Genomic DNA, 230,686 nt, shown 5'->3' on the forward strand with positions numbered 1-230,686 from the left:
CCAAACCATAGTTTAACCAATTACTTGCATTCACTAAACAATCATATACCGCTCCTGAAGATGGGACCGACAACGTCAGAAGCCAAAAAAGGTTCAGAAGTTTCTCTCTCTTTTGGACAATCCGTGTTTCCCCAGGGCAAGCTTGACAGTTCCGCGACATCACACACATCCCTCAACGTAGTGTTCGGGGGTCACCCCAACGGAGGGAGGTGTAACCGAACACGTAAAACCAACCTGTGCCGACATAACCTTTCATAGGTAATCTCCGACTCCTTCGTCAATCTGGTTCAGGGCCAACGTTTTCTGGCGATGAACGTTTCCATATCGCCAATCCCAAGGACTCGTCTACGGACTCCTGAAATCTGTGCGTGTGTTGGGCACGAGTCCTGAGCAGTGACGCGCTCCGACTCGTAGCCTAAGTGGCGCAATTCTCCCAGCTCGCCCTCGAGGGGAAAATTTTGGTCACCCACAGCGGGATCGATCATCCCAGAACACTGCGTATACTTGGGGTGGAAGTTTGCCGCCAGGTGCGCTCCAGCTGTTCCTAAGTGCACGCCCTAGTTCCTTCTCCTAGACTGCACGGTCTTTGGTTCCATGCTAACGAGCCTGGGGAGGCGTGCCTAGATTTGAAATGAGAGATGACCCTCTAGGCTCAAGATTTTTGCAAATTATTGACTTCTCCGGATTATTACGGTAGGGTATTGCCTTTCACCTCTGCTTTTAGGTGAAACTCCCCCCCTTGGGGTTAGCGCCGTACCCTTTCTCCGGTCATCGGCTTCCGCTGCTTCTCGCTATCCGCACGACGCTGTCGATTTCAACGACGGCAGAGAGCCCTTGGTGCTTCCACAGTGCTCTCCCTCCCGCCGCAACCGCGGCGGGATAGAGGCGTCCGCGCCCACTGTCCTCACCGCTTCTTTGCTGGATAGTTCGGTGCTGCTCGGGCGTTGGGGTGTCACTCGCTACCGTCGCATTGGCAGGCTAGAGCCACGATTCTTCGGCTACCAAGCCTGAGCACCCTCGAGGCTTCGCCACTGCGCGGGCCTGAACCTATTGGCCAGCGCTCTCGAGGCATCGCAACCTGCGAGCTTGTGCGCCTTAAGGACACGTCGGGCACGGTAAAGACCCTGCTGGCCGCCGTGGCTTCCGGTACTTTTTAACAAAGTAGTCCCCGCCCGCCAAAGGACCCCGCGCCCATGACCACACCGCACCGCACCAACTTTGCCTTCGTCGGCCTCGCCTTCCCCCGGCTGCTGGCGGACTGCCGCAACCTCGAAGCAGCTGCGCTGACGAACCCGCGGGCGTCGGCCATGCAGGCGCGGTTCGTGGCCGATCAGGTGGTCCGGCACGTCTGCGCCTTCCTCACCGTCCCTGCGTCGGCCGAGGCCTCGTTTGCCGATCTCGCCAAGGATCCGCGGTTCCGCCGCTTCGCGCCCGACGCCATCAACACCAAGATTGCTGCGGTGCGCCGCTTCGGCAATAGCGCCGCCCACGGCGCTGGCTTCATTGACCCGACGCGGATGGCGCGCGTGGTCCAGCATCTCTACGACATCCTCGTCTGGGCGGCGGCGAATACCTCCGGGCTGGGTCAGGCTGCGCTGCCCACCACGGGTTTTGACCCCAGCATCCTCACCCAGGCCCCTAAGCAGGCACAACTCAACGACCGTCAACTCAGCGCGTTGGAAAGGCAGCTATCCCAGCGCACACAGGAGACTCTCCAGCTCACCGAGCAGCGCGAGCAGGCCCTACGCCGCGCCGAGCAGGCCTTGGAGGAGGCTCAGCGCTTCAAGAAAAAAGCCGCCGCTGACGCCTTGGCCAAAGAAGAGTTGGAACGGGAGTTCGCGCAGCTCAAAGCGCAGCTTGAAGAACAGACCCGCCGGGACCTCGTGGCTGCCCAAAAGGATGCGGGCCAGGTGGACACCTCCTCGATGTACACCATCAGCGAGGCCGATACGCGGCGCGACGTCATCGACCCGATGCTGGCCACAGCCGGGTTCAGTCGGGATAGAGGAAACCTCCTGGAGGAGTATCGCCTGCCCAGCGGCGCGAGGATTGACTACGCGCTCATGGGCAGCGACGGGCGCGTCCTGGCCATCGTGGAGGGGAAGAAGTCCGGGGCTGCGCCGTCGGCGGGCCGTGAGCAGGCCCGCCAGTATGCGGATGAGGTAGAGCGGGCCACGGGCCATCGGCCGGTCATCTTTTACACCACCGGCTACCTCGTTTACCTGTGGGATGATGCCCTGGGCTATCCGCCACGGGAAGTAGAAGGCTACGCCACCGCCGACGAGCTGCATCAGATCATCAGCAAACGCACGCAGCGTAGGCCGCTAGCCACCACAGCGCACGACACGGCAATCGCCGGGAGGCCATATCAGGAGGAGATGATCCGGGCAGTCACCGAGCGCTTCGAGGCCGGCCACCGCCGCGCCTTGGTGGTCATGGCGACCGGCACCGGCAAGACCCGGGTATCCCTGGCGCTGATCAAACTGCTTCAACGGGCCGGCTGGGTGAAAAACGTGCTCTTCCTCGCGGACCGGGTCTCTCTGGTCAACCAGGCCGCACGCGCCTTTTCCGCCCTGTACCCGGAAGCCGGCGTGGTTAACCTCCTGGAATCCAACCCCGGTCCGGGCAGCATCTACGTGTCTACCTACCCCACGATGATGGGGCTCTTAGGCACCGGTTTCAGCCCTTATTACTTTGATCTCATTGTCCTTGACGAGGCCCACCGCAGCATCTACAACCGCTACCAGCGCATCATCGACTACTTTGATGCCTTCCTTCTGGGGCTCACCGCCACCCCGCGCGACGAGGTGGACCACAACACCTACGGCCTGTTTCACCTCCGCGACGGCCAGCCGACCGGTGACTATAGCCTGAGCCGGGCCATCGATGAGGCCTACCTAGTGCCTTTCAAGGCCTTCGCCGCGACGTCCGTCGTCCTTCACTCCGGCATCGCCTACTCCGAACTCAGCGACGAGGAAAAGATCGCCTGGGATAACCAAGAGTGGGGAGTCGATGAGGACGGCACGCCACTGGCCGCCCCGGAGCGAGCACACGCCGCGGAGATCAACGCCACGCTGCTCAATACCACGACGATTGACCTGGTCCTCACCCAAGTCCTCGAGCACGCCATCAAGGTCAATGGGGCGGACCGGATGGGCAAGACCATCATCTTCGCCCGCAGCCAGCAGCACGCCGACGCCATCTACCGCCGCCTACGGATCATCAATCCGCAGGTCAGCGCGGAAGTCATCACGTATCAGTCCTCCCGTTCCCAGGCGCTCATTGACAGCTTCTCCGCTACTACGGCCGACTCCGTCGACGTCGCCATCAGCGTGGACATGCTCGACACGGGCATCGACGTCCCCGAGGTCGTCAACCTCGTGTTCTTCAAACCCGTGCACTCGCAGACGAAATTCTGGCAGATGATCGGCCGCGGCACCCGCCTGTGCCCGGATCTCTTCGGCCCCGGCCTGGACAAGAAGGAGTTCTTCGTCTTCGACTACTGCGATAACCTCCGCCGCTTCAGCAGTGAGGTGGAACCGGGTCGTACCGATGGCTCCGCCCAGCGCTCCTTGAGCGAGCGGCTCTTCATCGCCCGCATTCAGCTCCTCGACGCGCTGCGCAGCGTCAATGAGCAACATGACGGCCTCACCGCCGACCTCACCGAGCTGTTGCGCACGCAGGTTGCCAGCGTCCCTATAGATTCCCCGCTTATCGCGCCCGCCACGCGACCCATCGTGGAGAAGTTCCGCCGGGCCCTAACGTGGGAAGCGCTCGACGCCGCCCTGCTCGCCGAAGCCGAAGAGCACCTGGCGTCGCTGCCTTTCGCCTCCTCAGGTGAGGAAGAATATGCCAAGCGCTTCGACCTGCTCATCGTGGGCATGCAAGTGCGTCTCGCCAATGATGAACCTATCGGTGACGCGGCAGAGGAGAAGGTCAGACGGCTGGCGCGCAACCTGCTGACGAAGACGACGGTCCCCGCCATCGCCGAACGCGCTGACATGCTCGAGGAGGCCGCCCGCGAGTCATGGTGGGAGTCGGTGAGCGTCGACGAACTCGAGGCGCTACGACGCGGTGTGCGTCACCTCATCCGATACGTCGACCGGGGTCACCGCAATGTGGTTACCGTCGACGTCGCCGATGAGCTGGGCGCGCTGGAGCATAGTGTGCTCGACGCCCTCCATGCCGCCGGCACCGTGGTGGAAAGCTCCCTGGAAGAAAAACTACGCGAGTTCCTCAAAGGCCACGGTGACGCGCTGGTGCTGCAGAAGATTCGCCGGGCGATCCCGTTGACCACGGTGGACGTCGAGCACCTCGAAGAGCTGGTGGCGCAGGCCCAGGCCGGGAATGTTAAGGATCTTCACGAGCGCCTCGGCGTCTCCTTGCCGCGCTTCGCTCGGGATGTAGTGGGGTTGGATCGCGACGCCGCCCGGGAGGCTTTCGCCGATCTTCTCGACGGCGCCACTCTCAACTCCTTGCAGTTGAAGTTCATGAACCAGCTCATCGAGGGCCTGGTGCACAACGGCCATGTCACCCTCGGCGAGCTCTTCGAGGCACCGTATAACGACTATGGGACTCCGTTGGACGTGTTTGAGGACAACATCGCCACCGTCACCACGCTCAAGAACCGGCTGGAGGATCTAGAACGAAGAGTGGATCCCGTCGCCTAATCGCTGAGGCCGCAGCAGGGTCGACGCGTTCAGCGCACGGAAGCGGCGTCACCGAGCTGTGGTTCCAGACTGCGCCCGCCTACCCCGTGCTGAGGAGTGACTCGTTCGCAGGGGTTACCTCAGCACGGCAAGCGAAGGAACTACGAGGAGGAACCGGCAATAAGGCCTGCAAGCAGCTCAAGTCCTTCGGCGGCGTCGGAGGAGAGCGTCGGGGAAGCAGGAGCGTCTCCCGGCGCCGTTGCGCCAGAGCCGGTAGTGGGTGCGGGAGCAGGGCCTAGGGTGGCGTCCGCCCACTGGTTGAACTCCGCCATCTCCTCATTCAGGGGCTTGAAGTCGCCATCGTGGGCTGCCGTGGATGCCGGCAGCGTGAAGCGTTCGGCCACGTGGCCGTCGGGCACGCCGAAGGCTGCGGCCAACGCGCTGTCCAGCGGCTGGGTGCGGCTGATAGAGCTCAGCTCCTGGGACGTCACGCCGATGACCCTATTGGTCCGCGGGTCATAGTTGACCCCGCCGGAGTCTCCGTGCTCGAAGTTCATTCCCGTGGAAAACACCGCGTCGGTGGTGCGGAACAGCTGCACGCCGCAGGAATGCCCGCTGGTCTGGCCGTGCTTGCAGATCGGGTTGCCCATGTTGTCCGCCGACGATCCCCATGGGGCCACTTCAGGGAAATCCACTACCCCGGTCAGCTCCACCGGATGCCCGCTGGGTTTACCGGCGGCATCGATGGAGTCGGCCACCCGGGTGCCGTCGACGCCAGGTTCGAGCGTCACCACTCCCCAGTCGGCGCCGGTCATGAGGTCCAGGAGCAGCATCGGGGATAAAGGGGCTCCCGGGTTCGCGGCGAAGTCAATGTGCCACTGGTCGGCGGTTCCGATGAGCTCGAGGCCGTCTTTCTTGGGGGCGTAGACCACGCCGCTAGGAACGAATTGGCCTTGAGACTGCGTCCCCGGCAGCGCCGCCACGCAATGCCCGGCGGTGACGAGGACCTCTCGCTTGGTGCCATCGGCCAGGGTGATGGTGCCGGGGACACCTTGGCTGCAGCGAGCGGTGTCCAGCTCAGCGGGCAGAGCCGGGTGAGTGGGGACCTTGGCAGTGACCACCATGGGTGCTCCCGGGGCCACCGTCGCGGCCGTAGCGAATGGAATCCCGGCAGTCAGGCACGCCGCACTGGCAACGAAAGCGCCGCTGAGAACAGCCAGGCGGTGGAGAGAAAAGGCCATGTACACCCCTCAAAAAGGTACGAGCGATAAGGAAGCACTCGCTATCCTATAGAAGAGTTCAACGACAGGTTTAGTGGGCAACCTGAGCGGCGGTGGCGACCTCTCCGTCGGCTAGGCCGTAGGCGTCTTGGAGGATGGCATCAGCGGTTTGGGTGCGCCCGACGGCACCGAAATTTTCCACCGTGATGCCGATGATCTCACCGGTTCGCGGGTCGTAATTGATGCCGCCGGAGTCACCGGGGGCAAATCCCAGGCCGGAGCTGTAGACAGAGTTATAGGTACGGAAGAGCTGAGTTCCGCATGTATGCCCCGTCGTCAGGCCGATCTTGCAGATCGGGTCCCCGGCATTATCGAAGCTCACTTCTTTTAGGCCGGTGGGGCGATAATCCCGAACCCCGGTGAGTTCCACGTCACCGTCCGGTGTGTCAATGACCGCGCCGGAGGCGGAGTCGTCGACGAGCACCGTCGCCCAGTCCGCGCCCGTCGTCATGCGGATGAAACCGGCGAGGGTCTCGCCGGGGGTGTTGGCGGCCAACTTCACCTTGTCGAGGGCGCCGACGCGGGCGCCGCTGGAGGAGTAGACAGCGTCGGCCTGCCACCCGGCGTCGTCCGTGGCACAGTGACCGGCGGTGAGCATGATACGTGCCGTCGGCTGGCCGGGACGCTCGACGCTCAGCACCGGCCCCGCCGTGCAGTCGAGGCTACGGGTCCCGCCCACCGTGAGCAGGGCCTCACCCGGGGTGACGGCCGATGCGGGTGGGACCAGGGCCGCCGCCGCCATCGTCGTCGCCACCGCCGCAGTGATTCGGGACACGGACCTCATCTACCACTCCTGACACTGTGGGTTACCGCCGTTTAACCGTTTCACCCTAGCATTTTCCTCCCCCTAGGTGCACTAGTCTGAGCAGGGTACTGCCCCACGGACTCCGTCGAAAGGGAAACGATGTCTCTTCCTCCCCCCTCCCCTACCGCCATCGCCGTGGTCACCGGTGCCTCGCAGGGAATCGGCGAGGCCATCGCCCGCCGCCTGGCTAGCTCCGGGCACAACCTGTTGCTCGTTGCCCGGCGCGCCGACGTGCTAGACCGAATCGCCGAAGAGCTCACCTCTGCCCACGGCGTCACCGTCGAGGTTCATGCGGCCGACCTGTCGCAGGAGGACCAGGTCACTGAGCTGATCGAGGCCCTCGACGGCCGGGAGGTGTCCATCCTCGTCAACTCGGCCGGCATCGCCAGCTTCGGCCCCTTCCTGCGCCAGGATTGGACCTATGAGCAGCAACAATTCCAGCTCAACGCCACGGCCGTGTTCCGGCTCACCCACGCCTGCGTTCACCCCATGGTCGCCCGAGGCTCGGGGGCGATTCTCAACGTCGGCTCTGCGGCCGGGAACCTGCCCATCCCCAACAACGCGACGTATGTGTTCACCAAGGCGGGCGTCAACACCTTCACCGAGGCGCTGCACTACGAGCTCGCGGGAACGGGAGTGCACTGCACGTTGTTGGCACCGGGGCCGGTGCGAGAGCCGGAGATCCCGGAGGCCGAGCGCAGCATCGTGGACAAGGTGGTCCCGGACTTTTTGTGGACGACGTACGAGTCCTGCGCCGTCGACGCTTTAGAGGCGCTGTCGCGCAATCGCCGACGGGTGGTGCCCGGCCCCTTGTCCAAGGCGATGGACGTCGTGTCCACCTATGGCCCGAAACCGCTGCTCAGCCGGGTCCTCGGCGCGTTCTACGCCAAGATGGGCTAGGGCCGGTACTCCACCACCGTGCCGGCGGCGAGGGAGGCTGAGACGTCCACGAGGCGCTGGTTGGCGGAGCCGGCGAAGGCGGGCGGGTTCGCCGGGTCCCGCTCCTCGGCGATGAATTGGCCGTCGACGAGCACATCCGTGTGATGCAGTAGCTCGGCGCGGGCACCCGGCAGGCCGGCGAGCACCTCGAAGCGATAACCGGTGTAGGTCCAGATCGTCTTGCCCGGGCACTCCCTTTTGATACGGCGCACCAGCGGCAGCAGTCCCGGCGCGGAGAGCATCGGCTCCCCGCCGAGCAGGCTCAGGCCCGCCACGTGGCGGGAGCCGAGGTCGTCGACGATGCGCTGCTCAAGCTCCGCAGTGAAGTTCACCCCGTAGCTGGCCTTCTGCGCGGCCTTGTTGTAGCAGCCGAGGCAGTTGAAGGGACAGTAGCTGACGTAGAGGGAGCAGCGCAGCCCCTCCCCGTCGAGGGCCTGGAACGGTTTGTAGTCGGCCACCCGAACCTCCGGGCGCTCGGCCCAGCTGGCAGAGCGGGCGTCGGCCCGGGCGATACGCTCGAGCCGCTTCGGCGGGGTATTCGGTGCCCTGAGAAGTTCCGCATTAGAGGTGCTTGACGCGCGCATTGATCTCGCTTTGTTTCCCGTGAACCACTGGCCGCTTCATGGGAGAGCCCAGATAGCCACAGAGGCGACGGGTTACCGAGGCCTTATTCTCGTCCCTATTTCCGCAGCCAGGGCAGCAATAGCCTTCGCTGTCGCAGGTGAACTCTCCCTCGAATCCACACTCAAAGCAGGTATCCACCGGGGAATTGATGCCGAAGTAGCCGACGTAGTCATAGGCCTCATCCCACAGCGCCTCGAAAGCGCGTGGATTAACCGACAGATTCGGTGCCTCCACGTAGTACATGAACCCGCCCGGGGTCGCGGACATGTAGCGAGACTCGAAGCGGATCTTCGCCACCGGGTTGGTGGGTAGATAGCTGGCGTAATGGAAAGAGTTCTCGTAGTACTCACGGTCATTAACGCCGGTCAAGGTACCGAAGTAGGCGCGATCGAGCTCCGCGAAACGGTCACACAGGGACTCCGAGGGAGTGGCGTAGAGAGACACGAAGGCATGGAACGACGGCTGCGCGGCGTCGACGAGTTCCCCGAGTCGTTCGAGGATCCGGTGCGATAGTGCGACGGCCTCCGGGTCGTCGTGCCAACGCTCGTTGCCGGTGAGTGCGACCAGCGCGTTGTGCACCCCGATGTAGCCCAGGGAGATAGACGAGCGCTTCTCATTGTCACCCGTGTAGTAGTCGCGCACGCAGGTTTTTCCGGTCGGGTCGCCCATTCCGCCCTGGGTGTACATCAGGGGCGCATTGTCCAGGTCAGCGGAGAGGACCACCTCCTCGCGCAGCTTCAGCCCGCGCAGCGCCACGGCCACCGCGTCGTCCAGCCCGGCGAAGAAGTCCTCCACGCTGCCCCGGGCAGCAGTGGCGATCCGGGGAAGGTTGACCGAGACCACCCCCAGGTTGTTGCGCCCCACCAGCTCGTACTCCCCGCGGCTATTGCGCCAGGGGTGCAGGAAGGAGCGGCACCCCATGGGGGTAATCATCTGCCCGTCCTTGAGTTCCCGGATCCGCGGGGCGGACAGGAGGTCGGGGTAAATCCGACGCATGGAACAGGCCATGGCGCGCTTCTTAATGTCGTAATTCGGGTCGCCCTCGGCCAAGTTGATGCCCTCATCGACGATGTACAGGATCTTCGGGAAGATGGCGGTGTGCCCGCTCATGCCCTGTTCCCGCACGGCAAGGATGGCCTTTTGGATCTCCCGGGCGCACCACGAGGTGCCGAGCCCCATCGAGATAGAGGTGAATGGGGTCTGCGCAGCGGAGGTCGTCAGGGTGTTGACCTGGTACTCGAACGCCTGCATGGCGTCGTAGATGTCTTTCGCCGTCTTGGTCTGGGCGAGTTCGTCGATACGCTCCGCGTCGTCGATCACCTCCGCGTACAGCGCGCGATTCTTCTCTAGAGACTTCTCGGCGAAGGGTTCCAGCAGCCGGTCTAATTCGTGGACCGAGATGCCGCCGTACTGCTCGCCAGAGATGGCGCCCAGCAGCTGAACAAGAACGGTGGCAGCCACCCCAATCGACTGCGGCGGGGTGATGACCGCATTTCCCAGAGAGAAACCGTGGCTCAGCAGGTACTCGAAGTCCGGCAGGGAGCAATTCGGCATGGCCGCGAAGGGGGAACGGTCCAGGTCGTGGACGTGAATGAGGCCCTCAACGTGGGCTCGGCGCACATCTGCCGGAAGCATGGCCAGTCCTTCGGCCTTGTGTACCGCCCCGGCCAGCAGCTCTCGCTGGACGACGAAGGTGCGGGCGTCTTTGTTGCCGTTTTCGGCCATGACCTTGGCGTCGCGGCGGTTGACGCGCTCCAGGGCGGCGGCGACGTCGGCCGCCTCCGTTACGGCGCGGCGACGGCGCTTCGCGGCCTCTCGGTACGCCGCGGCGTGGTGCGGATCTAACACGGCGAGGACGGCGGCGTCGATCTGCGCGGTGGTCACCGGGCGTGACGGGTCGGTTGCTACGAGCGCGTCGAGCCGGTCGCAGACGGCGTTAACGAGCGCGTCGAGCCTCGCGGGCCGCAAGGCGCAGCCAGCGTGCCGGGTGGCGGCGTCGATCGCGGTGGCTACCGCGGAAGGTCGAAAGGCGCAGGTCCGGCCGTCGCGAGTGCGCACCGTGAGGGTCCGCTGGCGGGTGGGTGAAGCCTGGGTAGCGAGGCGCATGGGGACCAGTAATCCTTTTCTCGTAATTTCATCCGTGTAGTTAGGTCTGTGGTTGTCACCCTAACCCCAGTCGCTGACCTTCTGCTACCCGCCCACACAAGAAAACCCAATATATCCACGGCTAGAAATATCTGGAACACTACATATAGTGCCAACTTTCGACGGATCCGCACGAGCCGGGCCGATAAGCCCGTGAGGAGAATCACACTCCGCCGTCCAACGGACCCCAGGCGGACCCCAGGGTGGTCGCCGGGCGGACGCCGGGTGGACGCCGGGTGGTCACCGGGTGAAGGTTTAGAGTGGGGACCATGAGCGACGACGCAACCCTGCCCGCTAAGTACGACCGCCTCGTGTGGATCGACCTCGAAATGACCGGCCTCGATCCCCAGCGCCACGTCATCGTCGAGATTGCCGCCCTAGTCACCGACGCCAACCTCACCATCCTCGGCGAGGGAGTGGACCTTGTCGTCCACGCCACCGACTCGGAGCTCGCTGAGATGGACGACTATGTGACCGCCATGCACACCGAGAACGGTCTGCTCGATCAGATCCGCTCCTCCACCGTCACGCTCGCCGAGGCGGAAGACGCAGTCCTCAGCCTCATCAACGAGCACTGCTCCCCCGAGCACCCCGCGCCCCTGGCCGGCAACTCCATCGCCACCGACCGCAGCTTCATCCGTGAGTACCTACCCCGGCTCGACGCCGCCTTGCACTACCGCATGGTCGACGTCTCCTCGGTCAAGGAACTATGCCGACGCTGGTACCCGCACACCTACTACCACCAGCCCGAGAAGGGAATGTCCCACCGGGCCCTGGCCGATATCGCCGAATCCGTCCGCGAGCTCGATTACTACCGGCGCACCATCTTCACTCCGGCGCCGGGGCCGAAATCAGAAGAAGCCTTCGACGCCAAGCGCGCCGCCACCGAGGCCTACCAGGGGTTTTGTTAAAACAGACACGTGCATTAACATGTAGGGCGCCGCTCAAGGCGGCAATGGTGGCTGTAGTTCAGCTGGTAGAGCACCAGGTTGTGATCCTGGGTGTCGCGGGTTCGATCCCCGTCAGCCACCCCGAAGATACCGATGCCGGTGCGTGGAAGTTAGCGCTTCTACGCACCGGCATCGCTGGTAGTTAGGGCTGTTGCTTGTGAGGTTGCGGTTTTGAGGCGGCGCTTTCCCTAGACGGTGAGCCTCCTTGTCAGTACGGGTGGATTGCCTGCCTGAAGGTGTGAGCCGCCTGTACGCGTGGGCTGCTTGTCTGAAGATTGAACATTCCGGCGCTTCGCACGGTATTCTGTGGCAGTTCATTCTCCCAGGCGCTTAATGACAACGCGTGCTTTAAAGTGGTCTGGCAGCTCCTCAACGCGCTACGCGCCCACGACGACCGCTTCAACGCCAAAATCAACTCCCTCGCGCTCAACGAAGGCGATGTCGCCGAACTAGCCATCGAGATTGACCACGTAGCACCACCGGCCACAACCATCGAAAACAAACTCACCGAGGCTGACCAGAAGAATCCCGCCGCTGAGGATGATCCCTCCGAACTCGTCCAGCAACTAGCGCTTTACTCCCAGGACCAGTGGCAGGAAGCGCTCTACACCCGCCTTGTCGACAAAGTCGGCACCCGCACCTACTGGGAAGACTGGGCCGACGACGCGATCTCGATGCTCTCCCAGCATCTGATTACCGCCCCGGTGTTTAACGCCCTATTCGACAACTACGACTTCATCGCCCACAACCCCGTAGCCCAAGTCATGGACACGATGGTAACGGCCCTACACCGCACCCACATTGACTCTGAGACCGACCAGCTGGAGAAGTTCTACGAGTCCGTGCGCGTGCGCGCTAGCGAAGTCACATCCGCCTCGGGTAAGCTGCACGTCATTAAAGAGCTCTATGAACGCTTCTTCCGCAAGGCTTCAAGAAGCAGGCCGAAGCCCTGGGCATTGTCTACACCCCGGTGGAGATCGTGGACTTCATCCTGCGTGCCGCGGATGAAGCGTCGCGTATTCACTTCGGCAAGGGGCTTACGGATGAAGGCGTGTGCATCCTCGACCCGTTCGCTGGTACCTCCACGTTTAGCGTCCCGCTCCTGTAATCCGGGCTGATTAAACCTGAGGACCTGGCGCGTAAGCACGCCGACGGGCTGTTGCTGTGGAGACGCTTAGGATAGCAGAACGATGCCTCAGCTATCTGGGCCCTTCCCCGCTTACGCGGGAAAACGCCGCCCGGGCCCCGTCTTTCCAGCGCGTGAGGGGCTCATCCCCGCTTACGCGGGAAAACCATGGTGGGGCCTTATCGTCTCGGCTCATCCCCGCTTACGCGGGGAAAACGAGGCTGCTGAGGGGTGGGGCGGTCAGTCATGAGGCTCATCCCCGCTTACGCGGAGAAAACGGTCATCACCCCGTATTCGCCGTAGCCGGATGGGGCTCATCCCCGCTTACGCGGGAAAACATCTTGCTCACATTTAGTGCTAACCGGTTTGCGGGCTCATCCCCGCTTACGCGGGGAAAACACGTTGGGTCGCGGTGATGATTCTTCGGAGTTCGGCTCATCCCCGCTTACGCGGGGAAAACACACCCCGCATATTTCTTGACCTGCCCGGCGCAGGCTCATCCCCGCTTACGCGGGGAAAACCGTGGCTCGGCACCTTCACCGACGGCGAGGAGGGGCTCATCCCCGCTTACGCGGGGAAAACTTGGTGGGGGTGGGGGTGGGGCTGCTTGGTCGGGGCTCATCCCCGCGTACGCGGGGAAAACCACCCACGATCACCATACGCCGCTCCCCCCACCGGCTCATCCCCGCTTACGCGGGAAAACCGGGACGCGTTCACCGACGGGATCAACCCCGTGGGCTCATCCTCGCTTACGCGGGGAAAACGGCGCTCCTTGAGTCCGAACGGGTTAGCGAATGGGCTCATCCCCGCTTACGCGGGAAAACGCCCATCGGAATCTCCGGGTTCAGGCGACGGCCGGCTCATCCCCGCTTACGCGGGGAAAACGCCTAGCACGGCGTGCGCGTCGGCGGGGAGGTCGGCTCATCCCCGCTTACGCGGGGAAAACGTAGACGCCGACTGCTTCGGCGAGGGCGAGGAGGGCTCATCCCCGCTTACGCGGGGAAAACATGGCGATGCGGTTCGACTCACGGGCGATGGCGGGCTCATCCCCGCTTACGCGGGGAAAACTTTTGCGCTAGGTAAGGGGGTTTATTGTTTTAGGGCTCATCCCCGCTTACGCGGGGAAAACCTCGGCGGTGGCGCAGAAGATAGTTCGTCATCGGGCTCATCCCCGCTTACGCGGGGAAAACCCACGACTACGGCGGCAGATGTCCCCAGCAAAAGGCTCATCCCCGCTTACGCGGGGAAAACGCCAGCATCTCGCCGACGTGGTCACCGGGGTGGGGCTCATCCCCGCTTACGCGGGAAAACCACACCACCTAAGCCAGCTTTACCTCTACCTGGGGCTCATCCCCGCTTACGCGGGGAAAACGTCTAGCCGGGGCGAAACATTAGTGGCCGTGGAGGCTCATCCCCGCTTACGCGGGGAAAACCACCAGCCACTCACGCACCGTTGGGGCTGCTTGGGCTCATCCCCGCTTACGCGGGAAAACTCTATTTGGGGGTTTATTTTGGCGGCCAAATAGGGCTCATCCCCGCTTACGCGGGGAAAACTTCGGTGCTGGCCCCTATTCTAGCGGGGTGGGGGGCTCATCCCCGCTTACGCGGGGAAAACGCGAGCTGGTTGGTGAGGGTGACGATAGGGAACGGCTCATCCCCGCTTACGCGGGGAAAACGCGAGCTGGTTGGTGAGGGTGACGATAGGGAACGGCTCATCCCCGCTTACGCGGGGAAAACTTGAGAAACGCTAGACGCGCCGCTTTGACGCGGGGCTCATCCCCGCTTACGCGGGGAAAACTTGAGAAACGCTAGACGCGCCGCTTTGACGCGGGGCTCATCCCCGCTTACGCGGGGAAAACTCGATCTGTCTAAAACATGCACCATTTGGGGCAGGCTCATCCCCGCTTACGCGGGGAAAACGTCCTCGAGGATGGTTCCCCAGTCGATGATCTCGGCTCATCCCCGCTTACGCGGGAAAACACCGAGAGACATACCGCCGAGGCAGACTACAGCGGCTCATCCCCGCTTACGCGGGGAAAACTGGCGTCGGCGATGGTGTGCAAGTGCATGGTGGGGCTCATCCCCGCTTACGCGGGGAAAACGCTCACTACCGATACGCTCAATCTCCCGACGGAGGCTCCTCCCCGCTTACGCGGGGAAAACCAAGGTTAATCTAACCGAATCAGATACTTCGGGGGCTCATCCCCGCTTACGCGGGGAAAACTGAGTGCGAGAGGTCCGCCCGCGCGGGTGGGGAGGCTCATCCCCGCTTACGCGGGAAAACCGTTGGGACGGAATGAGCAGCGCCTCAGACCCGGGCTCATCCCCGCTTACGCGGGGAAAACTGAGTGCGAGAGGTCCGCCCGCGCGGGTGGGGAGGCTCATCCCCGCTTACGCGGGAAAACCGTTGGGACGGAATGAGCAGCGCCTCAGACCCGGGCTCATCCCCGCTTACGCGGGGAAAACGCGCTACTGAGTAGCGACCGGCACGAACGGTTAGGCTCATCCCCGCTTACGCGGGGAAAACTCGATGGGGAGGCCGCACCATGCGCAGGTGAGGGGCTCATCCCCGCTTACGCGGGGAAAACTGCACCGATGGCCGCTCATCGACCTCCGCGTCCGGCTCATCCCCGCTTACGCGGGGAAAACATCGGCGGGATGCTGCTGGTCAACCTCATGGTGGGCTCATCCCCGCTTACGCGGGGAAAACCACGGCGCGGGCAGGGGGTGGGTGATGACATGGGGCTCATCCCCGCTTACGCGGGGAAAACTCGATCTGTCTAAAACATGCACCATTTGGGGCAGGCTCATCCCCGCTTACGCGGGGAAAACGTCCTCGAGGATGGTTCCCCAGTCGATGATCTCGGCTCATCCCCGCTTACGCGGGGAAAACCACATCGGTGAGGTCGACGTCGATGCGGTTGCGGGCTCATCCCCGCTTACGCGGGGAAAACTGGCTCTTCGCGTTTGAGTGTGGGTGAGTGTCTCATCCCGGGGTGGGTGTCGTGCACACAATAAGGGCCGAGGCCCTAGCAGGATAGGGGATACCACTCACCAATCCTGAAACGAAGGCCTCGACCCATGTCCGATCCTACAACCAACCCCCAGCAGGCCATCAACCTCGACCCCGCCGGTTACTGTAAGCGATGCGACGACCTCGTCGGACTAGACGGGGTGCACGTCCTTAGCGTCCACGACCGCGACGAGTACCGGGAAATCACGGTCGAATCCGATCCCACACCACGGGCGTGCCCCGACTGTCACGGCCCAGGCGCCGCCCATGGGCGGGTACCCGTAACGCTGGTAGACATTCCCTCTTTCGGTAGGCCGGTGAGGATCTGCTGGCTCAAGCGCCGGTATACCTGCCCCGCACCCGGCTGTGCACGCACGACCTTCGTCGAGCACAATCCCACGGTTGCGCTGCCACGCCAGCGCATAACGGTGCGCGTGGTCGCCTGGGCGTTAGAACAACTACGCCGGGAGCACGCCACCATTAATTCCCTTGCCCGGCAGTTATCAACTGCCTGGTCCACCGTATGGAAGCCGGTCAAGGCTGCTCTTGAGGCCTTAGCTGCTGACCCCACACGCTTCGACGGGGTCAGCGCACTAGGAGTAGATGAGCACATCTGGCACCACACATGCCGCAGCAAACGCGGCCCGAAGGAATTTACGGGGATGGTGGATCTTAGCCGCGATGACCACGGCAAGGTCAAAGCTAGGCTTCTTGACCTGGTCCCAGGACGCTCAGCCAGCGTGCTCGCTGGCTGGCTACGGCAACGAGGGGAGGGTTTTCGTTCCCGGGTGGATATCGCCGCGTTGGATCCGTTCGCCGGGTACAAGCGAGCCATTGATGACACCCTCGACGACGCCACCGCCGTGTTGGATGCTTTCCATGTCGTCAAGCTGGCGGTCACTGCTGTCGATGATGTCCGACGCAGGTTGTGGCAACATATCACCGGCCATCGCGGCAGAAGCGGAGATCCGTTGTACGGCATTCGTACCATTGTGCGTTGTGATCCTCGTCGGCTCACTGAGCGTCAGTGGCAACGCTTTGATGCGGCTATCGCCGCCGATCCGCGTCACGAGGAGTTGTTTATTGCCTGGCAGGCGGCGCATGCCCTGCGGGCGGCGTATCACGAACCGGATATGGCTGCAGGCCGGCGGGCGGCGTGTGAAGCGTTGCGGAGTCTGCCGTCATGTCCGATACCGGAGATGGCCCGGTTAGGCAGAACGTTGCGTAGGTGGAAGGATGCCTTTTTGGCGTACTGGGACACCGCGCGCAGTAACAATGGTGGCACGGAAGCGATCAATGGGCTGATCGAGCTTCATCGCCGCCTGGCAAGAGGGTTTCGCAACCGTGACAACTACCGTCTACGGATGCTGTTGATCGCCGGGGGGCTACGCCTGTGACCCACACTCAAACACGAAGAGCCGGAAAACTGGATCCAGCCCCAGACGGTGGTGGCGGCGTTCGGCTCAACCCCGCTTACGCGGGGAAAACGGCGTGGTCGCAACGCACCACGATCGGGCGTTGGGCTCATCCCCGCTTACGCGGGGAAAACTCATCAGTATCGACAAACCAGCGGCCAAGAAAGGGCTCATCCCCGCTTACGCGGGGAAAACGAGTCGCTGCCCGGGATGCCGTCGAAAATTCGGGGCTCATCCCCGCTTACGCGGGGAAAACATGAGCATGGATAATGGTGCGTCGTTGGATGTGGGCTCATCCCCGCTTACGCGGGGAAAACTCGACGCCCGGCGAAGAATAGCTAACGCCGGAGGGCTCATCCCCGCTTACGCGGGGAAAACTGCTGAGCCTGTTCGGGGAGCTCGTCGGCTGGGGGCTCATCCCCGCTTACGCGGGGAAAACACAAGGACGGGTCGAAACGCTCCCAGTTCGTCGGGCTCATCCCCGCTTACGCGGGGAAAACGATCTCGCGCCCGTCGATGGTTTCATCGATCAGGGCTCATCCCCGCTTACGCGGGGAAAACGCGCGCCGGGCTGTAGGGGGGTGGTTTCCCACGGGCTCATCCCCGCTTACGCGGGGAAAACACCAGCAGTGGCAAGCTCCAGGTCCGCACCTGGGGCTCATCCCCGCTTACGCGGGGAAAACTCGGCCCCCGGGTGCGCACCTGGGGGCCATTCCGGCTCATCCCCGCTTACGCGGGGAAAACCACGGCGCGGGCAGGGGGTGGGTGATGACATGGGGCTCATCCCCGCTTACGCGGGGAAAACTCGGCGGTGAAAATCATCTCCAGGACGTTGGGGGGCTCATCCCCGCTTACGCGGGGAAAACAGACGACTCATCGAGGAAGGCAATGGCTAGAGAGGCTCATCCCCGCTTACGCGGGGAAAACGCCATAGCCGCGCGCGAACCCGGCGGGGCCGAGGGCTCATCCCCGCTTACGCGGGGAAAACAGTTTCCCTCGCTCTCTTGGCGATGGCCCTAAGGGCTCATCCCCGCTTACGCGGGGAAAACGCTGGACCGCCGCCCACCACACGCCGCAGGAATGGCTCATCCCCGCTTACGCGGGGAAAACTCTGTAAACTGCTTGAGAAACATGAGGGGGATCCGGCTCATCCCCGCTTACGCGGGGAAAACATCGCCACGCCACGGGTCTGCTTGCTTGTGGTCGGCTCATCCCCGCTTACGCGGGGAAAACCCTGCCCAACCTGCGAATATACTAGCAGTGGACCCACTTCTACTACAACTTGGTAGCCACCCAGACGCCGGCACGGCGCCGGGATACTAGGATCCTCCCCTTATCGGCCTCGACGTAGACGTCGCGCAGCCGACCATCCAGTTCTCCTATCCTGTTCAGCCGGCTCCGACGAAGCGGGACGCACCATCAGCTTGATGCCATCAAAATCGGTAGGCTTCCAGCTGTGCCGATGAGTCTGGAATTCCAACCCTTGCTCATTGTTAGACGACTTCACTAATAACGCTCGACCATCCTTGCAGAGACTCACCGTGCGTTCCCACAACAGATCTCGTACACGGGCAGAAGGGTTACCCACAAAGACTCCCGGGCTTAGTTCCATCAGCCACTTCGTCAGGTCCCCGCGAAGACCCGCCGGTACAGCGGTAACTACCAACACAATCACCTCCAATCACCGGCTTCTCCGCTCCAGTTCGTACCGGCAGCCACCAGCTCAAGCTCATTCCACAGAAATAGGTCCACGTCGCAGAACGCATCGGTATCAGGAATATCCATAAGCTCCTGCAGATCTCGAACCATCCGCTGAAGAAGCCTCGTGCTAACAACCTTGTCCCGCACACGGTGCCTCACCGACAAGGAATAGCCGTCGTTTCCGGCAACAGCATCAAATGCCGCTGGAATCGCTACGTCAGCCTTATAGAGGTCAGCAACGTCATAGACAAACGACCTGTCAGTCCCAGTGTGTATAATTCCCAGAGAAGGAATAAATCCAAGCCCCACAATAACCGAGTGGGCGATCCCATACAGTGCTGATGAAGCTTCCGTCAAGGCCTGGTTAATTGGATCACTGGAGGCAAAATCGTTCGGATCGTACACTCTTCCAGACCAATACACTCCAGTCCTTTTCGCATGTGACGCATACACCCGCTTCATACGGGCACCTTCTCGCCCTCTAAGCTGATTCATCGACAAGGCTGAGACATCCTCATCAGGAAATCTCAAAGCGTACATCGCCCGCGCACACTTCAACCGTCGCCGTTGATTACCTCATACTCGGGCGTGGGCCTCAGCGAACTTGGCAGTCTTGGCTGGAGGCCGCCCGTGAGCGTAATAGCGAACTCCCTTTTCGCCAGCCCAAACAACTGACACTCCTGAGTCACCCAGCAACGCTATAGCACTATGGGTAATTCGGGTCCCCGGACCTAACATCAGCACCGCTAAGGTCGTAGCGGGGATGTGCGCCGTTCCTCGAGAGTCCTGGATTGTTAGGGCGTTATTGTCCCTACCCACCGAGGAACGTTCGACATACAGGAATGAGATTCGACTCTCCATCCGCGTGATCAATTGCCGGTCCAAGGGTTGTTGGCTAGGGTCAGTAGACATCGGAGATCTAGCCCTCGCCTACAGACTGAGCCAACGTCAAAAGTCCGCAGCCATAACCTTTGGCTCGCCCCACTCCTTTAACCAATGCTTCACGTAGCTTTTGTGGATCCACAACCTCAAGTTGTCCACCAAAGCGTGCCGTCAGCAAGGTAACGCGATCCCGAGGACGATCGTCTGCAGGCCCACGTTGGAATCGCTGGGTCGACTTACCCACTACGAAGGCCGTACTAGCTTCCCGTGGGCCAAAGCTGACACCCATTGCCTCCGCCTTGCGGTGAAGCCAGTCCAACTGACCCTCCGCACCAATAACGCCGGTGACCCTACCGCGTTCTCCTTTTCCACGGCTTCGACTGACAGTTGGGTTCGCCACGAGCTCGAAATACCAGACCTGACCCCTCATCAATTGATTCAGAAAACGATCATAGTCCGCGCTGAGCTGGGGCCTAGTATCCCACCCCGCCGTCTCAACAATGTGCGCCGCCGTCGGCTTCTCCGGCCCCACGATGTACAAAATATGTTCCTGCCCCCTGTTATCCAGACGCCAAAGAACACGTTCCGCACGCTGGTCAATATCGGGGGGAAAACAGGCCATGACAGCGGCATGAAGCGCATTAGGGTTAGTAAGATACTTCCGCCCTTGACGGCGCGCCGGATTGAGCAAAACTTTACTAAAGGTAGCCATCTAGGAAATCACCGCCTCAAAGAAAGGATCTACGGCAGTACCCTTTGGGTTCATAACCCGTTTCGATCCCGCATAGACAACCGTCCGCCAACCGTACTTGCGATCCTCCTGAGAATAGGAAATCGGAACGTCACGACGAAGAACACCGGTTTCGCCAGGCTTCCCATCTCGGTAAATTGGGAGTTCTACGACCTTCCCTCTTTCTCTCTTGTGAGCCTCAGATGCATACCACGTGTCATGGGCTTTCAGCGCATCCACCACTGGCAAATCATAGATACCGAGATCGAGGTTAACCGGTGCCGGACAGGAACGCCTACCAAGGAACAACGGAAAAGCAGGCCTTAGAAGCGCGTCTCTCATGCCACACAGGATAGATCTATCCTCCGAACCCACTGCCGCAATAAATGCAGCATCTGCAAGATAATAGCGATTCACCAAGCTGCTTTCCAGTTTACCCGAATCCTGCCAATTCTGCGATGTCTGAAAATCCCGAAGCAGAGAACCGGATTGATCAATACGCACCGCGTAGTCCATGGATACAAGGTCTTCGATTGGGTCTGCCCGCCGGCGTCCTTGGGCGGCGGCTAGCAACCCGATGACACCCGATTTCGTAGGGCTGTTGCCGGTAGCACGAGTCGCATAGCGTGACTCATCACCCCATGATTGTAACGGCCCCTTTAGCAAGAGCAACAAAGAGTAGCTCATGGCTTACTTGACCTCGGAACGATCGCACAAGAAGGACTCAACGCGATCGAGCAGTTCTGACATAGTTACCTTCTCGGCCAAATCATGGAACGGCTCGCCGAAATTGTTTAGCGCGACAACAAAAGCGGCCATCGGCTTCATACCGTAAGCTTCTTCAATGCTCCTCTCCTCACCAGCGAGCTTCTCGGCTGCACGGAGTCTGCGATTAACCACGGAGGATTCTACCGGCTCTTCAAAAGCGTTGACCAGGGAGATTGACCGCGTATCCCTGATCGCCACATACATAAGTTCTGGCAGCGTATTGTGCGCGAACGAGTTCTGCTTGCCGGTAGGAAGAGACTCAGCGAAGGCGGAAATGAAACCTTTCGCGGCAATGATTGCCGCTTCTCCGCTATCCAAGTTCTCGGCAAGTCCGTCCAAATTCACCGTTGCGAAGCGATAGAGCGTCGAGGACATCATTTGTGTGGTACCGATCATCCCGGCTCCCGTCTCCTCTGCGTCTTCAACCACATCGTCGACTGCAGTATAGTAGTCGAATTCCGGTTGGGATTCATGGACGCTCAGGGCGTGGGATACTTGAACAGAAGCGTCAACGTTATACATTGGAGCATCCGCGAGCATTCGCCCGAACATAGCAATATCAACGGAATGCTTAGTGTCTAGAATTGCATCGGCTTCCGCCTTTTTAAATTTTTCTCCATTCTTGGCCACAATCTCCTCCGCAGCACGATTGATCTGCTCTGGGCTCAAAAATAGGAGATACTTGGTGGTGGGGTATGCTATCTCGTCAATGCCGCCAGCTTCGTCATCCTTCTTCTTTGCCACTTCGAGGTCAATTTTAGCGACCTTGAAAAGTTGTTGGACGGCAGCCAACGCCTCAGGCGCGGTGAGTTCACCACTGGCAAGGACTCGCTTCACGATCTGCTCTGGCAGCCGCTTGGAACGCAAGCCAACGTCCATACCCTCACTGGTGAGTTCGAAGGACCGCCGAATGGCTCGCTTCCACGACTGCGACGAGACACGTTGGCGCGGAACTCCCCCGAAGATTGCTGATTTCGGCGCCCCCATGTCGTCCCGGTTGATCAGGCTGGGAGGGATAGTCTGAAGCGCGTGGATGTCGATGACGATGGACATGATGTGTGGACTTCCTTTCGTCCTTTGGATGAGAAGTGGATGTAGGTATTCAGTAGGATGCTCAGGATTTTATGGTTCCTGTTGCGGTGATTGGGACCGGTAGAAACCCAGCGCAAAGTCTCGTCCCCATGTTAGCTGGATGCTTGGGCGCTTCTTAGGGTTCATGAGTCCCCTGAGGTCTTGGGCGAATTTGCCATAATCAAAACCAATTTCTTCCGCACGAAGAAGAGTGACCAGAGAACGAACATGGATCATCCGGGCGTCTTCGCTACTTGCGAGCAACATTGCATCAACTCTGTGCTTAACGGAAGATGACTCCCTTCGGCTACTGAGAACACCGCAGGCATTAGCGAATGTCCTGACCGGAACATGCATGGGCATCGTGGCTGATTGCATGTGAACACCGAAAAGGCTGAGCGCGAAGTAAGCGGCACGTTCCGAATCGCTGATCCGATCTCCCTTCCCTACCAAATTTTCTTCAAATTCAGGGAAAGTTGAATAGATCGTCAATTCTAGGGCCAGCGGATTCTGTTCTAGCTTCAGCCCTGCCCCTCGCCTGAGTTCGGCTAGCCTGGCCCGGGAAGAGTGATGGGCCGGCGATTGCTTATCTCCCAGGTATGCCCCTTGCAGCCGGCTGCAAGCCGAACTAACTGCAGTACGCAACGGGTCTTTGAAAACCGACTCGCCGTTCGGTTTCTCACCTTGTTTTGAATTTGCCATCTCCACTTTCCTTTCTACTCACATTAACCTTCACAGTCATCGAAAGCTCCTTGTCCAGCTTTTTAAGCAAGTTCCGATAATAGGTTCCTGCGGAGACTATGCCGGGCCTTGCCCCTTCTCCATTTATAACCATTCGTCCCGACAGAGCTTTAGGTCCTGCACCACGCAGAAGGATTCTAGCCCTTTCTTCTACTGCAGAACGTACAGTAGCCTCCCAGCTCGCCCGGGCGTTTCTGATCTTCGGGTTTTGGTCCAGACATTCGGATGTTGGCAGTTCCGCCAGCTTTGTCAACCACTGTAGGAAGGGTTCCTCGAGTTCCGCGAGCAACTCGTCTGTCACCACTGGACGAAATGCATAATCCCCTCCTGCGGCAGCAAGTATTTGTCCCGCGTACTGCCCGAGGAAAATTGCACACTCACTCGTCGAACCAGTGATTTCTCGAACGGTGCGACGCAGGTATCGGGAGTTTTGCAAAAGCAAAACTACCGGCATACCTACGCTTGCCGAGAAAATATTCGCTACCGAGGATGACTGCGATCCGTATTCCACCGAAACTAGCTCTATATTCAGCAGCTCGGGGATGCCATCAACCTCGTCAGCCAATGCGGCGAGGTTGGTGAGGGTCGCTGGTCGCTTGGGCGCCTTTTCACGAGCACTAAATCCCTCGTCCCCCTCGGCGACCACCAGCGCTTCTAGTGAACGCCACATGGTACGCAGCGGATCGTACGGGCGCGGGTAGTACACATCATGGTTCTTTTTGGATTTGTTGCTCGAGAATCGGTAGGGAGTCATTGGATCACCAAAGACGTTAGCTCCGGCTTCGGGTATTTTATCACCGTTAGATAGTACAACGGCAACAATTTTGTCCCTCTCCGGAACGAGGCGCACTCGGCGCGATTGCCAGGTTGCCAGATCAGCGGGTCCTTGTGGTTCGCTTTTCTCCCCAACAGTTTCTCTTGGCCCTGGACCGTCCGGACTTCGTTCCCAAACAGGACGGTCGTCGAGAGAGCCGAGACACATCGGCGTGGTGTTAAAAATTAACGTCTCGAACAAGTTTTCGCCAGTGACAACCGTTCCTCCTGTCATTCCACTCCAACCGACTCCAATGGGATAACCTTTCCCACCCTTAACACGGCGGTCCCCAACGGCTCCGGATTTAATACCCGAGTAGTCGAAGGCCTGTACATAGACAAGCCATCGTGCCGCCTCCGGGATTGAGAGAGAGCCTTTTGTAGAGCCTGCTCTCATAGTGAAGTAATCCTGTTGGATCTCCGGGACGATGGTCTCGATACCTTTAACTTCTCCTTTGGCCGTGTTAAGATCAGCCACCTGCATGAAGGGCGTCTCCGTGTCTAGGAGGTCGAATCGGTCTCGGTACCTTTCTAGGTATTCCAATGCTATCTCGTCACAAGCCTTCTCGCTTAGGGTCCGCCGCGTTTTCTCGAACCAGCGGGCGTAGCTAAAGGTCCTTCCGGCTTGGACCTTGGCTTCGGGAGAGTGGGCACGCCAGAAAATCGCCAGCAAGAGCCGCAGCACCGCATAGTTCTGCGGCGCAGAGTCACCCTGCAGGTAGGCCGCCCGGATTTCGCCGGAGAACAGCTGGCACAGGCTGGCCATCTTCCTTTCCCCTTCCGTGGTCACTACCATGATCCACGGCTCGTCGATCAACGAGTACATATTGTCCTTTCTCTCAAGTTTTTCCGAAGCACACCGTTCTCCGATGCAAGAGACAACTTAGACGGCAACCCCTCAAGCCTTCTTTGGCTTAGGATACTTTACTCTAACCCTTTTTTCACTCTTTTGCACCGTTTTCTTTCCGGCGTCCGTCCGAAACGCATAGACCAAGCTCTTGGGTGTAGTTCAACCGGAAGCGACCCACCACGGCGCTACCTGTTCGGTCAAAGTTCAATGCAACCTGGCCCCTCAACAAGGGGTTTTTAGACCACTCCCCGGGGGTGTTCCTCTCGAGGTACGTCAACACGTCCTCGAAGTCCTTGTCGGCCCGGATCATCCGCGAAGGCAGACGAAGGGTGTGCGCCGCCAGTGCCCAGGACTGCTTCCAGTCCGGCTCCATGCCAGCTAAGACCTCCATGTCCGGACTTCCCACGGGCGCGTAGCCGTATTCGGTGTTCTCAACAGCGATCACTTCGATGGCTGGATCGGAATCACGAACCTGGGCAAGACCTTGTTGGTCCTCTCCGGCCCCTGGTAGGTCGTTGTTGTTGGAATGCATCCGCTCAAAGAGGGCTTCTATTCTTTCAGCCCGGCTCGGGGCAGGGAACATAAAGCTAGCTGATCGTCTTTCGGCTGAATCCCTCTGCTTCGTGTCTTCGGCCACGGCGGCCTCCCATCGCTCGTGCCAGCCGAACGGTATCCCGGGGTCGTCGGCGTAGACGCGTCGAACGAGGTCCTCGATGTCATCGGGTCGCCGGAACCGGCTTGGAAGATTCGCCAACGTAGCGAGCAAGAGTTTTTCTCCGTACACCGCCAGGGTCCCGGCGTCGAACGTTGGTGTCGGCTCTCGGCGTTCTATGCCGCGGATAAGGATCGCGGGCTTTCGTAAAGCGTTTGGTCGGTCCGTCGCCGGCCGTTGGTGGCGGTGTACCCGTCCGGCGCGCTGGATTACGAGGTCGATGGGCGCTATGTCCGTGATGAGTACGTCGGCATCAATGTCGAGGCTTTGTTCCGCCACCTGCGTGGCTACCACGATCTTCCTCAGCGGTCGGCCCACTCCCCTCCGGGCAAGCGGTCCCAGTTGATCTCTTAGGACGTCTTCCTTGAGGGTTCTTTGGGCGGCAACGAACCCGGCGTGGTGCAATTCCACATCCTCGCCGAACTCGGCCGTTAGTGCGGAATAAGTGTTCTGGGCGCGTGCGATGGTGTTGCAGATGATTAGCCCAATGCCTCCCTCGCTCAGAAGCTCGGTCACTCGCCGGCGTAGAAGCTCGAGTGAGTCGTCGATGAGCTCTACTGTGGCGTCGAGGTCCGTGGGGCGTTGCGGACAGGTTATTGCCCTTACGCCCCGACGGTCCACGCTGGTGATGATGGGATAGCCGGTTGTTTCGGCGGCGGCATCGCTTACCGCTTCTTCCGCGGTTTCGCTGAGCTCCACGGCGTAGGCGTGCAACAGCTTGCGACGTTGTGCCGGTGGCAACGTGGCGGACATGAGGATTACTGACGCGCCGTAACGCGCCAACCACTGCAAAGCGCGGTAGAGGTATTGGGACATGTAGGCGTCATAGGCATGGACCTCGTCGATGATGATGACTTTGCCTGCCAGTCCTACGTGACGGAGCATGGAATGACGAGACTGCAGTGCCAGCATGAGCAGTTGATCTACGGTTCCTACCACGAAGTCGGACAGAACTCCGGTCTTCCTCCCGGATAGCCATTGGGCCGCTACGACTGCTCCCGAGTCCCGGTTGTCGGAAGCGTGGTCACCGCCGATGTCCCGGTATCCCACCTGAGAATGCGGAGTTCGTAGGGCCGAGAAATCCTTGGATAGCCGGTTTTTGGAGTGAGCCAGATACATGGACATGACCTCTCCGCTGTGCGAAGACCTCCGGGCCCAGTTGACGGTGCGCTCAAAGAGCCCATTCGCCGTGGCCATGGTGGGCGCTCCGAGGAAGACGCCTTGTGCCCCGCTTCGATGCCCGATGACGTGGGCGGCCGCTAGCCCCGCCTCGGTTTTCCCTTCCCCGGTCGGAGCCTCGATGACGATCAGCCCCGGACCATCCAGCCGCCGCGCCGCCTCGACTGCGGCAACCTGGGCGGGCCGCGGCTGATAGTCGTCCGGCCACTGGAAAATCTCCTGGTAGTGGGCGCGGGCGTCGTCGGCCACCTCTCGCGGCCGCCAGGGAGCCGGGACGTCGATGTATTCCATCCCCCGGTTAAGGCGCTCGGGGTGGGCCATCACCTCGTCGTAGGGGAAGGCCAGCTCGTTCGAGGCCATCCAGTCGGCCATGATGACCAGTCCGGTCATGAGCTGGACGGCGTCACCATAGGGCGGCTCCTCGGCGTTGTTCACTTGCTCAAGCACGGCGTCAACGTCCGTCAGCTCGGCCATCGAATCGAGGATTTCACGATGAACCGCCAACCAGGCGGAATCGTAATCCTCCAGGTGTCCTCGAAACGCCCGTGACAACTCTATTGAGGTGGGAAATCCGTGGTGCGCATCGGCGACGGCGGCAACCCGGACGCTCACGGATTTCCTTACTTTCCGGTCCTCCAGCCAGTCTCGAAGGATGAGCGCCGAGGCTAACCCGTGCGGGAACTTTCTGCCCGGCCCCTCCCCCATCGGCCAGGTCAAGGACAGTCCCGCGCTGCGAATGGGTGCGACAAGATGGTCTAAATCTTCCCGCATGAGCGCGAAGGTGACGCTCGCCTTACCCACGTCATGGGTTCCCGCCAGGAAGCAGTAGAGGCGTTTGACCGCGCTGGGTTCCAGGTTCCACAGGCGGCTCAGCGTAGCTGCCAAGGAATCCGATACCCAGTTGGTCCATAGCCATTCAGCCACGCAGGCCGTGTCGATTAGATGCTGCACCAGGCTCAGGTGCGCCTCCGACGTTCCGGACTTCGCCCACAAGGATCGGGCGCGGGTGCTTCGCTGCGCGAGCCAGCGTTCTGCTTGGGATGCGATGGGACTGTTCAACGGGTGTGCCTATCAGCCTGTTTGTGGTTGTTGTGCTCAGACTACAAACCCGTTCACACACCCGCACCCGGTTTTTCGAATTTGCTATCGGACGAGGGCCTCATCCAGGGTGCCTCTAACCCCTATTTGAGGCCCGTACGATCAGCCCCAGATCGGCTCCTGCGGAGTCACCTCCAGCGCCGGCTGCCCGTCGACTACGCGGGCCCATAACTCGCGCTCTACGGCGCGGAGCAAGCGGCGTCCGTCGGCGTCGAGGTAGCCCTGCTCCTCAAGGGCGTCATCGACAAGATCGCAGGCGTCGAGGTAGTCCTGCTCGCGCGGGAATCGGCGCAGCACCTCATCGCGGTCGTGCAGCGTCATGGCGCCGATGACCGGGTTTGTTGCCTGCGCGCCGTGAAAATCCGCGATGGGGTTGGCCACCATCCCGAAGCGCACGCCACCGGCCCTCGTCGGCCCGTCGTTGAGGAACCGGCCGTCTGCCGAATCGAAGAATGCGCTGGGCGCGGCCGGGATGCCTTCGGTGACCCACCGCTTGAGCGCGGTCATCGAGGCGGTGATGGCCGCCTCGATGGGAAGAACGTTCAAGCCCTCGACGAACGCCTGGTCCATGACCCGCGGCAGGCGGTGCGCGGCCAGGACCTCGTCGTTGTCCGGAATGACAGAAGAACGAGCATCCGAGTGAGGACTGCCGGCGATGTGCCAATGCCGGCGCAGCGGACCGTCGCCGTCAGCGAAGGTGTCCGCACCGCCCGGGAAAAGGTACGTGTCCCCGTCCGAGGTGACGGAGATGACCGGCACATCGATCTGCGCGGCCGGAACCTTCTCCGGGCTAAACGACCCACCCGCGTCCCCCAAAGCGAGCGGGTTGCGCTGCTGCTCCCGCTGGTGCAGGGAACGAACCAGGGTGGCGCCGACGCCGGGCAGGTAGCCGTCAAAAAGGTGCGCGCCTTCGCCGTCACGCAGAAGGTCATGAAAGTAGGTGAGGAAGGTATTGGTGTACACCGCCGATTGGGATTGCCCCATGAGGAACACGTGGTCAGGCGTCGGCCCCACGCCTCCGCTACGTACCCATACCGCCGTCTGGGCGAGAATGTCCCAGGCGAGCCCCTCTTCGCAGTCCGCAAGGGTTTGGAAGGGGTCCCAGCCGGGTTCGGCGTCGAGAAGCGGGGGCTGGTACCCAAAGCGCAGGTCGCGGTAGCGAAGGGCGTCGAACTGGCGCAGTGCGGATGCCTGGATGGGCTTGGCGGTTACCGCCACGTAGGTGTCTCGCTGGCCGATGATGTAGTTCCAGGCCCTGCGCCAATCATCCTCAATGTCGTATCCCTGGGAGGCGTTGAGCACCGACATCCACACGGTGCCGCTCGGTTGTTCCTGCGGGCGACGAACCAACACCCGCGTCACGTAGGGTTCGAGGTCGATGCGCTCGACGGCGTCGTCGCGGCGTTCGTAGACACCGGCGTCCCCGGTGATGAGATATTCTTCCTCGACGAAGCCGAAGCGGGAGAGATCCAAAGGGCGCCTCGACCGGGCGGCCGTGGAGAAGGGGTAGCTGGTGGCTGTCACCGGCAACGGGCCTGTGACGATAGGTGCGGAAATCGTGTACGTCATGCCCTCAAGGTTAGGGTGGCGTCGGCTCTTTAACTATCACCTTCCGGGGTGATTAATGCGGCGTTACGGAGCATGCGAGACTAATCCAATAGTCGTGCCGCTCGGGCGTGGGTGAGCAGCTCAGCCGAATTGTGAGCCTCCACTTTGCTCATGAGTGAACGGCGGTGCGTGCGCACGGTGTTCTCGGAAATCCGCAGGTCCCGCGCAATCTCCCGGTTAGTCAATCCCGAGGCGATGAGCCTGAGCACCTGCTTTTCCCGCAGGCTAAGGACTATCGAGGAGGGCGCCGCAGAAACGCTAGATCCGCTGGGGGCGGGGTCATCAGCGGCGGCCTCGGCGTCGGTGAACGGCCGGCGTTCCATGAGCCCGCGAGCGCTTTTCACCGTCGCGTGGTCGCAGTGGCGAAACGCCAGGGCGGCGACGCGGGCGGCCAGCGCGGTGTGATCGAGATCGGAGCGGGTCGGCGGCCGAGACGTCGTCCAGCTTTCGATCCACACGCATCCTACGTGAGCATCCTTCGAGGTCAGGGGCTGAATGAGCAGGCTGCGGTGGGCGGCGTCGGCGCGCAGCCGGTGGGCGTGGAGGTGGCGCTTATAGGATTCGGAGCCGTCATCCGGCATGTTCACCAACTCCACCAACTCACAGCGGTTTCGGGCCTGGATGACGTCCCTGGTGCCCAGCAGATCCCCGAAAGCGGAGTCCTCCGTGGTCAACAGCGTGTCCGGATATTGCGGGAAACCCATGGCCCCGAGGCAGAGAAACTGATGCGTTCCGGGAATCCGCACGTGAACGGCGAGGGCATCGGCGCCAGGCACAAAGTCGCGGAACATGGCGACAACGTAGCGTGCCACGTCGCGAGCGTCCTTGAAACCGTCGAGATCTTCCATAGCGGCAACGAGCCGGCTGCTCACCTCCGTGGATTTCACACACAACCTCCCGATGATGGTCGAATGACGGCGCCTTCAGTATGACATGAGGAGACTAGTCTGCTGTCGCCTTCGCGGACGTTTCTCGCCCGCCGGTGCGATATACGTCACGTTGGGCCCGGCTTAGAGTGTGAAACAACATCAGCTCTAGAACATGAAGGGATACCGATATGGCCACCGTCCATACCGCGACACACGTCGACGACCTTCCCGAAGACATCCGCCTTGCCGAGACGAAAAAGGCCGCCAAGTCGGGCTTCTTCGGCGCCCTCGCCGAGTATTACGACTTCGGCCTTTACGGCACCGCGTCGGCCCTGATCTTCCCCGTCGTTTTCTTCGGCGGGGCCGATAACCCGCAGCTGGCAACCATCGCCTCCCTCGGGTCCTTCGGCGTCGCCTACCTGGCGCGTCCGCTGGGCGCCGTCGTCCTCGGTCACCTCGGCGATACGTGGGGGCGTAAGAACACCCTCTACCTCACGCTCGGGCTCATGGGATTCGCCACCATGGTCATCGGTTTCCTGCCCTCTTACGAGGCAATCGGCCCAGCTGCGGCCATCATTCTGCTGCTCATGCGGCTGATTCAGGGCTTCAGCGCCGGCGGCGAACAAGCCGGCTCCAATACGCTCACATCCGAGTGGGCTCCGCCGGCGCGACGCGGCCACTTCACCGCCTTCACGATGCACGGCTTGGCGCTCGGCCAGCTGCTTGCCCTCGGTGCGTTCATCCCCTTCTCCGGCGACGATTCCTTCCTCTTCGGCATCGGCTGGCGCATTCCCTACTTCATCGCGATCCCCATCATCCTCTACGCCCTGTGGGTGCGTTCCAAGGTCAGTGATCCCATCACCACGCCGACCAGCCCCGTCGAGGCCCCGGACGGGCAAGCCGCAGACCGAACTGATGCGAAGGCGCCGGATACGTCACTGCGCAACCTGTTCGCCAACCACTGGCGGTCTGTGCTGCGGGTCATCTGCATGGGCCAGTACGCCATCACCGGCACCCTGCTAGGCAATTACGCCCTCAACTACGGCACCACCCAGTGGGGGATTGAAAAGAACGTGTTGTTGGCGCTGGCCACCGGATCCATGGTGTTTGGCCTGGCAGTGCAGCCGGCGTGGGCGTCGCTGTCCGATCGCATCGGTCGGCGCCCCGTGTACCTGACCTCGATGATCGCGCTGGTCCTGCTCTTCCCGGTGATGTTCTACGCGTTGCAGACCCAAAACGGCTGGTTCATCGCCGTCATGTTCACCATCGTGGGCCTGGTGGCCACGGGCGGCAATGTGGTCCAAGCATCGCTGTATACGGAGCTGTTCCCCACCGAGGTGCGCATGGCGGGCTACGCCGTGAGTACGCAGATCGGCAACATCATCGTCGGGTTCACCCCCATGATCTCGGCTATCCTCGTGCGCCCGGGGGCCTTCGGGTGGGTCCCGGTGCTCGCCTTCACCTCGGCAATGATGACACTTGGCATCATCGCGTGTTTCACCACGAAGGAGACCCGCGGTTCCGTCATCGTCTAAGGCAATCACGGATAAGAAAGAGCGCCCCCGGCCGGAGCCGACGGGCGCTTTTTCGTTGGTGCAAAAGACGCAGAGAGGTTACAGTCCGACGTCGTTGTTCTGGATCTGCTCCCAGGTCAAGTTCCACTGGCCGAGGCCGTCATAGCCCGGCAGCGTGCCGCCGACGGTGTTCTTCACCGTCACCGGATCGCCCAGCTTGACGACCTCCTGGAACCAGGCGGCGTCCTCGATGGAGACATTGACGCAGCCGTGGGAGGTGTTTTGCGACCCTTGGGCCCACACGGACCACGGCGCACCGTGGACGTAGATGCCGGAGTAGGACAACTGGGTGGCGTACTGAACCGGGGTGCGGTAACCACCCTGGTCGTAGGCCAGGCCGAAGGTGGTCGAGTCCATAATCATCGACGTGTTCTCGTTACCCACCACATAGATGCCGTTGGGGGTGGCCCAGGTGGAGTTATCCCGGCCGAGCGACACCGGAATCTCGCGCAGTAGCTCCCCGTTGCGGAACACCTTCATGGTCTTGGTCGCGTCATCCACCTCGGCGCGGACGTCCTCACCGATGGTGAAGTTGGTCGAGTAGTCGTCGTCGACGAAGACACCGTCGGAGATCTCCAGACCATACAGGTCCGCGTCGACGCTCACCTCGGTACCCGACTGCCAGAACTCCTTGGGCCGCCAGCGCAGAGTGAGATCATCGAGCCAGATGAAGTCACCCACCGTGTCATTGGAGGTCTCGATGGTGATGGCTTCCTCCACGGCGTCCTTATTCGTGACGGCGCTACCGAAGTAAAAGTCGATGGTCTTAGCCACGCCGACAGTGCTCCCCGCCACCGGGCCCAGGCCCAGGGCAGACGTGCCGGCCGGCTCAACCGTAGAGAAGGTGCGGGTTTCTTTCGCTCCGTCCGAGGTCTCCACGGTCAGGGTGTAGGTGCGGTAGAAGCCCAGCGGTTCCGTCGTGGTCCACTCGGTGCCGTCGCTGCTGAGCTTCGCTTCGACGACCTTGTCTTCCTCGTTAACCATTTCCGCGCGGATGATGGTGCCATCGACCACGCTCAGAGTTACCGGCTCCGCCGGGTTGTACTCCTTGGCGCCGTCTTTGACGTTCCACGTCAGAACCGGCTTGGCTTCCTCGGCGACGGCATCGCTGTCCGGCGTGGCCCCTACCCCGTCAATGCTGCACGCGGTGAGGGTGCCCCCTGCGACTGCCAACAGTGTCGAGGCCGCGGCAACCTTGACCCAGTTCTTGCGCGTCAAACCCATGGTGCGGCTGCGGCCCCCAGAAGGATTCCGTTTCACTTGCATTTCCTCTCTCGCGCCACTCAACGTTTCGGGGCGTGATGACGTCGTTTACCTTAAGCACCGCGGTGTGTCCGGACAAGTGCGCTTGGGCTTACTGAAACACCGTGTAAGAGGCACCTTAACACATTGTGACGCGTCACCAACCGCACGACGACGGCGCCAGCGCCCGCAACGGATCCATGCCGGCACCACACCGACCACGCAACGAGACCGCACACCACACACGAACCCGGCGAGCACCCCTCGCGCTTGATACAAAAACCGCCTACTACCAGGCGATTTTGCACATCCTGCCCGCGTAAGTAATATTCTTTCTCGTTGCACGGCAGGCAGCAAGAACGAAAGCCAGTCAACAACATCAGCGCCATTAGCTCAATTGGTAGAGCAACTGACTCTTAATCAGTGGGTTCGGGGTTCGAGTCCCTGATGGCGCACAACTTACAGCCCCGGTAGCCCAAGCTACCGGGGCTTTCCCCTTCCCGCCATCCGGCACACAGCGCAGCTCACACCGCTGGTAACAATTTAGTCACACTTCACTGCCGGCGCTCTGGGCTACCCCGTCGGCTACCCTCGCTCAGCTTTTCGGCAAGCTCGAGAGCCGCCACCACCCTATCCCCGCCGCCTCACCACCACACCGAGCCTTCCACCTTCATCGCAACTACCCTATTCGGCTTAATTACTTTCGCTAGCATACGAAACTGATTGTATTTTGTTTTGCGTCGATGACTTTCTCCCTCGTGACGAGCGGGCGTAACGAGGCGTTCCGTAAGCCGGTGACCCGGGCGGGCCGCACCGGTGTCATGGGCTTCGAATAGCGACTGCGCATACTAGCGGCACATGCTCGCAGGTCGTTCGGTATCCGGGCCACCCACGCGACCCGTAGGATAAAAGTTATGGCAACGGAGAAGTCCATCACGATTTACGACGTCGCGGCCAAAGCAGGGGTCTCCGCGTCGACAGTGTCGCGCGCCTTCTCCCGGCCTGACCGGGTTTCTTTCGCCACGGCCGAAAAAATCCGCGACGCCGCTAACGAGTTGGGTTACCGCACGAAACTGGCAACGAAGTCCGCTAACCCTTCGGATTCGCGCCCGCCCACCAAGACGCTGGGCCTTATTATCGCGGACGCCACGAACCCCTTCTTCCAGGAGATCCGCAGCGGCTGCGACCACGCTGCCGCCGTCGAGAAGATGGTGGTGCTCACGGCCGACATTCGGGAGTCGTTGCCCAGCGCTCACCTGGCTGTGGAGCGGATGGTCCCCCTCGTCGACGGGCTGCTTTTGGCCTCGTCGCGGCTGGCGAATGGGGATATTCAAAAGATCGCCCGGACGATCCCGACCGTGGTCATCAACCGACCCGTTCCCGGGGTGCCGAGTGTCCTCATCGACAGTTACACGGGCACCATTCGGCTGGCGGCGCACCTGGTGGAACAGGGGGCGCGCTCCATCACCTACCTGGCGGGTCCGCTCGATTCCTGGGCGGACGGGTTGAGGTGGCGGGGGCTGCTCGACGCCGTCGGCAGCACTGATCCGAATCAGGCTTTCGAGGGACTGGGCCAGCGCGCGGCGAACCCGGTGCTCAATCCGAGCATGATTCGCGCCATGCGCAACGTCACGCTCCAGCAGATGCGCGTCGACGAGCCCACCATCCGCGGCGGGCAGCGGGCGTTCACGGCCTGGAGCAAGCAGCCGACGGATGCGGTGCTGTGCTACAACGACATCGTCGCTATTGGTTTCATCCACGAGGCTCAAGAACAGGGCCTCGACGTCCCGGAGGATGTGCTCGTCGCCGGCTACGACAACACCGATGTCTCCACCCTGGTTTCTCCCGGGGTGACGACGGTGGCGGGCCCCTTGCGCGCCGTCGGGCGGGTGGCGGCGGCGAACGCCATGGCCCTCGCGAAGGGCCTCAAGCCTCAAATCGCCCGGCCGCGTATCCTTCCCACCCGCATGATTCTGCGCGGCTCTACCCTGCGCCACGTCTAGCGGCGTCGACGCCGCGGGGTCAACACCGCTTTGTTGAGCACGGGGCTAGGCGCCGGGTACGACGACCGACAGCGCGAGGACGACGGCCAGGCCGACGAGGGAGTTGCATAGCTGCAGCAAGCCCCAGGTCTTCAGGGTATCCTTGACTGAGAGGTCGAAGTAGCCCTTGAAGAGCCAGAACGACGCGTCGTTGATGTGGGTCAGCGTGTTGGAGCCGGCGGCGGTGGCCAGAACGAGCAGCGCCGGGTCGACGCCGACGAGCTGCCCGGAAGCAGGATCCATGAGCGCCGCGCCGATGATTCCGGCTGCGGTCATCGCGGACACCACCCCTTGGCCGGTGGCCAAGCGGATGAGGACCGTGATGAGCCAGGCCATGAGGTAGGGGCTGACCGCCGTGGCGGTCATGAGCCCACCGATGTACTCGCCGATGCCCGTATCGATGATGACCTGCTTGAGCGCACCGCCGGCGCCGACGATGAGGACCACCATGGCAATGGACTTCACGGCGGAGTCGAAGGATTCCATCGCCCAGCTGATGCCACGACGGGTGCGGATGGAGAAGAAGTAGAAGCCGGCGATCATGGCCACGGATACCGCGATGAGCGAGGAACCGAAGAAGTTGACGATGGTGTAGGCAGTAGTGCCTTCGGTGACCCAGATGTTGGCAAGCGTGGCGCCGACCATGAGGATGGCCGGGATGAGAGGAACGAAGATGGACACGGCGAACGACGGGCGCTCCTCTTCCGGCACGGGGTTTTCAGCCTGCAACAGGGTGGGGACCGGGTAGTCGAGGTTGCCGAGGAACTTCGGCAGCAACCAGCCGGTGACGATGACCGTCGGGATAGCCACGACCACGCCATAGATGTAGACCATGCCGATGTCGGCGCCGTAGCTGTCCACTAGCGCCATGGGTCCGGGCTGCGGCGGGAACACGGAGTGCGCGGTGGTGGTGGCGGCGACCGCGGGGATGGCGATCTTCATGAAGGAGACATTGGCTCGCTGAGCGACGGCGATAATCAGCGGGGCGAGCATGATGAACGCGACCTCGTAGAACATGGCCAGCCCGAAGATGGTGCCGGCTAAGACCATGGCCACCTTGACGCGTTGCACGCCGAGGCGACGCAGGAGGGTATCGGCGATTTGGTCCGCGGCGCCGGAGTCAACCATGAGCTTTCCGATGACGGCGCCGAAGACGATGATGATCGCCAGCGATCCCAGGGTGGATCCGAACCCAGATTGCAGGGTGGCGATGAGTTCCATGAGCGGGAAGCCCTCGAGCACTCCGATGAGCACGGCGGCGAGGAGCAACGCGAGCATGGCGTTGATCTTCCATCTGATGTTGAGGACGAGCATGAGGGCGATTCCAACAACCACCCAGACAATGTGTAGCAGCCCGGTGTCCATGACGATTGGGCCTTCCTTTCCACACCTAAAGGTAATATCAATGGGTCGCCGCGAGCGTACCCCCAAACCTGGACATCCACCTAAAGGCTGGAAACTTCATGCAACTCATTGTTCACGGTCGTCAGGCCGCTTTAAATGAGAATTATGAGTACTTCACATGCAGCGAACCCAGACCGCCTGCTGCCGGCCGACCCGGGCACTCGTGACATCGCCCGTCGCCTGCTAGCAAGCGTCGAGGACTTGCCGATCATCTCCCCCCACGGCCACCTCGATCCGACTATGTTCACCACGAACGACCCGTTCCCGAACCCCACGCAGCTGCTGATCTCCCCGGATCACTACCTTTGCCGCGTGCTGCGTTCGGCCGGCTACGAGATGAGCCAGCTGGGCGTCGGCGGGCACGAGTGCGACCCGCGTGAAGCCTGGCGCATCTTCTGCTCCAACTGGGGCCTTTACGCCGGCACCGCCACCGGTTACTGGGTGGAGCAGGAGTTCGAGCACGTCTTCGGTATCAACCCCGACCGTATTTCCGGGAAGAACGCCGACGACCTCTACGATGAGCTCTCCGAGGTGCTCAAGCGCCCGGACTTCCGTCCGCGCGCGCTGGCCGAGGAGTTCAACCTCGAAGTCCTGGCTACCACCGATGATCCGCTCGACGACCTGGCTCCCCACAAGGAGCTGCGCGACGACGCGTCGTTCACCACCCGCATGCTGCCGACGTTCCGCCCGGACGCGTACACCAAGATGTACAAGCCGGAGTTCGCCGCCAACGTGGAGAAGCTCATTGCCGTCGCCGGCGACGGGAAGACGGGCTACGAGGGTTACCTCCAGGCACTGCGTAACCGCCGCCAGTACTTCATCGAGGCGGGCGCTACCTCTTCTGACCACGGCACCCACAATGCCGACACCACGCCGCTCGACGCTGACGAAGCCCAGCGCCTGCTGGACAAGGGGCTTAAGGGCGAGGCCACCTTCGAGGAGGCCTTGGCGTTTGAGGCGAACATGACCTACCGCTTCGCCGAGATGGCGCAGGACGACGGCCTGGTCATGACCCTGCACCCGGGCGTGTACCGCAACCACTCGGAGTCCGCGTTCGCCAAGTATGGTGCGGACACCGGTCACGACATCCCGTTCAAGATGGAGTACACCAACGGCCTGCGCCCGCTGCTCAGCGCTTTCGGTGAGAACAAGGACTTCAACTTCGTCATCTTCACCATCGACGAGACCACCTACTCGCGCGAGATCGCCCCGCTCGCCGGTTACTACCCGGCCGTTTACGCCGGCGCTCCCTGGTGGTTCATCGATGAGATCGACGCGATGAACCGCTTCCGCCAGTACACCACCGGCACCACGGGCTTCTCCCGTTACTCCGGCTTCATCGACGACACCCGCGCCTACTGCTCCATCCCGGCGCGCCACAACACCTCCCGCCGCGTGGAGGCCAACTACCTGGCACGCCTCGTCGCCGAGCACCGCCTCACCGAGGACCGCGCCGCCGAAATCATCGTCGACCTCATCGACGCGTCCCCGAGGAGGGTCTTCAAGCTATGAGCCAGCCGCTGAATCGTTCTACTTACGACGCCGCCCCGGCCGCCCCGGTCCGCCTGGTGCACCTGGGTCTCGGTGCCTTCCACCGCGCCCACCAGGTGTGGTACACCGCTAAGGCGGAAGCCGATCCGAAGAACCCGCAGTTCGGTTACTGCTCGTTCACCGGTCGTAGCCCGCGCATGTCCGACAAGCTGACCGCGCAGGATTCGCTGTACACCCTCGTCACCCGTTCTGGTGAGAGCGACTCTCCGGAGGTCATCGAGACCATTGTCGAGGCCCAGCCGGCCGCGAACATCGAGCGCTTGGCCGAACTCATTGCGTCGAAGGATCTCGTCGCCGTCACCCTCACCGTCACTGAGGCCGGCTACCACCTCGCCGAGGGCCTGAAGCTGGACACGGATTCCGCCGACGTCCAGGCCGACATCGCCGCGCTGAAGGCTGACATCACCAAGGTCGACACCCTGGCTACCGCCGCGGGCAAGATTGTGTACGGCCTCGCCGCTCGTCGTGCCGCCGGCAACGGTGGCCTGGCCATCATGAGCTGCGACAACATCGCAGCCAACGGCGCCACCGCCCGCGCATCTGTGCTCAGCCTCGCCAACGAGGTTGATCCTGAGCTCAAGGCGTGGATCGAGGAGAACGTCACCTTCCCGTCGAGCTCTATCGACCGCATCACCCCCGCCACGGAGGACTCCCTGATCGACGACGTCGAGAAGGCGACCGGCTTCCGCGACGAGGCGCCGGTGGTCACCGAGCCCTTCGCTTCCTGGGTTATCGAGGGCGAGTTCCCCAACGGCCGTCCCGACTGGGAGAAGGCCGGTGCCCAGTTCGTCGAGGACATCGAGCAGTTTGAGAACCGCAAGCTGTGGCTGCTCAACGGCTCGCACTCCCTCATGGCGTACTACGGCCAGCTGCGCGGTCACGCGACCGTCGCCGAGGCGATTGGTGACGAGGACGTCCGCGCCCGCGTCAACGCCCTGTGGGACGAGGCCGCGAACCACCTCACCGCCGAGGGCCTGGACATCCCGGGGTACCGCGACGCGCTCATCGAGCGCTTCGAGAACCCGCGGATCCGCCACAACCTCGCTCAGATTGGCATTGATGGCGGCACCAAGCAGCGCATGCGCGCCGTGCCGATCATGAAGGCCGAGCTGGCCGACGGTCGCGACGGCGACGGGGCTGCGTTCTCCATCGCCGGCTGGATCGCTTACCTCCTGCGCGACGGTGGCAACGAAGAGATCAAGGACACTCGTGCCGACGACCTCGACGCCGCCCGCAAGGCCGACGATCCGGTGGCTGCGCTCGTCGCCGCCCTGGACGAGGAGCTTGCTGCCAACGAAGATGCCCTCGCCCGCATCCGTGCTCACGTTGAGTCACTGACGGACTAGGTCCCTTCAGCGCCGCCGTCGGCCTCCGCCTGTCGGGGGAAGCGGCGGCGCATCGCCTTAAAGCTAAAGAAGAATTGAATAGTCCACGCCGTCGCCCTGGCAGTCGTCGAATGGTTCGATGCCCGTCTTCGCGGCGTCGCTGGTAATTCCCTACGAGGAGAATTCCGTGTCAACCACTACTGCCCCGGCGAAGGCCACGGCCAATGGGCAAATGCCTTCGCACCGAGTACTGACGTACTCCTTCGGCGACATCGCGAACAACCTGTCGTTCATGATGACGTCGATGTTCCTCATCGTCTACATGACGGACATCGTCGGTCTGTCCGCCGGTGCCGCCGGCGCGATCTACGGCATCACGAAGATCTGGGCCGGCGCGACCGACCTGTTCGTCGGTTCCCAGGCCGATAAGGTCAACACCAAGTGGGGCCGCCTGCGTCCCTTCCTGTTGTTCGGATCCACGCCGCTGGCCGTCGTGTTCGTCCTGCTGTTCTCCACCCCGGCCGGCCTGTCGCCGACGGGTGCGCTGGTGTGGATCTTCCTGCTCGACGCTGCGTTCCAGCTGTGCTACTCGCTGGTGAACATCCCCTACGGCTCCCTGGCGTCGTCCATGACCCAGGACCCGGTGGACCGCTCGAAGCTGTCGGGTTCGCGTTCCATCGCGTCCTCGCTCGCGGGTGTTGCGCTGGCGTGGGTCGTCTCCCCGCAGTTCCAGGACCTGTCCGACGTCTCTAAGGCCCGGACCCAGTTCACCTACACCTGCATCATCCTGGCCGTCATCGCCGTGATCCTGTACCTGATCTGCTTCGCCAACTCTCGCGAGGTGGTTCCGCGTAGCGCCGGCAAGATCTCCTTCGGCCAGACCTTCTCCATGCTGAAGCAGAACAAGCCGCTGAAGATCCTGCTCCTCATGGGCCTGTTCTTCCTCACCTCGAACTTCGTGTTCAACGCCATCGCGATCTTCTACGTCCGCGAAATCATCGGCAACGCCGGCTTCTTCGCCATCGTTCAGCTCTCGCTGACCGCCGGCACGGTCCTGTTCGCCTCCTTCGCGCCGACGATCACCCGCCGCTTCGGCAAGCGCAACGGCTACGTGCTCGCGTGCATCCTCGCCATCATCGGCTACACGATGGTCGCCGTCATGCCGGGCGGTAACTACACCCTCGCCGTTATCGCCTGGTTCTTCCTGGGCCTGGGCACCGGCGGCTCCAACGCCATGATGTTCTCCATGCAGGCGGACACCGTGGACTACGGCGAGTGGAAGTCCAACATCCGCTCCGAGGGTGGTTCCTACTCGATCCTGTCCTTCACCCGTAAGGTCGGCCAGGGCGTCGGCGGCTGGCTCGGCGGCGCGGTTATCGGCTGGTACGGCTACTCCCAGGGCGTGGAGATCACCGAACACGTCGAGCAGGGCCTGCGCATCGCTACCGGTGCCATCCCGGCCGTGCTCGCCGTGGTGGCCGCGCTCATCGCGTGGTTCTACCCGCTCAGTGGCGCCAAGCACTCCGAGATCATTGACGAGCTCACGGAGCGCCGCACCCAGGCCTCCATCGCTGGGTCCAAGGGCGTCGACGCGGACGCGACCCGCGTGCACGAGGATTCCATCACCGGTGACGGCCGCACCACCCTCATGCGCCGCGCCGGCGAGCACAACCCGCCGATCATCACCCTGTTCGGTCAGCGCGGTTCCGGCGCCACCGAGATTGGCCCGATGGTCGCCGATATGCTCGGCGTCAACTACATCGACCAGGCGATGAGCTCCAAGGAGCTGTCGCAGGTGGACAAGACCGCCCTGCTGTCTGACTCCGCCTTCAACCGTTGGATGCGCACACTGTCCTACTCTGGCACCTCCACCGCCGACCTAGCGGTGGCCCTGGACTCGGCACACAACCGTCAGGTGGCCCAGGGCAACGTCGACCAGGTTCTTGCCGACGTGGAAAACGGCGGCGTCATTCTCGGCCGCAATGGTGCCCTCATCCTCGGTTCCGTGGTGGGCACCCTGCACGTCCGCCTGGTGGCTCCGATGGAGCGCCGCGTCGAGCGCGTCATGCACAAGACCGGCTTCAGCGCGTCGGACGCCGCTGAGCAGTGTGAGATCGAGGATCGTCTGCGTCGCGAGATCTCCTACAAGCTGCACAAGTGGGATCCGACCGACGACGAGGCCTACGACCTCGTTATCAACACCGCTTCCACCACGTACAAGCAGGTTGCTGAGCTCATCGTTGAGATGTACCGCTCCAAGTACCCGGAGAACGTCTCCTCCTAGTTCTCGCTGCTGACACGGTGCTGCAGGCCCCCGGAGTTGCCCTCTTTCGAGGGCAACTCTGCTAAAACCCTAGCGAAACCGACCCCCACCGGCGTATGATAACACCATTGCCGCAGGGGTCGGTTTTCGTTTGCCTATCTGCCCTGCTCCCTCCCCCTTTCTTCAGCCACTCCCCCTTACTACGAAGGACCCACATCATGGCCACGTCCGCACTGTCTCCCGTCCACATCGTCGTCATGGGTGTCTCCGGCGCCGGTAAGTCCACCATCGGCGAGATGCTCTCCGAGCGGCTTGGGGTGCCCTTCCGTGACGGTGACGACCTCCACCCGGAGTCCAACATCGCCAAGATGGCGCAGGGCATCGCCCTGACCGACGAGGACCGCTGGCCGTGGCTTGGCCTCGTCGGTTCGTGGCTGCGCGACAACCCGGCTGGCGGCGTCATCGGCTGCTCCTCGCTCAAGCGCTCCTACCGGGACCGCATCCGCGAGGCCGCCCCCGACGCCATCTTCATCCACGTCCACGGTGACGAAGAGCTGCTCTACTCGCGCATGTCTACCCGCGACCGCCACTTCATGCCCACCAGCCTCCTCGATTCGCAGCTCGCCACCCTGGAGCCGCTCGCCGACGACGAAGCCGGAACCGTCATCGATATCGACGACACTCGAGAGAACATTGTGGCCAACGCCTACAACTGGTTGGCCAACGAACGCTAACGACCGCGATAAGCTGGGGGTATGACTCGCCCCACGCTGATCGTCGTCGATGTTCAAAACGATTTCTGCCACGGCTCCCTCGCCACCGAGCGAGGCGGGGCCGTGGCATCGTTGATTTCCGACCACCTCGCCGCCCACCGAGAACGCTACGAGCACGTCGTCGTGACCAAGGACTGGCACATCGACCCCGGAGAACACTTCTCCCCCGAGCCCGACTACGTCGATACGTGGCCGGTGCACTGCGTCGCCGGTTCCGACGGGGCGGCCCTCCACGACGCCCTGGCGGATCTGCGCCCCGATGCGGTGTTCACCAAGGGTGAGTACTCCGCCGCGTACTCCGGATTCGAAGGCTCAAGCAACAGCGTCAGCCTCGCCGCCTGGCTGCGCGAGCGCGGAGTAACGGACCTGGTGGTGTGCGGTATCGCCACCGATCATTGCGTGCGCGCCACCGCCGCCGACGGGCTCCGGGAGGGCTTTGCCGTCACTGTCCTGACGCACTTGTGCGCCCCGGTCTCTGAGGAGCGGGGCGCACAGGCGCTGAAGGAGCTAGCCGCAGCCGGGGCGCAGGTCCAGCCCTAGGTTGGCCGCGGCCGCCGTCGCTAAAGGTCGATTCGCTCAGCCAGCAGGCGGCGAATCTCGCCCAGGTCCTTCTTCTTCTTGCGAGCGGCAGTGATGCTGAGAACAATGGCACCCACTACGACGACGCCCACGCCGGCAAGCACCTTCTGCACCGTCGGGTCCTTGAGCTTATCGGTGGCGCCACGCTTGGCGTCAGCCGCCAGGTTGGCGGGCTTGGAGCGGTCGGTCAGCTCGTCAAGAGTGGAAGCGAGCTGGTTGCGGGTCCGCTCAATGTCCCGCTGGATGTCATCGATGCTACGAGCCACGATCATTTCTCCCTAAAGACGGTCACTATTTTTCTTCCCCTCGATCTTAGCCTCTAGGACGCTGTCGCGTCACGGTAGCATGGCGCTATGACTGATCCCTCCCGCCTCGTAGTCGGCGACCCGGCTCCGGCCTTCACGCTGCCCGCCGATTCTGGCGACGACGTTAGCCTCACCGACTACGCCGGCCGCCGCGTCCTCGTCTACTTCTATCCCCGAGCCAACACCCCCGGATGTACGAAGGAAGCGTGCGACTTCCGCGACAGCCTCGCGCTGCTCAACGACGCCGGCATCGACGTCCTCGGTATTTCCCCCGACCCGGTGGCGAAGCTGGCAGCCTTCCGCAGTAGCCAAGAGCTGAACTTCCCGCTGCTCTCCGATGAGGATAAATCGGTGATGACGGCCTACGGCGCCTTCGGTGAGAAGAAGAACTACGGCAAGGTGGTTCAGGGAGTTATCCGTTCGACGTTCCTCGTCGAGGCCGATGGCACCATCGGGCTCGCCAAGTACAACGTCAAGGCCACCGGCCACGTCGCGCGGATTCTCAAGGAACTCGATCTTTAACCTCGGCCGGCGGCCAGCAGCTGGCAGACCGCCACCGCGTAATCGCCGTCGTGGGAAATGCTCAGCGCCGTCTCCACCGGCCCGAGGCAGCCGCTCACGGCCTCGGCAACGTCGCCGCTGAGCTCGATGGCCACCCGACCCCACGGGTCGGCGACGACCTCGATCTCGCAGAAGTGGACGTCGTCGCGGCCCATCACCGGCGCCGTGCCATACATCCGCTGCGACCAGGCCTTAATGAAGGCTTCCTTAGCGGCCCAGCGGCCGGCCAGATGGGCAGCATAGTCCGGGCGGCTGCGCGCCAGCCTTAGCTCCCGCGCGCTAAAAACCTCGGAGAAGGTGGTGCCGGGTGCGCGGAGTTGCTCCGCGAAGGCGGGGATGTTCACCGCATCGATCCCAATGCTCATCGTGCGCCCGGGGGGACTTGAACCCCGTGTGAGTGAACTCCCATGATTTACCTGGTGTTTTAGGTTGTGTCGGACTGCTTACCGGGGAGTGTACACCACGCCGTGCCATATACATGCCAGAACCGGTGCCGTAGGCCTGGTGACGGCTAGTGCTAGGCCCTAGGCCTAGCACGGCTTACCGAGGAGGTTGTTTCCGTGAGTGTTGTTGAGTTTTCTTCCCCCGCCCTTAGGGCGTACCGGTGTACGTGTGAGGCGGGCTGCTGGGAGTGTGCGTGCGAGGACACGCCCGGCGCGCCGGGCGTCGAGGTGTGGGCGTCCCCTACCGGGGGCCTGGTGGTGGTTACCCGGGTGCCCGGGGTACCCCGCCCGCCCCGGGTGGACTCCCTGCTGGGAGAGCGTGGCTGGTTTGCTGTGCTGCTTGAGCAGCTGGCTAGTGGGGAACTAGTGGAGGTCTACACAAAAGTAGACCTATAGTACGCTACAGGCCCGTTTAAGCCGTTTTTTAGCCCCTGTTGATGTCCTGGTACGCCCCGGGCGTTACAGGGGCTTACAGCGCTCTACGGTAGCGCGTAACCGGGCATGTGGTGGGCTGGTAGCCAGGGGGGTTACCCCGCCCCGTACCTCCCTGACCGCGCGTGATAGCGGGTGCCCGGTTTAGTACAGGTCTAGAAGTGTAGCCCCTGGTAGGGGGCTGATTTTGTTGCACTCCCACTGCTGTGGTAACGTAGCTAGGCTACCGTACCACGGTAGGCAGAGACCACCTGCGTCTAGTGTACCAGCTGGTTGTAGTAGTACCTAATCGGGCCGGCTGGCCACCCCCCTAGAGTGCGCTAGCGCCAGGTCTACGCCTGGCACGGATTAGAGCTAGGCCCTAGGCCTAGCACGGGCTACTGGTTGTGTGAGAACTAAATAGTGTACGCCGGGGCGGTTATTTTAGTCTCCCATAGCCAGTTGGATTCATCTATCTTGAGAGGAGTGTTTTCATGCGGGAATGTAAAGAATGTAAAACGGTTAAGGAACTGGAGTGTTTCAGTTTATTAAATAAAGAGAAGGGGTATCGCCGTCATGTGTGTAGGGATTGCCGTAATAAGGCCAGGCGGGAGAAGAAGATTCAGAACCGGCTGTATGATGGGGCGCGTAGGGCACGCGAGAAGGGTAAGCGGGTGTACCCGTTTACTGCTGAGGAGTGGGAGAAGAACCTAGCGGTAAAGTATGGTGTTAGCCCGCTGGAGTGTTTCTATACGGGTAGGCCGTTACAGTTGGATGATCCTAGCGCGCCTGGTTTTTTGCACCTGGATCATGTAAAGCCGTTGTCTGCTAGCCGGTCTACTCATTCGATCAATAATGTGGTTCCTACGTCGGCTGAGTTTAACGGCTGGAAAAGTGGTAAGCGTGCCGTGGTTGCGGTTATTACCGCCCCCGAGGGGTTAAGGGGGGTTAAGCGCTGGGACGGGCCTGTGGATGATATGGGTAACCCTATTGTTCCTGTGTTGACTGCCTGGTTCAGCCAGGATGGTAAGCAGTTGAGTAAGTGGACTGCCTTGAAGGTGAAAAGTGTTTCCCGGCCTATTGAGGATGATAATACCGGCCCCCTTGATGCCGGTACGGACAATGACGGCACTCTGGGGGCTGCCTAGTGTACGTGGATGATGATCTCGATTACCTGTTGAGTCTTCCGGTGGGGTCGATTAAGCAGCATCGGGAGCAGCGGGGTGGTTTTGAGCAGTGGCTGTACCCTGGCCTGGTGTGTGATTCTTTCACCATGATACAGGGTAAAGCGAAACAGGGTAAGTCGTTGTTGGCCGCTAATCTGGTGGCTAGTTTTTCTACTGGTAGGTCGTTTCTGGGTGTGGAGTGTTCTAGGCCGGATAGTAGCCGGGATGTCCTTATAGTGGGTACCGAGGCTAATCTAGTTGCCGAGTATGGGGAGCGTGTCACTGAGCTGGGTGGTGACGTTGATCGTGTTCAGATTGTTCCTATGCTGCCTGGCCAGGAATTGCACTACGTGTGGGAGCTTAAGGCCGTGTATGGTCACCTAGGCCTGGTTGTGGTGGATAACACCAGTGGGTATGTGACTGATGAGGGGCAGAATAGTGACACGTCGGCTACAGTGATTAAGCGACTTTTCCAACCCCTGGTTATGGCTGGTGTTCCCGTGGTGTTGATTCATCATTTCAATAAGTCGGGTAGGAGTATGGGTAGTGAGCAGTACCGGGGTATGGGCCGGTTCTTCCTTGACTGTAAGCGTACCCGTGATGGTATCCGGGTTACCCGTGATGGTGGTAATTTTGCCAGCCTAGACCCGCTAGAACTGTCTCTGGCCGGTTTTGAGTTGTCTACTGGTGGGGTGTCGGCTAGCCCGGCGCGCCGGGTGGATGATCCGGCGCTGGGTGCTATGGCCCGGCTGGCTGTCATGGCCCCTGGTGGGAATAAGTCTGCTGTCGCCAGGTATGTCGCTGACCGCCTTAAGGCAGAAGGGGTGGTGGGTACTAAGGGGGCCCCGTATTCCGAGGGTGCGGTACGGCAGAAGTTACGGCGTATGGAACAGTCCGAGAACAGTACTCTCACGTGTGGGGTTACCCTCGAGTAGTGGACACCTGATAAGGATGGGCCACAGGCCTGTCAGGAAGGATGTCTGTCACTATGGCAACGAGGAAGACCTACACCCCGGAATACCGGCGCGAAGCCGCCCGATTGGTTCTTGATACCGGCCGCCCGATCTCGGTGGTAGCCAAGGAACTCAACATCAACGCCTCCCTGTTGAGCCGGTGGGTGAAGAAAGAACGCCAGCCCAGCGACCCAGCCACACACCAGGCTGAGGTACTCGACGCCGACGAACGCGCAGAACTGCTACGCCTGCGTAAACAGGTCGCCGAGCTCAAGCTTGATAACGAGTTTTTGGGAAAAGCAGCAGCCTTCTTCGCGTCGAAGCAACAAAAGTAGAACGCTTCCAGCTGATGGCGCAGGAGAAGGCCAACTACAGCATCTGCCGCATGGCCAGGCTTTTGCAGGTCTCCCGCTCGGGCTACTACAAGTGGGCGAGCCAGCAAAGGCTCAAAGCTGCCGGTGATGACCCTCGTGACATGCAGCGCGCCGCGCTTGATGCCAGCGTGCTGAGGTCCTGGACCCAGTCCCACCAGACCTACGGAGCACCGCGGATCACCGCTGATCTACGTGGCATGGGCCTGGTGGTGGATAAGAAAACGGTAGCCAAGTCGATGCGCAGGCTGGGCATTGAAGGCATCTCACCGCGATCATGGACTCCGGCTCGGCGAGTACCCGGTGTAGCACGGCACCAGATCCCAGATCGGGTGGAACGAGTCTTTGACACCGGGGAACTGAATAAGGTGTGGATCTCCGATATCACGTATCTGCGTACCGGGGAGGGTTGGCTGTATCTGTGTGCGGTCCGTGATGGGTGTTCTCGCCGGGTGCTAGGGTGGGCGATGGACGCGCACCAGAGCACTGACCTGGTGGAACGGGCCCTTCGGATGGCGCACACCTTGCGTGGCGAGGTGGCTGAGGGTGTGGTGTTTCACGCTGATCGTGGCACCCAGTTCACCAGTGATCAGCTGTACCGTGTGTGCCAGGAACTCGGGATCGCTCAGTCGGTGGGACGTACTGGAGTGTGTTTTGATAACGCGATGGCTGAATCGTTTTGGGCGACGCTAAAAACGGAGTTCTACCAGCGGCGACGGTGGCGTACCCGGGATCAAGCTCGTCGTGCGGTGGCGGGTTGGATCGAGGGGTTTTACAACCGGCAACGGCGTCATTCGTCGTTGGGTGGTCTCCCACCTGTCAGTTTCGAAAATAATTACCACTTGGAGAAGGAGTCGGCCTCAGGCCGCGCTGCTTAATCGAACTGTCCACGATTTGCGGGCAACCCCACGTGGGCTGGTGATGGGTATGTGAGTTAGTGGTAGGTCTGTGACCTAGCACGGTTAGTGCCTGTGCCAGCCCCCTAGGGCTGGTATGGACTAGAGCTAGGCTGTAGGCCTAGCGCGGACTGGTTGTACAGCTTGAGCAGCTGACCTGTTCAGCTATTTTGTGTTTCCCCTGGTCAGAAGGCTGCTGGTTGTTCACTGGTGGTTTCCCACCGTGTTCAGCTGGTTGTGTTTCTGCTGGTCAGAAGGTTGCACGTTGTACGTTGAACCCCCTTAGGTATCCCCCTATTTGTTGTTTCTCTATCCGCCTACGCTAGGCGGTGTTCGTGTCATACTTCCTGTGCCCTGGCCATAGGCCAGGTCACTACAGTATGCCATTCACACACGAGCTGCTGGTACCTGCCAGCATCTCTCGCCTGGCTACGGCTACATTGGAGGGGTGAAAATAGCACCTACGGTGCTGTTGAACACCTACCTGTAGGCCCGCCTTAATGGCGGGCTACTACCGTAGGGCCGCCCCTATGGGCGGCTAGTGGACTGTATGCGGGCCTTAATGGCCCGCTACTGTAGGTAGGCCGGCCTTATTGGCCGGCTACTGGACTGTGTCAGTCCCTTAGGGCTGGCACTGATGTACGCCCCGGCTAGGGCCGCCCCTATGGGCGGCTAGTAGCTCTAGTAGCTCTAGGCCGGGGCTGTCTTATGCTATGGAGCATATAGCTACCCCGCGCGGTGGGCCTTTATGGCCCGGCGCGGTGGGTGGTAGGAGCAGGGCTAGGCCGCTAGGTCTAGTCCTGGTTCTGGCACGGTTGGTGACAGCATTTATGCTGGCACGGGTGGTGACAGGCCGCTAGGTCTGGCACGGGGCTGGCATGTAATGTCAGCACGGTACTGGGTAGCTGTATGCGACTGGTATATAGGCCTAGGCCGGGCTCTAAGGCCCGGCTACTAGGTGTACGCCCGGCCTGTATGGCCGGGCTACTACGGTATGTTGTAGGGCCGGCCTTAAGGGCCGGCTACTACTTAGGTACCTTAGGAGGCAGGCCTTTAAGGGCCTGCCCTAAAACAGTAACCGTAGGGCCGGCCTTAAGGGCCGGCTACTATACGTAGGGCCGCCCCTATGGGCGGCTACTAACTACTACCTGTAGGCCGGGCTCTAAGGCCCGGCTACTGTATGTAGGGCCGCCTTGAGGGCGGCTAGCGCTAGGCCCTAGTAATCCCGCCGTAGGCGGGTTACGGTAGTGCCAGCCATGAGGCTGGTACGTGGCCTAGCACGGGCTAGTGCCAGGTTTACGCCTGGCACGGGCTACCTAGGATGTATGAGGGGTGGTAGTACCTGGAGGGTACTAGCGCCCCGTAGGGGTAGTGACAGGCTGATAGGCCTGGCACGGGCTAGAGCTAGGCTGTAGGCCTAGCACGGGGTGATAGTATGTATGCCCGCCTTAATGGCGGGCTACTGGTGACAGCCCCTTAGGGGGCTGGAACGGTAGTATAACCTATAGGCTGACCGGTAAGGTCAGCTAGTGCCAGGTCTACACCTGGCACGGGCTACTAGGTGTACGCCCGGCCTGTATGGCCGGGCTACTGGTTGTACGCCGGGCTTGATGCCCGGCTACTGATGTATGCCTATGCCGGGCCGTGGTTGCCATGATGGGCCCGGCTAGTGCTAGTGCTAGCCCCTAGGCCTAGCACGGCTAGGTGGGAGAGTAAGCCCGGCGCGCCGGGCCTTGCCTGGTCTAGGGGTGCTAGTGGTTGTACGCCGGGCTTGATGCCCGGCTACTGTCAGGTTTCCACCTGGCACGGCTAGGTCTGTGACCTAGCGCTAGCCCCCTAGGGTTATCCTGTCCATGAGCTCCCGGGGCCGTTGTTCCCGTGCCCTCATGTAGGTATTCACAATGGTAGATGGGGTTGCCCGCAAATCGTGGACAGTTCGATTAAGCAGCGCGGCCTGAGGCCGACTCCTTCTCCAAGTGGTAATTATTTTCGAAACTGACAGGTGGGAGACCACCCAACGACGAATGACGCCGTTGCCGGTTGTAAAACCCCTCGATCCAACCCGCCACCGCACGACGAGCTTGATCCCGGGTACGCCACCGTCGCCGCTGGTAGAACTCCGTTTTTAGCGTCGCCCAAAACGATTCAGCCATCGCGTTATCAAAACACACCCCAGTACGTCCCACCGACTGAGCGATCCCGAGTTCCTGGCACACACGGTACAGCTGATCACTGGTGAACTGCGTGCCACGATCAGCGTGAAACACCACACCCTCAGCCACCTCGCCACGCAAGGTGTGCGCCATCCGAAGGGCCCGTTCCACCAGGTCAGTGCTCTGGTGCGCGTCCATCGCCCACCCTAGCACCCGGCGAGAACACCCATCACGGACCGCACACAGATACAGCCAACCCTCCCCGGTACGCAGATACGTGATATCGGAGATCCACACCTTATTCAGTTCCCCGGTGTCAAAGACTCGTTCCACCCGATCTGGGATCTGGTGCCGTGCTACACCGGGTACTCGCCGAGCCGGAGTCCACGATCGCGGTGAGATGCCTTCAATGCCCAGCCTGCGCATCGACTTGGCTACCGTTTTCTTATCCACCACCAGGCCCATGCCACGTAGATCAGCGGTGATCCGCGGTGCTCCGTAGGTCTGGTGGGACTGGGTCCAGGACCTCAGCACGCTGGCATCAAGCGCGGCGCGCTGCATGTCACGAGGGTCATCACCGGCAGCTTTGAGCCTTTGCTGGCTCGCCCACTTGTAGTAGCCCGAGCGGGAGACCTGCAAAAGCCTGGCCATGCGGCAGATGCTGTAGTTGGCCTTCTCCTGCGCCATCAGCTGGAAGCGTTCTACTTTTGTTGCTTCGACGCGAAGAAGGCTGCTGCTTTTCCCAAAAACTCGTTATCAAGCTTGAGCTCGGCGACCTGTTTACGCAGGCGTAGCAGTTCTGCGCGTTCGTCGGCGTCGAGTACCTCAGCCTGGTGTGTGGCTGGGTCGCTGGGCTGGCGTTCTTTCTTCACCCACCGGCTCAACAGGGAGGCGTTGATGTTGAGTTCCTTGGCTACCACCGAGATCGGGCGGCCGGTATCAAGAACCAATCGGGCGGCTTCGCGCCGGTATTCCGGGGTGTAGGTCTTCCTCGTTGCCATAGTGACAGACATCCTTCCTGACAGGCCTGTGGCCCATCCTTATCAGGTGTCCACTACTCGAGGGTAACCCCAGTAGATACGTCGGATTGGCCTAGTATGGCCCCGATTTCCTTAGGGGTAGCGCCTGCTTCCGCTAGGCGGGTGATGATGTATACCCTGCCATAGTGGGGAGTGAGTGGTTTCGTAATACCCGCCCTGGCCTTAGCCCGGTTGAAGACGGACCTGTAGCTAGTATCGAACACTGGGTTACCACTGGTGGTGGTGGTTAGCCAGCTGGTAGGCCGGTAGGCGGCTAGGTGCTCACGGATAACAGGGGCGAACTCATTGAGGACGGGTACTTTTCGGTAGCCAGCCGCCGTTTTAGGCGGGTGTAGAACCATTCTGGTTCGTTCCCCCGGGGTGGCTATGCGTGCCAGTGTGCCCCGCACCGAGACTGCGATGGTGCCGTTTTCGTCTAGCACGTCCTCCACTGTGAGGGCTAGTGCTTCCCCTAGCCGTAGCCCGTGAAACAGTGTGAGTGCTGCTACCAGCCGGTACCGGTGGGGCATGTGGTTGAAGATAGCCTGTAGGTCTGCTGTGTCGGGTAGCTGCTTTACTGCTGGCTGATAGCCGCGCCCTACGTTCTGGAGCTGTACCGGGTTATGGGCGATGTAGCCCTGGTCTACTGCCGTCCACATGATAGCCCGTAGTTTGCTGTAGGCCCTTTTGTTCCTGTGCATGGTATCCGGGTAGGTGCTGGTGATGTCAGACCACCACGCGGCTACCTGCTGGTGTGTGAGCCGGTCTACCCGGGTGTCGCATATCAGCGGGTGCTGTAGTACCCGTGCTGTGATGATGTCCTGGTATGCCCGGTGGGTGCTGTCCCGTAGCCGCCTGGCTACGTCGGCTAGCCACTGGCTGCCTAGCTCTCCTACCGTAGGGGGCGTGGTGTTCGCCCGGTAGGGTACCCACACGCCTAGGTCTATGTTTCGTCTGGTTTCTGCTAGCCAGCCGGTAGCAGTGAGCTTATCGGGGAACGTGTGTGGCCCTTTATGTGTCTTACCGTCGGGGCCGGTGTAGCGGGCCTGCCACCTGCCACTGGGTAGTTGCCTGGTGTTGCCCCATGATTGGCGTGCCATTCTCGTGCCATTCTCATGCCACGACAGGACGGGCGGGGGCCTGTCGGAGCTGGTAGTGTCAGTGTGGTTGGTTGTCGCCCTAGGCGGTCTTCCAACCTAACTACACCACGTAAACGGCCAAAACATGGCCTGACCTGCGGTTATTCGTGCGCCCGGGGGGACTTGAACCCCCACGTCCGAAGACACTGGAACCTAAATCCAGCGCGTCTGCCAATTCCGCCACGGGCGCGAGTCAGGACACATCGTAGTATGCCCTCACGGCGTTCACGAAATCCAACTTTCGCTCCATAGCCGTTATCATCAAGGGTGTGAGTGAGCAGGAGAAAACCACCGACGATCAACCCGACCCTGCCTCGAAAAAGGTGTCCACCGTCCGGGTGAGGGCCTGGCACATCGTGTTGCTCGTCGTCATCGTCGCCGTCACCTTGAGCCTGGCGTGGTGGCAGTGGACTCGCTTCCGTTCTGGCAGCGGAACCTTCCAGAACCTCGGGTACGCCCTCCAATGGCCGCTGTTCGGCGCGTTCTTCGTCTACGCCTATCGCATGGGAGTGAAGTACGAGAACGATGCCCGGCGCGCCCAGGCGGACGCCGACGACCCGGACTATCTCTACCAGGCGGACCTGCGCGAGTTCGAAGAACAGCCCACCCGAATCGACGACGATTTCCTGCCCGCTCGCCCGCACCTTAACGTCGAAGAATTCAACAGGCTCAACCCGCGTCGTCGCGGGCAAACCGACTACCCCAAGGACATTGATGACTGAGCAGACTAATCGCCCGCGGGTTCACCCGGAGCGCAAGCGCCGCGTCCGCAGCGCCCTGAAGTTCTTTTCCATTACCGCGTGGGTCACCGGCATCGCGTTGCTAGTGCTCACCGCCCGGATGATCGCGGAGTACATCTTCCACGTCGAGATGCCGGCGTGGGCGACGATGATCGCCATCCTGCACGGCTGGTGCTACATGGCCTTCGTCATCGCCACCTTCATGCTGGGAACGAAGTCCCGCTTCGCCCCGACGTGGTGGATTGTCACCATCCTTGGCGGCGTCGTCCCGTTCCTCAGCTTCTATGTGGAACGCGTCCGCCGTCGGGAGATCACCGAGCGCTTCCAGCTCGACGAACCCGACGTGCCGATCGCCTCAAGCTAGCCGGGTTAGGACTCGGCCGCCATCTGCGCAATTGTGGTGACAAGCCCCGCTAACGCCCGACCCCGGTGGGAGAGGGCGTCTTTTTCTTCTCTACTCAGCTGTGCGCTGGAGCGTCCCGCTGCGCCGGGGGCGTCCTCTTCGGCTGGGACGAATAGGGGGTCGTAGCCGAAGCCGTTCTCTCCGACCGGCGAGTGCAGCAGCCGCCCGGGCCAACGCCCCTCCGACACGGTCTCCTCCCCCGTCGGGGTGACGAGCGCGCAGGCGGACACGAAGGCGGCGCCGCGGCGGTGCTCCGGCACGTCCGCCAGTTGCGCAAGCACAAGGGCGTTGTTGGCGGCGTCATCGCCATGTGTGCCACTCCATCGAGCGGAGAGCACCCCGGGCATTCCGCCGAGGGCGTCAACGCTCAGACCGGAATCATCCGCCACGCACGGCCAACCGGTCGCCGCGGCACCGGCCCGGGCTTTGATGAGCGCGTTCTCCGCGAAGGTGGCCCCGTCTTCCACCGGTTCCTCGTAGCGGGGGGCGTCGTTCAGCGCGACCAGTTCGACGCCGGCGACCCCCGCTGCGGCGAGAATCCGCTGAAGTTCGGCGAGCTTCTTCGAATTGTTGGAGGCGACCAGCAGCTTCATGGGTTAGCGCTCCTGGATGTCGCGGGCAAGGGCCTGGCGCTGGGCGTCGTGCAACTGCCGGATACCAACCTCTGCCGCGTCGAGCATGGCCAACAGTTGCGCCCGATCAAATTCGCCGTGCTCTCCCGTGCCTTGAACTTCCACGAACTTGCCTTCCGCCGTCATGACGACGTTGAGGTCAACCTCCGCCCGGGAGTCTTCTTCGTAGGGAAGGTCGAGGCAGACATGGCCACCGACGACGCCGACGCTAACGGCCGCCACCGGCTCACGCAACGGGTTGCCCGGTACCACCCCACGGTCCTTGAGCACGGAGATCGCGTCGGCCAGCGCCACGTAGGCGCCGGTGATGGAGGCCGTGCGGGTGCCGCCGTCGGCCTGGAGGACATCGCAGTCAATGTTGATGGTGTTCTCCCCGAGCTGGGAGAGATCCACCGCCGCGCGCAGCGAGCGGCCGATGAGCCGCGAGATCTCGTGCGTCCGGCCCTTGACCTTGCCGCGCATCGACTCGCGCGGCATACGCTCGTGAGTCGCTGCCGGCAGCATGGAGTACTCCGCGGTCAGCCAGCCTTCGCCGGAGTCCTTCTTGAAGCGGGGAACCCCGTGTTCCACGGAGGCGGTGCACATCACGCGGGTGTTGCCGAACTCAACGAGGACGCTGCCCGCCGGGTTGCTGGTGAAACCGCGGGTGATACGCACCGGGCGCATCTCGTCTAGGGCACGGCCGTCGGTGCGGGTGAAGTCAGTCATGACCCCTAGCGTAGACGACGCCGAGGTGGCTAGATCTCCAGGCGCATGCCCGGCGCGGCGAGGATAATCTCGCCGTCGAATTCCTCGCGCGCTGCAGCCGCGGTGGCCTCCGGATCAACCCACGGCGGCAGGTGGGTGAGCACCAGCCTGCCCACCTCCGCTTCGCGGGCAACCCTGCCCGCCTCCGCGCCGGACAGGTGCATGAGGAGGGGCTTGTACTCGCTCGACGGCCCCCACCCCGCCTCGCACAACAGGGTACCGACCCCGCGTGCCGCGTCGACGAGGCTGTCCGATAGCGCGGTGTCACCCGAGTAGCACAGGGATGCCCCAGTGGCGGGGTCCTCGACCCGGATGGAGTAGGCCTCCACCGGATGCACCGCAGCGAAGGCGCGTAGCTTCATCCCCCCGACCGCGTAGGTCTCGTTGGGGTCCCACGCGCGGAAATCGAAGGTGTCCGCGTGATCGTCAACCTCGTCTGGCACGTCGGCGCTGAGCCGGCCCAGCTGGGTCACGGTGTGCGCCGGGCCGATGAGGTGGTGCTTGCGCGTAGCCGCGAGTGTCGGATGGTAGCGCCGCCACACGATGAGCGAGGGGAAATCGAGGCAGTGGTCCGGGTGCAGGTGCGAGAACACGACGTGCGCGTCGGACGGATTCTGAACCTGTTGGAGCGCGGCGAGGCTGCCGGGCCCTAGGTCCATGACGATTGACGGCTGTCCATCGTTGCTGAGCAGGTATCCGGACGCGGGGTTACCGGGGGCGGCCAGTGACCCCGAACAACCGAGAATGGTCAACTGCATGGTGTTACTCTGCCACGTTCACCCAGGTTTATCGACCTCGGGGGACGTGTTTTATACCCCCGATTCGGGGGTTTGGGTGACGGTTCCCACACCCGGGCCCACAAAGCGAGTTGCCAGTCTTTGGAAGCTGGCAGCGTCGCCGGTCGCTTCAAAATGGCGGATTGGCGGCCCGTCGCGTTCCGGATCGGCCAACAGATCCAGCTCCGTCAGTGTGCGCAGGACGTCCTTCGCGGTCTCTTCCGCTGAGGACACCAGGGTGACATCGTCGCCGATCGCCAACTGGATCACCCCGGAGAGCAGCGGATAGTGCGTGCACCCGAGCACGAGCGTATCCACCCCCGCCGATTGCAGGGGCGCCAGATACCCTTCGGCCACCCCCAGCACTTGCCGGCCAGAAGTAATACCCCGCTCGGCGAACTCCACGAACGCGGGGCAGGCCGCCATGGTCACGTCGACGCTCGGGTTGAGGGAGAACAGGTCCTGATACGCGCCTGAGTTCACCGTGCCTTGAGTGGCGATGACGCCCACTTTTCCGTTGCGGGTCGTTGCCATCGCGCGGCGCACCGCCGGGCGAATTACCTCAATGACGGGGATGGTGTAGCGCTCGCGGGCGTCGTGCAGGATCGCGGCGGTAGCGGTGTTGCACGCGATTACCAGCGCCTTGCAGCCTCGTTCCACGAGATCGTCGGCGATCGCCAACGCGTGCCGACGCACCGCGGCGATGGGCTGCGGCCCGTACGGACCGTGTGCGGTGTCGCCGATGTAGATCAGCGACTCCTGGGGAAGCTGGTCCATGATCGTGCGTGCCACGGTAAGCCCGCCGACGCCCGAATCGAACACCCCGATCGGCGCGGACGGGGAGGGCGCAGCTGCGGGCTGGGAAACAGAAACCATAATCGCCTTTCCGGGGCTTCAATCAAGAGTTTTAGCGGCGCCCGGAGGACAACGCCTTCCGGGCCTTCTTCAGCTGGCGGCGTTCCACAAGCGCCGGCGGATCGTCGGAGGTGATGAGCATACCCGCCCCCAGTCCGCCGAGCGCACCAAAGAGGTGGCCCTGCCACGACACCCCTGGTACCCCGGGGAGCAGGCCAAAGATGAGCCCCGAGTAGGCGATACCGAGAACGACGCCGACGACCACTTGGCCAAGATGACGGTTAAACACCCCGCGGATGAGCAGATACGCCAGCCAGCCGTACACCACGCCCGAGGCGCCAATATGGTTCGTCGCCACGCCACCGAACAGCCAGGTGCCCGCCCCGGCGGCCACGACGGTGATGAGGGTGACCTCCCAGAACACCCGTCGTCCCGAGAACCCGATGAGGAAGGCGAAGACCGCTCCCGGCACCGTGTTGGAGAGCACGTGTTCGAGGTTGGCGTGAAGGAAGGGTGCGGCGAAGATACCCCACCACGACGCGGTGTCCAGCGGATGAATGCCAAAGAAGACCAAGTCTCCGCCGAAGACGAGGAGGTTGACGAGGAAAACAGACCAGATGGCGACCACGAAGCCCACGGCGTAGGTCACGGCCCCCTTGAGGCCGCCGCCACTGCGGACGCGCGACGACGGGGCGGCCGGCGGGGTTGCGGATCCCGGGTAGCCGGGTGTCATCGGGGACGCCGGAGGGCGGCGGTAGAGGCGGCTCATGGGGATGTAGCCTAGTCGCCGATCAGCGCCTCCAACAGACTGTCTTGGCAGAAGGCCAGCCACTCCGCGAAGGTGTCCCGGGGCATCCCAAGGCTCTCCTCGGCGAGTTGCTCGTCGGTGCGGCTGCCGGGTTGGGCCGAAACCACAAAGAGACGCACGTCGTTGAGGGCGGCGACGAACTGCCCAGCTTCCTCCGGGGTCAGTGAGATGGCGACGGATCCGTCGGCCCCGATCTGTTCCGTGATGACCTGCAGATTGGTGAGCTTGGCGGAGATGATGTCGTTTTCGTGCAGGCAGCGCAGGAAGGAATTGTCTCCGTCGTATTCCTCGTCGTCGGGCAGCTCAAAATCCGGCAGGAGCCGGGCAAGCGCCGGGTCGGCGGGGGCCTCCTTGTGCCCGGAGGCCATGCCCATCATGTCCGCGAGCTCGTCGCGCGGGGCGCTGCGGGCGCGCTGAATGAGTGTCTCCACCAGGTAGGAGGCGACGTTGCCGAGGACTTCCCGTTCGATGGGCTCGAGCGTGGTGACGTACCGGGGCCCCCGCATGAGCGAGCGTTTAGCTTTCCACGGGATCATGTTTCGACGGTGCTCCTTGTCGTTCGGGGCTGAGGCGCTAACCAGCCTGCTGCATGGTCGCCCATAGTCCGGCGGTGTGTAGCTTTTTCACGTCGCCCTCCACCTTGTCTTTCTCCCCCGAGGAGACGACGGCTTTGCCCTCGGTGTGTACCTGCATCATGAGCTCGGTGGCCCGCTTCTTCGAGTAGCCAAGAACCGTCTGGAAGACGTACGTGACGTAGGACATGAGGTTAACCGGGTCATCCCACACAATGCACATCCAGGGCAGGTTTTCCGCCGTGGCCATATCCACGTCAAGGCTTTCCTCCAGATCCGGGGTAGCCATGGGGGAGCTCATGGTGATGTACAACATGATTGCCCAGCCTAGTCCTAAGCGGACACAACCGGCTAGGCTTAACGGGGTGGAAACCTTGAACTCGTCGATCCCCCGCAACCGGTCGACGTCACTGCTGACCGATATGTATGAACTGACGATGCTTGAGGCCGCGCTGCGCGACGGCACCGCCCACCGGCGTGTGAGCTTCGAAGTGTTCTCTCGGCGCCTGCCCAATGAACGCCGCTACGGTGTGGTGTGCGGCAGTGAGCGAGTTCTCCACGCCATCGAGGACTTCGTTTTCACCGAAGAGCAGCTCGCCGGCATGGATTTCCTCTCGGAGGAGACCCTGGATTACCTGCGCTCCTACCGTTTCACGGGGCACATCGACGGTTACCGGGAAGGCGAGCTGTACTTCCCCTACTCCCCGATTCTCACCCTGCGCGGCACCTTCGCCGAATGCGTGGTCCTGGAGACCGTCATCTTGTCCATCATGAACGCGGACTCGGCAGTAGCGTCGGCGGCCGCCCGCATGGTGGTCGCCGCCGACGGCCGACCGATCATCGAGATGGGGTCGCGCCGGACCCACGAGTATTCGGCTGTTACCGCGGCCCGCGCGGCCTATCTAGCGGGTTTCCAGGCGACGTCGAACCTCGAGGCGGCGCATCGCTACGGCATCCCCGCCTCCGGTACCGCCGCCCACGCGTGGACGCTGCTGCACATCGACGCCGAGGGCCGACCCAACGAGGCGGCCGCCTTCCGGTCCCAGATCGACAGCCTCGGCACCGACACCACGCTTCTGGTGGACACCTATGACATCACCAAGGGCGTGGCCACGGCCATTGAGGTGGCCGGCACCGGCCTCGGCGCAATCCGTATCGACTCCGGCGACCTCGGCGCGGTGACCCGGCGCGTGCGCAAACAGCTCGACGAGCTGGGGGCGTTCAACACGAAAATCATCGTCTCTTCCGACCTCGACGAGTTCGCCATCGCCGGCCTGCGAGGCGATCCCGTGGACGGCTTCGGCGTCGGCACGTCCGTAGTCACCGGCTCCGGCGCGCCGACGGCCGGCCTGGTGTACAAGCTGGTGGAGGTCGACGGCCACCCCGTCGCCAAGCGCTCCTCCGGCAAGGCGATGACCGGTGGTACCAAGCGCGCCCTGCGTGCCCTGCGTTCCACCGGCGTGGCCGTTGAAGAAGTCGTGTACCCCTTCGACAACGAGGCCCCGGACACCGGGACACTGCACGCCCAGCAACTCACCGTGCCGCTGATGCGCGACGGAGCCATCGTCGACACGGCCCCCACCTTGTCCGAGTCCCGCGACCACCTCGCCGCGCAACTTCAGACCCTACCGTGGGAGGGTCTGGCGCTCTCTCGCGACGAACCTGCCATCTCCACGCGTTTCGCCGGCTTCGAACCGGCCGCGTCCTCCTAGCGAAAGCCGCCCGCGTGCCCGAGCCCGACGAAGCAGCCCCCCTGTCCACCGAGGAATTACTCGCCGCGGCGGTGTCCGCCATCGGCGGCAGCCCCCGGCCCGGGCAAGAACGTATGGCCTCGGCCGTGGATCAGGCCCTTGACGTGGGCCGGCACCTCGCCGTGCAGGCTGGCACCGGTACCGGCAAGTCCATGGCCTATCTGGTACCCGCCATCCGCTACGCCCAGGAGGAGGATGCCACCGTCGTCGTGTCCACCGCCACCCTGGGTCTGCAGAATCAGCTCGTGCACCGCGACCTCCCTCGCCTGGCCGACGCGTTGGAACCGCACCTGAGCCGCAGGCCCAGCTTCGCGATCCTCAAGGGCCGGTCCAACTACGTCTGCCTCCACAAGGTGTCCGATGTCGAAGACCTCCCGGAGGGGGAATCGCTCCTCGACGCCGGGCAGCTCTCCCGCCTGGGCGCCCACGCCGAGCGGGTGAGGCAGTGGGCGCAGCAAACCGAGACGGGAGACCGCGACGATCTCACCCCGGGCGTGCCCAACATCGTATGGCGGGCCTTCTCGGTCACCGCGAAGGAGTGCCTCGGCGCGGCTCGGTGCCCACACGGTGAGGAGTGCTTCGCCACCCTCGCCCGCGCCGCCGCCAGCGAGAAGGACATCGTGGTCACCAACCACGCACTGCTGGCCATCGACGCCTTGAGCGACTTTGCTATTCTGCCGGACCACGACGCGGTCATCATCGACGAGGCGCACGAGCTCGACGGACGCATCACGTCCGTCGCCACCTCGGAGATTTCCCCGCATGGCATCTCCCTGGCGGCCAAGCGAGGTGAAAAGCTCGACGCCGCGAAGCGCTCCGAAGAGCTGCGCGAGATCAGCGACGATCTGGAGGCGATGCTGGCCATCCAGCCAGAGGGCCGCTGGACGAGCCTGGACGACACGGCCCGCACCTCGCTGACCGGCCTGGCCTCCGGACTGTGGCGGCTGCGCGAGGACATTCAACGCGGCGGCCACGACGGCGAATCCGAATCGGACCCGGAACGCGCCGCCGAGCGCCAGAACCTCACCAACCACCTGTTGGAACTGCACGACGCCGTCGTCCGGATCCTCGACGTGTTCGCCGAGGGCAGCGCCGACCCCACCACCGCTCGCGACGTGGTGTGGTTGCAGCGCACCCAGAAAGAGCAATCCCGGCTCGCCGTGGCCCCGCTATCGATCGCGGGACTGCTTCGAGAGTCGCTCTTCGCCGATCACACTGTCGTTCTCACCTCCGCCACGCTCACCGTTGGCGGGAACTTCAACGCCATGGCCGCTGCGTGGGGGTTGCCTCGTGGGTCCTGGGACCACCTCGACGCCGGCACCCCCTTCGATCCCGCCGCCTCGGGCATCCTCTACCAGGCCGCCCACCTACCCAAGCCCGGTCGCGACGGGCTCAGCGCCGAAGCCTTAGACGAAATGACCGAGCTCATCCTCGCCGCCGGCGGGCGGACGTTGGGGTTGTTTTCGTCGAGGCGCGCCGCCGAGCAGGCCGCGGAGGCGCTGCGCCCCCGCCTGCCCTTCGACATTCTGCTTCAAGGCGAGGACACCATCGGCGCGCTCGTCGCCCGCTTCCAGGCGAATGAGAATACCTGTCTTTTCGGCACCCTCACCCTATGGCAGGGCGTGGACGTGCCGGGGCCGTCGTTGTCCCTGGTCATCATTGACCGCATCCCCTTCCCTCGGCCGGACGACCCGCTGCTGAAGGCCCGCTCGGAGGCGGCCGACGCCGCCGGCCGCAACGGCTTCATGGAGGTCTCCGCCACCCACGCGGGGCTGCTGCTCGCACAGGGCACCGGGCGTTTGCTGCGGTCGGTCACCGACCGGGGCGTCGTAGCTGTCCTCGACTCCCGGCTGGCCACCGCCCGCTACGGCGGCTTCCTGCGCCGGTCTATGCCGGCATTTTGGACGACGACCTCCCTTGAGGTGGTCACCGGCGCGTTACGACGGCTGGTGGCCGCTCCCCGGAAGTAGGTCCCGCCGGGCCACGCCGAGGGCCGTGATCGCGCCCGGCGCCACCTCGGTGAATCCGGCATCGACCACCGTCGCCGCGGTCGGTAGCGCAGCGGCCTGCGCGAACTCCTCGCCACTGACCTCCCGCACGCTCAGTGGGCACGCGTCGGCCGCCCACTGCAGGGCCGACGCCGGATCACGCTGATACCACGCAGCCGCTAGCAGCATAGCGGCATGGCCAGCTTGCGCGGCGGCCTTACCGGCGCTCATCTGCAGCGAGGCGTCGATGAGAATGAGGGGCTGGGACGCGTCAACGTCGGCCATCGTGGCGCCGTCGGCGGGCAGGTCCGTTCCCTTGACCTGGAGCTTGCGTAACTCCGCCGGTACGGCGTCCATGCGGGTGGGCAGGAACGCGCGTGCCTGCGCACCGTCGACGTCGACGGTGACTCCGGCGAGCTGCTGTGCCCGTTCCCAACCGCTATTGCGGGCCCGGCGAACCACCTTGCGGATGCGGTGGGTGTACCACGGCGTGAGCGCATCCTGCCATGCTCCCGGCTGGTCGGCGCGGTGATCGAGGCAGACCAGCACCGCTGCCCTGGCGGCGGCGGTGAGCGCTGCGACGCGTTTGGGTGGATCGTTTTTGGGCAGATGCAGGACAATCTGCATGGCCTGGACGGTGTGCGGGTCGTCCGGGTTCTCGCCGCGGGGTCGGGTCACGGCGTCGACCAGCCGATCGAATGCGTCCGGCACGTTAGGCTTCCTGTTCGCTGAGACCGGCGGCCTCGACCTCGTAGCGCGGCACCCCCAGCATGTACAGCACCTCGTCGAGGAAAGGATGCGTGACGGCGGTATCCGCTACCTCTGTGAGCGCTGGCTTCGCATTGAAGGCGATTCCCAAGCCTGCCGCGGAGATCATGTCAATGTCATTGGCGCCATCGCCCACCGCCACCGTCTGATCCATCCCGAGACCGGAATCGGCGGCGAATTCCCGCAGGAAGGCGGCTTTAGCGGCCCGGTCCACCACCTGCCCGACCACGCGGCCGGTGAGCCTTCCGTCGACGATTTCCAACGTATTGGCCCGCATATAGTCCAGCTCCAGCTCGGCGGCCAGGCCGGTAAGCACCTGCGTGAAGCCGCCGGAAACCACCGCCGTACGGTAACCCATCCGGTTTAACGCGCGGATGGTGGTCCTGGCGCCGGGAGTGAGTTCGATGCTGGCCGCCACCTCGTCGATGACAGCGGCGTCGAGCCCCGCCAACGTGCGAACCCGCTCGCGCAGGGAGGCTTCGAAGTCGAGCTCGCCGCGCATCGCCCGCTCGGTCACCGCGGCTACCTCAGCCTCCTTACCGGCGTGCGCAGCGAGCATTTCGATGACTTCGCCGGTGATAAGGGTCGAGTCACAGTCGAAACAGACCAGCCGCTTAGCGCGTCGGTTGAGCCCGGCTTGCTCCATGGCGATATCCACGCCCAGGCCTGCCGACGCCGCGCTAAGCGCCTCCCGGACGGCCGTCGCGTCGCCCCGGGTTGATCGCGGAACGCTGACGGACAGCTCCAGCCCGGTGATCGGGTGTTCCGAAATGCCCCGAATGCGGTCAATGTTCGCGCCATAGTCGGCGAGAGTCCGTCCGACGACGGACAAGGCCTCGGCGGTCACCGGCTGGCCGAGGACGACGACCGAGTGCGTCGAGCGGGGACGGGCCCGGTCGGCGACGTCGGCGCCGGTCTCCACGCTCACGTGCTGCGAGTGCACTTCAAGGGTGTCACGAAGACCGCGGCCGAGTACCTCAAGCCGGCCCGGCTCGACGCCCACGAAGGCGGCCAGGGAAATGCGGCCACGGAAGAGCGCCTGCTCCACGTCGAGGACGTGGACCCGGTGCGAACTTAAAACCCGGAAGAAGGCGGCGGACACCCCCGGCGAATCGGGTCCAGTACTGGTCACGACGGCGACCTCGTATCCGTCCGGCAGCGTCGCGGTGGGCGTTCGATCTATAGTCACGCTGCGATTGTGGCATGCCTGGCGGGGGCAGACCACAAAGCCCCCACCGACCGGGGTATTCAGTCGGTGGGGGCTCAAGCGGCGGGGCGCACGGGCGGCCAGAAGGACACCGCCCGGGCCTGAGCGGAAACCTTCGCGTTCCTAGTGCTTGTCGCCGCCGGAGTGCTGCTCGCGGCGCATGCGCTCCACCATGTGCGGGTAGTGCAGCTCAAAGGCCGGGCGCTCGGAGCGGATGCGGGGCAGGGAGACGAAGTTGTGGCGCGGCGGCGGGCACGAGGTGGCCCACTCCAGGGAGTTACCGTAGCCCCACGGGTCGTCGACCGTAACAACCTCGCCGTAGCGCCAGGACTTGAACACGTTCCAGATGAACGGGATCACGGAGGCACCCAGGAGGAAGGAGAAGATCGTGGAGATCTGGTTGAGCATGGTGAAGCCGTCGGAATCCAGGTAGTCCGCGTAGCGGCGCGGCATGCCCATGTTGCCCAGCCAGTGCTGGACGATGAAGGTGCCCTGGAAGCCCACGAAGGTGAGCCAGAAGTGGATCTTTCCGAGCCGCTCGTCGAGCATACGGCCCGTCATCTTCGGGAACCAGAAGTAAATGCCGGCGAAGGAGGTGAACACCAGGGTGCCGAACAGGGTGTAGTGGAAGTGCGCGATGAGGAAGTAGGACTCCGCCAGGTGGAAATCCAGCGGCGGGGAGGCCAGCATAATGCCGGTCAGGCCGCCGAAGAGGAAGGTGGTCATGAAGCCCATGGCCCAGATCATCGGCGTCTGCCAGGTGATGTGGCCGTTCCACATCGTGCCCACCCAGTTAAAGAACTTCATGCCGGTCGGGATGGAGATGAGGAAGGTCATGAAGGAGAAGAAGGGCAGCAGCACCGCGCCGGTGACGAACATGTGGTGAGCCCACACCGCCATGGACAGCGCGCCGATCGCGAGGATGGCGAAGACCAGGCCGATGTAGCCGAAGACCGGCTTACGGGAGAACACCGGGACGATCTCGGAGATGATGCCGAAGAAGGGCAGGGCGAGAACGTAGACCTCGGGGTGGCCGAAGAACCAGAAGAGGTGCTGCCACAGCACGGCGCCGCCGTTAGCGGAATCGTAGATGTGTCCGCCCAGCTTGCGGTCGTAGAGGACGCCGAGGGCGGCGGCCAGCAGCAGCGGGAAGATCATGAGGACGATGAGGGAGGCGGTGAACACGCCCCACACGAACACCGGCATGCGGAACATCGTCATGCCCGGGGCGCGCATGGTCAGCACGGTGGTGACCATGTTGATTGCGGAAGCGACGGTACCAACGCCGGTGGCGCCGACGCCGACGATCCACATGTCCGCGCCAATGCCCGGCGTGTGGACGGCGTCGGCCAGCGGCATGTACATGGTCCAACCGAAGTCAGCCGCGCCACCCGGGGTGAGGAACCCGAAGAGCATGGCCACGCCGCCGATCATGGTGATCCAGAAGCCGAAGGCATTCAGGCGGGGGAAGGCCACGTCCGGGGCGCCGAGCTGCAGCGGCAGGATGTAGTTACCGAAGCCCCACACGATTGGGGTACCGAACAGCAGCAGCATCACCGTGCCGTGCATGGTGAACAGCTGGTTGAACTGCTCGTTAGACAAGAACTGCAGGCCCGGGCTGAACAGCTCCGCACGCAGCAGAAGGGCCATGAGGCCACCCAAGAAGAAGAAGCTGACGGACATGATGATGTACATGATGCCCAGCTCTTTGTGGTCGGTCGTGGTCAGCATCGTCCACGCCTTCGAACCGAGCCGGGCCTTGCCCGTCGGCTCGGGACGTTCGGGCGCGACGTAATCGTCGAGCCGTGGCGCCACAGCGGTCATAAAGTCCTCCTGACTACAAGCGCTTCGCCGCCGCGAGGCGCTTAGTTGTATTTCAGTCACACCTTGCGGGTGTGACAACGCACTGCTGAGCCACTGGACCCAACAAGACACGCCTAGTGTAACCCGAGGGCGATTCAGCAAAAGTTCACGTTTCGAGGAAACTCCCAGGTGCCACGCCGCCGACCACGAAAAACCCCAAAATCAGTGACCGACGTCACATTTTCGGCCCGGTCAGACCAGTGACTAGGGAGCAAAAGCCCCGGTCACCGGCCCCTTATGGGAGTCAACCGAAAGGTGGAATGGCTCTAGAAGTCCCAGTCGTCGTCCGTCGTGTCTTCGGCGGTACCGATGACATAGGAGGAGCCGGAGCCGGAGAAGAAATCGTGATTCTCGTCGGCGTTGGGGCTCAGCGCGGACAGGATCGCCGGGGACACCTTAGTCTCGTCGGCCGGGAAGAGCCCCTCATAGCCCAAGTTGTTGAGGGCCTTGTTGGCGTTGTAACGCAGGAAGCGCTTGACGTCCTCGGTCCAGCCCAGTTCGTCGTAGAGGTCCTCCGTGTACTGGATCTCGTTGTCGTAGAGATCGTAGAGCAGGTCGAAGGTGTACTCCTTGAGCTCGTCGCGGCGCGTCTGGTCCGCCCGCTCAAGGCCTCGCTGGTACTTGTAGCCGATGTAGTAGCCGTGAACGGCCTCGTCGCGAATAATCAGGCGGATGATATCCGCCGTGTTGGTGAGCTTCGCGTGCGAGGAGAAGTACATCGGCAGGTAGAAGCCGGAGTAGAAGAGGAAGGATTCCAGCAGCGTGGAGGCGACCTTCTTCTTCAGCGGATCCTCACCCTCGTAGTAGCTGAGGATGATCTTCGCCTTCGTCTGAAGGTTGTCGTTCTCCTCCGACCACCGGAAGGCGTCGTTAATCATCGGCGTGGACGCCAGGGTCATGAAGATATTGGAGTAGCTCTTGGCGTGAACGCTCTCCATGAAGGCGATGTTGGTATACACGGCCTCCTCGTGCAGCGTGACCGCGTCGTCCAGCAGGGAGACTGCACCGACGGTGCCCTGAATGGTGTCCAGCAGGGTCAGTCCCGTGAACACCCGCATGGTGGTCTCCTGCTCCTTGGCAGTGAGCTTGTTCCACGTAGGAATGTCGTTGGAGACCGGGATCTTCTCCGGGAGCCAGAAGTTTCCGGTCAGCCGATCCCACACTTCCTGGTCTTTGTCGTCCGGGATGGTATTCCAGTTGATGGCCTTCACCGGCTTGTTGTGCTCGGCGACGTACGAATCGTACTCATGCTGCTCCACGGCAACCTCCTTAGATGAATGCTTCGCCCACCGGCCGTCTGCCCCCGCGAGAGGCTCTGGTGGGTCGTCACAGTGCGCCCTTGAGCCTAGTCGGAGCCCCTGCTGCGGGTAGTGGGGGCTCGCTCCCCCCGCCACGTCGTGTACTTTTTCGGAGCGCTACCCCAGCGGTTGTAAGATATTCCCATTAATAGCGACCTCACCCGGGTCGCGTCACCCCCGATTTCTCTGGGGAGCCGGACAGCGCCGGCGCGATGAGATTTGCTTTTCGAAAGGACTGCCGGAATATGGCATCGCCCCAACCATCCTCCGCCACTCCCCTGCTCACTACTGTGTTGGAGAGCCTTGGCCAGCGCATTGTCTCCGGTGAGCTCCAGGAGGGGCACACCTTCACGCTGCAGACCATCGGCGATCGCTTCGGCATCTCCCGCACCGTGGCCCGTGAGGCCATGCGAGCGCTTGAGCAATTGGGGTTGGTGGCGTCCTCGCGGCGGGTGGGCATCACTGTGCTGCCACGAAGCAATTGGGCGGTGTTCGACCCACAGGTCATCACGTGGCGGATGCGCTCCGCCGCGGAACGTCCCCAGCAGCTGCAGGCACTCACCGAACTACGGATCGCCGTCGAACCCATCGCAGCGTTCAACGCCGCTATCCACGCCACCGACGCCCAACGGGCGGAGTTGTTGGAACTCGCCGCTGAGTTGCGTCGTCTCGGCGAGGACACGCACGGTAAATCTTCCGATTTCCTGCGCGTCGACATCCGCTTTCATTCCCTGCTGCTGGAGGCCTCGGGCAATGAGATGTTCATCGCTTTGATTCCCTCGCTGTTGGAGGCTCTCTACGGGCGCACGGAGTTCGGCCTCCAACCGGCCAGCCCGGCTCATGAGGCGCTCGACGCGCACGACGCGCTCGCCCAGGCCATCAGCTCGGGCGATGCAAGCGGCGCCGAGGAGCAGTCACGGCTACTTATCTCCGAGGTACGCGCCGCCCTCCGACGCAGCCGCTAGAGCGAGTGGGCACCGCGGCGCCCCCGCTGCCACTCACCCACGGGGCGCTTGCTTCCGCTTCGACCTCCCCGCGGGGCGCTCGTGCCCTCTTCGACCTCCCCGCGGGGCGCTCTTGCGCCCCACTTCCACCTATCCGCGGGGCGCTCTTGCGCCCCACTTCCACCTATCCGCGGGGCGCTCTTGCGCCCCGCGTTTACAGCATGCAGCTGACGCAGCCCTCTACCTCGGTGCCGGCCAGGGCCATCTGACGCAGGCGGATGTAGTAGAGGGTCTTGATGCCCTTCCGCCAGGCGTAGATCTGGGCCCGGTTGATGTCCCGGGTGGTGGCGGTGTCTTTGAAGAAGAGCGTTAGCGACAAGCCCTGGTCCACGTATTTGGTGGCTACCGCGTAGGTGTCGATGATCTTCTCGTAGCCGATCTCGTAGGCATCCTTGAAGTAGTCCAGGTTCTCGTTGTCCATGTGGGGGGCCGGGTAGTAGACACGACCCACCTTGCCCTCCTTGCGGATCTCGATCTTCGAGGCGATCGGGTGGATGGACGACGTGGAGTTGTTGATGTAGGAGATGGATCCGGTCGGCGGCACGGCCTGGAGGTAGGCGTTGTAGAGACCGTGTTCCATGACGCTCGCCTTGAGCTGTTCCCAGTCCTGCTGCGTGGGAACGTTCATGGAGGACTGCTCCACGATCTGCTTGACCCGCGGCGTCGTCGGTGCGAAGTCGGCTGGATCGTAGCGGTCGAAGAAGGCACCGCTGGCGTAGTCGGAGGTTTCGAAGTTGGCGAACGTCTCTCCGCGTTCCTTGGCGATGAGGTTGGAGGCCTTAATCGCCTCGTACATCACGGCCGCAAAGTAGACGTTGGTGAAATCCAGTGCCTCGTCCGAGCCGTACTCGATGTGTTCGCGGCCGAGGTAGCCGTGGAGGTTCATCTGGCCAAGGCCGATGGCGTGCGACGCTTTGTTTCCTTCCCGGACGCTGGGGACGGACTCGATGCTCGTCTGATCGGACACACTGGTCAGGCCCCGCACCGCGGTCTCGATCGTCTGCGCGAAATCGGGGGAATCGACCGTCATGGCGATGTTGAGCGAGCCGAGGTTGCAGGAGATGTCGTGGCCGATGACGTCGAATGTGAGGTCCTCGTTGAGCACCGACGGGGTGTTGACCTGCAGGATCTCCGAGCACAGGTTGGACATGTTGATCCGCCCCTCAACGGGGTTGGCCCGATTCACGGTGTCCTCGAACATGATGTAGGGGTAGCCCGATTCGAACTGGATCTCTGCCAGAGTCTGGAAGAACTGGCGGGCGTTGATCTTGGCCTTGCGAATCCGGTCGTCCTCCACCATCTCCCAGTAGTGCTCGCTCACCGAGATGTCGCCGAAGGGCTTGCCGTAGATGCGCTCGACGTCGTACGGGCTGAACAGGTACATGTCGTCGTTACGCTTGGCCAGCTCGAACGTGATGTCCGGGATGAGCACACCGAGCGAGAGGGTCTTGATGCGGATCTTCTCGTCCGCATTCTCCCGCTTGGTGTCGAGGAACTTCATGATGTCCGGGTGGTGGGCGTTGAGGTACACCGCCCCGGCTCCCTGTCGCGCGCCGAGCTGATTGGCGTAGGAGAAGGAATCCTCCAACAGCTTCATGACGGGGATGACTCCGGAGGACTGGTTCTCGATGTGCTTGATCGGCGCGCCGGATTCCCGAAGGTTGCTCAGCAGCAGGGCGACGCCGCCGCCGCGCTTGGACAGCTGCAGCGCGGAGTTGATGGCCCGGCCGATGGACTCCATATTGTCTTCGATACGCAGCAGGAAGCAGGAGACCAGCTCGCCGCGCTGGGCCTTGCCGGCGTTGAGGAACGTCGGCGTCGCCGGCTGGAAGCGCCCGGACATGATCTCATCCACAAGGTGTTCAGCCAATGCGGTATCCCCGCCCGCGAGGTAGAGCGCCGTCATGGCTACGCGGTCCTCGAAGCGCTCTAGGTAGCGATTCCCGTCGAAGGTCTTCAGCGTGTACGAGGTGTAGTACTTAAACGCCCCAAGGAAGGACTTGAAGCGGAATTTGAACGCGTAGGCCCGCTTGTACAGGGACTTGATGAAGTCAGCATCGTAGCGCTGGAGCACCGTCGGATCGTAGTAGCGGTTCTCCACCAGGTACTTCAGCTTTTCTTCCAAGTCGTGGAAGTACACCGTGTTCTGGTTGACGTGCTGAAGGAAGTACTGGTTGGCGGCTTCGCGATCCTTGTCGAACTGAATCTGGCCGTCCTCGCTGTAGAGGTTCAGCAGGGCGTTGAGGGCGTGGTAATCCAGCTGGTCATGTGCCGGGCTATCGGGGCTCTGCTGGCCCAGGATGGTGGCGGAGTGGGCAGTCACAGTTGACTTCAGTCCTTTCAACGTAGGTTCGTTTTCCTGTGGTCGTATCACTTACACCGTAGCGAGCCGCCTAGACACGAGCGCCGAGGGTGGTTCGAACAGGCAAGTTGACACTTAAGGCTGCTTTATAAGTCCTAGCTTATCTGCGTTGGCGAGGAGGCCTTCCCGCACGATGCGGACGTCCTCCTCGGTTCCCAGCAGTTCGTAGCGATAGACGTAAGGCACGTGGCATTTGGCCGAGATCACCTCGCCGGCCTTGCCGAAGTCCGTGCCGAAGTTGGTGTTGCCGCCGGAGATGACGGCGCGAATGAGGCTTCGGTTGTGGGCATTGTTGAGGAACTTAATGACCTGCGGCGGCACCGGCCGGGTGTTCTGGTGGCTGATCGACGCTCCGCCGCCATAAGTGGGGCAGACCAGGACGTAGGGTTCGTCGACGATGAGCTCGCCGTCGGTGCGCCGGATCGGGATTCGAGCGCTGGGGAAGCCGAGTTTGTCCACGAAGCGTCGAGTGTTTTCCGTCGCGGAGGAGTAGTAGACCACCAGCATGGGCTCAAGGCACCTCTTTCACTACCGCCCGCCGCCGAAAAGAACATAAAGAATGCCAGCCCCTTCGCGCGAGCGGAGTGTTGAGAGGCTGGCTTCATCGGTGCGAGTGGCTAGGCTGCGGCCTTCGCCAGGCCGCGGATGCGATCCGGGCGGAAGCCAGACCAGTGCTCGCCGTCGACCTCGACGACCGGAGCCTGGAGGTATCCCAGCGCCATGATGTAGTCACGGGCATCGGTATCGATGGAAACGTCGACGAGGTTGTAGTCCAGGCCGGCCCGGTCCAGTGCCTTCTTCGTGGCGTTGCACTGAACGCACGCGGGCTTGGTGTAGACGGTGATGGACATAATTTCCCCTTACTGCTGTAGCGCCGGCCACCTATGAGCTGCGGCTAAGGATCGCTGTGGTTCCGGCCCGTTTGGGCAACACCAACGACACTATACTTTGTGCCCCGTTCATGCAACTAACACTATATATAGTAGTTACACTGATGATATCCCCAGGTTAGCCCGCGCCGGGCACCCACATGTAGCAACGCTGGGATTACACACGTGTAACTCCCCCATGAAACGACGAAAGCCGGGCGCGCACGACAACAGCGTGCACACCCGGCTTCCGGGAAGCGAACTCCTAGCCCTGACGAGCCTTGAAGCGCGGCTCCTTCTTGTTGATGACGTAAACCTTGCCACGGCGGCGCACAACCTGGGCGCCCGGCTTGTTCTTCAGCGACCGAAGCGACTTGCGGACCTTCATCGGGCGCTCCTTTCTTTTTGCGCTTAGCATAGTTTTCTCGCGGCGGGGCCAAAACCAACCCACGCAGCGCGGCCGGGGTGGACCCAGCCATGACACGAGGGAAAATCTTACCTCGCGACCTCACAGCGAATCAAACCGGGGCCTAGGTGCGCGAGTAGCGTTGCTTCATCTGCCGCCCGACCTCCTCCAGGCCACGCCCGGTGGTCTCTGGTACGACGGCCCGCACGAACCCCAGGGCCGCCAGTCCCAGCGCCGAGAAGATGAGGAACGTGGTGGCCGCCGACAACACCTCCACTAACGGCAGGAAGAACTGTGCCACCGCCCAATTCGCCGCCCACAGCGCGAGACCGGCCAACCCCATGCCGATTCCGCGCACCTTCAGCGGCACTATCTCGGAGACGAGCAGCCACGTCACCGGAGACACCGCCGCCTGCTGAGACGCGATAAACACCGCCATCACCCCCAGAGCCACGTACGCCATCTCCGGCTGCGTCGCGGCAGACCCGTAGGTCACCGCCAGCAACACCAGCGACGCCACGTTGACGGTCAGCCCCACGCTGAGCAGCCACCGACGCCCGACGCGGTCGATGATGTGCAACCCCGCCCAGCACGCAACCACGCTCACCGTCCCGATGAGTATCGACGTGTACACCGCGTTCGTCGTCGAAATACCGACCTGATTCATCAGCGTCGGAGCGAAGTAAACGATGGCGTTGACGCCCGTCACCTGCTGGATAACCCCGACCACCGCCGCAACCCCGACAGCCATGCGCAGCCACCGGGTGCTGACAAGACGCTGCCACTCCCCCGCGGTGGCGCCTGTGCGTTCCTCGGCCGCCAGGTCCGGTAGCTCTAGCCCGGCGCGCTCGGCCACCGCCCGCGCCTTGTCCAGCCGACCAGTGCGCGCGTAATGCACCGGCGTGTCTGGCAAGGCAAGCATCCCGGCAGCCAGCGCAGCGCCCGGCACCGCCGCCAACCCCAACATGAGGTGCCAGTTACCGGTATGCGCCAGCGCGGAATTGACGAGGAAAGCCGCCAACTGCCCCACGACGATCATGAGCGTGTTCAGCGAGACCATTCGGCCACGTACTGCCGCGGGTACCTGCTCAGCTATGTACATAGGAACGACGATGCTTACCGCGCCGACCGCCACTCCCAACAGTGTGCGGGCCGCCCCTAAGGACAGCACGGACGACGCCACCGCGCACCACAGCGATCCAAGAACAAAGACAACTCCGCTGCCGATGAGGGCGAGCCGCCGGCCGATAGCATCCGCCACCCGCCCGCCACTGAGCGCACCGAGCGCCGCGCCGACGAGCAGCATCGAGGTGACCCACCCCTCCTGGGTAGCGCTCATGTCGAATTCGGGGCCGATGAACAGCAACGCCCCGGACATCACGCCGGTGTCGTAGCCGAAGAGCAGGCCCCCCAGGGCCGCTATCCAGGACACCATTCGGACATAGCGGCGTTGCTGCGTTGAAAGATGCATAGCTGAGCATTGTGCCCGAGCACTAGGATGGTCGGCATGTCGCTTCGTCCCCGCGAAACTCAAGATTCCATCAGAAACGCCCTGCATACGCGGGACTTAATCGATCCAGTTGCCGAGATCGAATCCCGCGTAACGTTCCTCGTCGACTACCTGCGCGCCTCCGGGGCCAAGGGCTACGTCCTCGGCATTTCCGGCGGCCAGGATTCCACCCTCGCCGGCAGGCTCGCCCAACTCGCCGTCGAACGCCGCCGCGCCGACGGGGAGGCTGCCACCTTCGTCGCCGTCCGGCTCCCCCACGGTGTGCAGGCCGACGAGGACGACGCACAAATCGCCCTCACCTTCATCGATCCCGACGAGCGGCTCACGGTCAACATCGCCGACGCCACCGCCGCCGTCGACGCAGCCGTCGCCGAGGCGCTCGGACAACCGGAGCTACGGGACTTCAACCGCGGCAACGTCAAGGCCAGGCTGCGCATGGTTGTCCAATACGCCATCGCCGCCGAACGCGGCCTGCTGGTCATCGGCACCGATCACGCCGCGGAGAACCTCACCGGATTCTTCACCAAGCACGGCGACGGGGCCGCGGACACGCTTCCTCTCGCAGGGCTGACGAAGTCCCAGGGGGCTGCGCTGCTGCGCGAGCTCGGCGCACCGGAGTCGACGTGGCGCAAGGTGCCCACCGCGGATCTAGAGGATGATCGGCCGGCTCTGGCCGACGAAGAAGCCCTCGGGTTGAGCTACGCCCACATCGACGCCTACCTCACCGGACACGAGGTACCCGACGACGCCCGCCAGCGCATCGAACAGCTGTGGCGCGCTGGGGCGCACAAGCGCCACCTTCCGGCCACCCCCACCGACACGTGGTGGCGCTAACGAGCGAGTAAGGACAGGGTCTGCTGGGCCGCGTCGACGAGCGCCCGCCCGTACGACGGACCGTGGCTCGCGGCATGGACCGCCAGCGGGTGCAGCTGATGTAGGGGGATCCGCTCTCGCCACCCGCTGCGAAGGGGATGTACCTCCTCATAGCCGGCGATGAGTTCCTCCAGGTACGGCGCTCCAAAGAGATAGAGCATCGCCAGGTCCGTTTCCCGGTGCCCACCGTGGGCAGCTGGGTCGATGAGACGGGGGCCGTCGGCGCCGAACAGCAGGTTACCTGCCCAGAGATCGCCGTGCAGGCGCGACGGGGTGTCGTCGGTGGGCACGCGCCTGACCGCATCCAGGCACCGGCGCACCAGATCCCAGCCGTCGTCGCTGAGGTGCCCGAGACGGTGAGCCTTGGCGGCGAAGGGGTCCACTCGCTGATCGACGTAAAAACTAGCCCAGTCCTCGGCCGGCTGGCACGACTGCTCCTGGCGACCGATATAGAAGGGACCAGGCCACCCGGGCGGTGGACTGCCGAATGCACCCGCACCAGCATCGTGGATCGCTGCCAGCTCACGTCCGGCCTCGCGGGCGGCCGCGGCCGTCGGCCGGGCGGGCGGGACCGCTTCCATGGTCAGCTCCTGGGGTCCGGAATCGACGACGTCGACCACGATGTGGGATGCCTCCCGCAGCCATCGCAGTCCCGCGGCCTCTGCCGCCGCCGCGCCGGGCTCGTTCACTTTCTTTCGGTGTAAGGCCATGACGGCTAGGCTACCGGGAAGAGAAAAAGAGGCACCGCTTAAAGCGATGCCTCTTTTTACTTGTGGAGCTAACGGGATTCGAACCCGTGACCCCCACACTGCCAGTGTGGTGCGCTACCAGCTGCGCCATAGCCCCGTAAAAGCAATATTCAGTTTTCCAGTGGAGCTAACGGGATTCGAACCCGTGACCCCCACACTGCCAGTGTGGTGCGCTACCAGCTGCGCCATAGCCCCTCACAACCGAGGTGTTTGGCCCCGGTTGAGACTCATGTAAATGTACACGGGCCACTCTAACCCGCCAAATCAGCAGGTCACGGTGCGTGAACTACTTGAGGACCGCGTCAATCCACTCATCGGTGCTGGACACCTGGACGTCCTTACCGTCGAGGAGAACCCGCGGCGAGGACACGGAACCGGTCTGGTCCTCCAGCTCCTTGGCGTTCTTCTTCGCCGTCTCCACAGCCTGGTCGTAGTACTTGCCGGCCTTGATGGCCTCCGCGGCCTCGTCAGAGGCGCCCGCGGCCTTCGCGGCCTCGGCGAAGTCCTCGTCGGACCACTGGTTGTAGATTTCGGCCTGCTTGTCCATGAGCACCGCGCGCAGGGTCCACCAGGCGTCGAACTCGCCCATGTCGGCGAGCGCCGTCGTGGCGGCAGCGGCTGCGGCGGAGTGACCAATATTCGGCTCGTTCTGGGCATTGACACCGTCGAGGAAGGTCAGCGGGTTGACGGTGACGACGAGGTTCCCGTTGCGGATCTCCTGCAGCATCTGGTCGTCAGTGGCCTCAGCGAGATCCGCACAGTAGTGGCAGGAGAAGTCCTCATAGAGGCTCACCTCGGGGGCGTCGGCCTTGGCGTTATCCGCGGCCAGCCGGACGTCGTTCCCATCGAAGGTGGGGGTGAATCCGAGCTCTACCCGCTGTGCCGCGACCTCCTCGGCAGCCTTGCCCTTGGACTGCCACACGACGACGCCGATGACGATCGCCGCGATCGCCAGCACCGCCACGATCACCCACAGGAAGCTGGCCGAGCCCTTGCTGTTCGGGTCGGACACGGAACGGGACTTAGCGCTCATCTCATCTCACCTTTCGTTTGTTTGAGGCTTTAATTGTGCACCTAAACGCGACTTTCGCAATCCTAGGCTACGGGCGGACCGCCAGCTTGGTGAACGGCCGCCAGATAGTCCACGCGCTTAGGGCAATGAAGACCAGGTCTCGAACGATGACGCCGAAGTACTGCAGCTGGTAGTTAGTGATCGCCTCGTCAGGGGTGAAGCAACCACAGTTGAGCTCTAGGCCGCGCAGCCACGCCTGTCCGATGCCGACAATGAACAGCACCAACACGCCGATGGCTACCTTGCTCGCCGGGCGAAGCCAGAGTCCGAACAACAACAAGAGGCCACCGATCAGCTCGGCCGGGCCGATGAGCTGCGCAAGAATGTCCGACCACGCCGGTGTGAAGATGTCATAGGCCTGAATGTTCTGGGTCACAGCCAGCCGATCGCCGATCTTCGACACGCCTGCGGCGATCCACACGAAGGCCATGCCGAAGCGGGCTACGCAGCTGAGCGCGTCAAGGAAGACGGTGCGACGATCGTGCGATTCGTTCGCGAGAGATAACTTAGGTGACACGTCTAGAGATCCTAGCCTAGGTGGCGCGTCCCGTGAGGCTGTGAGCAGCGCCGGCCTCACAGGATTGGGTTGCTCGAGGCCGCGATGACCGCGGCATAGCCGGCGGAGAGGCGACGGTCGTTCACCTCAGCTGCGTTACCCATGGCGTCAGCTCGTTGCGCCACGTGCGACGGCAGCCCTCGCACGTTTTCACAGACACAGCCTCCTGGAAGCGGTGCGAATCTCCCACCGCAAAGACAGGGAGGCGCGCCTGATTGCAGGACACGTCTACCGGCGTAGAAAGGAGGTGAGATGACGGCTTCAACTCCGCGTTCCGAAAAGAATGACGAGACCCGCCGAAGAGGCGAAATCCTTCGACGGGTCTTAAGAGGCACTGGTCATCAAAGTCACAGTGGACGGCATCCACGATGTACTGGCCTTGATCCTCAGTTAGAGTCTCCCAAGCGCCCTGCCCTTCTGCCTAGAGGTGGCGGGGCGCTTGCGTTGGGGCGAGTTGATCGGCGGCGGGCGCGCCACAAACTCACCTGACACACTCCCAGCTTCCGCCAGCTGCCACACTCTCCGACGCTACGACGGCCGGCCTTCCTGTTCATCCAGCATCCGGAGGGCACCTCACACGACTCATCTACTCCACTCACACCGGCGACAGCCGATGGATTAGCTCACATTAGCCTCGGCGACAACATCAGCAGAATCGGGAGCGAACAACGTCACCCGCTCAGATAACTGCTCCGCAAGAACCTGGTAAATCCGCTGAGCTGCTCCCGGCTCAGTCTGCTCGTAAATATCGAGCCAAGATTCGATCTCGTCAACCTCAATCTTCAGATCACTCGAAACCGTAACGTAGGCACCCCCAGGAGTGCCAAAACGAAACACTTTCCCTTCCCCGCCGTCAGAGGTTAAGCTTACCGGCTCAAGGAACTTCTCAACTACCCTGATTACCTTTCCCAACTCTGCATCGGTTGTAATCTCAGTGCTGGTACTCATTTTCTCCTCCGTTTCACAATTAAACGGCCCTGACTAATGACCGTCACTTCCTCAACCTCAGCATATCTTCGGACGGCATCCTCCACCTGCCTCAACGCCTCTTGTACATCGAGCCCAGACCTATGCAGATCAATAACAATCCGAGGGGCCTGACTCCTTGCCCTCCGAACATTCTGGTAGACGGTGTTCTTGGAGCTTCCATTCGGCGCCTTGACCTCGGTACGGGCCCCGTCAACGTAGCAATCTGGCGTTTTCACCTTCTCTTGATCCGACCGGGGTATGAGCTGGATGTGATGCCCCTGGTCGACCAGGAACTGGTAGGTGACCATCTCGTGAGCGGCGGGCTTCACTCCGTTAAGGTCGAGCGAACCCCGCTTCCTCGTAAACGGGCTGTAGTCGCGGGCGTTGAGGTTCCCGCCCTCGATATAGGCGCGCCACCGCCGCCACTGGTTCGGGGATGGCTACGAATCGACTACATGTCAAGCCTCTTTAATATTCCCTGGCGGCGTTCCTCTTCAAGGCGAACGGAATCACCATGACGCGCCTGAATCCTTCCAGTCAGCAGGAACAGGCTCCCCAAAATCGTCCCCCTCTTCCTCAGCCAATCGCTCCTCCTCAGCCTCACGAGCCAACCGCTGCGCCCGCACCTCATCCTGAGACCTCAGCACCTGTCCGTCAAAATCAAACACCGCATAATCTCTCGGAGCGAAACACGGGGCTGCGCCCCCGGACATAACCTCGCCAGATTCCTCAAATACAACTACCACCGGCGAATCACCGCAGTGCACCACACCAGAATCCCCGGAGGGGCCGGAGGGGCTCACAAGGAAGCAGTACCTCCCCTCCCCATATTCATAGAAATCACGATCCAACCGGTCGCCAAACTTTTGGACTACCTTCTCAAGAACTTCTCTTCGGCTTAGTACCATTGGTCTAGGTCTCCTCCCAGAACATCGAGAACCCCGTCAAGGGGCTGACAATCATCAATCCGGCACATGGATAAGGATCCATTGAGGTATTCCTTATGTGCCATGTATGCGGTAGGGGTCTGCCTTACTTCTCCTGTTTGAGGGTCATGAAACACGATCCTGCGCCCGATCTTCTCCCACACCAGGATATGGCCACTACGTTTGTCTCCGTCAGGAACAGGCGGCAACCACTTCTCACGACGGAGTTCGTTCTCTGTCTTCCACGAGTTCGTCGCGAACCCTCTCGCCCCGTCGGGCATGGTCTTGTTGAAGTACTTCACGAGGGACTGGTCAGCTTTCTTCGTCATCCCTCGCCATGTCACAAGCTCGGGAGGTTTCCCGGTTTCGGTGTTCCGCCATCCAATGTTCAACGAGTGCTGGGCGTTGCCGATATCGGCAGGCGACTTGAACGTTCCGGCTCCGGCGGTCACGTCGTAGCCTCGGCGCCGCAGCTCGGAGGCAGACACGCAGCGCACGCAATTCACCTTCCACGGCTCCTTGCCCATACCCTCCGGCAGGTTGTCCGGCACTTCCTCTAGACGGGGGTTCACTCGCGTGTATGCCTCTTCCTCTTCGTTGTTAGTTAGTCGTGGTGTGGCGTCAAGGCTTTGCCACCTGCGCACCTGGTCACCGCCAGCATACTTTCCTCGCGGCGGCTGCCACGCTGGTTTCGGCTTGGTAAACGGGCTGTAATCGCGGGCGTTAAGGTTCCCGCCCTCAACATGGGCGCGCCACCGCCGCCACTGGTTCGGGCCGGGCATCCCGTTGCTCCACGTGACTTCACGCCACCTGGCCTCCAACCGCTCATACTGCTCCTGCCCGGCCCACGACTCGCCATCCACCACAAGCACCGGCACGCAGTCACACCCATCGTGATAACGACGCCCATCACGACGCCTAACCACAATGTCCTCCCGGTACACCGGGCCACGAGACGCCAACATGGTGCAAAACGCACCATTCTCACGCCCGGAGAGCACCCGCGCATACCCGTGAAGCGGTCTGGGTTGGTGAGAGGGCATGATGCAACACAGGAGCAAGATCATGGCTACCAGCCCTTAGGACCAGGAGACCCGGCATAGGGGCGTGAGAATGTACTTCGACGAGCTCGAAGCCAGCGCTGAGACCAAGGCCGCTGCGCTTCGCGTGGTCTCCGCAGTCACCGGAGTAAAGATCCCCACGATGCGGAATTGGATCCGTGCTGTGGAAACAGCTAACAGGAACGACCATGCCGCTACTGAGGCCGAGAAGGATGCCGAGCTTACGCGCCTGCGGAAGGAAAACGCCAGGTTGAAAGAAGCCAACGAGATTTTGAAGTTGGCGTCGGCTTTTTTCGCCCAGGCGGAGCTCGACCGCACGTTGAAATAGTCGTAGAGTTGCTACGACGTCATCGGCACTTATACTCCATCGAGCGGATGTGCCAAGTTCTTCAAGAGCATCACTATGACATCTCCCCCGCTACGTATTACAGGTACCAGGACCGAAGTTTCGGCCCTACCGCAGCGGAGATAGAGCAGGCGTACCAGGCGCATCGCGTGTACCAATTGTGGGAGACGAACCGGCGAGTCTATGGGTATAGGAAGTTGTGGGTTGCGGCTCGTCGCAGTGGTTGGTCGGTGGGCCGTGACCACGTTCGCCGACTGATGAGAGTGCTGGGAATTTCCGGCGTTTCACGTGGGAAGATGGTGCGTACGACGGTGGCTGATCCTAGGGCTTCGTGGTTCGAAGATCGGATCCAGCGTGCGCGGAAGCAGGCGCAGCGCCCGAATCAGTGGTGGGTTGCGGATTTCCCGTATGTACGCACCAGGAAAGGTTTTTGTTATGTGTCTTTTATGACTGATGTGTTCACGCGGGAGATCTTGGGTTTTGTTGTCGACGTCAAACCGGATTCGTCGTTGGTTGTTCGGGCGTTGCGTCAGGCGCTCGCGGGCCGGAGGCGTGTGGATCCAGGGTTTTCGTCCGCGGGGGTGATCCATCATTCTGATGCTGGGTCGCAGTACACGTCGTCCGATTTTCGGTCATTGCTGGCGCGGCACGATATGGAAGGCTCGATCGGGTCTGTTGATGATGCATAAGATAACGGTTTGATGGAGTCGACAATCGGACTGTATAAGTCGGAGTTGATTCATTTTGACGAAGCGGGGTGGGACGATGAGATGGAGGTTGAGTTTGCTACCGCTGATTGGGTGAGGTGGTATAATAGTGAAAGGTTGCATTCGTCGGTGGGGTATGTTCCGCCGGTGGAGTGTCGATCCGAGTTTGTTGGAAGTGACAACGTAGCGACGGTTGTAGTCGCGTAACAGGACCCTCTCACAGAGCCAGGCCGATTCAGTGTTTGGGGGTGGTGTGTCCGATTGTTGGGCTCCTGTGGGTATGGGTTGAGGTCCCAGGGACGTGTGCTCCCGGGACCCCTCTCGCTGTCGTTGTAGCAATTTGGGTGTCACTTCTGTTAAGTCGTACTTCCTACGGCCGTTTTGGGTGATTCGTCTTGTTATGTTGTGGCATTTCATCAATTGTATGATTGTGTTTGGTTTCTTTCCGGCTAGGCGTGCGAGTTGGTCGATGGTTACCCATTGGTTGGTGGGTTGTTGTGGTCCGAGGATGTGGTCGAGTGTGGTGGTTTGTTGGTGGATGATTGTTTGGGCTTGGGTGTGCCAGTGGTGGTTGTTGGGGTGGGTGGTGATGGTGGTGAGCGTGGTGGTGGTTTCCGCCGAAGCTCGGCAGTGGGTGAAGCTCAGCCAGGGCGATAAGCCCAAGGAGCTTGACAGCAAGAAATAACCCCGGGGTCCTGGCACCCGCTATGTGCCAGGCCCTCCGGGGCCACTCGTATTGATCTTACCTCTCGTTGTTGAAGGAGTTTGTCATGTTGGAAGAGTACGGCGACCTGGTGCTCTACTCGCTGGCCGCGTTGATGATTGCGGCCGTGGGGGCGCCGTCGTGGGTGTTGTTGGTTCCCGGGGCGTGTGTGGCGTCGGCTGTGGTGCGTCGCCGGATTGCTGTGGAGGTGGGGTAGTTGTTCCGGGTGGTGGATGATGCTGGCCGGGAGTATTGGACTGTTCGGCAGTGTGTGGATTTTTGTGGGGTTGCTCAGTCGACGTGGACGGCGTATGTGGCTCGTGGGCAGGCGCCTGGGCCGGCGGGGCGGTTGGATGCTCGTACGCCGTTGTGGTTGGCCGATGAGGTGCGCTCTTGGCGTGGTGCTGGGCGTCGTGGGGCGGGCCGCTAGCTAGGGCCGGGTGATTTACTAGTTGGTTAGGGGGTGCCGTCGAGGAGTTTGATGAGGTTTTCGAGTGTCATGGTGGCGTATTGGTCGGCTGGGTTGTTGTTGCCGTGGCGTTTGTGGATGACCATGGCGATGTGTGCGCGGCCGTGGTCGTCGCAGAACTCGCAGGTGTCAATCGCCGCCCGGCGAGCAGCACGAGCGGCTTGTTCACAGTCGGCGATCTCGGTCTTCGCGGCCTGGCAGCCCCGCCTGCCTCCGAGTCCCTCCAAGCAACCGAATCTGACGATCCGTCACCACCCCATCCGTGAGCTGCTGGGCACACCACGCCCCCGCCGTCACCCACAGCCTCCGGGCCGCCATGAAGGAAATCGAATCCAAGAAAGGAAAAGACAGCTAGAAACCCCGGTTCAGTAAGCTCGAACCATCCTGAACCGGGGCGCTAGCCCCACGCTACAGCCATGGAGAACCTCTCACCAACCTTGTACAACACCATCACCTCGTGCCTGCTCATAGCCCTGGCCGTGGCGACCATCCTCAAAGCCCCGTTCTGGGCAGGAGCGGCCCTACTAGCCCCTCTCGCGGCCCTCACCATCAGCAGGGCTGCCATCATGATCCGCAATCACCGAAAGGCCACCTCATGACCCCCACGATCATCGACGCCGACACCGGGCGAGTGCTCTGGCTAGGGGAAGACTGCGCCAACCACATCGGCGTCTCCCCGGCGACGTGGCGCAACTACAGCGCCAACGGGCGCACCCCCGCCTACGTCGCCACCATCCTCGGAAAGACCCGACTCTGGGACGCCGACGAAGTCCGCCAATGGCACGCCAACCGACCCGGCTCCCCCATCCCCCGCCGCTAAACCAGCCGCCACACACCAACAATGAAACCTCAAAAACGCACCACCGCCTCAGGTAAGACGACCTGGGTAGCCCGCTACAAGGACCCCGACGGCAAAGAACGTTCCGAGACCTTCCCCACCCAGCGTGAAGCGAAAGCCTTCCTCCAGGACCAGGAAACCGACGTCCGCCACGGCAGGTGGATCAACCCGAATGAGACCACCACTGTGGCTGATCTTGTTGAGGATTACATCAACGCTGGCTACGAAGCCGGGTACCCGCCGGGATAGGGAGATTCTTCGGGCGAATCTCGGCCCCCTGGCTGCTATGCGGGTGGTGGAGGTCAAGCCGTTAAACGTTGAGGCGTGGGCTATCAGCTTGCGTGATGGGCGGCCGTGGGCGAAGGGGCGGGCATTATCCCCGGCGACGGTGAAAGTGAAGACAGGCCAGCTTCGGACCGTGTTCCAGCGGGCCGTGGATGATGGGTTGCTGGCACGCAACCCTGCAGTGGTGCTCAAGCGGTTCGACACTGGCCATTCGGGGGACTTCTACGTCCCGACTGACGAGGAGGTTCGCGCCCTGTACCGTGCTGCGTGCCAGTGTGAGGGGGCGGTGTGGTTGCCGTTGGCGGTGCGTTTTGGTGTGGAGGCTGGGTTGCGCGCGGGTGAGGGATGGGGCGGGGGTTGATTCTCGGGTGCATTTTCACTCGCTGCGTCACTTGTTTGCGTCCCGGTTGTTGGCTGGTGGTGTTGATTTGGCAACGGTATCGGGGTTGCTGGGTCATGCGAGTGTGGCAGTCAAACTCGGCTAAAAGCGCATCAGCTCCCGGGCCGTGGTGAGGCGGTCCGGGAGCTGGTTGCTCGTGCGTCGGGATTTTTTCGGGATTTCCCTTCCGAGCAGGGCGCTGGGGCGGGGTAGTTTCTACGCCCCTAGAACCCCGTTGACCAGGGCTTGTGCTTCCTTCTGGACGAGTGCGAGGTGCTCGTCGCCCTTGAAGGACTCGGCGTAGATCTTGTACTTGTCCTCGGTGCCGGACGGACGAGCCGCGAACCAAGCGCTCTCCGTGGTGACCTTGAGGCCGCCGATGGCGGCGCCGTTGCCCGGCGCTTCGGTCATCTTGGCGACGATAGCCTCGCCGGCCAGCTCGGTGGCGGTGACCTGCTCCGGCGACAGGGCCTTGAGGACGGCCTTCTGCTCACGGTTGGCGTTGGCATCGGTGCGGGCGTACGACGGGGCGCCGAACTTCGCGGCCAGCTCGGCGTAGCGCTGCGACGGGGTCTTGCCGGTGACGGCGGTGATCTCGCTGGCCAGGAGGTCGAGGATGATGCCGTCCTTGTCAGTGGACCACACGGAGCCGTCGAAGCGCAGGAAGGACGCGCCTGCGGATTCCTCGCCGCCGAAGCCGATGGAGCCTTCGAAGAGCCCCGGCACGAACCACTTGAAGCCGACGGGCACCTCCACGAGCTTCCGGCCAAGCGACTCCACGACGCGATCGATCATCGAGGAGGACACCAGCGTCTTGCCCACGCCCATCTCCGGCGACCACTGCTCGCGGTGGGAGTAGAGGTACTCGATGGCCACGGCGAGGTAGTGGTTCGGGTTCATGAGGCCGGCGTCGGGGGTGACGATGCCGTGGCGGTCGGCGTCGGCGTCGTTACCGGTGGCGATATCGAACTTGTCTCGGTTGCCGATGAGCGACGCCATGGCGTTCGGGGAGGAGCAGTCCATGCGGATCTTGCCGTCGGTGTCGAGCGTCATAAAGCGCCAGGCGGCGTCGACGAGCGGGTTAACGATCTCAAGGTTGAGGCCGTGCTTCTCGCCAATAACACCCCAGTAGTCGACGGCGGCGCCGCCCATCGGGTCGGCCCCGATGTGCAGGCCGGACTTCTTGATGGCCGCCAGGTCGACGACGGTGGGCAGGTCGTCGACATAAGAGTCAAGGTAGTTGTACCGCTCGGCACGCTCGTCGAGCACGCCCGATACCGGGGTCCGCTTCACGCCGTCGAGCCCGGCACGCAGGTAGTCGTTGGCGCGGTCGGCGATCCAGCTGGTCGCATCGGTATCGGCCGGGCCGCCCGAGGGCGGGTTGTACTTGAAACCACCGTCACGCGGCGGGTTGTGGGAGGGGGTGATGACGATGCCGTCGGCGCGCCTCGGGTCGGTGGTGGTCACGCCGCCCGGAAGCTTCGCGTTGTGGGAAAGGATCGCGTGCGATACGGCCGGGGTCGGGGTGTAGCGACCGCGGTCGTCGACCAGGACCGTAACGTCGTTGGCGATGAGCACCTCCAGTGCGGAGATCATCGCGGGCTCGCTGAGAGCGTGGGTATCGCGGCCGACGAACACGGGGCCGTTGGTGCCATTGTCGCGGCGGTAATCAACGATGGCCTGGGTGGTGGCCAGGATATGGGGTTCGTTGAAGGCATTGTCCAGCGAGGAGCCCCGGTGGCCGGAGGTGCCGAAGGCGACCTGCTGGTTGATGTCGTCGGCGTCGATCTGCCGGGTGTAGTACGCGGATACTACCTCCGCGATGTCGATAAGGTCCTGGGGCTGGGCGACCTGCCCAGCACGCTCGTGCGCCATGTCCACTCCTTCGTAGGGTGCTAGTGGTGAGTAGTCGTGGTCCATTGTCTCTCGAAACTGCCGGGCCGGGCGGCGGATTCCACACCATCACACCCCCGAACGGGGGCCCTACAGGTAATATCTATCGGAAAATAGGCCACCACGCTTCCCCCTCACTAGTGACACATCGTAAATTCCATCACCATGGTGGAACAGATCACAGCCGCGCTGAGCGCGGCCTCAGGAGTCGTGTGGGGACCCTTTGTCCTCATCCCGTTACTCCTCGGGACCGGCATTTACCTCACAGTGCTGCTCCGGGGAATTCAATTCCGCACGCTCGGTAGAGCGCTGCGCCATGCCTTCCTCGACGAGGACGAAGAACACACCGAAGGAGACATTTCCAACTACCAAGCGTTGACCACCGCTCTGGCGGCCACCGTGGGAACCGGCAACATCGTCGGCGTGGCTACCGCGATCGCCCTGGGCGGTCCCGGCGCGTTGTTCTGGATCTGGGTAACCGGCCTGCTCGGCATGGCCTCGAAATACACCGAGGCCTACCTCGGCGTCCGCTTCCGGACGACGGATAGCCGCGGTGGCCAGCTCGGCGGACCCCAGGTCTACCTCCGGCGCGGAATCCCCGGCGGCTTCGGGACCACCCTCGCCGTCCTCTTCGCCATCTTCGCCACCTTCGCCTCCTTTGGCATCGGCAACCTCACCCAGGGCAACTCCGTGGCCGCCGGCCTGGAGGACACTTTCGGCCTTGACCCGATGGTCTCCGGGATCATCATGTTCATCGCGGTCGGCGCGGTCCTGCTCGGCGGCATCCAGTCCATCGGCCGGATCACTGCCGCGTTCGTCCCGCTCATGGTCATTATCTATATCGTCGGCGGCATTGTGGCCCTCGTGCTCATGGCGGATCAGATCCCGGCCGCGATCGCCCTCATCTTCACCGACGCTTTCAGCGGCACCGCCGCCAGCGGCGGATTCCTCGGCGCCACCATCATGATGGCCGTCCGCTTCGGCGTCGCCCGGGGCATCTTCTCCAACGAGTCCGGCATGGGCTCCGCCGCCATCGCCGCGGCGGCAGCGAAGACCACCCACCCGGCGCGTCAGGCGCTGGTGTCCATGACGCAAACCTTCATCGACACCATCATCGTCGTGTCCATTACCGGCCTGGTCATCGTCACCTCGGGCGTGTGGACCAAGGGCGCCGATAGCGCCGCCACCCTCACCGCCGACGGTTTCAGCACCGTACTGCCCGGCGACTGGGGCGGGACCATCGTCTCCGTGTCCCTTATCTTCTTCGCCTTCTCCACCATCATCGGCTGGGCCTACTACGGGGAGCGCTGCCTCATCTCGCTCGTCGGCGAGCACGGCTCGGTGCCCTACCGCATGGTGTTCACCGTCGTCGTGTTCATCGGCGCCATCAGCCACATTGAGCTCGCCTGGACCTTCTCCGACCTAGCCAACGGGCTCATGGCCATCCCTAACCTCATAGGACTGCTCATTCTGTCGCGGCTCGTGGCCCGGGAGACCCGGGACTATCTCACCTTCGATCCCAAGCTCACCCACTCCAAGACTGAGGTGGAGCGATTCAACGCCGAGCGCAACCTGGACTGGCGCTAGACTCTCCGAGTGTGAGTCAGGGTGCGGTAGTCGGCATGGGAGCGGCGCTGGGGGCCTTGGCCCGCTGGTTAGTCGGGCTTGCTCTTGGGGGTGCGCTGGCGACGACGTTGCTAATTAACGTCGTCGGCTGCGTCGCGATCGGCTACGTTCGTCCAGGACCATTCTGGGGCACCGGCGTGCTCGGGGGGTTTACTTCCATGTCCACCTTCGCGGTGCTCACCGGTTCGCTCGGCATCCTCCCCGGCATTGGCTACGCCGCGCTCACCGCGTTCGGCTGCCTCGGCGGAGTAATCCTTGGCCGATCGCTGCCACGAGGGACGCGATGATCGGCTCGGCGGTCCTCGTCGCCGTAGGAGGGTTTTTCGGAGGATTCACCCGCTGGTGGCTCACCCGCCAGCAGCCGAGCCGACGGGCGATCCTCCTGTCGAACGTCGGGGCGTCGCTCCTGCTCGGCGGCCTGACCGGAGCCGAGGTGCACGGCTGGTGCTACCTCCTCCTCGGTGTCGGACTGTCCGGGGCGCTGTCCACCTGGTCCACGTTCGCTGCCCAGGTGGTCGAATTGTGGGTGGACCGCCACCGCCGCCGCGCCGTCGCCTACGCGGCGTCGACGCTGGGTGCCAGCGTCCTCGCCGCTGCCGGTGGCATGGTTGCGGGCGGCGCCGTCGGCTAGGTGCCCTTGACGTTGAGGACCTGCCGGAGGCGGTGATCGATGCGCACCAGCGCGGCGGCGTCCTGCATCACAGCGTCGATGTCCTTGTAGGCATCGGGGATCTCATCCACCCAGGCCTCGCCCGGCCGGTAGACAATACCCTCCATCCGCTGCTCCAAATCCTCGACGGTGAAGCGCTTGCGCGCCTCGGTCCGCGAAAAACGCCGTCCAGCCCCGTGCGGGGCGGAGTTGAGCGCCGGGCGGTGCCCCAACCCCGTGACCACGTAGCTCGACGTTCCCATGGAACCGGGGATGAGCGCCCGAACTCCTTCATCAGCCCGGATCGCGCCCTTGCGGGTCAGCCACACCGTACGCCCGTAGTGCCGCTCCTTCGTCGTGTAGTTGTGGTGGCAGTTAATCCGCTCCTCTTCCACCACCTCTGCGCCGAGGTAGTCGCCGAGGCACTCGGCAAACCGATCCATCATTTCCTCCCGATTGAGGTAGGCGAAACGCTGCGCCCACTCCAGGTCCCGGAGGTAGGAATCGAATTCGGGGGTGTCTTCCACCAAGTACGCCAGGTCCGGGTCGGGCAGGGTAATCCAGTACTTCTCGCACACCCGTTGAGCCACACGGATGTGCTTCTGGGCGATCTTATTGCCCACACCCCGAGAACCGGAGTGCAGGAACATCCACACGCGCTGCTCTTCATCAAGGCACAGTTCGATGAAGTGGTTACCGCCACCGAGGGAGCCGAGTTGCTGACGCCACTTTCGGGAGTGGCGCAGGTCGACGTCGTTGTCCTCGGCCAAAGCCGCCAGCTCTCGGGTACGAGCCTCTGCGGAGGTCCGCAGTACCCACGAGTTGTAATTTCCAGGCGACAACGGGATGGAGCGCTCGACAGCGTCGCGCAGCTGCCCGAGGTCACCTCGAGCTGCGAGATCCTCGGCCGTGAAGCGGGTGCGTACCCCAATCATGCCGCAGCCGATGTCCACCCCGACGGCGGCCGGAATGACCGCACCAAGGGTACCAAAGACGGTGCCGACGCTGGACCCCTTGCCGAAGTGAGCGTCCGGCATGAGCGCGACGTGCGGGTAGATGAAGGGCAGGGCGGCCGTGTGGCGCGCCTGTTCCAAGACCGAATCCTCGAGCTCGCTGGCGAAGATTTCGATGGTGTGGGTAGTGTTCGTCGGCCGAGGCCGACGTGCGGAAGTCATGACAATTCTCCCGTCCTTTCGAAGAGATGAGGGGCCACAACCACTGGCTTTGTAACACAGGTGGGAGGCCGCAAAATGACGAAAGGCGGCGTCGCATTGTTAACGCGACACCGCCCAAAATTGGCTGCAGGGACCTACCCTGCGTGCTGTGAGGTCACGTCATGCTGAGGTTTCTTATGAAAGGATAGTGCGCGCTGAAGCGTTTTCATGGCGCTGCATCCTTTCTTCTTCGACCACGCTGCGTGATACTGCGCGGTTGTCCTCAGTGGTGACCGCTGCTCATTGAAACACACCACCCCAACTCCGGGCAAGGGGGTAGAGAATTACTCCCCCGCAATGGCCTCCAGTGGCGGAGTGGCCGCCGCCCGTCGGGCTGGTAGGACCGCCGCGAGCAGGCCGACCGCGATCGATCCGGCCAGCACCACAGCCATGAGCAACCAGGGAACGCCCACCTCGCCGTCGAGGCCTTGCTCTGCCAGGACGGTGATGAACGCCCAACCCAAAAGCCCACCGATGGCCAGGCCCGAGGCGGCGCCGAAGACCGCAACCTGCACGGATTCCAGGGACACCATCCGGCGGATCTGGCTGCGTTGGGAGCCGACGGCGCGCAGCATGCCGAATTCCTGGCGCCGCTCGATGACGCTCAAGGTCAGCGTGTTGACGATGCCGAGCACCGCGATGATGATGGCCAGCGATAGCAAGGCGTAGAGGACCGCGAGCATGTCGTTGACTGACCGGCCGGCAACGCCAGCGAACTCGTCCTCGGTGAGCACCTCGACGACCACGAAATCGCGCATCGCCTCATTCAACGGCTCGCGAAGTGTCTCGGGGGCAACACCCGGCGCCGCGTTGACGCCCACCCGCACGAGCCGCTCGGCCTCCTCGGTCAACCCCAGCTGCTCGACGTCCACCTGGGACACCACAAAGGAACGCAGGAGATCGTGAGGCTCGAAGGTGCCGACGATTTCCACCGGGACCGGGGGCAGCACCGGTTCGGCAAACGCCAGCTCCACGCTGTCGCCGACCTGCCACCCCAGCTCGGCGGCCTTCTCTGCAGAGACAAGCACGCCCCCGTCGGAGATGTCGGCACTGCCGGAGGCCATGGTGAGATTGAGCATGTTAGCGGGGTTGCCATCCATGACGCTCGTGGCCCCATAGGCGCCAACCGCGATGTCGTAGTACCCGCCCACCGTCACCGGCGCTGTGAGGTACGACGTCACCGAGCCAACCCCGGCAATGGACTGGGCCGTCTCCGGGACGTCGTTCGGCACCGGGAAGCTACCTGTGATGGGGCCGGTGAGCAGGTAATCGGTGCTCACGTCCGTGTCCAGCACGTCGCTAATCGAGCTCTTCATAGTGGATCCGAGCATCCCGATGACTGTTACTAGCGCGATGCCCAATGCCAGCGCGAAGGCCGTGGCGGAGGTCCGGCGAGGGTTGCGCAAGGTGTTCGTCGACGCAAGCCGGCCGACAGCCTTGAAAGGCCAGCCGATGACCCGGCCAAAGGTGGGCACCACCGGCATGCTCAGGGCCGGACCGGCGAGGTAGAACCCGCCGATGAGCGCCACCGCGCCGGTGCCCACGCACAGCGCACGCTGTCCGGTGCTCCACTGTTCGATGATCGCGCCGGCGAGCGCCGCCCCCAGCCCCAGCGCGAGCACCACGATGCCGACGAGGGTGCGAAGGAACAGGGACTGCTCACTCGCGGTCTCCTGCGAGCGCATGGCCTCGACGGGCTGGACCCGGCCGGCCCGGCGCGCCGGCGACCACGCTGAAAACACCGTCACCGCCGTGCCCAACACGATCGGGACGACAACGGAACCGGTGGACCACCCGAGGCCGCCTCCAGGCAGGGAGGAGCCTTGGCTGGCCATGAAGGCCCGGATAGCGGCCACGAGCCCGGCGCCGGCGACGACGCCGAGGCTGGAGCCGAGCACGCCGATTACGATCGCCTCACCCACCACCGAGCGGGTGATCTGCCGTCGTGACGCGCCGAGGGCCCGCAGCAGCGCGAACTCCTTCGTCCGCTGCGCGACGATCATGGAGAACGTGTTCGCGATGAGGAACGTGCCGACCAGCAGGGCCACCACGCCGAACGCGATGAGGAAGTAGTTCACGAAGCTCAGCGCGCTTTGAATGGTCTTGGCGGTTTCATCGGCCAGGGCCTGGCCCGTCTCGATGGTTAAGTGCGGGTACGTGGCGGAGAGATGGCTCACCAGCTGTTCGGGGTCCCCGGCGCCGTCGACGAGGATCTGGCCCACGTGTTCGCCGTCGGTGTAATGCTCCAGGTAGCCGGCCTCGGTGGTCCGCAATTGCACGAGGAACGGCTGGTCGAGCTCGGTGTCGTAGATCCCCGACACCCGGGCGTTGTGGCGGCTGGCCGGGTCGACGATAACCACTTCGTCGCCGACCGCCACGCCGTGCGCCTGAGCCGCGGCGGCGTTGATGACCACCTCGTCGGCCGTGGCCGGCCCGCGGCCCTCGACGATGCTCAGCTGCTCGCCGATCGCTTGGTCGGCCGGATACCAGATGCCGATGTAGGACGCGCCGCCGGCGGTCTGTAGCGACGTCAGTTCTTCGCCGCTGCGCCGCGCGATGACCACGGTGGTTTGCGAGGGCAGCGTCACCCGGCTGACCTGCGGGTCTTCGGCCACCGCCCGGGCGTCGTCGAGGGTGAGCAGCTGCGTCGGATCGGCCGAGCTGGCCACCGCGTCGACCCCGCGGTAGGTGTTGTTGATCGCGGCGTCGAAGGCCTGCGAGAGGGTGTTGGTGAACATGAAGGCACCCGAGATGAACGCGGTGCCCAACACGACCGCTAGCACCGTCAGGCCCAGCCGGAGCTTGTGGGCGGCGATGGTGCGCAGCGACATCTTCGTCATGGTGGAACGTGCCATAGGCTCTAGCCCTCGATTCCGCTCATCGTCTGCCAGATCGTCTCCACCGTGGGGTGACGCAGCTCGTCGACGATGCGCCCGTCGGCCAGGAAAATGACGCGATCGGCGTAGGATGCCGCCCTCGGGTCGTGGGTAACGATGACGACGGTTTGGTTGTCTTCCTCCACCGCGGTGCGCAGAATGCGCAGGACCTCGGTGGAAGAGTTGGAGTCGAGGTTGCCCGTCGGCTCGTCGCCGAAGATGATGTCCGGCCGGCTCACTAGCGCGCGGGCGCAGGCGACGCGCTGCTGCTGCCCACCCGATAGCTCCGCCGGCCGGTGGCGCAGCCGATTCGCAAGCCCCAGCCGGGTGGTGACCTCCGCGAACCACTCCTTATCAACCCGCCGCCCGGCGATGTCGCTGGGCAGCGTGATGTTCTCCGCCGCGGTGAGGGTGGGCACGAGGTTGAAGGATTGGAAGATGAATCCCACCCGGTCCCGCCGCAGGGCGGTGAGTTGAGAATCGCGCATCCCCGTCAACCGGGCTTCGCCGATGTATGCCTCGCCCGACGTCGCCGAGTCCAGCCCCGCCATGGTGTGCATGAGCGTCGACTTTCCGGAGCCGGACGGTCCCATGATGGCGGTAAATTCGTGGGCGAAGAAGTCCACGGACACCCCGTCGAGCGCCGTCACCGCCGTGTCGCCTTTGCCGTAGCGCTTGACCAGGTTACGGGCCCGGGCGGCGGCCCGCTTCCCCTCAGACTGGGACAATTCCATGAATGCGGATGCCTTCCTAAATAGAGGTATTTCCGGGTTCTAACCTAGCGTGCTCGGCTCCCGGCTGGACGGGCGGCCGCATCCGCCCCCGAACCCAAACATTCATCTTTCATTAATCTTGGCGCGAACTGTGAGCAACCCGTGCGCCTTAGTTTTCCATACGTGACTGTCCGCACCTCACCTAGCGACGCGAACGCCAAGAAACTGGCTAATCGCGCACAGCGGTCACGCCGAAATGAGTGGCTGCTTGCCGCCCTGCTGCTGGCACCCAACCTCATTCTGCTGGCCATCTTCACCTACCGTCCACTCTTCGACAACTTCCGGTTGTCCTTCTACAACTGGAATATTTCCTCTCCGACGTCGACGTTCATCGGTTTCCGGAACTACATCGAGTTCTTCACCCGACCGGATACTGGCACCATCCTGCTTAACACCGTGCTGTTTACCGGCTTCGCGGTGCTGGGCTCGATGGTCCTCGGCCTCCTGTTGGCGATGCTGCTCGACCAAGCCCTCCTCGGCCGAAACATCGTCCGCTCCACCGTCTTCGCCCCGTTCGTCATCTCCGGCGCGGCGATTGGCGTGGCCTTCCAATTCGTCTTCGACCCGAACTTCGGCCTCGTCCAGGACCTCCTGACCCGCATTGGCGTCGAGTCCCCGCAGTTCTACCAGGATCGCTGGTGGTCCCTGTTCATGGTGACCTTCACCTTCGTCTGGAAGAACCTTGGCTATGCCTTCGTCATCTACCTGGCAGCGCTGCAGGGCCTCAACAAGGACCTCGCTGAGGCGGCGGCCGTCGACGGCGCGTCGACGTGGACTCGCTTCTGGCGCGTCACCCTCCCCCAGTTGCGATCCACCACCTTCTTCCTTTCGATCACGATCACCCTCAACTCGGTGCAGGTGTTCGACATCATCCACACCATGACCCGTGGCGGCCCGCTCGGAAACTCCACGACGACGCTGGTCTACCAGGTCTACACGGAGACCTTCACCAACTACCGGGCAGGCTACGGCGCCACCGTGGCCACCATTTTGTTCCTCATCCTGCTCGCCATCACGGTGATCCAGGTCCGCTACATGGATAAGGAGAACAAGCGATGAGTACCGACCGCAGTGTTGTCGTGAAAATCCTCGGCTACGTCGGCATGATTCTCACCCTCCTTTTCGTGGGCGTGCCGCTGCTGTGGATCGTCCTGACCAGCTTCAAGACCCAGGGCGAGATCTACACCCAGCCGGTCCAGTGGCTGCCGGACACCTTCACCTTCGCGAACTACCAGCAGGTCTTCCGCGACGTTCCCTTCGGCAAGTACTTCGCCAACTCGATCATCATCACCGTGGTGCTGTGCACCATCAAGATCGTGCTCGGCGTCATCTCTGCGTACGCGCTGGCCATCCTGCGCTTCCCGGGACGTGATCTGATCTTCATGATTATCATCGCCACCCTCATGGTGCCTGCCGAGGTCACGGTCATTTCCAACTACGCGATCGTCTCCCAGATGGGCTGGCGTGACACCTACGTCGGCGTCATCCTGCCACTGGCCGGCATCGCCTTCGGCACCTTCCTCATGCGCAACCACTTCATGTCCATCCCCAATGAGCTCATCGAAGCCGCTCGCATGGACCACTGCGGCCACTTCCAGCTGCTGTGGAAGGTCCTGCTGCCCATCTCTATGCCCACGCTGGTCGCGTTCTCCATGATCACCATCGTCAACGAGTGGAACCAGTACCTCTGGCCGTTGCTCATTGCCGAGACGTCCAACACCGCGCCGCTGCCCATCGGTCTGACGATGCTGCAGAACAACGAAGGTGTGTCCAACTGGGGCCCCGTCATGGCCGCCACGATCATGACGATGCTGCCGATCCTCGTCCTCTTCCTTGCTCTCCAGCAGTACATGATCAAGGGCCTCATCTCGGGCGCCGTCAAGGGCTAGCCCACCTTAAACGAAAGGAACAATTCCCATGTCTCAGAAGATCGTCCTGTCTCGCCGCCAGCTCCTCGCCGCCTTCGGCCTCGCCGGCGCCACCGCTACCCTGACTGCCTGCGCCGGCACCGGCGGAGCGCCCTCCGGCAAGGGTGCTGAGGGCAACCCCGGCGAGATCGTGTGGTGGTCCAACCACCCGGCTTCCTCCCGCGACGTCGAGGTGGAGCTCATCAAGCGCTTCGAGGCGGAGAACCCCGACCTCAAGGTCAAGCTCGTCGACGCGGGCAAGGACTACCAGGAAGTCTCCCAGAAGTTCAACGCGGCCCTGACCGGCACGGACCTGCCCGACCTCGTCGTCCTGTCCGACACCGAATGGTTCAACTTCGCCCTCAACGGCCAGACCTCGGAAATCGGCGAGCTGGCCAAGCGCAACAGCATCGACCTGTCCTCCTACGTCGAGTCCCTCTACAACGACTACGAGCACAACGGCGGCCACTACGGACTGCCGTACGCCCGTTCGACCGTCCTCTTCTACTACAACAAGGACAAGTTCGCCGAGGCCGGCCTGCCCGACCGCGCGCCTGAGTCCTGGGAAGAGTTCACCGAGTGGGCCCCGAAGCTGCAGAAGGTCATGGGCTCCGGTCACGCCCTCGGTTGGGCCCCGGCCACCGGCTACCTGTCCTGGACTTTCTCTGGCCCGATGTGGTCCCTCGGCGGGCAGTACTCCGACGGCTGGGAGTCCCGCATGACCTCCCCGGAGACCGTCAAGACCGTCGAGTGGCTCAAGTCCACCGTTGACGATGGCTGGGCCACCGTCTCCACCGACGTCACCAACGAGTTCGCCACCGGCCTCATCGGCGCCGCCATCCAGTCCACCGGCGACCTTTCCTCCGTGCTCGACACCGCTAAGTTCAACGTCGGCGTCGCCATGATGCCGAACCCGACCGGTGAGGGCGCCTGCCCGACCGGTGGCGCTGGCCTCGGCATCCCCGCCGGCATCTCCGAGGAGCGCAAGGACAACGCCATCAAGTTCATCGACTTCATCACCAACGCGAAGAACACCGGCTACTGGTCCCGCGAGACCGGCTACGTTCCGGTGCGCACCACCGCCGCCGAGGACCCGGAGCACGCCGCCTTCCTCAAGGACAACCCCGAGTTCCAGGTCGCCGTCGACCAGCTGCCGCATACCCGAGTGCAGGACCCGTTCCGCGTGCTCATCCCGAACGGCGACCGCATCATCGGCGACCAGCTTGAGCAGGTCATGCTCGTCGGCACCGCCCCGGCCGACGCCCTCAAGGCCGCCGAGGACCAGCTCGTCACGATCTACAAGCGCGACATCGAGCCGCTTCTCTAACCGACCGGTCGCCCGCAGAAAGGACCCAGCTTCTCATGGCTTCCATCGTTTTCGAGGGTGTCACCCGCGAATACACCCCGGGCGCACGCCCGGCCGTCGACAACCTCAACCTTGAGATCGCCGACGGTGAATTCCTCGTCCTCGTTGGCCCGTCGGGCTGCGGCAAGTCGACGTCGTTGCGCATGCTCGCCGGCCTCGAACCTATCAACCGCGGCCGCCTGCTCATCGACGGCAACGACGCCACCGAGCTGCGGCCTCAGGACCGCAACGTCGCCATGGTCTTCCAGTCCTACGCCCTGTACCCCAACATGAGCGTCCGGGAGAACATGAGCTTCGCGCTCAAGAACCAGAAGGTCGACAAGGACGAGATCACCCGGCGCGTCGCCGAGGCGTCGCGCATCCTGCAGCTCGACGAGTACCTGGACCGCAAGCCCGCCGCCCTCTCCGGCGGCCAGCGCCAGCGTGTGGCCATGGGCCGCGCCATCGTCCGCGACGCAGACATCTTCTGCATGGACGAGCCGCTGTCCAACCTCGACGCCAAGCTGCGCGTCTCCACCCGCGCAGAGATCTCCGCCCTTCAGCGTCGCCTCGGCGTCACCACGGTCTACGTCACCCACGACCAGGTCGAGGCCATGACCATGGGCGACCGGGTCGCCGTGCTGCTCGCCGGCGTTCTCCAGCAGGTCGACACTCCGCAGGCGCTCTACGATCGCCCCGCCAACGTCTTCGTCGCCTCCTTCATCGGCTCCCCCTCCATGAACCTCCTGGAGGGCGTGCTCGACCACGGCACCATCCGCCTCGGCGTCGGCGAGCCGATCCACCTCTCCGAGGAATCCGTCCGCGTCATTAAGGCCAACGGCGGCAAGCAGGACGACCACGTTGTCGTTGGCGCCCGCCCGGAGAACATGTACATCACCTCCGAAGGCGAGCAGGGAGCCGTGCTCGGCGAGATTTCGCACATCGACGAGCTCGGCGCGGACTCGATGGTCTACCTCAAGGCCAGCAACGTCAAGAACCCGAACTCCGACGTCATGGGCCACGGCATCCCCGACGATATGCGCGTCCAGGTGACCCCGGCCTCGGCGGAAGACAAGGCAGAGATCGGCATCCGCCTGGAGCGCCACCACGGCTTCCAGGTGGGCGACACGATGTACGTCGCCGCCGCCCCCAAGGATCTGCACGTCTTCAACGGCGTCACCGGCGAGCGCCTTAACCAGTAGCCGACTGGTAGCCGGCTGGTAGCCGGCCGGTAGTGTCAGCCGGCGCACCGAACCGAGCATCCCCACGCGGGGTGCTCGGTTTCTTATTGTGGCAGGTTTCCTAGGGTGGGAGGCATGCGTTTATGGAGTCTGTCCCCTGCCGTCCTCGACCGCGTGGGGCTCGTTGCGTGCTGGCGCGAAGGGCTGCTCGCGCAAAAGGTCCTCCTCGGCGCCACCAAGGGCTACCGCAACCACCCGCAGCTCCACCGATTCCGCGAGCTGGTAGATCCGCTCACCGGCATAGGAGCGTTTCTTTCGGTGGTGCAGGACGACGCCACCCGGCGGGGCTACTCCTTCGACCGCAGCAAGATCCACCGGCCCCTGCTCGAAGGCGGCGTCGTGCCGGTACTGATGACGCTGACCCGGGGCCAGCTGGAATACGAGCTCGACCACCTCCGAGCCAAGGTGCGCGAGCGCGCCCCGGAGTGGGAGGCCGAGCTCGCGCTGGAACCGCACCCGATCTTCGAACTGATCGACGGCCCTATCGAGGACTGGGAGAGAGTCCGCTAGTCCAGCACGATGCCTTCCCGCAGCCCGGCAGTGGTCCCGCACAAAGGCCGGCGACTCTGCGCGTTAAGAGGTCCCAGCCTTGGTCGCCGAATTCTGTGTGGTGTAGTGGTGATCGGAAACTTTTAACATGATGCAGCCTGGCAGCGACTCTAGAAAAGTAGCCTTCTGGGAGGGGCCTCAGAGCACACGAAGGACGATGCACGGCATAGTCGTTCGACTGTACAGTGTCGGGCAGCTCGGGAGCGTCGGATCCATAAATCGGTGTTCATAGTGGCTACACGTGTAGCCGGTAGGTTTCGCCTTTCGCTGTCACCGCAAGGTCGCTGCTGCAGACTTCGGCGGTGTCGGTGAGTCTGAAGGGCGATTCACGTCCCGCTGGACCCCAGAATCGGACCTCCAACACGAGTCGGTGAGCTTCGCCGGCAGTCCGGCACGTTGCTGGAAGCGTCGCTGTTCTGCCGGCTATGCCGGGCATAGTCGTTCACAGGAATCACCCAGCAGATAGAGGCGCCGGCGGTTCCATAAATCGGTGTTCATAGTGGATACACGTGTAGCCGGGTTTCGCCCTTCGCTGTCACCGCTAGGACGCTGCTGCAGAATTCAGCGGTGTCGGTGAACCTGAAGGGCGAAACGCCCCACCCGACTCCGGTGCCAGTCCCCCGCACGGGCTCGTCGGCGTCGCTGACAGTCCGGGACGTTGCTAGAAGCGCCGCTGCACTGCCGACTATGCCCGGCATAGTCGTTCACAGGAAGCGCACAGCGTCGGGGAGCCAGGAACCACCGGATCCATAAAGCGGTGTTCATAGTGGCTACACGTGTAGCCACCCAGAGCAACCCCCAAAACCAATGCCGCCCGCAACAACCCCCACACACGCAAACAAAAAGGTGGTGGGTAACACCAACCCCCCAACCCCCACACGGGGAGCCACGAGGGCTGGTATCACCCACCACCAATCATGAAGTTAAAGTATCGGCAGCAACCTACTCTCCCACACCCTCCCGAGTGCAGTACCATCAGCACGAATGAGCTTAGCTTCCGGGTTCGAAAAGGGGACCGGGCGTTTCCTCACCGTCATCAACCACCGACACAACCACCAACACAACACACAACCACCCAACGGTGGCCTGGTGCCGTGCCAGACACTGCATAACGAACGCGACACAACTAATTTTTCTGCTTGCTGCTTATAGTGCAACACTCTCTGCTTGCGGCAAACACATCATGTTTATAGTCGGTCAATTAGTACCAGTCGCCTCAACACCTCACAATGCTTACAACCCTGGCCTATCAACCCCATCATCACTAGGGAACCTCAAAAGAAACCTCATCTCAAAACAGGCTTCCCGCTTAGATGCTTTCAGCGGTTATCCCTCCCGTACGTAGCCAACCAGCCCTACCCAAGGCAAGATAACTGGCACACCAGAGGTACGTCCATCCCGGTCCTCTCGTACTAGGGACAGCCTTCTTCAAGTTTCCACGCGCGCGGCGGATAGAGACCGAACTGTCTCACGACGTTCTGAACCCAGCTCGCGTGCCGCTTTAATGGGCGAACAGCCCAACCCTTGGGACCTACTCCAGCCCCAGGATGCGACGAGCCGACATCGAGGTGCCAAACCATCCCGTCGATATGGACTCTTGGGGAAGATCAGCCTGTTATCCCCGGGGTACCTTTTATCCGTTGAGCGACACCACATCCACAAGTAGGTGCCGGATCACTAGTCCCGACTTTCGTCCCTGCTCGAGCCGTCACTCTCACAGTCAAGCTCCCTTGTGCACTTACACTCACCACCTGATTACCAACCAAGCTGAGGAAACCTTTGGGCGCCTCCGTTACCATTTAGGAGGCAACCGCCCCAGTTAAACTACCCACCAGGCACTGTCCCCAACCCAGATCATGGGCCAAGGTTAAGGTATCCAATCCGACCAGAGTGGTATTTCAACAACGACTCCACCACCACTAGCGTGACAGCTTCACAGTCTCCCACCTATCCTACACAAACCGAACCAAACACCAATACCAAGCTATAGTAAAGGTCCCGGGGTCTTTTCGTCCTGCCGCGCGAAACGAGCATCTTTACTCGTACTGCAATTTCACCGGGCCTGTGGTTGAGACAGCAGGGAAGTCGTTACGCCATTCGTGCAGGTCGGAACTTACCCGACAAGGAATTTCGCTACCTTAGGATGGTTATAGTTACCACCGCCGTTTACTGGGGCTTAAATTCTCAGCTTCGCACACCAAAGTGCACTAACCGGTCCTCTTAACCTTCCAGCACCGGGCAGGCGTCAGTCCGTATACATCAACTTACACGTCTTCGCACAGACCTATGTTTTTGATAAACAGTCGCTTCCCTCTATCCACTGCGACCACCACCAGCTTTCACCAGCAGTGGCACCCCTTCTCCCGAAGTTACGGGGCTAATTTGCCGAGTTCCTTAACCACAGTTCACCCGACCGCCTTAGTATTCTCTACCTGACCACCTGTGTCGGTTTAGGGTACGGGCCGTACACACACATCGCTAGAGGCTTTTCTCGACAGCACTAGATCACCACCATCACCCCAAAGGGGCTACGCATCACGCCTCAGTCAACACGCGGTGCGGATTTCACCAACACCACAACCTCGAACGCTTACACCAGAAACCAACACCTGGCGCGGCTACCACACTGCGTCACCCCATCACTTGACTACTACCAGCTCAGGCCCCACCCCTCACACACACCCGAAGTATCCGAAGACACTCAGGATAGTGTTCAGGGTGGTTAGTATCACCGATTCATCATTGGTCGCGCATATACGGGTACCAGAATATCAACTGGTTATCCATCGACTACGCCTGTCGGCCTCGCCTTAGGCCCCGACTCACCCTGGGAAGACGAACTTGACCCAGGAACCCTTAGTCATCCGGCGGTAAGGATTCTCACCTTACACTCGTTACTCATGCCTGCATTCTCACTCGCACACACTCCACACCACCTCACAGTAATGCTTCACACACGTGCACGACGCTCCCCTACCCAACCAACCAACGTTGGTTGCCGTGGCTTCGGCGGTGTACTTGAGCCCCACTACATTGTCGGCGCACAACCACTCGACCAGTGAGCTATTACGCACTCTTTCAAGGATGGCTGCTTCTAAGCCAACCTCCTGGCTGTCATCGCGATCACACATCCTTTTCCACTTAGTACACCCTTAGGGGCCTTAGCCGACGATCTGGGCTGTTTCCCTCTCGACTATGAAGCTTATCCCCCACAGTCTCACTGCCATGCTACACTTCACCGGCATTCGGAGTTTGGCTGACATCACTAAGATTGTAGTCCCGCTCAACCAACCAGTAGCTCTACCTCCGGCAAGCACACACAACGCTGCACCTAAATGCATTTCGGGGAGAACCAGCTATCACGGAGTTTGATTAGCCTTTCACCCCTACCCACAACTCATCCCCTCAGTTTTCAACCTAAGTGGGTTCGCGCCTCCACAACCTCTTACAGCTGCTTCACACTGGCCATGGGTAGATCACCCCGCTTCGGGTCCAGAACATGCCACTACAACACCCAATTAGGATTCGCTTTCGCTACGACTACCCCACACGGGTTAACCTCGCGACATGCCGCTGACTCGCAGGCTCATTCTTCAAAAGGCACGCCATCGCCCCACACAAGCAAGGCTCTGACGGATTGTAAACACACGGTTTCAGGAACTATTTCACTCCCCTCCCGGGGTACTTTTCACCATTCCCTCACGGTACTACATCCACTATCGGTCATGTCAAGTATTTAGGCTTACCGGGTGGTCCCGGCAGATTCACAGCAGATTCCACGAGCCCACTGCTACTCGGGGACATGCACAACAGCATGATAACGATGCAACCATGTACGGGACTCATCACCCTCTACGGCAGGCCACTCCAGACCACTTCCACTCACATCGCACACACCGCGCAGCGTCAGGTAGCCGCCACACGCACACACCCCACAACAACACACACGCAACCCCTACCCAGGTATCACACGCACATGCTTTAGCCTCATCCACGTTCGCTCGCCACTACTAGCAGAATCATTATTATTTTCTCTTCCTACGGGTACTGAGATGTTTCACTTCCCCGCGTCACCCCCAACCAGACTATACATTCACCTGGCGGTTACACACCACAACGCGTGCAGGGTTACCCCATTCGGACATCCTCGGATCAACGCTTAGTTGCCAACTCCCCAAGGCTTAACGCAGACTCACACGTCCTTCATCGGCTCAACATGCCCAGGCATCCACCGTGTGCCCATAAACGAACAAACACAACACACACACAAGCAAAAAACACTAAGAACAAACAGAAAAAATTGCCCACCCCCACATGCACACACACATGAGGGCGAAAAAAATATCGCGTCCACTATACAGTTCTCACACAACACCACACCCCAGACAACAACCACCACACACAACGTACGCGATGACCGCCAGCCTAAGATGCTAAAAGGAACAACAGTGCTGTCCCAGACACCCAACAATGCACCAACCACTTAAAAAAACTTTTCACTGCCACCACCCACCAGGGTGAAAAGCCACCAACCATGACTCGTCACGTGTCTTCACACGCCAAAAAATAACAACCAGGCCAGCGCGGCACCACCACCAATAGTGACACCATCAACCAACCCCCTGCCCCCCAGGCACCCAACCAGGCAACCTTCAGGGGCGAGAAAAAAATTAACTAAACTCCTTAGAAAGGAGGTGATCCAGCCGCACCTTCCGGTACGGCTACCTTGTTACGACTTCGTCCCAATCGCCGATCCCACCTTCGACCACTCCCCCCACCAAACGGTGGTTAGGCCATGGGCTTCGGGTGTTACCAACTTTCATGACGTGACGGGCGGTGTGTACAAGGCCCGGGAACGTATTCACCGCAGCATTGCTGATCTACGATTACTAGCGACTCCGACTTCATGGGGTCGAGTTGCAGACCCCAATCCGAACTACGACCGGCTTTACGCGATTAGCTCCACCTCACGATATCGCAACGCAGTGTACCGACCATTGTAGCATGTGTGAAGCCCTGGACATAAGGGGCATGATGATTTGACGTCATCCCCACCTTCCTCCGAGTTAACCCCGGCAGTCTCTCATGAGTCCCCACCATCACGTGCTGGCAACATAAGACAAGGGTTGCGCTCGTTGCGGGACTTAACCCAACATCTCACGACACGAGCTGACGACAACCATGCACCACCTGTACACCAGCCACAAAGGGAAAACACATCTCTGCGCCGATCCAGTGCATGTCAAGCCCAGGTAAGGTTCTTCGCGTTGCATCGAATTAATCCACATGCTCCGCCGCTTGTGCGGGCCCCCGTCAATTCCTTTGAGTTTTAGCCTTGCGGCCGTACTCCCCAGGCGGGGCGCTTAATGCGTTAGCTACGGCACAAAAATCGTGAAAAGATCCTCACACCTAGCGCCCACCGTTTACAGCATGGACTACCCGGGTATCTAATCCGGTTCGCTACCCATGCTTTCGCTCCTCAGCGTCAGTAACTGCCCAGAGACCTGCCTTCGCCATCGGTGTTCCTCCTGATATCTGCGCATTTCACCGCTACACCAGGAATTCCAGTCTCCCCTACAGCACTCAAGTATTGCCCGTATCACATGCACGACCATGGTTAAGCCACAGAATTTCACACGTGACGCGACAAACCACCTACGAGCTCTTTACGCCCAGTAATTCCGGACAACGCTCGCACCCTACGTATTACCGCGGCTGCTGGCACGTAGTTAGCCGGTGCTTCTTCTCCAGGTACCGTCACCCCAAAAGGCTTCGTCCCTAGCGAAAGGAGTTTACAACCCGAAGGCCGTCATCCCCCACGCGGCGTCGCTGCATCAGGCTTGCGCCCATTGTGCAATATTCCCCACTGCTGCCTCCCGTAGGAGTCTGGGCCGTATCTCAGTCCCAATGTGGCCGTACACCCTCTCAGGCCGGCTACCCGTCGACGCCTTGGTAGGCCATTACCCCACCAACAAGCTGATAGGCCGCGAGCTCATCTTGCACCAAAAAACATCTTTCCACCACACCCAACAGCATGGTCCTATCCGGTATTAGACCCAGTTTCCCAAGCTTATCCCGAAGTACAAGGCAGATCACTCACGTGTTACTCACCCGTTCGCCACTCGAGCACCCTGCAAGCAGGGCCTTTCCGTTCGACTTGCATGTGTTAAGCACGCCGCCAGCGTTCATCCTGAGCCAGGATCAAACTCTCCACAAAAAACAATCATGTTTCAAGGCGAAAGAGCCCAAACACTGACAAAAAATCCAAAAAATTACATGAACAAAAAACAACCACTGATTACATCACGCAGCCAGGCACATCCGACGAGGAAAAACCACCACAACCACGCAACAACCAACCCCCACCACAACAAAGCAGCAAAGGGAAGGCAACAATCACCAGCCATCAATCACCCACGCACAACACCCCACCCCCGCCAACAGCAGGGAACCAAGGTGCCGGGCACACGCAACCACAACCAGCAACCATCACCCACACCACCAACCCACAACAGGCCAGTGATACTGGACAGTGACAACAAAAAAATTCAAGTAGTTGACACACTATTGAGTTCTCACACAACACACGCCACCCACACAACCAACCCGCAACAGGCCAGCCACCCAAGCAGCAAGAAGACACCCTAGCAACAACCCCACACAGAAGTCAAAACCAGACCATCCCCACCACCGAAACCAACCAGCAACAACCAGCAGCCCCGGCGACTCCCAAGAATCTACACACACCCCACCAACAACACAAAACCCCAGGCCAGAAGGTGTCTATCCTCCTTCTGACCTGAGGTGTGCAACGTCGGCGAGCCGTCGTTGCCTAGTCTTCAGCAGCCAGGCGTTCCACCTTTGCACCCAGTCGGTTGAGGTTTTCGATGAAGTGCGGGTAGCCCCGGTCAATGTGGTAGACGTCGTGGACCACGGTCTCGCCGTCGGCGACGAGGCCGGCGAGCACGAGACCGGCACCCGCCCGGATGTCGGAACTCCACACGTCGGTGGAGGACAGCTGCTCGATCCCCCGGAGAACCACATGGTGGCCGTCGACTGAGGCGTCGGCGCCGAGGCGTAGCAACTCGTCGACGAAGCGGAATCGGGACTCGAAGACGTTCTCCGTAATGATGGAGGTGCCTTCCGCGATGGTGGAAATGCCGATGGCCATGGGTTGAAGGTCCGTCGGGAAGCCGGGGAAGGGCAGTGTCTGGTAGTCCACGGCGGTGGGGCGTCGATCCATGCGCACGCGGAAGCCTAGTTCGTAGGTTTCGACGTCGGCGCCGGCAAGCTTTAGTTTCTGCAGCGGCAGGTGCAGATGGCGCGGAGCAATACCCGTCACGGTGACGTCGCCTCGCGTCATAGCAGCGGCATACGCCCATGTGCCGGCGACGATCCGGTCCCCGACTACTTCGTGTTCGGTGGGGCGCAGCGACGACACACCGTCGATGGTGAGCGTTGACGTCCCGGCGCCTTGGATTCTTGCCCCCATAGAGACGAGCATCTCGCACAGGTCAACGATCTCCGGCTCGCGGGCCGCATTGTCCAGAACTGTGCGACCCTCGGCCAGCACCGAAGCGGTGAGGATGTTCTCCGTCGCACCCACGGACGGGAAGTCGAGCTTGATGTGGGCGCCGCGCAGGGCTTGTGCCTCCGCAACGACGGCCCCGTGGCGGATACGCGTCGTCGCGCCGAGCTTCTCCAGGCCCGACTGGTGCATATCCAAAGGCCGGGAACCAATGGCGTCTCCACCAGGAAGGGCCACGACCGCACGACCACATCTGGCGGTCAGCGGCCCGAGCACCGCCACGGAGGCGCGGAACTGCCGGACCGCGTCGAAGTCAGCGTCGGGCTTGACCACCGCGGGGGTGGTGATGTGGACGGTCTGGCCTTCGATGTCGACCTCGCAGCCCAGGCCCTGAAGGACGTTCATCATGAGGGGAACGTCGAGGATTTCGGGACAGTTATGCAGAGTGGTGGTGCCTTCGGCGAGCAGGGCCGCCGCCATGAGCTTCAGGACACTATTCTTGGCGCCGTCCACTTTGACCATGCCGCTGAGCCGCGCGCCGCCAGTTACACGAAATCTTTCCTTCACGAGGCCCAGCCTATCGGTATTTAGGGCAGTGCGCCGATCCTTCGCGCCGCATTAACGGCCTCGTATCGGGTATGCGCGCCGAGTTTGCGCATGACGGACCGCAGATAGGACTTCACCGTTTCTGCGCCGATGCCCATTTCCTCTGCGGCTTCGACGTTGGTGTGGCCGAGCGCCACGCATGACAGGACGTCCAGCTCCCGAGCGGACAGCTTCGTCGTTTGTTTAACCCGCACCGGAGAGACCATCTGGTCGCAGAGCGTTTCGAGTTCCTTGCGCAGACTTGGGTCCTGGACGCGGTTGGCAAGCATCCGAAGCTTCGAATGAGTGGACCGAACCTGCTCCCATTCGGCGCCGTTCATAGACCGGCCTGCCTTGCCGGACAGCTTGCTTCCCTCGGCTCGACGCAAAGCTGCGTTGACGGCCAGATCTTGCTCCAGGCTCCGGGCGGTCATGGTGACCTCCTCAATAACCTTGTCACCAAGGCGCACGGGGGAATGCACTCCGACGTAGAGGATGCCGCGAATCTCCCGCTGGACGACGACGGGCACCGCGACGATCGAGTGCAGCGACTCGTCCTGGATGGCGCGGTCGTGTTCGTGGCTAATGATATTGGCCCGGGTGTAATCCGAGACACCGACCGGCCGGCGGGTGCTCACCACTCGCCCGGCGATGCCGACGCCGGCGTCGATGACGAGGTTCTGCAGTGCGGGGGTGCGCAAGCCGATCCACTGAGTGATGTGGAGACGGTCGTCGGGCAACAGCGTGCCATACATGGTCACGGGGATGCCGGTCGCGGTCTTGAGCGAGGTCAGTGCGGCGCGGATCGACTCTTCGTCATCTTTGATCCTCTGCGTTTCCACGGGGACTCCTACTTTGGGTGTACCCAACCAGGTGCCCCTAAAACGGCGACACGAGGCCGGTCAACTGTTCTTTCTAGCGTTAGCTTACCCAACTTATCGGGGGTAGTACAAAACGTTAAACCCACATATTTTCGCTGATATCTCCCACGGCGCATCCCCCGGAACGTCACCACGTCACCCCTAGACCGCTTCCGAACATATTGGTTCATACTAGGCAGACCGTCTGGTCTACCACGAGGGTGTATGCTTCACACACGAGGTGACCACCTCACCGAAACCGCTTTTAAGGAGATTCCTCATGTCCCGTATCTACGACAACGTCCTCGACACGATCGGCGCCACACCGTTGGTCAAGCTCAACGGCCTCCCGGAGGCGGAGGGGGCGAAGGCCACGATCCTCGCCAAGCTTGAGTTCTTTAACCCCGCAAATTCCGTGAAGGACCGCATCGGCAAGGCTATCGTCGACGCTGCCGAGGCTTCCGGCGAACTGCAGCCCGGCGGAACCATCGTCGAGGCCACGTCGGGCAACACCGGCATTGCACTCGCCCTGGTCGGCGCCGCCCGGGGCTACAACGTGGTGCTCACCATGCCGGAGACCATGTCCAACGAGCGTCGAGTGCTCTTGCGGGCCTACGGCGCGGAAATCGTCCTCACCCCCGGCGCGGCCGGTATGCAGGGCGCAGTCGACAAGGCCAACGAGATCGTCGCCGAGCGGGAGAACGCAATCCTTGCTTCTCAGTTCGCGAACCAGGCCAACCCGGCCATCCACCACGCCACCACCGGCCCGGAGATCTGGGAAGACACCGACGGCGCCGTGGATATCCTCGTCGCCGGTGTAGGAACCGGCGGCACCATCTCCGGTGCCGGCAAGTACCTTAAGGAGCAGAAGCCGGGCGTCAAGGCTATCGCCGTCGAACCCGCCGCCTCCCCCCTGCTGTCCCAGGGCAAGGCCGGCCCGCACAAGATTCAGGGGCTGGGCGCCAACTTCATCCCGGAGACCTTCGACCGCAATACCGTCGACGAGATCATCGCCGTGACCAACGAGGACGCCGTCGCCACCTCCCGAAAGCTGGCGACCACCGACGGCATCCTCGGCGGCATTTCCGCCGGCGCGAACGTCAAGGCCGCCCTTGAGGTGGCTTCCCGCGACGAGAACGCGGGAAAGACCATCGTCGTCATCATCCCCGACTTCGGCGAGCGCTACGTCTCTACCGTCCTCTACGAAGACATCCGCGACTAAACGTCGAACCGCGACCGGGACCCGAAGCACACCATGGCGCCTGCATCCTCGCTGCTAGGCTCAGGCACCATGAACGTGTGGAAAACAATCCGCGAGGACGTCGCCAACGCCCGGCAACACGATCCCGCAGCCCGCGGCTCGTTGGAGATCGCGCTGATCTACTCCGGCCTTCACGCCATCTGGTCCCACCGGGTGAGCCACTGGTTATGGAAACGCGACCGCAAGTTCCTTGCCCGCGGGTTATCGCAGCTCAACCGCTTCTTTACCGGCATTGAGATCCACCCCGGGGCGCGGATAGGCCGGCGCTTCTTCATCGATCACGGGATGGGCATCGTCATCGGGGAGACGACGGAGATCGGCGACGACGTCATGCTGTACCACGGCGTCACCCTGGGCGGCCAGGTCCTTACCCAGGAAAAGCGCCACCCGACGATCGAGAACGGGGTGTCCATCGGCGCCGGCGCGAAGGTACTCGGCCCCATCACCATCGGGGCTGGCTCGGCGGTAGGCGCCAACGCGGTGGTGACCAAGAATGTTCCGCCTAATTCCATCGCCCTCGGGGTGCCGGCGACGACGCGCCCTCGCAAGAGCGGCGAACACGTGCCGCTGGTGGACCCCGGCTGCTACGTCATCTAAGCCGTCAGCGCTGCGCCACCAGGTCGTCGTAGGCGCTGTTCTTCTCCACGAAGCGGCGGACCGCGGAACAGCTCGGCCGGATTACCCCGCCGCGCTCTCGTACGTCGTCGAGGGCTTCCGCGATGAGCTGAGTGGAAAGACCCCGGCCCCGGAAGCTCTCGGCGATAACGGTGTGATCGAAATCGACGATCCCATCGACGGCCTGGTAGGCGGCGAAGCCGGCCTCGACACCATCGACGGCGATGACGTAGCGGGAATGCGGTTCATCGTGAAACACGGCAGTAGTCATGACCGGAAGTGTAGGAGCCTGTTACTAAACCAGGAAGTCCCCACCCAGTAATCCGGGTGGGGACTTCATCTGTGGCCAGAAGCGGGGTCGAACCGCTGACCTTCCACTTTTCAGGCGGACGCTCTACCGACTGAGCTATCTGGCCAGAAACACCAATAGTGTTCCTGGCGACCCTGACGGGACTTGAACCCGCGACCTCCGCCGTGACAGGGCGGCGCGCTAACCAACTGCGCCACAGGGCCTTATTAAAGGTTATGCCGGGAACAGTAGCTGCTCCTTGGCACGTGTAAGTACTCTACACAGGCCACTTTAAGCCCACAAATCCCCAGTACACGCCGCAATTCGGAGCCCTTTGGTTCGACGCCAACGGCCGGGCAGTGGACACCGTCGCCCAGAGGAGGGTGACATGGACAGCAAAAAGCCCCTCCCAGCAATGCTGGGAGGGGCAAATGGCGACCCTGACGGGACTTGAACCCGCGACCTCCGCCGTGACAGGGCGGCGCGCTAACCAACTGCGCCACAGGGCCATATGCGATTATTTTGGGAGCCGTTAAACTCCGTACCCCCAACGGGATTCGAACCCGTGTCGCCGCCGTGAAAGGGCGGTGTCCTAGGCCTCTAGACGATGGGGGCCCGCCGCTTTAAACCAGTGCGGTTGCGACTCCCCATAACTTAGTCGACGACTATCGGTTCCACAAAAACGGCAGGTAGGATGGGAAAATCCACCCACGAAGCGCCAGTCCGGAAAGGATGAGTCATGGACCATGCTGCGTGTTGCGCCAATCCCAACGACGACGTCCATCACCACGGCTACCACGCGAACAAGGACCGCTATCAGGCCCGCCTCAAGCGGATCGAAGGCCAAGTTCGAGGGCTGCAGCGGATGCTCGATGAGGACCAGTACTGCATCGACATCATCACCCAAGCCTCGGCGGCCACCTCTGCGCTGGAAAACGTGAGCCTGGCACTGTTGGAGGATCACATCGCCCATTGCGTGGCGGCGGCAGCCCGAGAAGGTGGCGAGGTCGCAGACGCGAAGATTGCCGAGGCCATGTCCGCCATCAAACGTATGGTCAAGAACTAACCCCCTACCCCATCGATTCGCCATCTCCGGCGTGGTCCTCAACGCCCGCACGGTGCTCGCGTGGAGAAGCGGGCGCATAGGCTCGACATACGCCCGCGGCGTGGTCCCCGCCGGTAAAACCGGCCCACCGCAGGCGGATTGCCTTTGGAAACGACGAACACCCCTCGTCGAAGCGACCGGGGGTGCTCGACCAAGGGGTGTTCGTCGTTGTGGGCCCTGTGGGGCTCGAACCCACGACCTGCGGATTAAAAGTCCGTAGCTCTACCAACTGAGCTAAAGGCCCAACAGGTTTTTGATCCTAGCGCGTTACCAGCCCGATTGCCCAAACCGGGCTGGCCCCAAACGTGGTTACTTCAGCATCGTCCCGGTATCCAGGAAGCGCGTGTGGAACTCGAAGGCCTTCGTGAGGTCGTGCGGAGTGTGTCCGCCCTTGGCGTTAGCCGCGGCCACGTACTCCTCCAGCAACGGTCGGTAGTCCGGGTGAGCGATGGCGATCATCTTTTCTGCCCGCTGCCGCGGCGCCAGCCCGCGTAGATCGGCGTAGCCATATTCCGTGACGAAGACCATCGCGTCGTGCTCGGTGTGGTCGATGTGTGCCGCGAAGGGGACGATCGCCGAGATGGCCCCGCCCTTGGCCACCGAGGGGGTAACGAAGGAGGAGATGTAGGCGTTGCGGGTGAAATCGCCCGAGCCGCCAATGCCGTTCATGATGCGGGTGCCGGCCACGTTAGTGGAGTTGACGTTGCCGTAGATGTCAGCCTCGATCAGCCCGTTGGAGGCGATGAGGCCGACCCGACGAATCACCTCCGGGTGGTTGGAAATAGCCTGCGGACGCAGGATGATGTGCTGGGCGTAGAAGTCGGCGCGGTCATTCATCCGAACGGCAGCGTCCGGGGAAAGCGAGAACGACGTCGCCGAGGCGACAGTCATCTTGCCGGCGTCGATGAGGTCGAGCATCCCATCCTGGATGACCTCGGTGTAGGCGGTGATGTTCTCGAACTTCGAATCGAGCAATCCGGCCATGACTGCGTTGGGAACATTGCCCACCCCGGACTGCATGACGTAGTTGTCGTAGCTCAGTCGCCCGGCGGCCACTTCATCTTCCAGGAACTGCAGGAAGTTCGCCGCGATCTTCTTGGACACCTCATCCGGTTCCTTGAATGGTGAGTTCCGATCCGGTGCGTCGGTTTCGACGACGGCGACCACCTTGGACACGTCGATGCGGTGGAAGGGGTCACCGATACGGTCCCCGACGTTAACGATGGGAATCGGCGTCCGCTCCCACAGTTTCTCCGGCGCGTACACGTCGTGCATCCCCACCAAGCCCTCGGACTGCCAGGTGTTGACTTCGAGGATGATCTTGTCGGCCGCGTCAGCGTATTCGACGTTATTGCCCACCGCCGACGAAGGCACCACAGTGCCATCCTCGTTGATGCGCACACACTCAAGGATGGCGACGTTCATGCGGCCGAAGAAGCCCTGCTGAACCTGCTGGCCGAGGTGGGAGAGGTGAATGTCCGAGTAGAAGGCGGTGCCGTCGTTAAATTGAGCCCGCAGGGTCCGGTCGGAGTTGTACGGGGCGCGGAAATTGATGGCCCCGGCGTTGGCGAGGACGCCGTCGGCGGCGTCGGCGGTCGAGGCGCCGGTGAAGAGGTTGATCTTAAAGTCCTCGCCCTTGGCGTGGGCGGCCTGTGCCCGCTCGGCGATGGCGGACGGCAGCGCCTTCGGGTAGCCCGCGCCGGTGAAGCCGGACACACCGACGTTGTCGCCGTGCTGAACGAACTCGGCCGCTTCAGCGGCGGACATGACCTTGCGCTTGAGCTCAGCGTTGAGGATGCGATCAGACATGTGGATGCTTCACTATACCTTTCGTAACGTAACGATCTTTAGTGATTGGACACTCAGAACGACTTCTAGGTGACCAGGGACACACCCATTGTGGATAAAACCCACCGTTTAGTCCACACCATGGTCTAAGTCCCAGCTAGATGCTGTTTGGCAGGCTACCCCCACACCCACCACAATGTTCTACCGTGACTACTTCAGCGCACCCGCGAACGAGCCTGACCATCGGAACTGTGACCGTGAACTCACCCGTCGTCCTGGCCCCCATGGCCGGTGTGACGAACGTCGCCTTCCGCACCCTGTGCCGAGAGCTAGAACAGCAGCGCACCGGAACGGTGTCCGGGCTATACGTGTGCGAGATGATTACGGCTAGGGCCCTCGTCGAACGCAACGAGAAAACCCTCCACATGACGGCGTTCGGCCCCACGGAAGACGTCCGTTCGATGCAGCTGTACGCGGTGGACCCGGAGTACACCTACCGGGCCGCCCGGATGATCGCCGAGGAGAACATGGCCGATCACCTCGACCTCAACTTCGGCTGCGCGGTGCCCAAAATCACCCGCCGAGGCGGCGGCGCGGCCATTCCCTATAAGCGGAAACTCTTCGGCTCCATCATCAACGCCGCCGTCAAAGGAGTGGAAGGCACGGGCATCCCGGTCACGGCCAAGTTCCGCATCGGCATCGACGACGAGCACCGCACGCACCTCGACGCTGGAAGAATCGCCGTAGCAGAGGGCGCCTCCGCGGTCACCCTCCACGCCCGCACCGCCGCGCAGCGCTATTCCGGCACTGCCGATTTCGACGCGATCCGGGAGCTGGTTGCCCACCTTGATGGAACCGGCGTCCCGGTCCTCGGCAACGGGGACATCTTCGCCGCCCGGGACGCCCGAACCATGATGGATGCCACCGGCTGCCACGGGGTGGTCGTCGGCCGGGGTTGCCTGGGCCGGCCGTGGTTGTTCGCCGCCCTCGGCGCCGAACTGCGCGGCGAACCCCTACCCGCCGAGCCCACCCTCGGCGAGGTCACCCGCATCATTCTCCGCCACGCGGAACTGCTGTCCGATCACCTCGGGGAACAGCACGCCTGCCGCGACATACGCAAGCACATGGGCTGGTACATGCGCGGCTTCCCCGTCGGCGGCAAGGCCCGGGCCGAGCTAACGAAGATTGCTAGCCTCGACGACCTCCGCGCGAAGCTCGCCCCCTACGAAGGGTCCGTCGAGCGGGCGCACGACGCCGACGCACCGCGCGGACGACAGGGCTCCCCCGCTCCCGTGCACCTGCCTGACGGCTGGTTAGACGATCCCGAGGATGGTGCGACTGTGCTCGACGGCGGCGACGCCTTCCACAGCGGAGGCTAGCGCGGCTGGTTCACGGCTTCAGCAGGTGCGAGGCAGCCTAAAATGCCTTAGTATATACCCATGCGCACGGCCTATCGCTCTAGTTTGGATGATTTCTCACATGACCTCGTGTCCATGTGCGAATACGCCTCACGGGCGATGGAAAAGGCCAGCGCCGCGCTACTGCGAGGCTCCCTCCAGAAGGCCGAAGAGGCGCTGTCCATGGCGGACCACCTCGAAGAATTGCGCCTTCGCTGCGAGGAACGCGCCGTGCAGTTGCTCGCCCTCCAGGCCCCTGTGGCGAGCGAACTTCGCCAAGTCATTTCCTCCATTTACATCGTTGAGGACCTTGACCGCATGGGGGCGTTGAGCATGCACATTGGCCGGACAGCCCGCCGGCGCCACCCCGCCTCCGCTGTTCCCGAGCAGCTGCGGCCACAGTTCGTGGAGCTCACTTCGCTGCTCAAAGAGATGTCGCAGAAAGTCCTCACGCTGCTGGCGAATCCCGACGCCGATCTGGCCCTGGAGCTGTACCGGGATGATGACGCGGTCGACGCGATCAACGCCGAGGTCCTCAACACCCTCACCCAGCAGGACTGGGACGGCAGCACCCGGGAGGCCGTCGAGGCGGCCCTGTTGCTGCGGTACTTCGAACGTTGGGCTGACCACTGTGTCAACGTCTCCGGCCGGGTGTACTTCTTCACCTCCGGTCTCACTCCGGAACAAAATGCGGACGCCACTCCCCTACGCCGGGATGAGGACGCGATCCGCCGCCGCTTCGATGACATGCAGCGCACGTTTACCCGGGACTATTACCCGGGCCGAGGCCAATCGCGGTCCTAGGGCGCCCAGTTAGACACCAAGGCCCGCCCCACGATGTGAGGCGGGCCTTGTCAGCCGTTGCGGTGTTTAGCCGAAGCGGCCGGCGATGTAGTCTTCGGTTTCCTTCTGGTCCGGGTTCTCGAAGATCTTCTGGGTGGGGTTGTACTCCACAAGGCGGCCCGGCTTACCGGTGGCCTCCAGGGAGTAGAAGGCGGTCATGTCCGAGACGCGGGCAGCCTGCTGCATGTTGTGCGTCACGATGACGATGGTGAAGTCCTTCTTCAGCTCGTGAATGAGGTCCTCCACCGCGAGCGTCGAGATGGGGTCCAGGGCGGAGCAGGGCTCGTCCATGAGCAGGACTTCGGGCTCCACGGCGATGGCGCGAGCAATGCACAGGCGCTGCTGCTGGCCACCGGACAGGCCGCCGCCCGGCTTGTCGAGGCGATCCTTAACCTCATCCCAGAGGTTGGCGCCGCGCAGGGACTTCTCGGCAACCTCCTTGAGCTTCTTCTTGTTCTTCTCGCCGGACAGCTTGAGGCCGGCGACGACGTTGTCCTCGATGGACATGGTCGGGAAGGGGTTAGCCTTCTGGAACACCATGCCGATGGTGTTGCGGACGGACACCGGGTCAACGTCCTTGGCGTAGATGTTCTGCCCGTCAAGGAGGATTTCGCCCTTCACCGAGGCGCCCGGGATGACCTCGTGCATGCGGTTAAGGGTGCGCAGCACGGTGGACTTACCGCAGCCCGACGGGCCGATGAACGCGGTCACGGACCGGGCCGGAATATCCAGGTTGACGTTCTGGACGGCGTGGAAATCCCCATAGTAGATGTTGACATCGTTGAGGATGAGCTTGCTGGTCATGATTCTCCAGGTGTGACGAGAGGGTGGTCGTTACTTCTTGACCGAGTACTTGTTGGCAATGATGCGGGCGACGATGTTGAGCACACCGATCATCAGCACCAGGGTGAGGGCAGCGCCCCACAGCTTGTCCAGCGTCGGGTCCTGCGTGCCGGACTTGTACATGTCCAGCATCATCAACGGCAGGGAGGACTGCGGACCGTCGAACATGTTGAAGTTCGTGGAACCGGTGGAACCGACCAGGATGAGCACCGGAGCGGACTCACCCATGACGCGGGCGATGGCGAGGATGACGCCGGTGACGATGCCGGACAGCGCGGTCGGCAGGACGATCTTCGCGATGGTCTTCCACTTCGGCACGCCGAGGGCGTAGGAGGCCTCGCGCAGGTCCATGGGGACGACGCGGAGCATCTCTTCGGTGTTACGCACCACGATGGGGAGCATGAGCAGAATCAGGGACAGGGTGACGGCGAAGCCAGAGCGGTCCAGCCCCAGGGAGGTGATCCACAGGGCGTAGACGAACAGTGCGGCGACGATGGACGGAACGCCGGAGAGGATGTCCACCATGAAGGTAGTCAGGCGGCCCAAGCGGTCGCCGTTGGAGTACTCCACGAGGTAGATGGCGGTGAAGATACCGATCGGCACGGAGATGGCGGCCGCCACCAGCGTCTGCATGAACGTGCCGATGATGGCGTGGTAGGCGCCGCCACCCGCCATGAAGGCGGGGACGCCGGCCTGGTCATCGATCCACCAGTCAAGGCTGACGATGGGGGCGATGCCCTTGCTGAAGACCGTCCACAGGACCCACACCAGGGGGATCATGGCCAGGGCCATGGTGGACCAGACCAGCACGGTGGCCACCTTGTCGGCAGCCTTGCGGCCACCGGAGATGTGGGTGAACGGGGAGCCCTCGGTCGGGATCGAGGTCTTGTCGGAGGAAATCGAAGTAGACATGTGTTTTCCCGCCTTCCTTTACTTGACCATCGCGCGGGCGATCGTGTTGACCACGAAGGTCAGCAAGAACAGCACCAGGCCGGCGGCAATGTAGGCACCCGCGGAAATCGGGTTATTGAACTCGGGGGCGGCGTTCGCAATGGCGGTAGCGAAGGTCGTGCCGCCGTCGAACAGGGACCAGCGGAAGCCCGGGGCCGGGGAGACAACCATGTACAGGGCCATGGTCTCACCCAGGGCACGGCCGAGGCCGAGCATGGATCCGGACACGTAGCCGGACATGCCGAAGGGCAGGACGGTCAGGCGGACAACTTCCCAGCGGGTCGCGCCCAATGCCAGGGCGGACTCGATGTGACCGTTCGGGGTCTGCACGAAGACTTCGCGGGCGGTAGCCGCGATGATCGGCAGGATCATGACGGCGAGCACCACGCCACCGGTGAAGATGTTACGGCCGGTCTCGAAGGGCGGGGCACCGTTGAAGGCGAAGAGGAACACCTTCGACAAGATGGTGCCATCTATCCAGGCGTAGAGCTTACCGAGCCACGGGCCGAGAACCTGCCAGCCCCACAGGCCATACACGATGGACGGCACCGCGGCGAGCATGTCCACGATGTAGCCCAGCGGCTTGACGGCCTTCTTCGGGGCATAGTTGGACAGGAAGATGGCGATACCCAGGGCGACGGGCATCGCCAGCAAGAGGGCGAAGAGCGAGATGAAGACGGTCACGCCGAGCAGGTTCGGGATACCGAACTGCATGGCCGCGTGATTGTTGGTCTCCCAGGCCCCGCTGTAGGTGAAGAAGCCCAGCAACCCACCTTCATTGCGGGAGATGGCCGGGGCGGCGTTAAGGACGAGGTAAATGCCGATTGCGGCAATGAGAACGGTAATAAAAGCCGCCGAGACGGTGGACAGCGTCTCGAAGACGCGGTCGCCGGGGCGCTTGACGCCGTGCGTGGTCTGGGGGACCTCGCCGCCGTCGCTGCGCTTGGTGTCCTGGACGGCCGCGCTAGATTTGTCAGCCATGACGTGAAGAATCCTTCTCAGGAGCGTTAGGGGTGGATGGCGCACCGGTTGCCCCCAGAGACTAGTGAACTGTCATTGGGGGCAACGAAGAGCTAGAACTTAAAACTTAAGCCGCGCCACCCGGGAGGGCGTCGATGGCGGCCTGGAGGCGCTCCTTGTGACCGCCCTCGACCGGGATGAAGCCGGCCTCGGCGATCTCACCCTGGTTGTTCAGGGAGGTCTGGAGGAACTCCTTGACGAGAGCGGCGGTCTCATCGTCATAGCCAGCGGAGCAGACGATCTCGTAGGTCGTCAGGATCAGCGGGTAGGAACCAGCCTGGTTCTGGGCGAAGAGGGCGTCAGCGTCGACGACCATGTTGTGGCCCTCGGTCTTGAACTCCAGGGCCTCAAGGGCGGCGTTGACGGTCTCAACGCTGAGCTCGGTGGAGCCGGCGCCGAAGTCGAGGTTGGCAGCCTTGAGCTTGTCATTCTGCTTGACGAAGCCGTACTCGACGTAGGTGATGGCACCCGGGATGCTGTTGGCCTCGGTGGCGACACCGTTGGACCCGTTGGCGCCGGAGCCGACTTCCTGCGGGAACTGCTGGCCCTCACCCTTCCACTCGCCCGGAGCGGCGGTGGAGAGGAACTTCTGGAAGTTGTCGGAGGTACCCGACTCGTCGGAGCGGTACAGGACCGAGATCTTCTGGTCCGGCAGCTTCGCACCTTCGTTGTCCTTGGCGATGGCCGGGTCATTCCAGTTGGTGATCTTGCCGGAGAAGATCTGGGCAAGGGTCGGGATGGACAGGGTGACCGAGTCCACGCCGTCCAGGTTGTAGGCGATGGCCACCGGGCCGATAACGAACGGCAGGTGCCAGGCCTCGTTGCCACCGCAGCGCTCGGCGGCCGGGTCAACCTGATCATCCTTCAGCGGGGAGTCAGAACCCGCGAAGTCGACCTGGCCGGCGACGAAGTTGGTGCGGCCCGAACCGGAACCGGTCGGGTTGTACGCCAGGGTGTTGCCAGTCTCTTCGGAGTACTTGGCGCCGAAGATGGCCATGGCGTTCTGCTGGGAGGAAGCACCTTCGCCGACGAGCTCAGAGCCGGAGCCCGAGCCACAGGCGACGAGGGCGGCGGAGCCGACGGCGACGACGCCAACGAGGGAAGCGGTGCGCTTAAAATTGCGGATCACAGACATACCTTTCCGGTGCGGTCCTTAGACGTTTCAAGAGCTCAGCAACTCATAAAACCCCATGAAGGGGCATGGAAGCATCCTTAACAGTTGCTCTCAACCTACAAGGTAGATCCCAGCGGTTAACCAGAATGGTCTCATTCGGTGAACATCTGGTTAACATATGACACCACAACGAAAATTTATGGATTCCGCTGGCCAGAAGCTTGGGAAAACCTGCACATCCGGCGCCGTGTGGCGACTATCACTCCATCGTAGCCCGGTACACCACGTGACGCTCGGCAACCACGAAGCCGACCGACTCGTAACGTCGAACCGCAGCCTCGTTGTCCGCCTCCACATACAAGATGACACTGCGCGCACCCCGCGAGCGCATGTGGGTCAGGCCCATCCCGACCAGCGGGCCACCGAGCCCGCGGCCGCGGAACGCCGACGCCAACCCCACCACGTACACCTCGGCCTCCCCAGGAGCCGCCACCTTCACCCAGTGGAAACCGGCGACGGACAACGCCGCGTCGTCTCCGCCATGAATAAGGAAAAGGACGTCCTCGTCGCGGAACCACGAGGCCTCCTGGGCGCGGTGGAGCCGGTCACGATCCCAACCGCCCTGCTCGGGGTGCCACGAGAAGGCATCGTTATTGACCGTTAGCCACGCCTGCTCGATCGCGTCTCGTCCCCATCGCTGGGCGGCTTCGGCGAGGTTGAGCACGCGGAAGCCCTCCGGGACGTCGCTATCCGCCGCAGCAAGTTCGCGTTCGCCTAGCCGCATCACCAGCAGCGTGCGCCGGGGACGCAGGGATAGTCGTGCCGCGAGGGCCTGCGCCGCCGGCAGGTCGCCGTGAGCCCACACGCCCACCTCGGGCACCGCCGCGCGCACCTCAGCGAGAAGACCCCGGCCTATCCCCTTTCCCCGCCAGCCCGGCGCGACCACCAGCTCAGCGTCGGTGCCGGCAACCGCAGCGAGGCCCACCAGTTGCCCTTCAGCCTCAGCCGCCACGTGGCGGTGGTGGAGGCGAGCATCCGTCAGCCCCAACACGAAAGCTTCGGAGAACGCATCGACGCCATCGCTGTTCGATGCCTCCGACAGCAGGTCCCGGGCGGCCGCGGTGTCCGGTCGGTCCACCCAACGGTAGGTGATAGCTATAGTCATGGCGCCCAGGGTATCGGGTAAGACTAAAGGAGTGAGTCGACAGCCAAACATCCCGAGGTGGGTTCGCCGCTTGTTCGCCGTGGTCCTCGTGATCGCGGTGGGCGTCGGCGGCGCATACCTCGTGGACTCTGTGGCCGCCATTCGAGTGGAGTCCCGCCTCTCCGCAGACATCGAGGCCTCCGCGGGGCTGCCCACGAGTCCCGACGTCTATATCGCCGGCACCCCGTACCTCGCCGCGACGGCGACGGGCGAGATCACCAGAATCACCGTCAATTCGCTCGACGTACCCGTCGACGGCCTCGGCATCGTCAACGCCCGCACGGAACTCGCCAACATCAAAACCACCCCGGAACAGGTACTCAGCGGCAATCTGCTCGGCTCCCACGCGGAACTGATGAAACGCATCATCTCCCTCGACGGCGTGGCCTTCGGCAACCTCCTCGGCATGACGGATCTCGACATCGCCAATCCCTATAACATCGCCCCTTCGGGCGGCGTTGCCTCGGAAGCCCAGCTCACCGGCACCCCGGACGGTTTCGACGAGCCGGTCTCCGTCATCGTTGATCTGCGCCTGGTCGGCCCCGAGTTTCGGATGACGGTCACCGACGTGCTCGACGCCCCGCAAGGCCGCACCAAGGACGCCGTCGAGGCCTTCACCTATACCCTCGACACTCGGCGGTTGCCCCTGGCCGGGCAGGCCAGCCTCGTCCAGGTCATCGGCGGCTCGCTCTACTTCGAGGCGCAGCGTTACCACGTCACCGTGCAACCCGATGTGCTCGCTCCGGTGGCGAGTAGTGACGGCACCTGGTCGGACTTCGATCAGTAGCGACTAAGGTGTGGTGCCATGACTGAGCAGAAACTCAACGGGAACAACGCCATCAACCTTGCCGCGGAGCAGTCCCAAAACACTGCGCACCGCAACATCCCCGAGCTCGGGCTGGGCGATGTGCCGGTAGCCGATGACACCGCCAACCTTCGCTTCGGTCCCAGCCTCAACGACGCCCTCCTCGGGCTGCTGCCGCTGGTTGGCGTGTGGCAGGGCGAGGGCCAGGCCTGTGAGAACGGCGAAGAGTACGCCTTCGGCCAGCAGGTGATTTTTGCCCACGACGGCGGCGAGTACCTGACCTATTCGTCCCGTATCTGGCGCCTCGACGACGACGGCCAGCCCACCGGCGCGCAACAGCGCGAATCCGGCTTCTGGCGAATCTCCGCCAAGGACGAGATCGAGGTCACGCTCGCTGCCGCGGCCGGTGCCGTCGAGGTCATGTACGGTCAGCCCTTCAACGACCGGGCGTGGGAGCTGCAATCCGCGTCCACGATGGTGACCGAACAGGGCCCGGCCACCCTCGGCGCCGGCAAGCGTCTCTACGGCCTCATGCCGAATAACGACCTGGGGTGGGTCGACGAGCGGGTTGGCGCCGACGGCGAGTTCGCCCCCCGGTTCTCGGCGCAGCTTCGCCGAATCGCCGGCTAGCCCAGCGTCGTCTCCACGAGCTGGCGGAATTCGTCGTCGAGCCGCCCGGCGGGCAGCTTGTGGTCGTCGAGCCGCCGGATGCGCACCGCCAGCCTCGTGGAGCTGAGCAGCCACACCGAGTCCGCCTCCAGCAGGTCGTTGTAGCTCAGACGCTTTTCCTTGCACCGCCAGCCCGCCTGCTGCGCTGCGTCGAAGAGCGCCGCCTGGGTGGTGCTGGGCACGATGTCCCCGCCGCGCACCGGGGTACGCAGTTTGCGGCCCTCCTTCACGACGATGACGCTCGACGTCGACCCCTCCAACACCCGGCCGCGGGGAGTATCGCAGAAAAGGACGTCGTCGAAACCCTGCTGCTGGGCGTAGCGCACCGCCGCCAGGGTGGCGGCATAGTTGATGGTTTTGGCTCCGGCCGGCAACCACGCTGGCGGGGTGTCCTCGACGCGGTACCCGCGGGTGGTGCTCATGACCTTGACCTCTCGGGGGCGCTGCCCGACCGCAGTGACCACCAGCCACGCCGTCGCTAACCCGGTCGATTCTCGCCCACGAGACAGCGTCCACGTGCACCGCGCCTCCACGCCCTCGTGGCGGCGCTCCCACTCCCCGGCGGCCTCGACAGTGGCCGCCACCCACTGATGAGCGTGTACCTCCGGCAACCCGAGCTGGGCGGCCGAGGCCACGAAGCGGTCCACGTGCCGTTCGATGTTGACGACGGTGCCGGCGCGCAGCAGAAGCGTTTCGACGACGGCGTCCCCCCGGGTCACCGCCCGGTCGTCGAAGTAGACGTGGGGCAACGACGCGTTGTGGCTGCGCACCGAGCCGCCGAAGGGCTCAATGATGCTGATGATGGGTGTAGGCGCCATGCCCTCGATTATGCACTCTGGGCACGATTAGCATGGTGCGTATGTCTGGTTCCTACGTCTCTGCCCTGCTGGCCCGGCCCGGCGCCGTACCGATGAGTGCCGACACCGCCGTCGACGTCTCCGGCGTGGCCTGGCACTACGGCGACCCGCTCGGCGAGCAGGCCGCCGCTCACACGGGGCTGGCCGTCGTCGACCGTTCTCACCGCGGGGTGCTGCGGGTCTCCGGCGACGACGCAGCCACCTTCCTCAACACCTTGTTGTCTCAGAAGCTCGACGACGCCGCCGTCGGCTTCGCTGGTGGCGCCTTAGATCTCGACGTCCAAGGCCACATCCTGCACCAGATCGACGTCCTGCGCGCCGACGACGCCTTCTACCTCGACGTCCCCAGCTACCAGATCGACAGCCTCACCGAGTTCCTCTCCCGGATGGTGTTCTGGTCCAAGGTGGAGATCAGCCGGGCGGACCTGGCTGTTCTCACTGTGCTTGGCGACGGCGAGCTCACCGTCGACACGGCGGTGCGTAACGTTGAGCTTTCCTCTCCGGAGGCCGCGCGGCGCCGGGACCTGCTCGTCGCCCGAACAGGGCTGACGGACGCCGTCGACGCGCTGCTGGCGGACGGCGCCCGGCTCGCGGGTCTGCACGCCTTCACCGCCGAGCGCGTGCGAGCCGGCACGCCGGAAGCCCGGGCGGACCTCGACGACAAGTCAATCCCCCACGAGGTTCCTGGTTTCATCGGCCGCGGTGAGCGCGTCGGCTCGGTTCATCTGGTCAAGGGCTGCTATCGCGGGCAAGAGACCGTGGCGCGGGTGGAGAACCTCGGGCGGTCCCCGCGGCTGCTCGTGCGGCTGCACCTCGACGGTTCGGCGCCGGTCGACCCCACCCCCGGAATGGAGGTACGCAGCGGCTCCCGGAAGGTCGGTCGTCTGGGGAGCGTCGTCCACGATTACGAGTACGGCCTCAGCGCCCTCGCGCTCGTCAAACGCAGCGCCCTGTCCGCCCAGCTGGAGGTCGGAGAATCCGTGGCGGCGCAGGTCGATCCCGGTTCCCTTCCGGCAGGCGACGAGGCGAAAGCCGGGCGTGACGCCATCAACCGGCTGCGCTCGGGACAGGGCCCGACGACGCCGCGGAAGCCCTAGTGAGAGTGGTGTGAGCTGCAGAGTGGGGCATTTTTGATTCTGATTGGCTATGGTATGTAGCAGGATTACATACATTTGACAGTCGATGGGGCCATCCGAATTCCCTGGATCGGTCCCAAAACCTCAAGGGGGTCGGACCATGGGTCGCGGTCGCGCCAAAGCCAAGCAGACCAAGGTTGCACGCCAGCTGAAGTACAACTCTCCCGAGATGGATCTGGATTCACTCCAGCGCGAGCTCTCCGGCCAAAAGCCGAACCACAGCAGCGCGCGCCAGGACAGCACGTACGACGACGAATATGCCGAGTACGTCAGTCGCTACTCCAACTACGACGAGTGGGACGACTAATCCACGTACCCGTCTTTCGCGACAAGCCCCGCCGACACCCGGCGGGGCTTGTCGTTTCGGCACCTACGCCCGGCGGTAATCCCCGCTGAGGGTGGCTCGCGCACCGGCATCGGCGTCGGTGGCGGCCCGGACGGTGCCGAGCTCCCACGCGTCAAGGTGGCGCGCGGTGAGCATCGCCAGGGCCCGGTCGCGGTCCTGCGCCGCGACGACGGCAACCATGCCAACGCCCATGTTGAAGGTCTTCTCCATCTCCTCGCGGCGTACCTTGCCGATGGCCTCGATGGTCCGGAAGATCTGCTGCGGCGACCAGGTGGCGCGCTGCATGTCCGCCACCAGACCTTCCGGAATGATGCGCTCCATGTTGCCCACCAAACCGCCGCCGGTGACGTGGCAGAAGGTGTGGACAGTGCACTCGCTGGCCAGTGCCAGGCAGTCGAGGGCATAGATGCGCGTCGGTTCGAGCAGCTCCTCGCCGAGGGTACGGCCCAGCTCCTCCATGTGGCCGTCGAGCGGCAGGTTCGCAGTCTGCAGCAGCACGTGGCGGGCCAGGGAGTAGCCATTGGAGTGCAGGCCGGAGGACTTCATGCCGATGATGACGTCGCCTTCGCGCACGCGGTGCGGACCGAGGAGCTCATCCTCTTCAACGACACCCACCGCCGTGGCGGACACGTCGTAATCATTGGGGTCCATGACCCCGGGGTGCTCGGCCGTTTCGCCGCCGAGCAGGGCGCAACCAGCCTGGACACAGCCTTCCGCGATGCCGGCGACGATGTCCGCCACCTTCTCCGGGACGACCTTGCCGATCGCGATGTAGTCCTGGAGGAACAACGGCTCGGCGCCGCAGACCACGAGGTCGTCGACGCACATGGCCACGAGGTCGATGCCGATGGTGTTATGGATGTCCATCGCCTGCGCGACGGCCAGCTTCGTGCCCACGCCGTCGGACCCGGCGGCCAGAAGAGGCTTAGAGTACTTGCCCAGGGCAAACAGGCCGGCGAATCCGCCGAGTCCGCCGCGGACCTCCGGGCGGCTGGCGCGCTTCGCGTGGGGCTTGAACAGCTCGACGGCGGCGTCGCCTGCCTCGATGTCGACGCCGGCGGCGGCGTAGGAGATGTCGGTGTGCTCAGTCATAGTGTGTCGTCCTAAATCTTGTCCGCGGCCTGGATGCGGCGCACGGCATCGGCGTTCTTGTTGTTTTGCGGCAGCCCCAGCGGGTACTCCCCGTTGAAGCAGGCGGAGCACAGCTCCTCGGCGCGCTGATGGGTGGCCTCGATCATCCCCTCCTCGGAGACGAAACCCAAGGAGTCCGCCCCAATCGCGCGGGAGATCGCCTCGGTCACGCTTTCCTCGTCACCCAGGCCGTGGTTGGCGATGAGCTCACCCGGGCTGGCGAAGTCGATGCCGTAGAAGCACGGCCACTTCACCGGTGGGGAGGCGATGCGCACGTGAATCTCCGCGGCCCCGGCCTCGCGAAGCATCCGGATGAGCGCGCGCTGCGTGTTGCCGCGCACCACCGAATCGTCCACGACGACGAGCTTCTTGCCGGCGATGACCTCACGCAGCGGGTTGAGCTTGAGCCGGATGCCCAGCTGACGCAGCGTCTGCGTCGGCTGGATGAAGGTGCGCCCGACGTAGGCGTTCTTCACCAAACCCTGCCCGAAGGAGATGCCGGACTCGCGAGCGTAGCCAACCGCGGCCGGTACTCCGGATTCGGGGACGGGAATGACAAGGTCAGCGTCGGCGGGGAACTCCCGGGCCAGCTGACGGCCGATGTCGATGCGCGCAGCGTTAACGCTGCGGCCCCGGATCACCGAGTCCGGGCGCGCGAGGTAGACGTACTCGAACACGCAGCCCTTGTGAGTGGTGTCGGCGAAGCGCTCGGAATGCACACCGGCGTCGTCGATAGCCACCAGCTCACCCGGTTCGATTTCCCGGACAAAGGTCGCACCCACGATATCCAGGGCGCACGTTTCGGAAGCGACGACCCAGCCCTTCTCCAAGCGGCCCAGCGACAGCGGGCGCACCCCGTGCGGATCCCGGGCGGCGTAGAGCGTCCGGCCGTCAGTAAAGGTGAGGCAGAACGCGCCCTTCACCCGCGGTAGCAGGGTACGGGCCGAGTCCAAGACGCTGCGCCCGTCGCACACGTCCGCGGCGAGCAGAGCCGACATCACGGCAGTGTCCGAGGAAGAACCCTGACCCGACACCGATGCGTCCTTGCGGATGAGGCCGCGCTCGGTGGCCTCTTCGAGCAGCTCCGCGTAGTTGGTGAGGTTACCGTTGTGACCAACGGCGACGTCGGTGCCATCGGGCGCCGTGCGGAACATCGGCTGCACGTTTTCCCAGGAGCCGCCGCCGGCCGTCGAGTAGCGGGTATGGCCGATAGCCACGTCGCCCTGCAGCGCGCCGAGCACCGACTCGTCAAAGATCTGCGAGACCAGCCCGGTTTCCTTGAAGACCACGATGCGGTCCCCGTCACCAACCGCGATACCGGCGCCCTCCTGACCACGGTGTTGGAGCGCGAAGAGACCGAAGTAGGTGAGCTTAGATACCTCTTCCCCCGGGGCCCACACCCCGAATACACCGCATTCCTCGCGCGGCTGGGTCTCTCCGCCGTCGTCCAGCGGATAGAGGGACCTTGTCACGGGCATATCCGTATGTGTCACACCGCTACTGTAGTACTTAAGCGCGAACTACTGGAACCCAGCGTCCTACCTCGCCGGCGCGGGAACCGGAGGCGTCGACGCGCCCCTGCGCCACCGCCGCCTCGAAATCCAACCGCCCGGAGGCGATGAGCAGCCACGTTCGCGGATCCGTCTCTACCACATTGGGCGGGGTTCCGCGCGTGTGCCGAGGCCCGTCGATGCATTGGACGGCGACGAACGGCGGTACCCGAACCTCCACCGAATGCCCCGGCGCGTCCTGCGCCATGAGCCGGGCTGTCTGCCGGACGGCGTCCGCCAACAGCGGCCTGGGCGGGGTGGGGTGGTCGGGGTCATCGAGCCACTCTGCTACTGCCGCTACCGCGGTACGGGCGTGGGCGGGATCCACAATGTGAGCCATGACCCCCATCCTAGGGGGCATGGGTTAGCGTGAGGCCCATGACTAAGTCCCCGCGCATCACCCTGCGTTTCCTGGCTGCCCCCACCGACATCGTCCACACTGGTCACCACGGTGTGTCCGGCGGGCGCGTCCTCCAGTGGATCGACAAGTCGGCGTATGCCTGCGCCGTGCAATGGGCCGGTACCTACTGCGTGACGGCCTACGTTGGCCATATCCACTTCACCCGGCCCATCCCCTCCGGTCACCTGGTGGAGGTCCGCTCCCGCATCGCCATGACCGGCCGCAGCTCCATGCACGTGGTCAACGAGGTGTACTCCGCCGACCCGCGCGAGGGCGTATTCACCCGTGCCTGCGACTGCCTCGTCATCTTTGTCGCCATGGACACCGAGACCGGTCGCTCCACCCCGGTCGAACCTTTCGAGCCGCACAGCGCCGAAGAGCAGCGCGTCGCCCGGGCCGCCGAAGACCGCATCCAACTCCGCGCCGCCATCCAGGCGGAAATGGACAAGCAGACCTACGACGGCCCCTCGGACGCGCCTCGGCTGATTACCCGCTTCCTCGCCAAGCCGACAGACGCCAACTGGGGCGGCAACGTTCACGGCGGAAACGCCATGGAATGGATCGACGGAGCCGGCAGCGCCTGCTCCATGGAGTGGGCCGGCGTGCACACCGTCGCCGTGTACGCGGGCGGCATCCGCTTCTACCACCCGATTCACATCGGCGACCTGGTGGAGGTAGACGCCCGGATGATGCGCACCGACGCCCGCTCCATGCAGATGAGCGTGCACGTGCGCTCCGGCAACCCTCGAGGCGGGCGGGACCAGCTCACCACCGCTATCCACGCCACGACCACCTACATCGGCGTCGACGACGACGGCAACGCCCTGCCGGCCCGGCAATTCGAACCCATCACCCCAGAAGACCGGCAGCTATCGGATCACGCACAGATCCTCCGCGAGCTACGGGCCGAGTTTTCCCCGCGGCCACTCATTACGCCACCGGCCGCGCAACATCTCGACTAGGTGGGACGGCTAACTCGTCGCCGTCGTGGCCGCCGTCGTGGCCGCTAACGCCGCTACGGCGGCGGCCGCCGCGAGGGTCGCCCGCAGAGCGTCGGAGGCCGACGGGTCCGCGGCGGCGGCACTCATGAGGCTATCGACCCGCTTGCCGATGCTGCGCCAGGTCACCGAGTCGTCAACGTCGTTGCGCATAACGGGCCACAGCAGATTGCCCGCACGCAACACAGCGAGGACCGTGGCGTCCTCCGCGCTGAGAACGCGGTGGCCGGACAATCCTTCCGCCAGGTCCCGGCGCAGCTGCGCCTCGATGGAGCCGTCGGCCTCCGGCAAAGCGCGGCTGCCGAGGCCGAAGAATCCCTTCTCACCCCGGGTGAGAATGCCGCGCTGCACCAGGGGTTCGGCGATGAGCTCCCGATCTGAGCACTGCCGGGAGGTCACGAAATGCTGCGCCCGCATACTGCCGCGGCTTCGGAGGTGATCGAGAGCCTGGGCCAGCATGGGTGAGTCGGGGACCTCCGCATCGGCGACGGCGGTGACCTTGGGCAACCGGCCGTCACTCAGTGTCACGAGACCGCGGTAAAGGAGATCAGCCAACACCCCGGAGGCCAACACGAGGTGAGTGTTGCTATACCGATTCTTGCCGGACTCCGGGGTGAGCAGCAGGAGGAGTTTTTCGCTGATGAGCATCATGGCCGCCAGTGTGCCAGCTTTGCGGCACCCAGGCCGCCAAGAGGTTTTGAGGGAGGCGGTTAAAGATAGTCCCGGTAGTCTCCCGGCTGCGCGCCAGCGTCGAGCGCCGCCGTGACCGCCGACACGAAGTCCGACCGGGTCGCCCGCTCCGAGAGATTCCTTGCCGAAACCGACAGGCGCACCGTGTTGCCTTTCGCTGCCCCGCGCTGCGCCGCGCGGATTACGCCGCTGCGCCACCACGGCGCCGCGCCGAAGCCCTCTCCCACCGATAACGCCCGGGAGCGGACGAACTCGCCGTCGCCTAGGCGGTACAAGCCGGTGGTGGACGCCGCCAACCGAAACCCGAACTCGTCGAGCACGGCCAGCGTCCCCTCCGAGAGGCGCCAGCGCGGCGGCGCGAAGATCTCGCTATTGAAGCCCAGGGCCGCCATTTGGCGGGTGGCGCCCTTCAAACGTAGCCGCGCTTCGTGCTTATCCAGGGAGGCGAACTCCGCCCGACGTCCCTTCGCCGGCTTGTCGAAGCCATTGAGAATGAGCGCGTTATCGAGCTCCGCGAGCCAACCCCGCGTCGCCGTGTCCTTCGCCAAATGCCAGTGCCCGTCGATGTGCGGGCTGACCAACAACGCCACCGGGACGTCGACCTTTGCTAAGAGCTTAGCGACGTCCTTTCTCGTCTCGTCGAAGATCGAGGACACCGAGACGAGAAGCTTGCCAGACATAGGGCCGATTATCGCACGGCAATCGCAACGTCGCTGGGGAAGGCTTAGGCGATCGTGTCCAACAACCACGCCAGTTTGAACGCGGTCTCCCGCCACTGGTCGTAGCGGCCCGACACGCCGCCGTGGCCGGCGCTCATCTCCGTTTTGAGCAGGAACTGCCCGCCGGTGGCGGTGTCTCGAAGCTTCGCGATCCACTTCGCCGGCTCCACGTAGAGCACCCGGGTGTCGTTGAGGCTGGTCACCGCCAGGATGTTGGGGTAGTCCTTGGCCTCGACGTTCTCATAGGCCGAGTAGCTGGCCATGTAGTCGTAGACCTCCGAGTCGTGGTAGGGGTCACCCCACTCGTCCCATTCGATGACCGTCAGCGGCAGCTCGGGCTTGAGCATCGACGTCAACGAGTCCACAAACGGCACGACGGCGAGGATGCCGGCGAACTTCTCCGGGGCCATGTTGGCCACTGCCCCCATGAGCATGCCGCCGGCGGACCCACCCCACGCCACGATGCGGTCGTAGCTGGTCATCCCCCGGGCCACCAGATCATCGGCCACGGCGATGAAGTCCGTGAACGTGTTCTTCTTCGACAGTTGACGGCCGTCCTCGTACCACTTCCGGCCCATCTCGCCGCCGCCGCGCACATGAGCGTCCACGACAACGACGCCGCGGTCGAGCAACGACAGCATCGACACGTTGAAACCCGGCTCCGTCGAGAGCTCGTAGGAGCCGTACCCGTAGAGCATCACCGGGTGGGGCGTGCTCATGTCCAGATCCGCCCGGTGCAGCACCGACACGGGTACCTTCACGCCGTCGGAGGCCGTGGCCCACAGCCGGTAGGAGGTATAGTCCCGCTTGTCGTAACCGCCGAGGACCTCCTTTTCCTTGAGCACCGTCTGCTCGCCCGTGGCGACGTCATAGCTCAACACCTGCGGCGGCTGCGTCTGCGACGTGAACCCCATCCGCAGCACCGGCTGGTCCCACTCCGGATTCGCGCCCAGGCCGGCGGTGTACAGCTCCTCGGGGAAGTCGATGTCGACGAACTCGCCGAGACCGCCGTCGAGCCGCATGATGGCCAGGCGGCCGATGCCGCCCCGCCGGAAGCTCAGCACCATCTGACGAGCGAACGTGTCGACGCCCTCGATGCGGACATCGTCGCGGTGGGCCACCAGCTCGCTGAGGTCGGCCAACGCCGGCAGGTTGGTGTCGGCGCGGCAATAGCCGACCGAGAAATTCGCGCCCAGAGCGTTGTGCGTCACAATCCAGTGCGGCTCGCCGGCCAGCTCGACGTCGTCGACCGCGTACTCCACGCCCGTCGTCCGCGGCCACAGAACCTCGAACTCACCCTCCGGGGTAGCCATGTCTAGCACGAGGACCTCGGTCGTGACCTTGGAGGCCGATTCGATCATGAGGTAACGCTCGCTGCGAGTGGATCCTACGCCGACGTTGAAGCGCTCGTCGGCGTCCCGGAACACGCACACGTCGTCCTCGGCGGGAGTACCCACCCGGTGGCGCCACACGCTGTCCGGCCGCCAAGCGTCGTCCACCCGCTGGTAGAACAGGTACTCCTCCCCCGCCCACGTCGCGCCGTAGAACACGTTCTCCAGGCGGTCCTCAAGCAACTCCCCGGTCTCAAGGTCCTTAATCGCCAACTGGAAGCGCTCATCGCCGACGGTATCCAGCGAGAACGCCAGGTAACGCCCAGAGGCGGTCACCGCGGAGGCGCCAACCGAGAGAAACTCATGGCCCTCGGCGAGGGCGTCGAGGTCGAGAAGCACCTGCTCATGGTCGTTCGCCTCGCCGATCTCCGGCGGCGTCCACTGATCGGGAGTGTCCGCGTGCTCGACGTGCAGGCGGCATGAACGGCCGTAGGCCTTACCTTCCTCAATCCGCGAGTAGTACCAGTAGTCGCCCTGCCGGACCGGCACCGACATGTCCGTTTCCTTGGTGCGGGACTTGATCTCCTGGAAGATATCCTCCCGCAACTGCGCCAAGTGCGCGGTCGCGTGCTCCGTGTAAGCGTTCTCCGCCTCCACGTAGCCGATCGTCTCCGGGCTTTCTTTGTCCCGCAGCCACTCGTAGTCGTCAACAAAATCACGACCGTGGAAGGAGCGGGTGACGGGGTGCTTCGCAGCGATAGGCGGTGTCAACATGCCGTCCACACTACCCACCGCCGCGAGGCGAACACGGCCGGTCTACTCTAGCGGCCCTTCACCCAGTCAACGGCGTTGCGGAAGATCTCCTGCGAGCCGATGCCGGGGATGTTGCGCATGAGGCCGTCGCGGAAACGCTCCGGGTGGCCCATCTTGCCCAGGATCTTGCCGTCCGGGGAGATGATGCCCTCGATGCCGTAGGAGGAGCCGTTGGGGTTAGCCGGAGCCGCCATGGTCACCTCGCCGGAGGCGTCGACGTATTGGAACGCCACCTGGCCGGCGTCGAACAGGCGCTTCGCCTCCGCCTCGGACACCACGAAACGGCCTTCGCCGTGGGAGACGGGCACCTGGTGCTGCTGGCCCAGCTCGAAGCCACGCAGCCACGGCGACGCCACCGTCGCCACCCGAGTCGTGGCGATGCGGGAGACGTGACGCAGCTGCCGGTTGTGGGCCAGCGTCGGGGACTCGGTGGTCTGCTTCGCCGGGTCACCGTAGGGAAGGAAGCCGGACTTCACCAGCGCCTGGAAGCCGTTGCAAATACCCAGGACCAGGCCGTCACGGGCGGTGAACTCGCGCACGGCGTTCGCCACCGACTCCGAACGCAGGAAGCTCGCGATGAACTTCGCGGAGCCGTCCGGCTCATCGCCGAGCGAGAAGCCGCCGGAAAACGCGAGGATGTCCGCGTCGGCGAGCTTGCGCACGAACGCCTCAGTGTCCTCGGTGAGCATCTGCGGGGTGAGGTTACGGATGACGTGGAACTCGGTCTCCGCCCCGGCGGCGCGGAAAGCCTCCGCCATGTCGTACTCAGAGTTCGTTCCCGGGAACACCGGCAGCAGCACGCGCACGGCGTCCTCGCCGGTGGCGGGCGACGGCGCGTCGAACTTCCGCGCCTCGCCGAGCTCGGTGGCGAAGGCGGGCAGGGCGTGGCCCTCGGCGTCGTTGAGCGGGTACACCTCCCGGTAGCCGGATTCCAGCGCCTCCAAGGCCTGCGCCACGGTGAAGCGCTCGGAGCCGAATACCAGCTCGCCGGAGGGATTCGTCGAGCCGATCTTGCGCCCACCTGCCGCGGCCGTGCCGGCCGGAACGGCTACGACGATGGAGCCGATCGGGGCGGCCGGCACCGTGGCGTCATCGAGGCTCAGGCCCAGCTCGTTACCCATCGCCATGTTGACCAGCGCCGCGGCGAGCCCGGCCTCGCCCACGGCCTGGGCGGCCACCGGCTGTGCCGCACGCACAGCGGCGAACATGTCGACGAGCTGGGCGTAGTTGGGCTCGCCGGAGTCCAGGGCCTCGTGGGCAAAGAGGTACACGTCGTGCTCACCGGCGGGGATGGCGGCCGGGACCGCGTCGGCGGCATCGAGCACGGCGACGGCAAACGTCACCAGCGTCGGCGGGACGTGGAGGTTCTCGCCATAGGTGCCGGACATGGAGTCCTTGCCACCGATCGCCGCCACCTGCAGCCCGTCCTGCGCTTCCAGCAGACCGAGCAGAGCCTGGGTGACCTCGCCCCAGCGCTGCGGGTCCTGATCCAGGCGCTGGAAGTACTCCTGAACGCTCAGCCACGCGCCTCGCGGATCGGCCCCCGCGGCGGTGATCTTCGCACACGCCTCCACCACGGAATACGCGCCCATGAGGTAGGGAGACTCGTCGGCGAGCTGCGGCGAATAACCCCACGCCATGACCGACGCCGTCGACGTGCCGCCGTCGACCGGCAGCGTCTGCATGGACACCTGCTCGTCCGTCTTCTGCGTGCGGCCGCCGTAGGGCATGAGCACCGTGGACCGGCCGACGGTGGAGTCGAACTGCTCGACCATGCCCTCCTGAGAGCCGGTGCGGGCGGCGCGCAGAGACTCCAGCACACCTGTCTCCGGCGAGCCGGAGACAGGGTCAGAGGAGACGGGGTTAAAGGAGACAGGGTCAGAGGAGACGGGGTTAGAAGAGGCGACCGGTTCGGCCGGCACCATCGTCACCGACTGGCGGCGGTGAGCGCCGTTGGTGTCGATGAACGCACGCGACAGGTCGAGCACAAGCTCCTCGCCCATGAACATGCGCAGCCGGCCGGTGTCGGTGATTTCCGCGAGCTGGACCGCCTCCAGGTTCTCCGCCGCGGCGGCCTCGATGAAGGCATCCGCGTCCTGCGGGCGGACGACAACGGCCATCCGCTCCTGGGACTCGGAGATCGCGATCTCACGAGCGTTGAGACCGGCGTACTTCAGCGGCACCCGATCGAGGTGAATGTCGATGGACTCGGCCAGTTCGCCGACGGCCACGGACACCCCGCCCGCGCCGAAGTCGTTGCAGCGCACGATGGCCTTGGCGACGTCGTCGCGGCGGAACAGGCGCTGAATCTTGCGCTCGTTGACCGGGTTGCCCTTCTGGACCTCCGCGCCGGAGCGGCCGAGGGACTGCTCGTCGTGCGCCTTGGACGACCCAGTGGCGCCGCCGACGCCGTCACGGCCGGTGCGCCCGCCGAGGATGATGACGACGTCGCCCGGCTGCGGTTCCAGGCGGCGGACATTCTCCGCCGGAGCGGCCGCGACGACGGCGCCAAGCTCCATGCGCTTAGCCACATAACCCGGGTGCACGATCTCGCGGACACCCGTCGTGGCCAGGCCGATCTGGTTGCCGTACGAGGAGTACCCGGCCGTGGCGCGGGTGGAGATGTCGCGCTGCGGCAGCTTACCTTCGAGGGTGTCCTCGCGGGCGGTATTGATGTCGCCCGCGCCAGACACGCGCATGGCCTGGTACACCCAGGAACGCCCGGACAGCGGGTCGCGGATGGCACCACCCAGGCAGGTGGAAGCACCACCGAAGGGCTCGATCTCCGTGGGGTGATTGTGCGTCTCATTCTTGAACATGAGCAGCCAGGGGCGGTCCTCACCCGCCACGTCGACATACACCGAGCAGGCGTTGATCTCCTCAGACACTTCCTGGTCATCCATGACGCCCGTGCGGCGCAGCTCCCGGCCCATGATCGTGCCCAGGTCCATGAGGGTGCGCGGCTTGTGGGTCCGCCCGTTGAGCTCGCGGAGCTCCTCGTAACGTGCCATCGCCCGGTCGAGCTGCGCGGCGAAGCGCGGCTCGGCATTGTCGATCGTGGTGAGCTCGGTGTTGAAGGTCGTGTGCCGGCAGTGGTCCGACCAGTAGGTATCCAGGGCGCTGAGCTCCACCTGCGTCGGGGTACGGCCCTCGGAGCGGAAGTACTCCTGAATCACCTTCAGATCCGCCAGGGACATCGCCATCCCATCGTCGGCGAGTAGCTGGGCCAGCCCAGCGTCGTCCCGCTCAAGGAAATCCGGGTAGGTACGCAGCGGTTCCACCTCACCCATTTCGGGGAAGCGCAGCAGCGCCATGTCCTTCTCCCCCGCCTCGACGGGGTTGATGAGGAAGGACCGGACCTCGGCGCCCGGAGCGACGTCGAAGAGGTACAGCGTGGCGGAGGTGATCCGCGCACGCGTGCCCGGGCGCAGGAGGCGAAGGGCCTGCTCGGCGGCGTCCGCCCGCTGATCGTACTGACCCGGCAGCGGCTCCACGGCAAGGTAGTGTCCCAGCTCGGCCGGGTCAGCCGGCAAATCCACGAGGTCATCGACGCGGGGATCGGCGACAACGGACTCGCGCAGCGCGGCGATATCCTCCTCGGTGGCGCCGAACGCGTCGTAGAGGTAGACGATGGCCACCTCACCGGGGTGGCCGATTGACGACAACAAATCGTGTTCTTCGTTACGGAAGGCGGGCTTGCGTCGTACAGCGAGGCGGGCGTCCATGAAGGCTCCTGGAAATCAGACGGTTCTAACCGATCACTTAGTCTATTGCACCGCCAGGCTGGAGGGACACAACCCCATTTCACCGCCCCGGCACCGATCAGCCGAACGTCTCCACCGCGGTGGCCGTCGCCACCCCCAGCAGCAAGACCGCGAACGCCAGCGTGAGTTGGTAGCCACGCGCCTTCCTGGTCAGCGGCCCGCCGAACATCCCGCCGCACATGCTCGCCGCGGCGAAGGTGAGCGTCACCAGCCAGTCGACGTCCACGCCCGTACCGACCCGGGCCAGCAGCCCGCTGGCGGCGGTGATGGCCATGACCACCAGGGACGTGGCCGACGCGGTGCGCATCGCCATCCCCAGCACCAGGGTGAGGATGGGCACGACGATAAACCCACCGCCGACGCCGAAGAAACCGGTCAAAAAGCCCGTGGCCGTCGCCGCGGTGCAGATGCGGACCCAGGAACGTTGCGTGGGGCGCGTCGACGCCTCCGGCTGCGGTAGGCACCCGGCGTGAGGGCTGTGCTGCTGCCGGCGCGCTGACCACCCGACCCGCGCCATGACGACGCCGACGACGGCCAGCAGGACGCAGAAAGACCCCATGAGCCACTGCGCAGGCACGAAGGGGCTCACACGCGACCCGGCCACCGCCCCGACGATGGAAATGAGCGCGAACACCGAGCCATCGCGGAAGTGGATGTCCGCCCAGCGGCGGGGAGAGGACATCGAGGCCAGCGCCGTCAAGCCGACGATGACGAGGGATTCGGCCGTCGCGGCGTGCGGGTCCTGGTTGAGCAAGTACACCAGGATCGGGACCGACAGGATGCCGCCGCCGGCCCCCAGAGCCCCCACCATGACACCAACACCGAGACCTATGAATAAGGAAAGTACAACCATCATGAGATGCCCCTAGAAAGCCGAGCTCCGCACGTGCGGATGCATCCATTCATCAGCGCTTCGGCCGGACTGGATCAGCCGGGCCATGCCGATGAGATCCGGCAAGATAGTGGAATAGAAGTGGTGATACCCGGCGCAGAGATAGTTCTCTTGAGCCTCGCCAACGAACCGATCCTTCGGGCAGCCGCCGTGACACAACGGGCGAACGTCGCACCCGCGGCAGGTAGCCGGAAGCTCCAGGCGCTTCTTCCGGGAGAAGGCGGCGAAGCGCGGAGAGCCCACCAGGTCATCGAGGCCGGTGTCGTTGACATTGCCTAACAGCCACTCGGGTTCCACCCAGTGGTCGCAGGCGTAGACGTCACCGTTGAACTCCATGGCGAGGTTATTGCCGCACTCCGGGGCGTGAACGCACACCGTCGGCTGGCCAAACAGCGCGGAGAGAGCGGAGTCAAAGTCCTGGACAAACACCGTTCCGATGTCCCGGGCGCGCCACTCTTCGAACACGTCGAGGAGAAACGCCCCGTAGGCGTGCGGGTCGACGGAGCGATCCGTCACCGAGGTGCCGTTTTGCTGATACAGCAGGCCGGTGGAGGCGTTCCATCCCCCGCTCACGCGGGCGAGTTCCTCCGGCTCCACCCGCTCGACGATGGGAATGAACTGGATGAACTCGGCCCCGAGTTCGTCCCGGAAGTACGTGTAGACCTCCCGGCCCAGGTGTTGATTCCCGGCATGGACCGTGCACAACAGATTCCGGCGCACCCCGGCGGCTTCCAACACGCGCCAGCCGCGAAGGACCTGCGCGTGCGTTCCCCGCCCTGCCCGGTTGACCCGGAAGGTGTCATGCACCGGTGCTGGCCCGTCCATCGACACCCCCACCAAGACGTCGTAGGCCGCCAGCAGCTCCGCCCAACGCTCGGTGAGGAGAGTGGCGTTCGTTTGCAGTGCGTGGCGGACGGTCTGTCCGGGCCGGCGGTAGCGCTCGGCGAGCTCAAAGGCGGTGGCGAAGAACGGCAGTCCTCGCATGGTTGGCTCGCCGCCTTGCCAGAGAAACGTCACTTCCCCGTCCGGGTGGGTATCGAGGTAGGAGCGGACAAAGGCGTCCAAGGTTTCCTCGTCGAGGCGCTGGTTGTGGCTGGAGTACAGGAGCTCCTTGGATAGGAAGAAGCAGTACGTGCAGTCAAGGTTGCACGCCGCGCCGGTGGGTTTTACCACCACTGACAGCGGAATATGCCGGCGAGGGTGGTCACTGCGGGGCATCGACGTCACGGCTTCCTCCTAGGAAATTGGTGGCCAGGGCGGCGCCCATCGCCGGGCCGTACTTACCCAAATAGGCGCAGGTGACCTGGAGCCCGGCGGAGAAGCGCTGCGGGATCATCCGGTGTAGCTCCTGCGCCACCAGATCGGACAGCACGGGGAAGGTTTCGACGACGTCCCCGGAAAACACCACCACCTGCGGCGAGGCGACGATAATCACCGTCTTCAGCGCCGCCGCGATGTAGTTCGCGGTTCGGTCGAGCAGGCTTACCACCGTCGCGTCGCCGTCCTCGTACAGGTCTTTCAGGCTGTCCAGGTCCGCCACTCCCCGAGCCTGGCACAGCGCGGCCGAGCTCACCAGCGATTCCAGACAGCCGGAACCCCCGCAGAAGCAAGGCTCACCCTGCGGGTCAACCTGGACGTGGCCTAGCTCTCCCGCCGTCTGGCTGATCCCGCCGGTGAATTGGTCCGCGAAGACCAGGGTGCTGCCCACCCCGGCACCGATCCGCACATAGAGCTGCGTGGAGTGGCCCTTACCGGCGCCCTTGAGCGCCTCGCTGATGGCGCCGAAACGCACCGTGTTATCGATGAGCACCCGCGCCTGCCAGTGCTCGCCGATCACCGCCTCCAGCAGCGCATGTTCCTCCCGGGATTCCGAGGTCGCGGCCAGCGGCATGGGGATGCCAATTCCCACCTGGGAGACGCTTGCCTGGTGGATCCCGGCTGCCTGAGCGGCGTCGTCGAGCTGCGCACAAATGAGGGACAACGGTTCAGCCACGCTTTGGAAACGCCGGATGGACGCGGCAGCGGACACCTCCACCACGATGTCGTAGCGCCGGTTAATCATGACCGCCGTGCTCGTGGAGCGGGAGATGTTGATGCCCACCCGGTAGGCCACCAGCGGGTCGAACTCGATGAGTTCTGTGGGGCGGCCCGGCCGGCTAGCATCGGTGCGGCGGGTGCGCACCACAGGCCCGTCGACAAGCAGCTCCTGAAGCGCCCGGCCGAGTGAGGAGCGCGACACGTGAAGCTCGTGGCACAGCTGCTGCCGCGTCGCCGGCTGCTGGGACACTATCGCCAGCACGCTCTCCGCCAGGGATGAGGGTTGGTGATGCAGTTGGTATTTCATTGCGTATCTTTTGTCCGATTCCTCATAATCCTCGCAGACAGCGCGGGGCCTACCTGCTCGCTACTCGATGGTGACCTCGTCGAGGTCCGAGCGGGCGGTGTTCTTCAACGGGACCTCGAAATCGACCATGGCGGCCATCCACTTCGCGAAGGAATGGTCTCCGCGTTCGCGCAGCTGGGAGTACAGCTCGGTCGCCAGGTCTCGACGCACCTGGTCGTAGACCGGGACGGTGTACACGTTGTTCATTTCCGCCGGGTCCCGAACCAGGTCGTAGAGCTCGTTGATGGACTCCGGGGAGATGACGAGCTTGTACTCGTTCGTGCGGATCATCCGCTGCTGCAGCGGGAAGTGGTGGCCGTGGAACTCGCACACGATGTTCTGCCGCCAGCCGGGCACGCTGTCCCCGCGGGTGAGGTCGACGATGGAGCGGCCGTCCTCCACCTTGGCGGGGTCGATACCTGCAATGTCGAGCACCGTGGCCGGCAGGTCGAGGAGGGAGACGAACTCGGCGGACTGGCCGACGGTGGAGACACCCGGGATCTGGGCGATGAAGGGGACATTGTAAATGTCGTCATACATCGCCGGGCCCTTGTCGTTGAGCCGGTGGGAGCCGGTGAACTCGCCGTGATCGGCGCAGAAGAACAGCGCGGTATCGTCCAGGACGCCGAGCTCACGGGCGACGTCCATGATGCGGCCGATCTCGAAATCGATCATCGCGACGTAGCCCCAGTACACGGCGATGAGCTTCTTCCACTGCTCGTTGCTGAAGCTGGAGGTAGACCAGTAGGTGGCGTAGTTCTGCTGGATGGGGGGCTTGCCGATGAGGGAGTCGCCGAAGTTCTCCGGCAACTCCACCAGCTCCGGATCGATGAGGTCGAACCACTCGTCGGGCAGGAAGTACGGAAGGTGCGGGCCGAAGAAGTGGACGTCCAGGCTGAACGGCTTGCCGTGTTCTTTCCAGTCGGCCGCGTACTCCCGGAGCCGGGCTATGGCGCGATCGGCGAGGAAGCGCTCGAAGGTGGCCTCCTCCGGCTGGCGGAGGCGAGCGGCGATGATGTGGCCATCGCGGTTGCCGGGGAGCTTTCCGCGCCAGACGTCGTGGGCGGCCACCGGAGGAAGGTCGTTGTCCTTCAGCCACGCCTGGTACTGCTCATTGTTGACCGGGTTCTCCGCACCCCAGAAGCTGTCATCATCCATGCCGAACTTATCCGGCAGGTTCGGGCCGCAGTGATACTTGCCGACGATGCCAACGTTGTAGCCGTGGTCGCGCAGCTCTTGGGTGTAGGTCCAGGTGCCCAGCGGGATGGCGGTGCTGTAGGCGATGTTCCATTCCGGGTTGGCGAGCACCTGGTGCTTGAAGGGGAACTTGCCGGTGAGCAGCGAGGAACGCGCCGGGGTGCAGATCGCCGTCGGGGTGAAGGCCTGCGTGAACGCGAAGCCGCCGGCGCCGATCTCGTCGAGGTTAGGGGTCTGCGCGTGGGCGTTGCCCAGGCAGCCGATGGTGTCCGTCCGGTGCTGGTCAGTCATGATGACCAGCACGTTGCGGACGTTATCGGGGATTCCGTTGTCGCGAATGGTGGGGGAGCTCATGGTCTATGCCTCCTGTCGTGAGCCCATGTCTTCAAGTTGTTTGCCAGCGGTTTCCACCACGAACTTGCCGGTGAACACCACGGCGAGGATGCCGAAGAAGCAGTAGATCCAGTACGTGCCGGCCGGGGACCAGGCCACGAGGAACGGGAAGAGCAAGACGACGAGGAAGTTGACCACGAAGTCGGTACCCGACGCGATGGACATGGCCGTGCCGCGGATCTCGTTGGGGAACATCTCACCCATCATGATCGAGAAGATGGGGCCCCACGAGGAGGTGAAACCGAGCAGGAAGAGGCACAGGCCAGCCACGGCGAGGTAGCCCAGCACCGGGTTCGAGGAGATGTCCGCGGTGCCGTCGACCTTGGGCGCGACGGTGAACACGGTGGCGACGATGAACAGCGCGGTGAAGATGAGCGTTCCGCCGTACATGAGCATGCGCTTGCGGCCCACGCGGTCCACCAACATGATGCCGGCGGTGACACCGACGATCTTGAAGAAGGTGAGCAGGAGGGTCTGCTGCAGCGCCATCGACTCGTCGAAGCCGACGGCCTCGAAGAGCATGTTGGAGTAGAAGAAGATGCCGTTAGTGCCGGTCAGCTGCTGGAAGGCGGCGATGGCGCAGGCAACGAGGACGAGGCCACGCCACTTGGAGCCGAGGACCTCTCGGGCGGAGAGTTTCTTCTGCAGCTGCTCGCCGAAGGACGCCCGGATCTGGGCGACGCGCTCGTCGAGGTTGCTTTCGCCCGTGACCTTGGCCAGGACCTGCCGGGCCTCGGTCTCCTTACCCACGGAGACGAGGAAGCGGGGAGACTCGGGCATGATCGCGGTGAGGATGGTGAACATGAGCGCCGGGATGAGCAGGCAGAGGAACATCATCTGCCAGGCCTTGAGGCCGAACGCCAGCTCTTCGCCGGAACCGCCGGCGGAATTCGACACGGCGAAGTTGATGACGCCGGCGAAGAAGAGGCCGAGGATGATGGAGAGCTGGCGGAAGCCGATGAGGCGGCCGCGGATGTCTGCCGGGGCGATTTCAGCGACGTAGCCCGGCGCGACCGTGGTTGCTGCGCCGAAGCCGATGCCGCCGACGATGCGGCACAGCAGCAGGAACGGGTAGCCGCCGAGGACCGGGCTGAACGCACCGAAGATGGCCTCGAAGAGCAGGAAGGGGCCGATGAACATGAGTGTGCGCTTGCGGCCGATCTTGTCAGAGATGCGTCCGGCGAAAAACGCTCCGATGATGCCGCCGATGATGCCGGCCGAGCCAGCGATACCGGCAGCGACGGGGCCGAGGTGGAAGTCTGAGCCCACGGCCTGGATGGCGCCATTGAGGACCATGCCTTCGAAGCCGTAGAAGAAGGGGCCCAGTGTGGCGATAAGTGCGAATACTGTGGCGCGTTTGCGCGCGGCGAGTTGTGCCGGGGTAAACGCGGGACGCGTGGCGGTGTTTGCCATGTCGCCCTCCTTGTGTCCAACGGGCGTGGCCCTTCTGCCGCGCCCTGTTGCATAGAAGTATGGAAGGCTCGAATATTGACCACGGTCGTGGTAAATAACGGAATGGTAACAATGGTCTCGAAGGTGGGCAATCCCCCGATTGCCCACGTGAGATGCCCTTTCCCCCACCCCCTCAAACGGGGGACACCACCCCTATCCCCCGATCCCCGGTGCGGACAATCCGCCTCAACGCATCTGCACTAGACGCACTCGCTCTAGACGCACTCGCCAACCCAGCCGGCGAACTTCTTACCGCTGAGGCGCTCGTAGGCGTCGACATAGCGCTCACGGGTGGCCTCCACCACGGACCCAGGCAGGGGCGGCGGGGTGACGTCGGAGCTCTTGTCCCAGCCAGACTTCGGGCCGGTGAGCCAGTTACGGACGAACTGCTTGTCAAAGCTCGGCTGGACGACGCCCTCCTGGTAGCCATCCGCAGGCCAGTAGCGAGACGAGTCCGGGGTGAGCACCTCGTCGGCCAAGACCAGCCGACCGTCCTCGTCGATGCCGAACTCGAACTTGGTATCCGCCAGGATGATGCCCTTGTCCAGGGCGATCTTCGCCGCCTCGGAGTAGATCTTCAGCGTGGCGTCGCGCAGCTCCTCGGCGCGGGTTTCGCCCAGACGGTCGACGACGTAGTCGAAGGAGACGTTTTCGTCGTGATCGCCCAACTCCGCCTTCGTCGCCGGGGTGAAGATCGGCTCCGGCAGCTTCGACGCCTCGACCAGGCCGTCGGGCAGCGAGACTCCGCACACGGTACCCGAGTGCTGGTACTCGACCAGCCCGGATCCGGTGAGGTAGCCGCGGGCGACGCACTCGAAGGGCAGCATCTTCAGCCGCTTGACGACGAGCGCGCGGCCGAGGACCTCCTCCGGGATGCGGGGGTCATCGTCCGGGCCGGCGAGATGGTTGGGGAAGTCGATGGCGTCGAAGAAGAAGACGCTCATCGCGGTGAGGACCCGCCCCTTGTCCGGGATCTCCGGGGTGAGGACGTGGTCGTAGGCAGAAATTCGGTCGGTGGCAACCATGAGCAGGTGGTCGTCATCGATCTCGTAGAGCTCGCGGACTTTGCCTGCTGAAAGGTGGTTGTAATCGGACAGCTCGGGTCGCATAAACACCATGGCCAAGAATCCTAGAGGATTTCGCCCGGACGGTAGTGCGCGGCCTCCGGGTGGTCGCCGATGACCTCCCGAACGCGGGTGAGTACCCGATCCACCTGAGCCTCCGCGGCGCCGATGAACGCGTGGCGATCCGCCACCGCCGCGGCGAGGGCGTCGCGATCCAGCGGGAAGCTGTCATCCGCCGCAAGCCGGGCAAGAAGGTCCTGCTCACCACCGTTTTCGCGCATGTTGAGCGCCACCGCCACAGCGTGCTTCTTGATGATTTCGTGGGCCTGTTCGCGGCCCATGCCCGTGCGCACCGCGGCCATGAGCAGGCGGGTGGTGGCGAGGAAGGGCAGGTAGCGTTCCAATTCGCGGTCGATCATCGCCGGGAAGGCCCCGAACTCGTCGAGCACTGTGAGGAACGTCTCAAACATGCCGTCGATGGTGAAGAAGGCATCGGGCAACGCAACCCGCCGGACGACGGAGCAGAACACGTCGCCCTCGTTCCACTGCTGACCGGCGAGGTCGCCAACCATGGTGAGATACCCGCGGAGGATAACCTGCATGCCGCCGACGCGCTCGCAAGAACGGGCGTTCATCTTGTGCGGCATCGCCGACGAGCCGACCTGGCCTTCCTTGAAGCCCTCGGTGACGGTCTCGTTGCCGGCCATGAGCCGGAGGGTGGTGGCCAGCGACGACGGCCCGGCACCCATCTGAACCAGAGAAGACACGACGTCGAAGTCCAGCGAGCGCGGGTACACCTGACCGACCGAGTCGAAGATGTAGCGGAAGCCGAGGAAGTCCGCGATGGAACGCTCCAGGCTGGTGAGCTTGTTCGCGTCGCCACCAACCAAGTCGAGCATGTCCTGAGACGTGCCCATCGGGCCCTTGATGCCCCGCAGGGGGTAGCGGTCGAGAAGCTCGTCGACGCGGTTGATGGCGACGAGCATCTCGTCAGCCGCAGAGGCGAAACGCTTACCGAGCGTCGTCGCCTGCGCGGCGACGTTGTGGGAACGCCCCGCCATCACCAAGGACTGATACTGCCCGGCCCGCTCGCCGATACGGGCGACGACGGCCACCGCCCGGTCGCGGACCAATTCCAGGGAGCGGAAGATCTGCAGCTGCTCAACGTTTTCCGTGAGGTCCCGGCTGGTCATCCCCTTGTGGATGTGCTCGAAGCCGGCTAGGGCGTTGAACTCCTCGATGCGGGCTTTGACGTCGTGGCGGGTGACGCGCTCCCGGGCGGCGATGGAGGCGAGGTCGACGTTGTCGATGACGGCTTCGTAGGCGCTAATCGCCTCGGCGGGGATGTCGATACCGAGGGATCGCTGGGCCTTCATCACCGCGATCCACAGCTGGCGCTCGAGGATAATCTTCGTCTCTGGGCTCCAGATGTCCGTCATGCTCGCCGACGCATACCGGCTGGCCAGGACGTTGGAAATCTTCTTCTTTTCAGCCACGGTGTCTTTCCACTCTCGTTGGATACAGATCAAGTGAAAAGTGTACCCGCCAACCGGTCACACCCCGTGCTACCTACACGGTGATGTCCCCAGCCACGGCGCGAGCGCCGATGTCCCGACGGGTAAAGGAGCCGTCGAGGGAGATGGCGTCAGCGTTCTCGTAGGCCTGCGCCAGCGCGTCGGCCAGCGTGTCGGCGGCACCCATGGCACACAGGACGCGACCGCCGGCGGAGACGAGGCGGCCGGCGTCGTCGCGCGCGGTGCCGGCGTGCAGCACCGCCGTCGGCTCGCTCAGCCCCTCACCGGTGATGGCGTCGCCGGTGCGCGGGGCCGCCGGATAATTCTCGGCCGCCACCACGACGGTGGCCGCGTAGCCGTCTCGCCAGCGTAGCGGGGGCTGCTCCGCCAGGGTGCCGCGAGCGACGGCACCGAGCACCTCGCCGAGCGGTGACTCAAGCAGCATCAGCACCGCCTGGGTCTCGGGATCGCCGAAGCGGGCGTTGAACTCCACCACCTGCGGGCCCTCAGCCCCCCACGCGGCGCCGACATACAGCAGCCCCTGATAGGGGGTACCGCGGCGCACCATTTCGGCGGCGACGGGCTCCGCAATCTCGGCGACGATGCGCTCGACGCCGCCGGCGGGCAACCACGGCAGCGGGGTGTACGCGCCCATTCCGCCGGTGTTGGGGCCTTCGTCGTTGTCGTAGGCGCGCTTGTGGTCCTGCGCGGGCAGCAGCGGGACGACGGTGCCATGGTCAACCAGGCAGAAGAGCGACACCTCGGGGCCGTCGAGGAAGGACTCCAAGAGCACCGGGTTGCCGGCGGCGAGCACCGCCTCAGCGTGGGCTCGGGCGGCGTCACGGTCGGCGGTGACGACGACGCCCTTACCGCCGGCGAGACCGTCATCCTTGACCACGTACGTGGGCCCGAAGTTGTCCAGGGCGGCGTCGACGTCCTCGTCGCCGGGAAGCAGCTGCTGAGCGCGGGCCGTGGGAACGCCGGCGGCAGCCATGACCTCCTTGGCGAAGGCCTTGGAACCCTCCAGGGCGGCGGCCGCCTGGGAGGGGCCGAAGACGGCGAAGCCGGCGGCGCGCAACGCGTCGGACACGCCCGCTACCAGGGGAACCTCCGGGCCGATGACGACAAGCTCGGCGCCGATGTCCTTCGCCAGGGCCACGGTGTCTTCGGCGCTGGTGACGCTGAGCGGGTGGCAGGTAGCCAACTCTGCGATGCCGGCGTTGCCGGGGGCGGCGTGCACCTCGCTGACGGAGGGGTCGAGGCTGAGTCCATAAACCAAGGCGTGCTCGCGGCCGCCGGAGCCAATCACTAATGTGCGCATAATCCGAGAGTCTAAACCCGCGGCTAGGCTGTGGTCTATGAGTACCGTGTTCACCAAAATCATTAACGGCGAGCTGCCCGGTCGGTTCGTCTACCGCGACGACACGGTTGCGGCTTTCCTGTCTATCGAGCCGGTCCGTTACGGCCACACCCTCATCGTTCCCGTAGCCGAGGTGGACAAGTGGACGGAGATTCCGCAGCCCACCTTCAACGCGATGAACGAGGTCGCGCAGCTCGTCGGCCGCGCGATCATTGACGTCTTCGGCTCCGAGCGGGCGGGCTACCTCATCGCCGGCTTCGAGGTGCCCCACACGCACATCCATGTCTTCCCGGCCGATGACATGTCCGGCTACGACCTCTCCTCGGCCATGGCGGCCGACGCCACCGATCCGGCCGAGATGGACTCCGCCGCACAGCGCTTGCGGGAGGCCCTCGGGGTGGGCGAGGACGGCTACCCCGCCTAACGGCTGGCGTTCTGCGGATTGAGCAGGCGCGGCAGCCGAACGGTGAAGGTGGAACCTTCACCCTCCACGGAGGTGACCGTGATGTCGCCGCCGTGCTGCTCAACGAGCGCCCGCGTAATCGCCAGGCCCAGCCCGCTTCCGCCGCGAGAAGACTTCGACCGGGACCGGGAGGTGTCGGCGCGGTAGAAGCGCTCGAAGATGTGGTCGGCGACCTCGCGCGGCATGCCGACGCCGTCGTCGATGACGTCGACGTAAAGATCCCGGCCCTCCTGTCGCAGCCGCAGCGTGACCTTCGCGGCCTCCCCGGCGTGGCGTAGCGCGTTGGAGATGAGGTTGAGCAGAACCTGGTGCAGCCGGTCGGGGTCACCGTTGACCACCGGCATGTCCTCCGTGGTGTTGACCACGGACACCTCCCGGCCCGCGAACGCGGCCTGCGCCGTGGAACGGGCGCTGAGGGTGACTTCCAGGAGGTCGACCGGTCGGACGTCGAGCCGCTGGCCCTCTGCCCGAGTCAGCGCCAGGAGGTCTTCGACGAGCAGCTGCATGCGGGCGGATTCCTCATCGATCTTTGAGAGCACCTTGTCGATGTCATCCGTGGCGCCGGAACGGTACAGCTCCGTGTAGCCGCGGACGCTGGTCAGCGGGGTGCGTAGCTCGTGGGAGGCGTCGCCGATGAAGCGCCGCATCTGCGACTCTTTGGCCTGAGATTTGTTGATTTCCTCCTGCAGGCGCTCCAGCATCTTGTTCAACGCCGCCGCAAGCTGACCGATCTCGGTGTTCTTCGGCCAAGACGGCACCCGTCGGCTGAAGTTGCCGTCCGCGATCGCTGATGCCGTGAGCTGGACGTCTTCCATCGGCCGGATCGCTTTGCGCACCACCCAGCTGGCGGCGAAGCCCATCATGACCAGCGTCAGCAGGGAGATGGCAACCTGCACGGCGATGAGCCCGCTAATCATGAGCTGCTCGCCCTCAAGGGATTTGGCAACAACGGTGATGCCGCCGTCGGAGGCCGTGCCCATCGCCCGCCAGTGCACCTCCCGGGCCGAGCCGGGCAGGGAGCCGACCGTCGTCGGGGAGCCGTCGATGCGCACCGTCGACAGGTCCGGTCGCGTCTCGCCGGCGTTGACCCACGTCGCCCAGTTGTGCCGATCGACGATGAGCACCGAGAACTCGCTCGGCGGGCCCTTCGTGGCTTGCTGACGCGAGATGTCCGGGTCCTGCGTCCACCCTTCGAGGCTGGCGGACAGGTCGGAATCGACGCGTGAGATAATAATGCCCCGCATGACGGTGGTCACCGCCGCTGACGACAGTAAGAACCCCAGGCCGGCCAGCAGGATGATCGCCACCAGCAAGGTGGTGTGCAGGTTGAGGACGCGGCGCACCACCGGGCGCCGCTTCGTGGGCCCACCCACGCTACTTGCGCGGGGTGCGCAGGACGTAGCCGACGCCACGAACCGTCTGAATGAGCGGCACCTCGCCGGTATCGACCTTACGTCGCAGGTAGGAGATGTAGGACTCGACGACGTTGCCGTCGCCGCCGAAGTCGTAGTGCCACACGTTGTCGAGGATCTTGGCCTTGCTCACCACGACCTCGGCGTTGAGCATGAGGTAGCGCAGCAGGTTGAACTCGGTCGGGGACAGTTCGACGATCTCGCCGGCCTTGGTCACCTCGTGGGTCTCATCGTTGAGGGTGAGGTCCGCGTAGCGGATGGTGGCGTCGCCCTGCTCTTCGTCGGCGACGTGGCCGCGGCGTAGGATGACGCGCAGCCGGGTGATGACCTCCTCCAGGGAGAAGGGTTTGGTCACATAGTCGTCGGCCCCGATGGTCAGACCATGGATCCGGTCCTCCACCGCGTCCTTGGCGGTGAGGTACAGCACCGGCCCGTCGAGGCCGTCCTCGCGCAGCTTGGAGAGTAGTTCGAAACCATCCATGCCGGGCATCATGACGTCGAGGATGAACGCATCCGGGCGGGTTTGCCGGGCGAGGGCCAAGGCCTCATCGCCGGACTCGGCGGTCTCCACGTCGAAGCCTTGGAACTTTAGGCTGACGGAGATGAGATCGACGATGTTCGGTTCATCGTCGACGACAAGGACCTTGACGGGTTGGGTAGCTGTTTCTGACATACACCCTAGCTAACACCCGACACTGAACGTTTGCTGAATGTTAGCTGAATGGGTGGGGCGAATCTCGCTAGAAGAAACGATTCTTCGAGATCGCGGCCGCCGCCGGAATGTGGTTGAGGTTCGCCTGGGCCAGCTTCGCCATCCGCCCGATGCCACCGCCGAAGACGGTTTTCGCCGCGGAACGAGAGAAGCCCATCATCATCGACCAGGTGATGCTCGGCGGAATGGACAAGGCGTCCGGATCCGTAACGATGTCCACGAGCACCGGGCCGTCGTAGGCAAAGGCCTCCTTCAGTGCCTTTTCCAGGTCCGTGGGATCCTCCACACGAAGGGACTTGATCCCCATCGCCGCGGCAATGTCGGCGAAGTTGACGTGCTCGTGATCGGTCTCGAACTCCTGAAGGCCGGCGACCATCATCTCCAGCTTGACCATGCCCAGGGAAGAGTTGTTGAAGGCCATGATCTTCACCGGCAAATCATGCAGCTTCGCGGTGAGCAGCTCGCCGAGCAGCATTCCAAGGCCGCCGTCGCCGGAGAAGCTCACCACCTGCCGGCCGGGGTTCGCGGCCTGGGCGCCGATCGCTTGGGGCAGCGCGTTGGCCATCGTCCCGTGCTTGAAGGAGCCGATTTCCTGCCGCTTGCCATTCGGGGTGATATAGCGGGCACCCCACACGTTGCACATACCGGTATCGACGGTGAAGATGGCGTCCTCTGCCGCCAGTTCATCGATGAGGCTCGCCGCGTACTCCGGGTGGATCGGCGTGGCCTTCGCCGCCTTCTTCGTGTAGCTCTCCACCACGTTGGAGATCAACTGCGCGTGCTCGCGAAGCTGAGCGTCGAGGAAGGAGCGATCCTCCTTCTCCTCAACATGCGGCAAGATGTTGTCGATGACCGCCGCCACGTCGCCGACGACGGGGTACTTCACCGTGGTGCGCCGGCCGATGTGGGAGGCGTCGATGTCCACCTGGGCAACGTTGGCCGACGGCAGCCAGTCCACGTAGGGGAAGTCAGTGCCCAGGAGGATGAGCAGGTCAGCCTCGCGCATGGCGCTCGTGCAGGCGCCGTAGCCGAGCAGCCCGGACATGCCGACGTCGAAGGGGTTGTCATACTGAATGTGCATCTTGCCGCCGAAGGCGTGGCCGATGGGGGACTTAATCTTCTCCGCCAGGGCCAGGACCTGCTCGCGGGCGTCGCGCACGCCCTCGCCGCAGAAGAGCGTCACCGAGTTGGCTTCGTTAATCGCCTTGACCAGCTCCGCGGCCTCGGCCGGGTCCGGGAAGACGGTGGGCCGGCCGCACGCAATGACGGAGTCGACGAAGGTGGTGTCCTCCACCTCCTGCTCGGACACATCACCGGGGATGACGATGACGGATACGCCCTTGCCCGCCATGGTCGACTGGATAGCGTTGTGCAGCACGCGCGTGCCCTGGTAGGCCGAATTCGCCATCTCGACGTAGCCGGAGCACTCGTTGAACAGCAGCTCCGGGTGCGTTTCCTGGAAGAACTGCGAGCCGATCTGCGGGCTCGGGATGTGTGAAGCGATGGCCAGAACCTTCGCGCCGTTGCGGTGGGCGTCGTAGAGCCCCTGCACGAAGTGGGTGTTTCCCGGGCCGCAGGAACCAGCGCACACCGCGAGGTCGCCAGTGGTGAGAGAGTCCGCCTCCGCGGCGAAGGCCGCTGCTTCCTCGTTGCGGACGTGGATCCATTCGATGGACGACGTGCGCACCGCCTCCGAGACCGGGTTGAGGGAGTCCCCCACCAGGCCGTAGATGCGCTTCACGCCCTGCACTTCCAGGGTTTCGATGAGTTGTTGGGCAAAGTTTTTGGCCACGATATACCACTTTCCGCTCTGTGAAGAGCCGAAGGATGCTAGTGCTTTCGTGGCCCACCATACGCCTTTGTAGACGCATCATCCATGGGCTGGGGGCAGCCGAGCTGGAGACGAGACTTGAACTCGCAACCTACGGTTTACAAGACCGTTGCGCTACCGATTGCGCCACTCCAGCACCGCCCACTGATCGCGGGCTTCCGAAAGTTTAACCCAGGCGCACACGCGCTGGAAAAACACCGGGCGTACTAGTGTTGCCGAGGTGGGAATCTTCTCGAAGCTGAACAGTATCCTGCCCGGCGAGGGAACGCTGTCCACCGTCGACGCGGCACGAGCTGCCCCTCCCCCGTCACCACTGGCGCCGGTCAATCTCCAGGACCAGGCCGAAGTCGCCGGGGTCATGATGATCGCCGCCCGCATCGGCGACATTTTGTTGTCCTCCGGCTCCGGCAACCAGGACGCCCGCGCCCAGATCCACGCGGTCACCGCCGCGTATGGGTTGTGGTACTGCCACATCGCCATCACCATGAACACCATCACGCTGTCCACGTCGGTGGGCACGAAGCCGAAGGTTCCCGTGTCGGTGTTTCGGGTATCGCGGCAGATGCGCACAGACTTCTCGAAGCTGCACGAGGTGGACCGGCTTATCCGCTCCATCCAGGCGGGCGCCACGAGCCCCGCTGTGGCCGAGGCGGTCCTCGACGAGCTGGAAGCCCGTCCCCGGGAAGTGCGGTTCAAGCAGGCGATATGGGGATGGTCGGCGCTCGGCGGCTTCGCAGCCATCCTGCTAGGCGGCGGCTGGTTCGTGGCGCTTATCGCCTTCGTGACGTCCTTCGTCATTGTGGGCACCAACGAGGTCCTCGATCGTCAGGGGCTCCCGGGTTTCTTCCAGCAGGTCTTTGGCGGCATCATCGCCACGCTGCCGACGGCGATCATCTATCACATCGCCCAAAACTTCGGCGTCCAAATCCGGCCGAGCCTCATTATCGCTTCGTGCATCATCGTCCTCGTCGCCGGGCTATCGCTGGTCCAATCGCTCCAGGACGCCATGACTGGCGCGGCGGTCACCGGCTCGGCGCGTTTCTTCGATACCTTGCTCATGACCACGGGCATCGTCGCTGGCGTCGCGGTGGGGATGCAGCTGGCCGGGGTCCTCGGGATCGACCTGCCGCCCATCGAAGCGACGTCCCCGCCCAACTTCAACGAGGCGGTTCTCCTCGTCGCCGCGTCGGGCGTGGCCTGCGCAGGGTTCGCCTACGGTTCTTACGGCGAGCGCTCGGCGATCTCGGTGTCGGCGGCGTCGGGGGTGCTGGGGGCGTCGGTGTTCCACCTCATCGTCTACCCCCTCGGCGTGGGCACGGTGGCGGCGTCGGGCGCGTCGGCCCTTGTCATCGGGCTCGTCGGCGGCTTGCTGGCTCGACGCTTCCTCGTCCCCCCGCTCATCACCGCCGTCGCCGGCATCACCCCACTGCTTCCCGGTGTGATGTTGTACCGCTCCATGTACGCACTCTTGTCCGAACAGACCCTGGTGGGCTTTACGAACCTCTTCCTCGCGCTGGCCATCGGCGGGTCTCTGGCCGCCGGCGTCGTGCTCGGTGAGTGGCTGGCGCGGCGGATTCGCCGCCCGCAGAGCTTCCGGCCCTACGACGCCTTACGCCGGGCTCGCCGTATCTCCCTGCGCAGGCGCCGTCCGGGTAGCGTAGAATGAATTGTCCTCATGCTTTGAGAACCGAAAGAGGAGATGCCCGTGCCGCCCAAGGTTCATGACACCCGCCCTAGCGCCGAAGAGATTGAGGCCGTCGAGGCCGAGACCGCGCTCAACGCCCGCCGGATCGTTGCTACCTATGCGGAGGATTTCTTCGACGGTGTGACGCTCATGTGCATGCTCGGCGTCGAGCCCGAGGGCCTGGTGCACCGGAAGGTGGCCGAGGAAGTCGAGCAGGAGCAGCCGCCGAAGAAGGCCACCAAGAAGGCCACGAAGAAGGCTGCCAAGAAGGCTACAAAGGCCACGAAGAAGTCGACCAAGAAGACGACGAAGAAGGCTGCCAAGAAGGCCACGAAGAAGTCGACGAAGAAGACCACCAAGAAAACCGCCAAGAAGGCTTAACCGGGGTGCGCCGCGTTCGTTTCGTCGCCGTCGCTGCCGCCGGCGTACTCCTTTCCGGGTGTGCCGGCCCGGAACCCGGGCTCGTCGGGCCTCAGTTCAGCGTGACGGACCTGTACCTCCAACCGGGCCAACCGTCGAGCCTGCCGCCAGCGTCCGCCGGCACCGTCACTCTCTCCTTTGGGGATGCGAGCCTGACCGGCACCACCGGCTGTGCTCCCCTGCAGGGGGTGACGACGCTCGACGGCGACCGCCTCCACATCGACGCCCTCACGGCCGATCCCGACGGGCAGTGCGATCCGGGGCAACGCCGCATCCACGACGTCGTCGTGAAGATGCTCGCCCCCGGCACCGATTTCCGGGTGTCCAACCGAGGCCCTGGCGAGTTCGTGCTTACTAGCAACGACGGCGCCCTCGACGCCCCGTCGATGCGCTTAGTCAGGATGTAGCCGGCGCGGCCACCGTCGCCCCCGGCACGAAGGTGGTGGGCAAGAGAAGCCGGCGCGGTCCGTCCTCGGGGTGGCGGATGAGCTCGTCGAGCATTCGACCCGCCGCTGCCCCCTTTGCCCGCATCGGCTGATCGACGGTGGTCAAGCCGCGGGCGTAGGCCAGTTCGACGCCGTCGAAACCGGTCACCGAGAGCTGCTCCGGCACCGCCAGCCCCCGGGAGCGGGCGAACTCCAGCACTCCGAAGGCCATGGAGTCGGTGGTGCACAGCACCGCGGTCAGATCGGGGTGTCCGGTGAGCAGCTCCCGGGCGGCGTCGACGGCGGAAACGTGGTCATTGTGATGGCGTACTACCACCGGAACATCCACGATGCCCGCGGCGGCGAACACGTCCAGCGCGCCAAGGATGCGGCTGCGCTGCACGTGGAGGTCCGCGGACTCCACCGTGGCTCGGTCGACGACGCCATCATGGCGCTGCCGCGTCAGCCGCTTGGCGATGATGCCCACGCGCCGATGGCCGGCATCGACCAGTGCCTGGGCTGCCGGGGCGACGGCCGCCCGGTCATCGATTCCCACGAAAGGCAGGTCTGCCACGCCGTAGGGCTGGTCACACACCACCAAAGGCAGGCCGGTTGACCGGGCGGCGCTGAGGTGAGGATCGTCGGCAGCGATGGAGTACACCACAAATCCGTCGACCACGGTCGACGTGAGGTCTGGCCCCTCCGGAACCAAGGTCAACGAATTCTTCGTGGCGTAGCTCGACTCCGCCAATCCGGCGAGGAACTCCACGGAAGCGAGGTCCTCGAAGGCATAGGACAATCGCTCGGTAAGCAGCACTCCGACGGCGCCGACGCGGCGGGTGCGCAGCGACCGCGCCGTGGGATCCGGGCCTGGGTACCCACGGGCTGCGGCTGCGGCGAGGATCCGCTCCCGGGTGGCTGCCGATAGCTGCTCCGGGTGGTTGTACGCATTGGACACGGTGGTGCGGGACACGCCGAGGTCAGCCGCGAGGGAAGCCAGCGTCCCCCGCGGCCGCGGGGAGGGGCGTTTATCAGCAGGCATTGTCCCGATAATCCTAGAGACACTGCCTGCTAAAGACCAGTTTCCATTTAGTTTTCATGTTGACATCGGTTTTCTTGAATCTACTCTGGGGACCATGAATTCCTCGAGATTCCGCCGTGCTCTCGCCGCCGGCACTGGCGCCGCCCTGGCCGCCGCAAGCCTTGTCTCTTGCACCAATGATTCCGCCTCTACCTCCGCTAGTTCCTCGACCAGCGACGCCCCCGCCGCCGAGGCCCTTTCCGTGGTGACCTCCACCTCCGTGTGGTCCGACGTTGCCGACGCCGTGCTGGGCGACGACGCCTCCATCACCGCAATCATCGAAGATAACGGCATTGATCCCCACAGCTTTGAGCCCTCCGCAGCGGACCTTGCGCGCGGCATGGACGCCGACCTCGTCGTCGTCGGTGGCGGCGGATACGAGGCCTGGCTCTACGAGCCGATCATCGATCGTCAGGGCGACGAGAAGATCGTTCACGCGCTGCCGCTCATTAGCCACGCCGAGGCCCACGCCGGCCACGACCACGACCATGCTCATGCCCACGAAGCCGAGGGCCACGACGAGCACGATCACGCCCACGAAGCCGAGGGCCACGCAGCCGAGGGCCACGACGAGCACGATCACGCCCACGAGGCCGAAGCCCATGACGAACACGCCCATGAGCACGAGGGTGAGGCCCACGAAGCCGAGGCCCACGACGAGCACGCCCACGCGCACGAAGGCCACGAGCATGGCGACGTGCACTCCGTCGACGGCAACGAGCATATTTGGTACGACGTTGACGCGGTGACCGTCGTCGCCGAGGAGATCGTCGAGCACGCCAAGGAAGCCGGCGCCGAGGCCGACGCCACGGCCGTCATCGATGAGATGAACGAGCTGCGCGAGCGCCTGGGGGCCCTGGGCGATGCCAAGGTTGCGCAGACCGAGACCATTGCCGACTACATCATTGACGATTCCGCCCTCACGGACATTACCCCGGAGAGCTACCGCCAGGCCGCGCTGAACCACTCCGACCCGGCCGCCGGTGACGTCGCCGCGTTCCTCGACGTCATCAACTCCGGTGAGGTGGACGTGTTGCTGTACAACCCGCAGACCGCCACCGACCTCACCAAGCGGATCCGCTCCGCCGCTGAGGCGAAGGGCGTCGCCATCGTTGAGATCGGCGAGATCCCGCCGGCCGACGTCGACTTCCTGGATTACTTCCACCAGGTCGTCGACGACCTTGAGGCCGCCGTATCCGCGGTGAAGTAACGCCGGTGCTGGTTTCTTTTCGTGATGCGGCCGTTGACCCGCTGTGGTCCGGCCTCAACTTAGACATCGACCGCGGTGAGTTCCTCGCGGTGCTAGGCCCCAACGGGGTCGGTAAGTCCACACTGCTGGGCACCATCCTGGGCACCCGGGAGCTGACGCGGGGGTCGGTGAGCGTCGATGCGCGCGTCGGGTTCATCCCCCAGCAGCGCATGTTTGAGCGTTCGACTCCGCTGCGCGCCCGTGATCTGGTTTCCCTCGCCGTGGCCCACGGCGTCCTTCGACGCCGCCGGCCTCGCCGCGGGGAGGTCGACGAGCTGTTAGCCGCGGTGGGTGCCGAGGGCATCGCCGACATGGCCGTCGGGCGGCTCTCCGGCGGCCAGCAGCAGCTGGTTCGCCAGGCGCAGGCCCTGGCCAACAACCCGGATCTGTTGCTCGCCGACGAGCCTCTACTCTCCTTGGATGTTGCCCGCCAGCGGGACACCATCGAGCGCCTCGAACGTCGGCGCGCGGAGCTGGGCACGTCGGTGATTGTGGTGACCCACGACATTAATCCGATGCTGCATGTTATCGACCGGGTGGTGTATCTGGCGCCGCGCGGCCACATCGTTGGCGGCGTTGAGGACGTGATGCGCTCAGAGGTTCTCAGCGAGCTCTATAACACGCCGGTCGAGGTCGTCCGCGTCGGAGAAAGGCTCATGGTGGTGTAGGTGGATATCGCGTCCTACTGGGCTGATACCCAGATTTTGCTCGCTTACCCCTTCGTCCAGCAGGCACTTATCGCCTCCGGGCTGTTGGGCCTGCTATCCGGGGTGATGACCCCGCTCATTGTGGTTCGCCGCATGTCCTTCTCCGTTCACGCCACTAGTGAGCTAGCCCTCATGGGTGGGGCGGCGGCGCTGCTGTTCGGGCTCAACCTGGGCCTCGGCGCGGTGGCCGGCGCCATTGCGGCGGCGATCGTGCTGGCGGTGTTGGGTTTCCGTGGACATCAAGACTCCTCCATCGGGGTGGTGATGAGCTTCGGGCTTGGCCTGGCGGTGTTGTTCATCTATCTCTACCCGGGCAACTCCTCGGCGGCGATGAGCCTGCTCACCGGCCAGATCGTGGGCGTGTCGAGCGCGTCGACGTGGCTGCTGCTGGCCACCACCGCCGTGGTGGTCGGCGCCGTGGTCGTGTTGTGGCGCCCGCTGCTGTTCGCGTCCGCCGACCCGGACATGGCCCAGGCCGCTGGCGTACCCACCCGGTTGTTGTCGGTGGTCTTCGCCATCCTGGTCGGCTTGGCGTCGGCGCAGTCCGTCCAGATCGTCGGCTCTCTGTTGGTGATGGCTCTGCTCATCACCCCGGGCGCGGCGGCGACGTTGGTGACGAAATCGCCGACGTCGGCGGCCTTGTTGTCGATCCTGTTCGCGGAAGTATCCGCTGTCGGAGGTCTGCTGGCCTCCTTGGCGCCGGGGTTGCCGGTCAGCGTGTTCGTCACCACCATCTCCTTCGTCATTTACCTGCTGTGCCGGACGGTGGCGGGGGTGCGCGACCGCACCATTAACCGCGATGAGGTGGCGGCGTCTCGCTATGGCAGCTCCGGTACCGATCCGCACCACGAGGTCATCGAGCGCTAGACTTCCCCCGTGATGTACCGCGCGCACCGCTTCCGCCTCGACGATCAGGACCGACCCCGCAGATACCTGCTGATCGAGCCCGCGCCGCAGGCGGAACCGCAGCGCCGGCCCATCGTGTTGTTCTTTCACGGGTCGCAGCAGTCGGCGAACGTGGCGCGCGCGTTTACCGGCCATACCTTCGACGCCCTAGCCAGCCGAGGGGCGCTGGTGGTCTACCTCGACGGGATTCATCACCACTTCAACGATGCCCGGCGGGACCTGGATGAGACCACGCGGCATCAGCGGATTGACGATGTCGGCTTCGCCCGGCGCGTCGTCGATCAGCTAATCGCCGAAAACGACGGTGACCCGGAGCGCGTTTACGCCTGCGGGTTCTCCAACGGCGGCCACCTCATCTTCCGGATGCTGCTAGAGGCACCGGGTTTCCTGGCTGGTGCCGCGGTGTTCGGCGCAACGCTTCCCACCGAGGACAACCTCGTGCACGAGCTGCGTGGGCTTCGCCCGGCGCCCACGCCGTTGTTGCTCATCCACGGCCGGCAGGACCCTATCTCCCCGATCGACGGCGGCGAGGTGGGTTTCGCCGGGCGTCGGCGAGGCCTGGTGCGTTCCGCGCTGCACACCGCCGAGTTCTTCGCCGCGGCGAACGGGCTCGACGCCGCTGATCACTCGGCGTGGACGGACGGGGTGGTCGGCGTCGACGAATGGGCGACGCCCGGCCGCCCGCCGGTGGTGCTGTGGTCCGTGGCGGGAATGGGGCACGTGGTCGCCTCCCCGCAGGAGCAAGACGCCCGCCTGGGCGGGCAGACTGACCAGTTCGTCGCCGCCGACGTGGCGGGCGACTTTTTCGGGCTTTAGCTTCGGGCTTTAGCGAGCCGCGGCGCGACGCTGCCGAGCAAATTCGGACAGGACCACGCCGGCGGCGACGGAAGCGTTGAGGGACTCCACCCAGTCAGCCATGGGAACGCTCATGATGACGTCGCAGTTCTCGCGCACGAGCCGGGAGATGCCCTTGCCCTCCGAGCCGACGACGATGACCACCGGATCGACGCCGCCGACGTAGGTATCGAGGGTGTGCTCCCCGCCGGCGTCGAGTCCGACGATCTGGTAGCCGGCATCCTTGAACTCGTTGAGCGTGCGCGTCAGGTTCTTCGCCCGGGCCACCGGCAGGCGGGCGGCGGTGCCGGCGGAGGTGCGCCACGCCACGGCCGTCACGGACGCGGAGCGACGCTCGGGGATGATGACGCCGTTGCCGCCGAAGGCGGCCGTCGAGCGGATGACCGCGCCGAGGTTACGAGGATCGGTGATGTTGTCGAGGATGACGAACATGCCCGGCTCGGCGCCGGTGGCCGCCTCGCCGATGAGGTCGAAGACGTCGGCGTAGTCATACGGCGGGATTTCCAGGCCGATGCCCTGGTGAAGCTGGTTGCCACTGATGCGGTCGAGTTCGAGGCGGGGGACCTCGCGGGTGACGATGCCCCGGGCCTTGGCGATGGCGACGGCCTCGCTGAGGCGATCGTCATGGCCGGTGCCCTGGGCGACGACGAGCGACAGCGCCGGGACCTTGGCCCGCAGGCATTCGATGACCGGGTTACGCCCGACGACGAATTCGTTTCCTACCCGCTCGTGCCGGCCGGATTCGCGCCGCTGCCGCTCCAGTTTGCGCTGGTGTGCCGCGTGGTACGTGCGGTCCTCGGCCTTCGGGGTGGGGCCTTTGCCGCGCAGGCCGCGTCGACGCTGGCCGCCCGAGCCCTTCGTGGCGCCCTTCTTGTTGGACTTGCGAACGCCGCGGCGGTCATGGTTGGGGTTCTTAGCCATGGTGCTTTCTACTTACTTGAGGGACCACTGGGGGCCGTCGGGAGTATCGGTGACCTCGACGCCGGCGGCGGCGAGTCGATCGCGCACGGCGTCGGCCGTGGCAAAGTCTTTATTCTTTCGTGCCTCGGCCCTCGTGTCCAACTCGGCACGCACCAGGGCGTCGAGGGCGTCCTGCGCGGTGGAGCCGCCCGACGATGCCTCCTGCCACGACATCGGGTCGATGCCCAACACCGACGTCATGGCCCGCACCGATCCGGCCAGCTCCCGGGCGGTGTCCACGTCCTTGGCTGCCAACGCGGAGTTGCCTTCGCGCACCGCCCTGTGGATCTCCGCCAGGGCCCGCGGCACCGCCAGGTCCTCGTTCATCGCGGCAGTGAAGGCCTCGGGAAGGTCGCCGACGGCAACCGCCTCCCCGCCGGCGCGGTGGACGAAGTCCTCGATACGCCGGTAACCGGCGGCCGCCTCGGTGAGGGCGGCCTCAGAGTACTCCAGCACGCTCCGGTAGTGCGCCGACCCCAGGTAGTAACGCAACTCCACGGGTCGCACCAATTCCAGCATGTTCGGCACGCTGAGGACGTTGCCCAGAGACTTGCTCATCTTCTCGCCGGCCATGGTCACCCAGTGGTTGTGCATCCAATATCGAGCGAAGCCATCGCCGGCCGCGTGCGCCTGCGCGATCTCGTTTTCGTGGTGCGGGAATTGCAGGTCAAGGCCGCCGCAGTGGATATCGAAGGACTCCCCCAGGTACCAGGTAGCCATGGCGGAGCATTCGAGGTGCCAGCCGGGCCGGCCGTCGCCCCACGGGGTGGGCCAGTGCGGTTCGCCGGGTTTGGCAGCCTTCCACAGCGCGAAGTCGTGCGCACCGCGCTTGCCGACCACGTCGCTTTCGCCCTGCTCCATCTCGGCGACGTTATTGCCGGAGAGCGAGCCATAGTCGGAGCCTTCTGAGCGCGTCCACGCGTCGACGTCGAAGTACACCGAGCCCTCGGCGGCGTAGGCAAAGCCGGCATCGATGAGGCGGCGCATGTAGTCGACCATCTGGGTGACGTGGCCGGTCGCGCGCGGCTCGACGCTGGGCGGCAGGACGCCGAGCGTGTCATACGCCTTGGTGAACTCCCGTTCGTAGGTGGAGACCCACTCCCACCACGGCCGGCCATTGTCCGCGGCCTTACGCAGGATCTTGTCATCGATGTCGGTGACGTTGCGCACGAAGGCGACGTCGAGCCCCTGGGCGGTGAGCCAGCGGCGGAGGATGTCGAAAGCCACCCCGCTGCGCAGGTGACCGATGTGCGGTTGGGCCTGCGGGGTGGCACCGCACAGGTACACCGAGGCATGCCCGGGGCGCAGCGGCTCGAAGTCTCTTAAGGTCCTGGTTGCGGTGTCGAAAATACGCAGAGTCACAGTCAGTTAGTCTACGTGCTCTCCTAGGACGACTGGCTGATGACGTCGCGCAACGGAGCGTAGTGAGACCGGATGGCCGCCCGGAACCGGGTGCGGTCCTCAGCGCGCAGCGCGTCGATAATCTCCTGGTGGGCGGATACAGTGCGATCGCGGTTCTCGACGGCGACGACCTCCATCTCCAGCAGCGGCATCACTTCCGCGTGCACCTGCCAGAACGCCTGGCTGAGCTCTTTGATGAGAGTGTTGTCGACCCCAGAGAGCAGCAGCTGGTGAAAGCGCTGGTCCTCGTCCGTGAAGGGTCGTCCTTGAGCGACCTGAGACCGCATCTGGTCGACGATATCTTCCAGCTCAGACAGCGTCGCAGCGTCGACGGCGCCCGTGAGCTCAGCGGCTAGGGAGAGGTCGAGGGCCTCGCGGGCGTCGACGACGTGGCCCAAAAAGGCCAGCGACTCCCGGGCCGCCAGGACGGTCCGGAAGACGAGGCCATTGACGAGCGGCTGCAGTGACATGTCGGACACGTAGGTGCCATGCCCATGGCGGACGACGACGATGTCCAGGGCCGAGAGGATCCGCACCGCCTCACGCACCGAGGAGCGTGAGTATCCCAGTTTGTCGCACAACTCCGCCTCAGTGGGCAAGGCATCGCCCGGGCGGAGATGAGCGTCGCGAATGTACGCTTTGATCGCGTCCACGGCGGCGCCCGTGACGGTCTGGGAGCGGCGGGGAGCGGTCATGTCAGGGAAACCTCCTTGCCGCGGTGGTAGACGGCAGCGATTTGATTGTTCGGATGTAATGCAACGATATCAGCCCGGGCTCCGGGCACGAGGTCCCCGCCGAGCAGGGAATCGGAGACCTTCGCGAAGACCTCAGTGGCGTTGGTGGCGGTGAAACGAACGGCCGCCACCTCCCCGTGGCGGGCGGCGAAACGCAGGTACTGGTCGTAGAGCGTGGAGGTACCGCCGGCGATGGCACCGCCCTCGGTCAGCCGCGCCACGCCCTCGGCCACGGTGACCTCCAGCGGCCCGAGACGGTAGGCGCCGTCGGGCAAGCCGGCCGCTTCCATGGAGTCGGTCACGGCAAAGGAGTGCTCGGGGGCGGAGGCGACGACGAAGTCGACGGTCTCATCGGCCAGGTGGACGCCGTCGGCCACCAGCTCGGCCGCGGCGGTGCCGTCGGCGGCGGCGTTAATCATGGCGGCGGCGATGCCCGGGTCACGGTGGTGGATCTGCGGCATGGCGTTGAACAGGTGGGTGGCGGTCACCACGGCGCCGGATTCGCGGGCGGCGGCCAGGGCGGCGTGGGTGGTGGGCGCATCCGCGTCGGAGTGGCCGTAGGAGGCGATGACGCGGTAGCGCGCACACAGTTCGAGCAGCTCCGGCAGGTGGGCGGTCTCCGGGGCGAGGGTGATGGACTTCACCCGGCCGCCGGCCGCCTCGAGGATGCGTGCGAACATCTCGGGGTCGCCTTCCTGGATGCGGCTCGGTGCCTGGGCGCCGCAGCGACAGGGGTTGATGAAGGGGCCCTCCAGGTGGATGCCGTCGATGGTGCCATCGTCAACCAGCGGTGCCAGACGCTCAACCTGGGCGGTGATCTCCTCCTCGGTGGCTGAGACGAGGCTGGCCACCAGGGTGGTGGTTCCGCGGGAGAGGTGGTAGGCGGCGGCCTTGCGGCAGTCCTCGGTGCTGCCGGTGGGGAAGGCGCCACCGAAGCCGCCGTGGTTGTGGATGTCAACGAAGCCGGGCACGAAGGTGGGGGCACCCGGCTCGGGGGTGGAATCGAGGGCCTCGACGGATTCGATGGTTTCTCCGTTGAGGGTTAGCCGGCCATGCTCAATGACGCCTGTGGCGGTCACGATACGGCCTTCGAGGGTGGTGGTACTGTGCGGCTCGGTCACCGGGTGCTCCTTAGCTCACGGGTTGATATCGGCTCAATCAACCACTCCAGGACGTATGATGTCTTATATGCACGATGTTACTCTTGCCCTGGACGTCGGGGGCACGAAAATCGCCTACGGTCTCGTGGCCGACACCAATCCGCGCGAGGCTATCGCCGTTGACTCCCTGCCGTCGCAGCCCGCTGGCGGCGCCATCCTCGACCAAATCGCCACCGCCGTTCGCCGTGGCCTGGCTAACGCCGAGGAGGCAGGGCTGACCGTGGTTCGCGTCGGCGCTGGCCTGCCCGGCGTCGTCCGCGCCCCCCTCGGGGAGATCGTTCACAACGGTCCCACCATCCCCGGATGGAGCGGCAGCGACGTGCGCGGCACCATCACCGACCAACTCCCCCAGCCACTGCCCATCGCCATTCACAATGACGTGCGTGTGTGGGCCTACGGCGAGCACCGCCTCGGCGCCGGCCAGCGCCTCAAGGGCCGGGTCCTCTACATCTCGCTCGGCACCGGCGTCGGTGGCGCCATCATCGACGACGGTGTGCTGCTCGACGGCCCCACCGGCTCCGCCGGCGAGGTCTCCGAGATCGTCTGCGCGGACCTGCGTGGCATCGCTGACCGGGCCGAAAACATCGCCAGCGGGAACTCGCTGGCCCGCTACTACAACCGCCTCCACGAGGTCCCGCGCGAGCAGTGGCTCTCGCTCGGTCGCCTGGAGTGGAGCGACCCGCGCCCCGGCGACAAGCGGCTGCCGGAGGTCATCGACGATCCCCTGACCCGCGAAATCATCGACGGCAACCTGCGCGGCCTGGGCCGCAGCATTGGCGCTTTGTCCTCCGCGCTGGACCTGTCCGGGGTGGTCCTCGGCGGCGGCGTGGTCGGCATCGGTGAGCTGGTCACCGCGCCGCTCGTCGCCGGCATCCGGGAGGCGTGCCTGGTCCCGCAGCGCGACATGCCCATCGTCCCCAGTTCCGAACTCGCCCATTCCCCGCTGCTCGGCGCCGCCGCTTTGGCGCGCGACCTGGCAGTGACCATCCCCTCCACGTCGAACTAGGAGTAGCAGCCATGACCTTCACCTTCGCTTCCACCGACATCGCCGCCCGGCGCGCCGAGATCGTCGACGCCATCTCGGGCAAGCTCATCGTCTCCGTGCAGGCCCCCACCGGCCACGCCCTGCGCGACACTCACAGCCTCACCCACATCGCCCGCGCCGTCGTCGACGGCGGTTCGCCGGCCGTGCGCTGCGGCGGCTACGGCGGACTGGAGGATATCGAGTCCATCGCCACCGCCGTCGACGTCCCCGTGTTCGGCCTCACCAAGGAGGGCACCGAGGGCGTGTACATCACCCCGTCGGTGGCCTCCGTGCGCGCCGTCGCCCGTGCTGGTGCCGCGGTGGTGTGCGCGGACTGCACCTTCCGCGAGAACCACGATGGCTCCTCGGTGGCGGACCTGGTAGCGGCGGCCCACGAGGAGGGCGTTCTGCTCATGGCCGACTGCGCCACCCCGGAAGAGGCAGCCGCGGCCTACGAGGCCGGCGCTGACATCGTCTCCACTACGCTGGCCGGCTACACCGAGCACCGCGAGGCCACGAAGGGCCCCGATCTGGAGTGCGTGAGCAAGGCTCGCGAGCTCATGGGTCCCGACGCCGTGCTCATCGGTGAAGGTCGCTACCACAACCCCGATCACGTCGCTGCCGGCTTCGAAGCTGGTGCGTCGGCTGTCATCGTCGGTACGGCGATCACCGACCCGGCGTGGATCACCCGCGCCTTTACGGCCGCGACTCCGGCGGCGCTGAACTAAACTCCCCGGACAAGCGAGGGAGGGGGTAGCACTACCCCCTCCCTTTTTCGATTTCTACTTCTAAAGTCTGGCTAACATCGGACGTCTGACGTATGATCGCAGAGAAAGCTTAGTCATCCATCCGAGGGGAATCGTCATGACGAACCACGAATTCGGCGCGCTGAACTGGCTAGTTCTCGGCGTGTACCTGCTACTCATGCTCGGCGTGGGCATCTACTTCGCCCGCCGCGCCGGCGACAGCAACGAAGAATACTTCAAGGCCGGCGGTCGCATCCCGGCCTGGGCAGCCGGCTTCTCCATCTATGCCACCACGCTGTCGGCCATCACCTTTATGTCCACTCCTGAGAAGGCCTTCCTCACCGACTGGGCCTACTCCGCCGGCAACCTCGCCATCTTCGTCATGGTGCCGCTGCTCGTCGGCTACTACGTCCCCTTCTTCCGCAAGCTCGACGTCACCACCGCCTACGAGTACCTTGAGGAGCGCTTCGGCGTCAGCCTGCGCATTATCGGCTCGCTGCTCTTCGTGCTCTACCACCTGGGTCGCATCGCCATCGTCATCTACCTGCCGACGCTCGCCATCACCTCGGTCGCGGACATCAACCCGATCATCATCGCCACCATCGTTGGCGTGCTGTGCATCATCTACACCTTCCTCGGCGGCATGGAGGGCGTCATCTGGTCCGACGTCATCCAGGGCATCCTCCTGCTCGGCGGCGCAGCCACCATCGTGGTCGCCGCCATGGCGCTCACCCCGGGCGGCTTCGGCCCCGCGCTCGCCGACGCCGCATCGCAGGGCAAGTTCTACTCCGGCGAGAACTTCTCGGCCTCCAACCTGGCCAACACCATCCCGATCATCTTCCTCGGCTCGTGCATGAACAACCTGCACCAGTACACCGCCTCCCAGGACGTGGTGCAGCGCTACCAGACCACCCCGAACATTGAGGCCACCCGCAAGTCCCTCTACGTCAACGGCCTGCTCGCCCTCATCACCATCCCGCTCTTCTACGGCATGGGCACCGCGCTGTTCAACTACTACGAGGCCAACGGCGGCCTGCCGGAGGGCGTCAACACCTCTGCCATCGTCCCCTTCTTCATCATCACCGTGCTGCCCGCCGGCCTGGCCGGACTGCTCATCGGCGCCATCTTCGCCGCCGCTCAGTCCACCATCTCCTCCTCGCTCAACTCCATCTCCGCGTGCGTGGTCGTTGACCTGCGTAACCGCTTCGGCAAGGGCGAGGCCTCGGTGACCTTCTCCCGCCTCGTCATCATCGCCGCTGGCGTGTTCTCCATGGTCGCCGCCGTCTACCTCATCGCCACCGACAAGTCCGACCTGTGGGACCTCTTCCTCGCCCTCACTGGCCTCTTCGGCGTCCCACTGGCAGCCGTCTTCGCCCTGGGTATCTTCCACCAGAGCACGAACCAGCAGGGTGTGCTCATCGGCCTCGTCGGCGGCGCCATCGCCGCGTACCTCGCCAAGCAGCTGGAGATCGGCCCGTTCGTTATCTCCATCATGGCGTTTATCGCCACCTGGGCCGTGGGCTGGGCCGCGAGCATCCCCTTCAAGAACCTGCCCAGCAACCGCCACGACATCCGCGCCCTCACGGTGAAGGGTCTCAAGGAGACTTACACCCGCCGCGGCTAAAGCCCGACGTCGCCTAGCAGAGGTAATACTCCTGCTCGTCGCCGAGGATCACGAGGATCCGCGACGGGCCCTGGGCTCGGGCCCATTCACCGCCCGGAACGCAGCCAGAGTCAACATCCTCTCGCCCCTTTATCCGCGCGCCATGCGACTGGTCGTGTAGGAAGTGGGACCACGTCCTTCCTGCTGAGGAACCGTGTTCCCACTGCCCGCCCTCCGCCGGAGCTTCGGAGAAAGATCCGCCCTGCGGATTATAGGTAGTAGCGACAATTCCTCCGCCTGCGAGGAGGAAGACTACTGCCCCGGCCGCAAGCCATTTGTTTTTTGAGATTCTTCATTTATTCATCAACTCCTCAATCCGGTCACACTGATTCATGGCCCACGGGTCATGGCTCACCACCAGCACCGCAGATCCGCCGCGCGCGAGGGCATGAAGATGCTCAAAAACCACGGCCGAGTTGTTTCGGTCCAGCGAAGCCGTCGGTTCGTCCGCCAGGACGATCCCGGGTTGGCGGGCCAGCAGCCTGGCGATGGCCACCCGCTGGCGCTCGCCCCCAGACAGCTGGACAACAGTGTCTGTGATGAGTTCTCCAACGCCGACGGCGTCGAGCACCTCTCGAACCCTGCCGTGTCGGCCCTTCGTGCCTTTTGGTAGCGCTAGGGCGACGTTATTAAACACGCTCTCGTTATCGATGAGCGCGAAATCTTGGAACAAGTACCCGATCTGCTTACGCCGCAGCTTGAGACGCTTGCCCTCTGGCAGGTCCGTCACATCCTCGCCGAGCAGGGTGAGCCTGCCGGCGTCGAGGCGTTCCAGCAAACCCACGCAGTTAAGAAGGGTGGATTTTCCGCACCCGGAAGGCCCCGTCAGAGCGACTACTTCCCCGGGCTCGACGGTCAGGTCCACCCCCTGCCACAGGTTGCGTCGGCGCTTCTTTTCTCCGACGAATTTTCCGGCACCTACTAGCTTGATTCCACCTGTCATTACTTGCCCGCCTTAATCAGCTGAGTGCGGTTGAACCGCTGGAGCACCAGATACATCATCGGTGCTGAGAACAACACCAACACGCCAAGCGTGGTCCACCATGCCGCGGGCGGAACGCTCATCATGGCGATCATCGCCGGGTCGCCCGATCCTTCGTGGGCGCCTCCCGCCAACCATTCCCGGGCAGTTGCGCCGCGTTGCCACAGAAACCAACAACACCATGTGAGGACCACCGCTTCTGCTGCCGCAAGGATCCCCAACACCCGATAGGGGCGTAACCCCAGCACGAAGCTGGCCCGGAACCGCTGGTGAAAGACCTTCGACGCCGCCAGCCATACTGCTATCGAGCCGGCCAGTACCAGGAGCAGGGACAACACTGTGCCGCCGCCGTAGACCCACAGGGACGTCTTCATCGAGCGGTGGTTGGAAGCCCACACCTCAGCAATCGGTTGGGCATCGTGTAGCAAGTTCTCAAGAGTGGGACCACGTCTCAGTGCCTCGTATTGCTCCCAGCCGCGAATCATGACGTCTCCTTGGGTTGCAAGGGCAAAAAGGTTACGCTCACTGAGCGCAATGTTGTCATCTGGAAATACAATAACCACCGGATTGGCGACCGAGGATCGGTTCATCCATTCACTGTCGCCACCTTCCCAGGTGAAGGCCGTGGAATCCTTTTCCGCATAGACAGCCGTTGACCACGCATCTGCATCGATGAAGGTAGTAACATTGTCCGAAAGGTGAGGATGGCCCTTGAGGGATTCCGGCACCAAAAGCAACGGACGGCGAAGCACACCATAACTGTCGAAAGCAGTCGCTATGTCCCCGTGCAGCGACGTTCGTGCGGCCTGCTCATTAAAGATCATCATGTCCCGACCCAGGGAGGCGTTGCGGTTTAACCCGGCGTCCACATAACGCGCAAGTAGGACGTCACCACGTGCTGAGGCTTCGCGGAGCAGGGGCGCCAGTTCTGCTCCCGCTTGCTGGAGATCCTCCACCCTTGGCGCACCGTTGAAATCAATGAGATAGACGTCATCAATCTCGCTCCACAGAGCTTCCTCGGACGCCTGGCGAGAGTATTCCTGGCTATAGCCCCAAAGCCCGATCATCAGGGTTGCGAGAGAGATAGCCGCAGCGCATTTAATTGCGTAGACACTGAGAAGCGCCGGGAGCGCCGGGAGCTTTCCACCAATACCGTTAATGACCGATACCTGGCGCATTAGTGCTGTGGCGATCACAACCGTACCCACCGTGACAAGTAATGAAGCACTAAGGAGGAGCACCTGTGTTGTCGCCCATTGCCAAGCCGAAGGCAGTGAGTAGCGAACGGCGGCTCCGACGGTAAGCAGCGCTACCACCGCGATGGCGATAGCGAGCCACCACGATGCCATCGACGCCACATGGTGGATTACCGCCTCGTGAAGACGGTAACCGTGCAGGCGACGAACGGCGTCAGATCGCACACTAAGTAAAACCGCCAGGAAAGACATGACGAAGTAGAGAATGAAACACAACAGCACCACGTCACCGAAAGCCGTTCCCGCAAAGAGGAAGATGAGGCGCTCATCGTTCATCTCCTCAAAGAAAACGCCGTGCTTTCGTAGGACCTCGTGGATCGCCTCCTTCACTCGCGCACCACCCTGGACTTCCAGGATCTGCCGATAATCTCCATGAGGAAGATCACGCAAGCCCTTGATTACCGTTTCCGGACTTCCAGGAAGGCCCTGGTAACCGCGTTCTTGCCAGCGTTCGAGCTGGTCACCGGCGTAGTACACCGTGCGCCCTTCGGGTTGGGGATTTCCGCCATCACCGCGCCGCCCTCACGCTCTACGGCTTGCGAGAGGTCTGTTAGCACCTGCTCGGCGGGTGCCGTCTCGGAGAGAGTCGTGACGCGAATTGCCGCCGAAACGCCTGGCATCATCACCTGCTCAAAGAGCACGCTCGCCCACAGTGCCAGGATGGCACTGAAGACCACCATAAACACGGCCACGGTGCGCATCATGAGCGCACCGTGGCCGTTACCGGCTTTGAAAGCCATGAGCCTCAAGCCCTACTAGCAGAACCGGTAGTAAGCGCCATCGACAGTTTTTCCATTTTTCCTCCCGATCGTGGCGTTGTTGCCGCTTAGAACCCTAAGTGGGTCGCTGGCACTGCACAAGGAGCTTGTGAAAAACTTCACTCGCAAACTATTTTGTGAGCGAGTGCTAACCAAACACAAGGGCGCTGGCGATCGCCGCCCGGCCTTCCTTGCGTCCGGTAAAGCCGAGGTGATCCGTTGTGGTCGCACTGATCGAGACCGAGCAGCCCAACACCTCAGAGAGGACCCGTTGCGCTTCCTCCCGCCGAGGCCCCATCTTGGGACTCTGGCCTATCAGCTGAGCGGTGACATTACCCAAGGTGAAACCGTGGGATTCGAGCAGCTCCCGGCACTCCCGCAGGAGTCGCTCACCAGAGACCCCGTCGTATTCCGGGCGCCCCACGCCGACGAAGGAGCCCAGGTCTCCGAGATTCGCGGCAGCGAGCAGCGCGTCGACGATGGCGTGGCTGACCACGTCGCCGTCGGAATGGCCTTCGCAGCCGTCGACTCCGGGAAAGAGCAATCCGGCAATCCAGCAGGGCTTTCCGGCCTGGATCTGGTGGGCGTCGAAGCCACTTCCGATACGCGGCATCATGACTGCTTCTCCGTTCGTGAGTCCGCCAGCACTGCTTGAGCGAGCGTGAGATCGAGCGGGGTGGTGATCTTAAACGCCAGCACGTCCCCGTCGACGCACGAGACTCGCTCGCCGAACCACTCCATAAGCGACGCGTCGTCCGTGGCCACGAATCCTGGGTCCGCGTCCGCGAAGTACGCCTCGTTCGCTGCCCTCAGCCGGGCGAGGTCGAAGCCCTGCGGCGTCTGCGCAGCGCGCAGGCCGGAACGATCGGGAGTGGCGTTCACGGCCCCGGCCTCGACGGCCTTGATGGTGTCCGCGACCGCGACGACGGGGATCGCCGCCGGGGCGCCGCCGGCCACCTCTGCCACCACCCTTCGCACCACCTCGGGAGGCACGAGGGCGCGGGCGGCGTCGTGCACCAGGACTATGGCATCGGCCGCGGCGATGCTCTCCAGGCCGGCCAGGACCGAATCGGCTCGCTCGTGTCTGCCGTGGACGATGCGCACCGGCGCGTCGGCAAAGAGCTCCTGAGCCGTCGCCTCCATATCGGGGTGTACTAAGACGATGATCTCGTCGACGACCTCGGAGGCGAGCAGCGCCCGAACACTGCGCTGCACCAACGTGAGGCCATCGAGTTCAACGAAGGCTTTGGGAAGCGGGGCGCCGAGGCGCCGGCCCTGGCCAGCGGCGGCAACTAACGCGATCACCGGGCGGTCGGCGGCCATGGCGGCTAGTCCTCGTCGTCGAAGCTCAGGTCGTCGAGGTCCACATCCTCACCCTCGGCGATCTCCTTCGATACCGGGGCCACGAGGCCGGCAGCGCGATGCCGCTCGATCGTCTGATCGATGCGGGTGAACATCTCCTTAACCTTGTCCTCGTCAACCGGCTGCGCCAGCGCCAGCTCGCCGACGAGGATGCTACGGGCCTTGCCGAGCATCCGCTTTTCACCGGCGGACAGTCCCTTGTTTTGGTCGCGGCGCCACAGGTCACGCACGACCTCGGCCACCTTATTGATGTCGCCAGAGGCCAACCGCTCCTGGTTAGCTTTGTAGCGGCGGGACCAGTTACCGGCCTCCTCCACGTCGGTCTCGCGCAGCGCAGAGAAGACCCGCTGCAGGCCTTCGACACCGACGACGTCACGCACGCCGACGAGCTCAGCGTTCTTCACCGGCACTCGGACCTGCAGGTCCGAGTGGAGGATCTTCAGGACGAGGAAGTCCAGCGTCTCGCCACCCATCTCGCGTTGCTCGATGTCGGTGATCCGTGCCGCGCCGTGATGCGGGTACACCACAACTTCGTCGACCTTGAACTCCATACCCACTCCTTTAAGGACAGACTTAGGGTCTTCGATTCTACCATTTTCAACTCCCGACGGTTTTGCAGAGCTGTGACAACGGATTATCCGCCGAAAGTTGTCCCCCACTCACCCCCACCAGCAGTCGCTTGAGAAGCGGAAACTGTGTTGACAGTGTGCGAAAACGCTAGGGTTACAAGGTGAAAATCACTTGAGATTCATGACAGCGTTGGAGGACCAAAACGTGAAGTCCCTGAAGTCTGCAGCCCGCTGCGCGAGCCTCGCCTCGGCTGCCGCCCTGACCGCCCTGGCGCTGGCCTCCTGCTCCGCTGGCCAGATTTCCCAGACCGCCAACCAGGTCGCCCCGGTGGACGGCATGACCGCCGGTGACCGCGTCGAAGGCGTCAGCGTGTATGACGTCACCGTTTTCGTTGACGAGGAAACCAACGAGGCTTCCCTGAAGTTCGTCGCCACCAACCAGGACACCACTGGCACTGCCCACACGATCGAATCCATCACGGTCGACGGCGTGAAGGTTGACCTGGCGGACAACGTCGCCATCGAAGAGGGTTGCACCCTGCTCGGTGACACTGCCCGCCACCTGGATCTCATCAAGCAGGCCGACGAGACCTCCGCCTGCATCAATTACACCGCCACCGAGGTGGACAACCAGGGCTGGGCCTACGCCAGCGACGTCCCGGTCACCTTCACTTTCGACAAGCACGAGCCCATCGAGCTGGTGACCACCGTGTCCGCCCCGACCCCGGAGGCCGGCACCTTCGAGCGCGACTACGGCCACTCCGAGCACGCCGGCCACGCTCACTAGGGGTTACCCCGCCGCGTCGGCTAATCCACCGCCGCGCTGGATGACGCCTAGGATGGCAGGCCTATGGCTAAGAAAGCGCGCAGCGTCCACACCTGTTCCGAGTGTGGCTATTCCTCCCCGAAGTGGCTGGGGCGCTGCCCCGAGTGCGGCAGCTGGGGGACCCTGACGGAATCCGGGCCCAGCCCGGCGGCGGCCACCACGCCGTCCGGTCGCCCGCTGGGGTTGACCCCCTCCTCCCCCGCCCGCCCCATCACCGCCATCAGCGCCGCCACGTCGAAGGCCATTCCTTCCGGCATCGGGGAGCTGGATCGCGTCCTCGGCGGCGGTGTGATCCCCGGCTCGGTGGTCCTCATGGCCGGCGAACCGGGCGTCGGCAAGTCCACCCTCCTGCTGGAGGTGGCCTCTCGCTGGGCGGAGCAACCCGGCGCCGACGCCCGCCCGCGCACCGCCTTGTACGTCACCGCGGAGGAGTCCGCCGGGCAGGTGCGAGGGCGCGCCGAGCGCACCGGCGCGCTCCACGACACGCTCTACCTGGCAGCCGAATCGGACCTCGACGTCGTCTTCGGGCACGTCGAACAGCTCAAACCCTCTCTAGTCATCGTGGACTCGGTGCAGACCATGCGCGCCTCCGGGGTGGAGGGAGTTCCCGGCGGCGTGTCCCAATCTCGGGCGACGACCGCTGCGCTCACCACCCTCGCCAAACGCACGGGCATTCCGGTCCTCCTGGTCGGGCATGTCACAAAAGACGGCACCGTGGCCGGCCCCAGGGTCCTGGAACACCTGGTGGATGTGGTCCTCAATTTCGAAGGCGACAAGCAATCGAGCCTGCGGATGCTGCGCGGCATCAAGAACAGATTCGGCGCCACCGACGAGGTGGGCTGCTTCGAGCAAACCGCCCACGGCATCAAGGAGGTGGCGGACCCGTCCGGGCTCTTCCTCTCCCACCGAGGCACCACCCCCGACGGCTCCGCCGTCACCGTCGCCATGGACGGGGTGCGCCCCATCCTGGCGGAGGTCCAGGCGCTCACTGTCGACCCGGTGGCCAAGAATCCCCGGCGCGTGGTCACCGGGCTCGACGCCCAGCGGGTGCCCATGGTGCTCGCCGTTTTGCAGGCACGGGCCGGGCAACGCACCAATGATAAGGACGCCTACGTCGCCACCGTCGGGGGGATGCGCGTGCTAGAGACGGCAACGGACCTGGCCGTCGCCCTGGCTACCTTCTCCAGCCTGCATGAAAAACCGCTACCGGCGAAGACGGTGGTCATTGGCGAGGTGGGCCTAGCCGGGGAATTGCGGCGGGTGCCCAGCCTGGAGCGACGCCTGTCTGAGGCCGCCCGGTTGGGTTATGAACAGGCCATAGTCCCGGCGGGGCTCAACCCGAGTGTTCCTGGGATGACGGTCCACCCGGCGGCCACCCTGGCCGAGGCCATCGCGATCGTCTCTCGCTAGCGAAGGTTGAAGGTGTAGCCCGGCGACGGGTTATCGCCAATCACGGCGTGCAGGAAGTAGCCGCCCGGCTCCACCTCGGGCCGGGCGGTGCACTTCCCCGGCGCCGATCCGGTGCGCGACCACACCGCCTGGAAGGTGCGCGTGCCTCCGGCGGGGAAGGTTTGCTCGCCGGTCTCCACCGGATCGGAGCAGTCGACGTCCGACCACACGCGGGCGTTGGTGGCCAGGCTGTAGACCTCGAAGCGGAGCGCGTCTTTATCGAGGTCGATGGCGCAGTCCCGGTCCGTTGGATTCTCTACCGTCATGTACAGCACGGGCTGCACTCCCGCGGGGTAGGTGGGCTGATCGCTGGCCGCGGTAATACGCAGGTCCTTCAACTCGCAGGCCCGGTCGAGCTTCGTGGGCTGCTTTTGCTCCGAAGGCTCCGCACTATCCGCGTCCTTTTGGTCCTTCTTCTCCTCGCCGTACGGGGCGTCGGACGGGGCGGGGTCCGTGGACGAAGGTGGCCCGGCGGGCGTGGTGGTGCCCGTGGACGCGGCCTGCGGGTCCACTTCCGGGTTACCGCGGCGGGCCAGTGCGCTCAGTCCCCACACCAGCAGTGCGACGACCAACAGCACGCCGATGAGTGCGGCGATGCGCCGTCGCTGGTAGTACTTCTCGGGCAAACGCCCGCCCGGCCGCGGATCTGAGTTCGTCACGCCTTTAGCTTAAAACGTGTCGCTGGCTGGCCCGATGACATTCACCTAGGGCGTGTCCGACATCCCCCAGGAGTGGACGGTTTCGACCAGGCCGTCGCTGAGGCGGTATCGGCCGGCGAGGATCCCTACTTCCCCGTGTTCGACCTTGGCCCGCAGCTTCGGCATCCGCTCGATGAGCTGCTTGGCCACCTCGACGGCGTGGTAGCGCTCGAAGTCCGTCGGCTCGCTGTGGCCTTCGCCGCGGGCCTTGAGGATAGACGGGGCCACCTTCTCCACGAGGATGCGGCGGTGATCGCCGGGGATGTGCCCCTCCCCCTCGATGGCCTTGCTCGCCGCGCTGACCGCGCCGCAGCCCTCATGGCCCAAGACGATGACCAGCGGCACGTGGAGGGAGTTGACCGCGTAGGACACCGACCCCATCACCTCCTCGCCGAGGATCTCGCCGGCGGTACGCACGGTGAAGACATCACCGAGGCCCGCATCGAAGATGATCTCTACGGGTACTCGCGAGTCTGAGCAGGCCAGAACCACCGCGATGGGGTTCTGCCCGGAGCGCAGGGTGTGCCTGCGTACCCAGTCAAGGTTGGGATGGTGAAGGTCCTCTGCGGCGAATCGGACGTTTCCGTCGTGCAGTATTCGCCACGCTTCGGCTGGTGAGGGGTCGTGGGTTTCGGCGCTCATAGTTGCTCAGTTTAGACTGGTTTGCCTTATGGTTCTCCCCGTAGATGAGCTGCTGAGCTGGTTCGACGCCGCCGAACGTGACCTTCCCTGGCGTCGGCCGGACACCACGGCGTGGGGCGTGCTGCTCAGCGAGGTCATGAGTCAACAGACCCCGGTGGCCCGGGTGGCACCCATCTGGCAGGAGTGGATCGCACGCTGGCCCACCCCGGCGGCCTTCGCCGCGGCCGGCGCCGACGAGGTCCTGCGCGCCTGGGGGCGCTTGGGCTACCCCCGACGGGCCTTGCGACTGCTGGACTGCGCCCGGGTCCTGGTCGCGGAGCACGACGGGGAGGTACCGGGCAACGTCGACGCCCTCCTAGCCCTTCCCGGGGTGGGAGACTACACCGCCCGGGCGGTCGCGGCGTTTCACTTTGAATTGAACGTGCCGGTGGTAGACACCAACGTGCGCCGGGTATACCACCGGTGGGCGCGCGGAACGTTCCTGCAGCCCCCGGCGCGGAAGCGGGACTTCGGCGACGTCGCTGAGCTGCTTCCCGCCGACGCTCGCGGCCCGCGCGTATCTGCCGCGCTCATGGAGCTCGGCGCCATGGTGTGCACCGCGTCATCCCCGACGTGCTACAGCTGCCCCCTGCGCGGCAGCTGTTCATGGATCGCCGCCGGGTGCCCTGAGCCGAGTGCTGACGAGCGCGCGGCGGCGAAGAAGCGTGTGCAGAAATTCGCCGGCACGGACCGTCAGGTGCGGGGATTGATTATGGCGGTGCTGCGCGAGGCGGGCGACGGAGTCGACAAGGCGGCGATTGACGTCGTGTGGCCGGACGCCGCTCAACGCAGCCGCGCCCTCTATTCCTTGGTGCAGGACGGGCTGGCTGAGCAAGACGACGCGGGCCGGTTCCGGCTGCCGCGTTAACGTCGTCGCGGCCGCGTGGGGTGCTTACTTGCGCCAGCGTCCCCGGAAGTTGAGCCCTCCGGGGAGGTTCACCCACAGCCCGCCGCGGGAGTTAATGGTGATGGGGCCGATCTTCTTCGAGGCGGACACCCCCGAGCCGGAGAGGTTGAGCCAGCTATCCTTGCCGAGCTTCTGGCGCTTGCGGAAATACAGTCCCATGGCGTCCCCCTTGGGGTTCGAGTCGATAGTTTCCCGCTTATCTTATCGCCTTGCGCACGCACCGACTCCACGCCGCATGCGCCTTGTGGAGTGCGGAGCACTTCGACACAGTAGAATATTTCCACATGCAAAAGAAACAATTTATGCAGTGTGGTGCGGCGGCGACACTGTCCTTCCTGCTGCCCTCCCTGGTTTCCCCTGCGTCGGTGGTGGCCGCGGATCTCTCCTCCTTCGTTCACGAGACGACGACGGGACTGTCCGACTCCTACGATCCCCACGATCCCTTTTACATCCCACCGGCAGTCATCCCCTCCCAGCCCGGAACGCTGATCCGTTCCGAGAGTGCTGCACACCCATTGAACGTAGGCGTCGACGCCCTTCCCGGAAACGCACACCGAATGCTCTACTCTTCCTTGGATGTCAACGGGCGGCCGGTCGCGGTCTCCGGGTACGTCATTGAGCCCCTCGTCCCGTGGCTCGGTAGCGGCCCCACCCCCACCGTCGTCTTCGCTCCCGGCACTCGGGGCGCCGGGGACGCCTGCGCGCCGTCGCGCGCCCTCGGTTTCGTCGCCGCCACTCATTCCCACACAGACAACGTCAATATCAACTACGAGCTCTTAAGCCAGTACCAGGCGCTGGCGGCCGGCATGCGCGTGGTGTCCACGGACTATATCGGTCTGGGCACCCCCGGGCCCCACACCTACGTCCTTCACACGGAGGAAGGCCGGGCGGTGCTCGACGCCGCCCGCGCCGGCCTTCACCTCGCCGGGCAACCAGCCGATTCGCCCGTCGCCTTCTGGGGCTACTCGCAGGGCGGCGGAGCGGCCGCCGCAGCTGCCGAGCTGGCCGCGTCCTACGCTCCCGAACTCACCGTCGCCGCGACATACGCCGGCGCCCCGCCGGCGGACCTCATTGACGTCATGGAGGCCGTCGATGGCTCCTCCATCGTCGGGGTCCTCGGTTACGCCATCGCCGGCATCAGCGACCGCGACCCGGAGCTCGCCGCCGAGATGGATCTCATCCTCAACGACACCGGTAAAGCCTTCGTCGCCGACAGCGCCGACGACTGCGTCCTCGACTCCATCGCCTCCTACGCGGGCCTGTCCACCACCACCCTCACCACCGACGGCCGGACCCTCGCCGACATCGCCCGCACACACCCCGCGCTGCGCGAATTCTTCGACTCACAACACCTCGGGAACACTCCGGTGACCGGCCCCATCCTCATCACCACGGAAGCCAACGACGACATCATCCCGTCGGCCCAAGTTGAGCAATTCGCGGCCGACCAGTGCGCGTTGGGAGCCAGCGTTACTTTCCTCGACCACAGCACGCCGCCACTGACCGACGACGTCCCGTTGGCAGCCAATCACGCCATGGGAATGTTCAGCGACCTTCCCTACGGGCTCGCTTACCTCGCCGACGCTTTCAACGACACCCCGGCTACCCCCAATTGCGGGAGCTGGTAAAAGGGGACTCAAGATGCGCGGACGTATCACGTAGTTCTATTTTATTCCTTATGTCTTTTTCACATCGTCGGCTGGCAGCTCTGTGCGCAGCCGCAACGCTCAGCGGTGCCGGCCTGATGCCGCTGTCCGCACAGGCCACCACCCTCAGCAACGCCGACACCTCTAGCTTGGCCGATACCTCCAGCACGGCCGGCATCCGTCAGGAACTGTCCAGCTACGCCCACCTCCCCACCACCACGTCCGTGGGTAGCTCCGACCCCAATGACCCGTTCTACCTTCCCCCGGAGACCATCCCCACCGCCCCCGGGTCCGTCATCCGCACCCAGAGCATCAGCACAGATCTAGGCCTCGGTTCGTCTCACCTGGCGAACTCGGTGACGAAGATGCTCTACACCTCCACCGACGTCAACGGCCGCGCCATGGCCGTCTCCGGGTTCGTCGTGGAACCGGCCAACCCGTGGCAGGGCGAGGGCCCGACGCCCACCGTCGTCATTGCTCCCGGCACCTTCGGCGCCGGCGATACCTGCGCCACCTCTAAGATGCCGGCCCTGCTCGGCATCTTCACCATCGACGAGGGCAACCCCAACTTCGTGCCCAACTACCTCATGCCCTTCCAGCTGGCGATGCTCGACGCCGGCATGCGCGTGGTGGTCACTGACTACGCCGGCCTGGGCACGCCCGGCGCCCACACCTACGCCATGCACACCGAGGAAGGCCGGGCGGTGCTCGACGCCGCCCGTGCCGGCCTGAGCATGGCCGGGCAGCCCGCGGACTCACCCGTCGCGTTCTGGGGCTTCTCCCAGGGCGGCGGGGCCAGCGCGGCGGCCGCCGAAATGGTGGCCGACTACGCACCCGAGCTCAACGTCAAGGGCACCTTCGCCGCCGCCCCGCCGTCGGACCTTCTCCAGGTGATCGACGTGGTGGACGGCAGCGCGCTGTCCGGTGTCAGCATGTACTCCATCCTCGGATTCTCCGACCGGTTCCCCAGGTTCAAGGAAAAGATCGATTCCTACCTCAACGACCTGGGCAAGGCCTACCTGGCGCGGGAGGCGGAGAACTGCTCCCTGGACACCATGGCCGTCTCCGGGTTCATCCGCTCCGAAGAGCTGACGACCACCGGGGAGAGCCTGGCCGAGATTGCGGCGCGGGACAAGGAACTCGCGGCTTTCTTCGAGCAGGAGAGCCTCGGTAAGTCCGCGGCCCACGGCCCGGTGTTGCTGGCCACCATCGCCAGTGATGACATCATCCCGGCCGAGCAGGTGTACGCCTACGGCCGCCAGCTGTGCTCCCTCGGCTCCGAGGTGGAGATGGCGGAAGCGCCGCTTCCTTCGCTGACCAGCTCGGTGCCGATGGGCGCCGACCACCTCGTCGGCGGGAACATTCAGTCCGTCTACTCCATCACGTGGCTGCGCGACCGCTTCAACGGCGTGCCCGTCACGAACACCTGCGGGCAGTTCTAATTCCCCTCTAACTCCTGGTGCGCGAGCTTGCTGCGCACCAGCCGACCGCGCACCAGCCGCCCGCGCAACAGCCGGCCGGCGAGCTCGACGGGTTGCTAGCTCGACGGGTTGCTAGCTCGGCATCGGCTCGGCGCCGCCAGCCGGAGCCGGGGGTTCGTCGTTGCCGTCCGCCGGCTCCGCGGCGTCGACGCGGTTAGGCTGCTCGACGCCATCGACCTCACGCACCTGCGCGTCGAGTTCCTGCGCGTCGTCGGCAGTGAAGGTGCCAGGCTCCAGCGGCTTGACCCGGGCGGCGAAGGTGAAGGTGGCCTTGTCCGTGTCCTTGGACTCGCCATCCCAACCGTCAACGTCAACGGTGACCACTTCGCCGGGGCCGAATTCGCCATAGAGGATCTTCTCGCTCATGACGTCCTCGATCTCGCGCTGGATGGTGCGACGCAGCGGGCGCGCGCCGAGCACCGGGTCGAAACCACGCTGGGCCAGCAAGTTCTTGGCCTTGTCCGTCAGTTCGATGGCCATGTCCTGCTCAGCGAGGGCCTTCGCGGTGCGGGCCACCAGCAGCTCCACCATCTGAACGATTTCCTCGCGAGTCAGCTGCGCAAAGACGACGATCTCATCGATGCGGTTGAGGAACTCGGGCCGGAAGTGCTTCTTGAGCTCGTCGTGGACCTTGTTCTGCATCCGCTGGTACTTCGCCTTCTCATCGTCCACGGACGAGCCGGTGAATCCCAGGCCCACGGCCTTCGAGATGTCCTGGGTGCCCAGGTTGGACGTGAAGATGAGCACGGTGTTCTTGAAGTCGACCACGCGGCCCTGGCCGTCGGTGAGGCGTCCTTCTTCCAGCACCTGCAGCAAGGTGTTGTAGATCTCCTTGTGGGCCTTCTCGATCTCGTCGAAGAGCACGACGGAGAAGGGCTTACGGCGGACCTTCTCGGTGAGCTGGCCGCCTTCCTCGTAGCCGACGTATCCGGGAGGGGCGCCGAAGAGACGCGAGGCGGTGAAACGGTCGTGGAACTCGCCCATGTCGATCTGGATGAGCGAGTCCTCGTCGCCGAAGAGGAACTCCGCCAGGGCCTTGGACAGTTCGGTCTTGCCGACGCCGGAGGGGCCGGCGAAGATGAACGAACCCGAGGGTCGCTTGGGGTCCTTCAGGCCAGCGCGGGTGCGCCGGATCGCCCGGGAGACAGCCTTGACCGCATCTTCCTGGCCGATGATGCGCTTGTGCAGCTCCTCCTCCATGTGCAGCAGGCGGGAGGACTCCTTCTCGGTGAGCTTGAAGACCGGGATGCCCGTCCAATGGGCCAACACCTCGGCGATCTTCTCCTCGTCGACCTCGGCGATGTCCTCCAGTTCGCCGGAGCGCCACTGCTTTTCCTTCTCCGCCCGCTCCTCGTTGAGGGTGCGCTCCTGGTCCCGGAGGCCGGCGGCCTTTTCAAAGTCCTGGGCGTCGATGGCCGCTTCCTTTTCCCGACGGACTTCGGCGATGCGGTCGTCGACCTCGCGGATGAAGTCCGGCGCCGTCATGCGCTTGATGCGCATGCGCGCGCCTGCCTCGTCCAGCAGGTCCACGGCCTTGTCCGGCAGGAAGCGGTCATTGATGTAGCGCGACGACAGGTTCGCGGCAGCCGCCAAGGCCGAGTCAGTGTAGGAGACCCGGTGATGTGCCTCGTAGCGGTCGCGCAGGCCCTTCAGGATGGTAATGGTGTCCTCGACGCTGGGCTCGTCGACCTGCACCGGCTGGAAGCGGCGCTCCAGGGCGGCGTCCTTCTCGATGTGCTTGCGGTACTCATCGAGCGTCGTCGCGCCGATGGTCTGTAGCTCACCACGGGCCAGCTTGGGCTTGAGCAGGCTGGCGGCGTCGATAGCGCCCTCGGCGGCACCGGCGCCCACGAGGGTATGAATCTCGTCGATAAACAGGATGATGTCACCGCGCTGGTTAATCTCCTTGAGCACCTTTTTCAGCCGTTCCTCAAAGTCACCGCGGTAACGCGAGCCCGCCACCAGGGAGCCGAGGTCCAGCGAGTACAGCTGCTTGTCTTTGAGCGTCTCCGGCACCTTACCGTTGACGATGTCGAGAGCAAGGCCCTCGACGACGGCGGTCTTGCCCACACCCGGCTCGCCGATGAGCACCGGGTTATTCTTGGTGCGGCGAGACAGCACCTGCATAATCCGCTCGATTTCCTTATGACGGCCGACCACCGGGTCGAGCTTGCCCTCCCGGGCGGCCTGCGTAAGGTTGCGGCCGAACTGGTCCAAGACCAGGGAGTTGGAGCGCTCACCGGAGCCGCCGCGGCCACCGCGACCGCTGTCGACGCCCGCGCCGGCCATGCCCTTGTTCTGCTGGCCGCCGCGCTGGGCCTCGGGGTTCTGATCCGCGTTGCCCTCGTAGCCGGAGAGCAGCTGAATAACCTGCTGACGGACTCGCGGCAGGTCGGCGCCCAACTTAATGAGGACCTGGGCGGCTACTCCCTCACCTTCCCGGATGAGGCCGAGGAGCAGGAACTCCGTGCCGATGTACTTGTGCCCCATCTGCAGGCCCTCGCGCAGCGCCAGCTCCAGCACCTTCTTGGCCCGCGGAGTAAAGGGAATGTGCCCGGAGTGGGGCTGGTTGCCGCGCCCGATGATGTCCTCCACCTCGGATCGGACGTCGTCAAGGTTAATGCCCATGGACTCCAAGGCCTTAGCTGCCACGCCCTCACCCTCGTGGATGAGGCCGAGCAGGATGTGCTCGGTACCGATGTAGTTGTGGTTGAGCATGCGCGCTTCCTCCTGGGCGAGGACAATGACGCGACGTGCGCGATCTGTAAACCGCTCGAACAAGGCGTACTCCCTAGATGATTGCAGTCAAGCTTTGTTTTCTACGTTCCACCTACTCTAACGCCTGGAGGCCACAACTTATTTGCACCCACTGCCTTCGGGTGCCAGAATTTGAACAACCCTGCAGGTCAAGGAACTGTACGCTGGCAGCGAACACCCCTAGGCGACGCCGACGGCCCGACGCGCTGCCGACATAGGCGGCGAGGGCTTCAGCTTCACAGCCCCGCAGCGCCGCGCCGCCGCATGGTCCTAGGCTAAAAACTCCAGCAGCAGCTGATTGACCCGCTGCGGATGCTCCATGTTGAGCAAGTGCGCGGCCGGAGAGATGACCTCGGAGCGGACGTTTCCGCCGACGTGCGCGGCAATCCTCGCCAGCACATCCGGAGACGTTCCCGCGTCCTCGTCCCCGGCGATGGTGAGCACGTCGCACGTGACTTGGCCTAGCTGGTCGGTGAAGTTCCACTCCCCGAGCGCCTCGCAGCAGGCGGCGTAGCCCTCGTCGGGCGTTTCGGCGACCATTACTCGGATGCCATTCATGAAAGCCGGGTGAGTGGCTCCGAAGCCGGCGGAGAACCAGCGCTTGGCGGTGGCCTCCGCGAGACTCCCGGTACCTTTTGCCCGCACGTCGGCGGCCTTCTTCAGCCAGCTATCGGGACCACCGAAATTGTCAGAGGTGCTGATGAACACGGCCTTTTCTACCCTCGCGGAGGTAGCCGCGAGGTACTGTGCGACGGTACCGCCCAGGGACAGGCCGACGACGGCGAAGCTATCGATACCGTTGGCGCTCGCCGTCTCCAGCACGTCGTCGGCAAAGGCCGCGATCGACGGGGAGGTATCGGAAGGCAGCGGCGACACCCCGTAGCCCTGGCCGCCGTGACCCCAGTGGTCGACAGCGAGGACGTGGAAACGCTCGCTCAGGGCATCCAGTTGCGGCGTCCACATACTGACGTTCGCGCCCAAAGAGCCGATGAGAACGACGCTTCGTGTGCTGGCATCCTGGATGCGAGCCGGGCAGTACAGAGAGTTCAAAACGGTCATGACGATGCTCCCTTTCTAGGGCGCGCCACGCTCTACCGTGACGCGGGGATGACAGTTAGCCAGCAGGGCTGATGGGCCAGGGCCGCCTTCGGCGGGCGAGAAACCGCCGGGGCAGTGGCGGACCCGAGAGCCTGCGGCGATGCCCACCCTACGCCGAAAATTTGGCATGACCCACGAACCCGCGCCGTGTGTAGCTATCAGCGAGGGCGGCGGTTTTCACAGGCGGGGTTAGTGGCGGGGGTGGAGCGAGGGACCACCAAGCAGAAAGGTCACAAATGGATATTGTTTACCTATCGGATCCCGTCATACGCTCGGCCCTGTGAGCTCCACTCCCTCCGAGAGGAACCCGTCATGCGCACACCTTCGCTAGTCCGAGCCTCGTCATCGCCCTTTCATCCACCGCAGTCGCCGCCGCAATTGTCGAAAACGCCGGTGGCGGCGCCTGGGACCATGGCGTCAACGCCGTCCAGGTCTGGTCCAACTACAGCCACGACCGCGTAGACCACGGCTCAACCGCAGTGGGGTTGAGGACGGTTCGCAGCGGTTGCGTCAAACCCGGATCAACTTCCTACGCCAGAGCGCCCCGCAACGTCCGCAACAACCAGTCCTTCTATCGCCACTGCTAACCGTCTGGGTCGTCCCTATCCTATCCGGCAGCGTCAGACTGCGAAAGGTATTTCCATGAAATTACACCGGCCGCTCCTGACGCTTGCCGCTACCATAATCTTCACCATTGCACCTATCACCGCATTCTTTTTTGCATTATTAGCAGAAGAAAATTATGGTCAGGTCGGCGGTTTCTCCTTCGTCGTCATCGCCGGAGAGTCTCGAACTTCAGACACGCATTTCCTCAAGCAGCTAGATGATTACGCAGACAGCACTGGAGGCTCTATCACCGTCGAGAGACTAGCTATCGACACCCCCAGGCATGAACGCCACTTCTTCTCAACTTCCGTCGAGCAGGTCTGGACAACTAAATCCTTCGAACGAGGGAAGGTCCTGACCTTTCACCCACTGCTAGACATTCCAGACGGCGAGATCCGGTTCGTCTACAACGTTGATCCAGGGCGAAGCATATCCAACAGCGAATCGCGACAAACACTCACGGAGATTGCAACTCGTCACGGGCACACCATAGAACCAATGACGGACCAACTACTCCCCATTCTGCTAATTGGTCCGGTCGCCCCAACGTTTACCCTCATCATTCTCGCGGCCTTCTTCTTAAGCCTCATCCACACCGTTACCCAAACAAATACTGTGGGAGTGAGCAGGCTTTTCGGACACACTTTTCTCAAATACGCGATAGGAGACCTCAGCCAGCGCCCCGTGCAACTAGCGTGCGCCGCATTGATCCCCACTGTAATCGCCCTCGCAGCACTATACTCTTACAACCAATTGGCAAACTGCCGATTCTTCTTCATAACCTACGCCACGGTCATGTTTTCCGGAATTTGCGCTACCACACTCGGATACCTTCTGGGATATCAAATAGCTCGCACCCCGGGCATCGTCGGCGCTGTCCGAGGCAAGGCGCCAACAAGGCTTCTCGTGGATAGTGTCGCAGCTCTCCGAGTACTCAGCTTTGGTTTATTGATCCTCACTGTTCCGATGTTTGTTTCCAATACCACTGCCGCCCTGGCCATCCGAGAAGACATGCCCCGATGGCTGGCCCACAGTGATCCAATATACGCCTCGGTGGGCAACGGCCGCGATATTGACGCTCTTGCACCTGGGCTGAGCGAGGCGGACCTCCGCGGGGATTTAATCCTATCCAGCGTCGGTATCAATTCGGATCCAGACATCCCGGCCACCATGGAAGTCAACAGGGAATGGCTCATCAATGAAGGTCCACCCGAGTTAATTAAGAGCAATGCCAACTCTTCGACCGTCCTGCTAGCCATGCCAGAAGGGGCCACAGAAAAAACCCGAGAACGCGTCAAACAAGAACACGTCTACCTACGTAAACAAGCAGATAAGGAAGGCGTATCGGATTTAAAAATAGAACTAGTCAAGTACTCCAACCCCTACCAGGCTTTCAGTTATTTTACCGATATTCCCGTCATGATCGACTCTCCGATCATCATAGTCCACCCGATCGGCCTACCACTCCATAGCGATTATGATCTTTCATCGTTCGTGTCGGGCCATCAAATCCTTTTCAAAGATAAGACGGCCTTCCAACGCTTCCTTTCCGCTAATCCCCCGGCGGAAGAGACGGTGTTGGAAACCGGCAGAATCTCCGATCTCTGGCTTGCGCAATCAAAGGTATACACCACACAGGCTATGTTGTTTACTTTTATCTTTATTGTCACCATTGGATTGTGGCTTATTCTAGCCGTAGCGCTCTCGCTGTCCTACTACCAAGTTCATCGCCGTCGGCTCGAGGTGGGACACCTCTTAGGCGTCAACCCTTGGCGATTGCGGCTTGGGCTAGTGGCTATGGAGGCTACATTCGTTATCTTGTCCAGCATCTGGATTATAAAGGCGGTAGACAATAGAATTGCCCTGAAATCATTTAATTCTCCTACCCTACTTAGCTACCCAGGCTTAGCGAACGGATTTCACGCTACGATAATTACTATTTTGACGCTCACTACCATTTCAGCCTGCATCCCTATAGTATACCACTTAGTCTGGAGCAAAGGTCAGCGAAGTTAGAAATGATAAAAATCGAAGATGCCACCAGGAAATACGGGGATCGGACCCTGTGGGAGGACGTCTCCACCCACTTTAGATCCGGCCGGGTTACTGCCCTGACCGGAGCCTCCGGTTCCGGAAAATCCACTCTGCTTAATTGCATAGGGGGACTCGAATCTCTCACTTCGGGTGCCATCACCGTCGACGGTTTCTCGGTGAGCGATGCTAGCCGCCGTCGGCTAAGGCTGTACCGCCGGGACACCCTCGGGTTTCTTTTCCAGGACTACGCTCTAGTGCCCGACCGTCGCGTTGAATACAACCTGCGGCTTGCCGTCCCGAAGGCGACCCGGGACCAGCTAGAAGAAGCACTCGAGCACGTCGGCCTGCCAGGTTATTCGCGAAGGTTCGTGTATGAGCTCTCCGGTGGCGAGCAGCAGCGCGTCGCCTTGGCCCGCCTTGTCCTGAAAAAACCCACGGTCATCCTCGCCGATGAGCCCACCGGCGCCTTGGACGAAGACAATTCCATCATGGTTATTCAATCCTTGAGAGACTTGGCTGACCACGGTTCCACGGTCGTTGTTGCAACCCACTCTCCCGAGGTCACCGCCGCGGCGGACGATCGTCTCCACCTCGAAGACGGCACGTGGAGCATCACCCGTGGCCAGTAAGGAAAACCACACTAAGCAAGTGTCGGTAGTCGTTGCGGCAGCCACCGAGAAGGCCCGAAACCTGATTGTTGACGCCTTGGGTCACTCAAAGACCTCAGTAGTGATTTCTCAGGCCTCCTCACCCACGCAGGCCATGGCCGCATGTCAGCGGGAAGTGCAGCCCATCCTGGTGACGGACGCCGAGTTCATTTTCGCAGCCCTCGAAGCCTTCCCCGACAAGCCTTCCGAGCTTGCACTATGCGTTGTCGTGGTGCGCGAACAAGTAAATGACTGCCACACTGCAGCGCTGGGCGTACGAGCCGGGATTGACGGCGTGGTGTCCTGGGAAGACTTAGACCATCTCCCCCACGCCCTTCGATGCGCCCACAACGGCGGCATGTACATCTCCCCCGACGTAGCCCGCCGCATCACCGGGGAGCTGCTCAGGCTCCCGGCAGCTCCCGTGAGGCTCGATACCACCGGGCTCAGCCCGTCGGTCCAGCGCGTCCTCAGGCTCGTGTTAAAAGGTCTTAGCAACCGGGAAATCGCTAACGAGCTGAGCTTGAGTGAGGCATCCGCTAGGAAGTACACCTCGCATGTGCTGCACCACTACGACTGCTCCTCCAGGGGAGAGCTCATCGCCCGCTGGTTCTCCTCCTAGACCCGCCGAGAATCAGGCTTCTGGCTTCACCATCGGAAACAGCACGGTCTCCCGGATACCCAGCCCGGTGAGAGCCATGAGCAACCGGTCGATGCCCATGCCGCAACCCGCTGTCGGTGGCATGCCCTGCTCCATGGCGGTGAGGAAGTCCTCGTCGAGGACCATGGCCTCGTCGTCGCCGCCAGCGGCTAGCCGTGCTTGGTCCTCGAAGCGCTCGCGCTGGATGACCGGGTCCACCAGCTCCGAGTAGCCCGTGGCGAGCTCGAACCCGCGGACGTAAAGGTCCCACTTCTCGGTCACGCCGGGTTGGTCGCGATGCTGCCGAGTTAGCGGCGAGGTCTCCACGGGGAAGTTCTTGACAAAGATCGGGCCGTAGAGCTGGTCCTCGCACAGCAGTTCCCAGATCTCCTCCACGAGCTTGCCGTGGCCCCAACCGCCCTTAGTCGGGACGTCGAGGCCGATGGCGTCGGCAATAGCCTTGAGCTCTTCGACGGTGGAATCGACCGTAACCTCGGGCTGGCCGGGGAACTTCCGAGCCAGGGCCTCGTTGAGGGACGGGTACATCTCGATGACCTGCCATTGCCCGCCGAGGTCGTACTCGGTGCCGTCGGCCAGCGTGACCGTCGTCGAGCCGAACACGGCCTGCGCGACGGACTGGACCAGCTCTTGGATCGTGCGGGCGCCGTCCTCGTACGTGCCCCAGGCCTGGTAGGTCTCCAGCATGGAGAACTCCGGGGAATGGGTCGAGTCCACGCCTTCGTTGCGGAAGTTGCGGTTGACCTCAAAGACACGCTCCAGCCCGCCGACGACGGCCCGCTTGAGGTACAGCTCGGGCGCGATGCGCAGGTAGAGGTCAATATCCAACGCGTTGGAGTGGGTAACAAACGGTCGGGCTGCGGCCCCACCGTGCAGGGTCTGGAGCATCGGGGTCTCGATTTCCACAAAACCCTCGCCGTGCAGGTAATCACGCAGCGCCCGCATCACCTTGATCCGCGTCATGGCGTTGGTGCGGGCCGCCTCGCGCATGATGAGGTCGGTGTAGCGGTGACGCACGCGCTGGTCCTCACTCATGTCCGCGAAGGCAACGGGCAGCGGCCGCAGCGCCTTGGACACCATGTGCCAGCTGCGCGCCTGAACCGACAGCTCACCGCGGCGGGACGCGATGATGCGTCCGCGCACGGAGACGATGTCGCCGAGGTCGGTGTCTGCCTTCCAACCGGCGAGGGCATCTGCGCCCACTTCGGCCAGGGAAAGCATGACCTGCAACTGGGTACCGTCGCCCTCCTGCAGGGTGGCGAAGCACAGCTTTCCGGTGTTGCGCTGGAACATGATTCGCCCGGCGACGGCCACCTCGACCTCGGTTTCCTCGCCGGGGGCCAGGTAGGTCACGCCCTCTGCACGGGAAGCGGCGGCCTCCTCGGAGCCGTCGGCAACTACCACGTAGCCGGCGCGCAGAGCCTTGAGGCTCGTCGTGCGGTCAACGACCACCGGGTACGGGTCGTGGCCCTCGGCGAGCAGCTTTTCACGCTTATCGCGGCGGATCCTGCCCTGCTCGGAGACCTGGGGGCCTTGGCTGTTCTGCACTGAAATATTCTGCTGGCTCACGCCTGACTAGGTTAGTGCATTAGTCCCACGGGATGAGGATCCCGGCCGGCGGCGTAGCTTTCGGGTCCTCCGGAGTGGAGGTCCCCGTGGAGATCGGCAGGTCCCAGGACGCGATCTCCTCATGGAAGAGCGTCACCAGGATGATGAGGCCGATGATGATGGTGGCGGCCCCACAGGCGATGAGGGTGGCACGCCCGTCGACGATAGTGGTCGACAGCGGCGGCGGATGCGCCACGTAGGAATACCCATAGCGGCCGCCGGGCAACCGATAGATGTGTACGTCGGTGACATTGTCCTTGGGAATGGGCAATTCGTCGCGCGTGGGTAACCTGTCGTGCTTCGGAGGCGGTGGAAATTCCGTCTCGTCAATGATAAAGCGATTCGGGACGAAGTCATCGTCATTGTCATAGTCATTCATCTGTTTAGCCTCCTCCCTGGTGTTTTCTCGGGCCGCGCGGCACTCCTTTGGCCGGCGGCGGTCGCTGAGTTCAATTCAGCATAGCCTAGCTGCGGAAGTCTGAGCATCAGCTGGACTAATCGGGTGTGCCGCATATGAAGTGTTCACGACCGGGCCTAAGTGGCGTCGTCGCCAAGGTTGTGGAAACCGATACCGAGGGGAACGCCCACATTATCGATGAGCCGGACCCCACCCACGGTGGCCGCCACCACAAGCCGTGCGTCGCCCACCTCAGGGGCCGGGCCGAAGCCCAGTCCCCGCAGCTCAAGGTAATCCGGGGTGATCCCGCCCGCAGCCAGCACCTCCGACGCCGTCTTGAGCACCGCCGCGGGCCCGTGTTCTGCGGCGAAGGCCCCGGCCGTCAACGCCGCGGATATCACGGTGGCATCGGTTCGCGCGCTCGGGTCCACGTCCGCGTTGCGCAGGGAGATCGCCACCCCGTCGGGCATCCGCACGGTCGGCACCCCGTGCACTTCCACCCCCATGTGCAAATCGGCGATGGCTCGCCTCAGCGCCGCCGCCACCTCAAAATCTTTCTCGCCCACGATGACGTCGCTAGGCCTGAGCACCCCCATGAGTGCGAGGCCCCGGGTGACTTCGGCCTCAACGACGCCGGCCGGCTCCAGACCGCCCTCCCAACGCACGCTGAGCGTCGGGGCGCCGGAAGGCCACAAGTCCTCATCGCGCACCGGCCAGACGACGTCGACGTGCTCGTCGGCCAGCGCCGCCGGGATGTCGTCGCCTTGCCAAGCCACCACGACCACCGCGCGAGGCAGCATCCGGGCCGCCCGGATCAAGGCGATGTGACCGGCATGCAGCCCCCTGCCCAAGGGCACGAGCACCACCGGACGGCCGGTCTTGCGCATGGCCGACCCCAGCATCCTCATCCGTGCCAGGTCGTCGATTACCGTCGCGGCGCCAAACTCGAAACTCATGGTCAACCATTGTGCCCGATGCAGGCATGCCGTCGCCGCGCACCACCCCGACTTAGCTCAAGCTGTGGCGCACCGCAGCGATGGCGGCGGCCGCGCGGGCGTCGTCGATGAGCGCCCCGCGTTCCCGGCTGACCTCCGCGGCGAGTGTGTCATCGCCGAGAACCTGGCTCAACATCGCCACGGCGTCACGGCGAAGCGCCTCCACAGCGGCGACGTAGTCCAACGCGGCGCGCAGCGTGCGTCGCCGGCTGGAGTCAAGGCGAATGAGCCGGCCGTGGGCGTCGCTGACCAGCAAGCCGAGGATGGTGTCCCCCAGCTCGTCGAGGGCCTCTCCCGCCCACACCTCGTCGGACAACTGCCATAACGAGATCACCACGGCGCCGGCAACCTCGACCGCATCGAGTTCCTGCACGCCCCGGGAGGGCAGAAGGTGAGCGACAATGTGGCCGGGGTGCACCACCTCGGCCACGGCGTGGACGGCGGCGTCGAAGGCGTCCTCCTCCACGTCGAGAAGGATGAGGTCCGCCTCCGCCGCCTGCGCCGCATCCGCCACGTGCGTGACATGATGGCCAGCCCTAGCGAGCAAGGCCGGGAAAGACTCAGGAGCGGGCCGGGCGCCAAGCACCGCGACCCTTAATATGGGGCGCTGCACTAGCGCTGATTCTTCATGTTGGCGAGCAACTCCGCGACCGTGAGGCCACTGCCGTGCTGATCCAGGCGACGCCGGCCGCTGTGTCGCACGTCCTCCGCCGGCTCCGGCTCCCGACGGGGCTCCGGCTTCGGTTCCCGGCGGGGTTCCGGTGCCCGACGGGTCTCGGGCTCCGACGGGAACTGCCAACGGTCGCTGCTCTCGCTAATGAGCTGGGACAGCGGATTGGCCGTCGGTGCCGAGGAGCGGCCGAAGCGCCCGGCAATGGCGTCGGGGGTGGGGGCGCCGTTGGGACGGCGGTGCGAACCGCGGTACAGTGGCTCCTCCACCGGTTCGTCGGCGACGGTGACCACGGGATCCTCACGCGGCGCCCAGTGCGAGTACGCAGCGCTCACCGGGGTCGGTTCCGGTTCCGGGATCGGCTCGGGCTTCGGCTCCGGACGGAAATACGACGGCTGGGGCCGCTCAACTCGCGGCGGTGCCGGCTGAGTCCGCCGCGGGGCGGGCTCCGGCTCCCGGACGATGGCGATCTCCTCTGTCACGTCGCGGGCGTTGGTGGCCGAGGAGCTCTCGACTTCCATCACACGCTGCGCGGTGGCGCGAATAGCGTCGGGCTCGTATTCGTAGGGCCGGCCGGTGTATTCCTCCAGCTTGGACCGCAGCGAGCGGATCTCCTCCCGCAGCTGCTCAAGGAGTTCCGTATTGTGCTCGGCCAGCTTCTCGCTGCGGGAAGAGTCACGCTGGATGGTGGTCCCATTGGCCTGGGCGACGCGCTCTAGCTCGGCGAGGTGCAGCTCCTCCCGCAGCTCCATCTCCTCACGCTGGGAAATGTTTTGGCTCCGGTACCGGTAGATGAGGAAGGCACTGAGCAGCACCGCCCACAGCGCGGCGATGAGCGCGACCTTCAACGCGGTGGCGCTGTTGACCAGGAGCATGACCACGCTGCCTGCGACCGCGACAACGACGAGCACGAAGATAACGACCTGGCTAGAGTCACGTTCCCTCGATTCCGGGACGTTATCCGACTCCGAAAACTGGGATTCCGATCCAGGTGTGACAGTCATACCCTCTACTTTAGCTAATAGTCTCACCGCTGCCAGGCGGAGGCGTCTCACAAGATTTCTCCACCGCCACCCCGGCGGCGGCCAGCACCGCGCCCCCGAGCGCACCGGCGAGGACAACGGGCAGCTCGGCCTGGGCGGTCACTAACTGACCAGCGTGCGGGACCACGAAGGTGGCTACCCCCGCGTAGCCGCCGCCCATGATCGCGCCAGTCCACGCCGACGCCTGCCCCACGACGAGGATCCGCGCGACGGTGAGCGGATTAAGCTGGCTGCGATCAAGGCCGATGCGCCCCTCGTCGAGGTTACGGCGCACCAGCGCCCGCAGCCCCACGCACATCGCCACCAGCGCCCACAACGTGACCGGACCGATGGCCGGAAGGGGCGGGAAATAGGAATAAAAGAAGCAGGTGACGATGCCCACCGCCGCCGCGATGAACGCGTAGACGACCACGAGGCCGGCGATAGGGGTGCGGATCATGGCAACCCCGCTACCCGTCGGATCGCCGCCACCTCATCCTCCGGTAGGGCAGCCACCAGGTCGGCGACGCGGCGCCCGCCCAACGTGGCCGCCTCGTCCGCCGCCAGCCAGGGCACCAGCACGAAGGCTCGTTCGTGGGCGAAGGGATGCGGGACGGACAATTCGGGGGTGTCCACCGTGATCTCCGCCCCGGCGTCATCGCATAAGGCCACGATGTCCACGTCGAGGGTGCGCGGCCCCCAGTGCACGAGGCGTCGTCGCCCCGCCTCCTGTTCCAGGCGCTGCGCGCGTCGCAGCAGCTGCAGCGGGGTGTCAGTCACCTCCACGATGAGGATGGCGTTGAGGAAATCCGGTTGGTTGGTGTTGCCCCAGGCCGGGGTGGCAAACATGCCCGAGGCGACGACGAGCTCCGCTGCGAAGTCCTCCTCCACCCGGGCGAGGTGGGCGGCGGAGTCCTCCAAGTTTGACCCAATGGAGAGCACGGCGCGCATCACGGCCTCCCGGGGCGGGTCGTGCGCGAGCGCCGGGCGACGACGGCCACGTCGTCGAACACCAGCGGTATCGGCGCGTGCGGCTTGTGGATGGTGACCTCCACGGCGTGCACGGCCGGGTAGCGTTCGAGGGTTTGGTCGGCGATGCGGGCAGCCACCGTCTCAATGAGCCGGCGCGGCGTCCCGGTGACCTCGTCGTAGGCAAGCTGGGCGAGCTCCGCGTAGTTGACGGTTTTGCTCAGGTCATCGTCGGCCGCCGCCGGCGCCGCGTTGAGCCAGGCCGTCACGTCGATGCTGAACGCCTGGCCGTGCTCGGTCTCGTGGTCAAGCACCCCGTGGTGGCCGAAGGCGCGGATCCCGCGAAGCTCGATCCGGTCAGCCACGGCGCGCCTCCTCCGCCGCGCGCCACGCTTCCGCCACGTCCACCGCGTCACGGGAACCGGCGACGTCGTGCACCCGCACCGCCCACGCCCCGAGCCGCGCCGACAGTGCCGACACCGCCAGCGTGGCGGCGTCGGCCAGCGTCGGGGAGGCCGGCAGTCCTCGATCGGCGCGCACCCCGGTGAGGAAACGTTTCCGCGAGGCTCCCACCAGCACCGGGTAGTCGCCGTCGATGAACTCGCCCAGCGCGCCCAGGAGCGCCCAATTGTCCTCGTGGGACTTGGCGAAACCGAGTCCCGGGTCAACGGTGATGTTGTCCGCTCGCACACCGGCGTCGATGGCAGCCGCCGCCAGCTCCCCGAGGACCTTTTTAACGTCCGCGACGACGTCCCCGCCATGGTCGGCCCGGCCGGAGGCTTCGGCGAAGTCCGCGCCGGCCACCGTGCGCCAGTGCATGAGACACACGAGAGCGTCCGAATCCGCCATGACCCGGAACATGTCCGGATCGGCCAGGCCGCCCGAGACGTCGTTGATAAGATCCACGCCCGCCTCAACGCACGCGGCGGCCGTCGCGGCGCGCATGGTGTCCACCGAGGTGGCAATGCCCGCGGAGTGCAGCTCACGAATGACGGTAGCCGCCCGTTCGGCCTCCACCTCTGGGGGAACGCGAGTGGCCCCGGGGCGGGTCGATTCCGCACCGACGTCGATGATGTCCGCGCCCTGAGCCACGAGCTCGTGGGCGTGGGCAATGGCGTCGTCGAACGCCAGGAACTTCCCGCCGTCGGAGAAGGAATCCTCGGTGACATTGACAATGCCCATGACCCGGCACCGGCCCGGGAGGATGAGATCTGCGCCTTGCATTGCGTTCTCCTTGTACAGCTAGCTGCGAATGAGGCTGAGGGCCTCCGCGCGGGACGCGGCGGACGTTTTGAAACCGCCACGTACCGCGGAGGTGACCGTCACGGCGCCCGGCTTGCGGATGCCGCGCATCCCCATGCACAGGTGCTCACACTCGATGACGACGATGACCGACTGCGCCCGCAGCTTCTCCACCAACGCGTCGGCGATCTGGGAGGTCAGCCGCTCCTGGACTTGGGGGCGCCGCGCGTAGAGGTCGGCCAGGCGGGCCAGCTTCGACAGGCCCGTCACCTGGCCCTCCTTATTGGGGATGTACCCGATGTGGGCGTGGCCGAAGAAGGGCAGGAGGTGATGTTCGCACATCGAGTAGATGGGGATGTCCTTGACGAGGACCAGTTCCTGATGGTCCTCGCTGAAGGTCTTTTCCAGCACGGATGTCGGGTCGGTGCGTAGCCCCTGCAGGTTCTCGGCGAAGGCGCGAGCCACCCGCGCGGGGGTTTCCCGAAGACCCTCTCGATCCGGGTCCTCCCCCACGGCGAGGAGGAGTTCTCGCACCGCGGCCTCGGCGCGGGCGTGATCGAAGTTAGTGTCGGCCATGGCGGTCCTCCTCGCCTGCGGTGAACTCGGGCATCCCCGTCCGCGGCATTTCCGTGGTCTCGTCCTGCGACGGCGCGGGGCTCTCGGCGTGATCCGGCTTCTCGTGGTCCGGGAGCTGGAAGCCGACGAGCGTCTCATCGCCGACGGTGTAGTTCTTCATCCCGGGGTGCTCCCGGCTGGTGGGCTCGCTCGGAGGTTGCGCGGGTGCCTGCGTAGGCGTGTGCACAGGCGGCTGCGAGGGCGGCTCGGCTGGCTGGGCTCCGGGCTGCGCCTCGGGCTGCGTCGGCTGGGCGTAGGGGTTCGCCGACGACGTAGCGTCGTCCCGCTTAACCGGAGGCCAGCCCGGCACCGTCCAATTCGCCGGCGGTGGGGTCCCTTCGTAGCGAGGGATCTGCAGGTTCTCCGTAGCCTGGCCGGCGCTGCCTTCATCCGGGCGGTGGTGCCGGCCCCGGCTCAACGCCTGGTTCGCCTCGGCCGCCGCTTTCTCTTCCTGCCGCTTCGCCCGCGCCGCCCGGGAGGCCTCCAACAGGCTAAAGCGCTTTGGCGGCTCTTCGCCGCGCTCGATCGCCAGCTCCACCGGGGTCTTCACCGGTTCCCGACCCAGCTGCCGCGGGAAGCGGGTGGGCTCGGTGGGGAAGATGTCGCCCACGGGTTCGGGGTCGATGTCGTCGAACAGCGCCTCTAGGTCAGGACGGCGCAGGGTCTCCTTCTCCAGCAGCTTCGACGCCAGCGCGTCGAGGTGATCCCGGTAGCGGCTGAGGATGTCATAAGCCCGGCGGTGCGCCGAATCCAGCAGGTAGGCCACCTGTTCGTCGATGCGGTGGGCAATCTCCGGGGAGTAGTCCAAGGATCCGCCCCCACCGGTCATGGCGAAGGGATCGCCGTCTTCGCGCCCGTACTTCACCGCGCCGATCGACGGGGCCATGCCGTACTCAGTGACCATGGCGCGGGCGATCTTGGTGGCTTGCTCGATGTCGGCGGACGCACCCGTCGTCGGCATGCCGAAGACCACCTCCTCCGCCGAGCGGCCGCCCATGGCGAACACGAGGCGGGCGTACAGCTCGGAAAGGTTGTACATGCCCTTGTCGTCTTCCTGGGCCGTCATGGCGTGCCCGCCGGTGCGCCCCCGGGCGAGAATCGTCACCTTGTACACGCGCTCAATGTCCTTGAGCGCCCACGCCGCCAGCGTGTGGCCGCCCTCGTGGTACGCAGTGACGCGCTTTTCATCCTCGGAAATGATCTTGGAGGAGCGCCGCGGACCGCCGATCACGCGGTCGGTGGCTTCCTCGAGGGCGTCGGCGGTGATGATGTTGCCGCCGATGCGGGCGGTGAGCAGCGCCGCCTCATTGACCACGTTGGCCAGGTCCGCGCCAGACATGCCGGCGGTGCGCTTAGCGAGGGCGTCGAGGTCAGCGTCGGGCCCCATGGGCTTGCCCGCGGCGTGGATCTTGAGGATCTCCTGCCGGCCCTTCAAATCCGGGTTCGTGACCGGGATCTGCCGGTCAAACCGGCCCGGCCGCAGCAGCGCCGGGTCGAGGATGTCCGGGCGGTTCGTGGCGGCGATGAGGATGACGCCTTCCCGATCACCGAAGCCGTCCATCTCAACGAGGAGCTGGTTGAGGGTCTGCTCGCGTTCGTCGTGCCCGCCGCCCATGCCGGAGCCGCGCTGCCGGCCGACGGCGTCGATCTCGTCAATGAAGATGATGCACGGGGAGTTTTCCCGCGCCTGTTTGAACAGATCGCGCACCCGGGAGGCACCAACGCCGACGAACATCTCCACGAAATCGGAGCCGGAAATGGTATAGAAGGCGACCCCGGCCTCGCCCGCCACCGCGCGCGCCAGCAGCGTCTTACCGGTGCCGGGAGGGCCGTAGAGCAGAACGCCGCGGGGAATCTTCGCACCCAGCTTCTCGTAGCGGGAACCGTCCTGGAGGAAGTCGACGACCTCTTGGAGCTCGTCGACGGCCTCGTCGGCGCCGGCGACATCCGCGAAGGTATTGGTCGGCATGTCCTTCGTCAGCTGCTTTGCCTTATTACCGCCGATGCCGAACATGCCGCCGGCGCCGGACTGCATCCGGGACATGAGGAAGAACAGCAGGCCAAACAACACCAGCATGGGCAGCAAGAAGCTGACCATGGACAACAGGAAGGAATCCTTAGTCACGTTCGTGGCGAAAGTCGACGCATCCGAGGCGGCGACCGCGTCGAACACCTGCGGGGTAGCCCGCGCCGGGTACTGGGTGATGATCTCCTCGACACCCTCACGCTTGTCCACCGTGATAGGCTCGCGCAGCTCAAGGCGAAGCTGCTGTTCACGATCGTCGATCTGTGCCTTGTCGACGTTGTTTCGCTCCAGCTGCTCCAAGGCCACCGACGTCTCCACCCGCTGGAAACCGCGGGTGGGGTCCGTCAACGAGGAGATGACGAAGAGGGAGACCAGCATGATGGCCGCGAGCACGCCGAGTTGCAGGATTCGCTTGTTCTTCATTCGCTCTTTCCGATTAAACCGAGGCTAATTCAGCCCAGTCTAGAGCGCGTCAAGCACCTGTGTCAGAAGCGGGGGCTGGTTGCGCCCCGCCGGGATCGTAGCGCCTATTCGGAGTAGACGCGCGGGTGCAGCAGACCCACGTAAGGAAGGTCGCGGTAGCGCTCCGCGTAGTCCAGCCCGTAGCCGATGACGAACTCGTTGGGAATGTCGAAGCCGACGTCGAGCAGCTCCACGTGCGCGGTCTGCACCTCAGGCTTACGCAGCAAGGTGACCACGTTGAGGGACTTCGGGTGACGCCCGGAGAGGTTCTTGATCAACCAGCTCAGGGTGAGGCCGGAGTCGATGATGTCCTCGACGATGAGAACATTCTTGCCCTCGATGTCCCGGTCCAGGTCCTTGAGGATGCGGACCACGCCCGAGGAGGACGTCGCGTTGCCGTAGGAGGACACCGCCATGAACTCGATCTGGGAAGGGATGCTCAGGCTGCGAGCAAAGTCAGTGAGGAAGAGCACCGCGCCCTTGAGGACGCACACGAGCAGCAGGTCCTCGGGCTCGTCGCGGTACATGTCCGAGACCTTGTCCGCCATCTCCTGGATGCGGGCGCGCAGCTGCTCCTCATTAATAATGATGGCTTCGATGTCGTCGCCGTAACGATTCGGCGGAACGTTATAGTCCTTGTGGTCGTGCATAGTGCTAGCGAAGCCCTTCCCTTGAATTCTGATCCAGCATGTACTGATCCTGGCGAATCACTGTAAGTCTGCCACCAATTCGCCGGACTTCCAACCGCCTACGCCCAGCCGCGTCGACGACGCCTCCGGCGGCCACACCGCCTTGTCCGTGGTAGTCAACGACCAGCCGATCCACCCCGTCAAGTACCGGCGCGGTGACCGCCAGGCCCTGCTGACGCAGCCACGCCACCAGCCGACGACGCCGCAGCGGCTCCGGCTGGGCGGCAAGGGTCGCACAATCATCAGTGGGGGCGCCGGCGAGCTGGTTGAGTAGGGCGTCGTCGGCCGCCGCCAGGCTCGCGGCGCGCGCCAACGGCTCCACCGCGTCCCCGCCCACCACCTCCCCGAGGTGCGGGATCGTGTCCTGGCGCAGGCGCACGCGACGGAAGGCGGGGTTGCCATTGTGGGGGTCCTGCCAGTAGCTGATCCCGAGTTCCAGACACGCCCCGACGGTGTCTGCTCGGCGCACGCCCAACAGCGGCCGGTGCAGGCAGCAGGCGTCGTCGGCGGCCGCGAAGGGCTTCGCCGCCATCCCGGTGGCCCGGCCGCGCAGCGCGCTGAGCAGCAGCGTTTCCGCCTGATCCTCCATGGTGTGGGCGACGGCGAGCGGCACACCCCGAGCCCGGGCGTGCTCCCACAACACCTGGTAGCGGACCTTTCGGGCGGCGGCTTCCATCCCTTCCGCGGTCCGCGGAATGTCCACGGCCACCACCGTCGCCTCGGCGCCGAGTTGCCGGGCGGTTCGTGCGGCCTGGCGGGCCACCTCGGCCGAACCGGGCTGCAGCTGATGGTCGACGATCACCGCGAACACTTGGGAATGCTCAGCCAACAGTGCGGCGGTCAGCGCGAGCGAGTCAGCACCGCCGGAGAGGCCGACGACAACCTCCGGGTGGGCCTGGGCCAGCGGGCGAACCGCCCGTCGACAGGCGAGGAAGTGAGGGCTCCGGCGAGGGTAGGCCACCCGCAGCAGCGAGGAGGTCACCAGGCCCGCAGCTCGGAAGCGAAGACGTCGAGGGCGCCTCGACCCGCGTCAATCGCGGAGCCATTGGACAACAGCGCAAAGTTGTACACCTGGCCGGACTCCCCGATGACGGTTCCGACGAGTGCGTTCGTGCCGGTCAGCGTGCCCGTCTTCGCGCGAACGTAGCCTCGCCCGGGCAGCTGCTCGTAGCGGTCCTGCAGCGTGCCGACGCCGTGGGCCACGGGAAGCATCCCCACCAGCGGCCGCAGCTCGTCACCACTAGTGGCGGCGGTGACGATCCCGGCCAACAGGTCCGGGGTGATGAGATTGCCTTCACTGAGCCCGGAGCTGTCATAGGTGGTCACCGACGCGGTGGGCAACCCAGCCTCGGCGAGGACAGCCAGGGTGGTATCGGCCGCACCCTGGCCCGTGGGTGCGGCGCCACGAGCGAGGGCGACCTCGCGGCCGATGGCCTCAGCCGCCACATTGTCGGACCAGCGCAGCATGTCCTGCATACGGATGGCCAGCGGCTCGGACTCGGTGGTGCCGAGCACCTCCGCGCCGGCCGGGGCGGGACCGGTACCCACGTTGACCGCGCCGAGGCGAGTGGCCAGGGCCTGCGCGACGTCGAGGGCCGGGGTGTGGCTGCGCGGAACGTCGCCCGTCGCGGCGCCGAGGCGGCCGCCGTTCATCATCGCCGGCTGCAAAGGGGCGACGTAACCGCCGTCGACGTTGCCCGGATCCCAGCCTTCGAGCTGCTCCGGGCCCTGCCACACCGAGGTGTCGATCAACACGGTGTCGATGGGTTCGTTACCGGTGGCCTCCGCGACCTCGGCGGCGAGGGCATCGAGCTGAGCGTCGTCCAGCCACACGTCGCCGGCGGCCTTGATGACGACGCTTCCCGCAACGTCGCCGCGCACGACGTCAGTCGTCACCGTCGACGTCGGGTCAAGGGTTAGGATGGCGGCCGCCGCCGTGAGCAGCTTCGTCGCACTTGCTGGAGTCAACGGCTGGTCCGACTGCTGCTGCCAGATGACATCACCCGTGCCGGCATCCACCACGACGCCGTGCAAGTCGCCCAACGCCGGGGCAGCCGCCAACTCGCTCAGGCGCTGCGCCAGCATCGCCCGATCCACCTGGGTGGTGCCGAAACCGGAGGGCATGGCCACCGTCTCCGGCATGGCGACAACATAGGGCGCGGCGTGGCTGAGATTGCCGTACCGAGCCTGGGCATACACACCGACGGCCGCTACCCCGGCCACCGCCACGGCAAGCACCGCGGAGGCGCCGGCCACGATTTTCTTTCCAGCTTTCATCGTCGAGTAAGCCTAGTGCCTTCGCGGGCTGAACCGTCCGACGGGCGCGGCAGCCCGGGTAGGATGTGAGGTGATTCTTTTGTCTCACTGTTGTTTAAGGAGCAAGACACCGCCATGAAGGTTGAAGTCACTATCGAGATCCCCAAGGGCTCGCGCAACAAGTACGAGGTCGACCACGAGACCGGCAAGGTCCACCTGGACCGCTACCTCTTCACCCCGATGGCCTACCCGGCGGACTACGGCTACATCGATCACACCCTCGGCGAAGACGGCGACCCGCTCGACGCGCTCGTCATCCTGCCTGAGTCCGTCTTCCCCGGCGTGGTCGTCGGCGCCCGCCCGATCGGCGTGTTCAAGATGACCGACGAGGCCGGCGGCGACGACAAGCTGCTCTGCGTCATCGACGACGTTCGCTACGAGGGCTACCAGGACATCACCGATGTCTCCGACTTCGTCAAGGACGAGATCGAGCACTTCTTCGTCCACTACAAGGACCTGGAGCCCAACAAGGAAGTCACCGGCTCCGGCTGGGGCGACAAGGCCGAGGCCGAGAAGATCCTCGCCGAAGCCATCGAGCGCTACCAGGGCTAGCCTTCCTTTTCCGTGCGGCGGGTTGTCCTGCCGCACGGCGGCTTTAGCCCTCGCACCCCAACTCCGGGGTACGAGGAGAGAGGAATCGGTAGCCTGGGGCGGCATGAAACACGTAACCGTTCATGACGTTCCTTCCGACGCTGTCCTCATCGATGTCCGCGAACCCGACGAGTACGCCGAGGCCCACGCCGCCGGCGCCATCAACATTCCCTTGAGCACTCTCCCGGAGCGTGCGGACGAGGTTCCCGCCGACGGCGACGTCTACCTCATCTGCAAGGCTGGTGGGCGTTCCGCGAAGGCCGGCGAATACCTGGAGCAGTCCGCTGGTCGAGCCAACCTCATCAACGTTGACGGTGGCACCGATGGGTGGCTCGCCGCTGGCTTGCCGACCGGCTAGGCACTCGCTCAGGCTGGGGCGCTGAGCACTCCGAGGTTGTGGAGGTGAAGCAGGGGTCTGAACCCTCCCGCCTCCACTAGGGACCTGGCTATGTGGTGGGTGAGGTATCTCAGCCCCATCGCGATACAACGCAGGTGCTCGAGGTGTGCTCTTGATCGCCTCCATCGGCGCGTTCGACGAGCCTGGATGATCGAGGTACGCCGTGATGTCATCCCTGCGCCGAGTCTCCGTACACCCCACCAGGCGCTGATGCACCTTTCAGGCCACCACAGCACGATCACCCAGGACAACTCCTCATTGTCGTGCGGACTTCAATACAAGAAAACCATCCTTGACCTGGCACACCCTCGAGACTTCTACACCGTCTTAGATTATGATTCAGATCACATAAAAGTGACCCGGCCGGGTCAGATTTTACTCTTTTACTTGACCGCGACCCACTCCCCTCTTAGCTTGAAACTAGACCGGTGGGATCGATCATCACAGCCGCCGACCAGTGTCCCCAGTAGGAGGAAAGGGTGATTCATCATGAGCCTAGGACGCAAGATACTTCTCATTTCTCTAGGGTCTAACATCGCTTTTCTCTGCCTGGTGAGCGCGATTGTTGAACTCGTAGCATTTCCCGAGATCCCTTGGTGGATTGCCATAGGCAATGTCGTCGTTTTTCTTGCCTGTTCCTACATAGTTTTCACGACTATCGCGTCTTTGCCCGCCGAGCCGTAGCCACTGACCGAGCCTTCATCCCTGGTCCTTCCTAATGAAAATCTTGCGGGAGTGATGCCGCGGCCCCACACAGCCCACCGCCTCTGCACCTGCCTACAATGCGTGAGCATGGATAGCCGCACTCCGCCTACGCCTCCCGGCCTCGAAGCCGGCGGCGAGGCGGCCGCAGACTCCGTCGTTACCCACGAGGTCCCGCCGCAGTTCGCCGCCGGCGAAGACGCACCCGATCCGCGCACGCTCATCGACATCCTCACCGCCACCGCCCACCGCTTCCCCGGTGCGGCGGCCATCGACGATGGCTCCGTTATTACCTATGCCGAGCTCCTCGACCACATCACCGAGGAAGCCAGGCGTTGGCGCGCCGCCGGAGTTCGCCCTGGCGACCGGGTGGGTATCCGGATGCAGAGTGGGCACAAGGAGCTGTATCTGGCGATTCTCACAACCTTGGCCGCCGGTGCGGCCTACGTGCCGGTGGACGCCGATGATCCCGAGGAGCGTGCCGAGTTGGTCTTCTCCGAGGCCAGCATCGACGCCCTGTGCACCGACGACGGTCTGCAAGCCCTTCGCCGCTACCCCTCCGCGGAGCCCACTCCTCTCACCGAGGACGACCAGCTTGACGGCCCCTCCCCCGAGGACGACGCGTGGATTATCTTCACCTCCGGTTCGACGGGCACGCCGAAGGGCGTGGCGGTGACCCATCGCAGCGCGGCGGCGTTCGTCGACGCCGAGGCGGGGCTCTTTCTCCGGGATCACCCCCTCGGCCCGGAGGACCGGGTGCTGGCGGGCTTGTCCGTCGCTTTCGACGCCAGTTGCGAGGAGATGTGGCTGGCTTGGCGCCACGGCGCGTGCCTGGTTCCGGCGCCGCGCAGCCTGGTGCGCTCGGGCATGGACTTGGGCCCGTGGTTGATCCGGCGGGATATCACCGTCGTGTCTACGGTCCCGACGCTGGCTGGGCTGTGGCCGGCGGAGGCGCTGGACAATATTCGCCTGCTCATCGTCGGCGGGGAGGCGTGCAGCCAGGAGCTCGTCGATCGCCTGGCCACGAGCGATCGGGAGATGTGGAACACCTACGGCCCCACAGAGGCGACCGTCGTCGCGTCTGCGGGGCGGCTGTACCCCGGCATGGAGGTCGGTATCGGCCTGCCGCTGCCTGGTTGGGATCTCGCGGTGGTGGACGCCGATGGCAAGCAGGTCGGCGTCGGTGAGATCGGAGAGCTCATCATCGGCGGGGTGGGCTTGGCTCGGTACCTGGACCCGGTGAAGGACGCCGAGAAGTACGCACCCGCGCCAGCGCTCGGCTGGTCGCGGGCGTATCGTACCGGGGACCACGTCCGCTTGGAGATCGAGGGCTTGTACTTCGTGGGCAGGATCGACGACCAGGTGAAGATCGGCGGCCGGCGCATTGAGCTCGGGGAGGTGGAGGCGGCCGTCGCCGCGCTGGATAACGTTTACAATTCGGCGGTCGCGGTGCAGACCACCGGGGGTAACCAGAAGGTGCTGGTCGGGTACGTATCGCTGACCGACGCCGCGAGCGGGTTTGACCATGACGCCGCGCACGCGCGTCTCGCCGAGTCGATGCCGGCGGCGCTCGTTCCCCGGATCTGTGTGCTCGACGAGCTGCCCGTGCGCACGTCGGGGAAGGTGGACAAGGACGCCCTGCCGTGGCCGCTGCCCGACGTCGGCGTCGCAGAGGAAGCACAGCTCAGCGACACCGAGGCGTGGCTAGCCGGGCTGTGGGTAGCGACCTTAGGCGTGAGCGTCGACGGGCCCGACGCCGACTTCTTTTCCCTCGGCGGCTCCTCGTTGTCCGCGGCGGTGCTCATTGGCGCGATTCGCTCCCGTGTGCCGACGGCCGCGGTGCGTGACCTTTACGACCATCCTCGCCTCGGCGCGCTGGCGCACCGGCTGGAGGACATCGCTGCTGCTACCGGGGCCCGCACGGACCGGGGGCGCCGACGCGCGCAGCCGCCCCGGCGCGTGGCCCGGGTCCCGGGCAGAACTCGGGTGGTCCAATCTCTGCTGCAAGTGGTGTTCATGAGTGTCTACGCCGTTGCCCCGCTGGGGTGGCTGCTGATGCTCAATAACATCGCCGGGCTCATGGGCGCGAGCTGGGCAATGCCGGCGCCGTGGTGGCTCGTGACGGCGATCATTATCGTCGCCGGTACTCCGGCAGGTCAGGTGCCGCTCGGCGCGCTGGGCGCTCGCCTCATTACCCGCGGTATTTCCCCGGGCGAGTACCCGCGCGGGGGCCGCGTCCACCTGCGGCTGTGGGCGGCGGAGCGGTGGGCGGACGTCACCCGCTCGCGGGAGATCGCCGGGGCCACGTGGGTGAACAACTACGCCCGTTTGCTCGGGGTGTCGGTGGGTAAGGGCGTGGACCTGCACTCCTTGCCGCCGGTGACCGGATTGCTGTCACTGGGCAACCATGCCGCCGTCGAGCCGGAGGTGGACCTGCGTGGGTACTGGATCGACGGCGACGTGGTGCGCGTCGGCCGGATTTTAATTGGGGCCAACGCGCGCGTTGGCGCCCGGTCGACGCTGCTGCCCGGCACAGTCATTGGCGCCAGCGCGCACGTCGAGGCCGGATCCACCGTCACTGGGGGCACACCGGTGAAACCCGGCGCACGGTGGTCCGGTTCCCCGGCGAAGAAGGTGGGCCGTTCCAAGCACCGCTTCCCGGAGCATCACCCGGCGCGGCGCCCGCACTGGGTGTGGATCTACGGCCTGACGTCGCTGCTTCTGGCGGCTCAGCCCCTGGTCGCCGCTGGCGCCGGGGTGGCGGCCGTGGTGGGGCTTGTCGGCGCCGTCGACGGGGCTGACACCTCGTCGTCGCTGTACGCCGGGGTGTTGCTCTTCGCGCCGGTCGGCGGGCTGGTCGCCTTCGCGGTTCACGCGCTCACCACCTTCGTGGGGGTGCGCGCGATGAGCGTCGGCCTGCACCCCGGGGTGGCCCCTGTGCGTTCCCGGCGTGGGTGGCAGCTGTGGACCATCACCCGGCTCATGGATGATGCCCGCTCTGCTCTCTTTCCGCTCTACGCCAGCCTTCTCACGCCGGCGTGGATGCGCTGCCTCGGGGCTCGGGTGGGCCGGGATGTGGAAATCTCCACGGCGGTGATGATCCCGCACCTCACCGACATCCGCGACGGCGCGTTCCTCGCCGACGACACCACCGTGGGCGGGTATGAACTCGGCGGTGGGTGGATGCGCACCGGGGAGACGAAGATTGGCAAGCGGTCCTTCGTCGGCAATTCTGCGCTCACCGCGCCGGGGCGGAAACTGGCCAAGCGTTCCCTGGTGGCGGTGCAGTCCTCCACCCCGAAGAAGGCGAAGCCGAACTCCAACTGGTGGGGCTCCCCGCCGGAGCGGATGCGGCGAGTTGCCGTCGACGCCCCCGGCGAGGCCCAGACCTACCGGCCTACCCTCCGGCTGAAGCTGGCCCGCAGCGCCATCGAGACGATGCGGCTTCTCGCGGTGGCGGGCAACGCCCTCGTCGCGGCGGTGGCCTACGTGGGGTTGCAGGTGCTGTACTCCGCCGGCGGGGTGGGCCTGGCCGGTGTGGGCGGCGGGCTGGTGTTCATGACGGCCGGCGCCGTCGCCGTGGCGCAGGCGATCGTGGCGAAATGGGTGTGCGTCGGCCAGCACCGCCCCGGACACCACCCTCTTTTCTCCAGCTACGTGTGGCTCAACGAGGTACAAGACACCTTCGTGGAGATGGTGGCCGCGCCGTGGTTCTTCCAACACGCGATCGGCACCGGCGAACACAACGTGGCGCTGCGCTGCCTGGGTGCGCGCATCGGCGCCGGGGCGTGGGTGGACACCTACTGGTTACCAGAGGCGGATCTGGTGCGCATCGGTCCCGGGGCCACCGTCGGCCCCGGCACGGTGGTGCAAACCCACCTCTTCCAGGACCGGGTCATGAGCCTCGACGAGGTCACCGTCGAGGCTGGGGCCACCCTCGGGGCGCAGTCCTTCGCCCTGCCGGCGTCCGTGATCGGCCAGGCTGCCAGCGTGGGCCCCGGATCGCTCGTCATGCGCGGGGACCGGGTGCCGGCGGGCACCGCCTGGCAGGGCAACCCGATTGAACCAGTGGTGGGTTAGTCGTCGATCTCGTCGCGCCCGCGCTTGACCAGCAGCGGGTCCGGCTCGCCCACCACGTCGTAGTCCTTGTTCGTGTACTCGAACTTGCTGAGGATGTAGCGCATCGCGTTGATGCGGGCGCGCTTCTTGTCATTGGACTTGATGGTGATCCACGGGGATTCCTCGGTGTCCGTGTAGCGGAACTGCTCCTCCTTGGCGCGGGTGTAGTCATCCCACTTGTCCAACGAGGCCAGGTCCATCGGGGACAGCTTCCACTGGCGAACCGGGTCTACCTGGCGGATAGCGAAACGGGTGCGCTGTTCGTGCCGGGTGACGGAAAACCAGAACTTCGTCAGGCTGATGCCCGAGCCGAGGATCATGTTCTCCAGCATCGGCACCTCCCGGAGGAACTCCGCGTGCTGGGACTCCGTACAAAATCCCATGACGCGTTCCACGCCGGAGCGGTTGTACCAGGAGCGGTCGAAGAACACGATCTCACCGGCGGACGGGAAGTGGGAAATATAACGCTGGAAGTACCAGGAGGTGGACTCCCGGGGGCTGGGCTTTTCCAGGGCGACGGTGCGGGCGCCGCGGGGATTGAGGTGCTCGTTGAAGCGCTTGATGGTGCCGCCCTTGCCGGCGGCGTCCCGGCCTTCGAAGAGGATGATGTGGCGCTGTCCGGTGTCCTTCGTCCAGTTCTGCCACTTGAGCAGCTCGATCTGGAGCTGGCGCTTAATGTGGTCGTACTCCTTGCGGGTCATCCGCTCGTCGTAGGGGTACTTCTCCCGCCAGGTCTCTACCGGCTTACCGTTGGGCTGCAGAAGAACCGGGTCATCCTCGTCGGAATCGTCGACGACGAAGCCCTCGGTAGCAGCCAAGTCGATCATGGGGATATCGTCATCGTGATTGTCAGCCATAGCTAGCATTCTACCCGCGTAGCAGTGACCTGTCCGGGTCAACTTTTCGCCCAAATCTTGCCCCTCGCCCAGGCCGTGGGCCAGGGTGGACATCATGAACACTTACGCTCCACTCACCCCGGCCGACGCGACTACCCTATGGCTGCACTGGGGACGCACGGGGGCAGGCCCGCTGTTCCTGCTCCGCCTTGCCGCAGCCGATCCCGGCCCCCACGCCGTGTCCTTCAACATCGACGCCGAAATCGCCGACGAGCTGCGTGCTTTGACCTGCCCGCAGTTCCCGGTGCGCACCTACCGGAATAAAACTGAGGTCATCACCGGCCTGCCGGGCCTGGTTCGCACCTCGTTGAAGCTGCGCCGTTTCATTCGCCGGCACGGTATCCGCCGGGTGGTGAGCACGATGCACTCGGTCTACGAGTCCATCGCCTTGCCACTGGCTCTTCCCCGAAGCGTCGAGTTCGTCGACTATGTCCACGACGCCTCCGCCCACCCAGGCGAGTTCAGTCTGCCGTGGCAGGCGGGCATGTGGCTCACCCGGGCCCGAGCCCAGCGCACCGTTACGTTCTCGCAGGCCACCGCGAGCGCGCTCATGACCGCCACGGCCAAGCCCATTACCGTGACTGCACACCCGCCGTTCGACGCCACCCCGGCGCGTCATGCCCCGCGCCGGCTCCCGGAGGCCCCCGAGGTCCCGGTGATCGGCATTTTCGGGCGTCTCCAACCCTACAAGGGCATAGACCTGGCGTTGGCGGCGATGGAGATCCTCGCTCAGCGTGGGGTCCCGGCGCGGCTGCGCATCGTCGGCGACGGCCCGTCGGCCGCAGCCCGCGACGGCGTCCGCGCCCGCTACGCCGAGTGGGACGTGCGCTGGATTCCTGAGGAGGAGGTATCGAGCGTCGTCGACGGCTTTGACGTGCTGTTGCTGTCCTACACCGAGGGCAGCCAGTCCGGGCCGGCGATGCTCGCCATGGCCCACGCGCTGCCCACGGTGGCCACCGCCGTCGGCGCGTTGCCCGAACAGGTTCGCGGCTACGGCGTCGTCGCCGCCGCTATTACCCCGCAGGCCGTGGCCGACGCCATCGAGGAGATCCTCAACCCGGCGCGCTATCACGAGCTTTCCCAGGGTGCTATTGAGGCCTTCGCCCGGGCCACGAGCTGGCAGGAGGTCACCGAGGTGACTCGCCGCGACGACGCCGCCACCGCCCGGCGCCGCCCGGCGCGCCTGGTGGATCGGGTGAAGCATGCCGGCCAGGACGTCTTCTCCAGGGTGAACGAGGCGGTGCCGCTGCGAACCACGGCCGCGCCGGACGATTCGGTGCTCGTTGTTTCCCCGGCAGCGCACGGCTCCCTCGGCGACGAAGGGATGATCCTCGGCCTCTCCTCGGTACTCGGCTCCCGAGCGACCGTCGCCGTGCCGGGGGACCCCCACGCCGTCGCCGGGCGCGTCGCCGGCTTCGGCACCCGGGCGATCAACCTGCTCGATTATGTCGCGCCCAAGACCTTTACCCCGCTGCGGCCGCTGCCCATCGACGGCCGCCCGGTGGTTGTCATCGGCGCGGATACCATCGCCGGCGACTACGAACTGACCTACCTCTCCACCCGGGTGGCCATGCTCAACCACTCCACTGCCCAGGGCCAACCCGCCTACCTGGTGAACTTCTCCCTGCCGCGCCGGGTCGATCCCCGCGCCGCACAACTGCTGCGCAGCCTTCATCCTGACGTTGTGCTCTACGCCCGGGACGCGAACAGTCAGCGCCGAGCCAAGGAGCTACTGGGACGCCCGGTGGGGGTCAGCCCCGATGTCGCCAGCCTCATGCCGGCGCGGCCCGCCGACGCCGACGAGTTCGCCCGCGAGGCCACGCAATTCGGCGCGGGGCGCATCCTCATCGTCCCCAACGCCCACGCCGCCCGCGTCAGCGGGATCCCGATGGATCAGCTCACAGGTTTCTACCGGGACATCGCCGCCACGCTGGCTGATTACGGCCACGCCGCGGCGTTTTTGGTCCACGATTCGCGCCCCGAGGTCGGGGACGCGTCGCTGGTACCGGAGGGCGCGGACGTGCTCATCGGACACAGCGCCGACGTCGCCAAGGCCGCCCTCGCCGCCTCAGCGGGGGTCATCTCCGGGCGGATGCACGCCTGTGTGGCCGCGCTCAGCTCCGGGGTACCCACGCTGGGCCTGGGGTATGTGGGCAAGTTCGACGGTCAATTCGCCTGGTACGGCAAGCTCGGCCGCGTCATCGAGCAGACCGCGCAGCTGCGCGGCAGCGACGTCGCCTCCGCCTTCCTCGACCACGCCGAGCACGCATGCGCCGACGCCCCCGTCGGCGCCCCGGCCGAGATCGAGTGGCTCACGCGGCTGCAGGGCTAAGCCGGCGCCGCTAGCGGCGCAGCGCCCGAGCCACCAGAAACCCGTAGGCCAGGGAAAACACGGCGGTGTAGACGGCGACGGCGACGACGAGGCCGTCGCCGTCGAACGCAACCAAAATGACCACGCCCGCCAGGGCCCGAGCCAGCGACCACCCGGTGGCGGAGGCCACCGCCCCCAGCATGAGCAGGTATTTGTTGACGATGCTGGTGTAGAAGATCGCCACACAGTACAGCAGCATCGCGGCGACGGCGCTGGGCAGCAGAGGAAGGTCCAAAGAGATGTTGAGCATCGCCCAACTACCCAGCACCGCCGCCACCGCTACGCCGAGGGACGCCGCTACCGAGACCACGGTGGCCGTGCGCACTACGCGCGCCGCCTCGTCGGGCTGGCCATCACGGACCGCGCGGGAGAGATCCATGTCAAAGGCCGGCGCCACGAGCATGGCGAAGGTGGTTTGCACCCCGCCGGCGATGCGTTGCAGCCCCGACCATAGCTGTCCCGTCGGGGTCGCCAGTCCCACCTGCCCCACCGCCAAGGCCGGGGTTTGCGAGCCGATGACGTCAATGGTCTGCCCGGCGATAGCGGTGGCATTGCGCCTGATGAAACCGACGCTGGCGCTCACCGGGCCGCGCGTCGCCGAAGCGATGATGGAACCGCCCAGCGCCCACGCTCCGACCGCCCACCCCACCACGTAGGCCGCGACGCCGGTGGCGGCGAGAGCCACGGTGGCATCGGAGAGTGCCGAAACCATGCTGACCAGGGCGAGGTTGACGACGCCATAGACGAAGCGCACCATCGAGTAGCTGCGGTAGGCGCCGCGGCGGACAAACTTGGTGTTGACGACCTGGTACATGGTCATGGGGACGGTCATGAGGGTGGCCCACAGCACGATCCGGGCCAGCTCGGGCGCCGGCGACCACAGCGCCAGTGACGCCACTAACCCCAGCACCGCTACGGTCACCGAGACGTGGGCGACGGCGGTCTCGGCGGTGTCCGCCTCGGCGTCGTCGGCCACCGGGTACAGACTGGGGAAGGCGAGGACGCACACCCGGGAGCCGATCGTCGCCGCGGCCGCAACCACCACCACGAACGTGATCTGATGGATTCGTCCGAAGGCCATGGGCACGAGCATCGCCAGGAAGTTGGCGCCCTGGCCGCCTACTCCCCACAGGGCGTTGAGCAGCCGTTTAGACACCGTGCCGCCCGCCCGAATCCGGCAGCCCGAGCGCCAGCAGGATACGAGCGAGCGCGTCGGCGATGCGGGCCACCGCGACGTGGAAGTCCTCCGGGGTGCCGCCGTAGGGGTCGGGGATGCCGCCGGGAAGGTCGTCGACCACGCTCTTGTCCACCGGTTGGGTCCCCGGCAGCTCCAGGGCGTCGAGCGCCCCCGCGTCGGCCAGGCGCGCCAGGTGCGTGAGGGTGAATGTGGTCCGAAGCTTGACCGGGGCGAGGGCCAGCACCTCGTCGACGTGCTCGCGGGTCATTCCCACCACCAGGTCGGCGGCGGTGAGCATGGCGCGGTTGAGGCGCCGGGCCCGGAACGCCGCAATGTCCTCGGCGGCGATCCCCAGCGCGCTAAGCTCTGCGGCCACCTGCGGGTGGATGCCATGGCCAACGACGCCCCGGGTTCCCGCACTCGTGGCGATCACAGGGGCGTCGATGAGCGTAATCGCCCTGTTGAAAAGCAGCTCCGCCGCTGGTGAACGGCAGATATTGCCGGTACATACGAAAAGCACGCGGGTGGGCTGGCGACGAAAAGGCATGAATGTAACTACTCCTTGCGCTCCGAGGCATAGGTTCCGTAGTGAGATGCGGACGATTTCTGGGTCGGGACCGCGCTGAGCACCATGCCCAACACGGTGGCACCCACCGCTTCTACGGCGGTGAGGGCGTTGCGCAGCTCGTCGTCCGTGGTGTCGCCATGGCGGACCACGACGATGGATCCGTCCACCTGGGAGGCGAGCAGGGCGCCGTCGGTGACCGCCAACAGCGGTGTGCTATCGACGATGACGTGGTCATAGCGCTGCGCCAACTCGTCGAGGAACTCCCTGCAAGCCCTAGAGGCCAACAGTTCCGCCGGGTTCGGCGGCAGCACCCCGGAGGCGATGACGTCTAAGGAGCGGGCGTGGTAGCGCTGGATGGCGTCGTCGACGCCGCACTCGCCGGAAATGACGGTGGACACGCCAACGTTTTGTTCGATGGACACCCCCAGCCGCTCGGCCACGGACGGACGACGCAGGTCGGCGTCGACCAGGCAGATGTTCAGGCCCTCCGCGGCCAGGGCCGACGCGAGGTTCATAGCCAGGGTGCTCTTGCCCTCGCTCTGGGTGGCGGAGGTGATCGAGATGGTCCGGGGTGGATTATCCACGTTGACGAAGCGCAGGCTGGTGCGGATGGCGCGGAAGGATTCGGCCGCCGCGCCGGAATCCGTCTCATAATCGGGGATCTCGTCCGCGGCCAGGCGCTTCGACACGGGTACGAGGCCCAGCAGCGGCGCCCCGGTGACCTGCTCCAACCCAGCCCGGTCCTTGATGGTGCGGTCCACCAGCGCGCGCAGCACAACGACGAGCACGCACAGCACCAACCCCGCCAGCGCGCCCAGGACGATCCACACCAGCGGTTGCGGGGAGGAAGGCTCGCGAGGAAGCTCCGGGGCGGAGATCACGGTGAGCGACACCAGCGGGCGACTGACCGGCTCTGGCTCCACGGCCTGGCCGGTGATCGGGTCGTAGGTCAGCGGGGCGTCGGTGTCTTCCACGAGGGTGAAGTCCAGGGCCTCCACCATGTCCACCAGCTCCTCGTTGACCGCTTCGGCGATGCCGCGGGCGCGCTCCGGGTCGGTGTCCGTCGCCTGGATGCTCAGCAGCACGGTCTCCGGCAGCGGCTTGGCCTCCACCTGTCGTTGGATGTCCTGCGCCGTGAGGCCGAGGAATCGCTCGGCCACCTGCTTGGTGAGATCGTCACTCGTGACGAATCCGGCGTAGGTCGACAGGCGGGTCTGCAAGAACATTGCCTGCTGGTACAGCTGTCCGCTTTCAATCTCCTGATCGAAGCTGACGAAGACCTCCGAGCTCGCCGTGTACTTCTTCGGAGCGAAGCTGGCAGCACCCCAGGCCAGAGCACCCCCGAGGAGGGTACAGACGACGATCACCCACACCGACTTGCCGACGGCCTTCAGCAGTCGTGGCAACAAGCCGGCGTCGGGCGCGACGCGCACCCCGCCGGGGTGGCCGCCGACGCCGCGCGGGGCCCCGCCGGGGTTGGCGGCGGGATCCGGGTGATAGGAAGAGGCCAACGGCGCGGACATGGACAAACCTGCTTTCGCAATTGTTCGGTGAGGATGAGGAGATCGAAGGTGGCGGCGATGCGCGTAGGAATCGGCGACCACCAGGGACATCAACGGCAGCATGGGCGTGAGGTGGCGCAGCGCAGAGCCGAAGTCCGGTTCAAACATCGCCTGGATGGCGATGAAGGCAAAGATCAAAGCCGTAGCCCGGGCGACGAAGGGCGGCATCGTGCGGCCGTCGTAGGCACTCATCGCCCACGCCATGCTTCCCCAGAGAGTGAGGATGAGTGCCGCGGCCGCCAGGTGGTACACGGTGCCGAGTCCGGCCAGAGGCAGCGGGACGAGGAGGAACGCCCCGACGAGCAGATTGTTCACCGTCCCACCTACCGGCTCCGGGAACTCCACGTAGCGAGGAATAAGGGTGCGGGCGTTGGCGGAGAACTCTCGGTAGAGGTTCACGGAGGTGCGGTTAGCGTCCGGCGCGGTGCCCATGACGACGTACCAGGCCAGGCTCGCGCCGAGGATACACAGCGGGATGGCCACGAGCACCGCCGGGATTGGCCGGGTCCTTGTCAGCACGAGGCGGACGACGACGTAGGCGCCGGCCACCAGCAGCCAGTAAGGCCGCACCAGTGCCCCGAACAAGGCCATGGCGGAGATAAGGAGGACCTCGAAGAAGCCACCCTTCGGGGCTGCCAGCACCACGAGGACAATGACAACGACGAGGACTTCCTTGGTGTGGGTGCCGAGGAACACCGCCCCCAACGCGGCGGCAACGCCGAGCATGATCGGGGTGACGAGCGACGCGCCGGCGGAGCGGGCCCTCACGTAGGCCAATGCCAGGGTAAGGCAGTACAGGGAGTAGTTGACCATCCCCGCCAGCTGGCTGTTGGAGCCGATGCCGAGGGCGCTGTAAAAGCGCGCAATGTCTGCGTAGGAGCCGAATTCACGGAGGGTGAGCAGATAGGGATGGTCGATGAGCTCGGCGATGGTGAGGGCGTCGAGGTCGAAGCGCAGCGGGAAGATGAACCCACGTCCAAGAATGACGGCGTAGCCACCGAGCACGGCGACTACCCCGAGGACGAGGAAGGCGCGGGATCTATCGTGGGTCATTCGCGGTGCCCGACCCGCTGGACGCGGTCACCCCGTAGAGGCTCCGCAGGCTGGCGGCCATGGCGTGGGCCGAGTACCGCTGAAGCGTGGGTGACCATGCGTTAAGAATAGCCTGAGAATTTCTCAGTGCCCACCGTAAGCGTTCGCTCAGTTCGTCCGGCTTTCCGCGCAGGATCGGGTCCACTTCCGCGAAGGCGTCGATGTCACTGACGATGGTCGGCACGCCCACCGCACCGGCCTCCAACACTGAGACCGGAAAGCCGTCGTACGTCGCCGTATGCAGGTACACCGACATCCGCGAAATATGGCCAAGGACGGTGTCCTTGTCCGCCCACCCGGTGACCTCCACTCCCGCCTCGCGCAGCATCTCCACGATCTCCGGGTCGCCGTCACCGATCCACAGAAACCGCGCCTCCTGCACATCCCGGGCGATGGCAGCGAAGGTCAACGGGTCCCGCTGCTCCACCGCGCGAGCGGCGATGCCGACCAGCGGGCGCGGGTCACTGTCATCCGGGTTCCAGCGATGCTCGCCCACCTCCTTCTCGAGCAGCGCGTTGAGCACCGGCACCCGCGGAATAAAGGGGTTAAGCCGGCGCACGTGGCGATCCTCGCTCGACGAGCACGCCGCGAACGTGCCCGTCAGCGGCGAGAGCACCACCTCCGCCGCCCGCAGCGCCACCGAGCGCGGCGCGAGCGGATTGCGATGAAGGAAGGCCAAGCCGTGCGGGGTGTAAACGATCTTCTTCCGCTGGTCAAAGCCCAGGGCGAGGCGCGCGTAGGCGCCACCAAAGCTGGAATGCGCGTGGACAACGTCCGCGTCGAAACGCTGCGCGGTCGCCCGGACGGCGCGGATGGCGTCCACATGGTTGGCGGGCAGCTCCCGGACGGCAGAGAAAACGTCCTCGGGGATATCGAGCGAGCCGACGCGCCGGTGGTTGGCCAGCAACACGTGGCGAGCCTCGGGAACAGCGGACACGTAGCGCTCGATCATCGACTTCACGCCGCCGCCGTAGCACTCCGTGACGTGGAGAACCGTGCGCGTCATTTAGTACGCACCGTCCCGTCCCACAACCGCCTTGAACGTCCGAACCAGGATGGACAGGTCCAGGGCCATGGTCCAATTCTCCGTGTACAGCAGGTCCAGGGACAACGCCTCCTTGGAGGTCAGCCGCGACCGGCCGGACACCTGCCACAGCCCCGTCATTCCCGGGGGAACGGTCATGCGCATCCAGGCGTCATCGTCGTAGTTGACGACCTCCCGCGGCAGCGGCGGGCGCGGCCCGACCAGGGACATCTCCCCGGTCACGACGTTGAACAGCTGCGGCAGCTCGTCGATGGAGTAGCGCCGGATAAACCGTCCGACGCGGGTGATACGCGGGTCGTTTTCCATCTTGAAGAGATTCTCGGTGATGTTGTGCTGTTTGCGCAGCGCCTCGACCTGGGCGTCGGCATCGACAATCATCGACCGGAACTTCCACATTCCGAACTCGGTGCCGTTGCGGCCCACTCGGGTCTGGCGGTAGAAGATGGGGCCGCCGTCGTCGAGCTTGATGGCCAGGGCCGTGGCGAGCATGATCGGCGCCGCCGCCAGCAGGACCAGCGACGTAATCACGATGTCGAAGGTGCGCTTGACGATGCCGGTGGCGTTGATATTGCCCGGGGCCAGGACTTTCATCGTCGGCACCCGGAAGATGTGCGACGCCCGCACCCGCTCCGGCGAGGCGACCACGCTCGACGGGAAGATGTGCACGGACACGCCCTGCGGGGCGCACGCCCAGCTCATCTGCCGCACCCAGTTCTCCGGGACGTCGCCGGGGCACATGACGACGACGGCGTCGACGTCCAGCCGGGCAAGTAACTGCTGGTCAATCGTGGTGCCAGCCGGCGCCATGGTGGTCCCTTGGCAGTCGACGATGCCGCGGCAGGGCTGGTCAACGAGGTAGAAGCCGACGATGTCGCTGTGCGAGGACAGCCCAGACCACTGATCCATGTCCCGCTGGGCGTACTGCTGGCTATTGAGGAATAGTAGGATCCGCGCGCCGGTGCTGCCGAGCATCCGGCGGCGCAGGAGGTCGTGCAGCACCAGGTGGTTGATCCACAGGCCGAGAAGCCCCAACGGCAGCCCGACGAGCACGTAGCTCACCATGATCCCCAGCGAGAACGCCGCGTCCACGAAGGCGGGGATAGCGAAGGCCACGATGGAGGCCTCCAGCACCCGCTTGGCGACGGTGCGGCGTTCGCGGTGAAGCTCGGCGTCGTACAGGCTGCGGCTGCGCAGTAGCGCGGACCACAGTGGGGCGATGATGGCGCCGAGGATGACGGACGTCCTCACGGCCTCGGTGAGCTCCGAGCCGGCAGAGGTGTACAGCTGATGGCCCATCGCGACGAGGCAGGCGAGGATGATGGCGGCGAGGTCCAGCCCCACCATGATGCGCGAGAGGTGCGCCCGACGATTGCGCCGCGGCCACTCCTTCGACGCTTGGTAGGCCTCGAAGGAAGCCCAGGCGGTTGTCGTTTCATCGCCGGGTGTCCCGGGGTGGGTCCCGGCGGCGGCGTCCGGCACGGCCTTCAGCTGCCCGCCGGGGCGGATGGTCGAGTAGTCCGAGGGATCCGAGGAGCGGACCTTGATGGCGTGACTCATGATTCGTCCTCCTTCACTGTTGCCACGCACCGATGCCCGGGCACGTGACACCCGAGCCAGCTCTAAGCGTTTTCTCAGCTTTGAGAATAAAACGCTCCGTTACTCAGAAAATGCTAACGTTGCCCGCCACGACAAGGCCAGAATATCGCCCAAACTTGAGCCTTTAGTATTACGAAATCTATTCGCAAGCTCGCACGCTTTCCCCCCGGTAGATCCCGCTTTTTCATAGCGTCGAGCAGCACGGACAGCTGGCAATGCCGCCTAAAAGACCCATCCCGTCTCGCCCCGCCGGGCCGGCCATACTTTCCTGAGAGTTTGCTAAGCGTTCAGATCAGACGTCTACCCCGCGCAGGACAAAACCCCCGGCATCCGCGTGAGAGCGGACGCCGGGGGCGTCGAATGCCGGACAGGGATTTACATGCCCATGCCAGCCATATCCTCCGGGGACGGGCCGGAGCCAGCCGGCTGCGGCTTGTCCGCCACGACGGCCTCAGTGGTGAGGAACAGCGCGGCGATGGAGGCGGCGTTCTGCAGGGCGGAACGGGTGACCTTGGCCGGGTCGTTAATGCCCGCCTTCATCATGTCGACGTACTCACCGGTCGCGGCGTTGAGGCCCTCGCCGGTGGGCAGGTGCGCAACCTTGTCGGCCACCACACCCGGCTCCAGGCCGGCGTTGAAGGCGATCTGCTTCAGCGGCGCGGACAGGGAGTCACGAACGATCTTCACGCCGGTGGCCTCGTCGCCCTCAAGCTCCAGGGAGTCGAGGACGCTGGCGGCCTGCAGCAGGGCCACGCCACCGCCGGCGACGATGCCCTCTTCCACGGCAGCCTTGGCGTTACGCACGGCGTCCTCGATGCGCAGCTTGCGCTCCTTGAGCTCCACCTCGGTGGCGGCACCGACCTTGATGACGGCCACGCCGCCGGCGAGCTTCGCGAGGCGCTCCTGCAGCTTCTCGCGGTCATACTCAGAGTCGGAGTTCTCGATCTCAGCGCGGATCTGCTTGACGCGGCCCTCGATCTGCTCCGGGGAGCCGGCGCCCTGAACGATGGTGGTCTCGTCCTTGGTGACGACCACCTTGCGGGCGGTGCCCAGCAGGTCGACGGTAGCGGTTTCGAGGGAGAGACCAACCTCTTCGGAAATGACCTGGCCACCGGTGAGGATGGCCATGTCCTGCAGCTGCGCCTTGCGGCGGTCGCCGAAGCCCGGGGCCTTGACGGCGACGGACTTGAAGGTGCCGCGGATCTTGTTCACGACCAGGGTGGACAGGGCCTCACCCTCAACGTCCTCGGCGATGATGAGCAGCGGCTTGCCGGACTGCATGACCTGCTCCAGCAGCGGCAGCAGGTCCTTGATGTTGGAGATCTTCGCGGAGACCAGCAGGATGTACGGATCCTCCAGGACTGCCTCCTGGCGCTCCATGTCGGTGGCGAAGTAGCCGGAGATGTAGCCCTTGTCGAAGCGCATACCCTCGGTGACCTCAAGGTCAACGCCGAAGGTGTTGGACTCTTCAACGGTGATGACGGAGTCCTTGTTGACGGCGCCGTTGCCGACGGCGTACATGGCGCGGGCGATCTGCTTACCGATCTCGGGGTCGGCGGCGGAGATACCAGCGGTCTGGGCGATCTCCTCCTCGGTCTCGACCTCCTTGGCGGTGGCCAGGATCTCATCGTTGACCTTGGCCACGGCGGCCTCGATGCCGCGCTTAATGCCCATCGGGTTGGAGCCGGCGGCTACGTTGCGCAGACCCTCGGAGACGAGAGCCTGGGCCAGGACGGTAGCGGTGGTGGTGCCGTCGCCAGCGACGTCGTCGGTCTTCTTGGCGACCTCCTTGACGAGCTCCGCGCCGATCTTCTCGTAGGGATCCTCGAGCTCGATCTCCTTGGCGATGGTCACGCCGTCGTTGGTAATGGTCGGCGCGCCCCAGGACTTCTCCAGGACGACGTTGCGGCCCTTCGGGCCGAGGGTGACCTTAACGGCGTCGGCCAGGGTGTTGAGGCCACGCTCCAGACCGCGGCGGGCTTCCTCATCAAAGGCGATAATCTTAGACATGCTTTCTAAACTCCTTCCTTGGCACTCTCAATCTCTAAGTGCTAAGTCCCTTTTCTAGCACTCGCCTACCCCAAGTGCAAGACAACTCGGCGGCGTCGGACGGTAACGTGACAGGCATGACTACGACAAGCCGATCCCGCATCTTCGACGACCTCGCCCAGCTCGTCTCCTTCGATTCCGTCCACACCGCGCCGGACGCCCCCCGCGCCGCCGACTGGGTGGCGCAGCGGCTCCAGGACGCCGGCCTGCAGGTCGAGGACCACCTCACCGTCGACGGTTCGCGCACCATCATCGGCCGTAAGCCCGCCGTCGGCGAGGCCCCCACCGTGCTGCTCTACTGCCACCACGACGTCGTCCCCGCCGGTGACCGCGCCGAATGGCTCTCCGACCCCTTCGTCCTCACCGAACGCGACGGCCGGTGGTACGGCCGCGGCGCCGCGGATTGCAAGGGCAACGTCGCCATGCACCTTGAGGTCCTCCGTCAGCTGGAGGCCACCGGTGGCGTCGACGCCGGACTCGTCGTCGTCGTGGAAGGCTCCGAGGAACAGGGTGGCGGCGGGCTCGACGCCCTCGTCGAGCAGCGCCCCGAGCTTTTCGCCGCCGACGTCATCCTCATCGCCGACTCCGGCAACGCCGCCGTCGGCGAGCCCACGCTCACCACCGCCCTGCGCGGCGGCGCCCAGGTCGACGTCACCGTCCGCACCCTCAAGACCCCCGTCCACTCGGGCATCTTCGGCGGCGCCGCGCCGGACGCCGTCGCCGCCTTGGCCCGCATCATCGACTCGCTACGCGACGAGGCCGGCCGCACCGTCATCGACGGCGTCGACTGCGCCCGGTCGTGGGAGGGCGCCGGCTACGCCCCCGACGCCTTCCGCGCGGACGCCGGCATCCTCGACGGCGTCGAGATCTTGGGCGGCGACACCCCCGTCGCCGACCAGGTCTGGGCACGGCCGGCGGTGAGCATCACCGGCTTCAGCTCCACCCCGGTCGACGAGGCCGTCAACGCCGTGCCCGCCGTCGCCAAGGCCCGCCTCCAGCTGCGCGTGCCTCACCCCCTTGACCCGCAGGAGGTCGCCGAGGCGCTGGCCGCGCACGTGAATGCCCACGCCCCGTGGGGAGCCCAGGTGGAGACCACCATCCTCGACGTCAACCCCACCTTCGCCACTGACTCCGCCAAGCCCGCCGCTCAGCTCTTCGGCCGCTGCCTCGCCGAGGCCTACTCCGCCGACGCCGTCACCGAAGTCGGCTCCGGCGGCTCCATCCCGCTGACCGCGTTGCTGCAGGAGAAGTTCCCCGACGCGGAGATCATCCTCTTCGGCGTTGAGGAGCCCCTGTGCGGCATCCACGGCCCGAACGAGTCCGTCGACCCGACCGAAATCGAGGCGATCGCCGCCGCCGAGGTCGCCTTCCTGCGTCGCCTGCGCTAACGCCGTCCTGTGCCAACCTTCCCGTTGCCAGGTAGAGTGGTTGACGTTAGCCGTGTCCCGGCTGTGATCGGATTCCCCGGCACGCCCCTACACCGTTAAGGGGGCTTGCCACGCACACGACTTCCCTGCTGGTGCCGCTTTCCGCAGAGACCGGGCGCGCGACGTGTACCGTGTCTACACCCACCAGAAGGGGAGTTGATTTCCGACGTGCTTTTAGTACTCGCATCCCTCGTCCTGGCAGCGGTGGTCGCCCCCTTCCTCATCCTGGCGCTCGGCCGCCGCGCCTTTGGCGTGCTGGCCCTCGTCCCGGCTGCTGGATTCGGTTGGGTTGTGCACCACTTTCGAGCCGGGTCGTTCGCCGATGGAGGGGCCTTCACATCGTCCTACCAGTGGATGCCCGCCGCCCATTTGAGCTTTGAGGTCCGGCTGGACTCGCTGTCGGCCATCTTCAGCCTCATCATTCTCGGCGTCGGCGCCCTCGTGCTGCTGTACTGCTGGGGATACTTCGACTCCAACCCGCCCCGCCTCGCCAAGTTCGGCGGCGAGATGGTGTCCTTCACCGCCGTCATGTACGGCCTTGTTATCTCCGACAGCCTGCTACTGATGTACATGTTCTGGGAGATCACCTCGGTGCTCTCCTTCATGCTGGTCGGCTACTACGGTGAGCGGGCGTCGTCGCGGCGCGCCGCCGGCCAGGCCCTCATGGTCACCACCCTCGGCGGACTCGCGATGCTCGTCGGCATCGTGCTCCTCGGGCGCCAGACCGGCATCTGGACGCTGTCGGCCATCCCCACCTTCGTCGACTTGGAAAACACCAGCTACATGCTGCCGGCCATCGGCCTCATCCTGGCCGGCGCGCTCACCAAGTCCGCCATCGCCCCGGCGCACTTCTGGCTGCCCGGCGCGATGGCCGCGCCGACGCCGGTGTCCGCCTACCTGCACTCCGCCGCCATGGTCAAGGCCGGCATCTACCTCGTGGCCCGGCTGGCACCGGACTTCCACGTCATCCCCGGCTGGCACCTCATCGTCATCTCGATGGGCGTGTTCACAATGCTGCTCGGCGGCTGGATGGCGCTGAAGCAGCGCGACCTCAAGCTCATTCTCGCCTACGGCACCGTTTCCCAGCTGGGGTTTATCATCTCGGTCATCTCCATCGGCTCCCGCGAGGCCCTCCAGGCCGGCCTGGCGCTCACCCTGGGGCACTCCCTGTTCAAGGCGGCGCTGTTCATGATCGTCGGCGCCATCGACCACACGTCGGGCACGCGCGACATCTCCAAGCTCTCCGGCCTCGGCCGGCGCGAAAAGCTCACCACCATCCTGGCCACGATCTCCGCGCTATCCATGGGCGGTATCCCGCCGCTGTTCGGGTTCATCGCCAAGGAAACCGCACTCTCGGCGATCCTCGACGAGCCCCTGCTCGTCGGCATGCCTCGAAAGCTGCTCATGGTGGGCCTGGTGCTGGGCTCTATCCTCACCCTGACCTACGCCCTGTACTTCCTGTACGGAGCCTTCGCCACTAAGCGCGCCTCCCACCCGTCGGGCGGCGGCGTGTCGGAGGCGGTCCGTTCGGCGCACCGCATCGGCCCCTCGCTGTGGGTCGCCCCGCTGGTGCTCACCGCCGGCACCGTCGGCTTCGGCCTCTATCCCGCGCCGCTTGACGCGGCGATCACCACCCACTTGGACAACGCCGCCCCGCTCGCCGACGGCGCCCATGCCACCCACCTGGCCCTGTGGCATGGGTTCACGATCCCGCTGCTCATCACGCTGGTCATCATCGTTTTTGGCATCATCGGCTACTGGCAGCGCGATCTGGCGATCAAGAGCCAGTTCTCCGCCCCGGCGCTCGGCTCCGCCGACGACGCCTACGACTCCGTCGTGGACTTCTTCCGGCGCCTGTCCCTGCGGATCACCGCCTCCACCCAGCGCGGCTCCCTGACCATCAACCTGGCCACCATCTTCAGCGTGCTCATCCTGCTGCCGATGGTCTCTCTGCTCTCCGGTGACCGCGTCAGCGTCCGCATGCAGCTGTGGGATACCCCCTGGCAGGCCGTTGCCGCGGTCATCATCATCATTGCGGCGATCGCCACGACGTTCGCCGTCAACCGCCTGTCCGCCGTTATCCTCGTGGGCGTGACCGGCTACGGCATGGTGGGGCTCTTCGTCCTCCACGGCGCCCCCGATCTCGCGCTGACGCAGGCGCTGGTGGAAACCATCGTCATGGTGGTCTTCGTGCTCGTGCTGCGCAAGCTCCCCGCGGCGGCGGACCTCAAGGTCAACGGGCCGTCGAACCGCCTGCGCGCCTGGCTGGCAATCGCCGTCGGCCTATCCGCCTCCGTGGTCACCCTCTTCGCCATCAACGCGCGCAACGCCACCCCGATCAGCGTGTTCATGCCGGAGCTGGCCAAGGACATCGGCCACGGCGCCAACGCGGTCAACGTCCTGCTCGTCGACATCCGCGCGTGGGACACCCTCGGCGAGATCACAGTGCTCGTCATCGCCGGCACCGGCATCGCCTCGCTCGTGTTCCGCAACCGCTCCTTCCAGCGCGAATCCCGCCTGCCGGTGCTCACCGCGCACGGCCGGCGCTGGCTGGCCTCGCCGGTGGAGCCAGAAAAGGCCCAGAACCGCTCGCTCATGGTGGACATCGTCACCCGGATCCTCTTCCCGTCGATGATCGTGCTGTCCCTGTACTTCTTCTTCGCCGGCCACAACGCCCCCGGTGGCGGATTCGCCGGCGGCCTCGTCGCGGCGCTTGCCTTGGTTCTGCGGTATCTCGCCGGCGGCCGCACAGAAGTCGAGGCCACGCTGCCCATCGACGCCGGGCGCATCCTGGGCACCGGCCTGGTCCTTTCGGGCGTGTCCGCGTTGCTGCCCGTGCTCATCCACCAGAACCCGCCGTTGAGCAGCTACTACTGGTCCTGGGAGGAGGTGCCGCTGATCGGCTACTTCTCGCTGCCGTCGGCGATGTTCTTCGACGCCGGGGTGTACCTCATCGTCATCGGCCTCATCAAGCACATCCTCGTCTCGCTCGGGTCCCAGCTCGACCTGGAGGAGGACATGCGCAAGCAACGGGCCCGGGACCGCGCCCGGTCGCTCAAACGACGCGCCGCGCGTCGGCGCCAGGCGGCAACGACGGCCAGTCCCCTGCCTTCTGCGCCGCGCGGTGACCACTCCGCCTCCCTCGACCCGACCATCGACGACGCCCCCGGAAAGGAGCACCACTAGTGGATGCCAACCTCTTCCTCCTCCTCGCCGCCGGGGTCCTCGTGGCCGCCGGGGTGTACCTCATCCTGGACAAGGTGCTCACCCGCATCCTCATGGGGATCCTGCTGCTGGGCAACGGAGCCAACCTGCTCATGCTGCAAGCCGGCGGCCCGGCCGGCTCCCCGCCGATCATGGGCCGCGACAGTGAACCCTACGGCGAACGCATCGCCGACCCGCTCGCCCAGGGCATGATCCTCACCGCCATCGTCATCTCGATGGCCATGAGCGCCTTCATCCTCACCCTCATCTACCGCCAATACCGCTACCGCACAGCGGACATCATCGAAACGGATACGGAGGACGCCGCCATCGCTATCGCGGCCCGCACCCACTCGGCGTCGGCGGCACCGGACCACGACGCCTCCGACGACCCCGCCACCGGCCGCCCCACCCTGCAGGGTGACTCCTTCGGCCTGAAGTCCTTCGAGGGACCCGTGCAGGGGGCCGACAATGAGTGAGCTTGTCGCACCCTACGTGGCCTACGTTCTGCCGTACATGCCCTTCCTTATCCCCTTGCCCGTGCTGGTTCCTGCGCTGGCCGCCGCGGTCATCACCCTCGGGTGGCGCAACATCCAGATCCAACGCGTCATCGCGATGCTCACCCTCGGGTTCCAACTCGCCCTGGCCGCCACGTTCGTGCTGGTCGCTGACGCCGAGGGCATCCAAACTGTCCAGATCGGCGGCTGGGACGCTCCGGTCGGCATCACCATGGTGGTTGACCGTCTCTCCGCCCTCATGCTCTTCGTCAGCGCCATCGTGCTGTTCTGCGTCATGTGGTTCGCCATCGCGCAGGGCGTGCGCGACGGCGGCAAAAACGAGCCAGTCGCCGTGTTCCAGCCGACCTACCTCCTGCTGAGCATGGGCGTCAACCTGTCTTTCCTGGCCGGTGACCTGTTTAACCTCTACGTCGGCTTCGAGGTCTTCCTCGTCGCCTCCTACGTCCTGCTCACCCTCGGCGCCTCCCCGGCCCGAGTGCGAGCCGGCCTGAACTACGTCATCGTGTCCATGGTCTCCTCGATGATCTTCATCCTCGCCATCGTCGGCGTCTACGCCGCTGTCGGCTCCGTCAACCTCGCGCAGGTGGGCATCCGGATGGAGGGCATCCCCGACGGCGTCCGAGCCGCGGTCTTCGGCACCTTGCTCGTGGCGTTCGGGATCAAGGCGGCCGTCGTGCCGCTCGACGCCTGGCTGCCCGACTCCTACCCCACCGCGCCGTCGCTCGTCACCGCCATCTTCGCCGGCCTGCTCACCAAGGTGGGCGTGTACACCATCATCCGCATGCGGTCGACGGTGTTTACCGACGGCTTCTTCGACGACCTCTTCCTCTGGGTGGCCCTGGCCACGATGGTCGTCGGCATCCTCGGTGCCATGGCCCAGAATGACATCAAGCGTCTTTTGTCATTCACCTTGGTCAGCCACATCGGCTACATGATCTTCGGCATCGGTGTGGGCAACGCGCTCGGGCTGTCCGGCGCTATCTTCTACGCCGTCCACCACATCCTCGTCCAGACCGCGCTCTTCCTCGTCGTCGGCCTCATCGAACGCCAGGCCGGCACGTCGTCGCTGCGTCGCCTGGGATCCCTCATGTACACCGCCCCCATCCTGGCGGTGCTGTACTTCATCCCGGCCATCAACCTCGGCGGCATCCCGCCGCTGTCCGGGTTCCTCGGCAAGATCATGCTTTTGCAAGCCGCCGCCAACGAGGGTTCCTGGTTATCCTGGGTCCTCATCGGCGGGGCGGTGGCGACCTCGCTTCTCACCCTGTACGTCATGGTCCTCGTCTGGTCCAAGGGCTTCTGGCGCGACCGCAAGGACGCCCCCGAAGGCCAGCTCGCCAGCGCCCGACCCGCCCCCTTGAGCGACGTCACCGACGAGGTGGAATTCTCCGAACGCGAAGACGTCGGCAAGATCCCCTTCGGCATGTTCGCGTCGACGGCCACCCTCATCGCCGTGTCCACCGCGATCACCTTCGTCGCCGGGCCGCTGTCCGGCATGACGACGCGCGCCGCCCAATCCGCCCAAGACGTCACCATCTACCGTGACGCCGTCCTCGGCGACACCTGGTCCAACCCGGGGCGCACCCTCAACCAACACCGACTCGACCACGGCCAGGACCGGCTCTCCGAACGCCAAGAGCCCCTTCCCGAACCCACCGCCGGCCTCGACGCGCCGAACGACTCCGCTGAGGAGGACCGCTGATGCTGCGCAAAATCCGCCAACGCCTGCGCCCCCTATTCATCCTGTGGACCATCGCCATGTGGTGCCTGCTCATGGGCGAAGTGACCTGGGCTAACCTGCTCGCCGGCTTGGGCGTCGGCGTCCTCGTCGCCGTCGCGCTGCCACTGCCGGCTATGCCCATCGCCGGCATCAAGGTGCACTGGGGGCTCCTGCTCGCCTTCATAGCCGAATGGCTGTGGGACCTCCTGGTTGCCTCGGTCAAGGTGGCTTGGCTCGCCGTCAGGCGCCAGGACCCGCCGCGCACCGCCATCGTCACACTGCCTATGCGGGTAGCCAACGAGCTTGTCCTCTACTTCGCCTGCGTGTCCTACAACCTTCAACCCGGCGGCACGATCACCGACATCGACATCGCCAACCGCACGCTCACCATCCACCTCCTCGACGCCGACGACGACGTCGACCTCCAACGCGAAGCCAACAACGTGGCCGAACTCGAGCGTCGCATGATCCGAATCTTCGAGAGGGTCTAAATGCCAGATCACATCTACAACCTGCTGCTCCTGCTACCCGGATCCCTCATCGCCGTCGCGCTGGTCCTGGTCCTCGGACGGATCGTCGCCGGCCCCGACTCCATGGACCGGATGATCGGCCTCGACGGCTTCATCGCCATCGCCCAATGCACCTTCGCCGTCATCATCTGCTGGACGCTCGACACCACCGCCGTCAACGCCATGCTCGTCGTGGCCCTGCTCGGATTCATCTCCACCGTCTCCGTCGCCCGATTCCGCAAGAGGGATGATGCCAAGTGACCCCCGATTTCCTCACCGTTCACTTCGTCGCCGACGTCGTCTCCCTCCTCCTGCTCACCCTCGGCTCGGTGTTCATCCTCTCCGCGGCCATCGGCGTCCTCCGCTTCGGCGACACCATGTCCCGCGTCCACGCGATCACCAAACCCCAGACCACCGGCCTCATCCTCGCCATCATCGGCACCGCCATCCGAGTCACCGGCTCCGATGACTTCTCCATCGCCGAACGCAGCGACCTCGGGGTTCTGGCGCTCCTCGTGCTCTTCGCGCTGATGACGACTCCGGTCACCGCCCAGCGGCTTGGCCGCATCTCTCGCCGGGAAGGGCTCTACGGCGATATCGAAAGGATGTCCCGCAACGACGCGCCCGCGCCGCGCTCCCTGCGCCGCAAGTAGTCAGGGCCCGCTTCAGCGGGCTCATTGTTTGGGGAGGTGGCGTGCGGCTGCCGACAGCGCTGCTTTGAGCACGTCGCTCGCGCCGCGCCCCTTCCCTTGTTCCTAAGGGGTGCCAGACCACGGCCTGCCGGGCGTCGGCAAGACCCTGCGGCACCCCTTTCGACACAAGCCGGTCGCAGCTCCACCCCACCCCTCGGTTCCAAAGGGGTGCCAGACGACGGCCTGCCGGGCGTCGGCGCGGCCCTTGCGGCACCCTTTCGACACAGGACAGGCCACAGCCCCACCCCGCCCCTCGGTTCCAAAGGGGTGCCAGACGACGGCCTGCCGGGCGTCGGCACGCCCCCTGCGGCACCCCAACGACACAGGCCGGTCGCAGCCCCACCCCGCCCCTCGGTTCCAAAGGGGTGCCAGACGACGGCCTGCCGGGCGTCGGCGCGGCCCTTGCGGCACCCTTTCGACACAAGCTAGCCCACACTAGCCTCGCCGTGTTCGCCTGCCCGACGGCACCCAGGCGCTACCGCACCAAAGGGGTGCCAGTCGAAGCCCAGCCCAGCGTCGGCACGCCCCTTGCGGCACCTCAACGACACAGGACAGGCCGCAGCCCCACCCCGCCCCTCGGTTCCAAAGGGGTGCCAGTCGAAGCCCAACCCGACGCCGGCAGGCCCCTTGCGGCACCCTTTCGACACGCCTGGTCGCAGCCCCACCCCGCCCCTCGGTACCTAAGAGGTGCCAGACCACGCCCAACCCAGCGTCGGCAAGACCCTGCGGCACCCTTTCGACACGCCTGGTCGCAGCCCCACCCCGCCCCTCGGTACCTAAGAGGTGCCAGACCACGCCCAACCCAGCGTCGGCACGCCCCTTGCGGCACCCCAACGACACAGGACAGGCCGCAGCTAGCCTCGCCGAGTTCGCCTGCCCGACGGCACCCAGGCGCTACCGCACCAAAGGGGTGCCAGACCACGCCCAGCCCAGCGTCGGCACGCCCCTTGCGGCACCCCAACGACACAGGCCAGGCCGCAGCCCCACCCCACCCCTCGGTACCAAAGGGGTGCCAGACCACGGCCTGCCGGGCGTCGGCAAGACCCTGCGGCACCCCAACGACACACCTCGCGGGCAACCGCACCGCGTCCGCAACGCCAACGCAGCCTGACCACCTAGCAGCAAAATGCGAGGACCCCAGAGCCGCGGAGTAACAAAAGTGACGAGGCTGCGGCGCTGGGGTCCGGGGCGTTGAGGAGCCGGTCACCGGAACGCTCCGGGCCCGGGCACTGCGGCGCCGGGGTTAGCGCTCGGGGAGGAGCTGGGTGAGTTCGTCGCAGGTGGCGTCGACGGCGGGTTTCCAGTCTCCGGTGCGTTCGTGGATGCGTCGCTGCCGGGAGTAGCCGGCGCCACGTTCGAGGATTTCCGGCACGAGGCCGAGCTCCGTGGCGCAGTCCAGTTCGTGGGCGAGAGGCATGAGTTCGTCGACGAGTTCGGTGAGTTCCTGGGTGACCCAGCGTTCCTCCGTGTCGCGGGAGGTGATGACGAGGGCTTCGAGGCCGTAGCGGGCGGCGCGCCACTTGTTTTCCGCGTTGTGCCAGTCCTGGAGGGTGGGCAGGGGTTCACCGCGGTCGATCATGCGGTCGAAGTGGACAACCAGGCAGTGGGTGAGGGCGACGACGGCGGAGAGTTCACGCAGGTTGGAGGTGGCGTCGGCGATGCGGACTTCGATGGTGCCCCACTTGGAGGCGGGGCGGACGTCGAAGTGCATGGAGCCCGTGTGGTTGGTCACGCCGGAGGTGGCCTGGTCGGTTTGGAATTGTTCCCACTGCTGCCAGCTGTCGAACTGGTAGGGCATGCCGGCGGTGGGCAGCTGCTGGTAGAGCATGGTCCGGTTGGAGGCGTAGCCGGTGTCGAGTCCATCCCATCCGGGCGAGGATGCGGAGATCGCCAGCAGGTGCGGGTACTTGGTCATCAGGGCGTTGATGATGGGCCAGACGCGGTCCTCGTGGCTGATGCCGATGTGGACGTGGATTCCCCAGATGAGCATCTGTTGGCCCCAGTACTGGGTGCGGTTGATGATCTCCGAGTAGGTCATCTTGGCGCTGACGGGCTGCTGCCGGAAGTCGGAGAAGGGGTGGGATCCGGATGCCCATAGGCGCAGGCCGAGGTCGTCGGCGCCGGCGCGCAGGGCGTCGATGCCGCGTCGGAGCTCGTCGACGGCGGTGGGGACCGAGTCGTGGACTCCGGTGACGAGTTCGACGGTGTTTTGGAGGAACTCTCGCTCGAAGTGCTGCTCGGGGTGGGTGGCGTTGACGATGTCGATGAGTTCGACGGCCTTGGGCACGAGGTCTCGGCTGACGGGGTCAACGAGGCCCACCTCCCACTCGACTCCGAGGGTGGGGCGGGCAGATCGGTTGAAGTGTTCGGCCACTAGAAGTTCAGTGCTCCGATGAGGGCGAGGGTGATTTCGCCGTTGCCGCGGAAGTCGCCGGGCAGTTGGTCGATGTTCGGCTCGGCGACGGCGTCGACGCCGTAGGTGTTCTTCAGCTCGGCGACGAGGTCCCTGGCGGCCTGCTCGCCGGCGGCGTCACCGGGCTGGTAGAACACGGTGTTTCGCTGGAGCTTGGCGGCCTGCTCGGGCAGGTTGCCGTGCTGGCCGACCTTCTTGCCGCTGGCGTAGAAGTGCTGGTGGGTCTGCTCGGCGAGGCCGGAAACGGTGGAGTTGTTAAGGATGTTGATCTCGGTCGGGCCGCTAGCAGCCGGTGCCGGCTGGGCTGCGGGCGCCGGGGCGTTCGTGGATCCTTCGGCGTCCTTGCCGTCCGCGTCGGGCTTGCCGGAGGTCGACGTGGCGCTGGCGTCGGCGGAGGGCTTGGTCGCGGAGGCGGCGTCGCCGGCCGGGGCGGGTGAGACGCTGGTACTGGCGCTGCCGGCGGCGGCGGTGTTGTCTGGGGTGGCGTTGGGGCTGCCCTGGGTAAGGCTGTAGAGCCCCCAGAGGCCGAAGAGGATAGCGATGGCGATGAGCACCATCGCGAGGCCGCGGACGGGCAGGCCGGTGGCGCCACCGGCGACGGCGTGAGCGCCGCCCGTGGAACGGTCGGAGGGGTCGTAGTCGTCGAGGACCTGATCGTTATCGTTCACGTTTGTCACACTCGTCACTCTAGTTCACTGGAATACACTTCTGTATCTGCTGGGTGCCCCTCTATAGAGGCGGTCCGCCACGGTTTCACCTTAATTACTTACGCTCACGGGCCCGTTCACGCTCGTCAGCGCGTCGATCCCGCCGTCGCCGCAGCCGGGCCGCGAGCAACGGGTACCGCGCCATGACCTCGGGAACATCCACTAGGAGGTTGAGGTGCTGGTAGTAGCGAATCGGCGACATGTCGAATTCGGCCCGGATCGCCTCCTCCTTCGCACCCACGGCCTGCGGGGCTCGCTGCTCGAATTCGAGGATGCGGGCGTCAACGTCAGAGAGTGCAGGCATGTTTACACTGTAAATCATGACAATTAGGCCCATCGTTATCCACGGGGACCCGGTCTTGCACCAGCCCACCGTCGCCGTGACGGAGTCCCCCGAGGAGCTCGCCGAGCTCATCCGGGACATGTACGAGACCATGGACGCTGCCCACGGCGTCGGACTCGCCGCGAATCAAATCGGCGTCAACAAGCGCCTCTTCGTCTACGACTGCCCGGACTTCGACGGCCCCGACCGCACCGAGAAACCCGACGGCTCCACCCGGCGCGGCTGCGTCGTCAACCCCGTCCTGGAGACCTCGGACATCCCCAAGACCATGCCCGACGAGGACGAAGACCAGGAAGGCTGTCTCTCCGTCCCCGGCGAGTCCTTCCCCACCGGCCGCGCCGACTGGGCCCGAGTTACCGGCACCGACGAACACGGCGATCCCGTCACCATCGAGGGGTATGGGTTCTTCGCCCGTTGCCTGCAGCATGAGGTCGGCCACCTCGACGGTTTCGTCTACACCGACGTCCTCATCGGCCGCAACAAGCGCGCCGCCAAGAAGGCCATCAAGCGCAACGGGTGGGTGGAAGAAGGCTTGACCTGGACCCCCGGCGTCGACGAGGACCCCTTCGGCTACTAAATGTCTCGCATCTTCCGCTCCGACGAGGTTCAGGTCGGCGAGCGAGTCGTCGTGCGGCGCCGCGTCGGCGACAAGGCCTCGGACATCATCGGCCACGTCACGTCACTGGAACCCTTCACGGTCCGCCCGCAGGAACGCGGCGGGGCGCCGTCGTCGCTGCCCGAGGTAACCGTACCGGCTGCCGACATCATCATCGTCAAGCGGCTTAGCCCGCGCCGGGTGCGCAACTCGGACATCCGACACGTCGAGGCCGCCCACGCGAAGGCCTTCCCCGGTATTGACCACACCTGGTCCAGCGATGGCCAGTGGCTCCTGCGTGCCGGCGACGGCGTCACGGAGCGCTCCAACTCGGCCACCCCGTTGGGCGCCTCCGCCGGGTTCACGGCCCTGCCCATCGGCGAAATCCTCGATTTCTACGCCCGCCACCGGCTCCCGGCGCGGTTGCACATCCCGGAGCGGCTCGGGCGCGCCGCCGAGCAGCTCGTGGCCGCCGAGCCTCACGCCTGGCAACTCTCGCCGGAGATACTCGTCATGACGCGCCCGCTCGACGACATCGATCCGCACGAGCCCCCCAACCTTCCCGAGGGCCTGAGCGCCCGCGTTGATGACACCCTCGACGACGCGTGGCTGGCCCTCTACCACTTCCGCGGCCAGCGCCTGCCCGTCCGCGCGCTGGAATGGCTGCAGAAGGACATCGACGGCACGATGGGCTTCGCCCGGCTGCTCGACGCCACCGGCGCCACCGTCGCCATCACCCGCGCCACCTTGACTACCAGCGACGACGGCACCCACTGGCTGGGCTACTCGGCGGTAGAGGTGGCCGACGGGTGGCGTCGACGCGGCCTGGGCACCGCCTTGGGCCGCACGGTCATGGCGTGGGGTGCCGCCCACGGAGCACAGCAGGCGTACCTCCAGGTGATCGGCACCAACGACGCCGGCATCGGACTCTACGGCAAGCTGGGATTCATCGAACACCACCGCCACCGCTACGCGACCCGGGTGGCCAGCTGACTTCAGCAGGTACTGTGACTGCTATGCGCATCGCCACGTGGAATGTGAACTCGGTGAGGACGCGGGCAGATCGGGTGACGGGCTTCCTCGCCCGCCACGACGTCGACGTCCTCGCTATGCAGGAGACGAAGTGCTCGGACGATAAGTTCCCCTACCTCGCCTTCGAAGAGGCCGGCTACGAGGTCGCCCACGTCGGCTATCACCAGTACAACGGGGTGGCCATCGCCTCCCGCGTGGGCCTTAGCGACGTGGCCGACCATTTCCCCGGGCAGCCGGGGTTTGCCAAAGACCCGCAGAAGCCGCAGCATCGGGAGGCCCGCGCGGTGGGTGCCACGTGTGGCGGTGTGCGCTTGTGGAGCCTGTACGTGCCGAACGGCCGGCAGATCGGCGACCGGCACTACGACTACAAACTCGCCTTCTACTACGCGCTGGCCCGCTTCTGCGAGCAGGAGACGACGGATCCCGCCCGTCGTTTCGCCATCATGGGCGACTTCAACGTCGCCCCGCGCGATGAGGACGTGTGGGACATGGCCGCCTTCGCCGGGGCCACCCACGTCACCGAGCCCGAGCGGGCCGCTTTCCAGATGGTCGAGGAGTCCGGCCTTCGGGAGGTGACGCGTTCATTGGCGGCGCAGCGGTACACCTACTGGGACTACAAGGCCGGGCGTTTCGGCAAGGACGAAGGCATGCGCATCGACTTCCAGTTCGCCTCGGCGCCCCTGGCGGCGACGGCCCGGGCCGCGTTCGTCGACGTCAAGGAGCGCGCCCAGGCTGGTGCCTCCGACCACGCGCCCGTCGTCGTCGACTACCAGGAGGCAGCAGATTATGACTCGGTCCGCTAGCTGGCGTCGCCTCGCCCGGGTGAAGCCGTGGCAGCTGATCGGCATGGGTATTGATTACAGCATCAAGGTCGCCGCCCTCGGCATCGTCCCGGAAGGCCGGCGTCCCAGCTCGGCAAACGCCTGGCTGCTGCTCATCCTCCTCGTGCCCTTCATCGGCCTGCCGCTGTTCTTGCTCATGGGATCGCCGTATATCAACCGGCGCCGGCACCGCATCCAGCAGGAAGCCAGCGCGATGATCGACGACGTCCAGGCCCACACCCCCAACGCCCCCGAGGACGTCACCCTGCCCCGCGAGGTCGCCTCGATCACGCGCCTCAACCGGGAACTGACCGGGTTCCCCGCCGTGTGGGGCCACAACCTCGGGGTCCACACGGACTACGACGACGCCATCGCGCGCGTCGCCGACGTCATCGACACCGCCACTCACACCGTCAACGCCGAGATCTACATCATGGCGTGGGACGAGACGACGGACGTCTTCTTCCAGTCCCTGGCCCGCGCCGTCGACCGCGGGGTGACGGTGCGGCTCCTCTTCGACCAGATCGGCTCGCTGAAGTACCCCGGTTTCAAGGACCTCGGGGCCCGGCTCGACGACATCGGCGTCGACTGGCACTACATGCTTCCCCTGGCCCCTTGGCGCGGCCGCTTCCGACGCCCTGACCTGCGCAATCACCGCAAGATGATTATCGTCGACAACGACGTCGCCTTCCTCGGCTCCATCAATATGATCGACCGCAGCTACCTCATGCGGGCCAACCGGCGCGCGGGCCGCCAGTGGATCGACTACCTCGTGGAGCTGACGGGGCCCATCGTCGCCTCCATCGAGAATGTCTTCGCCGTGGACTGGTACACCGAATCCGGGGAGGCTCTCGATATCCCCGCCCAGCACGACGTCGGCGGGCGCCCCGGCGACGAGAACCTGCTCCAGCTCATCCCCTCCGGGCCGGGCTACACCACCGAGCCGAACCTGCGGATGTTCACCTCGATCATCCACCACGCGACCACCCGGCTCATCATCTGCTCGCCCTACTTCATCCCCGACGAGTCAGTCCTCGAAGCCGTCACCACCGCCGCCTACCGCGGGGTCCAGGTGGACCTCCTCGTCAGCGAACAGGCCGATCAGTTCCTCGTGGAACACGCCCAGTCCTCCTACTACCACACGCTGCTGGAAGCAGGAATCAGAATCCACGAGTTCCCGGAACCCTACGTTTTGCACTCGAAGTTCCTCATCGCGGATCCCGCCGGCGACGGCACCACCGGCCACCCGCTCGCCACCTTCGGCTCCTCCAACCTGGACATGCGCTCCTTCGGGCTGAACTACGAGGCGACGGTGCTCGTCGCCCAGGGCAACCTCATCGCCCAGTTCACCGAGCTGGCAGAAAACTACATGGCGGTGTCCCACCACCTCACCGCCGCGAAGTGGGAGCGGCGGAGCTGGGCACGCCGCTACGTGGACAACGTGGCCAAGTTGTCCTCGGCGCTGCAATAGGCGCCCCCGTGAACAGCCCGCTTAGGCGTCGCGCCGCTCCAGCAGGGCCACACCGACGGCCCACACCGCCACCGCCCAGCACGCCAGAACGGCCAGCGACCACCACCAGGGTTTCGTCACGATGAGGCTCGTGCTGCTCACGGCGTTGCTGAGATTAACTAAGGGCAGATACTGATGCAGGTCGATGCCGATATCAGGGAGGAACACCACCGCCCGGTCAATACCCATCACCCATAGCAACACGATGATGGAGGTACTTGCCGTCGAACGCACAATCCACGCCACCCCCTGCATCATGAGGCACGCCAGCGCGACGCCCAGCGGAGCGACCCACAACGGCCGCCATGCGACGGAGTGGGCGAATAGGTTACCGAAAACCTTGGGTGCGGTGTGGCCCACCACGGGGCCCATGAGATAACCCGTCACGATCATGAGTGTGACGACGCCAGCGGCGATCGCCATGAACAGCACAGCCTTGGCTGCGGCGACCATCCAACGCTTCGGTGTGGCGAGGTAGGTCAGCCGTGGCAGGTTGTGGCGATATTCGTTGGTCACCATGTGGGCGGCCGCGAGATACAGGAACACGGCGAGAAAGACGGGGACGGCGGCGATGGCGTCCGAGGCGTTGATCAGCACGAAC

Annotated in this window: 199 protein-coding genes, 11 tRNA genes, 3 rRNA genes, 3 pseudogenes and 2 CRISPR repeat arrays (1 of these 218 only partly in view); of the genes and pseudogenes, 86 read left to right on the forward strand and 130 right to left on the reverse strand. The window is 64.3% G+C overall.

The window, feature by feature from the left end; all coding sequences use genetic code 11:
* The first annotated feature begins 1,193 nt into the window (after positions 1-1,193).
* Positions 1,194-4,670, forward strand: a complete 3,477-nt coding sequence (locus tag CUTER_RS08490) for a DEAD/DEAH box helicase family protein (protein WP_047260065.1) — start codon at positions 1,194-1,196, stop codon at positions 4,668-4,670.
* A gap of 140 nt (positions 4,671-4,810) precedes the next feature.
* Here the strand turns inward: CUTER_RS08490 and CUTER_RS11110 are convergent, their stop codons facing one another.
* Together CUTER_RS11110 and CUTER_RS11115 are read right to left on the reverse strand one after the other, a co-directional pair.
* Entirely contained in the window at positions 4,811-5,890 is a 1,080-nt protein-coding gene (locus tag CUTER_RS11110; protein ID WP_144412295.1) for a chymotrypsin family serine protease, read from the reverse strand.
* 70 nt (positions 5,891-5,960) lie between these two features.
* On the reverse strand, positions 5,961-6,704 hold the full coding sequence (locus CUTER_RS11115; protein WP_144412296.1) for a chymotrypsin family serine protease: 744 nt from the start codon (positions 6,702-6,704) through the stop codon (positions 5,961-5,963).
* A gap of 129 nt (positions 6,705-6,833) precedes the next feature.
* On the opposite strand from CUTER_RS11115, the gene cmrA reads away from it, so the two are divergent.
* The gene (gene cmrA / locus CUTER_RS08505) at positions 6,834-7,634 is read left to right on the forward strand and encodes a mycolate reductase (protein ID WP_047260066.1); all 801 of its coding nucleotides are present in this window, start codon (positions 6,834-6,836) and stop codon (positions 7,632-7,634) included.
* Here cmrA and nrdG read toward each other — a convergent pair.
* Complete coding sequence (gene nrdG, locus CUTER_RS08510; protein ID WP_082121329.1) at positions 7,631-8,257, reverse strand: anaerobic ribonucleoside-triphosphate reductase activating protein; 627 nt, start codon at positions 8,255-8,257, stop codon at positions 7,631-7,633. The genes cmrA and nrdG overlap by 4 nt on opposite strands.
* Complete coding sequence (gene nrdD / locus CUTER_RS08515; protein WP_047260067.1) at positions 8,235-10,403, reverse strand: anaerobic ribonucleoside-triphosphate reductase; 2,169 nt, start codon at positions 10,401-10,403, stop codon at positions 8,235-8,237. Before nrdD ends, nrdG begins: the two co-directional genes overlap by 23 nt.
* A gap of 308 nt (positions 10,404-10,711) precedes the next feature.
* On the opposite strand from nrdD, the gene orn reads away from it, so the two are divergent.
* The 4 genes and pseudogenes from orn (at position 10,712) to CUTER_RS08535 (ending at position 16,928) form a co-directional block, all read left to right on the forward strand.
* On the forward strand, positions 10,712-11,353 hold the full coding sequence (gene orn / locus CUTER_RS08520) for an oligoribonuclease (protein ID WP_047260068.1): 642 nt from the start codon (positions 10,712-10,714) through the stop codon (positions 11,351-11,353).
* Positions 11,354-11,400: 47 nt separating this feature from the next.
* Positions 11,401-11,473: transfer RNA gene (locus CUTER_RS08525), tRNA-His, on the forward strand.
* 227 nt (positions 11,474-11,700) lie between these two features.
* A pseudogene (locus tag CUTER_RS08530) lies at positions 11,701-12,497 on the forward strand (damage-inducible protein); the annotation flags it as partial.
* A 101-nt stretch (positions 12,498-12,598) separates the two neighbouring features.
* Positions 12,599-15,472: a CRISPR direct-repeat array (repeat unit 28 nt; unit sequence GGCTCATCCCCGCTTACGCGGGGAAAAC).
* Between the two features lie 127 nt (positions 15,473-15,599).
* Positions 15,600-16,928, forward strand: coding sequence for an ISL3 family transposase (locus CUTER_RS08535; protein WP_236684704.1), 1,329 nt, complete (start codon positions 15,600-15,602; stop codon positions 16,926-16,928).
* 63 nt (positions 16,929-16,991) lie between these two features.
* Positions 16,992-18,179: a CRISPR direct-repeat array (repeat unit 28 nt; unit sequence GGCTCATCCCCGCTTACGCGGGGAAAAC).
* 100 nt (positions 18,180-18,279) lie between these two features.
* Here CUTER_RS08535 and cas2e read toward each other — a convergent pair.
* From cas2e to CUTER_RS11120, 10 genes and pseudogenes are all read right to left on the reverse strand, one after another.
* Positions 18,280-18,621, reverse strand: coding sequence for a type I-E CRISPR-associated endoribonuclease Cas2e (cas2e, locus tag CUTER_RS11380; RefSeq protein ID WP_082121330.1), 342 nt, complete (start codon positions 18,619-18,621; stop codon positions 18,280-18,282).
* Positions 18,618-19,559: pseudogene (gene cas1e / locus CUTER_RS08540) on the reverse strand (type I-E CRISPR-associated endonuclease Cas1e). The gene cas2e and the pseudogene cas1e overlap by 4 nt, the downstream one beginning before the upstream one ends.
* A 7-nt stretch (positions 19,560-19,566) precedes the next feature.
* Positions 19,567-20,241 carry a type I-E CRISPR-associated protein Cas6/Cse3/CasE gene (cas6e, locus tag CUTER_RS11385; protein WP_082121331.1) on the reverse strand — a complete coding sequence of 225 codons (675 nt, stop codon included), beginning with the start codon at positions 20,239-20,241 and terminating at the stop codon, positions 19,567-19,569.
* Positions 20,242-20,946: a type I-E CRISPR-associated protein Cas5/CasD gene (gene cas5e, locus CUTER_RS11390; RefSeq protein WP_082121332.1), complete on the reverse strand. Its 705-nt coding sequence runs from the start codon at positions 20,944-20,946 to the stop codon at positions 20,242-20,244.
* Between the two features lie 3 nt (positions 20,947-20,949).
* Positions 20,950-22,080, reverse strand: a complete 1,131-nt coding sequence (cas7e, locus tag CUTER_RS08545) for a type I-E CRISPR-associated protein Cas7/Cse4/CasC (RefSeq protein WP_047260070.1) — start codon at positions 22,078-22,080, stop codon at positions 20,950-20,952.
* A 69-nt stretch (positions 22,081-22,149) separates the two neighbouring features.
* Positions 22,150-22,800 carry a type I-E CRISPR-associated protein Cse2/CasB gene (gene casB / locus CUTER_RS11395; protein WP_082121333.1) on the reverse strand — a complete coding sequence of 217 codons (651 nt, stop codon included), beginning with the start codon at positions 22,798-22,800 and terminating at the stop codon, positions 22,150-22,152.
* Positions 22,778-24,478 (reverse strand): type I-E CRISPR-associated protein Cse1/CasA, encoded by a 1,701-nt coding sequence (gene casA / locus CUTER_RS08550; RefSeq protein WP_047260071.1) that lies wholly within the window; start codon positions 24,476-24,478, stop codon positions 22,778-22,780. The genes casB and casA overlap by 23 nt, the downstream gene beginning before the upstream one ends.
* A 115-nt stretch (positions 24,479-24,593) precedes the next feature.
* A complete protein-coding gene (locus CUTER_RS08555; protein WP_047260072.1) occupies positions 24,594-27,452 on the reverse strand; it encodes a CRISPR-associated helicase/endonuclease Cas3 in 2,859 nt (952 codons plus the stop codon).
* 141 nt (positions 27,453-27,593) lie between these two features.
* The gene (locus tag CUTER_RS08560) at positions 27,594-29,060 is read right to left on the reverse strand and encodes an alpha/beta hydrolase domain-containing protein (RefSeq protein WP_144412297.1); all 1,467 of its coding nucleotides are present in this window, start codon (positions 29,058-29,060) and stop codon (positions 27,594-27,596) included.
* A gap of 80 nt (positions 29,061-29,140) precedes the next feature.
* Positions 29,141-29,986 (reverse strand): helix-turn-helix transcriptional regulator, encoded by an 846-nt coding sequence (locus CUTER_RS11120; RefSeq protein WP_201775032.1) that lies wholly within the window; start codon positions 29,984-29,986, stop codon positions 29,141-29,143.
* 170 nt (positions 29,987-30,156) lie between these two features.
* On the opposite strand from CUTER_RS11120, the gene CUTER_RS08570 reads away from it, so the two are divergent.
* Positions 30,157-31,503 (forward strand): MFS transporter, encoded by a 1,347-nt coding sequence (locus tag CUTER_RS08570; protein ID WP_047260074.1) that lies wholly within the window; start codon positions 30,157-30,159, stop codon positions 31,501-31,503.
* Positions 31,504-31,581: 78 nt separating this feature from the next.
* On the opposite strand, the gene CUTER_RS08575 is transcribed toward CUTER_RS08570, so the two are convergent.
* The gene (locus CUTER_RS08575; RefSeq protein WP_047260075.1) at positions 31,582-32,766 is read right to left on the reverse strand and encodes a L,D-transpeptidase; all 1,185 of its coding nucleotides are present in this window, start codon (positions 32,764-32,766) and stop codon (positions 31,582-31,584) included.
* A gap of 400 nt (positions 32,767-33,166) precedes the next feature.
* Here CUTER_RS08575 and CUTER_RS08580 point away from each other — a divergent pair.
* Together CUTER_RS08580 and CUTER_RS08585 are read left to right on the forward strand one after the other, a co-directional pair.
* A tRNA-Lys gene (locus CUTER_RS08580) sits at positions 33,167-33,239 on the forward strand.
* 459 nt (positions 33,240-33,698) lie between these two features.
* A complete protein-coding gene (locus CUTER_RS08585) occupies positions 33,699-34,787 on the forward strand; it encodes a LacI family DNA-binding transcriptional regulator (RefSeq protein WP_047260076.1) in 1,089 nt (362 codons plus the stop codon).
* 45 nt (positions 34,788-34,832) lie between these two features.
* Here the strand turns inward: CUTER_RS08585 and gntP are convergent, their stop codons facing one another.
* Entirely contained in the window at positions 34,833-36,191 is a 1,359-nt protein-coding gene (gene gntP, locus CUTER_RS08590) for a gluconate permease GntP (protein WP_047260077.1), read from the reverse strand.
* 144 nt (positions 36,192-36,335) lie between these two features.
* On the opposite strand from gntP, the gene uxaC reads away from it, so the two are divergent.
* The 5 genes from uxaC (at position 36,336) to CUTER_RS08615 (ending at position 42,682) form a co-directional block, all read left to right on the forward strand.
* Complete coding sequence (gene uxaC, locus CUTER_RS08595) at positions 36,336-37,742, forward strand: glucuronate isomerase (RefSeq protein WP_047260078.1); 1,407 nt, start codon at positions 36,336-36,338, stop codon at positions 37,740-37,742.
* On the forward strand, positions 37,739-39,127 hold the full coding sequence (locus CUTER_RS08600; RefSeq protein WP_047260079.1) for a mannitol dehydrogenase family protein: 1,389 nt from the start codon (positions 37,739-37,741) through the stop codon (positions 39,125-39,127). The genes uxaC and CUTER_RS08600 overlap by 4 nt, the downstream gene beginning before the upstream one ends.
* 166 nt (positions 39,128-39,293) lie before the next feature.
* On the forward strand, positions 39,294-41,390 hold the full coding sequence (locus CUTER_RS08605; RefSeq protein WP_236684706.1) for a cytidylate kinase family protein: 2,097 nt from the start codon (positions 39,294-39,296) through the stop codon (positions 41,388-41,390).
* A gap of 197 nt (positions 41,391-41,587) precedes the next feature.
* Entirely contained in the window at positions 41,588-42,103 is a 516-nt protein-coding gene (locus CUTER_RS08610; RefSeq protein WP_047260080.1) for a gluconokinase, read from the forward strand.
* Positions 42,104-42,124: 21 nt separating this feature from the next.
* On the forward strand, positions 42,125-42,682 hold the full coding sequence (locus tag CUTER_RS08615; protein WP_047260081.1) for an isochorismatase family protein: 558 nt from the start codon (positions 42,125-42,127) through the stop codon (positions 42,680-42,682).
* A gap of 20 nt (positions 42,683-42,702) precedes the next feature.
* Here CUTER_RS08615 and CUTER_RS08620 read toward each other — a convergent pair whose 3' ends face one another.
* Complete coding sequence (locus tag CUTER_RS08620) at positions 42,703-42,987, reverse strand: DUF3618 domain-containing protein (protein WP_047260733.1); 285 nt, start codon at positions 42,985-42,987, stop codon at positions 42,703-42,705.
* A gap of 87 nt (positions 42,988-43,074) precedes the next feature.
* Between CUTER_RS08620 and bcp the strand changes: the two genes are divergently transcribed.
* A complete protein-coding gene (bcp, locus tag CUTER_RS08625; RefSeq protein WP_047260082.1) occupies positions 43,075-43,548 on the forward strand; it encodes a thioredoxin-dependent thiol peroxidase in 474 nt (157 codons plus the stop codon).
* Here bcp and acpS read toward each other — a convergent pair.
* Entirely contained in the window at positions 43,545-43,952 is a 408-nt protein-coding gene (gene acpS / locus CUTER_RS08630; RefSeq protein WP_047260083.1) for a holo-ACP synthase AcpS, read from the reverse strand. The genes bcp and acpS overlap by 4 nt on opposite strands.
* Before the next feature lie 983 nt (positions 43,953-44,935).
* Here acpS and CUTER_RS08635 point away from each other — a divergent pair.
* From CUTER_RS08635 to CUTER_RS08650, 3 genes are all read left to right on the forward strand, one after another.
* Complete coding sequence (locus CUTER_RS08635; protein ID WP_144412298.1) at positions 44,936-45,589, forward strand: HNH endonuclease domain-containing protein; 654 nt, start codon at positions 44,936-44,938, stop codon at positions 45,587-45,589.
* Positions 45,590-45,630: 41 nt separating this feature from the next.
* Complete coding sequence (locus CUTER_RS12065; RefSeq protein ID WP_407919179.1) at positions 45,631-46,542, forward strand: AAA family ATPase; 912 nt, start codon at positions 45,631-45,633, stop codon at positions 46,540-46,542.
* A gap of 41 nt (positions 46,543-46,583) precedes the next feature.
* Positions 46,584-47,809 (forward strand): IS3 family transposase gene (locus tag CUTER_RS08650; RefSeq protein ID WP_144412218.1). Its coding sequence is split into 2 segments (ribosomal slippage): positions 46,584-46,851 and positions 46,851-47,809, totalling 1,227 coding nucleotides; the frame shifts between segments, so codons are not numbered across the junction.
* Between the two features lie 1,958 nt (positions 47,810-49,767).
* Here the strand turns inward: CUTER_RS08650 and CUTER_RS08655 are convergent.
* From CUTER_RS08655 to CUTER_RS08670, 3 genes are all read right to left on the reverse strand, one after another.
* Positions 49,768-50,993, reverse strand: a protein-coding gene (locus CUTER_RS08655) for an IS3 family transposase (RefSeq protein ID WP_144412218.1) whose coding sequence is annotated in 2 segments (ribosomal slippage) — positions 49,768-50,726 and positions 50,726-50,993 — 1,227 coding nt in all. Because the reading frame shifts where the segments join, the coding sequence is not laid out codon by codon here.
* Positions 50,994-51,034: 41 nt separating this feature from the next.
* Entirely contained in the window at positions 51,035-52,099 is a 1,065-nt protein-coding gene (locus CUTER_RS08665) for a tyrosine-type recombinase/integrase (RefSeq protein WP_082121334.1), read from the reverse strand.
* Between the two features lie 147 nt (positions 52,100-52,246).
* Positions 52,247-52,328, reverse strand: a tRNA-Leu gene (locus tag CUTER_RS08670).
* Positions 52,329-52,407: 79 nt separating this feature from the next.
* Here CUTER_RS08670 and CUTER_RS08675 point away from each other — a divergent pair.
* Both CUTER_RS08675 and CUTER_RS08680 read left to right on the forward strand, forming a co-directional pair.
* Entirely contained in the window at positions 52,408-52,860 is a 453-nt protein-coding gene (locus tag CUTER_RS08675) for a hypothetical protein (RefSeq protein ID WP_144412300.1), read from the forward strand.
* Positions 52,853-53,242 (forward strand): DUF3817 domain-containing protein, encoded by a 390-nt coding sequence (locus CUTER_RS08680; RefSeq protein WP_047260087.1) that lies wholly within the window; start codon positions 52,853-52,855, stop codon positions 53,240-53,242. The genes CUTER_RS08675 and CUTER_RS08680 overlap by 8 nt, the downstream gene beginning before the upstream one ends.
* Before the next feature lie 5 nt (positions 53,243-53,247).
* On the opposite strand, the gene CUTER_RS08685 is transcribed toward CUTER_RS08680, so the two are convergent.
* The 7 genes from CUTER_RS08685 to clpS are packed head-to-tail and all read right to left on the reverse strand — an operon-like array spanning position 53,248 to position 57,987.
* Complete coding sequence (locus tag CUTER_RS08685; protein WP_047260088.1) at positions 53,248-53,874, reverse strand: non-canonical purine NTP pyrophosphatase; 627 nt, start codon at positions 53,872-53,874, stop codon at positions 53,248-53,250.
* A gap of 3 nt (positions 53,875-53,877) precedes the next feature.
* Positions 53,878-54,621, reverse strand: coding sequence for a ribonuclease PH (rph, locus tag CUTER_RS08690; RefSeq protein ID WP_047260089.1), 744 nt, complete (start codon positions 54,619-54,621; stop codon positions 53,878-53,880).
* A 29-nt stretch (positions 54,622-54,650) separates the two neighbouring features.
* Complete coding sequence (locus tag CUTER_RS08695) at positions 54,651-55,418, reverse strand: MBL fold metallo-hydrolase (RefSeq protein WP_047260090.1); 768 nt, start codon at positions 55,416-55,418, stop codon at positions 54,651-54,653.
* Positions 55,419-55,469: 51 nt separating this feature from the next.
* Positions 55,470-56,312, reverse strand: a complete 843-nt coding sequence (gene murI, locus CUTER_RS08700) for a glutamate racemase (protein WP_047260091.1) — start codon at positions 56,310-56,312, stop codon at positions 55,470-55,472.
* A 31-nt stretch (positions 56,313-56,343) separates the two neighbouring features.
* A complete protein-coding gene (locus CUTER_RS08705) occupies positions 56,344-57,060 on the reverse strand; it encodes a rhomboid family intramembrane serine protease (protein WP_144412301.1) in 717 nt (238 codons plus the stop codon).
* A gap of 11 nt (positions 57,061-57,071) precedes the next feature.
* Positions 57,072-57,635, reverse strand: a complete 564-nt coding sequence (locus CUTER_RS08710) for a DUF2017 domain-containing protein (RefSeq protein WP_047260092.1) — start codon at positions 57,633-57,635, stop codon at positions 57,072-57,074.
* 37 nt (positions 57,636-57,672) lie between these two features.
* Positions 57,673-57,987, reverse strand: a complete 315-nt coding sequence (gene clpS, locus CUTER_RS08715; protein ID WP_407919163.1) for an ATP-dependent Clp protease adapter ClpS — start codon at positions 57,985-57,987, stop codon at positions 57,673-57,675.
* 49 nt (positions 57,988-58,036) lie between these two features.
* Between clpS and CUTER_RS08720 the strand changes: the two genes are divergently transcribed.
* Entirely contained in the window at positions 58,037-59,383 is a 1,347-nt protein-coding gene (locus CUTER_RS08720) for a nicotinate phosphoribosyltransferase (protein ID WP_269079410.1), read from the forward strand.
* Positions 59,384-59,397: 14 nt separating this feature from the next.
* Positions 59,398-61,392 carry an ATP-dependent DNA helicase gene (locus CUTER_RS08725; RefSeq protein ID WP_047260093.1) on the forward strand — a complete coding sequence of 665 codons (1,995 nt, stop codon included), beginning with the start codon at positions 59,398-59,400 and terminating at the stop codon, positions 61,390-61,392.
* On the opposite strand, the gene CUTER_RS08730 is transcribed toward CUTER_RS08725, so the two are convergent.
* The 4 genes from CUTER_RS08730 to nrdF form a co-directional block, all read right to left on the reverse strand.
* Positions 61,360-62,121, reverse strand: coding sequence for a peptidyl-tRNA hydrolase (locus tag CUTER_RS08730; RefSeq protein WP_047260094.1), 762 nt, complete (start codon positions 62,119-62,121; stop codon positions 61,360-61,362). The two genes, CUTER_RS08725 and CUTER_RS08730, sit on opposite strands and share 33 nt — an antisense overlap.
* Position 62,122: 1 nt before the next feature.
* Positions 62,123-63,367 carry a phosphoserine phosphatase SerB gene (serB, locus tag CUTER_RS08735; RefSeq protein ID WP_047260095.1) on the reverse strand — a complete coding sequence of 415 codons (1,245 nt, stop codon included), beginning with the start codon at positions 63,365-63,367 and terminating at the stop codon, positions 62,123-62,125.
* A gap of 141 nt (positions 63,368-63,508) precedes the next feature.
* Positions 63,509-65,209: an aa3-type cytochrome oxidase subunit I gene (ctaD, locus tag CUTER_RS08740; RefSeq protein ID WP_047260096.1), complete on the reverse strand. Its 1,701-nt coding sequence runs from the start codon at positions 65,207-65,209 to the stop codon at positions 63,509-63,511.
* A 305-nt stretch (positions 65,210-65,514) separates the two neighbouring features.
* Complete coding sequence (nrdF, locus tag CUTER_RS08745; protein ID WP_047260097.1) at positions 65,515-66,507, reverse strand: class 1b ribonucleoside-diphosphate reductase subunit beta; 993 nt, start codon at positions 66,505-66,507, stop codon at positions 65,515-65,517.
* Between the two features lie 284 nt (positions 66,508-66,791).
* On the opposite strand from nrdF, the gene CUTER_RS08750 reads away from it, so the two are divergent.
* Complete coding sequence (locus CUTER_RS08750; protein ID WP_047260098.1) at positions 66,792-67,511, forward strand: FadR/GntR family transcriptional regulator; 720 nt, start codon at positions 66,792-66,794, stop codon at positions 67,509-67,511.
* A 193-nt stretch (positions 67,512-67,704) separates the two neighbouring features.
* On the opposite strand, the gene nrdE is transcribed toward CUTER_RS08750, so the two are convergent.
* The 5 genes from nrdE to CUTER_RS08775 form a co-directional block, all read right to left on the reverse strand.
* Complete coding sequence (nrdE, locus tag CUTER_RS08755) at positions 67,705-69,873, reverse strand: class 1b ribonucleoside-diphosphate reductase subunit alpha (protein WP_047260099.1); 2,169 nt, start codon at positions 69,871-69,873, stop codon at positions 67,705-67,707.
* A 114-nt stretch (positions 69,874-69,987) separates the two neighbouring features.
* Entirely contained in the window at positions 69,988-70,419 is a 432-nt protein-coding gene (gene nrdI, locus CUTER_RS08760; RefSeq protein WP_047260100.1) for a class Ib ribonucleoside-diphosphate reductase assembly flavoprotein NrdI, read from the reverse strand.
* A gap of 110 nt (positions 70,420-70,529) precedes the next feature.
* A complete protein-coding gene (gene nrdH / locus CUTER_RS08765; protein WP_047260101.1) occupies positions 70,530-70,763 on the reverse strand; it encodes a glutaredoxin-like protein NrdH in 234 nt (77 codons plus the stop codon).
* A gap of 283 nt (positions 70,764-71,046) precedes the next feature.
* Positions 71,047-71,169 carry a type B 50S ribosomal protein L36 gene (gene ykgO, locus CUTER_RS08770; RefSeq protein WP_005511141.1) on the reverse strand — a complete coding sequence of 41 codons (123 nt, stop codon included), beginning with the start codon at positions 71,167-71,169 and terminating at the stop codon, positions 71,047-71,049.
* 142 nt (positions 71,170-71,311) lie between these two features.
* Entirely contained in the window at positions 71,312-72,745 is a 1,434-nt protein-coding gene (locus CUTER_RS08775) for a sugar porter family MFS transporter (protein ID WP_407919164.1), read from the reverse strand.
* Between CUTER_RS08775 and nadE the strand changes: the two genes are divergently transcribed.
* Entirely contained in the window at positions 72,695-73,531 is an 837-nt protein-coding gene (gene nadE, locus CUTER_RS08780) for an ammonia-dependent NAD(+) synthetase (RefSeq protein ID WP_047260103.1), read from the forward strand. The genes CUTER_RS08775 and nadE overlap by 51 nt on opposite strands.
* On the opposite strand, the gene CUTER_RS08785 is transcribed toward nadE, so the two are convergent.
* The 8 genes from CUTER_RS08785 to CUTER_RS08825 form a co-directional block, all read right to left on the reverse strand.
* Positions 73,528-74,280, reverse strand: coding sequence for a fructosamine kinase family protein (locus tag CUTER_RS08785; RefSeq protein ID WP_047260104.1), 753 nt, complete (start codon positions 74,278-74,280; stop codon positions 73,528-73,530). The two genes, nadE and CUTER_RS08785, sit on opposite strands and share 4 nt — an antisense overlap.
* Positions 74,281-74,343: 63 nt before the next feature.
* Positions 74,344-74,416, reverse strand: a tRNA-Ala gene (locus CUTER_RS08790).
* Positions 74,417-74,441: 25 nt separating this feature from the next.
* Positions 74,442-74,514, reverse strand: a tRNA-Ala gene (locus CUTER_RS08795).
* A 91-nt stretch (positions 74,515-74,605) separates the two neighbouring features.
* Positions 74,606-75,352, reverse strand: a complete 747-nt coding sequence (locus tag CUTER_RS08800) for a DsbA family protein (RefSeq protein ID WP_047260105.1) — start codon at positions 75,350-75,352, stop codon at positions 74,606-74,608.
* A 67-nt stretch (positions 75,353-75,419) separates the two neighbouring features.
* On the reverse strand, positions 75,420-75,821 hold the full coding sequence (locus tag CUTER_RS08805; protein WP_047260738.1) for a MauE/DoxX family redox-associated membrane protein: 402 nt from the start codon (positions 75,819-75,821) through the stop codon (positions 75,420-75,422).
* Between the two features lie 744 nt (positions 75,822-76,565).
* The gene (locus CUTER_RS08810) at positions 76,566-76,895 is read right to left on the reverse strand and encodes a hypothetical protein (protein ID WP_047260106.1); all 330 of its coding nucleotides are present in this window, start codon (positions 76,893-76,895) and stop codon (positions 76,566-76,568) included.
* Entirely contained in the window at positions 76,892-77,224 is a 333-nt protein-coding gene (locus tag CUTER_RS12070) for a CdiA C-terminal domain-containing protein (protein WP_407919180.1), read from the reverse strand. The genes CUTER_RS08810 and CUTER_RS12070 overlap by 4 nt, the downstream gene beginning before the upstream one ends.
* Positions 77,225-77,814: 590 nt before the next feature.
* Positions 77,815-78,909 carry a VG15 protein gene (locus tag CUTER_RS08825; protein WP_456236262.1) on the reverse strand — a complete coding sequence of 365 codons (1,095 nt, stop codon included), beginning with the start codon at positions 78,907-78,909 and terminating at the stop codon, positions 77,815-77,817.
* Positions 78,910-78,955: 46 nt separating this feature from the next.
* Here CUTER_RS08825 and CUTER_RS08830 point away from each other — a divergent pair, with 46 nt between their 5' ends.
* The 5 genes from CUTER_RS08830 (at position 78,956) to CUTER_RS11765 (ending at position 80,876) form a co-directional block, all read left to right on the forward strand.
* A complete protein-coding gene (locus tag CUTER_RS08830; RefSeq protein WP_047260110.1) occupies positions 78,956-79,231 on the forward strand; it encodes a hypothetical protein in 276 nt (91 codons plus the stop codon).
* Between the two features lie 8 nt (positions 79,232-79,239).
* Entirely contained in the window at positions 79,240-79,938 is a 699-nt protein-coding gene (locus CUTER_RS08835; protein WP_158408126.1) for an IS3 family transposase, read from the forward strand.
* A gap of 12 nt (positions 79,939-79,950) precedes the next feature.
* Positions 79,951-80,163, forward strand: coding sequence for an integrase core domain-containing protein (locus CUTER_RS12075; RefSeq protein ID WP_082121339.1), 213 nt, complete (start codon positions 79,951-79,953; stop codon positions 80,161-80,163).
* A gap of 331 nt (positions 80,164-80,494) precedes the next feature.
* Positions 80,495-80,641, forward strand: coding sequence for a hypothetical protein (locus tag CUTER_RS11760; RefSeq protein WP_158408127.1), 147 nt, complete (start codon positions 80,495-80,497; stop codon positions 80,639-80,641).
* Between the two features lie 85 nt (positions 80,642-80,726).
* Positions 80,727-80,876 (forward strand): hypothetical protein, encoded by a 150-nt coding sequence (locus CUTER_RS11765; RefSeq protein WP_158408128.1) that lies wholly within the window; start codon positions 80,727-80,729, stop codon positions 80,874-80,876.
* Between the two features lie 239 nt (positions 80,877-81,115).
* On the opposite strand, the gene CUTER_RS08840 is transcribed toward CUTER_RS11765, so the two are convergent.
* Positions 81,116-81,355 carry a hypothetical protein gene (locus CUTER_RS08840; protein ID WP_047260111.1) on the reverse strand — a complete coding sequence of 80 codons (240 nt, stop codon included), beginning with the start codon at positions 81,353-81,355 and terminating at the stop codon, positions 81,116-81,118.
* 368 nt (positions 81,356-81,723) lie between these two features.
* Between CUTER_RS08840 and CUTER_RS08845 the strand changes: the two genes are divergently transcribed.
* The 3 genes from CUTER_RS08845 to CUTER_RS11410 all read left to right on the forward strand — a co-directional run bounded on the left by CUTER_RS08845 (position 81,724) and on the right by CUTER_RS11410 (position 82,736).
* On the forward strand, positions 81,724-81,948 hold the full coding sequence (locus tag CUTER_RS08845) for a hypothetical protein (RefSeq protein ID WP_047260112.1): 225 nt from the start codon (positions 81,724-81,726) through the stop codon (positions 81,946-81,948).
* Between the two features lie 21 nt (positions 81,949-81,969).
* Complete coding sequence (locus tag CUTER_RS08850) at positions 81,970-82,215, forward strand: hypothetical protein (protein WP_047260113.1); 246 nt, start codon at positions 81,970-81,972, stop codon at positions 82,213-82,215.
* A gap of 191 nt (positions 82,216-82,406) precedes the next feature.
* The gene (locus CUTER_RS11410) at positions 82,407-82,736 is read left to right on the forward strand and encodes a tyrosine-type recombinase/integrase (protein WP_236684795.1); all 330 of its coding nucleotides are present in this window, start codon (positions 82,407-82,409) and stop codon (positions 82,734-82,736) included.
* A gap of 110 nt (positions 82,737-82,846) precedes the next feature.
* On the opposite strand, the gene pgm is transcribed toward CUTER_RS11410, so the two are convergent.
* Positions 82,847-84,505, reverse strand: coding sequence for a phosphoglucomutase (alpha-D-glucose-1,6-bisphosphate-dependent) (pgm, locus tag CUTER_RS08860; protein WP_047260115.1), 1,659 nt, complete (start codon positions 84,503-84,505; stop codon positions 82,847-82,849).
* 186 nt (positions 84,506-84,691) lie between these two features.
* Between pgm and CUTER_RS08865 the strand changes: the two genes are divergently transcribed.
* From CUTER_RS08865 to CUTER_RS08875, 3 genes are read left to right on the forward strand one after another with little or no spacing between them, the layout of a single operon-like run.
* Entirely contained in the window at positions 84,692-86,110 is a 1,419-nt protein-coding gene (locus CUTER_RS08865; protein WP_047260739.1) for an alanine/glycine:cation symporter family protein, read from the forward strand.
* An 11-nt stretch (positions 86,111-86,121) separates the two neighbouring features.
* Positions 86,122-86,436, forward strand: coding sequence for a fluoride efflux transporter family protein (locus CUTER_RS08870; RefSeq protein WP_047260116.1), 315 nt, complete (start codon positions 86,122-86,124; stop codon positions 86,434-86,436).
* Positions 86,433-86,780 carry a fluoride efflux transporter FluC gene (locus tag CUTER_RS08875; protein WP_047260117.1) on the forward strand — a complete coding sequence of 116 codons (348 nt, stop codon included), beginning with the start codon at positions 86,433-86,435 and terminating at the stop codon, positions 86,778-86,780. Before CUTER_RS08870 ends, CUTER_RS08875 begins: the two co-directional genes overlap by 4 nt.
* On the opposite strand, the gene CUTER_RS08880 is transcribed toward CUTER_RS08875, so the two are convergent.
* The 3 genes from CUTER_RS08880 to CUTER_RS08890 form a co-directional block, all read right to left on the reverse strand.
* Positions 86,777-87,973 carry an RtcB family protein gene (locus tag CUTER_RS08880; protein ID WP_047260118.1) on the reverse strand — a complete coding sequence of 399 codons (1,197 nt, stop codon included), beginning with the start codon at positions 87,971-87,973 and terminating at the stop codon, positions 86,777-86,779. The two genes, CUTER_RS08875 and CUTER_RS08880, sit on opposite strands and share 4 nt — an antisense overlap.
* A 323-nt stretch (positions 87,974-88,296) precedes the next feature.
* Positions 88,297-90,867 (reverse strand): ABC transporter permease, encoded by a 2,571-nt coding sequence (locus tag CUTER_RS08885; protein WP_047260119.1) that lies wholly within the window; start codon positions 90,865-90,867, stop codon positions 88,297-88,299.
* A 5-nt stretch (positions 90,868-90,872) separates the two neighbouring features.
* Entirely contained in the window at positions 90,873-91,622 is a 750-nt protein-coding gene (locus CUTER_RS08890) for an ABC transporter ATP-binding protein (RefSeq protein WP_047260120.1), read from the reverse strand.
* 204 nt (positions 91,623-91,826) lie between these two features.
* Here CUTER_RS08890 and CUTER_RS08895 point away from each other — a divergent pair, with 204 nt between their 5' ends.
* From CUTER_RS08895 to CUTER_RS08915, 5 genes are all read left to right on the forward strand, one after another.
* A complete protein-coding gene (locus CUTER_RS08895) occupies positions 91,827-92,720 on the forward strand; it encodes a carbohydrate ABC transporter permease (RefSeq protein WP_047260740.1) in 894 nt (297 codons plus the stop codon).
* Positions 92,717-93,550, forward strand: a complete 834-nt coding sequence (locus CUTER_RS08900) for a carbohydrate ABC transporter permease (protein ID WP_047260121.1) — start codon at positions 92,717-92,719, stop codon at positions 93,548-93,550. Before CUTER_RS08895 ends, CUTER_RS08900 begins: the two co-directional genes overlap by 4 nt.
* Positions 93,551-93,578: 28 nt before the next feature.
* Positions 93,579-94,895: an ABC transporter substrate-binding protein gene (locus tag CUTER_RS08905; RefSeq protein WP_047260122.1), complete on the forward strand. Its 1,317-nt coding sequence runs from the start codon at positions 93,579-93,581 to the stop codon at positions 94,893-94,895.
* A gap of 35 nt (positions 94,896-94,930) precedes the next feature.
* Positions 94,931-96,115 carry an ABC transporter ATP-binding protein gene (locus tag CUTER_RS08910; protein ID WP_047260123.1) on the forward strand — a complete coding sequence of 395 codons (1,185 nt, stop codon included), beginning with the start codon at positions 94,931-94,933 and terminating at the stop codon, positions 96,113-96,115.
* 114 nt (positions 96,116-96,229) lie between these two features.
* Entirely contained in the window at positions 96,230-96,664 is a 435-nt protein-coding gene (locus tag CUTER_RS08915) for a pyrimidine dimer DNA glycosylase/endonuclease V (RefSeq protein ID WP_047260124.1), read from the forward strand.
* A 968-nt stretch (positions 96,665-97,632) separates the two neighbouring features.
* Here CUTER_RS08915 and rrf read toward each other — a convergent pair.
* The 3 genes from rrf to CUTER_RS08930 form a co-directional block, all read right to left on the reverse strand.
* A 5S ribosomal RNA gene (rrf, locus tag CUTER_RS08920) occupies positions 97,633-97,751 on the reverse strand.
* Positions 97,752-97,886: 135 nt separating this feature from the next.
* A 23S ribosomal RNA gene (locus tag CUTER_RS08925) occupies positions 97,887-100,950 on the reverse strand.
* A 440-nt stretch (positions 100,951-101,390) separates the two neighbouring features.
* Positions 101,391-102,920, reverse strand: a 16S ribosomal RNA gene (locus CUTER_RS08930).
* Together the 16S, 23S and 5S rRNA genes form the textbook arrangement of a ribosomal RNA operon.
* Positions 102,921-102,928: 8 nt before the next feature.
* On the opposite strand from CUTER_RS08930, the gene CUTER_RS11645 reads away from it, so the two are divergent.
* Positions 102,929-103,351 carry a hypothetical protein gene (locus CUTER_RS11645; protein WP_144412264.1) on the forward strand — a complete coding sequence of 141 codons (423 nt, stop codon included), beginning with the start codon at positions 102,929-102,931 and terminating at the stop codon, positions 103,349-103,351.
* A 184-nt stretch (positions 103,352-103,535) separates the two neighbouring features.
* Here the strand turns inward: CUTER_RS11645 and murA are convergent, their stop codons facing one another.
* Complete coding sequence (gene murA, locus CUTER_RS08935) at positions 103,536-104,798, reverse strand: UDP-N-acetylglucosamine 1-carboxyvinyltransferase (protein WP_047260125.1); 1,263 nt, start codon at positions 104,796-104,798, stop codon at positions 103,536-103,538.
* 20 nt (positions 104,799-104,818) lie between these two features.
* Complete coding sequence (gene ramA, locus CUTER_RS08940) at positions 104,819-105,658, reverse strand: acetate metabolism transcriptional regulator RamA (RefSeq protein ID WP_047260126.1); 840 nt, start codon at positions 105,656-105,658, stop codon at positions 104,819-104,821.
* Between the two features lie 298 nt (positions 105,659-105,956).
* Between ramA and cysK the strand changes: the two genes are divergently transcribed.
* Together cysK and epsC are read left to right on the forward strand one after the other, a co-directional pair.
* Entirely contained in the window at positions 105,957-106,898 is a 942-nt protein-coding gene (gene cysK / locus CUTER_RS08945) for a cysteine synthase A (protein ID WP_047260127.1), read from the forward strand.
* A gap of 69 nt (positions 106,899-106,967) precedes the next feature.
* Positions 106,968-107,534: a serine O-acetyltransferase EpsC gene (gene epsC, locus CUTER_RS08950; protein ID WP_047260128.1), complete on the forward strand. Its 567-nt coding sequence runs from the start codon at positions 106,968-106,970 to the stop codon at positions 107,532-107,534.
* Between the two features lie 4 nt (positions 107,535-107,538).
* Here the strand turns inward: epsC and CUTER_RS08955 are convergent, their stop codons facing one another.
* From CUTER_RS08955 to CUTER_RS08975, 5 genes are all read right to left on the reverse strand, one after another.
* Positions 107,539-107,823, reverse strand: coding sequence for a GNAT family N-acetyltransferase (locus CUTER_RS08955; RefSeq protein WP_047260129.1), 285 nt, complete (start codon positions 107,821-107,823; stop codon positions 107,539-107,541).
* Between the two features lie 72 nt (positions 107,824-107,895).
* A tRNA-Phe gene (locus CUTER_RS08960) sits at positions 107,896-107,968 on the reverse strand.
* Positions 107,969-107,988: 20 nt separating this feature from the next.
* Positions 107,989-108,065, reverse strand: a tRNA-Asp gene (locus CUTER_RS08965).
* Between the two features lie 208 nt (positions 108,066-108,273).
* Positions 108,274-108,350 (reverse strand) — tRNA-Asp (locus tag CUTER_RS08970).
* 33 nt (positions 108,351-108,383) lie between these two features.
* A tRNA-Glu gene (locus tag CUTER_RS08975) sits at positions 108,384-108,456 on the reverse strand.
* 124 nt (positions 108,457-108,580) lie between these two features.
* On the opposite strand from CUTER_RS08975, the gene CUTER_RS08980 reads away from it, so the two are divergent.
* Positions 108,581-108,907: a metal-sensitive transcriptional regulator gene (locus tag CUTER_RS08980; RefSeq protein WP_047260130.1), complete on the forward strand. Its 327-nt coding sequence runs from the start codon at positions 108,581-108,583 to the stop codon at positions 108,905-108,907.
* Positions 108,908-109,117: 210 nt separating this feature from the next.
* On the opposite strand, the gene CUTER_RS08985 is transcribed toward CUTER_RS08980, so the two are convergent.
* Together CUTER_RS08985 and CUTER_RS08990 are read right to left on the reverse strand one after the other, a co-directional pair.
* A tRNA-Lys gene (locus CUTER_RS08985) sits at positions 109,118-109,190 on the reverse strand.
* Between the two features lie 65 nt (positions 109,191-109,255).
* Positions 109,256-110,755: an acetyl-CoA hydrolase/transferase family protein gene (locus tag CUTER_RS08990; protein ID WP_047260131.1), complete on the reverse strand. Its 1,500-nt coding sequence runs from the start codon at positions 110,753-110,755 to the stop codon at positions 109,256-109,258.
* A 215-nt stretch (positions 110,756-110,970) separates the two neighbouring features.
* Here CUTER_RS08990 and dusB point away from each other — a divergent pair, with 215 nt between their 5' ends.
* Together dusB and phoU are read left to right on the forward strand one after the other, a co-directional pair.
* Positions 110,971-112,113 (forward strand): tRNA dihydrouridine synthase DusB, encoded by a 1,143-nt coding sequence (dusB, locus tag CUTER_RS08995; RefSeq protein WP_407919181.1) that lies wholly within the window; start codon positions 110,971-110,973, stop codon positions 112,111-112,113.
* Between the two features lie 60 nt (positions 112,114-112,173).
* Positions 112,174-112,935: a phosphate signaling complex protein PhoU gene (phoU, locus tag CUTER_RS09000; protein WP_047260132.1), complete on the forward strand. Its 762-nt coding sequence runs from the start codon at positions 112,174-112,176 to the stop codon at positions 112,933-112,935.
* A 66-nt stretch (positions 112,936-113,001) separates the two neighbouring features.
* Here phoU and pstB read toward each other — a convergent pair whose 3' ends face one another.
* The 5 genes from pstB to mshD all read right to left on the reverse strand — a co-directional run bounded on the left by pstB (position 113,002) and on the right by mshD (position 118,067).
* The gene (gene pstB / locus CUTER_RS09005; RefSeq protein WP_047260133.1) at positions 113,002-113,778 is read right to left on the reverse strand and encodes a phosphate ABC transporter ATP-binding protein PstB; all 777 of its coding nucleotides are present in this window, start codon (positions 113,776-113,778) and stop codon (positions 113,002-113,004) included.
* Between the two features lie 30 nt (positions 113,779-113,808).
* Positions 113,809-114,729 (reverse strand): phosphate ABC transporter permease PstA, encoded by a 921-nt coding sequence (gene pstA / locus CUTER_RS09010; protein WP_047260134.1) that lies wholly within the window; start codon positions 114,727-114,729, stop codon positions 113,809-113,811.
* A gap of 18 nt (positions 114,730-114,747) precedes the next feature.
* The gene (pstC, locus tag CUTER_RS09015; RefSeq protein WP_047260135.1) at positions 114,748-115,749 is read right to left on the reverse strand and encodes a phosphate ABC transporter permease subunit PstC; all 1,002 of its coding nucleotides are present in this window, start codon (positions 115,747-115,749) and stop codon (positions 114,748-114,750) included.
* Between the two features lie 106 nt (positions 115,750-115,855).
* Positions 115,856-116,917, reverse strand: coding sequence for a phosphate ABC transporter substrate-binding protein PstS (gene pstS, locus CUTER_RS09020; protein WP_047260136.1), 1,062 nt, complete (start codon positions 116,915-116,917; stop codon positions 115,856-115,858).
* 244 nt (positions 116,918-117,161) lie between these two features.
* Positions 117,162-118,067 (reverse strand): mycothiol synthase, encoded by a 906-nt coding sequence (gene mshD / locus CUTER_RS09025; protein WP_047260137.1) that lies wholly within the window; start codon positions 118,065-118,067, stop codon positions 117,162-117,164.
* 31 nt (positions 118,068-118,098) lie between these two features.
* Here mshD and CUTER_RS09030 point away from each other — a divergent pair, with 31 nt between their 5' ends.
* Positions 118,099-118,893 carry an LmeA family phospholipid-binding protein gene (locus CUTER_RS09030; protein ID WP_236684707.1) on the forward strand — a complete coding sequence of 265 codons (795 nt, stop codon included), beginning with the start codon at positions 118,099-118,101 and terminating at the stop codon, positions 118,891-118,893.
* 18 nt (positions 118,894-118,911) lie between these two features.
* Positions 118,912-119,541 carry an FABP family protein gene (locus tag CUTER_RS09035; protein ID WP_047260139.1) on the forward strand — a complete coding sequence of 210 codons (630 nt, stop codon included), beginning with the start codon at positions 118,912-118,914 and terminating at the stop codon, positions 119,539-119,541.
* On the opposite strand, the gene CUTER_RS09040 is transcribed toward CUTER_RS09035, so the two are convergent.
* Complete coding sequence (locus tag CUTER_RS09040; RefSeq protein WP_047260140.1) at positions 119,538-120,398, reverse strand: aminodeoxychorismate lyase; 861 nt, start codon at positions 120,396-120,398, stop codon at positions 119,538-119,540. The genes CUTER_RS09035 and CUTER_RS09040 overlap by 4 nt on opposite strands.
* A 41-nt stretch (positions 120,399-120,439) precedes the next feature.
* On the opposite strand from CUTER_RS09040, the gene ygfZ reads away from it, so the two are divergent.
* Positions 120,440-121,534: a CAF17-like 4Fe-4S cluster assembly/insertion protein YgfZ gene (gene ygfZ, locus CUTER_RS09045; protein ID WP_047260141.1), complete on the forward strand. Its 1,095-nt coding sequence runs from the start codon at positions 120,440-120,442 to the stop codon at positions 121,532-121,534.
* A 139-nt stretch (positions 121,535-121,673) separates the two neighbouring features.
* Positions 121,674-121,880: a DUF3073 domain-containing protein gene (locus CUTER_RS09050; protein WP_047260142.1), complete on the forward strand. Its 207-nt coding sequence runs from the start codon at positions 121,674-121,676 to the stop codon at positions 121,878-121,880.
* Between the two features lie 63 nt (positions 121,881-121,943).
* On the opposite strand, the gene purM is transcribed toward CUTER_RS09050, so the two are convergent.
* The 3 genes from purM to CUTER_RS09065 are packed head-to-tail and all read right to left on the reverse strand — an operon-like array spanning position 121,944 to position 124,940.
* Entirely contained in the window at positions 121,944-123,011 is a 1,068-nt protein-coding gene (gene purM / locus CUTER_RS09055; protein ID WP_047260143.1) for a phosphoribosylformylglycinamidine cyclo-ligase, read from the reverse strand.
* A gap of 11 nt (positions 123,012-123,022) precedes the next feature.
* The gene (purF, locus tag CUTER_RS09060) at positions 123,023-124,528 is read right to left on the reverse strand and encodes an amidophosphoribosyltransferase (protein WP_082121344.1); all 1,506 of its coding nucleotides are present in this window, start codon (positions 124,526-124,528) and stop codon (positions 123,023-123,025) included.
* Positions 124,529-124,559: 31 nt separating this feature from the next.
* Positions 124,560-124,940, reverse strand: a complete 381-nt coding sequence (locus tag CUTER_RS09065) for a sterol carrier family protein (protein ID WP_047260145.1) — start codon at positions 124,938-124,940, stop codon at positions 124,560-124,562.
* 38 nt (positions 124,941-124,978) lie between these two features.
* On the opposite strand from CUTER_RS09065, the gene CUTER_RS09070 reads away from it, so the two are divergent.
* Positions 124,979-125,962 carry an acyl-CoA thioesterase gene (locus CUTER_RS09070; protein WP_047260146.1) on the forward strand — a complete coding sequence of 328 codons (984 nt, stop codon included), beginning with the start codon at positions 124,979-124,981 and terminating at the stop codon, positions 125,960-125,962.
* A 9-nt stretch (positions 125,963-125,971) separates the two neighbouring features.
* On the opposite strand, the gene CUTER_RS09075 is transcribed toward CUTER_RS09070, so the two are convergent.
* The 12 genes from CUTER_RS09075 to purD form a co-directional block, all read right to left on the reverse strand.
* Positions 125,972-126,649 (reverse strand): GOLPH3/VPS74 family protein, encoded by a 678-nt coding sequence (locus tag CUTER_RS09075; protein WP_047260147.1) that lies wholly within the window; start codon positions 126,647-126,649, stop codon positions 125,972-125,974.
* 59 nt (positions 126,650-126,708) lie between these two features.
* Positions 126,709-127,368: a DUF2334 domain-containing protein gene (locus CUTER_RS09080; protein WP_047260148.1), complete on the reverse strand. Its 660-nt coding sequence runs from the start codon at positions 127,366-127,368 to the stop codon at positions 126,709-126,711.
* 44 nt (positions 127,369-127,412) lie between these two features.
* Positions 127,413-129,512: a S9 family peptidase gene (locus tag CUTER_RS09085; RefSeq protein ID WP_047260742.1), complete on the reverse strand. Its 2,100-nt coding sequence runs from the start codon at positions 129,510-129,512 to the stop codon at positions 127,413-127,415.
* Between the two features lie 47 nt (positions 129,513-129,559).
* Positions 129,560-133,276, reverse strand: coding sequence for a phosphoribosylformylglycinamidine synthase (locus tag CUTER_RS09090; RefSeq protein ID WP_047260149.1), 3,717 nt, complete (start codon positions 133,274-133,276; stop codon positions 129,560-129,562).
* Positions 133,277-133,373: 97 nt separating this feature from the next.
* On the reverse strand, positions 133,374-134,171 hold the full coding sequence (locus CUTER_RS09095; RefSeq protein ID WP_082121345.1) for a sulfite exporter TauE/SafE family protein: 798 nt from the start codon (positions 134,169-134,171) through the stop codon (positions 133,374-133,376).
* Between the two features lie 9 nt (positions 134,172-134,180).
* Positions 134,181-135,425 carry an anaerobic sulfatase maturase gene (locus tag CUTER_RS09100; protein WP_047260150.1) on the reverse strand — a complete coding sequence of 415 codons (1,245 nt, stop codon included), beginning with the start codon at positions 135,423-135,425 and terminating at the stop codon, positions 134,181-134,183.
* The gene (locus CUTER_RS09105) at positions 135,412-136,551 is read right to left on the reverse strand and encodes an ROK family protein (RefSeq protein WP_047260151.1); all 1,140 of its coding nucleotides are present in this window, start codon (positions 136,549-136,551) and stop codon (positions 135,412-135,414) included. Before CUTER_RS09105 ends, CUTER_RS09100 begins: the two co-directional genes overlap by 14 nt.
* 60 nt (positions 136,552-136,611) lie before the next feature.
* Positions 136,612-138,141 carry a sulfatase-like hydrolase/transferase gene (locus tag CUTER_RS09110; protein WP_047260152.1) on the reverse strand — a complete coding sequence of 510 codons (1,530 nt, stop codon included), beginning with the start codon at positions 138,139-138,141 and terminating at the stop codon, positions 136,612-136,614.
* A 3-nt stretch (positions 138,142-138,144) separates the two neighbouring features.
* Positions 138,145-139,593, reverse strand: a complete 1,449-nt coding sequence (locus CUTER_RS09115; protein WP_047260153.1) for a sugar porter family MFS transporter — start codon at positions 139,591-139,593, stop codon at positions 138,145-138,147.
* Between the two features lie 254 nt (positions 139,594-139,847).
* Positions 139,848-140,741 carry a phosphoribosylaminoimidazolesuccinocarboxamide synthase gene (locus CUTER_RS09120; RefSeq protein ID WP_047260744.1) on the reverse strand — a complete coding sequence of 298 codons (894 nt, stop codon included), beginning with the start codon at positions 140,739-140,741 and terminating at the stop codon, positions 139,848-139,850.
* Between the two features lie 20 nt (positions 140,742-140,761).
* The gene (gene purB / locus CUTER_RS09125; protein WP_047260154.1) at positions 140,762-142,192 is read right to left on the reverse strand and encodes an adenylosuccinate lyase; all 1,431 of its coding nucleotides are present in this window, start codon (positions 142,190-142,192) and stop codon (positions 140,762-140,764) included.
* A gap of 73 nt (positions 142,193-142,265) precedes the next feature.
* The gene (gene purD / locus CUTER_RS09130; RefSeq protein ID WP_047260155.1) at positions 142,266-143,531 is read right to left on the reverse strand and encodes a phosphoribosylamine--glycine ligase; all 1,266 of its coding nucleotides are present in this window, start codon (positions 143,529-143,531) and stop codon (positions 142,266-142,268) included.
* Positions 143,532-143,568: 37 nt separating this feature from the next.
* On the opposite strand from purD, the gene CUTER_RS09135 reads away from it, so the two are divergent.
* Positions 143,569-143,994: an HIT family protein gene (locus tag CUTER_RS09135; protein WP_047260156.1), complete on the forward strand. Its 426-nt coding sequence runs from the start codon at positions 143,569-143,571 to the stop codon at positions 143,992-143,994.
* Here CUTER_RS09135 and CUTER_RS09140 read toward each other — a convergent pair.
* The 4 genes from CUTER_RS09140 to CUTER_RS09155 all read right to left on the reverse strand — a co-directional run bounded on the left by CUTER_RS09140 (position 143,991) and on the right by CUTER_RS09155 (position 148,124).
* Positions 143,991-145,406 carry a sensor histidine kinase gene (locus tag CUTER_RS09140; RefSeq protein ID WP_047260157.1) on the reverse strand — a complete coding sequence of 472 codons (1,416 nt, stop codon included), beginning with the start codon at positions 145,404-145,406 and terminating at the stop codon, positions 143,991-143,993. The genes CUTER_RS09135 and CUTER_RS09140 overlap by 4 nt on opposite strands.
* Before the next feature lies 1 nt (position 145,407).
* Positions 145,408-146,118 carry a response regulator transcription factor gene (locus CUTER_RS09145; RefSeq protein WP_047260158.1) on the reverse strand — a complete coding sequence of 237 codons (711 nt, stop codon included), beginning with the start codon at positions 146,116-146,118 and terminating at the stop codon, positions 145,408-145,410.
* A 67-nt stretch (positions 146,119-146,185) separates the two neighbouring features.
* The gene (locus CUTER_RS09150; RefSeq protein ID WP_047260159.1) at positions 146,186-147,949 is read right to left on the reverse strand and encodes a pyruvate dehydrogenase; all 1,764 of its coding nucleotides are present in this window, start codon (positions 147,947-147,949) and stop codon (positions 146,186-146,188) included.
* Between the two features lie 102 nt (positions 147,950-148,051).
* Positions 148,052-148,124: transfer RNA gene (locus CUTER_RS09155), tRNA-Thr, on the reverse strand.
* Positions 148,125-148,208: 84 nt separating this feature from the next.
* Here CUTER_RS09155 and thrE point away from each other — a divergent pair.
* Genes thrE through CUTER_RS11125 form a run of 3 tightly spaced genes read left to right on the forward strand, consistent with a single transcriptional unit; the run spans position 148,209 to position 150,499 of the window.
* Positions 148,209-149,654: a threonine/serine exporter ThrE gene (thrE, locus tag CUTER_RS09160; RefSeq protein ID WP_047260160.1), complete on the forward strand. Its 1,446-nt coding sequence runs from the start codon at positions 148,209-148,211 to the stop codon at positions 149,652-149,654.
* A 39-nt stretch (positions 149,655-149,693) separates the two neighbouring features.
* Positions 149,694-150,053 carry a hypothetical protein gene (locus CUTER_RS09165; protein WP_047260161.1) on the forward strand — a complete coding sequence of 120 codons (360 nt, stop codon included), beginning with the start codon at positions 149,694-149,696 and terminating at the stop codon, positions 150,051-150,053.
* A gap of 5 nt (positions 150,054-150,058) precedes the next feature.
* Positions 150,059-150,499: an META domain-containing protein gene (locus tag CUTER_RS11125; protein WP_052844101.1), complete on the forward strand. Its 441-nt coding sequence runs from the start codon at positions 150,059-150,061 to the stop codon at positions 150,497-150,499.
* Here the strand turns inward: CUTER_RS11125 and CUTER_RS09175 are convergent.
* The gene (locus CUTER_RS09175) at positions 150,489-151,559 is read right to left on the reverse strand and encodes a LacI family DNA-binding transcriptional regulator (protein WP_047260162.1); all 1,071 of its coding nucleotides are present in this window, start codon (positions 151,557-151,559) and stop codon (positions 150,489-150,491) included. The genes CUTER_RS11125 and CUTER_RS09175 overlap by 11 nt on opposite strands.
* Before the next feature lie 94 nt (positions 151,560-151,653).
* Here CUTER_RS09175 and CUTER_RS09180 point away from each other — a divergent pair, with 94 nt between their 5' ends.
* Genes CUTER_RS09180 through CUTER_RS09195 form a run of 4 tightly spaced genes read left to right on the forward strand, consistent with a single transcriptional unit; the run spans position 151,654 to position 155,276 of the window.
* Positions 151,654-152,808 carry a metal ABC transporter solute-binding protein, Zn/Mn family gene (locus tag CUTER_RS09180; protein WP_047260163.1) on the forward strand — a complete coding sequence of 385 codons (1,155 nt, stop codon included), beginning with the start codon at positions 151,654-151,656 and terminating at the stop codon, positions 152,806-152,808.
* Between the two features lie 5 nt (positions 152,809-152,813).
* Positions 152,814-153,515: a metal ABC transporter ATP-binding protein gene (locus CUTER_RS09185; RefSeq protein ID WP_047260164.1), complete on the forward strand. Its 702-nt coding sequence runs from the start codon at positions 152,814-152,816 to the stop codon at positions 153,513-153,515.
* Positions 153,516-153,521: 6 nt separating this feature from the next.
* A complete protein-coding gene (locus CUTER_RS09190; protein ID WP_047260746.1) occupies positions 153,522-154,421 on the forward strand; it encodes a metal ABC transporter permease in 900 nt (299 codons plus the stop codon).
* A 12-nt stretch (positions 154,422-154,433) separates the two neighbouring features.
* Positions 154,434-155,276 (forward strand): alpha/beta hydrolase family esterase, encoded by an 843-nt coding sequence (locus CUTER_RS09195; RefSeq protein WP_047260165.1) that lies wholly within the window; start codon positions 154,434-154,436, stop codon positions 155,274-155,276.
* A 9-nt stretch (positions 155,277-155,285) separates the two neighbouring features.
* Here CUTER_RS09195 and rlmB read toward each other — a convergent pair whose 3' ends face one another.
* Genes rlmB through CUTER_RS09215 form a run of 4 tightly spaced genes read right to left on the reverse strand, consistent with a single transcriptional unit; the run spans position 155,286 to position 159,531 of the window.
* Positions 155,286-156,236, reverse strand: a complete 951-nt coding sequence (gene rlmB, locus CUTER_RS09200) for a 23S rRNA (guanosine(2251)-2'-O)-methyltransferase RlmB (RefSeq protein WP_047260166.1) — start codon at positions 156,234-156,236, stop codon at positions 155,286-155,288.
* 12 nt (positions 156,237-156,248) lie between these two features.
* Positions 156,249-157,637: a cysteine--tRNA ligase gene (gene cysS, locus CUTER_RS09205; RefSeq protein ID WP_047260167.1), complete on the reverse strand. Its 1,389-nt coding sequence runs from the start codon at positions 157,635-157,637 to the stop codon at positions 156,249-156,251.
* A 23-nt stretch (positions 157,638-157,660) separates the two neighbouring features.
* Positions 157,661-158,371 (reverse strand): FadR/GntR family transcriptional regulator, encoded by a 711-nt coding sequence (locus tag CUTER_RS09210; RefSeq protein ID WP_047260168.1) that lies wholly within the window; start codon positions 158,369-158,371, stop codon positions 157,661-157,663.
* Positions 158,368-159,531: an N-acetylglucosamine-6-phosphate deacetylase gene (locus CUTER_RS09215; RefSeq protein ID WP_047260169.1), complete on the reverse strand. Its 1,164-nt coding sequence runs from the start codon at positions 159,529-159,531 to the stop codon at positions 158,368-158,370. The genes CUTER_RS09210 and CUTER_RS09215 overlap by 4 nt, the downstream gene beginning before the upstream one ends.
* A 67-nt stretch (positions 159,532-159,598) precedes the next feature.
* On the opposite strand from CUTER_RS09215, the gene CUTER_RS09220 reads away from it, so the two are divergent.
* The 3 genes from CUTER_RS09220 (at position 159,599) to CUTER_RS09230 (ending at position 162,964) form a co-directional block, all read left to right on the forward strand.
* A complete protein-coding gene (locus tag CUTER_RS09220; RefSeq protein ID WP_047260170.1) occupies positions 159,599-160,576 on the forward strand; it encodes an ROK family protein in 978 nt (325 codons plus the stop codon).
* A gap of 11 nt (positions 160,577-160,587) precedes the next feature.
* A complete protein-coding gene (locus CUTER_RS09225; RefSeq protein WP_047260171.1) occupies positions 160,588-161,322 on the forward strand; it encodes a putative N-acetylmannosamine-6-phosphate 2-epimerase in 735 nt (244 codons plus the stop codon).
* A gap of 136 nt (positions 161,323-161,458) precedes the next feature.
* Positions 161,459-162,964 (forward strand): sodium:solute symporter, encoded by a 1,506-nt coding sequence (locus CUTER_RS09230; RefSeq protein WP_047260172.1) that lies wholly within the window; start codon positions 161,459-161,461, stop codon positions 162,962-162,964.
* Positions 162,965-162,977: 13 nt separating this feature from the next.
* Here CUTER_RS09230 and CUTER_RS12080 read toward each other — a convergent pair whose 3' ends face one another.
* From CUTER_RS12080 to CUTER_RS09260, 7 genes are all read right to left on the reverse strand, one after another.
* Positions 162,978-163,292: a lactococcin 972 family bacteriocin gene (locus CUTER_RS12080; protein ID WP_082121429.1), complete on the reverse strand. Its 315-nt coding sequence runs from the start codon at positions 163,290-163,292 to the stop codon at positions 162,978-162,980.
* A 3-nt stretch (positions 163,293-163,295) separates the two neighbouring features.
* Positions 163,296-163,946, reverse strand: coding sequence for an ABC transporter ATP-binding protein (locus tag CUTER_RS09235; RefSeq protein ID WP_047260173.1), 651 nt, complete (start codon positions 163,944-163,946; stop codon positions 163,296-163,298).
* On the reverse strand, positions 163,946-165,718 hold the full coding sequence (locus tag CUTER_RS09240) for a hypothetical protein (protein WP_158408129.1): 1,773 nt from the start codon (positions 165,716-165,718) through the stop codon (positions 163,946-163,948). Before CUTER_RS09240 ends, CUTER_RS09235 begins: the two co-directional genes overlap by 1 nt.
* Positions 165,640-165,981 carry a hypothetical protein gene (locus tag CUTER_RS09245; protein WP_047260175.1) on the reverse strand — a complete coding sequence of 114 codons (342 nt, stop codon included), beginning with the start codon at positions 165,979-165,981 and terminating at the stop codon, positions 165,640-165,642. Before CUTER_RS09245 ends, CUTER_RS09240 begins: the two co-directional genes overlap by 79 nt.
* A 166-nt stretch (positions 165,982-166,147) precedes the next feature.
* Positions 166,148-166,615, reverse strand: a complete 468-nt coding sequence (ispF, locus tag CUTER_RS09250; RefSeq protein WP_047260176.1) for a 2-C-methyl-D-erythritol 2,4-cyclodiphosphate synthase — start codon at positions 166,613-166,615, stop codon at positions 166,148-166,150.
* On the reverse strand, positions 166,612-167,322 hold the full coding sequence (ispD, locus tag CUTER_RS09255) for a 2-C-methyl-D-erythritol 4-phosphate cytidylyltransferase (RefSeq protein ID WP_047260177.1): 711 nt from the start codon (positions 167,320-167,322) through the stop codon (positions 166,612-166,614). The genes ispF and ispD overlap by 4 nt, the downstream gene beginning before the upstream one ends.
* A 5-nt stretch (positions 167,323-167,327) precedes the next feature.
* Positions 167,328-167,912, reverse strand: a complete 585-nt coding sequence (locus CUTER_RS09260; RefSeq protein ID WP_047260178.1) for a CarD family transcriptional regulator — start codon at positions 167,910-167,912, stop codon at positions 167,328-167,330.
* A gap of 208 nt (positions 167,913-168,120) precedes the next feature.
* Between CUTER_RS09260 and CUTER_RS09265 the strand changes: the two genes are divergently transcribed.
* Positions 168,121-168,717 (forward strand): hypothetical protein, encoded by a 597-nt coding sequence (locus CUTER_RS09265; RefSeq protein ID WP_047260747.1) that lies wholly within the window; start codon positions 168,121-168,123, stop codon positions 168,715-168,717.
* 63 nt (positions 168,718-168,780) lie between these two features.
* Positions 168,781-170,166, forward strand: coding sequence for a DNA repair protein RadA (radA, locus tag CUTER_RS09270; RefSeq protein WP_047260179.1), 1,386 nt, complete (start codon positions 168,781-168,783; stop codon positions 170,164-170,166).
* On the opposite strand, the gene CUTER_RS09275 is transcribed toward radA, so the two are convergent.
* Both CUTER_RS09275 and CUTER_RS09280 read right to left on the reverse strand, forming a co-directional pair.
* Positions 170,163-170,864: a hypothetical protein gene (locus tag CUTER_RS09275; RefSeq protein ID WP_047260180.1), complete on the reverse strand. Its 702-nt coding sequence runs from the start codon at positions 170,862-170,864 to the stop codon at positions 170,163-170,165. The genes radA and CUTER_RS09275 overlap by 4 nt on opposite strands.
* A 45-nt stretch (positions 170,865-170,909) precedes the next feature.
* Positions 170,910-171,545, reverse strand: a complete 636-nt coding sequence (locus CUTER_RS09280; RefSeq protein WP_047260181.1) for a carbonic anhydrase — start codon at positions 171,543-171,545, stop codon at positions 170,910-170,912.
* A 28-nt stretch (positions 171,546-171,573) separates the two neighbouring features.
* Here CUTER_RS09280 and CUTER_RS09285 point away from each other — a divergent pair, with 28 nt between their 5' ends.
* Positions 171,574-172,452 (forward strand): HhH-GPD family protein, encoded by an 879-nt coding sequence (locus CUTER_RS09285; protein ID WP_047260182.1) that lies wholly within the window; start codon positions 171,574-171,576, stop codon positions 172,450-172,452.
* A 24-nt stretch (positions 172,453-172,476) separates the two neighbouring features.
* Here CUTER_RS09285 and CUTER_RS11420 read toward each other — a convergent pair whose 3' ends face one another.
* Complete coding sequence (locus CUTER_RS11420) at positions 172,477-172,650, reverse strand: DUF4236 domain-containing protein (RefSeq protein WP_082121348.1); 174 nt, start codon at positions 172,648-172,650, stop codon at positions 172,477-172,479.
* Positions 172,651-172,775: 125 nt separating this feature from the next.
* On the opposite strand from CUTER_RS11420, the gene CUTER_RS09290 reads away from it, so the two are divergent.
* Positions 172,776-174,119: a lipase family protein gene (locus CUTER_RS09290; protein WP_047260183.1), complete on the forward strand. Its 1,344-nt coding sequence runs from the start codon at positions 172,776-172,778 to the stop codon at positions 174,117-174,119.
* A 50-nt stretch (positions 174,120-174,169) separates the two neighbouring features.
* Entirely contained in the window at positions 174,170-175,579 is a 1,410-nt protein-coding gene (locus CUTER_RS09295) for a lipase family protein (protein WP_047260184.1), read from the forward strand.
* 111 nt (positions 175,580-175,690) lie between these two features.
* On the opposite strand, the gene CUTER_RS09300 is transcribed toward CUTER_RS09295, so the two are convergent.
* Both CUTER_RS09300 and CUTER_RS09305 read right to left on the reverse strand, forming a co-directional pair.
* Positions 175,691-178,399, reverse strand: coding sequence for an ATP-dependent Clp protease ATP-binding subunit (locus CUTER_RS09300; protein WP_047260185.1), 2,709 nt, complete (start codon positions 178,397-178,399; stop codon positions 175,691-175,693).
* Between the two features lie 246 nt (positions 178,400-178,645).
* Positions 178,646-179,434, reverse strand: coding sequence for an alpha/beta fold hydrolase (locus tag CUTER_RS09305; RefSeq protein WP_047260186.1), 789 nt, complete (start codon positions 179,432-179,434; stop codon positions 178,646-178,648).
* Positions 179,435-179,817: 383 nt separating this feature from the next.
* Between CUTER_RS09305 and CUTER_RS12085 the strand changes: the two genes are divergently transcribed.
* Genes CUTER_RS12085 through CUTER_RS11130 form a run of 4 tightly spaced genes read left to right on the forward strand, consistent with a single transcriptional unit; the run spans position 179,818 to position 183,382 of the window.
* Positions 179,818-180,060: a lactococcin 972 family bacteriocin gene (locus CUTER_RS12085; protein ID WP_082121350.1), complete on the forward strand. Its 243-nt coding sequence runs from the start codon at positions 179,818-179,820 to the stop codon at positions 180,058-180,060.
* 55 nt (positions 180,061-180,115) lie between these two features.
* The gene (locus CUTER_RS09310) at positions 180,116-182,095 is read left to right on the forward strand and encodes a hypothetical protein (RefSeq protein WP_047260187.1); all 1,980 of its coding nucleotides are present in this window, start codon (positions 180,116-180,118) and stop codon (positions 182,093-182,095) included.
* 2 nt (positions 182,096-182,097) lie between these two features.
* Positions 182,098-182,742 carry an ATP-binding cassette domain-containing protein gene (locus CUTER_RS09315; RefSeq protein WP_047260188.1) on the forward strand — a complete coding sequence of 215 codons (645 nt, stop codon included), beginning with the start codon at positions 182,098-182,100 and terminating at the stop codon, positions 182,740-182,742.
* Positions 182,743-182,761: 19 nt separating this feature from the next.
* A complete protein-coding gene (locus CUTER_RS11130) occupies positions 182,762-183,382 on the forward strand; it encodes a helix-turn-helix transcriptional regulator (RefSeq protein ID WP_052844105.1) in 621 nt (206 codons plus the stop codon).
* A gap of 12 nt (positions 183,383-183,394) precedes the next feature.
* On the opposite strand, the gene lysS is transcribed toward CUTER_RS11130, so the two are convergent.
* The 14 genes from lysS to dacB all read right to left on the reverse strand — a co-directional run bounded on the left by lysS (position 183,395) and on the right by dacB (position 196,390).
* Positions 183,395-184,987: a lysine--tRNA ligase gene (gene lysS / locus CUTER_RS09325; protein ID WP_407919165.1), complete on the reverse strand. Its 1,593-nt coding sequence runs from the start codon at positions 184,985-184,987 to the stop codon at positions 183,395-183,397.
* 19 nt (positions 184,988-185,006) lie between these two features.
* Complete coding sequence (locus tag CUTER_RS09330) at positions 185,007-185,405, reverse strand: hypothetical protein (RefSeq protein ID WP_047260190.1); 399 nt, start codon at positions 185,403-185,405, stop codon at positions 185,007-185,009.
* A 155-nt stretch (positions 185,406-185,560) separates the two neighbouring features.
* A complete protein-coding gene (locus CUTER_RS09335) occupies positions 185,561-186,379 on the reverse strand; it encodes a pantoate--beta-alanine ligase (protein ID WP_047260191.1) in 819 nt (272 codons plus the stop codon).
* Positions 186,380-186,431: 52 nt separating this feature from the next.
* Complete coding sequence (locus CUTER_RS09340) at positions 186,432-187,031, reverse strand: 6PGD fold domain-containing protein (RefSeq protein ID WP_047260192.1); 600 nt, start codon at positions 187,029-187,031, stop codon at positions 186,432-186,434.
* A complete protein-coding gene (locus CUTER_RS09345) occupies positions 187,031-188,092 on the reverse strand; it encodes a DUF6779 domain-containing protein (protein ID WP_047260193.1) in 1,062 nt (353 codons plus the stop codon). Before CUTER_RS09345 ends, CUTER_RS09340 begins: the two co-directional genes overlap by 1 nt.
* Before the next feature lie 10 nt (positions 188,093-188,102).
* The gene (locus CUTER_RS09350) at positions 188,103-188,570 is read right to left on the reverse strand and encodes a DUF3180 domain-containing protein (protein ID WP_047260194.1); all 468 of its coding nucleotides are present in this window, start codon (positions 188,568-188,570) and stop codon (positions 188,103-188,105) included.
* Entirely contained in the window at positions 188,567-189,061 is a 495-nt protein-coding gene (gene folK / locus CUTER_RS09355) for a 2-amino-4-hydroxy-6-hydroxymethyldihydropteridine diphosphokinase (protein ID WP_047260195.1), read from the reverse strand. The genes CUTER_RS09350 and folK overlap by 4 nt, the downstream gene beginning before the upstream one ends.
* Positions 189,061-189,444 carry a dihydroneopterin aldolase gene (gene folB, locus CUTER_RS09360; protein WP_047260196.1) on the reverse strand — a complete coding sequence of 128 codons (384 nt, stop codon included), beginning with the start codon at positions 189,442-189,444 and terminating at the stop codon, positions 189,061-189,063. The genes folK and folB overlap by 1 nt, the downstream gene beginning before the upstream one ends.
* Entirely contained in the window at positions 189,437-190,303 is an 867-nt protein-coding gene (gene folP / locus CUTER_RS09365; RefSeq protein WP_047260197.1) for a dihydropteroate synthase, read from the reverse strand. Before folP ends, folB begins: the two co-directional genes overlap by 8 nt.
* A gap of 18 nt (positions 190,304-190,321) precedes the next feature.
* Complete coding sequence (gene folE, locus CUTER_RS09370; RefSeq protein WP_047260198.1) at positions 190,322-190,897, reverse strand: GTP cyclohydrolase I FolE; 576 nt, start codon at positions 190,895-190,897, stop codon at positions 190,322-190,324.
* Complete coding sequence (gene ftsH / locus CUTER_RS09375; protein WP_047260199.1) at positions 190,884-193,385, reverse strand: ATP-dependent zinc metalloprotease FtsH; 2,502 nt, start codon at positions 193,383-193,385, stop codon at positions 190,884-190,886. The genes folE and ftsH overlap by 14 nt, the downstream gene beginning before the upstream one ends.
* Positions 193,386-193,489: 104 nt before the next feature.
* Positions 193,490-194,074, reverse strand: coding sequence for a hypoxanthine phosphoribosyltransferase (gene hpt / locus CUTER_RS09380; RefSeq protein ID WP_047260200.1), 585 nt, complete (start codon positions 194,072-194,074; stop codon positions 193,490-193,492).
* Positions 194,075-194,078: 4 nt separating this feature from the next.
* Positions 194,079-195,095: a tRNA lysidine(34) synthetase TilS gene (gene tilS, locus CUTER_RS09385; protein ID WP_047260201.1), complete on the reverse strand. Its 1,017-nt coding sequence runs from the start codon at positions 195,093-195,095 to the stop codon at positions 194,079-194,081.
* Entirely contained in the window at positions 195,092-196,390 is a 1,299-nt protein-coding gene (gene dacB / locus CUTER_RS09390) for a D-alanyl-D-alanine carboxypeptidase/D-alanyl-D-alanine endopeptidase (RefSeq protein WP_047260202.1), read from the reverse strand. The genes tilS and dacB overlap by 4 nt, the downstream gene beginning before the upstream one ends.
* A 114-nt stretch (positions 196,391-196,504) precedes the next feature.
* Here dacB and CUTER_RS09395 point away from each other — a divergent pair, with 114 nt between their 5' ends.
* Both CUTER_RS09395 and CUTER_RS09400 read left to right on the forward strand, forming a co-directional pair.
* Positions 196,505-196,981, forward strand: coding sequence for an inorganic diphosphatase (locus tag CUTER_RS09395; RefSeq protein WP_047260203.1), 477 nt, complete (start codon positions 196,505-196,507; stop codon positions 196,979-196,981).
* Between the two features lie 103 nt (positions 196,982-197,084).
* Positions 197,085-197,378, forward strand: a complete 294-nt coding sequence (locus tag CUTER_RS09400) for a rhodanese-like domain-containing protein (RefSeq protein WP_047260204.1) — start codon at positions 197,085-197,087, stop codon at positions 197,376-197,378.
* Positions 197,379-197,386: 8 nt separating this feature from the next.
* On the opposite strand, the pseudogene CUTER_RS11905 reads toward CUTER_RS09400, so the two are convergent.
* A pseudogene (locus CUTER_RS11905) lies at positions 197,387-197,570 on the reverse strand (hypothetical protein); the annotation flags it as partial.
* 639 nt (positions 197,571-198,209) lie between these two features.
* Between CUTER_RS11905 and CUTER_RS09410 the strand changes: the two are divergent.
* On the forward strand, positions 198,210-202,199 hold the full coding sequence (locus CUTER_RS09410) for a Pls/PosA family non-ribosomal peptide synthetase (RefSeq protein ID WP_047260206.1): 3,990 nt from the start codon (positions 198,210-198,212) through the stop codon (positions 202,197-202,199).
* On the opposite strand, the gene ppk2 is transcribed toward CUTER_RS09410, so the two are convergent.
* The gene (gene ppk2 / locus CUTER_RS09415) at positions 202,196-203,095 is read right to left on the reverse strand and encodes a polyphosphate kinase 2 (protein ID WP_047260207.1); all 900 of its coding nucleotides are present in this window, start codon (positions 203,093-203,095) and stop codon (positions 202,196-202,198) included. The genes CUTER_RS09410 and ppk2 overlap by 4 nt on opposite strands.
* 94 nt (positions 203,096-203,189) lie before the next feature.
* Between ppk2 and CUTER_RS11135 the strand changes: the two genes are divergently transcribed.
* Positions 203,190-205,466 (forward strand): glycosyltransferase, encoded by a 2,277-nt coding sequence (locus CUTER_RS11135; RefSeq protein WP_052844106.1) that lies wholly within the window; start codon positions 203,190-203,192, stop codon positions 205,464-205,466.
* A gap of 10 nt (positions 205,467-205,476) precedes the next feature.
* Here CUTER_RS11135 and CUTER_RS09425 read toward each other — a convergent pair whose 3' ends face one another.
* The 6 genes from CUTER_RS09425 to groL all read right to left on the reverse strand — a co-directional run bounded on the left by CUTER_RS09425 (position 205,477) and on the right by groL (position 214,555).
* On the reverse strand, positions 205,477-206,661 hold the full coding sequence (locus CUTER_RS09425) for a hypothetical protein (protein WP_047260208.1): 1,185 nt from the start codon (positions 206,659-206,661) through the stop codon (positions 205,477-205,479).
* Positions 206,654-207,229 (reverse strand): arsenate reductase/protein-tyrosine-phosphatase family protein, encoded by a 576-nt coding sequence (locus tag CUTER_RS09430; RefSeq protein WP_047260209.1) that lies wholly within the window; start codon positions 207,227-207,229, stop codon positions 206,654-206,656. Before CUTER_RS09430 ends, CUTER_RS09425 begins: the two co-directional genes overlap by 8 nt.
* A gap of 8 nt (positions 207,230-207,237) precedes the next feature.
* Positions 207,238-209,865: a polysaccharide biosynthesis tyrosine autokinase gene (locus CUTER_RS09435; protein ID WP_047260210.1), complete on the reverse strand. Its 2,628-nt coding sequence runs from the start codon at positions 209,863-209,865 to the stop codon at positions 207,238-207,240.
* A complete protein-coding gene (locus CUTER_RS09440; RefSeq protein ID WP_052844107.1) occupies positions 209,852-210,910 on the reverse strand; it encodes a glycosyltransferase family 4 protein in 1,059 nt (352 codons plus the stop codon). The genes CUTER_RS09435 and CUTER_RS09440 overlap by 14 nt, the downstream gene beginning before the upstream one ends.
* The gene (locus CUTER_RS09445) at positions 210,911-212,506 is read right to left on the reverse strand and encodes a sugar transferase (protein ID WP_052844108.1); all 1,596 of its coding nucleotides are present in this window, start codon (positions 212,504-212,506) and stop codon (positions 210,911-210,913) included.
* Between the two features lie 414 nt (positions 212,507-212,920).
* Positions 212,921-214,555 (reverse strand): chaperonin GroEL, encoded by a 1,635-nt coding sequence (groL, locus tag CUTER_RS09450; protein ID WP_047260211.1) that lies wholly within the window; start codon positions 214,553-214,555, stop codon positions 212,921-212,923.
* Between the two features lie 116 nt (positions 214,556-214,671).
* On the opposite strand from groL, the gene CUTER_RS09455 reads away from it, so the two are divergent.
* From CUTER_RS09455 to CUTER_RS09485, 7 genes are all read left to right on the forward strand, one after another.
* Positions 214,672-215,982: a M20/M25/M40 family metallo-hydrolase gene (locus tag CUTER_RS09455; protein ID WP_047260212.1), complete on the forward strand. Its 1,311-nt coding sequence runs from the start codon at positions 214,672-214,674 to the stop codon at positions 215,980-215,982.
* 207 nt (positions 215,983-216,189) lie between these two features.
* Positions 216,190-219,207 carry a Na+/H+ antiporter subunit A gene (locus CUTER_RS09460; protein WP_047260752.1) on the forward strand — a complete coding sequence of 1,006 codons (3,018 nt, stop codon included), beginning with the start codon at positions 216,190-216,192 and terminating at the stop codon, positions 219,205-219,207.
* Positions 219,207-219,704 (forward strand): Na(+)/H(+) antiporter subunit C, encoded by a 498-nt coding sequence (locus CUTER_RS09465; protein ID WP_047260213.1) that lies wholly within the window; start codon positions 219,207-219,209, stop codon positions 219,702-219,704. Before CUTER_RS09460 ends, CUTER_RS09465 begins: the two co-directional genes overlap by 1 nt.
* The gene (locus CUTER_RS09470) at positions 219,697-221,445 is read left to right on the forward strand and encodes a Na+/H+ antiporter subunit D (RefSeq protein WP_047260214.1); all 1,749 of its coding nucleotides are present in this window, start codon (positions 219,697-219,699) and stop codon (positions 221,443-221,445) included. The genes CUTER_RS09465 and CUTER_RS09470 overlap by 8 nt, the downstream gene beginning before the upstream one ends.
* Positions 221,445-221,954 carry a Na+/H+ antiporter subunit E gene (locus tag CUTER_RS09475; RefSeq protein WP_047260215.1) on the forward strand — a complete coding sequence of 170 codons (510 nt, stop codon included), beginning with the start codon at positions 221,445-221,447 and terminating at the stop codon, positions 221,952-221,954. Before CUTER_RS09470 ends, CUTER_RS09475 begins: the two co-directional genes overlap by 1 nt.
* Positions 221,955-222,233, forward strand: coding sequence for a monovalent cation/H+ antiporter complex subunit F (locus tag CUTER_RS09480; protein ID WP_047260216.1), 279 nt, complete (start codon positions 221,955-221,957; stop codon positions 222,231-222,233).
* Positions 222,230-222,625 (forward strand): monovalent cation/H(+) antiporter subunit G, encoded by a 396-nt coding sequence (locus CUTER_RS09485; RefSeq protein ID WP_047260217.1) that lies wholly within the window; start codon positions 222,230-222,232, stop codon positions 222,623-222,625. The genes CUTER_RS09480 and CUTER_RS09485 overlap by 4 nt, the downstream gene beginning before the upstream one ends.
* A gap of 1,282 nt (positions 222,626-223,907) precedes the next feature.
* Here CUTER_RS09485 and CUTER_RS09490 read toward each other — a convergent pair.
* The 3 genes from CUTER_RS09490 to CUTER_RS09500 all read right to left on the reverse strand — a co-directional run bounded on the left by CUTER_RS09490 (position 223,908) and on the right by CUTER_RS09500 (position 226,088).
* Positions 223,908-225,038: a glutamate--cysteine ligase gene (locus CUTER_RS09490; RefSeq protein ID WP_047260218.1), complete on the reverse strand. Its 1,131-nt coding sequence runs from the start codon at positions 225,036-225,038 to the stop codon at positions 223,908-223,910.
* Positions 225,038-225,754: a LytR C-terminal domain-containing protein gene (locus tag CUTER_RS09495; protein WP_047260219.1), complete on the reverse strand. Its 717-nt coding sequence runs from the start codon at positions 225,752-225,754 to the stop codon at positions 225,038-225,040. The genes CUTER_RS09490 and CUTER_RS09495 overlap by 1 nt, the downstream gene beginning before the upstream one ends.
* Before the next feature lie 85 nt (positions 225,755-225,839).
* Positions 225,840-226,088 (reverse strand): DUF3263 domain-containing protein, encoded by a 249-nt coding sequence (locus CUTER_RS09500; protein WP_047260220.1) that lies wholly within the window; start codon positions 226,086-226,088, stop codon positions 225,840-225,842.
* A gap of 16 nt (positions 226,089-226,104) precedes the next feature.
* Here CUTER_RS09500 and CUTER_RS09505 point away from each other — a divergent pair, with 16 nt between their 5' ends.
* Genes CUTER_RS09505 through CUTER_RS09520 form a run of 4 tightly spaced genes read left to right on the forward strand, consistent with a single transcriptional unit; the run spans position 226,105 to position 230,046 of the window.
* Positions 226,105-226,704: a peptide deformylase gene (locus tag CUTER_RS09505; protein ID WP_047260221.1), complete on the forward strand. Its 600-nt coding sequence runs from the start codon at positions 226,105-226,107 to the stop codon at positions 226,702-226,704.
* On the forward strand, positions 226,705-227,715 hold the full coding sequence (locus CUTER_RS09510) for an N-acetylglutamate synthase, CG3035 family (RefSeq protein WP_047260222.1): 1,011 nt from the start codon (positions 226,705-226,707) through the stop codon (positions 227,713-227,715).
* 23 nt (positions 227,716-227,738) lie between these two features.
* Positions 227,739-228,557: an exodeoxyribonuclease III gene (locus tag CUTER_RS09515; protein ID WP_047260223.1), complete on the forward strand. Its 819-nt coding sequence runs from the start codon at positions 227,739-227,741 to the stop codon at positions 228,555-228,557.
* Positions 228,541-230,046 carry a phospholipase D-like domain-containing protein gene (locus tag CUTER_RS09520; RefSeq protein WP_047260224.1) on the forward strand — a complete coding sequence of 502 codons (1,506 nt, stop codon included), beginning with the start codon at positions 228,541-228,543 and terminating at the stop codon, positions 230,044-230,046. The genes CUTER_RS09515 and CUTER_RS09520 overlap by 17 nt, the downstream gene beginning before the upstream one ends.
* Positions 230,047-230,067: 21 nt before the next feature.
* On the opposite strand, the gene CUTER_RS09525 is transcribed toward CUTER_RS09520, so the two are convergent.
* On the reverse strand, positions 230,068-230,686 hold the 3' portion of the coding sequence (locus CUTER_RS09525) for an ABC transporter permease (protein ID WP_047260225.1). The gene runs 167 nt beyond the window's last position; the window shows 619 of its 786 coding nt (coding positions 168-786); its start codon lies beyond the right edge, outside the window — the gene reads right to left on this strand; its stop codon occupies positions 230,068-230,070.

Source organism: Corynebacterium uterequi (assembly GCF_001021065.1).
GTDB lineage: Bacteria > Actinomycetota > Actinomycetes > Mycobacteriales > Mycobacteriaceae > Corynebacterium > Corynebacterium uterequi.

Excerpts from the sequence above, each read along its gene's own strand:
- CUTER_RS08915 (WP_047260124.1), top strand. The coding sequence starts at position 96,230 with ATGCGTTTATGGAGTCTGTCCCCTGCCGTCCTCGACCGCGTGGGGCTC.
- CUTER_RS09430 (WP_047260209.1), bottom strand. The coding sequence starts at position 207,229 with ATGCCTTTTCGTCGCCAGCCCACCCGCGTGCTTTTCGTATGTACCGGC.
- CUTER_RS11410 (WP_236684795.1), top strand. The coding sequence starts at position 82,407 with ATGGGTTGCTGGCACGCAACCCTGCAGTGGTGCTCAAGCGGTTCGACA.
- CUTER_RS09100 (WP_047260150.1), bottom strand. The coding sequence starts at position 135,425 with ATGCCCCGCAGTGACCACCCTCGCCGGCATATTCCGCTGTCAGTGGTG.
- ppk2 (WP_047260207.1), bottom strand. The coding sequence starts at position 203,095 with ATGGCTGACAATCACGATGACGATATCCCCATGATCGACTTGGCTGCT.
- CUTER_RS09290 (WP_047260183.1), top strand. The coding sequence starts at position 172,776 with ATGCAAAAGAAACAATTTATGCAGTGTGGTGCGGCGGCGACACTGTCC.
- CUTER_RS09235 (WP_047260173.1), bottom strand. The coding sequence starts at position 163,946 with ATGACAGGTGGAATCAAGCTAGTAGGTGCCGGAAAATTCGTCGGAGAA.
- CUTER_RS08885 (WP_047260119.1), bottom strand. The coding sequence starts at position 90,867 with ATGGCACGTTCCACCATGACGAAGATGTCGCTGCGCACCATCGCCGCC.
- CUTER_RS09080 (WP_047260148.1), bottom strand. The coding sequence starts at position 127,368 with ATGTCTGGCAAGCTTCTCGTCTCGGTGTCCTCGATCTTCGACGAGACG.
- casA (WP_047260071.1), bottom strand. The coding sequence starts at position 24,478 with ATGTACTCGTTGATCGACGAGCCGTGGATCATGGTAGTGACCACGGAA.
- nrdH (WP_047260101.1), bottom strand. The coding sequence starts at position 70,763 with ATGTCCATCACCGTCTACACCAAGCCCGCGTGCGTTCAGTGCAACGCC.
- CUTER_RS09195 (WP_047260165.1), top strand. The coding sequence starts at position 154,434 with ATGTACCGCGCGCACCGCTTCCGCCTCGACGATCAGGACCGACCCCGC.
- CUTER_RS12075 (WP_082121339.1), top strand. The coding sequence starts at position 79,951 with ATGGAGTCGACAATCGGACTGTATAAGTCGGAGTTGATTCATTTTGAC.
- CUTER_RS08490 (WP_047260065.1), top strand. The coding sequence starts at position 1,194 with ATGACCACACCGCACCGCACCAACTTTGCCTTCGTCGGCCTCGCCTTC.
- CUTER_RS08635 (WP_144412298.1), top strand. The coding sequence starts at position 44,936 with ATGCGGGAATGTAAAGAATGTAAAACGGTTAAGGAACTGGAGTGTTTC.
- CUTER_RS09075 (WP_047260147.1), bottom strand. The coding sequence starts at position 126,649 with ATGATGCTCATCAGCGAAAAACTCCTCCTGCTGCTCACCCCGGAGTCC.
- CUTER_RS09305 (WP_047260186.1), bottom strand. The coding sequence starts at position 179,434 with ATGACCGTTTTGAACTCTCTGTACTGCCCGGCTCGCATCCAGGATGCC.
- CUTER_RS08845 (WP_047260112.1), top strand. The coding sequence starts at position 81,724 with ATGACCCCCACGATCATCGACGCCGACACCGGGCGAGTGCTCTGGCTA.
- purD (WP_047260155.1), bottom strand. The coding sequence starts at position 143,531 with ATGCGCACATTAGTGATTGGCTCCGGCGGCCGCGAGCACGCCTTGGTT.
- uxaC (WP_047260078.1), top strand. The coding sequence starts at position 36,336 with ATGAGTACTTCACATGCAGCGAACCCAGACCGCCTGCTGCCGGCCGAC.
- CUTER_RS08905 (WP_047260122.1), top strand. The coding sequence starts at position 93,579 with ATGTCTCAGAAGATCGTCCTGTCTCGCCGCCAGCTCCTCGCCGCCTTC.
- CUTER_RS09330 (WP_047260190.1), bottom strand. The coding sequence starts at position 185,405 with ATGAATGACTATGACAATGACGATGACTTCGTCCCGAATCGCTTTATC.
- orn (WP_047260068.1), top strand. The coding sequence starts at position 10,712 with ATGAGCGACGACGCAACCCTGCCCGCTAAGTACGACCGCCTCGTGTGG.
- cysK (WP_047260127.1), top strand. The coding sequence starts at position 105,957 with ATGTCCCGTATCTACGACAACGTCCTCGACACGATCGGCGCCACACCG.
- CUTER_RS09095 (WP_082121345.1), bottom strand. The coding sequence starts at position 134,171 with ATGATGGTTGTACTTTCCTTATTCATAGGTCTCGGTGTTGGTGTCATG.
- CUTER_RS08810 (WP_047260106.1), bottom strand. The coding sequence starts at position 76,895 with ATGAGTACCAGCACTGAGATTACAACCGATGCAGAGTTGGGAAAGGTA.
- cas7e (WP_047260070.1), bottom strand. The coding sequence starts at position 22,080 with ATGTCCATCGTCATCGACATCCACGCGCTTCAGACTATCCCTCCCAGC.
- CUTER_RS09245 (WP_047260175.1), bottom strand. The coding sequence starts at position 165,981 with ATGGCTTTCAAAGCCGGTAACGGCCACGGTGCGCTCATGATGCGCACC.
- CUTER_RS09090 (WP_047260149.1), bottom strand. The coding sequence starts at position 133,276 with ATGGACGCCCGCCTCGCTGTACGACGCAAGCCCGCCTTCCGTAACGAA.
- CUTER_RS08785 (WP_047260104.1), bottom strand. The coding sequence starts at position 74,280 with ATGGCCTTACACCGAAAGAAAGTGAACGAGCCCGGCGCGGCGGCGGCA.
- gntP (WP_047260077.1), bottom strand. The coding sequence starts at position 36,191 with ATGGACACCGGGCTGCTACACATTGTCTGGGTGGTTGTTGGAATCGCC.
- CUTER_RS09085 (WP_047260742.1), bottom strand. The coding sequence starts at position 129,512 with ATGTTGACACCGCCTATCGCTGCGAAGCACCCCGTCACCCGCTCCTTC.
- CUTER_RS08900 (WP_047260121.1), top strand. The coding sequence starts at position 92,717 with ATGAGTACCGACCGCAGTGTTGTCGTGAAAATCCTCGGCTACGTCGGC.
- CUTER_RS09480 (WP_047260216.1), top strand. The coding sequence starts at position 221,955 with ATGCCAGATCACATCTACAACCTGCTGCTCCTGCTACCCGGATCCCTC.
- CUTER_RS08910 (WP_047260123.1), top strand. The coding sequence starts at position 94,931 with ATGGCTTCCATCGTTTTCGAGGGTGTCACCCGCGAATACACCCCGGGC.
- purM (WP_047260143.1), bottom strand. The coding sequence starts at position 123,011 with ATGACTGAGCACACCGACATCTCCTACGCCGCCGCCGGCGTCGACATC.
- CUTER_RS08990 (WP_047260131.1), bottom strand. The coding sequence starts at position 110,755 with ATGTCTGATCGCATCCTCAACGCTGAGCTCAAGCGCAAGGTCATGTCC.
- CUTER_RS09315 (WP_047260188.1), top strand. The coding sequence starts at position 182,098 with ATGATAAAAATCGAAGATGCCACCAGGAAATACGGGGATCGGACCCTG.
- CUTER_RS09310 (WP_047260187.1), top strand. The coding sequence starts at position 180,116 with ATGAAATTACACCGGCCGCTCCTGACGCTTGCCGCTACCATAATCTTC.
- CUTER_RS09120 (WP_047260744.1), bottom strand. The coding sequence starts at position 140,741 with ATGCGACCCGAGCTGTCCGATTACAACCACCTTTCAGCAGGCAAAGTC.
- CUTER_RS08560 (WP_144412297.1), bottom strand. The coding sequence starts at position 29,060 with ATGACGTACACGATTTCCGCACCTATCGTCACAGGCCCGTTGCCGGTG.
- CUTER_RS08570 (WP_047260074.1), top strand. The coding sequence starts at position 30,157 with ATGGCCACCGTCCATACCGCGACACACGTCGACGACCTTCCCGAAGAC.
- groL (WP_047260211.1), bottom strand. The coding sequence starts at position 214,555 with ATGTCTAAGATTATCGCCTTTGATGAGGAAGCCCGCCGCGGTCTGGAG.
- hpt (WP_047260200.1), bottom strand. The coding sequence starts at position 194,074 with ATGCACGACCACAAGGACTATAACGTTCCGCCGAATCGTTACGGCGAC.
- CUTER_RS11420 (WP_082121348.1), bottom strand. The coding sequence starts at position 172,650 with ATGGGACTGTATTTCCGCAAGCGCCAGAAGCTCGGCAAGGATAGCTGG.
- murI (WP_047260091.1), bottom strand. The coding sequence starts at position 56,312 with ATGGTTTCTGTTTCCCAGCCCGCAGCTGCGCCCTCCCCGTCCGCGCCG.
- CUTER_RS09345 (WP_047260193.1), bottom strand. The coding sequence starts at position 188,092 with ATGACTGTCACACCTGGATCGGAATCCCAGTTTTCGGAGTCGGATAAC.
- CUTER_RS08890 (WP_047260120.1), bottom strand. The coding sequence starts at position 91,622 with ATGGAATTGTCCCAGTCTGAGGGGAAGCGGGCCGCCGCCCGGGCCCGT.
- folP (WP_047260197.1), bottom strand. The coding sequence starts at position 190,303 with ATGCAAGGCGCAGATCTCATCCTCCCGGGCCGGTGCCGGGTCATGGGC.
- CUTER_RS08800 (WP_047260105.1), bottom strand. The coding sequence starts at position 75,352 with ATGAGCGCTAAGTCCCGTTCCGTGTCCGACCCGAACAGCAAGGGCTCG.
- epsC (WP_047260128.1), top strand. The coding sequence starts at position 106,968 with ATGAACGTGTGGAAAACAATCCGCGAGGACGTCGCCAACGCCCGGCAA.
- cmrA (WP_047260066.1), top strand. The coding sequence starts at position 6,834 with ATGTCTCTTCCTCCCCCCTCCCCTACCGCCATCGCCGTGGTCACCGGT.
- pstC (WP_047260135.1), bottom strand. The coding sequence starts at position 115,749 with ATGGCTGACAAATCTAGCGCGGCCGTCCAGGACACCAAGCGCAGCGAC.
- pgm (WP_047260115.1), bottom strand. The coding sequence starts at position 84,505 with ATGGCGCACGAGCGTGCTGGGCAGGTCGCCCAGCCCCAGGACCTTATC.
- CUTER_RS08955 (WP_047260129.1), bottom strand. The coding sequence starts at position 107,823 with ATGACTACTGCCGTGTTTCACGATGAACCGCATTCCCGCTACGTCATC.
- CUTER_RS09050 (WP_047260142.1), top strand. The coding sequence starts at position 121,674 with ATGGGTCGCGGTCGCGCCAAAGCCAAGCAGACCAAGGTTGCACGCCAG.
- rph (WP_047260089.1), bottom strand. The coding sequence starts at position 54,621 with ATGACTGACTTCACCCGCACCGACGGCCGTGCCCTAGACGAGATGCGC.
- CUTER_RS09515 (WP_047260223.1), top strand. The coding sequence starts at position 227,739 with ATGCGCATCGCCACGTGGAATGTGAACTCGGTGAGGACGCGGGCAGAT.
- nrdI (WP_047260100.1), bottom strand. The coding sequence starts at position 70,419 with ATGCTGGTGGTCTACTACTCCTCCGCGACGGAAAACACTCGACGCTTC.
- CUTER_RS08805 (WP_047260738.1), bottom strand. The coding sequence starts at position 75,821 with ATGGCCTTCGTGTGGATCGCCGCAGGCGTGTCGAAGATCGGCGATCGG.
- ykgO (WP_005511141.1), bottom strand. The coding sequence starts at position 71,169 with ATGAAGGTCCGCAAGTCGCTTCGGTCGCTGAAGAACAAGCCGGGCGCC.
- CUTER_RS11110 (WP_144412295.1), bottom strand. The coding sequence starts at position 5,890 with ATGGCCTTTTCTCTCCACCGCCTGGCTGTTCTCAGCGGCGCTTTCGTT.
- rlmB (WP_047260166.1), bottom strand. The coding sequence starts at position 156,236 with ATGGCTAAGAACCCCAACCATGACCGCCGCGGCGTTCGCAAGTCCAAC.
- ftsH (WP_047260199.1), bottom strand. The coding sequence starts at position 193,385 with ATGAAGAACAAGCGAATCCTGCAACTCGGCGTGCTCGCGGCCATCATG.
- ispF (WP_047260176.1), bottom strand. The coding sequence starts at position 166,615 with ATGATGCCGCGTATCGGAAGTGGCTTCGACGCCCACCAGATCCAGGCC.
- CUTER_RS09400 (WP_047260204.1), top strand. The coding sequence starts at position 197,085 with ATGAAACACGTAACCGTTCATGACGTTCCTTCCGACGCTGTCCTCATC.
- CUTER_RS12070 (WP_407919180.1), bottom strand. The coding sequence starts at position 77,224 with ATGGTCACCTACCAGTTCCTGGTCGACCAGGGGCATCACATCCAGCTC.
- CUTER_RS09230 (WP_047260172.1), top strand. The coding sequence starts at position 161,459 with ATGACGAACCACGAATTCGGCGCGCTGAACTGGCTAGTTCTCGGCGTG.
- CUTER_RS09295 (WP_047260184.1), top strand. The coding sequence starts at position 174,170 with ATGTCTTTTTCACATCGTCGGCTGGCAGCTCTGTGCGCAGCCGCAACG.
- ispD (WP_047260177.1), bottom strand. The coding sequence starts at position 167,322 with ATGGCCGCCGACCGCCCGGTGATCGCGTTAGTTGCCGCCGCTGGCCAG.
- CUTER_RS09470 (WP_047260214.1), top strand. The coding sequence starts at position 219,697 with ATGAGTGAGCTTGTCGCACCCTACGTGGCCTACGTTCTGCCGTACATG.
- CUTER_RS09445 (WP_052844108.1), bottom strand. The coding sequence starts at position 212,506 with ATGAGTCACGCCATCAAGGTCCGCTCCTCGGATCCCTCGGACTACTCG.
- pstA (WP_047260134.1), bottom strand. The coding sequence starts at position 114,729 with ATGTCTACTTCGATTTCCTCCGACAAGACCTCGATCCCGACCGAGGGC.
- CUTER_RS11760 (WP_158408127.1), top strand. The coding sequence starts at position 80,495 with ATGATTGTTTGGGCTTGGGTGTGCCAGTGGTGGTTGTTGGGGTGGGTG.
- CUTER_RS09145 (WP_047260158.1), bottom strand. The coding sequence starts at position 146,118 with ATGTCAGAAACAGCTACCCAACCCGTCAAGGTCCTTGTCGTCGACGAT.
- cas5e (WP_082121332.1), bottom strand. The coding sequence starts at position 20,946 with ATGAGCTACTCTTTGTTGCTCTTGCTAAAGGGGCCGTTACAATCATGG.
- CUTER_RS08875 (WP_047260117.1), top strand. The coding sequence starts at position 86,433 with ATGATCGGCTCGGCGGTCCTCGTCGCCGTAGGAGGGTTTTTCGGAGGA.
- CUTER_RS09475 (WP_047260215.1), top strand. The coding sequence starts at position 221,445 with ATGCTGCGCAAAATCCGCCAACGCCTGCGCCCCCTATTCATCCTGTGG.
- CUTER_RS09500 (WP_047260220.1), bottom strand. The coding sequence starts at position 226,088 with ATGCCTGCACTCTCTGACGTTGACGCCCGCATCCTCGAATTCGAGCAG.
- CUTER_RS09350 (WP_047260194.1), bottom strand. The coding sequence starts at position 188,570 with ATGATCCGCACCCCTATCGCCGGCCTCGTGGTCGTCTACGCGTTCATC.
- dacB (WP_047260202.1), bottom strand. The coding sequence starts at position 196,390 with ATGAAAGCTGGAAAGAAAATCGTGGCCGGCGCCTCCGCGGTGCTTGCC.
- CUTER_RS11135 (WP_052844106.1), top strand. The coding sequence starts at position 203,190 with ATGAACACTTACGCTCCACTCACCCCGGCCGACGCGACTACCCTATGG.
- CUTER_RS09440 (WP_052844107.1), bottom strand. The coding sequence starts at position 210,910 with ATGACGCGCACGGTTCTCCACGTCACGGAGTGCTACGGCGGCGGCGTG.
- CUTER_RS08710 (WP_047260092.1), bottom strand. The coding sequence starts at position 57,635 with ATGATCCCGTGGAAAGCTAAACGCTCGCTCATGCGGGGGCCCCGGTAC.
- pstB (WP_047260133.1), bottom strand. The coding sequence starts at position 113,778 with ATGACCAGCAAGCTCATCCTCAACGATGTCAACATCTACTATGGGGAT.
- nrdD (WP_047260067.1), bottom strand. The coding sequence starts at position 10,403 with ATGCGCCTCGCTACCCAGGCTTCACCCACCCGCCAGCGGACCCTCACG.
- nrdG (WP_082121329.1), bottom strand. The coding sequence starts at position 8,257 with ATGCGCGCGTCAAGCACCTCTAATGCGGAACTTCTCAGGGCACCGAAT.
- CUTER_RS08980 (WP_047260130.1), top strand. The coding sequence starts at position 108,581 with ATGGACCATGCTGCGTGTTGCGCCAATCCCAACGACGACGTCCATCAC.
- CUTER_RS08880 (WP_047260118.1), bottom strand. The coding sequence starts at position 87,973 with ATGACTTCCGCACGTCGGCCTCGGCCGACGAACACTACCCACACCATC.
- CUTER_RS09135 (WP_047260156.1), top strand. The coding sequence starts at position 143,569 with ATGAGTACCGTGTTCACCAAAATCATTAACGGCGAGCTGCCCGGTCGG.
- CUTER_RS08825 (WP_456236262.1), bottom strand. The coding sequence starts at position 78,909 with ATGATCTTGCTCCTGTGTTGCATCATGCCCTCTCACCAACCCAGACCG.
- CUTER_RS09520 (WP_047260224.1), top strand. The coding sequence starts at position 228,541 with ATGACTCGGTCCGCTAGCTGGCGTCGCCTCGCCCGGGTGAAGCCGTGG.
- CUTER_RS08585 (WP_047260076.1), top strand. The coding sequence starts at position 33,699 with ATGGCAACGGAGAAGTCCATCACGATTTACGACGTCGCGGCCAAAGCA.
- CUTER_RS08750 (WP_047260098.1), top strand. The coding sequence starts at position 66,792 with ATGGCATCGCCCCAACCATCCTCCGCCACTCCCCTGCTCACTACTGTG.
- radA (WP_047260179.1), top strand. The coding sequence starts at position 168,781 with ATGGCTAAGAAAGCGCGCAGCGTCCACACCTGTTCCGAGTGTGGCTAT.
- CUTER_RS09510 (WP_047260222.1), top strand. The coding sequence starts at position 226,705 with ATGTCTCGCATCTTCCGCTCCGACGAGGTTCAGGTCGGCGAGCGAGTC.
- CUTER_RS09285 (WP_047260182.1), top strand. The coding sequence starts at position 171,574 with ATGGTTCTCCCCGTAGATGAGCTGCTGAGCTGGTTCGACGCCGCCGAA.
- CUTER_RS08575 (WP_047260075.1), bottom strand. The coding sequence starts at position 32,766 with ATGGGTTTGACGCGCAAGAACTGGGTCAAGGTTGCCGCGGCCTCGACA.
- CUTER_RS09335 (WP_047260191.1), bottom strand. The coding sequence starts at position 186,379 with ATGAGTTTCGAGTTTGGCGCCGCGACGGTAATCGACGACCTGGCACGG.
- CUTER_RS09035 (WP_047260139.1), top strand. The coding sequence starts at position 118,912 with ATGACTGAGCAGAAACTCAACGGGAACAACGCCATCAACCTTGCCGCG.
- CUTER_RS08610 (WP_047260080.1), top strand. The coding sequence starts at position 41,588 with ATGGCCACGTCCGCACTGTCTCCCGTCCACATCGTCGTCATGGGTGTC.
- CUTER_RS09175 (WP_047260162.1), bottom strand. The coding sequence starts at position 151,559 with ATGCCTGCTGATAAACGCCCCTCCCCGCGGCCGCGGGGGACGCTGGCT.
- CUTER_RS09180 (WP_047260163.1), top strand. The coding sequence starts at position 151,654 with ATGAATTCCTCGAGATTCCGCCGTGCTCTCGCCGCCGGCACTGGCGCC.
- CUTER_RS09260 (WP_047260178.1), bottom strand. The coding sequence starts at position 167,912 with ATGGAGTTCAAGGTCGACGAAGTTGTGGTGTACCCGCATCACGGCGCG.
- CUTER_RS08705 (WP_144412301.1), bottom strand. The coding sequence starts at position 57,060 with ATGAGCCGCCTCTACCGCCGCCCTCCGGCGTCCCCGATGACACCCGGC.
- CUTER_RS09040 (WP_047260140.1), bottom strand. The coding sequence starts at position 120,398 with ATGGCGCCTACACCCATCATCAGCATCATTGAGCCCTTCGGCGGCTCG.
- CUTER_RS08685 (WP_047260088.1), bottom strand. The coding sequence starts at position 53,874 with ATGAAGCTGCTGGTCGCCTCCAACAATTCGAAGAAGCTCGCCGAACTT.
- ctaD (WP_047260096.1), bottom strand. The coding sequence starts at position 65,209 with ATGACCGCTGTGGCGCCACGGCTCGACGATTACGTCGCGCCCGAACGT.
- CUTER_RS09210 (WP_047260168.1), bottom strand. The coding sequence starts at position 158,371 with ATGACCGCTCCCCGCCGCTCCCAGACCGTCACGGGCGCCGCCGTGGAC.
- CUTER_RS09220 (WP_047260170.1), top strand. The coding sequence starts at position 159,599 with ATGCACGATGTTACTCTTGCCCTGGACGTCGGGGGCACGAAAATCGCC.
- nadE (WP_047260103.1), top strand. The coding sequence starts at position 72,695 with ATGTCGCTTCGTCCCCGCGAAACTCAAGATTCCATCAGAAACGCCCTG.
- CUTER_RS09455 (WP_047260212.1), top strand. The coding sequence starts at position 214,672 with ATGACTACGACAAGCCGATCCCGCATCTTCGACGACCTCGCCCAGCTC.
- folK (WP_047260195.1), bottom strand. The coding sequence starts at position 189,061 with ATGCGCGCCGTGCTCTCCATTGGGTCAAACTTGGAGGACTCCGCCGCC.
- CUTER_RS08680 (WP_047260087.1), top strand. The coding sequence starts at position 52,853 with ATGACTGAGCAGACTAATCGCCCGCGGGTTCACCCGGAGCGCAAGCGC.
- CUTER_RS09070 (WP_047260146.1), top strand. The coding sequence starts at position 124,979 with ATGACTAAGTCCCCGCGCATCACCCTGCGTTTCCTGGCTGCCCCCACC.
- casB (WP_082121333.1), bottom strand. The coding sequence starts at position 22,800 with ATGGCAAATTCAAAACAAGGTGAGAAACCGAACGGCGAGTCGGTTTTC.
- CUTER_RS08535 (WP_236684704.1), top strand. The coding sequence starts at position 15,600 with ATGTCCGATCCTACAACCAACCCCCAGCAGGCCATCAACCTCGACCCC.
- CUTER_RS09225 (WP_047260171.1), top strand. The coding sequence starts at position 160,588 with ATGACCTTCACCTTCGCTTCCACCGACATCGCCGCCCGGCGCGCCGAG.
- purF (WP_082121344.1), bottom strand. The coding sequence starts at position 124,528 with ATGCCCGTGACAAGGTCCCTCTATCCGCTGGACGACGGCGGAGAGACC.
- CUTER_RS09110 (WP_047260152.1), bottom strand. The coding sequence starts at position 138,141 with ATGAGCTCCCCCACCATTCGCGACAACGGAATCCCCGATAACGTCCGC.
- CUTER_RS08615 (WP_047260081.1), top strand. The coding sequence starts at position 42,125 with ATGACTCGCCCCACGCTGATCGTCGTCGATGTTCAAAACGATTTCTGC.
- CUTER_RS09280 (WP_047260181.1), bottom strand. The coding sequence starts at position 171,545 with ATGAGCGCCGAAACCCACGACCCCTCACCAGCCGAAGCGTGGCGAATA.
- CUTER_RS09065 (WP_047260145.1), bottom strand. The coding sequence starts at position 124,940 with ATGGCTCACATTGTGGATCCCGCCCACGCCCGTACCGCGGTAGCGGCA.
- CUTER_RS09505 (WP_047260221.1), top strand. The coding sequence starts at position 226,105 with ATGACAATTAGGCCCATCGTTATCCACGGGGACCCGGTCTTGCACCAG.
- CUTER_RS11645 (WP_144412264.1), top strand. The coding sequence starts at position 102,929 with ATGTTTCAAGGCGAAAGAGCCCAAACACTGACAAAAAATCCAAAAAAT.
- CUTER_RS09410 (WP_047260206.1), top strand. The coding sequence starts at position 198,210 with ATGGATAGCCGCACTCCGCCTACGCCTCCCGGCCTCGAAGCCGGCGGC.
- bcp (WP_047260082.1), top strand. The coding sequence starts at position 43,075 with ATGACTGATCCCTCCCGCCTCGTAGTCGGCGACCCGGCTCCGGCCTTC.
- cas6e (WP_082121331.1), bottom strand. The coding sequence starts at position 20,241 with ATGGCTACCTTTAGTAAAGTTTTGCTCAATCCGGCGCGCCGTCAAGGG.
- mshD (WP_047260137.1), bottom strand. The coding sequence starts at position 118,067 with ATGACTATAGCTATCACCTACCGTTGGGTGGACCGACCGGACACCGCG.
- CUTER_RS08830 (WP_047260110.1), top strand. The coding sequence starts at position 78,956 with ATGTACTTCGACGAGCTCGAAGCCAGCGCTGAGACCAAGGCCGCTGCG.
- CUTER_RS09435 (WP_047260210.1), bottom strand. The coding sequence starts at position 209,865 with ATGACCCACGATAGATCCCGCGCCTTCCTCGTCCTCGGGGTAGTCGCC.
- CUTER_RS11765 (WP_158408128.1), top strand. The coding sequence starts at position 80,727 with ATGTTGGAAGAGTACGGCGACCTGGTGCTCTACTCGCTGGCCGCGTTG.
- acpS (WP_047260083.1), bottom strand. The coding sequence starts at position 43,952 with ATGAGCATTGGGATCGATGCGGTGAACATCCCCGCCTTCGCGGAGCAA.
- clpS (WP_407919163.1), bottom strand. The coding sequence starts at position 57,987 with ATGTTGTACATCACCATGAGCTCCCCCATGGCTACCCCGGATCTGGAG.
- ygfZ (WP_047260141.1), top strand. The coding sequence starts at position 120,440 with ATGTCTGGTTCCTACGTCTCTGCCCTGCTGGCCCGGCCCGGCGCCGTA.
- CUTER_RS09105 (WP_047260151.1), bottom strand. The coding sequence starts at position 136,551 with ATGAAATACCAACTGCATCACCAACCCTCATCCCTGGCGGAGAGCGTG.
- CUTER_RS08665 (WP_082121334.1), bottom strand. The coding sequence starts at position 52,099 with ATGGCACGCCAATCATGGGGCAACACCAGGCAACTACCCAGTGGCAGG.
- phoU (WP_047260132.1), top strand. The coding sequence starts at position 112,174 with ATGCGCACGGCCTATCGCTCTAGTTTGGATGATTTCTCACATGACCTC.
- CUTER_RS08775 (WP_407919164.1), bottom strand. The coding sequence starts at position 72,745 with ATGCAGGGCGTTTCTGATGGAATCTTGAGTTTCGCGGGGACGAAGCGA.
- CUTER_RS08850 (WP_047260113.1), top strand. The coding sequence starts at position 81,970 with ATGAAACCTCAAAAACGCACCACCGCCTCAGGTAAGACGACCTGGGTA.
- CUTER_RS09395 (WP_047260203.1), top strand. The coding sequence starts at position 196,505 with ATGAAGGTTGAAGTCACTATCGAGATCCCCAAGGGCTCGCGCAACAAG.
- CUTER_RS09115 (WP_047260153.1), bottom strand. The coding sequence starts at position 139,593 with ATGGCAAACACCGCCACGCGTCCCGCGTTTACCCCGGCACAACTCGCC.
- CUTER_RS08695 (WP_047260090.1), bottom strand. The coding sequence starts at position 55,418 with ATGCAGTTGACCATTCTCGGTTGTTCGGGGTCACTGGCCGCCCCCGGT.
- folE (WP_047260198.1), bottom strand. The coding sequence starts at position 190,897 with ATGGCCGACACTAACTTCGATCACGCCCGCGCCGAGGCCGCGGTGCGA.
- CUTER_RS08600 (WP_047260079.1), top strand. The coding sequence starts at position 37,739 with ATGAGCCAGCCGCTGAATCGTTCTACTTACGACGCCGCCCCGGCCGCC.